The 230,686-nt window shown below is 42.9% G+C and carries 191 protein-coding genes, 2 tRNA genes and 3 riboswitches (2 of these 196 only partly in view); of the genes, 114 read left to right on the forward strand and 79 right to left on the reverse strand.

What is annotated here, in order from left to right:
* The 6 genes from BM156_RS02040 to BM156_RS02065 form a co-directional block, all read left to right on the forward strand.
* Positions 1-159, forward strand: partial view of a RagB/SusD family nutrient uptake outer membrane protein gene (locus tag BM156_RS02040; protein WP_093918153.1) — the 3' portion only. 1,371 nt of this gene lie to the left of the window's left edge; 159 of the gene's 1,530 nt are visible here — the last part of the coding sequence; its start codon lies off the left edge, out of view; it ends in the stop codon at positions 157-159.
* Positions 160-196: 37 nt separating this feature from the next.
* Entirely contained in the window at positions 197-1,975 is a 1,779-nt protein-coding gene (locus BM156_RS02045) for a PKD domain-containing protein (RefSeq protein ID WP_093918154.1), read from the forward strand.
* A 209-nt stretch (positions 1,976-2,184) separates the two neighbouring features.
* Entirely contained in the window at positions 2,185-4,437 is a 2,253-nt protein-coding gene (gene bglX / locus BM156_RS02050; RefSeq protein WP_093918155.1) for a beta-glucosidase BglX, read from the forward strand.
* 17 nt (positions 4,438-4,454) lie between these two features.
* Positions 4,455-5,294 (forward strand): glycoside hydrolase family 16 protein, encoded by an 840-nt coding sequence (locus BM156_RS02055; protein ID WP_093918156.1) that lies wholly within the window; start codon positions 4,455-4,457, stop codon positions 5,292-5,294.
* A 12-nt stretch (positions 5,295-5,306) separates the two neighbouring features.
* Complete coding sequence (locus tag BM156_RS20640; RefSeq protein WP_170846824.1) at positions 5,307-7,085, forward strand: family 16 glycosylhydrolase; 1,779 nt, start codon at positions 5,307-5,309, stop codon at positions 7,083-7,085.
* A 55-nt stretch (positions 7,086-7,140) separates the two neighbouring features.
* On the forward strand, positions 7,141-7,764 hold the full coding sequence (locus tag BM156_RS02065; protein WP_170846825.1) for an HAD family hydrolase: 624 nt from the start codon (positions 7,141-7,143) through the stop codon (positions 7,762-7,764).
* A gap of 1 nt (position 7,765) precedes the next feature.
* Here the strand turns inward: BM156_RS02065 and ispG are convergent, their stop codons facing one another.
* Positions 7,766-9,628 (reverse strand): (E)-4-hydroxy-3-methylbut-2-enyl-diphosphate synthase, encoded by a 1,863-nt coding sequence (gene ispG / locus BM156_RS02070; protein WP_093918158.1) that lies wholly within the window; start codon positions 9,626-9,628, stop codon positions 7,766-7,768.
* A 288-nt stretch (positions 9,629-9,916) separates the two neighbouring features.
* Between ispG and gldA the strand changes: the two genes are divergently transcribed.
* Both gldA and BM156_RS02080 read left to right on the forward strand, forming a co-directional pair.
* A complete protein-coding gene (gene gldA, locus BM156_RS02075) occupies positions 9,917-10,831 on the forward strand; it encodes a gliding motility-associated ABC transporter ATP-binding subunit GldA (RefSeq protein WP_093918159.1) in 915 nt (304 codons plus the stop codon).
* A 25-nt stretch (positions 10,832-10,856) separates the two neighbouring features.
* Complete coding sequence (locus BM156_RS02080; protein ID WP_093918160.1) at positions 10,857-11,858, forward strand: glycosyltransferase family 2 protein; 1,002 nt, start codon at positions 10,857-10,859, stop codon at positions 11,856-11,858.
* 16 nt (positions 11,859-11,874) lie between these two features.
* On the opposite strand, the gene BM156_RS02085 is transcribed toward BM156_RS02080, so the two are convergent.
* Entirely contained in the window at positions 11,875-12,243 is a 369-nt protein-coding gene (locus tag BM156_RS02085) for a lipocalin-like domain-containing protein (RefSeq protein ID WP_170846826.1), read from the reverse strand.
* A gap of 65 nt (positions 12,244-12,308) precedes the next feature.
* Positions 12,309-14,228, reverse strand: coding sequence for a tetratricopeptide repeat-containing sensor histidine kinase (locus tag BM156_RS02090; protein ID WP_170846827.1), 1,920 nt, complete (start codon positions 14,226-14,228; stop codon positions 12,309-12,311).
* Between the two features lie 474 nt (positions 14,229-14,702).
* Here BM156_RS02090 and BM156_RS02095 point away from each other — a divergent pair, with 474 nt between their 5' ends.
* Complete coding sequence (locus BM156_RS02095) at positions 14,703-15,356, forward strand: DUF4377 domain-containing protein (protein WP_093918162.1); 654 nt, start codon at positions 14,703-14,705, stop codon at positions 15,354-15,356.
* Between the two features lie 23 nt (positions 15,357-15,379).
* On the opposite strand, the gene BM156_RS02100 is transcribed toward BM156_RS02095, so the two are convergent.
* Positions 15,380-16,156: a LytR/AlgR family response regulator transcription factor gene (locus BM156_RS02100; RefSeq protein ID WP_093918163.1), complete on the reverse strand. Its 777-nt coding sequence runs from the start codon at positions 16,154-16,156 to the stop codon at positions 15,380-15,382.
* 153 nt (positions 16,157-16,309) lie between these two features.
* Here BM156_RS02100 and BM156_RS02105 point away from each other — a divergent pair, with 153 nt between their 5' ends.
* Positions 16,310-16,720 (forward strand): hypothetical protein, encoded by a 411-nt coding sequence (locus BM156_RS02105; protein ID WP_093918164.1) that lies wholly within the window; start codon positions 16,310-16,312, stop codon positions 16,718-16,720.
* A gap of 438 nt (positions 16,721-17,158) precedes the next feature.
* Here the strand turns inward: BM156_RS02105 and BM156_RS02110 are convergent, their stop codons facing one another.
* The 3 genes from BM156_RS02110 to BM156_RS20570 all read right to left on the reverse strand — a co-directional run bounded on the left by BM156_RS02110 (position 17,159) and on the right by BM156_RS20570 (position 18,225).
* Positions 17,159-17,482 carry a methyltransferase domain-containing protein gene (locus tag BM156_RS02110; protein ID WP_093918165.1) on the reverse strand — a complete coding sequence of 108 codons (324 nt, stop codon included), beginning with the start codon at positions 17,480-17,482 and terminating at the stop codon, positions 17,159-17,161.
* A 3-nt stretch (positions 17,483-17,485) separates the two neighbouring features.
* Positions 17,486-17,857, reverse strand: coding sequence for a hypothetical protein (locus BM156_RS02115; protein ID WP_093918166.1), 372 nt, complete (start codon positions 17,855-17,857; stop codon positions 17,486-17,488).
* A 167-nt stretch (positions 17,858-18,024) separates the two neighbouring features.
* Positions 18,025-18,225, reverse strand: coding sequence for a hypothetical protein (locus BM156_RS20570; protein ID WP_139218183.1), 201 nt, complete (start codon positions 18,223-18,225; stop codon positions 18,025-18,027).
* Between the two features lie 147 nt (positions 18,226-18,372).
* Positions 18,373-18,562: riboswitch (cobalamin riboswitch) on the forward strand.
* An 83-nt stretch (positions 18,563-18,645) separates the two neighbouring features.
* Between BM156_RS20570 and BM156_RS02125 the strand changes: the two genes are divergently transcribed.
* The 5 genes from BM156_RS02125 to BM156_RS02145 all read left to right on the forward strand — a co-directional run bounded on the left by BM156_RS02125 (position 18,646) and on the right by BM156_RS02145 (position 22,554).
* The gene (locus BM156_RS02125; protein WP_093918168.1) at positions 18,646-19,293 is read left to right on the forward strand and encodes a Dph6-related ATP pyrophosphatase; all 648 of its coding nucleotides are present in this window, start codon (positions 18,646-18,648) and stop codon (positions 19,291-19,293) included.
* 9 nt (positions 19,294-19,302) lie between these two features.
* Complete coding sequence (locus BM156_RS02130) at positions 19,303-20,118, forward strand: ABC transporter substrate-binding protein (protein ID WP_093918169.1); 816 nt, start codon at positions 19,303-19,305, stop codon at positions 20,116-20,118.
* Positions 20,118-20,645, forward strand: a complete 528-nt coding sequence (locus tag BM156_RS02135) for a cob(I)yrinic acid a,c-diamide adenosyltransferase (protein ID WP_093918170.1) — start codon at positions 20,118-20,120, stop codon at positions 20,643-20,645. Before BM156_RS02130 ends, BM156_RS02135 begins: the two co-directional genes overlap by 1 nt.
* Positions 20,646-20,717: 72 nt before the next feature.
* On the forward strand, positions 20,718-21,737 hold the full coding sequence (locus BM156_RS02140) for a FecCD family ABC transporter permease (RefSeq protein ID WP_212733385.1): 1,020 nt from the start codon (positions 20,718-20,720) through the stop codon (positions 21,735-21,737).
* Position 21,738: 1 nt separating this feature from the next.
* On the forward strand, positions 21,739-22,554 hold the full coding sequence (locus tag BM156_RS02145; protein ID WP_093918172.1) for an ABC transporter ATP-binding protein: 816 nt from the start codon (positions 21,739-21,741) through the stop codon (positions 22,552-22,554).
* Between the two features lie 176 nt (positions 22,555-22,730).
* On the opposite strand, the gene BM156_RS02150 is transcribed toward BM156_RS02145, so the two are convergent.
* Positions 22,731-23,459 (reverse strand): FecR family protein, encoded by a 729-nt coding sequence (locus tag BM156_RS02150; RefSeq protein ID WP_093918173.1) that lies wholly within the window; start codon positions 23,457-23,459, stop codon positions 22,731-22,733.
* Between the two features lie 218 nt (positions 23,460-23,677).
* Between BM156_RS02150 and BM156_RS02155 the strand changes: the two genes are divergently transcribed.
* The 10 genes from BM156_RS02155 to cbiB all read left to right on the forward strand — a co-directional run bounded on the left by BM156_RS02155 (position 23,678) and on the right by cbiB (position 35,196).
* Positions 23,678-24,862 (forward strand): hypothetical protein, encoded by a 1,185-nt coding sequence (locus tag BM156_RS02155; RefSeq protein ID WP_093918174.1) that lies wholly within the window; start codon positions 23,678-23,680, stop codon positions 24,860-24,862.
* Positions 24,863-24,959: 97 nt separating this feature from the next.
* A riboswitch (cobalamin riboswitch) is annotated at positions 24,960-25,163 on the forward strand.
* Between the two features lie 142 nt (positions 25,164-25,305).
* Positions 25,306-27,462: a TonB-dependent receptor plug domain-containing protein gene (locus BM156_RS02160; RefSeq protein ID WP_093918175.1), complete on the forward strand. Its 2,157-nt coding sequence runs from the start codon at positions 25,306-25,308 to the stop codon at positions 27,460-27,462.
* Positions 27,463-27,473: 11 nt separating this feature from the next.
* Complete coding sequence (locus BM156_RS02165) at positions 27,474-27,872, forward strand: DUF4430 domain-containing protein (protein ID WP_093918176.1); 399 nt, start codon at positions 27,474-27,476, stop codon at positions 27,870-27,872.
* Positions 27,873-27,963: 91 nt separating this feature from the next.
* Positions 27,964-28,476 carry a bifunctional adenosylcobinamide kinase/adenosylcobinamide-phosphate guanylyltransferase gene (gene cobU, locus BM156_RS02170; RefSeq protein ID WP_093918177.1) on the forward strand — a complete coding sequence of 171 codons (513 nt, stop codon included), beginning with the start codon at positions 27,964-27,966 and terminating at the stop codon, positions 28,474-28,476.
* 171 nt (positions 28,477-28,647) lie between these two features.
* Complete coding sequence (gene cobT / locus BM156_RS02175; protein WP_212733386.1) at positions 28,648-29,658, forward strand: nicotinate-nucleotide--dimethylbenzimidazole phosphoribosyltransferase; 1,011 nt, start codon at positions 28,648-28,650, stop codon at positions 29,656-29,658.
* A 193-nt stretch (positions 29,659-29,851) separates the two neighbouring features.
* Entirely contained in the window at positions 29,852-30,604 is a 753-nt protein-coding gene (locus BM156_RS02180) for an adenosylcobinamide-GDP ribazoletransferase (protein WP_093918178.1), read from the forward strand.
* Between the two features lie 77 nt (positions 30,605-30,681).
* Positions 30,682-31,269, forward strand: a complete 588-nt coding sequence (cobC, locus tag BM156_RS02185; protein ID WP_093918179.1) for an alpha-ribazole phosphatase — start codon at positions 30,682-30,684, stop codon at positions 31,267-31,269.
* A 103-nt stretch (positions 31,270-31,372) separates the two neighbouring features.
* The gene (cobT, locus tag BM156_RS02190) at positions 31,373-32,455 is read left to right on the forward strand and encodes a nicotinate-nucleotide--dimethylbenzimidazole phosphoribosyltransferase (RefSeq protein ID WP_093918180.1); all 1,083 of its coding nucleotides are present in this window, start codon (positions 31,373-31,375) and stop codon (positions 32,453-32,455) included.
* 87 nt (positions 32,456-32,542) lie between these two features.
* Positions 32,543-34,024 carry a cobyric acid synthase gene (locus BM156_RS02195; protein WP_093918181.1) on the forward strand — a complete coding sequence of 494 codons (1,482 nt, stop codon included), beginning with the start codon at positions 32,543-32,545 and terminating at the stop codon, positions 34,022-34,024.
* A gap of 251 nt (positions 34,025-34,275) precedes the next feature.
* Positions 34,276-35,196, forward strand: coding sequence for an adenosylcobinamide-phosphate synthase CbiB (cbiB, locus tag BM156_RS02200; RefSeq protein ID WP_093918182.1), 921 nt, complete (start codon positions 34,276-34,278; stop codon positions 35,194-35,196).
* Positions 35,197-35,388: 192 nt separating this feature from the next.
* On the opposite strand, the gene BM156_RS02205 is transcribed toward cbiB, so the two are convergent.
* The 3 genes from BM156_RS02205 to BM156_RS02215 all read right to left on the reverse strand — a co-directional run bounded on the left by BM156_RS02205 (position 35,389) and on the right by BM156_RS02215 (position 37,561).
* Complete coding sequence (locus tag BM156_RS02205) at positions 35,389-35,622, reverse strand: hypothetical protein (RefSeq protein WP_093918183.1); 234 nt, start codon at positions 35,620-35,622, stop codon at positions 35,389-35,391.
* Positions 35,623-35,712: 90 nt separating this feature from the next.
* Positions 35,713-36,309 (reverse strand): response regulator transcription factor, encoded by a 597-nt coding sequence (locus tag BM156_RS02210; RefSeq protein ID WP_093918184.1) that lies wholly within the window; start codon positions 36,307-36,309, stop codon positions 35,713-35,715.
* Positions 36,296-37,561, reverse strand: a complete 1,266-nt coding sequence (locus BM156_RS02215) for a sensor histidine kinase (protein WP_093918185.1) — start codon at positions 37,559-37,561, stop codon at positions 36,296-36,298. Before BM156_RS02215 ends, BM156_RS02210 begins: the two co-directional genes overlap by 14 nt.
* 225 nt (positions 37,562-37,786) lie before the next feature.
* Here BM156_RS02215 and BM156_RS02220 point away from each other — a divergent pair, with 225 nt between their 5' ends.
* On the forward strand, positions 37,787-38,410 hold the full coding sequence (locus tag BM156_RS02220; protein ID WP_093918186.1) for a class I SAM-dependent methyltransferase: 624 nt from the start codon (positions 37,787-37,789) through the stop codon (positions 38,408-38,410).
* A 134-nt stretch (positions 38,411-38,544) separates the two neighbouring features.
* The gene (locus BM156_RS02225; RefSeq protein ID WP_093918187.1) at positions 38,545-39,546 is read left to right on the forward strand and encodes a diacylglycerol/lipid kinase family protein; all 1,002 of its coding nucleotides are present in this window, start codon (positions 38,545-38,547) and stop codon (positions 39,544-39,546) included.
* Positions 39,547-39,587: 41 nt separating this feature from the next.
* Here BM156_RS02225 and BM156_RS02230 read toward each other — a convergent pair whose 3' ends face one another.
* Entirely contained in the window at positions 39,588-40,475 is an 888-nt protein-coding gene (locus tag BM156_RS02230) for an inositol monophosphatase family protein (protein ID WP_093918188.1), read from the reverse strand.
* A gap of 11 nt (positions 40,476-40,486) precedes the next feature.
* Positions 40,487-41,467, reverse strand: coding sequence for an oxidoreductase family protein (locus tag BM156_RS02235; protein ID WP_212733387.1), 981 nt, complete (start codon positions 41,465-41,467; stop codon positions 40,487-40,489).
* 187 nt (positions 41,468-41,654) lie between these two features.
* Between BM156_RS02235 and BM156_RS02240 the strand changes: the two genes are divergently transcribed.
* Together BM156_RS02240 and BM156_RS02245 are read left to right on the forward strand one after the other, a co-directional pair.
* A complete protein-coding gene (locus BM156_RS02240) occupies positions 41,655-42,302 on the forward strand; it encodes an HAD hydrolase-like protein (protein ID WP_170846828.1) in 648 nt (215 codons plus the stop codon).
* A gap of 91 nt (positions 42,303-42,393) precedes the next feature.
* Complete coding sequence (locus BM156_RS02245; RefSeq protein WP_093918190.1) at positions 42,394-42,996, forward strand: DJ-1/PfpI family protein; 603 nt, start codon at positions 42,394-42,396, stop codon at positions 42,994-42,996.
* A gap of 97 nt (positions 42,997-43,093) precedes the next feature.
* Here BM156_RS02245 and pheS read toward each other — a convergent pair whose 3' ends face one another.
* The 4 genes from pheS to BM156_RS02265 form a co-directional block, all read right to left on the reverse strand.
* Positions 43,094-44,113, reverse strand: coding sequence for a phenylalanine--tRNA ligase subunit alpha (gene pheS / locus BM156_RS02250; protein ID WP_093918191.1), 1,020 nt, complete (start codon positions 44,111-44,113; stop codon positions 43,094-43,096).
* A gap of 288 nt (positions 44,114-44,401) precedes the next feature.
* On the reverse strand, positions 44,402-45,754 hold the full coding sequence (locus tag BM156_RS02255) for a peptidylprolyl isomerase (RefSeq protein ID WP_093918192.1): 1,353 nt from the start codon (positions 45,752-45,754) through the stop codon (positions 44,402-44,404).
* Positions 45,755-45,762: 8 nt separating this feature from the next.
* Positions 45,763-46,572: a peptidylprolyl isomerase gene (locus BM156_RS02260; protein ID WP_093918193.1), complete on the reverse strand. Its 810-nt coding sequence runs from the start codon at positions 46,570-46,572 to the stop codon at positions 45,763-45,765.
* Positions 46,572-47,396, reverse strand: coding sequence for a peptidylprolyl isomerase (locus BM156_RS02265; RefSeq protein WP_093918194.1), 825 nt, complete (start codon positions 47,394-47,396; stop codon positions 46,572-46,574). Before BM156_RS02265 ends, BM156_RS02260 begins: the two co-directional genes overlap by 1 nt.
* Before the next feature lie 191 nt (positions 47,397-47,587).
* Here BM156_RS02265 and BM156_RS02270 point away from each other — a divergent pair, with 191 nt between their 5' ends.
* From BM156_RS02270 to BM156_RS02320, 11 genes are all read left to right on the forward strand, one after another.
* Positions 47,588-48,133 (forward strand): GNAT family N-acetyltransferase, encoded by a 546-nt coding sequence (locus BM156_RS02270; protein WP_093918195.1) that lies wholly within the window; start codon positions 47,588-47,590, stop codon positions 48,131-48,133.
* A gap of 185 nt (positions 48,134-48,318) precedes the next feature.
* Positions 48,319-48,555: an acyl carrier protein gene (locus BM156_RS20575; RefSeq protein WP_133465098.1), complete on the forward strand. Its 237-nt coding sequence runs from the start codon at positions 48,319-48,321 to the stop codon at positions 48,553-48,555.
* Between the two features lie 132 nt (positions 48,556-48,687).
* A complete protein-coding gene (locus tag BM156_RS02280; protein ID WP_170846829.1) occupies positions 48,688-49,245 on the forward strand; it encodes an RNA polymerase sigma-70 factor in 558 nt (185 codons plus the stop codon).
* A gap of 77 nt (positions 49,246-49,322) precedes the next feature.
* Positions 49,323-50,021: an RNA polymerase sigma-70 factor gene (locus tag BM156_RS02285; RefSeq protein ID WP_093918198.1), complete on the forward strand. Its 699-nt coding sequence runs from the start codon at positions 49,323-49,325 to the stop codon at positions 50,019-50,021.
* Positions 50,022-50,033: 12 nt separating this feature from the next.
* Complete coding sequence (locus BM156_RS02290) at positions 50,034-51,131, forward strand: FecR domain-containing protein (protein ID WP_093918199.1); 1,098 nt, start codon at positions 50,034-50,036, stop codon at positions 51,129-51,131.
* 97 nt (positions 51,132-51,228) lie between these two features.
* Positions 51,229-54,615, forward strand: a complete 3,387-nt coding sequence (locus tag BM156_RS02295) for a SusC/RagA family TonB-linked outer membrane protein (RefSeq protein ID WP_093918200.1) — start codon at positions 51,229-51,231, stop codon at positions 54,613-54,615.
* A gap of 17 nt (positions 54,616-54,632) precedes the next feature.
* Positions 54,633-56,120 (forward strand): SusD/RagB family nutrient-binding outer membrane lipoprotein, encoded by a 1,488-nt coding sequence (locus tag BM156_RS02300; protein WP_093918201.1) that lies wholly within the window; start codon positions 54,633-54,635, stop codon positions 56,118-56,120.
* A gap of 34 nt (positions 56,121-56,154) precedes the next feature.
* On the forward strand, positions 56,155-57,090 hold the full coding sequence (locus tag BM156_RS02305) for a PKD domain-containing protein (protein WP_093918202.1): 936 nt from the start codon (positions 56,155-56,157) through the stop codon (positions 57,088-57,090).
* A 64-nt stretch (positions 57,091-57,154) separates the two neighbouring features.
* Positions 57,155-58,774: a cellulase family glycosylhydrolase gene (locus tag BM156_RS02310; protein ID WP_093918203.1), complete on the forward strand. Its 1,620-nt coding sequence runs from the start codon at positions 57,155-57,157 to the stop codon at positions 58,772-58,774.
* 148 nt (positions 58,775-58,922) lie between these two features.
* Positions 58,923-59,735, forward strand: a complete 813-nt coding sequence (locus tag BM156_RS02315; protein ID WP_093918204.1) for a mechanosensitive ion channel family protein — start codon at positions 58,923-58,925, stop codon at positions 59,733-59,735.
* A 159-nt stretch (positions 59,736-59,894) separates the two neighbouring features.
* Positions 59,895-60,779: a DUF3078 domain-containing protein gene (locus BM156_RS02320; protein WP_093918205.1), complete on the forward strand. Its 885-nt coding sequence runs from the start codon at positions 59,895-59,897 to the stop codon at positions 60,777-60,779.
* Between the two features lie 268 nt (positions 60,780-61,047).
* Here BM156_RS02320 and BM156_RS02325 read toward each other — a convergent pair whose 3' ends face one another.
* The 3 genes from BM156_RS02325 to BM156_RS02335 are packed head-to-tail and all read right to left on the reverse strand — an operon-like array spanning position 61,048 to position 62,025.
* Positions 61,048-61,260, reverse strand: coding sequence for an RNA-binding S4 domain-containing protein (locus tag BM156_RS02325; RefSeq protein WP_212733388.1), 213 nt, complete (start codon positions 61,258-61,260; stop codon positions 61,048-61,050).
* A gap of 3 nt (positions 61,261-61,263) precedes the next feature.
* Positions 61,264-61,617 (reverse strand): MmcQ/YjbR family DNA-binding protein, encoded by a 354-nt coding sequence (locus BM156_RS02330; RefSeq protein WP_093918206.1) that lies wholly within the window; start codon positions 61,615-61,617, stop codon positions 61,264-61,266.
* Between the two features lie 45 nt (positions 61,618-61,662).
* Positions 61,663-62,025, reverse strand: a complete 363-nt coding sequence (locus tag BM156_RS02335) for a YraN family protein (protein WP_093918207.1) — start codon at positions 62,023-62,025, stop codon at positions 61,663-61,665.
* A 132-nt stretch (positions 62,026-62,157) separates the two neighbouring features.
* On the opposite strand from BM156_RS02335, the gene BM156_RS02340 reads away from it, so the two are divergent.
* Genes BM156_RS02340 through BM156_RS02350 form a run of 3 tightly spaced genes read left to right on the forward strand, consistent with a single transcriptional unit; the run spans position 62,158 to position 67,719 of the window.
* Positions 62,158-63,393 carry a TolC family protein gene (locus BM156_RS02340; RefSeq protein WP_093918208.1) on the forward strand — a complete coding sequence of 412 codons (1,236 nt, stop codon included), beginning with the start codon at positions 62,158-62,160 and terminating at the stop codon, positions 63,391-63,393.
* Between the two features lie 12 nt (positions 63,394-63,405).
* Positions 63,406-64,608: an efflux RND transporter periplasmic adaptor subunit gene (locus BM156_RS02345; protein WP_093918209.1), complete on the forward strand. Its 1,203-nt coding sequence runs from the start codon at positions 63,406-63,408 to the stop codon at positions 64,606-64,608.
* Between the two features lie 18 nt (positions 64,609-64,626).
* A complete protein-coding gene (locus BM156_RS02350; RefSeq protein WP_093918210.1) occupies positions 64,627-67,719 on the forward strand; it encodes an efflux RND transporter permease subunit in 3,093 nt (1,030 codons plus the stop codon).
* 54 nt (positions 67,720-67,773) lie between these two features.
* Here the strand turns inward: BM156_RS02350 and BM156_RS02355 are convergent, their stop codons facing one another.
* Positions 67,774-68,673: a S66 peptidase family protein gene (locus BM156_RS02355; protein WP_093918211.1), complete on the reverse strand. Its 900-nt coding sequence runs from the start codon at positions 68,671-68,673 to the stop codon at positions 67,774-67,776.
* A 116-nt stretch (positions 68,674-68,789) separates the two neighbouring features.
* On the opposite strand from BM156_RS02355, the gene BM156_RS02360 reads away from it, so the two are divergent.
* Complete coding sequence (locus tag BM156_RS02360; protein WP_093918212.1) at positions 68,790-69,446, forward strand: NADPH-dependent F420 reductase; 657 nt, start codon at positions 68,790-68,792, stop codon at positions 69,444-69,446.
* A 186-nt stretch (positions 69,447-69,632) separates the two neighbouring features.
* Here BM156_RS02360 and BM156_RS02365 read toward each other — a convergent pair whose 3' ends face one another.
* The 5 genes from BM156_RS02365 to BM156_RS02385 form a co-directional block, all read right to left on the reverse strand.
* Positions 69,633-71,009 (reverse strand): tryptophanase TnaA, encoded by a 1,377-nt coding sequence (locus BM156_RS02365; RefSeq protein ID WP_093918213.1) that lies wholly within the window; start codon positions 71,007-71,009, stop codon positions 69,633-69,635.
* Between the two features lie 180 nt (positions 71,010-71,189).
* Complete coding sequence (locus BM156_RS02370) at positions 71,190-72,437, reverse strand: alpha/beta hydrolase family protein (protein ID WP_093918214.1); 1,248 nt, start codon at positions 72,435-72,437, stop codon at positions 71,190-71,192.
* Between the two features lie 17 nt (positions 72,438-72,454).
* On the reverse strand, positions 72,455-72,847 hold the full coding sequence (gene folK / locus BM156_RS02375; RefSeq protein ID WP_093918215.1) for a 2-amino-4-hydroxy-6-hydroxymethyldihydropteridine diphosphokinase: 393 nt from the start codon (positions 72,845-72,847) through the stop codon (positions 72,455-72,457).
* The gene (locus BM156_RS02380) at positions 72,844-73,197 is read right to left on the reverse strand and encodes a dihydroneopterin aldolase (protein WP_093918216.1); all 354 of its coding nucleotides are present in this window, start codon (positions 73,195-73,197) and stop codon (positions 72,844-72,846) included. The genes folK and BM156_RS02380 overlap by 4 nt, the downstream gene beginning before the upstream one ends.
* A gap of 11 nt (positions 73,198-73,208) precedes the next feature.
* Positions 73,209-73,934: an SDR family NAD(P)-dependent oxidoreductase gene (locus BM156_RS02385; RefSeq protein ID WP_093918217.1), complete on the reverse strand. Its 726-nt coding sequence runs from the start codon at positions 73,932-73,934 to the stop codon at positions 73,209-73,211.
* Between the two features lie 204 nt (positions 73,935-74,138).
* Here BM156_RS02385 and BM156_RS02390 point away from each other — a divergent pair, with 204 nt between their 5' ends.
* Positions 74,139-75,239: a universal stress protein gene (locus BM156_RS02390; RefSeq protein ID WP_093918218.1), complete on the forward strand. Its 1,101-nt coding sequence runs from the start codon at positions 74,139-74,141 to the stop codon at positions 75,237-75,239.
* A 101-nt stretch (positions 75,240-75,340) separates the two neighbouring features.
* On the opposite strand, the gene BM156_RS02395 is transcribed toward BM156_RS02390, so the two are convergent.
* The 4 genes from BM156_RS02395 to BM156_RS02410 form a co-directional block, all read right to left on the reverse strand.
* Positions 75,341-75,949, reverse strand: coding sequence for a riboflavin synthase (locus BM156_RS02395; RefSeq protein WP_093918219.1), 609 nt, complete (start codon positions 75,947-75,949; stop codon positions 75,341-75,343).
* 307 nt (positions 75,950-76,256) lie between these two features.
* A complete protein-coding gene (locus tag BM156_RS02400) occupies positions 76,257-78,191 on the reverse strand; it encodes a M1 family metallopeptidase (RefSeq protein WP_093918220.1) in 1,935 nt (644 codons plus the stop codon).
* A gap of 106 nt (positions 78,192-78,297) precedes the next feature.
* Positions 78,298-79,359, reverse strand: coding sequence for a dTDP-glucose 4,6-dehydratase (gene rfbB, locus BM156_RS02405; protein ID WP_093918221.1), 1,062 nt, complete (start codon positions 79,357-79,359; stop codon positions 78,298-78,300).
* 72 nt (positions 79,360-79,431) lie between these two features.
* On the reverse strand, positions 79,432-81,006 hold the full coding sequence (locus BM156_RS02410) for a sulfatase family protein (protein WP_170846831.1): 1,575 nt from the start codon (positions 81,004-81,006) through the stop codon (positions 79,432-79,434).
* Positions 81,007-81,551: 545 nt separating this feature from the next.
* Here BM156_RS02410 and BM156_RS02415 point away from each other — a divergent pair.
* The 7 genes from BM156_RS02415 (at position 81,552) to BM156_RS02435 (ending at position 87,427) form a co-directional block, all read left to right on the forward strand.
* A complete protein-coding gene (locus tag BM156_RS02415; RefSeq protein WP_170846832.1) occupies positions 81,552-82,436 on the forward strand; it encodes an HlyD family secretion protein in 885 nt (294 codons plus the stop codon).
* A 287-nt stretch (positions 82,437-82,723) separates the two neighbouring features.
* The gene (locus tag BM156_RS02420; protein ID WP_093918224.1) at positions 82,724-84,889 is read left to right on the forward strand and encodes a peptidase domain-containing ABC transporter; all 2,166 of its coding nucleotides are present in this window, start codon (positions 82,724-82,726) and stop codon (positions 84,887-84,889) included.
* A gap of 26 nt (positions 84,890-84,915) precedes the next feature.
* Complete coding sequence (locus tag BM156_RS02425; protein ID WP_093918225.1) at positions 84,916-85,269, forward strand: HTH domain-containing protein; 354 nt, start codon at positions 84,916-84,918, stop codon at positions 85,267-85,269.
* A gap of 57 nt (positions 85,270-85,326) precedes the next feature.
* Entirely contained in the window at positions 85,327-85,494 is a 168-nt protein-coding gene (locus BM156_RS20645) for a hypothetical protein (RefSeq protein ID WP_170846833.1), read from the forward strand.
* Between the two features lie 11 nt (positions 85,495-85,505).
* Entirely contained in the window at positions 85,506-85,652 is a 147-nt protein-coding gene (locus BM156_RS20650) for a hypothetical protein (RefSeq protein WP_170846834.1), read from the forward strand.
* 219 nt (positions 85,653-85,871) lie between these two features.
* Positions 85,872-86,549, forward strand: a complete 678-nt coding sequence (locus tag BM156_RS02430) for a hypothetical protein (protein ID WP_093918226.1) — start codon at positions 85,872-85,874, stop codon at positions 86,547-86,549.
* Between the two features lie 44 nt (positions 86,550-86,593).
* Entirely contained in the window at positions 86,594-87,427 is an 834-nt protein-coding gene (locus BM156_RS02435) for a CPBP family intramembrane glutamic endopeptidase (protein WP_093918227.1), read from the forward strand.
* Positions 87,428-87,483: 56 nt separating this feature from the next.
* On the opposite strand, the gene galE is transcribed toward BM156_RS02435, so the two are convergent.
* Positions 87,484-88,512: a UDP-glucose 4-epimerase GalE gene (gene galE / locus BM156_RS02440; RefSeq protein WP_093918228.1), complete on the reverse strand. Its 1,029-nt coding sequence runs from the start codon at positions 88,510-88,512 to the stop codon at positions 87,484-87,486.
* Between the two features lie 166 nt (positions 88,513-88,678).
* Between galE and BM156_RS02445 the strand changes: the two genes are divergently transcribed.
* Positions 88,679-89,596 carry an HU domain-containing protein gene (locus tag BM156_RS02445; RefSeq protein ID WP_093918229.1) on the forward strand — a complete coding sequence of 306 codons (918 nt, stop codon included), beginning with the start codon at positions 88,679-88,681 and terminating at the stop codon, positions 89,594-89,596.
* A 57-nt stretch (positions 89,597-89,653) separates the two neighbouring features.
* Here BM156_RS02445 and trpS read toward each other — a convergent pair whose 3' ends face one another.
* A complete protein-coding gene (gene trpS / locus BM156_RS02450) occupies positions 89,654-90,655 on the reverse strand; it encodes a tryptophan--tRNA ligase (protein WP_093918230.1) in 1,002 nt (333 codons plus the stop codon).
* Between the two features lie 628 nt (positions 90,656-91,283).
* On the opposite strand from trpS, the gene BM156_RS02455 reads away from it, so the two are divergent.
* Both BM156_RS02455 and BM156_RS02460 read left to right on the forward strand, forming a co-directional pair.
* Positions 91,284-92,660 carry a TrpB-like pyridoxal phosphate-dependent enzyme gene (locus BM156_RS02455; protein ID WP_093918231.1) on the forward strand — a complete coding sequence of 459 codons (1,377 nt, stop codon included), beginning with the start codon at positions 91,284-91,286 and terminating at the stop codon, positions 92,658-92,660.
* Between the two features lie 169 nt (positions 92,661-92,829).
* Positions 92,830-93,540 (forward strand): SIMPL domain-containing protein, encoded by a 711-nt coding sequence (locus tag BM156_RS02460; RefSeq protein WP_093918232.1) that lies wholly within the window; start codon positions 92,830-92,832, stop codon positions 93,538-93,540.
* Positions 93,541-93,615: 75 nt separating this feature from the next.
* Here the strand turns inward: BM156_RS02460 and BM156_RS02465 are convergent, their stop codons facing one another.
* From BM156_RS02465 to BM156_RS02490, 6 genes are all read right to left on the reverse strand, one after another.
* The gene (locus BM156_RS02465; protein WP_093918233.1) at positions 93,616-94,788 is read right to left on the reverse strand and encodes an outer membrane beta-barrel protein; all 1,173 of its coding nucleotides are present in this window, start codon (positions 94,786-94,788) and stop codon (positions 93,616-93,618) included.
* On the reverse strand, positions 94,785-95,411 hold the full coding sequence (locus BM156_RS02470; protein ID WP_093918234.1) for an RNA polymerase sigma factor: 627 nt from the start codon (positions 95,409-95,411) through the stop codon (positions 94,785-94,787). The genes BM156_RS02465 and BM156_RS02470 overlap by 4 nt, the downstream gene beginning before the upstream one ends.
* A gap of 100 nt (positions 95,412-95,511) precedes the next feature.
* Positions 95,512-96,465 carry a DUF5777 family beta-barrel protein gene (locus BM156_RS02475; protein ID WP_093918668.1) on the reverse strand — a complete coding sequence of 318 codons (954 nt, stop codon included), beginning with the start codon at positions 96,463-96,465 and terminating at the stop codon, positions 95,512-95,514.
* A gap of 209 nt (positions 96,466-96,674) precedes the next feature.
* Positions 96,675-97,220: a YceI family protein gene (locus BM156_RS02480; protein WP_093918235.1), complete on the reverse strand. Its 546-nt coding sequence runs from the start codon at positions 97,218-97,220 to the stop codon at positions 96,675-96,677.
* A gap of 21 nt (positions 97,221-97,241) precedes the next feature.
* A complete protein-coding gene (locus tag BM156_RS02485) occupies positions 97,242-97,610 on the reverse strand; it encodes a hypothetical protein (RefSeq protein ID WP_139218185.1) in 369 nt (122 codons plus the stop codon).
* Positions 97,611-97,662: 52 nt separating this feature from the next.
* Positions 97,663-98,172 (reverse strand): CHRD domain-containing protein, encoded by a 510-nt coding sequence (locus BM156_RS02490; RefSeq protein ID WP_093918237.1) that lies wholly within the window; start codon positions 98,170-98,172, stop codon positions 97,663-97,665.
* Positions 98,173-98,641: 469 nt separating this feature from the next.
* On the opposite strand from BM156_RS02490, the gene BM156_RS02500 reads away from it, so the two are divergent.
* From BM156_RS02500 to BM156_RS02555, 12 genes are all read left to right on the forward strand, one after another.
* On the forward strand, positions 98,642-99,622 hold the full coding sequence (locus tag BM156_RS02500) for a porin (RefSeq protein ID WP_139218186.1): 981 nt from the start codon (positions 98,642-98,644) through the stop codon (positions 99,620-99,622).
* Between the two features lie 64 nt (positions 99,623-99,686).
* On the forward strand, positions 99,687-100,751 hold the full coding sequence (gene pstS, locus BM156_RS02505) for a phosphate ABC transporter substrate-binding protein PstS (RefSeq protein ID WP_093918240.1): 1,065 nt from the start codon (positions 99,687-99,689) through the stop codon (positions 100,749-100,751).
* A 25-nt stretch (positions 100,752-100,776) separates the two neighbouring features.
* Positions 100,777-101,628 carry a phosphate ABC transporter permease subunit PstC gene (pstC, locus tag BM156_RS02510; RefSeq protein ID WP_093918241.1) on the forward strand — a complete coding sequence of 284 codons (852 nt, stop codon included), beginning with the start codon at positions 100,777-100,779 and terminating at the stop codon, positions 101,626-101,628.
* A gap of 7 nt (positions 101,629-101,635) precedes the next feature.
* Positions 101,636-102,523, forward strand: a complete 888-nt coding sequence (gene pstA, locus BM156_RS02515) for a phosphate ABC transporter permease PstA (RefSeq protein WP_093918242.1) — start codon at positions 101,636-101,638, stop codon at positions 102,521-102,523.
* A gap of 3 nt (positions 102,524-102,526) precedes the next feature.
* Positions 102,527-103,306 (forward strand): phosphate ABC transporter ATP-binding protein PstB, encoded by a 780-nt coding sequence (gene pstB / locus BM156_RS02520; RefSeq protein WP_170846836.1) that lies wholly within the window; start codon positions 102,527-102,529, stop codon positions 103,304-103,306.
* Positions 103,307-103,401: 95 nt separating this feature from the next.
* A complete protein-coding gene (locus tag BM156_RS02525; RefSeq protein WP_093918243.1) occupies positions 103,402-104,088 on the forward strand; it encodes a phosphate signaling complex PhoU family protein in 687 nt (228 codons plus the stop codon).
* Positions 104,089-104,092: 4 nt separating this feature from the next.
* Complete coding sequence (locus BM156_RS02530) at positions 104,093-104,782, forward strand: response regulator transcription factor (RefSeq protein ID WP_093918244.1); 690 nt, start codon at positions 104,093-104,095, stop codon at positions 104,780-104,782.
* A gap of 49 nt (positions 104,783-104,831) precedes the next feature.
* Positions 104,832-106,604: a sensor histidine kinase gene (locus BM156_RS02535; RefSeq protein ID WP_093918245.1), complete on the forward strand. Its 1,773-nt coding sequence runs from the start codon at positions 104,832-104,834 to the stop codon at positions 106,602-106,604.
* Positions 106,605-106,930: 326 nt separating this feature from the next.
* The gene (locus tag BM156_RS02540) at positions 106,931-107,350 is read left to right on the forward strand and encodes a VOC family protein (RefSeq protein WP_093918246.1); all 420 of its coding nucleotides are present in this window, start codon (positions 106,931-106,933) and stop codon (positions 107,348-107,350) included.
* Between the two features lie 187 nt (positions 107,351-107,537).
* Positions 107,538-107,747, reverse strand: a riboswitch (cobalamin riboswitch).
* A 303-nt stretch (positions 107,748-108,050) separates the two neighbouring features.
* Entirely contained in the window at positions 108,051-108,476 is a 426-nt protein-coding gene (locus BM156_RS02545; protein ID WP_093918247.1) for a DUF4296 domain-containing protein, read from the forward strand.
* Positions 108,473-108,967 (forward strand): hypothetical protein, encoded by a 495-nt coding sequence (locus BM156_RS02550; RefSeq protein WP_093918248.1) that lies wholly within the window; start codon positions 108,473-108,475, stop codon positions 108,965-108,967. Before BM156_RS02545 ends, BM156_RS02550 begins: the two co-directional genes overlap by 4 nt.
* Positions 108,968-109,033: 66 nt before the next feature.
* Positions 109,034-109,813, forward strand: coding sequence for a radical SAM protein (locus BM156_RS02555; RefSeq protein WP_093918249.1), 780 nt, complete (start codon positions 109,034-109,036; stop codon positions 109,811-109,813).
* A gap of 37 nt (positions 109,814-109,850) precedes the next feature.
* Here BM156_RS02555 and BM156_RS02560 read toward each other — a convergent pair whose 3' ends face one another.
* A complete protein-coding gene (locus BM156_RS02560; RefSeq protein ID WP_093918250.1) occupies positions 109,851-110,300 on the reverse strand; it encodes a DUF2147 domain-containing protein in 450 nt (149 codons plus the stop codon).
* A 397-nt stretch (positions 110,301-110,697) separates the two neighbouring features.
* Here BM156_RS02560 and pepF point away from each other — a divergent pair, with 397 nt between their 5' ends.
* The 3 genes from pepF to BM156_RS02575 all read left to right on the forward strand — a co-directional run bounded on the left by pepF (position 110,698) and on the right by BM156_RS02575 (position 114,899).
* Complete coding sequence (gene pepF / locus BM156_RS02565; RefSeq protein WP_093918251.1) at positions 110,698-112,590, forward strand: oligoendopeptidase F; 1,893 nt, start codon at positions 110,698-110,700, stop codon at positions 112,588-112,590.
* Between the two features lie 246 nt (positions 112,591-112,836).
* Complete coding sequence (locus BM156_RS02570) at positions 112,837-113,640, forward strand: class I SAM-dependent methyltransferase (protein ID WP_093918252.1); 804 nt, start codon at positions 112,837-112,839, stop codon at positions 113,638-113,640.
* 71 nt (positions 113,641-113,711) lie between these two features.
* Positions 113,712-114,899, forward strand: a complete 1,188-nt coding sequence (locus tag BM156_RS02575) for a glycoside hydrolase family 18 protein (protein WP_212733389.1) — start codon at positions 113,712-113,714, stop codon at positions 114,897-114,899.
* Between the two features lie 79 nt (positions 114,900-114,978).
* Here the strand turns inward: BM156_RS02575 and BM156_RS02580 are convergent, their stop codons facing one another.
* The 6 genes from BM156_RS02580 to BM156_RS02605 all read right to left on the reverse strand — a co-directional run bounded on the left by BM156_RS02580 (position 114,979) and on the right by BM156_RS02605 (position 119,719).
* The gene (locus BM156_RS02580) at positions 114,979-116,247 is read right to left on the reverse strand and encodes a hypothetical protein (protein ID WP_093918253.1); all 1,269 of its coding nucleotides are present in this window, start codon (positions 116,245-116,247) and stop codon (positions 114,979-114,981) included.
* A 101-nt stretch (positions 116,248-116,348) separates the two neighbouring features.
* Positions 116,349-116,783, reverse strand: coding sequence for an anti-sigma factor family protein (locus tag BM156_RS02585; protein ID WP_093918254.1), 435 nt, complete (start codon positions 116,781-116,783; stop codon positions 116,349-116,351).
* Positions 116,770-117,255 carry an RNA polymerase sigma factor gene (locus BM156_RS02590; protein ID WP_139218187.1) on the reverse strand — a complete coding sequence of 162 codons (486 nt, stop codon included), beginning with the start codon at positions 117,253-117,255 and terminating at the stop codon, positions 116,770-116,772. Before BM156_RS02590 ends, BM156_RS02585 begins: the two co-directional genes overlap by 14 nt.
* Before the next feature lie 161 nt (positions 117,256-117,416).
* A complete protein-coding gene (locus BM156_RS02595; RefSeq protein WP_093918256.1) occupies positions 117,417-117,839 on the reverse strand; it encodes a VOC family protein in 423 nt (140 codons plus the stop codon).
* A 29-nt stretch (positions 117,840-117,868) separates the two neighbouring features.
* Positions 117,869-118,273: a hypothetical protein gene (locus BM156_RS02600; protein WP_139218188.1), complete on the reverse strand. Its 405-nt coding sequence runs from the start codon at positions 118,271-118,273 to the stop codon at positions 117,869-117,871.
* 126 nt (positions 118,274-118,399) lie between these two features.
* Complete coding sequence (locus BM156_RS02605) at positions 118,400-119,719, reverse strand: sulfatase family protein (RefSeq protein WP_093918258.1); 1,320 nt, start codon at positions 119,717-119,719, stop codon at positions 118,400-118,402.
* Positions 119,720-120,324: 605 nt separating this feature from the next.
* Here BM156_RS02605 and BM156_RS02610 point away from each other — a divergent pair.
* From BM156_RS02610 to BM156_RS02625, 4 genes are all read left to right on the forward strand, one after another.
* Positions 120,325-120,915 (forward strand): flavin reductase family protein, encoded by a 591-nt coding sequence (locus BM156_RS02610; protein ID WP_093918259.1) that lies wholly within the window; start codon positions 120,325-120,327, stop codon positions 120,913-120,915.
* 91 nt (positions 120,916-121,006) lie between these two features.
* Positions 121,007-123,112 (forward strand): M3 family metallopeptidase, encoded by a 2,106-nt coding sequence (locus BM156_RS02615; protein ID WP_093918260.1) that lies wholly within the window; start codon positions 121,007-121,009, stop codon positions 123,110-123,112.
* Positions 123,113-123,278: 166 nt separating this feature from the next.
* Positions 123,279-123,671: a heme-binding domain-containing protein gene (locus BM156_RS02620; protein WP_139218189.1), complete on the forward strand. Its 393-nt coding sequence runs from the start codon at positions 123,279-123,281 to the stop codon at positions 123,669-123,671.
* Positions 123,672-123,695: 24 nt separating this feature from the next.
* Positions 123,696-124,160 (forward strand): heme-binding domain-containing protein, encoded by a 465-nt coding sequence (locus BM156_RS02625; RefSeq protein ID WP_093918262.1) that lies wholly within the window; start codon positions 123,696-123,698, stop codon positions 124,158-124,160.
* 150 nt (positions 124,161-124,310) lie between these two features.
* On the opposite strand, the gene BM156_RS02630 is transcribed toward BM156_RS02625, so the two are convergent.
* The 3 genes from BM156_RS02630 to BM156_RS02640 form a co-directional block, all read right to left on the reverse strand.
* Positions 124,311-124,661 (reverse strand): carboxypeptidase-like regulatory domain-containing protein, encoded by a 351-nt coding sequence (locus BM156_RS02630; protein WP_093918263.1) that lies wholly within the window; start codon positions 124,659-124,661, stop codon positions 124,311-124,313.
* 279 nt (positions 124,662-124,940) lie between these two features.
* Positions 124,941-126,074 carry a hypothetical protein gene (locus BM156_RS02635; RefSeq protein ID WP_139218190.1) on the reverse strand — a complete coding sequence of 378 codons (1,134 nt, stop codon included), beginning with the start codon at positions 126,072-126,074 and terminating at the stop codon, positions 124,941-124,943.
* A gap of 42 nt (positions 126,075-126,116) precedes the next feature.
* The gene (locus BM156_RS02640; protein WP_093918265.1) at positions 126,117-128,912 is read right to left on the reverse strand and encodes a TonB-dependent receptor; all 2,796 of its coding nucleotides are present in this window, start codon (positions 128,910-128,912) and stop codon (positions 126,117-126,119) included.
* A gap of 41 nt (positions 128,913-128,953) precedes the next feature.
* Between BM156_RS02640 and BM156_RS20655 the strand changes: the two genes are divergently transcribed.
* Entirely contained in the window at positions 128,954-129,100 is a 147-nt protein-coding gene (locus tag BM156_RS20655) for a hypothetical protein (RefSeq protein WP_170846837.1), read from the forward strand.
* A gap of 153 nt (positions 129,101-129,253) precedes the next feature.
* On the opposite strand, the gene purT is transcribed toward BM156_RS20655, so the two are convergent.
* On the reverse strand, positions 129,254-130,450 hold the full coding sequence (purT, locus tag BM156_RS02645) for a formate-dependent phosphoribosylglycinamide formyltransferase (RefSeq protein ID WP_093918266.1): 1,197 nt from the start codon (positions 130,448-130,450) through the stop codon (positions 129,254-129,256).
* 234 nt (positions 130,451-130,684) lie between these two features.
* Between purT and BM156_RS02650 the strand changes: the two genes are divergently transcribed.
* On the forward strand, positions 130,685-131,251 hold the full coding sequence (locus BM156_RS02650) for a Crp/Fnr family transcriptional regulator (RefSeq protein WP_093918267.1): 567 nt from the start codon (positions 130,685-130,687) through the stop codon (positions 131,249-131,251).
* 70 nt (positions 131,252-131,321) lie between these two features.
* The gene (locus tag BM156_RS02655) at positions 131,322-132,065 is read left to right on the forward strand and encodes an SDR family NAD(P)-dependent oxidoreductase (protein WP_093918268.1); all 744 of its coding nucleotides are present in this window, start codon (positions 131,322-131,324) and stop codon (positions 132,063-132,065) included.
* A gap of 61 nt (positions 132,066-132,126) precedes the next feature.
* On the opposite strand, the gene BM156_RS02660 is transcribed toward BM156_RS02655, so the two are convergent.
* Positions 132,127-132,555: a C-GCAxxG-C-C family protein gene (locus tag BM156_RS02660; RefSeq protein WP_093918269.1), complete on the reverse strand. Its 429-nt coding sequence runs from the start codon at positions 132,553-132,555 to the stop codon at positions 132,127-132,129.
* A gap of 157 nt (positions 132,556-132,712) precedes the next feature.
* Here BM156_RS02660 and BM156_RS02665 point away from each other — a divergent pair, with 157 nt between their 5' ends.
* Positions 132,713-133,372 (forward strand): hypothetical protein, encoded by a 660-nt coding sequence (locus tag BM156_RS02665; RefSeq protein ID WP_093918270.1) that lies wholly within the window; start codon positions 132,713-132,715, stop codon positions 133,370-133,372.
* Between the two features lie 107 nt (positions 133,373-133,479).
* Here BM156_RS02665 and BM156_RS02670 read toward each other — a convergent pair whose 3' ends face one another.
* Together BM156_RS02670 and BM156_RS02675 are read right to left on the reverse strand one after the other, a co-directional pair.
* Positions 133,480-133,941, reverse strand: coding sequence for a globin domain-containing protein (locus BM156_RS02670; RefSeq protein ID WP_093918271.1), 462 nt, complete (start codon positions 133,939-133,941; stop codon positions 133,480-133,482).
* Positions 133,942-134,093: 152 nt separating this feature from the next.
* Positions 134,094-135,290, reverse strand: coding sequence for a phosphoglycerate kinase (locus BM156_RS02675; protein WP_093918272.1), 1,197 nt, complete (start codon positions 135,288-135,290; stop codon positions 134,094-134,096).
* Between the two features lie 210 nt (positions 135,291-135,500).
* Between BM156_RS02675 and BM156_RS02680 the strand changes: the two genes are divergently transcribed.
* Positions 135,501-136,625, forward strand: a complete 1,125-nt coding sequence (locus tag BM156_RS02680; protein ID WP_093918273.1) for a DNA polymerase III subunit — start codon at positions 135,501-135,503, stop codon at positions 136,623-136,625.
* A gap of 26 nt (positions 136,626-136,651) precedes the next feature.
* Here BM156_RS02680 and BM156_RS02685 read toward each other — a convergent pair whose 3' ends face one another.
* On the reverse strand, positions 136,652-139,045 hold the full coding sequence (locus tag BM156_RS02685) for a sensor histidine kinase (RefSeq protein ID WP_093918274.1): 2,394 nt from the start codon (positions 139,043-139,045) through the stop codon (positions 136,652-136,654).
* 221 nt (positions 139,046-139,266) lie between these two features.
* Here BM156_RS02685 and BM156_RS02690 point away from each other — a divergent pair, with 221 nt between their 5' ends.
* The 7 genes from BM156_RS02690 (at position 139,267) to porX (ending at position 148,730) form a co-directional block, all read left to right on the forward strand.
* Positions 139,267-140,412 carry a PSP1 domain-containing protein gene (locus BM156_RS02690; RefSeq protein WP_093918275.1) on the forward strand — a complete coding sequence of 382 codons (1,146 nt, stop codon included), beginning with the start codon at positions 139,267-139,269 and terminating at the stop codon, positions 140,410-140,412.
* On the forward strand, positions 140,409-140,873 hold the full coding sequence (locus tag BM156_RS02695; protein WP_093918276.1) for a gliding motility lipoprotein GldH: 465 nt from the start codon (positions 140,409-140,411) through the stop codon (positions 140,871-140,873). Before BM156_RS02690 ends, BM156_RS02695 begins: the two co-directional genes overlap by 4 nt.
* A 5-nt stretch (positions 140,874-140,878) precedes the next feature.
* Complete coding sequence (gene trmB / locus BM156_RS02700) at positions 140,879-141,619, forward strand: tRNA (guanosine(46)-N7)-methyltransferase TrmB (protein WP_093918277.1); 741 nt, start codon at positions 140,879-140,881, stop codon at positions 141,617-141,619.
* 8 nt (positions 141,620-141,627) lie between these two features.
* Positions 141,628-141,960: an MGMT family protein gene (locus BM156_RS02705; protein WP_093918278.1), complete on the forward strand. Its 333-nt coding sequence runs from the start codon at positions 141,628-141,630 to the stop codon at positions 141,958-141,960.
* Between the two features lie 13 nt (positions 141,961-141,973).
* A complete protein-coding gene (locus tag BM156_RS02710) occupies positions 141,974-143,089 on the forward strand; it encodes an Mrp/NBP35 family ATP-binding protein (RefSeq protein WP_093918279.1) in 1,116 nt (371 codons plus the stop codon).
* Between the two features lie 297 nt (positions 143,090-143,386).
* Positions 143,387-147,088, forward strand: a complete 3,702-nt coding sequence (gene porW / locus BM156_RS02715; protein ID WP_449651174.1) for a type IX secretion system periplasmic lipoprotein PorW/SprE — start codon at positions 143,387-143,389, stop codon at positions 147,086-147,088.
* An 85-nt stretch (positions 147,089-147,173) separates the two neighbouring features.
* Positions 147,174-148,730, forward strand: coding sequence for a T9SS response regulator signal transducer PorX (porX, locus tag BM156_RS02720; protein WP_093918281.1), 1,557 nt, complete (start codon positions 147,174-147,176; stop codon positions 148,728-148,730).
* Here the strand turns inward: porX and BM156_RS02725 are convergent.
* Positions 148,727-149,494 (reverse strand): ABC transporter ATP-binding protein, encoded by a 768-nt coding sequence (locus BM156_RS02725; protein ID WP_093918282.1) that lies wholly within the window; start codon positions 149,492-149,494, stop codon positions 148,727-148,729. The two genes, porX and BM156_RS02725, sit on opposite strands and share 4 nt — an antisense overlap.
* Complete coding sequence (locus BM156_RS02730) at positions 149,495-150,232, reverse strand: MlaE family ABC transporter permease (protein WP_093918283.1); 738 nt, start codon at positions 150,230-150,232, stop codon at positions 149,495-149,497.
* 168 nt (positions 150,233-150,400) lie between these two features.
* Between BM156_RS02730 and BM156_RS02735 the strand changes: the two genes are divergently transcribed.
* The gene (locus BM156_RS02735) at positions 150,401-151,489 is read left to right on the forward strand and encodes a mannose-1-phosphate guanylyltransferase (RefSeq protein ID WP_093918284.1); all 1,089 of its coding nucleotides are present in this window, start codon (positions 150,401-150,403) and stop codon (positions 151,487-151,489) included.
* Positions 151,490-151,541: 52 nt separating this feature from the next.
* Here BM156_RS02735 and porK (BM156_RS02740) read toward each other — a convergent pair whose 3' ends face one another.
* The 8 genes from porK (BM156_RS02740) to topA form a co-directional block, all read right to left on the reverse strand.
* Positions 151,542-152,891: a T9SS ring complex lipoprotein PorK/GldK gene (porK, locus tag BM156_RS02740; RefSeq protein WP_093918285.1), complete on the reverse strand. Its 1,350-nt coding sequence runs from the start codon at positions 152,889-152,891 to the stop codon at positions 151,542-151,544.
* A 123-nt stretch (positions 152,892-153,014) separates the two neighbouring features.
* Positions 153,015-153,869 (reverse strand): type IX secretion system ring subunit PorN/GldN, encoded by an 855-nt coding sequence (gene porN, locus BM156_RS02745; RefSeq protein ID WP_093918286.1) that lies wholly within the window; start codon positions 153,867-153,869, stop codon positions 153,015-153,017.
* 3 nt (positions 153,870-153,872) lie between these two features.
* Positions 153,873-155,492, reverse strand: coding sequence for a type IX secretion system motor protein PorM/GldM (gene porM, locus BM156_RS02750; protein ID WP_093918287.1), 1,620 nt, complete (start codon positions 155,490-155,492; stop codon positions 153,873-153,875).
* A gap of 22 nt (positions 155,493-155,514) precedes the next feature.
* A complete protein-coding gene (gene porL, locus BM156_RS02755) occupies positions 155,515-156,483 on the reverse strand; it encodes a type IX secretion system motor protein PorL/GldL (RefSeq protein WP_093918288.1) in 969 nt (322 codons plus the stop codon).
* A gap of 21 nt (positions 156,484-156,504) precedes the next feature.
* Positions 156,505-157,842, reverse strand: a complete 1,338-nt coding sequence (gene porK / locus BM156_RS02760; RefSeq protein WP_093918671.1) for a T9SS ring complex lipoprotein PorK/GldK — start codon at positions 157,840-157,842, stop codon at positions 156,505-156,507.
* 30 nt (positions 157,843-157,872) lie between these two features.
* A complete protein-coding gene (locus BM156_RS02765) occupies positions 157,873-158,832 on the reverse strand; it encodes a PorP/SprF family type IX secretion system membrane protein (protein WP_139218191.1) in 960 nt (319 codons plus the stop codon).
* A gap of 113 nt (positions 158,833-158,945) precedes the next feature.
* Entirely contained in the window at positions 158,946-160,100 is a 1,155-nt protein-coding gene (locus BM156_RS02770; RefSeq protein ID WP_093918290.1) for an arginase family protein, read from the reverse strand.
* Positions 160,101-160,310: 210 nt separating this feature from the next.
* Positions 160,311-162,635, reverse strand: coding sequence for a type I DNA topoisomerase (topA, locus tag BM156_RS02775; protein WP_093918291.1), 2,325 nt, complete (start codon positions 162,633-162,635; stop codon positions 160,311-160,313).
* 298 nt (positions 162,636-162,933) lie between these two features.
* Between topA and BM156_RS02780 the strand changes: the two genes are divergently transcribed.
* Positions 162,934-165,276 carry a transglycosylase domain-containing protein gene (locus tag BM156_RS02780; RefSeq protein ID WP_093918292.1) on the forward strand — a complete coding sequence of 781 codons (2,343 nt, stop codon included), beginning with the start codon at positions 162,934-162,936 and terminating at the stop codon, positions 165,274-165,276.
* Between the two features lie 79 nt (positions 165,277-165,355).
* On the opposite strand, the gene BM156_RS02785 is transcribed toward BM156_RS02780, so the two are convergent.
* From BM156_RS02785 to BM156_RS02815, 7 genes are all read right to left on the reverse strand, one after another.
* Complete coding sequence (locus BM156_RS02785; RefSeq protein WP_093918293.1) at positions 165,356-166,249, reverse strand: carbon-nitrogen hydrolase; 894 nt, start codon at positions 166,247-166,249, stop codon at positions 165,356-165,358.
* Positions 166,250-166,266: 17 nt separating this feature from the next.
* Positions 166,267-167,295, reverse strand: coding sequence for an agmatine deiminase family protein (locus tag BM156_RS02790; protein ID WP_093918294.1), 1,029 nt, complete (start codon positions 167,293-167,295; stop codon positions 166,267-166,269).
* A gap of 167 nt (positions 167,296-167,462) precedes the next feature.
* On the reverse strand, positions 167,463-168,497 hold the full coding sequence (locus BM156_RS02795; RefSeq protein ID WP_093918295.1) for a DUF4837 family protein: 1,035 nt from the start codon (positions 168,495-168,497) through the stop codon (positions 167,463-167,465).
* A gap of 98 nt (positions 168,498-168,595) precedes the next feature.
* Positions 168,596-168,802, reverse strand: coding sequence for a twin-arginine translocase TatA/TatE family subunit (locus tag BM156_RS02800; protein ID WP_093918296.1), 207 nt, complete (start codon positions 168,800-168,802; stop codon positions 168,596-168,598).
* Positions 168,803-168,863: 61 nt separating this feature from the next.
* On the reverse strand, positions 168,864-170,207 hold the full coding sequence (rseP, locus tag BM156_RS02805; RefSeq protein ID WP_093918297.1) for an RIP metalloprotease RseP: 1,344 nt from the start codon (positions 170,205-170,207) through the stop codon (positions 168,864-168,866).
* 13 nt (positions 170,208-170,220) lie between these two features.
* Positions 170,221-171,387, reverse strand: a complete 1,167-nt coding sequence (locus BM156_RS02810) for a 1-deoxy-D-xylulose-5-phosphate reductoisomerase (RefSeq protein WP_093918298.1) — start codon at positions 171,385-171,387, stop codon at positions 170,221-170,223.
* An 8-nt stretch (positions 171,388-171,395) separates the two neighbouring features.
* The gene (locus BM156_RS02815; protein ID WP_093918299.1) at positions 171,396-172,259 is read right to left on the reverse strand and encodes a M23 family metallopeptidase; all 864 of its coding nucleotides are present in this window, start codon (positions 172,257-172,259) and stop codon (positions 171,396-171,398) included.
* 210 nt (positions 172,260-172,469) lie between these two features.
* Here BM156_RS02815 and BM156_RS02820 point away from each other — a divergent pair.
* The 3 genes from BM156_RS02820 (at position 172,470) to BM156_RS02830 (ending at position 173,911) form a co-directional block, all read left to right on the forward strand.
* Positions 172,470-172,542, forward strand: a tRNA-Met gene (locus BM156_RS02820).
* 52 nt (positions 172,543-172,594) lie between these two features.
* On the forward strand, positions 172,595-172,846 hold the full coding sequence (locus BM156_RS02825; protein WP_093918300.1) for a GIY-YIG nuclease family protein: 252 nt from the start codon (positions 172,595-172,597) through the stop codon (positions 172,844-172,846).
* Between the two features lie 372 nt (positions 172,847-173,218).
* Positions 173,219-173,911, forward strand: a complete 693-nt coding sequence (locus BM156_RS02830) for an energy transducer TonB (RefSeq protein WP_093918301.1) — start codon at positions 173,219-173,221, stop codon at positions 173,909-173,911.
* Between the two features lie 204 nt (positions 173,912-174,115).
* Here BM156_RS02830 and BM156_RS02835 read toward each other — a convergent pair whose 3' ends face one another.
* The 7 genes from BM156_RS02835 to BM156_RS02865 are packed head-to-tail and all read right to left on the reverse strand — an operon-like array spanning position 174,116 to position 181,234.
* On the reverse strand, positions 174,116-174,574 hold the full coding sequence (locus tag BM156_RS02835; protein ID WP_093918302.1) for a hypothetical protein: 459 nt from the start codon (positions 174,572-174,574) through the stop codon (positions 174,116-174,118).
* A 14-nt stretch (positions 174,575-174,588) separates the two neighbouring features.
* On the reverse strand, positions 174,589-176,409 hold the full coding sequence (locus tag BM156_RS02840; protein ID WP_093918303.1) for a V-type ATP synthase subunit I: 1,821 nt from the start codon (positions 176,407-176,409) through the stop codon (positions 174,589-174,591).
* Positions 176,406-177,014, reverse strand: a complete 609-nt coding sequence (locus tag BM156_RS02845; RefSeq protein WP_093918304.1) for a V-type ATP synthase subunit D — start codon at positions 177,012-177,014, stop codon at positions 176,406-176,408. The genes BM156_RS02840 and BM156_RS02845 overlap by 4 nt, the downstream gene beginning before the upstream one ends.
* Positions 177,014-177,517, reverse strand: coding sequence for a DUF2764 family protein (locus BM156_RS02850; protein WP_093918305.1), 504 nt, complete (start codon positions 177,515-177,517; stop codon positions 177,014-177,016). The genes BM156_RS02845 and BM156_RS02850 overlap by 1 nt, the downstream gene beginning before the upstream one ends.
* 2 nt (positions 177,518-177,519) lie before the next feature.
* Positions 177,520-178,125 carry a hypothetical protein gene (locus tag BM156_RS02855; RefSeq protein WP_093918306.1) on the reverse strand — a complete coding sequence of 202 codons (606 nt, stop codon included), beginning with the start codon at positions 178,123-178,125 and terminating at the stop codon, positions 177,520-177,522.
* A gap of 26 nt (positions 178,126-178,151) precedes the next feature.
* Positions 178,152-179,462, reverse strand: coding sequence for a V-type ATP synthase subunit B (locus BM156_RS02860; RefSeq protein ID WP_093918307.1), 1,311 nt, complete (start codon positions 179,460-179,462; stop codon positions 178,152-178,154).
* Positions 179,459-181,234 (reverse strand): V-type ATP synthase subunit A, encoded by a 1,776-nt coding sequence (locus BM156_RS02865; RefSeq protein ID WP_093918308.1) that lies wholly within the window; start codon positions 181,232-181,234, stop codon positions 179,459-179,461. Before BM156_RS02865 ends, BM156_RS02860 begins: the two co-directional genes overlap by 4 nt.
* Positions 181,235-181,860: 626 nt before the next feature.
* Here BM156_RS02865 and BM156_RS02875 point away from each other — a divergent pair.
* From BM156_RS02875 to trxA, 3 genes are all read left to right on the forward strand, one after another.
* A complete protein-coding gene (locus BM156_RS02875) occupies positions 181,861-182,328 on the forward strand; it encodes a regulatory protein RecX (RefSeq protein WP_093918310.1) in 468 nt (155 codons plus the stop codon).
* 156 nt (positions 182,329-182,484) lie between these two features.
* On the forward strand, positions 182,485-186,129 hold the full coding sequence (gene dnaE / locus BM156_RS02880) for a DNA polymerase III subunit alpha (RefSeq protein ID WP_093918311.1): 3,645 nt from the start codon (positions 182,485-182,487) through the stop codon (positions 186,127-186,129).
* A gap of 45 nt (positions 186,130-186,174) precedes the next feature.
* A complete protein-coding gene (gene trxA / locus BM156_RS02885; RefSeq protein WP_093918312.1) occupies positions 186,175-186,492 on the forward strand; it encodes a thioredoxin in 318 nt (105 codons plus the stop codon).
* 101 nt (positions 186,493-186,593) lie between these two features.
* Here the strand turns inward: trxA and BM156_RS02890 are convergent, their stop codons facing one another.
* Positions 186,594-187,199 (reverse strand): 30S ribosomal protein S16, encoded by a 606-nt coding sequence (locus BM156_RS02890; protein WP_093918313.1) that lies wholly within the window; start codon positions 187,197-187,199, stop codon positions 186,594-186,596.
* A 194-nt stretch (positions 187,200-187,393) separates the two neighbouring features.
* Between BM156_RS02890 and BM156_RS02895 the strand changes: the two genes are divergently transcribed.
* The 4 genes from BM156_RS02895 (at position 187,394) to ppk1 (ending at position 192,371) form a co-directional block, all read left to right on the forward strand.
* Positions 187,394-188,116 carry a hypothetical protein gene (locus BM156_RS02895; RefSeq protein WP_093918314.1) on the forward strand — a complete coding sequence of 241 codons (723 nt, stop codon included), beginning with the start codon at positions 187,394-187,396 and terminating at the stop codon, positions 188,114-188,116.
* Between the two features lie 112 nt (positions 188,117-188,228).
* Positions 188,229-189,318, forward strand: a protein-coding gene (prfB, locus tag BM156_RS02900) for a peptide chain release factor 2 (RefSeq protein ID WP_139218193.1) whose coding sequence is annotated in 2 segments (ribosomal slippage) — positions 188,229-188,291 and positions 188,293-189,318 — 1,089 coding nt in all. Because the reading frame shifts where the segments join, the coding sequence is not laid out codon by codon here.
* The gene (locus BM156_RS02905) at positions 189,308-189,913 is read left to right on the forward strand and encodes a GNAT family N-acetyltransferase (RefSeq protein ID WP_212733390.1); all 606 of its coding nucleotides are present in this window, start codon (positions 189,308-189,310) and stop codon (positions 189,911-189,913) included. Before prfB ends, BM156_RS02905 begins: the two co-directional genes overlap by 11 nt.
* 61 nt (positions 189,914-189,974) lie before the next feature.
* Positions 189,975-192,371 (forward strand): polyphosphate kinase 1, encoded by a 2,397-nt coding sequence (gene ppk1 / locus BM156_RS02910; RefSeq protein ID WP_093918316.1) that lies wholly within the window; start codon positions 189,975-189,977, stop codon positions 192,369-192,371.
* Between the two features lie 6 nt (positions 192,372-192,377).
* Here ppk1 and BM156_RS02915 read toward each other — a convergent pair whose 3' ends face one another.
* On the reverse strand, positions 192,378-193,166 hold the full coding sequence (locus tag BM156_RS02915; protein WP_093918317.1) for an outer membrane protein assembly factor BamD: 789 nt from the start codon (positions 193,164-193,166) through the stop codon (positions 192,378-192,380).
* A 468-nt stretch (positions 193,167-193,634) separates the two neighbouring features.
* On the opposite strand from BM156_RS02915, the gene BM156_RS02920 reads away from it, so the two are divergent.
* The 16 genes from BM156_RS02920 to BM156_RS02995 form a co-directional block, all read left to right on the forward strand.
* Positions 193,635-194,837 carry a T9SS type B sorting domain-containing protein gene (locus BM156_RS02920; RefSeq protein ID WP_093918318.1) on the forward strand — a complete coding sequence of 401 codons (1,203 nt, stop codon included), beginning with the start codon at positions 193,635-193,637 and terminating at the stop codon, positions 194,835-194,837.
* Complete coding sequence (locus tag BM156_RS02925) at positions 194,834-195,832, forward strand: PorP/SprF family type IX secretion system membrane protein (RefSeq protein ID WP_093918319.1); 999 nt, start codon at positions 194,834-194,836, stop codon at positions 195,830-195,832. Before BM156_RS02920 ends, BM156_RS02925 begins: the two co-directional genes overlap by 4 nt.
* Positions 195,833-195,912: 80 nt before the next feature.
* Positions 195,913-202,026, forward strand: a complete 6,114-nt coding sequence (locus BM156_RS02930; protein ID WP_093918320.1) for a head fiber protein — start codon at positions 195,913-195,915, stop codon at positions 202,024-202,026.
* Between the two features lie 81 nt (positions 202,027-202,107).
* On the forward strand, positions 202,108-205,176 hold the full coding sequence (locus tag BM156_RS02935) for a hypothetical protein (protein WP_093918321.1): 3,069 nt from the start codon (positions 202,108-202,110) through the stop codon (positions 205,174-205,176).
* Entirely contained in the window at positions 205,169-207,073 is a 1,905-nt protein-coding gene (locus tag BM156_RS02940; protein ID WP_093918322.1) for a hypothetical protein, read from the forward strand. Before BM156_RS02935 ends, BM156_RS02940 begins: the two co-directional genes overlap by 8 nt.
* 13 nt (positions 207,074-207,086) lie before the next feature.
* Complete coding sequence (locus tag BM156_RS02945; RefSeq protein ID WP_170846838.1) at positions 207,087-208,148, forward strand: tail fiber domain-containing protein; 1,062 nt, start codon at positions 207,087-207,089, stop codon at positions 208,146-208,148.
* Positions 208,149-208,256: 108 nt separating this feature from the next.
* A complete protein-coding gene (locus tag BM156_RS02950) occupies positions 208,257-208,613 on the forward strand; it encodes a hypothetical protein (protein ID WP_139218195.1) in 357 nt (118 codons plus the stop codon).
* A gap of 122 nt (positions 208,614-208,735) precedes the next feature.
* Positions 208,736-224,260 (forward strand): fibrobacter succinogenes major paralogous domain-containing protein, encoded by a 15,525-nt coding sequence (locus BM156_RS02955; RefSeq protein ID WP_093918325.1) that lies wholly within the window; start codon positions 208,736-208,738, stop codon positions 224,258-224,260.
* 111 nt (positions 224,261-224,371) lie between these two features.
* Positions 224,372-225,805, forward strand: coding sequence for a redoxin domain-containing protein (locus BM156_RS02960; protein ID WP_093918326.1), 1,434 nt, complete (start codon positions 224,372-224,374; stop codon positions 225,803-225,805).
* Positions 225,806-226,393: 588 nt separating this feature from the next.
* The gene (locus tag BM156_RS02965; RefSeq protein ID WP_170846839.1) at positions 226,394-226,849 is read left to right on the forward strand and encodes a LytTR family DNA-binding domain-containing protein; all 456 of its coding nucleotides are present in this window, start codon (positions 226,394-226,396) and stop codon (positions 226,847-226,849) included.
* Positions 226,850-226,907: 58 nt separating this feature from the next.
* Positions 226,908-227,420 (forward strand): TrmH family RNA methyltransferase, encoded by a 513-nt coding sequence (locus BM156_RS02970; RefSeq protein ID WP_093918328.1) that lies wholly within the window; start codon positions 226,908-226,910, stop codon positions 227,418-227,420.
* A gap of 53 nt (positions 227,421-227,473) precedes the next feature.
* A complete protein-coding gene (locus BM156_RS02975) occupies positions 227,474-228,415 on the forward strand; it encodes a hydrogen peroxide-inducible genes activator (RefSeq protein ID WP_170846840.1) in 942 nt (313 codons plus the stop codon).
* Positions 228,416-228,601: 186 nt separating this feature from the next.
* A tRNA-Glu gene (locus BM156_RS02980) sits at positions 228,602-228,673 on the forward strand.
* A gap of 28 nt (positions 228,674-228,701) precedes the next feature.
* Positions 228,702-228,953, forward strand: coding sequence for a 30S ribosomal protein S20 (gene rpsT, locus BM156_RS02985; protein WP_093918329.1), 252 nt, complete (start codon positions 228,702-228,704; stop codon positions 228,951-228,953).
* A gap of 112 nt (positions 228,954-229,065) precedes the next feature.
* Positions 229,066-229,755, forward strand: a complete 690-nt coding sequence (gene radC, locus BM156_RS02990) for a RadC family protein (RefSeq protein WP_093918330.1) — start codon at positions 229,066-229,068, stop codon at positions 229,753-229,755.
* Positions 229,756-229,764: 9 nt separating this feature from the next.
* Positions 229,765-230,686: the 5' portion of a polysaccharide deacetylase family protein gene (locus BM156_RS02995; protein WP_093918331.1), read on the forward strand. The gene runs 422 nt beyond the window's last position; the window shows 922 of its 1,344 coding nt (coding positions 1-922); it begins with the start codon at positions 229,765-229,767; its stop codon lies beyond the right edge, outside the window.

Genomic DNA, 230,686 nt, shown 5'->3' on the forward strand with positions numbered 1-230,686 from the left:
TTAGTGCGGTGGAATGAAGCTGGAACGCTGACTGAGAATATTCCGGAGTTTTCTTCGAATCGTACTTGGGAACCTTATAAGAAGTACTTACCCATTCCTCAATCAGAAATTGATAAGACAGAAGGTGAGTTTAAGCTGATTCAAAATCAAGGATATTAATCGCTAAATCGATTGTAAAAAACTAAACAATAGTGAGATGAAAAATATGTTTAAAATAGGTTTGCTGGTAGCATTGTTGGCGACACTATTCTCGGGGTGCGAGCCTCAGGAGTTTGACTCGGGAGACATCCGAGAAAGTTATCCTCCCTCTGAAGAGGAGATGACGGCAACGGTCACCCAAGGAGAAGATGCTTACCATTTCAACATGGTTAGTAATGCCGAAGTTTCTGGCATTCATTTGATCAAATGGGATTTAGGAAATGGGAGTGTGGTGAAAGGAAAAGAAGTAGTAGCCTATTATCCATTGCCGGGAACTTACGACGTGACCTTGACCATTACCACAAATAATGGAGCTTATACCGAAAAGGTCGTTACGCAAATTGTTCAGGAGGAAACGGACTATTCAATTTTTACCAGTGAGAAGTTTATTTTCCTTAGTGGCGGAGTCGATGACTTGGATGGAAAAACGTGGGTGTTGGACAGTTTAGCTCAAGGCCATCTAGGTGTTGGTCCGGCTGGGTCTAATGGGTTGGCCTGGTGGTCTGCAGGTCCTTTGGCTAAGCAAGGTGTTGGCGAGTTATATGATGATAAAATCAACTTTCAAATTACAGGTTTTAAAGCCACGCTAACAAACAATGGGAAAAGCTATGTAAAAGACTTCATTGCAAGTAGCCCGGAATATAGTAATGGTTATGTTGATGATACGGATTGGGTTGTAGATTTTACTCCAGCTCCTGGAAGTTGGTTTATTGAAGAGCGAGATGGAAAATCATTCTTGACGCTTTCTGGAACAACCCGACTGTTCCCAATTTTTGATGTAGATGCGGTAAATGGATCATACGAAATTTTGAAATTGGATGAAAATGTGATGGAACTTGTTGCCCTTGGAGGAGATGGTAATGCCTGGCATTATCAGTTGATTCCTGAAGGGTATGTAAAACCTTCCGTTTCCGCAGAATTGTTGGTCACTGATTTGTCTGCTTCTGAAGCGAATACCTATGAAGTATCCTTGGATCAAGTGAATATCCCAGCGGGGCAGGCAATTAATGGTGTTACGTTTAACTTTGGTGATGGAGATCCAGTTGTTGCTGACAATTACACCGATGTGGTTTCGCATACGTACATGCGCGCCGGTACCTATCAGATTACAGTTGTTGTAAATAGCTCGGTGGGAGAGTTTATGCTTTCCGAAACAGTAACAGTAACGACAAATCATCCCGACTATGTGCCATTCTTATTGGATGAAATGGTCATGTACAACGACTTTAGTGAAGTGAGTTTGACAAGCGTAAATGGCGAAGATTGTGGTGTTAGTGTTGTTGCTAATCCCGAGCGGATTTATCCAAACAGAAGTGCCAATGTGGCCATGTATACTAAAACTAACAGTCAGTGGGGAAATGCCAACATGAAGTTGCCTGCAGGCTATCGATTTGATCTGAGGTCGATTGCAACCTTCAAAATGATGGTTTATGGTAATGCCGGAGATGTGGTGCTGCTAAAACTGGAAAATACGGATATGGGCGGAAATGCTTGGCAAACAGGTGTCGAGCTCACGTATACCATCCAGAATGATAATACTTGGGAAGTGGCTGAATATGACTTTACAGGCGCTCCAACAGCTGATTTATCATGGGATCCAGGTTTGGCTGTATTGATGGCAAGTGATGTTACGACAGACGATCGTTATAGTCATGATTATTATGATGTTGTCCGGATTATGCTGAATCCTGGCAATGGAGATGGAACGCATGAGTTCTACTTCGATGAGTTGTCAGGGCCTCACGTAGAGGGGATTAAGTCGGCTCAGATTAGATAGTTTAAAAACAGAAAACCTGCCCACTACCATCATGGCTTGGGCAGGTTTCATTCACCTGAACGAAGCAATAAGCTTAATTGGAAAATGTGCAGTTGGGTGGCGGTTGCTGTTGGGTTTCAAACAAGTCTTCATTTTTGAAAGACTATTGAAATTGCAAACATTGATTCGTGATTTACGGTTAAGCCGCTGCTGATTAAACTTTAAGAGAAATGAAAACAACACTTCTAATTTTAGTTGGCTTGCTGTTGTGCATGGGGGCAAATGCAACGGTTTCTCCGAAAAAGGATGAACAAGTAGAGCGAAAGATAAAGGAATTGATTGCCCAAATGACTTTGGAAGAAAAGCTAGGACAGATGTCTCAGTTTGATCCAGGACAGCTGGGAGGGGCAGAAAGTGCCAAACAAGCCATTAGAGATGGGAAAGTGGGTTCTATCTTGAATTTGGTAGGGGCCAGTAGAGTCAATGAGTTACAGAAGGTCGCTGTTGAGGAAAGTCGCTTAGGCATTCCGTTGATTATTGGGCGGGATGTTATTCATGGATACCGGACCATCATGCCGATTCCTTTGGGAATGGCAGCAAGCTGGAATGCGGAATTGGCAGAGCAGGCGATGGGAGTCGCTGCGGCAGAGGCAGCCTCTGAAGGAATTCACTGGACTTTTGCGCCGATGATTGATGTGTCACGAGATCCTCGTTGGGGCCGTATTGCAGAAAGTTGTGGAGAGGACACTTACCTGACTTCAGTAATGGCAAAAGCAATGGTCAAAGGTTTTCAAGGCGAGGACCTGACTGATTCGAGAACCATTGCAGCCTGTGCCAAGCACTTTGTGGGCTACGGGGCCGCTGAAGGTGGCCGGGACTACAATACGACCTTGATTCCGGAAGTGCAACTTCGGAATGACTATTTACCTCCTTTTAAAGCTGCTGTTGACGCAGGAGTGGCAACATTCATGTCCGCATTTAATGATTTGAATGGTGTGCCTGCCAGTGGAAATGAATTTACGCTGAAGCAGATTTTACGCCAGGAGTGGGGCTACGAAGGAATGGTGGTGAGTGACTGGGCGTCCATTGCAGAGATGATTCCTCATGGCTATGCTGCCAATCAAAAGGAAGCAGCTGAAAAGGCCTTGAATGCTGGTGTTGACATGGAGATGGCCAGCAACTGCTATGTTGAGAATGTACAAGCTTTGCTGGACGAAGGAAAAATAGAAATGGCGACAATTGACTCGTATGTGGCTAACATCCTTCGCTTGAAATTCAGCCTGGGATTGTTTGATCAGCCATATACCGACGAGTCGTTGGCAGCGAAGACCATTCTGTCCGAAAGGCACTTGGAAATAGCCAAAGAGGCGGCAAGCGAGAGTTTCGTTTTACTTCAAAACAAGAATGAGTTGCTGCCTTTATCGAAGTCAATTAGCTCCATTGCTGTGATCGGTCCTTTGGCAGATTCGCCACATGATCAGATGGGGACTTGGGTATTTGATGGAAACAAAGAAAACTCGGTGACACCACTCACGGCTTTGAAAGAGAAACTGGGTGCAGCAAAAATCAATTTTGCAAAAGGGCTGGAGATTAGTCGTACTAAATCAACTGAAGGCTTTGCTGAGGCTGTTGAGGCCGCCAAGAAGTCAGATGTTGTCGTGCTGTTTTTGGGTGAAGAGTCGATTCTATCTGGGGAAGCCCACAGCTTAGCGAACCTAAACCTACAAGGAAGTCAAACGCAGCTATTGGAAGCTGTTCAAGCGACGGGAAAGCCTGTGGTGATGGTTGTTATGGCTGGTCGGCAACTGACGATTGAGCGAGAACTGAAATTGGCTGATGCTGTTTTATATGCTTGGCATCCGGGAACAATGGGTGGTCCGGCCCTTGCTGATATGCTATTTGGCGAAGCAGTTCCATCTGGAAAATTGCCAGTCACCTTCCCTAAAACAGTGGGGCAAATTCCGATCTACTACAATCACAAAAACACCGGGCGCCCTGCTGATTACCAACAGTGGACCGATATTAATAAGATTCCGGCTGAAGCTACTCAGCACTCCTTGGGCAATACTTCGCACTACCTGGATGCAGGTTTTGAACCCCTTTTCCCTTTTGGTTATGGATTGAGCTATTCTTCATTTGACTATTCCAATTTAGAGCTTTCTTCCAACACCATGGGTGTGGATGGAGCAATCGATGTGTCGGTTACATTGAAAAATACGGGCAAATACGAAGCTGCAGAGGTTGTACAATTATACATTCGCGATCGCTTTGGAAGTGTAACCCGGCCGGTGAGACAGCTGAAAGGCTATAAAAAAGTGACCTTGAAACCAGGGGAATCACAACAAGTGAGCATCAATTTGAAGGCAAACGAACTGGCGTTTTTTAATGGTAAAGATTATGTGATTGAAGCTGGTGATTTTGATGTCTGGATGGGCACGAATGCCCAGGAAGGATTGCATGCTGAGTTTTCAATCGACAAATAGAATAAAAAGGTTTGGTTATGGCTGGAACATATTTTTCGGTTTTTTTGCTTTTCGGTTTTTTGCTTGCTGGAATCTCATGTGGTCAGGTTGATCAGAAGAAAGCAGATCAGTATGAGTTGGTGTGGGCAGATGAGTTTGACTATGTTGGCTTGCCTGATTCCTTGAAGTGGAGTTATGATACCGAAGGGAATGACTGGGGATGGGGAAACCAGGAAGAACAGTTTTATACCAAGCGTCGATTGGCTAATGCAGAGGTGAAAAATGGCCGTTTGTATATCACAGCCATCAAAGAGAATTACAAGGATCGGAAGTTTACCTCAGCGCGATTAGTCACGAAAGGAAAAGGCGATTGGCTGTATGGTAAGGTGGAAGTGAGCGCTAAACTGCCTCAGGGAAGAGGCCTTTGGCCTGCCATTTGGATGCTTCCTACCGATTGGAAATATGGCGGATGGCCTGCCAGTGGTGAAATCGATATTATGGAGAATGTAGGCTTTATGGCGGATACAATTTTGGCCTCGGTGCATACGCAAAGCTATCATCACAGTATCGGTACACAGCAATCCGATACTCTGATTATCCCTTCTTGTTATGACGAGTTTCACACCTATCAGCTGGAGTGGGAGCCCGATGAGTTAAGGGCTTACATTGATGGACAGCACTTTTTTACTTTTCAGAATGAAGAAACGGGCACCGATGCCTGGCCATTTGATCAACGATTTCATCTTTTGTTGAACGTTGCTGTTGGAGGCACTTGGGGAGGTGCTAAGGGAATCGATTCAGCAATTTTTCCGCGCTCAATGGAAGTTGATTATGTCCGGGTTTATCAAAAGCAAGCAAGTTTCAAATCGTCCAACTAAAGCAACAAGAATATGGTAATCCGGTTATCTTTCGTCATCCTTATAGCAATAGTTTTAGGCTATGGCTATTCTGTAAAAGCACAGGAAAGTCCATGTCAGGATCTGATTTGGGCAGATGAATTTGAAGCGGATGGAGCACCGGATGCACAAAAATGGGACTATGATCTTGGCGGCGGTGGCTGGGGAAATAATGAGCTGCAAACCTATACCAACAAACGGACAAACTCGTGGGTAAAAGATGGGCGCTTATATCTTAAGGCATTGAAGACCGACGGAAATTGGACTTCGGCGCGTTTGGTAACCCGAGGAAAAGGAGACTGGCTGTATGGGCGCATTGAGGTGCGAGCCAAATTGCCGATGGGGAAGGGAACCTGGCCAGCGATTTGGATGCTTCCTACTGATTGGAGCTACGGCGGGTGGCCTGCCAGTGGCGAGATCGACATCATGGAGCATGTGGGCTATGATCCGGGTGTGGTGCATGGTACAATTCATACGGAGGCATACAATCACAGTATTGGCACCCAAAAAGGAGCGAGCATTGATGTGAAGGATGCCATGGCTAACTTTCATGTCTATGCCATTGAATGGGATGAGGACTTGATTCGCTGGTATGTGGATGATGTCCTGTATTTTTCGTTCAATAATGAACATCGAACTTATAAAGAATGGCCGTTTGATCAGCGTTTTCACCTGCTTTTAAATATTGCTGTTGGAGGTAATTGGGGAGGCGCTGAAGGAATTGATCCTGGCCTGACAGAGGCGCTCATGGAGGTGGATTATGTGCGTGTTTATGGGAAGCAACTGCCAACGCCAGTTATCCAGGGAAAGGCTGTTTTACGTCCGGGAGATGAGGCTACTTTTAGCGTTGGAGAGCTTTCCGGGGCGGTTTATGACTGGAGTTGGCCCGATGGAGTTGAGCCGATACAGGGAGAAGGAACTCATGAAGTGAAAGTGCGTTGGGGAGATCACTCAGGCGAAGTTGGAGTTGAACTAAGGACATCGTGTAATGCCGTGAAAGCTAGTCCTGTTTGGGTGAGTGTCATTCATCAGCCAGAAGGGAATCAACTGGAGATTACTCCGGTGGATGAAGCAAACCAATTGTTGTGGGAAGCCCTGGCGGGTACTGGTAATACCTTGAATTTGACGGCTGAAGACGATGTACTGAGAGGCGTGTTTGAGGTGAATGCCCCTTCTGAGAATCCTCATGTTGATTATTTGTTTGAGGGCTTGATGGACTTGACTGCCCACGCTGAGCTGGCTTTTGACTTGCAGGTAGATGCTGATAATCCACCTTCGAACATGCGTTTTGACCTTGTCGATGTGAATGGACAGGTAAATGCTGCTGGCCTGTTTAAACTGGATGTTTTTGAAAGCGATGGCGAATTCCACAGCTATTTACATGTGTTTGAGCCGGGAGTTGATCATTCCTTCTTGCTGGATCAGATTGCACAAATTCGTGTTTACTTCAATTACGGAATTTTTGGGAAGAAAGGGAGCGGGCAATTTCAATTGAAGAACCTACGCCTACAAGCCGCTAATAGCACTGCAGCTCCCGAATGGAAGGAGCAACAAGCGTGGAAAATTTATCCCAATCCGGCAAACGATTGGGTGATTGTAGATTCAGAAGAGGACATCCAAAAAATTGAGGTGTTCAGTTCAGCAGGGGTACGTGTGAAAACGTTTCAGCCAGCATCTGCACGAAGTTTTCAATTTCAGGTAAATGACTTTACTGCTGGAGTCTATTTGATCAGCTTGAATCAGCGCTTTACCAAGGTCTTGAGTGTGCAATGATATGACTCTGTTTGTTGGTTTTCACTTCATGCAAACATTGTTTAGCTTTGCAATCATGAGTCAGATACCAACAACAATCAAGAATATTATTTTCGACCTGGGAGGCGTGATTTTGGATATTGATCCGGAGCGCTCAGTACGTGCTTTCGAATCGCTTGGCCTAAAAGGAGCAATACTAACCGGAGGCTGGGGATATAAACACGAAGTTTTTTTAAACATGGAAAAAGGCCTGATTTCTGATGAGGAATTCAGAGATGGAGTTCGTAGTTTGCTGAATAAGCCGGTTGCTGATGAGGTGATTGATCAGGCTTGGTGTGCCATGTTGGTCGATTTTCCGGCAGACCGGGTAGAACTGCTGAAAAGATTAAAATCAGATTTTCGCCTTTACCTGTTTTCCAATACCAATCATATTCATTGGAAAGCTTTTCACTCGCTGTTCCAAAAGCAGCATGAATTCTCGCTTTCAAGCTTATTTGAAAGGGATTACTATTCACACGAACTAAAAAACAGGAAGCCGGCTTTGGAATCGTTTCAAGCAGTGATTGATCAGGCTGGACTGAATCCATCAGAAACACTTTTTATTGATGATTCTAAGGAAAATGTTGAGGGAGCCCAGCAGGTTGGCTTACACGCCATCCACCTGAGTCCCGAAAAAGATCTACAAGGCCTTTTTAGCTGAATTATTGCTCTTCTGGCTCGTTCCAGTCTCCATTCTCCCGAATGAGGTTTTCAAGCTCGTAAACGGCATTCTCGAACGGAATATGGCGTTTCTTGAGGGTTTGTCCTTTATACAGGTTTACTTTTCCTGGTCCTGCGCCCACAAAACCGTAGTCAACATCGCCCATTTCACCGGGGCCATTCACTACACAGCCCATGACACCAATTTTCAGGTGGCTTAGGTGTTTAAAGTGAGCTTTGATATTTTTGGTCGTTTCATGCAGGTCAAACAAGGTTCTTCCACAGCCAGGACATGAAATAAATTCCGTTTTTGTGACACGCATTCGGCTGCCTTGCAAGACCGAAAAGCTAAGGTCTTTCAAGTCGGTGAAAGTGATGTTATCGCTGGTATTAGTGATACACAGACCGTCACCATAGCCATCAAGCAGCAAGCCTCCTAAGTCAACCGAGGCTTTTAGTTGAAGGTCTTCGAGACTTGACTCGTTATATTTCCGGTAAATAATGACTGGAACTTTCCAAATATGAGTTTCCAGATTCATGAAGAAAGCCCGTAGCTCAGCCAAAGGGTTTTTGTTGAAACTTTCCAGAATAAGAACTGTTTTCCGGGTTTGTTTCAGTTTGGTGATAATCTCTGGGTTTTCGGTCATGAAACGATCAAACTCGGGCTTATTAGTCCGGATAAATTTCATTTGTCCCCAGTGGGAACCACCAAACAAATATTCTTCAATAGAAAGCACGGGGTAAGCATTGCCTTCCAGGTCAAGCACTTCATCGTTTTTGAGGAAATATTCTGGAATCTGTTTGCCCCGTAAAGGTAAAATCTCAGACATGCTACGTTCGCGTAAATCCGCTAAAACAATTGGCACTTGCTTGCCTCCCATGTTCATCACAGGGCGAACCGATCTTCTTTCGTATTCGAAAGGGTTGGTTTGTGCAAACAAGGGAGCTTTGATGGGCTCATGTTCTTGGTAGCTTTTCACGTGATTGATGATCTTTTGAGCTACCGGAATTTCTTTTTCGGGAGATTCGGTTAATGACACTCGAATGGTGTCACCGATACCATCCACTAATAAAGCACCGATTCCTACAGCCGACTTAATTCGTCCATCTTCTCCTTCGCCTGCTTCGGTAACGCCTAAGTGCAGCGGAAACTCCATGTCTTCCAAGCGCATCTTTTTGTTGAGCAGTCGAACGGTATAAACCATCATGCGGGTATTGCTCGATTTGATCGAAATAACCACGTTGGTGTAGTCTACTTTCTTACAAATTCGCAAAAATTCCATAACTGACTCCGAAATACCAGCCGGAGTATCTCCAAAACGACTCATAATGCGGTCGGACAAAGAACCTTGATTAGCCCCGATGCGAAGAGCAGTATTGGTTTTCTTTAGGACTTCAAGGAAGGGGATAAATTGCTCCTCAATTTTTTGAAGTTCCTCTTTATATTCTGCATCTGTGTATAAATGATGCTGAAAACGAGCACGCTTGTCGTAAAAATTACCCGGATTAATCCGTATTTTGGAGATATACTTGGCAGCAACTTCTGCAAGTCTTGGATTAAAATGGATATCGGCAATCAGTGGTGTTTCGTAACCACGGTTCACCAGCTCCCGTTTGATGTTTTTCAGATTCTCCGCATCGTTGATTCCCTTTACGGTGACACGTACGTAGTCAGCTCCAGCCTTGATGATCTGGACGATCTGATCAACCGTAGCATCCGTATTCCGGGAGTCGGTATCGGTCATCGACTGAATCCGAATGGGGTGGTCACTACCCATTGGTACCTTGCCAATCATCACTTCGGAAGTGGATTGGCGTTGGTATTTCGTTAAATCCTTGATGTAATTAAAATTGAGGTCTTTCATCTCCACCTTGCTTTTTGGCGCCACAAAGTTAATTTAAAGTTAAGAAATAAAAAATCTTCGGGCTTAATTTCCAGGCCTCAAGCCGTTAATTTTCGGTATTTTATTGCTGCCTGATTGAAGCTCAGCATGTCCAGAAAATTGTTTGGCTTGCCTATGTTAAAATTGCTAACCGAAAAGAACGCAATTTATTATCAATTGAGGTTTACGGAAAGCTTACTGAATGATTATTTTCCGACTTTCGGGTTTGCCTGAAATCCGTTATTTTTGAGCAAACATACACTAAAAAATATGCCGGTACAAGTCAAAAATATCACTAAAAGTTATGGTTCTCAGAAAGCCCTTGATGGTGTTAGCTTTAGTTTTGACGACGGAGAGTTGGTTGGTTTCCTTGGTCCCAATGGGGCAGGCAAATCAACTTTGATGAGAATTATCACGGGTTATTTGGCTCCGGATGAAGGACAAGTGATCTTAAATGGTGAACGGGTAACCCCAGATCATTATCGTTTGCGCAGTCAAATTGGGTATTTGCCGGAACATAATCCGCTTTACACGGATTTGTATGTGAAGGAGTTTCTTGAATTTACTGCAGGCTTTTACCAGCTGCGAAATAAAAAGAAGCGGGTTGCTGAAGCGGTGGAAATGACGGGCTTAGGGCTTGAGCAGCACAAAAAGATAGGTGCACTGTCCAAAGGATATCGGCAGCGGGTTGGCTTGGCTCAGGCCTTGATTCATGATCCGGCAGTGTTGATTTTGGATGAGCCAACGACAGGGCTCGACCCGAATCAATTGGATGAAATCCGGCAACTGATCCGTCAAGTAAGCCGGGAAAAGACGGTTCTTTTTTCGTCACACATTATGCAGGAGGTGGAAGCGATTTGCAACCGGGTGATCATCATCAACCAAGGAAAGTTGATTACCGATGGACCGGTAGCCGATGTGAAATCGGGAGGCCTGATTGCGCGTCAGCAGGTGTTGGTTGAACTGACGACTGCTGTTGATGTTGCAGCGTGGAAAAAGCTTCCCGGAGTAGGAGAGGTCGACCTCGTAGATGAACGAAAAGTATTGCTCACGGCTTCGGATGAAACGGATCTACGCCCAGCTATTTTTCAGTTTGCCGTAGCCAACAAATGGGTGGTTTTGACCTTGCAGGAACAGCAAGTTGGCTTGGAGCATGTTTTTCGTGAACTAACGCAAGCCAAATAGTGCTTGAAATCTAACGAATTGTAGCATGAGCGACTTGCCAATAACCGTAATTCTTCCTTATTATCAAGCTGAAAATACCTTAAAACGGGCGGTAGGGTCCATCTTAAAACAGACATTTACCAAGTTTGAACTTTTATTGATTGATAATCGATCGACCGATATGGGGCCCAAAATAGCCCGACAGATGGCTCAGGCGGATTCCCGAATTCGCTTGCTTTTTGAAGAAGAACAAGGCGTTGTTTTTGCGATGAACAAAGGCCTTTTGGAAGCTCGTGGAAAGTTCATTGCCCGGATGGATGCTGATGATGTTGCCTTGCCGGAGCGCTTGGAAAAACAACATGCTTTCTTGTTGAAGAATCCGGAAATTGGCTTGGTTGGAAGCAATGCCAGGCATGTGTCGGATTTACCTTCAAAAGGGCTGCAACGTTTTGTCAATTGGGTGAATGCTTTTCATTCGGCTGAAGCGATTTGGACCAATCGTTTTGTGGAGATCCCTTTAATTCAGCCATCCGTGCTCTTTCGGGCCGATTTGCATCGGAAGTACGGACTTTATCGCAATGGTGATTTTCCGGAGGATTATGAGTTGTTTTTGCGTTGGTTGGATGCTGGTGTTCTGTTCTTTCAGTTGCCTGAAGTGTTGCATGAATGGCACGACTCAACCAGTCGGCTAACCCGAACCGATAGTCGCTACAGTCAGGACGCTTTTTATCGGACAAAAGCGCAATACTTTGCCAAGTGGTTTAAACGAGTCGAGCCGGAAAAAGCACTGTGGATCTGGGGTGCAGGCCGTCGATCGCGCCAACGGGCACGGCTGTTGGAGCAGCAAGGACTTAAAATCTCCGGCTACTACGATTTAAAAAATGCTCAATCCAAACAGGTGACCTGTTTGTCGTATCAGGAGATTCCGAACCCTGGATCACAGTTTATTCTTTCGATGGTTGGGAATTATGGTGCCCGCGAAAAAATCACCAACTTCCTGGAGGAGCGAAACTACCAAGCAGGCAGCGACTTTTTGTTGATGGCTTAATGACGATGGATTCAGCTTATTTCTGCCGTACGTAGCTCCATTGGCCTTGTCCCCGGTTTAAAATTAGCGAGTCGGCTGTAATTTTTTGAATCAACAGGGTGTCGGTGAATTCAAATGTTACTCCGTTGCCAATGCTTTTTCCGGTAAGTAGCAGTTGTTTTCCGTTGTTGGACCAGCTTTCATATTTGAGCGTGCTCATGTTGATTGAGGAAGCATTGCCATCTGCCTCCAGTTTGAATCCTTGAATGTTATCTTCTTGTCCGGGAATTGGTTCTACCCACGATCCAATGAGCTGGTTGTTCGATGAGTTACAAGCGACCATTGTGCTTAAGATGAAGGCAGCAAAAAGGAAAGTGATTCCCCTAAAGCGGTGTTTGTTGTTCATGACTTATTCAATTTAGGAAAGCAAAAGTAAGAAGTTTGTTTTTAGCCTTTTTCAGAATGGCTTGATTATTTCTGATTTTGCTCGTTAAATACAGGTAGCGTAAAGGTAAATCGACTGCCTTTTCCCGGTTCACTTTTAACATGGATTTGTCCTTTGTTTTTTTGGATGAATTCTTTTGTAAGAATGAGTCCCAGTCCTGTTCCCTGTTCATTTTGAGTTCCTTGTTGCGAAATCATTTGGGTGATGTCAAACAAGCGTGAGCTGGTTTTTTTATCCATTCCAATGCCATTGTCAGTGACCGAAATTTCGATTTCATCCTGCTTATTGATGGCTTCAATGCTTACGTGCCCTTGAGGGTTGGTGTACTTAATGGCATTCGAGATAAGGTTGCGAAACACACTGGAAACCGTTTTCTCATCGGCAAAAGCGAAGGTGTTGGGCTGAATTTTCAGTCTTAGTTCAATGTCTTTGTGTTGGGCGTTGGTGGTCAGTAGTTTGCATACATTTGTGCCAATCTGTAGTAGGTCGATCTTTTCAAACTGGTAGCTCATGGTGCCGGTTTGAACCTGTGACCATTGCAATAAGCTTTCTAAAAGTGCATAAACATTCGTTGACGAATCCTTCATGGCAAACAGCAATTCTTTGATGCTTTCTGGCGGAAGGTCATCAAAGTTTGAAGCCAGGAGATCCGTTGTTCCCAATAAACCACTAAACGGACTTTTCAGGTCGTGAGCCAAAATGGTAAAGAACTTGTCCTTATCTGCGTTGGCTTTTCGCAGCTCGGTTTCCGATTTTTCGAGTCGGACACTTAATCGTTTCAATAAAATACGGCTTCGGGCAACAACAAAGAGAACGATGAGGATGATGAGTCCGGTAATGATTAAAATGCGGGCCGTTCGTTGCTGTTGGGTGATGGTAATCTTCTGGATTTCATTATTGGCCCGTAAAATTTTGTTTTCAGTTTCTTGTTGCTCTGTAAAATACTTAATCTGGAGATCGTTAAACTTGTTGATTTTCTCCGAGTTGAACAGGCTGTCTTTTAGTGCCGAAGCTCGTTTGTAGTAATTCAGAGCCGAGGTGGTTCGTCCTTCTTGTTCAGCGATTTCTGATAACACAAAGAGGTTGTCACGAATCAAGCCAGTATAGTTCTTTTCCTTGGCCAAATCCATGCTTTTGTAGGTATAATACCTGGCCGAATCAATGTGATTGAGCTTGATGTGGACGTTGCCTAAATGATGATTGGCAATGGCAATGCGGTAGCGGTTATCCATTCGCTGGCCGTATTCTACCGCTTTGTGGTAATGATAGAGTGCCGAGTCCAGCTTCCCCATTTGGCTGTAAACACTGGCAATATTGACCGATATAAATGAATTATGGCGACTGATACTATCTTCTTGAGAAAAGATATTGATAGCCTGTCGGTAACTATCCAGCGCCTTGCGGTATTCATCTTTGTATTCATAGCAGTTGCCAAGGTTCGAATACGAATAGGTGATGGAGGCTAAATCTTGAATTTCCGAAGCAATTTTGAGTGCCTCGGAGTGCAGTTCAAAAGCTTTGTCATACAAGCCCCATTCCTGATAAATCAGCCCAATGTTATTCATAACCTTGGTGATGCCGGCTTGGTCGTTCATCGCTTTTCGAAAGAGCAATGCTTTTTGATAATGACTTAGAGCTTCAATGGTATTTCCCATGCCCCAACTAACAACAGCAATATTGTTATGCACTTTCCCCAACCATAAGCTGTCTTTGAGTTGAGTAAACAAGTGTAATGATTGGTTGAAGTAGTTAATCGCTTCCTGGAAGTTGCCCAACTGCCAGTTAAAGAGTCCAATCGTGTCGAGTATTTCTGCTTTGCGATGCGCATCTTTTTCGTATTCTAATGCCGCATTGAAATAGGCCAGGGACTCTTTTTTATCCTTCGCAGATCGTGCTTGATTTAGCAATAAGGTTCTTTGGATTGAGTCGTTTTTGGCGTTTCCCAACGTTTGTTTTGATGCTTTTGTTTGAGCAAAACATAGGTCGGTAACGATCAGTAGGATCCCTAAAGTGCACGCGAGTATTTTCTTTGTAATTGGCATGAAGTAGAAGCGAAATCTAAATCGAACTTTCGTTTGTTTTTCAATAAGCTAAGATAAAAATTAATTATCACCAAATACCTGACTGAGCGGTATTGTGGCTGCTTTTGTGCAAAAGAAATAACAAACTTGGCGTTGAGCTTGTTTGTGGGAGGGGGCTTAAAAATTAGCAGAAGAGCTTTCCAGGAAAGTCAATTTTTATGACAATTAATCAATTGATGAAGGGGTAATTATTTTAAGATTTGAGACTTGCTTGGCGGTATGGAACAAAAATTAAAAAATGTCGCATGCGGCAATTGTTGGTGAAAAAATGAATGCCTACGCAACGTTTTACCGGCTTGAAACATCTTCTAACACATAAACCTGATTAAGTTTTGACGAATGAAGAAATTAAATTTCTTTTTTGGATTCCTGGTATTAAGTGTATTGCTATCGGCCTGCCTGAAAGATGATGAGGGTGACAAAGAAAAGCTGGTGGAGTTAACAATTTATGCTGAAACCGGCTATGGAGGGAGTGTTTTAAGTGATATATGGACCGAGCCACTGGTCTTTTCTGATAGCGATGATGCCAACAAACGCTTGCTGGTGGATATCATCACAGAGGGAATTGACTTTGACTATGAGCGGGGCTATGAGTATGTCTTTAAGGCGAAAAAGGTTTGGATGAAAGAACCTCCGCAAGATGTTTCCTCGGTTAAATATGTTCTGGAAGAGCTCATTTCACGGGAAAAAGTGATTACCGTAGATCGGGAAGAAGAAATGGAGCTTTTGATTTCAGCCGAAACCGTTCAGTTTATTCCCCGGTATCCTTTGGAATATGTGGAAATCGATGGAGGGCAGGTTCCTAAAATTTACGATGCTTTGAGGGCTCGAAAAGTAGATTCTAGTAGTTGGATGGCGATACCAGAAATTGAAGGGTTTGAGTTTGAACCGGGCTATGAGTATGTTGTAAAAGTCAGGAAACATACGCAGGCTGAGCCATACGCCATGCACTACCAATTCTTGGAACTGGTGTCCAAAACGGAGAAAAGCTAAAATGCTTGGAAGGATGGTGCGCTTTAATAGGCGATACTGCTGTTCAACAATTCTTTAACCTCTTTTCGATAGCTTCGCCCAATATTAAGTCTAACATCATCAACTAAAACTTCATTGAAAGAACGTTCTTTGATACGTTCGGTATTGATAATAAACGAACGGTGAATTCTTAAAAAAGTGTCTGGCAACCGGGAATTCAAATGACTGATCTTCTCTTTACTTACGATTTCATCATTAACTGTGATGATTCGAATATAATCGGATAAACTTTCAATGTAAACGATGTCGTCATACGGGATTTTGGCAATTTTTCGGTTGGACATAATCTCGAGAAAGGATTTCTTCATTTTCTCTTTCTCCTCTAAGAGTTGTTGAATGACTTGCCTATTCTCCATGATTTGACTCATCATTAATAAAAAGGAGCCTACAAATACCAAGAGGTACAATATGGCAGCCAATAGAATAATTTGGGCTGCATTGGGGCTTAAGTGTTGATACCGAAGGCTTACCAGGTATACATAACAAAAGACCAGGACCAGCATTTCAAGGTATAAGGAAATAATGGCTGTATAAACGGTATATATTGTAAATCGAAGATATCTTTTTGTGAGAAAAAATTTAGGGACAAGGACATAGTTGAAAAAATAGGAGGTTCCTAAAACAACCGGAAGAAGCATGGAGACAAAGAAAAATGCCGCTCTGTTGTTGCCCCATGAAAAACCAAAAACGACGGTTAAAACGAGTGTCACAAAAGTCCAATACCCGATATGATAGTTGATGTTTTCTGATCTTTTGTTCATTTCTTATTTATCATTTTTAGCTAAATTTAGCAAAGAAATAAGAACCACAAGTTTAGGGTCGACAGATAACCCTTTAAGAGCCGGATTCGACCTTGATGAAAATCGCAATCTCACGTAATTTGGCAGAAGTATTCATCAGAAAAAACGATTATTATGAAAAACTTATTTTACATGGGTGGTCCTGAGTTTATGGCTGCGGTCACAATCTTATTCATTATTACCACCGCTTGGATTATCTATCATTTTGTTGTTGGTTATACGTTGAAAGAACCTGATCTGGAAAAATCGTTACGTAAGATTGGTTATGGAAAAACACTGGGCTTATTTACTCTGGTAATCGGAATTCTTGGTCAGATGCTTGGGCTATTTGCGATGTTTTCGGCCATTGAAGAAGCTACAGGACTAGGGAAGGAGATTGATCCTACTTTAGTATTTGGAGGCCTAAAAGTTACCATGATTGTTCCGATATATGGGGTACTGGTTTATCTATTTGCCCTGTTGTTATGTTTTGCCGGCAAGTTAATTCTAGAGAAAAGGATTGCTAGTCAGGCTGAAACAAACTAAATAAGTTGAGTCTGCACTAGCCAGCAATTAAACTAATCTTTGTTGCCCCAGTTATTTTTGCGAGAGTCATTTAACCCTGGGGTGGACAAAATTGCTGATGGTCATTACTTGCTTCTCCGTCTATTCAAAGGAGCTTACTGATCGGATGACTTCAAGTCATCTGATCAGTTGGATTTATTTGTGTTTCGTTATTTTGTATATCTTGATTACAGGATCGAACGTATCAAAACGACTATACTTTATGCCTTGGATGGAGTTTAACAAACCTTCTGTAAATCCTTCTTTTTTATAGTTTCGAAAATTGGAGTAATGGTTTGTAAACCTTTGATCCAGCCATAATAGCATGTTCTGTTTGAGGTTTCTGGGGTTACTGAATCCACAAACAATGGTTATTTCTGAGGTGGCTATGATTTTCTTTAATAAATCAATTGATTCTCTCTAGGTCAGAATATGGAAAAGTAGACTCGCAATCGAATAATCCTTTTTAAGGTCTGTAAAAGGTTCTGTCACCAAATTTATGATTCTAAAATCAAGCTTGCTTACTTGTTCTTCTTCTTTACGTTTCCTGGCATAGGAAATCAATTGCGTTGATTTATCTAGTCCAATTCCTGACCTAATTTTAGTTGAAAGTTTAAACAGTAAATCTCCATTTCCGCATCCAAATTCCACGACAGATGTATTGGGCTCTATAAGTTCGATAATTTGGTGGCGTATTGGGCTTAAATATTTATCTACGGTATTTACTTTAACTATTCCTTTCATACTTTATTCAGTAATAATGCAAATTCGGGTTGTGTCATTAACTCCCAAACTTGTCCCATCAGATCCTCGATTCAGGATAAGCCCAACGGTGTCTTTGCCTGTAAAGTTACTTAAAGGAGTGTATTCATAGAATATTGAGCTACCAGAAAGTTCTCGATAAAGTTTATTCACCCTGGCATTTTGGGGGGGGGCAAAGATCCATGCACCTTCCTCATCTCCAAAGGTGCCCAAGTCGATTTTTAGAGTTGTTCCATTTTCTATTTTGATCTCTTCCTGAATAGGGGAGTTGACGATTTTTTCGTGGGGTAAATCATCTTGTGTTGAACAAGAAATAAGGATCAACAAACTGATAAGAATAGCTAGTTTCGTCTTCATTGTACTGGTTCTTAGTTTATGCCATTAAGATGATGGGAATGCCGAATTGGTTGCGTTTTATGTTATCCAATTATGACAGGCCAGTTTTTGCTTCCCCTTCCAAGCAGCCGATCAGTTGTATGCTACCGTTTCTTGTTTTATACTTTCGCTTGTTTAAAGTCAAGTCGTTATTGTTTGAGTTGAACCTGCCATTGCAGTACTTCAAGCAGTCGTTGTTTAAGTTGAACTTGCCGTTGTTGCACTTCAAGCAGTCGTTGTTTGAGTTGAACTTGTCGTTGCAGTACTTCAAGTAGTTGTTGTTTGAGTTGAACTTGTTGTTGCAGCACTTCAAGCGGTTGTTGTTTGAGTTGAACTTGCCGTTGTTGCACTTCAAGTAGTCGTTACTTAAGTTGAATTCTTACAGCAAGCCCAAGCGCAATTCAACCAGAAACTTGGCCAGACAAATCATCCGGTGCAATCTTTCCCGCTATTCCCAAAATTATTTTCTACTTTTGCGATGTTCTGGTGGTTGACTTTCTATTGAAGCACTTTTTTGTGCGCCAGACTGAAAGCACCTTAATAAGGGAATCCGGTGTAAATCCGGAGCAGTCCCCGCTGCTGTAAGCCTGTTTTTATTTCTTCGGAACTTACGCCACTGCCCCATTTGTGGGTGGGAAGGCCTGAAGATGGGCGAGCCAGAAGACCTGCCAGTAACTTTGATTGTTTAACCGGATCTTCGGGAAAAAAGGTCGTCGGGAACAGCGTTTCCTGCCAATTAATTTTCTCTGAGGCTAAATGAATTAGCTATTATGATTGTATTTTCTTCGTGGAGCGGAGGTAAAGATTGCATGTTGGCCCTGCATCGGGTGCTTCAGCAAAACGACTACCAGCTACATGCCTTATTGAACATGTGCGATCGCGAAAGTCAAAACTCCCGTTCTCATGGGCTGAAAAAAGAATTGGTGCAGCGACAAGCCGCAGCAATGAATGTGCGTTTGGTACAGCAGGATACCAGCCGTGGCGAATATGAAAAAGATTTCAAACAGGCAGTCAGGCAGATGCAAGAAGTGGGTGTTGAGGCCGGCGTGTTTGGCGATATTTACCTGGAAGAGCATCGAACCTGGATTGAGCGGGTTTGCAGTGACCTGGGAATTCAGGCTATTTTCCCTTTGTGGGGCGAGTCTACCGAAGCATTGGCTGTCGAGTTGGTAACCGAAGGGTTCAAGCCGCTATTGGTATCGGTGCATACCGATCATCTGTCGCGCCAGTTTCTGGGTCGAATTTACGATCAGGAGTTCATTAATGAACTGCGGACGATGGAAGGAATGGATGTCTGTGCCGAGAATGGCGAGTTCCATACCTTTGTGATTGATGGGCCACTGTTTAAACAGCCGGTGGCTTATGAGCGAGGCATGGATTACCTGAAAGATAATCACTGGTTTTTGGATCTAAATTAGAATAGCACGATGATGAAAAAAATAATAGGCTCATTGCTGTTTGTGCTGGTGTTGCTCAGCGCTTCAGCTCAAACACCAAAACGGATTATTTCGCTGGCACCATCGCTGACGAAGAACTTGTACCTGCTGGATGCAGAAGATTTGTTGGTGGGTTGCACCAGCTATTGTGCCCTGCAGGCCGAAACCGATGCTGAAATTGTCGCTTCAGCAATTCAGGTGAACTACGAAAAGGCGGTTATGCTTAAGCCCGACCTGTTGATTACCACTTCGCTAACCAAGCCCAAGACCATCGAGACCTTTAAAAAGTTAGGAGTTGAAGTGCTGGAGTTCCCATCGCCTAAATCGTTCTATCAGATTTGTGAGCAGTTTATTCTGTTGGGCGAAAAAGTGGGCAAGAAAGAGCTGGCCGAACAGCTAATTTCGGAGGCTAAAAGCCGGATGGAGATCATTAAACAGAAAGTACCCCAAGAAGGCCCTCGCCAGAAGATCTTTATGCAGATTGGGGCAAACCCCTTGTTTGCCGTGGTTCCCAACACTTTTATGAACGACTTTATCCGCTTTTCAGGAACGGAGAACATTGCTGATGACCTGAAAGTGGGAAGCATCAACCGGGAGACCGTGCTCATTCGCAACCCCGATATCATCATTGTGGTGTTGATGGGTTCGCTGGGAGCTGAAGAAAAAGACCATTGGGAAAAGTTTGAGGCACTCAGTGCGGTGAAAAAGGATCAGGTGTTTATTGTGAATGCCGATAAAACCTGTAGTCCGACACCCATTTCGTTTGTTGAAGCACTGGATGAGTTAATCGCCAAAATTTACAAGTAATGAAACGAGGATTAGTACATATTTATACCGGAACTGGAAAAGGAAAAACAACAGCTGCCGTTGGATTGGGAGCCCGCGCTTTGGGGCAGGGGTTTAAAGTGGTGTATGCTCACTTTATGAAACGTCCGGAGTTGTATGGTTATCATGAAATTGACAGCTTGAAAGCCTTGGGTGCAACCATCATGGGATTTACCGACGGACATCCGCATTTCAATAAGGAGGTGACTCCGGAAATGCTGAAAAAGCAAGTGGCTGATGCCTTGATGTATCTGTCGGGTTACCTGCAAAGTTCCTCTCCCGACCTGTTGATCATGGACGAAATCGTCATTTGTGTGCGCGACGGTTTTCTGGATGAAGCGGAACTCATTAACTTTATTGACGCCAAACCAGAGGGAATGGAATTGGTGTTAACGGGCCGTGGAGTCACTCCTGGCTTGATTGAGAAAGCCAATTACGTGTCGGAAATCAACAAGGTGAAACATCCTTTCGATGAGGGAATACCAAGTCGGAAGGGAATTGAGTTTTAAGACAAAAATGTAAATCCAGCCCGGAAGGGCCGAACCCTTAGAAACGAAAAAAAAGAACCAAAAGAATAACAAGTGCCTACGCATAAGAAATACATTAAGTGGTTGATGGCTATCCTGGTGTTGGCAGCTGCATTGCTGGCATCCGCTATTGTTGGCCTATCGGTTGGAGAGTTGAAGCTAAGCCTGGCTGATGTTTGGCGCATGCTGGTTCATGGCGGCGAAGCAGATAGCATGGAATACCTGTTAATTTCGCAGGTGCGTTTGCCCCGGGTTATTCTAGGAATTGCTGTTGGCGGGGCGCTGAGCCTGGCCGGAGTTGTTTTGCAAGGGATTTACCGAAATCCATTGGTCGAGCCGTTTACCTTGGGGATCTCAGGTGGCGCCTCGCTTGGGGTTGCTTTTACCATTGTTACTGGCTTGCATTTGGCATTTGGCTCGTTTATGTTGCCGCTTTTCGGCTTTATTGGCGCCTTTGTAATTATTTTCCTGGTATATACGCTTAGTACGCGGCGAGGCTCAATCAACATTCAAAACATGCTGTTGACCGGGGTGATGATTAGTTTCATCGCATCATCCGCCATGATGTTTCTGATGGCAACCACCAGTTCCGATAATCTGCATGGCATCGTGTTTTGGATCATGGGATCGCTGGATGAGCCGGATACCGGCTTAATTTATTTTACCCTGATCGCTGGCCTGGTGGTGCTGGGTATTTCCTATCTTTTTGTGCAGCCGCTGAACGCCTTGCGTTTGGGTGAGGAGAAAGCCATGCATTTGGGTTTCAATACCAATGTGGTTATTCGGGTGATGTTTTTGCTGGCCTCCTTGTTGGCCGGAATTTGCGTTTCGGTTGCCGGGGTGATTGGCTTTGTGGGCTTAATTATTCCGCATGTATTGCGCTTGATGTTTGGTCACGACTACCGGATTTTGTTGATTGGTTCTTTCCTGCTCGGAGGGATTTTTCTGGTGCTATCGGATGTGGTAGCCCGGACCATTATTTCTCCAAACGAGCTTCCTATCGGGGTGATCACTGGGATTGTTGGTGGCTTGGTGTTTTTAGTGTTGATGAGTCAAAAACGAAAGGGGAACTAGAATGAGTGAGGCATTTTTTCGTATCGATAACTTTTCGTGTGGCTATCCAGGCTTTAAGCTAAGTGGCATCAACCTGAGTTTGGAAAAAGGATCATTCAACGGAATTATTGGTCCCAACGGGTCGGGAAAAACAACCTTATTCCGCGGGATTACCAGTGCGATTGCCACCTTGGAAGGAACCATTTCGCTGAAAGGGCAACAATTGGATCGCTTGTCTTTGAAAGAACGGGCACAACAGATGGCGATTGTCAGCCAGTTTGTTGATGTGGACCAGGTTTCGGTGGAAGATTATGTGTTGATGGGACGTATGCCTTACCATGGTCGTTTCCAGTTTTTTGAGTCGAAGGATGATTATGAAATTGCCCACAATTACATGCAGCTGACCGATGTGTTGAAGCACAAAGACAAGCTGATGACCGAGTTGAGTGGGGGAGAACAGCAGCGGGCGGCCATTGCCCGGGCTCTGACGCAAGAGCCGGAATTGCTACTGCTCGATGAACCGACTTCTCACCTAGATATTACGCATCAGGTGCGCATTCTGGATTTGCTACATCGCCTGAACCAGGAAATGGGTTTGACGGTGCTGATGGTTGTTCATGATCTGAATTTGGCGTCGGAGTATTGCGATCGTCTGGTTTTGTTTAATGACGGAAAGCTGTTTACCCAAGGGACTCCCGATGAAGTGCTGACTTTTGATACCATTGAAAAGGTGTACCGAACACCTGTTATTACGCGTACCAACCCCTATTCCAATAAGCCGGTAATCTTTTTGGTTAGCGAAAAGATGATGAAGGAAACGAAAGCGTCAGAGAGCTAGTGTCAAGTCAAGCATGACCTGTCGCGCCAAGCCTTGTCTTTTTTCGGTTTTGTTTCATTATAAAAAGACTCACGTAGCTACGGCTATGCTTACTTTTTCTAATTTTACAAAACACGAAAAATTACAGCGGCTTACACAACATTTCACACTTGACTTGGCACTAGTGCTTGGTTTCCTTATTCAATTCGGAATGTTTCAACGGCCTCTTCTTCGCCTGAAGTTGTAATTGTTATGTGCCGATTTTTGATGGTGTATTCTATCGGAACGCTTTGCTTGAGAATGTCCAGAACTACTTTAATATCATCTTGGGAACTGAATTGACCTGTTACCCGGAAATCGTTGATGGGATGAACTAATGTAATTTTATACCGATAGCGTTTTTCCAATTGTTGACATAGCTGCTCTAGCGTTGCATTCCGGAGAACAAGTGGGGGGATAGAATCGGAGAACTGCTGTTGGCTGATAAAGCTGGAACGATCTTGATAGTGGACTTGCTCTCCAGCTCGAAGCTTAAGCGTATCAGTCGAAGTCATAAATTGGACTTGCCCTTCATACAATTTTACCGTTAGCCCGTTTTGTGTGTTTACATCGAAGGAAGTCCCCAAAACCTGAATTTTAGTTTGTGCAACTTCCAGGCTAAAAGCTTGTTTTGGATCTGAATGGATATCAAAGAAGGCGTTACCTTCCAAGCTTGCTGCTCGTTTAAATTTCCGGTGGACCGTCAGTTTAGCTCCTGGCTCCAGATACACCAGTGAAGAATCGGGTAGTTGGATCGTTGGAAGATCATGCGTGTAAGCATAAGTGATTGTCGTGGTTTTGGAATAGTGGTTTAGCAAGTAGCCAGTAGCAACTAAAAGAAGTATCGATGCGTTAATTTTCAGCCCGTTGGAGCGCCGTTTTTTCATTTGTTTAAAATTTTCCTTTTGTTTATCGAGTCAAATGCTTGAATGCATTGATGTAATTGGTTGGATGGGAGCTTGCCCCAAATCCTTAATTTGTTGTATCTTAATAAAGCTTGAAAATAATTATTTTAAATATTTGAACATAAAGAATTGTTGGAAAGCAGGAAATGAGTTGATCTAAACGAGCTGCTGTCTTGTTATTTAAACAAAAAGAACTGCGTATGAGGCTAATCTTTACCTGGTTAATTCTCTTTTCAATTCCCGTGTTTGTTCAGGCAAGAACTGAGTCTGATTATCTTTTGAGTGATCGGGATACCACACTTGTTGATCAGTTTTTTGGTTTGTTCGAAACGCAGGAAGGAGCTGATATCCCTGAGGCACAACGTTCAAAGCGAAAGCAAGTTGATGAATTGCTGAACGCACTTACGCAGCGGGATGGACAACTTCAGTTTAATGGGGTGGCTACCGCTAGTTTGCAAACCGAACTGGTGCATAAACCAAACTACCAGGGAGTAGGCTCGTTTGATATTTTTGCATTTACTTCGTTTGGAAAGCATACCATCCTATTTTTTGATCTGGAAGCGGTGGGCGGTGATGGCCCCGATCAAATTATTCCGAATCTGAGTGGTTTGAATGCTGATGCCGGATCCACCCAAAGTGATGAAGGAATTGACCATTTGGTAGTGCTGGAAGCCTGGGCTGAATTTCGGGCTTTAAAAGACCTGCTTACTGTGAATGTTGGTAAGATTGATGTGACCAACTATTTTGATAATAACCTGCATGCCAACGATGAAACCAGCCAGTTTTTAAGTGGTGCTTTTGTCAATAGTGCGGCACTTCCGGCTCCTATAAATGCTCCGGGAATTCGACTCAGAACCTCTTTTGTCAATCGGTTCTACTTGCAGTTTGCACTCAGTAGTTTGGATAACTCAGGAGACGATTTGATGCGGAATCATTTCAAGATTGCCGAAACAGGCTTTATGCTTTTCCCAAATACCGATTGGGAAGCCAACTTTCGGATTTATGGATTTGAACATCCTGCGGCCGGACATAGTCGTGGCTTTGGCCTTTCGGTGGATGAGCTGGTTGCCGGCCGATTTACTGTTTTTGGGCGCTATGCTAAAAATGAAAAGAAACTGGCTGAATGGTTTGGGGTTGAGCAGGCCTGGAGCTTTGGCCTTGGCTTCAAACAGTTGTTCCTAAATCGCGAGTTTAACGTTGGTTTGGCCTATGGGCAGACTGATCCACAGGCTCTGGATGCTCCGGAAAAACTGGCTGAACTCTACATCAGCAACCAGTTTAATCAGTGGGTTTACCTTTCTCCTCATCTGCAATGGCTTGATCCGGCAACAGCCAATCAAAAAGAGCATGTGCTGGTCGGCCTTCGAATAAATTTTAGTTATTAGTGAATCGTTATAAACTTATGATTCGTAAGACCTTTTGAAAAGAATCTGAATTGGTTGAATCCGAAAAAAAAAGTCTTTCCAGCAAGAAAATAATTTCTACATTTGTCGCGGATTTGGTTCCAACAACCGCCAGCGTGGTTGGGATGAATAGGGAATCCGGTGTGAATCCGGAGCTGTACCCGCAGCTGTAAGCCTTAATGCAGCTTTCTGAAACTTCTGCCACTGCCCGATGAACTGTCAGGGTGGGAAGGCCTCAGAAAGTAAGGTGAGCCAGAAGACCTGCCAAAGTCCTTTTTGTAATCATAGCTTTCGGGATAAAAGCGTGAGATGATAAATTTTATCATTCATCTATCCAGTTGTTCGGGTTCCTTATCAAGGTGGATTTTGAGCAAAATTGAAAGTTATGGTAGGCATGTTAAGTGTTTAACCATATTTTTTAATTCATGAAAACCAAAAATTTTAAATTGAATCACCGGTTGATTTTTTCATTGTTGACTCTTGCTTTCTTTCAGTTTGCGCAAGCCGAAGAAGCTGTAGTTGACTCGATTAACGTTGAAGAGGTTGTGGTGAAAGTTTCGAGACTGAACTCTAAATTGAAAAACATTCCTCAGAAAATTGAGGTGATCACCAGCGATGAAATCCAGTCAGTGCCTAATGCAACATTGGCTGAGGTAATTAAGCGGACTACCAATTTGGACATTGTGCAATATCCAGGGCTTTCGGCAACTGTCGGAATGCGTGGTTTCTCCCCAAGTGCACACTCCAGAAGCTATACGCTAATTTTGATCAACGGAAAACCGTCGGGGACCCGTAACCTGGCTTCTATCTCTGCGAATAACATCGAGCGGGTAGAAATTGTAAAAGGACCTTATTCAACCTTGTATGGGTCTGATGCGATGGGTGGCGTAATCAATATTATCACCAAAACAGCTACTGAGGATTTCTCAGGAAATATTTCGCAGGAAGTGGGAAGTTTTAGGTATACTGGAATTGAGGCTTCTTTGGCTGGAAAGGTTGTTGATGGCTTAAACTTTGATCTCGGTTATTCGATGAAAAATCAACGAGATGATTATAAAATTGGTGATCATAACTTCCTGTCTGCTTCTGAAGAGCAAAAGATTATTCTGGATGAAAAATCCTATGGCAGTCGGATGGAGAATTCACAGTATGAGTTTAATGCGGTGAATGCTGGATTAAATGCAACGTTTAATGAGGTTTGGAGTGCCGATGCCAGAGCTAGTTATACATTTGCTGACGATATTGAAACGCCTGGAAACTTTTGGGGAACTTATGGACAAAGTATGAAAGATTTGAATCGTTTAAATCTTTATACTGTTGTTGAGCGAAGCAAGGCAGATAATACGTTGAACTTTAGTCCTTATTACACGAGCGAGAAAAACTCCAATTATTCGGACAATACCAAGGAAGGATTTATCAGTTTCAAGGATAATGTGAAGGAATATGGTTTTCAGTTGCAAGACTTGCAGGCTTTTGGAAATATGAAAGTAATCCTTGGGCTTGATTATGGTACCTATGCCTATGAGTCAGAGCGTTTTTCAGATGCAACTACCCCTGCAACTCCGTATAAACCAAACAATAAGAATGTAAACACTGCAGTGTTCACGCAATTGGCCTACAACATTTCAAGATTGGATATTAATGGGGGACTTCGTTACGATCATTATTCTTATCACATTGATGCAAATGATGATTTGAGTGCTAAAGCTGCTGATGAAGATTACAACACCTTGAATACAAGTTTGGGGTTACAGTATCGCATCTTGGATAACTTGAAGTTCCACACTTCTTTTGGAACTGCATTCTCTGTTCCTGATGCCTATAAAGTAGCTGGGAAATATGAAGTCTCTGAGTACTTCCCAGATTGGGATTACTGGTATGTGAAGTCCTTTGTCGGTAACCCAGACCTTAAGCCCGAGAAATCTTCAACCGTTGATCTTGGATTGAAATATGCTGCTTTGGATCAAGCCTTAAATGTTGATGTCACCTATTTCAACACAACACATAAAGATAAAATAGCAGAAGAGGAATTGGAATCGGGTGAAACGACTTATACTAATGCTGATAAATCAAAAATGGAAGGCTTGGAACTGGCCAGCTCTTTTGATTTTGGGGTATTTGCAGAACGTCGGTTTAAGTTGGAGCTTTATTCAAACTGGACTTTCATGTTTAAATCTGAATTAGAATTGAAAAATGAGGATGGAACAAGTGAGTTTAAGGATATGCGTTATGTGCGTAAGTCAACTGGAAGCTTTGGAATTCAGTTTGATAACCTGAAAGGGCTTTCTTCTCGATTGAATGCCCGTTACTCTGGAGCTAGATTGGAAAGAGATAGTTTTTCAGGAGTTCGTCCTGATTGGTCTGCAGATGATTACTACACAGAGAAGGGATATACACCGGAAGATAAAATGGTTGAGCATGCAGGATCGCTTATTTTTGATTATTCGCTGGCTTATCGTTTTAAAAATGGGATTTCGATTGGTGGATCTGTCAATAACTTGATGGATGAAAACTACACCGAAAAAGACGGATATAATATGCCTGGTAGAAGCTTTTTGGCAAAAATCTCTTATAACTTCTAAAATATAATCGTATGAAACTATTTTTGAAGGTTCTTGTACTAGTTGCTCTGTTTCTCGTAGTTGTAAGTCCGAATTCTGTTGTGGCTAAAAGCGCGAACAAGGCAGTAACGGTAGAAATAAACTTTGGGGATGATGCTCCTTTAAAATCAGCTAATGTAAGCTGGGAGAGTGACCTGACGGCGTTGGAAGCACTTATGCATGTGGTGGAAGTTTCAACGCATGCAGTTGGAGAATACGTGTTCGTTTCGAAGATTGATCAGGTGAAAGGAGTTCCAACAAAGTATGTTTGGTACTATAAAATAAATGGACAATCGCCGAAGAAATTGGCGATCAACCAAAAGCTTAAAAAAGGAGATGTTGTTACCTGGATCTATAAGCAAGATGTTTGCTCAGATAAAAAGTGCAAGTAATTTCCGGTTAGGAAAATCAGATATTTAAATTTGTACAAGAGGTAGCTGACTGGTTCGGCTTACCTCTTGTTGCGTTTTTAATCAACAAATTATGGCAGCAATCACATTCATAACAGGAGGGGCCCGGTCGGGGAAAAGCAGTTTTGCTCAGCAGTTGGCCGAAAGCCTGTCGGAACGGCCGGTTTATCTGGCGACAGCCCGTATTTGGGACGAAGATTTTGCCCAACGTGTTCGACGTCACCAAAGCGATCGTGATGAGCGTTGGCAAACGCTGGAGGAAGAAAAAGAGCTTTCGAAGCATGCACTTGGCAACCGGGTGGTGCTGATGGACTGTGTGACTTTGTGGCTAACAAATTTCTTCCATGATTGTGATTATGACTTGGAAAAAGCCTTAGAGCAAGCCAAAACTGAGTGGCAAAAGTTTATTGATCAAGAGGTGACACTGATCGTTGTAAGCAATGAGTTGGGAATGGGGGTGCACCCGGAAAATGAGATTGCCCGGAAATTTGCCGACCTGCAAGGATGGATGAACCAGTTTATTGCCCGGCAGGCTAATACGGTTTACTTGATGGTTTCCGGCATTCCGCTTAAAATAAAGGAATGAAATCAAAAACTTGAGAACCAAGAACCAGGAGCCAGGAACCAAGACATTAGACAGCAGATTTTAGATAATCGATTTTTCAGATATTCGGATGAGCTCAAACTTTTTCAAACTGAGGTTGAAATCAGGGACTCTGAACTTCGAAATAACGATAACCAATAAATAAAACAATAGATGACAATAAATTTGAAAGACCAACTACAACACAAGATTGACCTGAAAACAAAGCCGCTGGGAGCTTTAGGACAATTGGAAGCAATTGCTTTACAACTTGGAATGATACAGAACACGCTGAGTCCGGAATTAAAGAATCCGAGCTTGCTGGTTTTTGCTGCAGACCATGGTATTGCCGATGAAGGCGTGAGCCCATACCCCAAAGATGTGACCTGGCAGATGGTTATGAACTTCTGCTCGGGTGGTGCAGCCATCAACGTTTTTTGTAAGCAAAATGGTATTGGCATTAAAGTGATTGATGCCGGTGTGGACTATGATTTCCCTGCTGATTTGCCCATTGTTAATGCGAAGATTGCCCGTGGTAGTCGAAACATGCTGAAAGAGCCGGCAATGACTGTAGAGGAATGCCGCCTGGCGATGAAGCGAGGAGCTGAGTTTGTGCAGAAAGAAGCTGAAGCAGGAAGTAACACCATCGCTTTTGGAGAGATGGGAATTGGAAATACTTCACCTTCATCCTTGTTGATGCACCGTTTTTTGAATTTGCCAATTGAAGAGTGTACCGGGAAAGGTGCCGGGATGAAAGGCGAAAAACTGGATTATAAAACCACCGTTTTACGTACGATATCCGAAAAGTATGATCCAGAAACAACGATCGAAACTTTGGCGACTTTCGGCGGACTTGAAATTGCCATGATGGTTGGTGCGATCTTGGAAGCTCACAAGCAGGGCATGGTCATTTTGATTGATGGTTTTATTGCTACTGCTGCTACCGTGACGGCTATTCAGTTCAACGAATCGGTAAGGGATAATTGCCTATTTTGTCATGCCTCCGAAGAACGAGGACATCAGCTGATGTTGGAGTACCTGCATGCTAAGCCTGTTTTAAGCCTGGGAATGCGTTTGGGTGAGGGCTCAGGCGCAGCAGTGGCTTATCCGGTGATTAAAGCAGCGGCAACATTCTTAAATGAAATGGCTAGCTTTGAAGATGCTGGTGTTTCCAATAAAGAGTAATTGAAGGACAGAGAGCAGAGGGCAAAGCGCAGAGAGTGAAGGGGAGATCGGAGGCCGGATGTTCAGGACTGCTTGAAGTAGTTTGAGGTTTCAATGGTTTCTTTGGTTTGAAAAGTTTGGACTCATTCGAATAGCTGAGCATCCGAAAATCTATTGTCTAAAATCTGATGTCTAAAGTCTAACATCTTAAAAAATGAAAGAGCAAATCAACCTGTTTTTGACGGCTGTCATGTTTTACAGTCGTATTCCTGTACCTCGTTCACTGCCTTTTTCCAATGAACGCTTAAATCGGGCAACGCGCTACCTTCCGCTTATTGGATGGTTAATCGGGGGCATTGGAGCTGCTGTGTTTTACGGGTTGAACCTGTTGTTGCCTCTGGAGCTTGCTGTTTTCTTGAGCATGATGGCTACGGTGTTTGCAACAGGCGCTTTTCATGAAGATGGTTTTGCTGATTTCTGTGATGGTTTTGGCGGGGGCTATACCCGCGAGAAGATATTCACAATCATGAAAGACAGTCGCATTGGAACCTACGGTACTGTGGGGATTTTGGGCATGCTAGGAACCAAGTTCTTGGCGTTACAATCCTTTCCGGCTGCCCTTATTCCCTTGACCTTAATTGCGGGACATGCTTTTAGTCGCCTAATGCCTGTTGTGATCATTTTTACAAGCTGGTACTCACGCGAAGATGAGCTAAGTAAAACAAAGCCAATTGGTAAAAAAGGGAAGAATAGCGACCTGATTTTGGCAATCATTTTTGCGATGGTGCCTATGGCGCTTTTGCCTTGGCAGTTTATGGCTGTTGTTTTACCTGCTGCCTTGTTGGTTACTTATGTCTTCAAAAAGTATATTGAAAGGAAAATTGGTGGCTACACGGGCGATTGCCTGGGAGCGCTGCAGCAAATAATTGAGCTGTTGTTTTACCTGTGTTTATTAGCAGTACTATAGAAATTGAAAGTTCAAGCATCTGAGAATCTAATGTCCAATATCTGTGATCTAGAAGTCTATCATCTAAAATCTAACGAATGAAGTTAACGGCAATTCGACATACTCGGGTAGCAGTTCCAGCGGGAGTTTGCTATGGGCAAACCGATGTTTCACTGGCCGAAAGCTACAAGGAAGAGTTGGAACAAGTGAAGAGTGTTGTTGCCAATTATTCTTTTGATGCGGTGTTTTGCAGCCCACTAAAACGGTGCCAGCTGCTGGCTCAGGATCTTTTTGTACCTGAAAATATTCAGTTGGATCAACGATTGATGGAACTCAACTTTGGAGCTTGGGAAATGCAGGACTGGGAGACGATTAGCCGAACAGCAGAAACACAAAAGTGGTTCGATGATTTTGTCGAAGTACGATGTGCAGATGGTGAATCGTTTCGGGATCAAATTAACCGTACTGCACTTTTTCTGGATGAACTCAGAAAACAGCCGCATCAACAAGTGGCTGTAGTAACGCATGGCGGCATTTTAAGGGCTTTGAACTGCTTGTTGGAAGGTGTTGCACCACATGAGGCTTTTCAAACGAAAATTGATTACGGACAAGTGATTGATTTTACTTTCGATAGTTCGAAGTTATTCCAGGTTTCAAGTTGTTTGAATGAGTTTGAAAGGGACTAGAGCTGAGAGCTGGGGGTCGAATTTCCAATTTCAGAGTTATCTGAGCATCCCAAAATCTATTGTCTAACATCTAATGTCTTGATTCTTCTAAATTAAAAAAACAATGCATCAAACTGATTTTGAAATCCCTGGCTTTAGCGATGATTTGCGTGAAGCCATTCAGCATAAATTGGATAATAAAGCCAAGCCAGTTGGCTCACTTGGACGCTTGGAGTTTTTGGCCAAGCAGGTAGCCTTAATTCAAAATAGCTTAACACCGCAGTTGAATAATCCGGTGATGCTGACAGTCGCTGCCGATCATGGAATTACGGCTGAAGGGGTCAGCCCATGCCCAGTAGAGATTACTTGGCAGCAGGTTCATAATTTTTTGTCAGGTGGCGGTGGAATTGGCCTACTGTCGCGAGTATACGGCATGGATCTTCATGTTGTTGATGCGGGCGTAAATTATGATTTCCAAGCCCATCCGAAGTTGATCGATGCGAAGGTTGCCAAAGGGTCTCGCAATTTCTTGCAAGAGCCTGCAATGAGCGATGAAGAATGTATGCAGGCGTTTAACAACGGACGGTCAATTGTTGCTTCATTTCACGAGAAAGGATCCAACATCATCGGTTTTGGGGAGATGGGAATCGGAAATACCACTCCTGCTTCAGCTTTGATGTCCATTATTTGTAAGCTGCCAGTAAGTGATTGTGTTGGACCGGGAGCTGGACTCGATAATGAGGGTGTTTTGAATAAATGTCGGGTGATTGAGCAGGCTATCGAGAAACATGGTATTTCCAGTTCTGTTCTTCAAAACCTGGCTCGTTTTGGTGGATTCGAAATTGCGACAATTGCCGGAGGAATGTTTGAAGCAGCCACGCGACGGATGGTTATTTTGGTTGATGGTTTTATAACTACTGCAGGCTTGCTGGTGGCACAGGAGCTCAACCGAAAGGTACTTGACTACTGTGTTTTTGCCCATGTTTCGGATGAGCAGGGACATCAAAAAATGCTGGCTTACATGCAGGCTAATCCGTTGTTGAGTTTTGGCTTGCGCTTGGGAGAAGGAACTGGGGCTGCACTGGCTTATCCCATGATTAAAGGCGCAGTTGCTGTTCTTTCAGAGATGACCTCGTTTGAAGAAGCCCAAGTGATTAATACGAGTCATATTCGGTTTGAGGAAAAAGGCGAGTTGCAAAGTTCCTGAGCAACAGCGTTCATTTCTTGTACGAATGTCTGCTAATCAAAATATCCGAGTATCTAAAAATTTGTTATTTGACAAAAATAGTACCGCATGAAAAATAAAGAGAAGCTAAAACCCTTGATGTTTGTTGGGACAGGCTCCGATGTTGGCAAGTCCGTGATCAATGCGGCCTTTTGCCGAATCTTTTTGCAGGATGGATATCATCCGGCTCCTTTCAAGGCACAAAACATGTCCTTGAATTCGTATGCCAGTGCCGAGGGATTGGAGTTGGGACGGGCGCAGGCGGTGCAGGCAGAGGCCTGTGGAATCCCCTGTTTAAGTGCGATGAATCCTATTCTGCTGAAACCAACCAGTCAGCGAAAAGCCCAGGTGGTGTTGAATGGTAAGCCTGTTGGAGATCAAACAGCCAGGGAGTACTTTCTAAAGACTGATCGGGAGTTTTTGTTTGCTGAAGCGATGAAAGCCTGGAAAACCCTGGATGACCGTTACAATCCGATTGTGATGGAAGGAGCCGGAAGTATTTCGGAGGTGAACCTTTGGGACAAAGATATTACCAACATGCGGGTGTCGCTTGAAACCGGGGCGCCGACTATCCTGATTGCCGACATTGACCGCGGTGGCGTGTTTGGGAGCGTCTACGGAACCATTCAGCTGTTGCCTGAGGCTGAACGTCGTTTGATTAAGGGCATTTTGATTAACAAGTTCCGCGGCGATATAAGTTTGTTCGAGGAAGGACGAAAGACCTTGGAAGAGCTAACAGGTGTTCCGGTGATTGGCGTGGTGCCTTACTTTAGCGATATTCATATTGAGCAGGAAGATAGTGTGGTGATTGACTACAAACGCGGACATGTGAAGGATGGACAGGTGAATGTAGCAGTTGTGTTGTTACGGCATATGAGCAACTTTACGGATTTTAACACCTTGGAACGCATGCCGGATGTCAACTTGTATTATTCGGCTAATCCGGAAGAAATTGCCAAAGCTGACATCGTATTGGTTCCAGGATCAAAAAATACGATTTCGGATTTAATGTATCTGCGGAAGCAGGGATTGGCTAAAGCGATTATTCAAGCTGCTGAAGCCGGCAAAGGGGTGTATGGAATTTGTGGTGGCTACCAAATTATGGGGCAAGAAATTCATGATCCAAATCAGGTGGAAGGGGAAGTCGAGTCGATTCCCGGATTAGGGCTTTTGCCTGTTATTACAACCTTGACTAAAGAAAAGCGGACCGTTCAAACTGCTTTCCAATTTGCAGATCGCGATGAAGCGTGCTCGGGCTATGAAATTCATATGGGAACCACGGAGTTACAGGATGGGCAGCCCTTGTGCCGATTGAGGGATGGTTCTTCCGATGGTTGTATGGTTTCACCAAAATTATGGGGCACATACCTGCATGGTGTTCTTGATAACAAGGTGGTTGTTGAGGAGATCATGAAAGCTTGTCAATTGGAAGCCAAAGCTGTGGCATTTGATTATAATGAATTCAAAGAAACCCAGTACGATAAACTGGCAGACCACATTCGTGGGCATGTGGATATGGATTACGTGTATTCAGTGATGAAAGAGGATTAAATAGTGTCTGCAAGAAAACTTAGTGAACTGCGTTACGCCCTTTCTGAAAATAGTCATTTGCGGTCAGTAAACTCCTTGTTTTTCAGAAATCGCAAGCCTTGTTTTCCGAGTTTTCTTATCAAACACTTCAATAATCAACCGTTTTTTGAAGATACTAAATAGAATAGTTTGTGGTTGTTGAAAGCTGCAACAACTTCAAGATGAACTGGCAGTTCTCGGTTGCGAGCTGAGGTAATTATACGAAACTCATTATGGACTTAATTATACTTCCCCTTCTTATTGGTTTTTTGCTTGATTGTTTGTTGGGCGATCCGCGTTATTTGCCGCATCCAATCAGACTGTTTGGTCGCGTTATAAAGGAAATGGATCAGGCTTTTAACCGAGGAACCAAGCGTCGGATAAGAGGAACGCTGACCGTTTTATTCTTGATTGGGTTTACCTGGGTGATTTTATTTCTACTCTTTAGGCAACTGGAGAGTTATCCTGTTCTTTTTGTGATGTTGGCATCGTGTGGTGTATTCTTCGGATTGGCTAACCACAGTCTGATTTATGAAGGTTGGTTGGTTATTCGTGCCTTGGAAGGGGAGGGACTTGAAGCCGGACGGCGGCAGTTGAGCTATATTGTTGGTCGGGATACGGCTAACTTGAATGAGCAGCAGGTTCGGACAGCTGTTTTGGAAACGATGGCAGAGAATTTAAGCGATGGTGTCGTTGGCCCGTTGTTTTATTATGCCTTGGGAGGAGTGCCTTTGCTAATGGCATATAAAATGGCCAGCACACTCGATTCTATGATCGCCTATAAAAGTGATCGGTATAAACAGTTTGGTTGGTTTGCAGCGCGTTTAGACGACTTTTTAAACTTGATCCCGGCACGCTTAACAGCCCTGTTGATGGTGCTTGTTCGGTTTAGTTGGAGCGGGATGGTGCATATTTTTCGGTATGGTCATAAACATGCCAGTCCCAATGCAGGTTATCCGGAAGCCGCTTTGGCTGGAATTTTAAAATGTCGTTTCGGTGGCCCGAATCGTTATCATGGTCAGCTGGTGGACAAACCTTACATCGGACACCATCAAAAAACAATCACGATTCATGATTTCTGGTCAACAACCTATGTAAATACAGCTACTACAGTTGTGATGATTGGGGGTATTATCTTATTCTATTGGGCTTGAGAGAACTCAGAAGCTGTCGTGTCTTATTTATTAGTTCATTATTTGAAGGATTGATCTTTTTAATTTTAAAGTGTTATTCACTTTCGTCAAAATACCTAACGGGTCTTGTATAATTTGGGATGGTACGCTCTGATTGATAAGGACCTTCATTGAGGTCTAGGGGAGTTATTACGATGGTAAGCAATGAGCCTCCTAGAATTGAAGATGTCCAATAGAAGGACCGTATTGTTTCAGTTTCAATCCTTCGGTTAAGATTAGCTGGCTTCTGTTGTGTGAATAGATCAGAGGTTTGCCGATAGTTAATGAGATGGAGCCACTGCCGTTAGTATGATAGGCTCCTGCAGGGGCTACCACTTCCAGCTTTTGCGACCAAGCTAGATTGATTGTGATTGCCAGAATGAACAAGCATAGTCCTTCTGTCTTCATCTTGCCAATTGATTTGGTTCTTTATTGCAAAATAGAGATTAAAGGAAGGTGTAGTAATCACTGAATTCAGTGATTTTTTTGATTCACTGCTCAATTGGGTTCCTTTAGCCAATTTTTTGAGGCAGCCAGAAAAATGAGTTCTGCACTTGTGTTTGCATGATACTTTTTAAGCAGGTTTTTGCGATGTGACTCGACCGTGTTAAAGCTAACGAATAGCTTTTGTGAAATTTGCTTACTCGTCAGTCCTTTGGCAAGTAGTTTTAGTATTTCCAACTCTCTTTTTGATGGTAATTCTGGCTCTAGTTTAACGGCTGCTAGTTTCAGCGCTAAGTTGACAGCTGTGAGTATTTGACTTTCCGTAAAGGGTTTGGTAATAAAATAGATAGGATTTACTGTAATGGCATCTTTTAGAATATTTTCTTCCGAATAGGCAGAAATAATGATCAGTGGAATACGAATATTTAATTCGGTGTTTAATTGAAGGAGCGCTTCGATGCCAGTTTTACTATCTCTTAAGTAAATATCCGATAATACCAGGTCTGGCTTTTCCCTTTTATAGAGATCAATGGCTTCTTCAAAACAATCAGCAATGCCACAAACGGAATAGCCATTGGCAGTTAAAAGCTGTTTTAGGTTGGCTGAAATAATGAATTCATCTTCAATGATAAGTATTCTATGTGATTGCATTTTCTTCCTGTGTTTTAAGTATTAAGTCAATCGTTACTTCAGCTCCATTTTTATTTTGAATGGACATGTGCCCCCGGTAGGATTGGACCAACTGATAAATAAATGTTAATCCGAATGAATTGCTTTTTTCAAGATCATAATTTGGAGGAAATCCTGATCCGTTGTCTTTGACCTTCAGAATGATAATATCGTCCTTTCTTGCCAAGTCTACTTTTAATGAAACCGCGTGATTATTGTTGTTGGCATGTTTTATGGAATTTGTTATCAGTTCGTTGACAATTAATCCCATATGAACAGCATCTTCCATGTGGATTTTAATTGGTTCAAGACGCACTCGCTTGCTTATTGAAAACTCTTTATTAATGTTATCTAGAATGTTGTCGATGAGATTGTTGAGGTAGTTGTCGAGCGATACGAGGTAGCCCTTTTCTGTTTTAATCAGCTTTTGATGTATGAGCGACATGCTTAGAATCTTATTTCTAATGTTGATTAAAGCTTGATGGCTTTCCGGAGTCGTATACTGACTAAGTTGAATATTGATAATGCTGGTAATGATTTGTAAGTTGTTTTTAACCCGGTGGTTGAGCTCATTGGACAGAAATTCTATTTGCTTCAGACGATGCTTTTCTTCGAGGTATTTTTGTTCCAGTTGCTTGGAAACATTGGTAATTTTCTGATGTTTGTGTATAATTTCTTTTTTGAACAACAAGATGAAACTTGCAGACAGAAGAAAGCTAAAAATGATATTGGGGATATAGCATTTTTCGGCCAGGTTTTGCAAATGAGGCTCAACCGGATGAGATGCTATGACAAACTTACTTCCAAAGAAAAAGAGGATGCAGAAAACAAGGTATAAGTAGTGATGAGATCTTTTATCTTCTAAAAAGACAAACATAATGAGGAGAGCAAAAGTGTAGTACTCAGCACCAATATTTCCATAGCGGAAAGTAAAAGGAAGAAAGCCTAAAATTGGAAGAAGATAAAAGATAAAGAATCGCGCAAATTTCACTTTTTGATAGTAGGATAGCACGAAGTATCCACCAAAAAGAACAATGCAGACACCGAAATTTAGAAGAGCATCAAATGGGTAACTTAAGACAATAAAAGTAAAGCCGTAGAATAAATAAACACTTGATCCAATTAGTGTTAAGTAGTTCGTTAACTTTTCTCTTTTTACCAAGTACGCAGGCTCCTTGGAATCGGTATTAAATTCGATAATATTCCTAAAAAAAGTATTAAAAGGATGAATCATAGGTTTTAGGATAAGATTACTTGTAATAAGGTCAGTTGTTTATCTTATGTAGATTGAACATCACGAATTTGCCGATGTTGTATATAAATTGCTTAGTGATTGTGCTTGACGTTTGTTTTTGAAGATAAGTATTTTTAAAAGAAATAAAAAGCGTTTTTAACGGGCTTGAGATATGACAGGTATTGGCTTTTCATTTCAAGCTATTATCTTCGTCAAGATTGAGTTATGAAATCAAGAAAGAAACATTGGGAAGACGTTTATCATTCGACCCCAACCGATCAGTTGGGATGGTTTGAGAGCCATCCGGAGCCTACCATCGAGCTCTTGAAACAGTGTTCTTTAACTTCGGAATCCCGAATTTTAACGGTTGGTTCGGGGACGAGTACCTTTGTGGATTATTTATTGGATGAGGGCTTTCGGAACCTCATTGCAACAGACATCAGCGCTCCGGCTTTGGAGCAGCTCAAAGCTCGGGTGGGAGAGCTACAGCAGTATGTCGATTGGTTGGTGGATGATCTCACAAATCCGACTTTTCTTAACCAGCTTGAACCGATTGATCTATGGCATGACCGGGCTGTTTTGCATTTCTTTACCGAAGAACAAGATCAACAAAGCTATTTTAACCTACTGAAGCAATTGGTTAAACCCAATGGATTTGTGCATATAGCTGTTTTCTCGCTTGAAGGAGCTCAGCAGTGCAGCGGCTTGCCCGTAAAAAATTATAGTGCTGAGATGTTGCAGGAGAAATTGGGAGGTGAGTTTCGTTTGATTCAGCGGTTTCAGCATTTGTATACAACTCCGGGAGGGAATCCTCGGGATTATATTTACACCCTTTTTCAAAGGACTTGATCTTTCATCATGCTCCGGATTAGTTGACTTATCTCGAGTGTGTTGTGCCGATCGGAACACATTAATCCGCTTTATATCCTGTTTTACTTAATGAATTTGGCTATCTTGCAGCATTGCGAATCGTTGAACAAGTTATGGGAAGAGTCAATCTTGAGAATTGGATGCTTCTGCTTAATCCGCATGCCGGAGGAGGTAGGGGCAAAAAAGACTTGGAGCAAATTATGGATCTGCTTCAAAAAGCAGGTTTTGAGTTTGAGCTATTCATTTCAACTTACGCACAACATGCCATTCAATTGACGAAAAATGGCATTGAAAAAGGTTACCGACGAATTATTGTAGCGGGTGGCGATGGTACCCTTAACGAGGTGGCCAACGGTGTTTTGCGACAAACGGTTTGCGATCCTTCAGAAATTCTGATTGGCATGATTCCCGTGGGAACGGGAAACGATTGGATCAGAACTTTCGACATTCCCAATGATTATAAAAAAGCCATTAAGCGAATCCGCAAGGGACGTGTGTTTTGGCAGGATGTTGGGCAGATTCGTGCCCGCCAAAATGGTCATCAGGAGCTTCGTTTTTTTACCAATATGGCTGGTTTTGGCTTTGATGCTTTGGTTGCCGAGAAGGCCAATCGCTTGAAGGAACGGGGACGTGCAGATTGGTTTGTGTACCTGCAAAGTTTGGTAAGCAGCTACCTGTCTTATAAAACCCGACAGGTGAGTGTGGTGGTGGATGGCAAGGAACTTCGTGATTTGATTTTTTCAGTGAGTGTTGGGATTGGAAAGTACAACGGAGGAGGTTTGCTGCAAGCGCCCAATGCTGTTCCCGACAATGGCCTTTTTCAAGTCACCATCATTCATAAAATCGGGTTGGTTGGTATTTTGAAGAATTTGCCAGGCCTGTTTAATGGCCGCTTTATTAAGGATCGTCGGGTGTCTGTCCTTCAAGGGAAGGAAGTGTTGGTTGAATCCGCTTTTGAATTGGCTGGTGAAGCCGACGGAGAAAACCTAGGAAATCACCGTTTCGAGCTAACTGTTCTCCCGAAGAAGTTGCAGGTGATTGTTGGTAAAAAAGCATTTCCAAAATCACAGGAGCAAGCAAAATCGGAAGAACTGGAAGGTGTTCTTTTGGATTAGGTGATAAGTGTTGATCTTCAAAGTGGTACTCTTTTGTTCTTCTAGCTGTGATTGACCTTTTTGCTTAGTGCGATAAGTTCTTGAGCCAGTTTTTCGTCAGTAGCATAAAGAATTCCCCGATGGTTCATAAAGGTCGAATCCGAACGATTTAAATCCAATGGCTGGCCATGCATGTCGCTAACCCAAGCTTGAGCTTCTTGATAAATGCAGGCACTTGCAGCATAGTCCCACAGGCTTCCACCTCCTGGTTCCTCTTTGGCATATTTGAAATAACATGCTGGTGCTTGCTCCAATACCCAACAGGCATTCAAGGCCGCGCCCCCCTGGAAACGTGTTTGAAACCCGTGATACCCTAGCTTTTTGCTGATGGCTTCCAAGGCTTCCAAGGAAGTTTCAAACAGAGCGTGATCTTGAAAACTGGTATCGCTAATTAAATGCAAGGGAGTATCGGCGGGAATTGCCACGGTCCATTTTTGTCCATTACGGAAAGCTCCTTGCCCTTTTACAGCTTGATACATGGTTTGGGTCATTGGGTCATAAATAACCCCGATAACCGGCTCTCCGGCTTTTGAAACCAAACCAATGGAAACGGCATAACCATGCTGTTGTTTAATGAAGGCCAAAGTCCCATCCATCGGGTCGATGCACCAGAAATAGTCTTTCTCAAACCGTTCGTGATTATCGGGGCTTTCTTCCCCCAAGGTTCCCAAGTCATAGTTTTGGGTAACTTCAGCCAACGATTCCAAGATCATTTCCTGGGCCATCAAATCCACTTCTGTAACCACCTGTGAGGCCAGGCTGTCACCTCCCGTTTTATTTTTAACGGTCAGCTCTTTTGTTGTGTAGTTTGAAATTAACTGTCCAGCTTTTTGGGCTGCATTGCTTGCGGCTTGGCTCAGTACTTGAAGGTCTTGGCTATATCGTTTCATCTGAATTGGGCTTATTGATTTAATTGTTTAACAACTTGGCGGGCGAGTCGTTCGCTGTAACTGTTAATTTTCCAGTGCCCGGGGCTCCATCCTTTCAAAAACCGGTGAAAATCGGTCCATGCAACGGGAAAAAGCGCACGCCAGTTGGCTTCAACTTCATCGGCATTTTGTGGTTTATTGTAGCGCGCGATGGCCTGTCGGAGTTCATCAAAGTATGTATCCAGCAATTGGGTTTCCAGTTGTTCACAATCTTCTTCGTAAAGGCAGCTGCCTATAAAATAAGCTAGGTCTTTCATACCACATCCTCCTCCTACATACTGGAAATCAACAGCAGCAACCTGCTTCCCGTTGGGCGAGAAACAGAAGTTGGCCAACTTTGCATCGCCATGCACCAAGGTTTGGAAGGGGCTGTTTTGAAGGAGTTGATCAATTGCCCGGGCTGAATTTTTCAAGGATTTGTCGGTTAGTACCTTGAGTTCATCCGGGCGGGTGTCTAAATGCCAGTAAGTGCCTACTGTCCAAAGTCCGGTGGGCTTTTCTCCTAAAAAGTTGGCATGAAAATTAGCCAGCCACTTGATGCAGGCCGTCAATTCGTCCCAAGTAACTGCTGATTTTCGTTCCGGAAAGCCTGATTCGTCCATATCTTCGAGCACCATCAGGACTTCGTCGCCTTGCTTTTCCAGTGCTAAGCATTGTGGAATTCGGCAAGCAGCATCGCAGCGATGGCTCCACTGTTGATACCAATGAGTCTCAACTTGGTACGAATGCAGTTTTCGCTGGTGCGAAAGATCGGTATTCCAGCCCCTGGGATGATGATCATTCTCCGGTAAACGTACGTGTTTGACCACAACCGTTGAATAATCAGAATCTTTCAAGCCAATACGGACGATTCGCCCATAACCACTCCAAAGGTTCTGGATGGTTTCTAGTTCCTCAAGGGCACTCGCTCCTGTTGCCTGGAGGATAATATGTTGAAAATGGTTATTTATCATTGCTTCTGAAATGCTGTTTTTTGAAGGCGCAAAGATAGTGATTCGGATAATTTGGGAAGAATTAAGGCTGGCTGACAGCGATTCTTAACGAATAGGTTAACAATTTGAGATGGGAATCATGCATTTTAAACATTCACTTCATCAGCTTCAGAATTGTGGCTACTTTCGAGGAAAAATAAAACGCATTATGACCCAGTTTTCTCATCTGATTTTTGATTTAGACGGAACGTTGATCAACTCAAAGCTTGGAATAAACAACTCATTGGACTACATGCTTAGCCGTATGAATGTGGACGTAGAAGGAGCAGCAGTTGTGGATAGTTTGATTGGGCCTCCCATTCAGGATGGGCTTAAAAACGTGTTGGGCTTTGATGCCAAACAGGTTGAGCTGGGAGTTCGTTTATTTCGAGAATATTACAGCCAGCAAGGAATGTACGAAGGGGAGTTGTATCCGGGAATTCTGGAAATGTTGGAAGAACTGTATCAGCAAGGGAAGAAGTTGTATGTGGCAACTTCAAAAAAGGACCAGTTTGTGGGGACGGTGCTGCGTCATTTTGAATTGGATCGTTATCTGGTTGATACGCAGGGGTCAGGAGGAGGTGGTCTGCACACCAAGGCTGGCTTGATTACAGCACTTATGGATCGGAATCAGCTAATTCCTTCAGCGGACTTCGTAATGATTGGCGATACGCGTTACGATATTGTGGGCGGAAAGGCCAATGAAATAAGTACAATTGCTGTAGGCTATGGTTTTGGTGACAATGAAGAGCTTAAAAGCTTAGGCCCGGACTATTTTGTAGAAGAAGCAGAAGACCTGTACGAGCTGTTGGTTTGATGGGATCTGAAGCCCTGTCTGTTTGCCAGTCAATAAACCTCCAATACGCTGAACAATACTGACAATCTGAAGATAGCTAAACACAAAACTGATGACTAAAAAGGTACTTTTATTTTTATCACAAGGATTTGAAGCTTATGAGGCAAGTGTTTTTACTGATGTAATTGGGTGGAGCCGAGAGGCCGGAATCGAGCCTGTAGAGCTGATTACAACAGGCTTACGATCAGAATTGACTTGTTACTGGAATTTGAAGGTAAAACCAGAGTTGGCATTTCACCAGATCAATGTAGATGATTACGATGCTTTGGCTATTCCGGGAGGAGCAGAAAGTGCTGGTTTTTTTGAAGATGCATATGATGTAAAGTTTCTTGATTTGATTAAAGAGTTTGATCAAGAAAATAAGATAATTGCATCAATTTGTGTGGCTGCTTTGCCAATTGGAAAATCTGGAGTTTTAGAGAACAGGGAGGCAACAACCTGGGATTTAAATGATGGTAAAAGAAGAAGAGAATTAGCTGATTTTGGCGCAATTGTGCGAGATGAACGAATTGTAATTGACAAGAATATTATCACATCAACAGGACCTGCAACCGGATTGGATGTTGCTTTTCATTTGTTAGAAATGTTAACCGATTCGGAGAATGTTGAGGAAGTTAAAAGAAACATGCGTTTTACCCTTGATGAATTGAAGTGATTGGGTAATTGTAGAGTACAATGAACTCAAATTCAGTCTTTAAAATAAGCAATCCCGAACATTGGTCCGGGATTCTCTGTGTGAAATTATTTTTATTCTAATACGCTGATTCAAATTGACGAAGGAAGCGAACATCATTTTCAAAGAAATGTCGGATATCTTTGATTCCATATTTCAACATGGTGATTCGTTCAATTCCCATTCCGAAAGCAAATCCGGTATATTTTTTCGAGTCAATGCCACACAGATCCAATACGTTAGGATCAACCATGCCACAGCCCAGAATTTCTAGCCAACCGGTGTACTTACAAACGTTACAGCCTTTTCCACCACAAATGGAGCAGCTTACATCCATTTCAGCCGATGGCTCGGTAAATGGGAAGTACGATGGACGCAAACGGATTTGTGTTTTTTCACCAAACAGCTCACGAGAGAAGTAAAGCAGCGTTTGCTTTAAATCGGCAAAGGATACATTCTCGTCAACATACAAACCTTCAATTTGGTGGAAAATACAGTGTGCCCGTGCCGAGATCGCTTCATTCCGGAAAACACGTCCCGGGAAAATAGCACGAATGGGTGGTTGTGTTTTTTCCATCACGCGAGCCTGTACACTTGATGTGTGGGTACGCAAAAGGACATCCGGATCTTTCTGAATGAAGAAGGTATCTTGCATATCACGAGCCGGGTGTTCTGGTGGAAAGTTCAATGCTGAAAACACATGCCAGTCATCTTCAATCTCAGGACCTTCAGCAACGGTAAATCCCAGTCTTCCAAAAATTTCGATAATCTCGTTGCGAACAATTGCCAGTGGGTGGCGGGTTCCCAATCGCATGGGTTCTCCCGGCATGCTTAAATCGGTTGCAGCATCGCCTTGATCGGCATTGTCGAAACTGTCTTTCAGTTCGTTGATTTTATCGAGGGCTTTGTTTTTTAGGACATTGATTGCTTGTCCAACAGCTTTCTTTTGCTCGGCAGGTACAGTTTTAAAGTCGGCAAACAATTGGCCTACCAAACCTTTTTTACTGATGTACTTGATGCGGAGTTCTTCCACTTCCTCTTTGGTTGAAGCTTTTAGTGCTTCAATTTCGTCTTGTAACTGCTTAATTTTATCTAACATCGTATCTGCTGTTGAAATAGATCGACAAAGATAATCATTCAAGGCGAAATCCTAAGCCCAAATCCTGGATTTTAAAAGTTCTTGATTTTCAGCTTGAAAATTGGGAAATAGAATCAAGACGATAGATATTGGATTTTTGGATTCTCAGATGTTCGGACAATCTTGAAATTCAAACAACTTCAAGATTCAAGTAGGTTTGCCCAACCTGAAAGAACACGAACTAGAAACTTCTCACCTTCACTTTAGGCACTTTTGCGCTTTTACCCGGTTCCTTTTGGCTTTCCGAACTTACTGAATAATGCTGATTTTCTTGACACGGATATCCTGTTCGGGACGGAAATCATCGTCCGTTTTTTGCTGGACAATACGATCGGCAATATCAAGGCCGCTAATAACTTCGCCAAAAATGGTGTAGGTGCCATCCAAATGAGGGGCACCACCTTCTGTTTTGTAAATCCGTCGCTGTTCTACAGTAAAGGTATGCCCGTTTTCTTGTTCGATCTCATTCAACTCCGAATCCGAATAGACACGACCGGTAACAATGTAGTACTGCGAACCATCCGAACGACGCTTGCTGTTTCCCCGATCTGGTTTCCGCGGTGATCCAATCATGCCGCGCTTGTGGAAAAGCGTGGGAACAATGTGTGCGGGTAGCGAATAGCCGGGGCCTTTCCAACCCACCACATCATCCGGTCCGGCATAACGGGTGTCTGCTGCTCCACTCTGAATCCCAAAACCTTTGATTACCCGGTGGACCAAAAGGCTGTCGTAATAGTTTTCGCGGACCAGTCGGATAAAGTTATCGCGGTACTCAGGTGTTTCATTAAACAGCCGAATGCGAATCGTTCCGTAGTCCGTTTCAATCAGTAAGCCTTTTATTTTGCTGTTGGCCTCGCTTAAGGCTTTGCTGGTTTTTGTCTGCAGATTTTCCAGTTTTTGGGGTTGTTCAGTTCTTTTTTTAAGCAAATCGGCAATGTAGGTTGAAGGGATGACCAGGTTTTGATTCTCGTAGCTGATCACTTCGGCAAAGCCAAGTCCGATGCACTGGAAATTAGAGACGAAGACAGGGGTTCCGTAGTTTTTGGATCGAAACTGGTTGTCAACGCGATAGAGCTTCGCCCCGGAAAGGGTGGCAAACTCCAGTACTTTGCCACGGTGCAGTGGAAGGGTGTTGTTTTGTGGTTTGGTGAGGTAAATACTTTTAGCCGACTCAGGAGCAATGCCAGCATACAAGGGGATGGGCTGCCGTTCGATGCCTTCAACTTTCAGAAGAACCAGGTTATTGATACGGTCAACAGCTTGGTAGCCTGAGACAGTATAAGTTTGTTCTTCATCAAAAGGAGTGATGCGGGCGGTAGTTGCATTTTCCAGTGTGGATAGGCGACATACAACCGTTTGCTGATCAACAAAGAAAGCCGTTTCACTTTCTAAAAAACGACCTTTGTCAAAGCTTTCAATTTTAACCAGTGCAGGAATAAAATGGGCGTAAGATTGTCCTTCAGAAGAAGGTGTCTTTTTCGGAGCTTCCTGTTTTGTAGGCTGTTTTTCCTTTGTTGCGTTGGAGGAACAACTGCCCAATCCAAGCGTTAGCCCGAGAATAGCGAGGAAGAACAGGCTATTTTTTGCACGGTTAAAAATCATGGTTGTTTTTATTGAATTACATTCACTTCAATAACGACATCTTTTAGTGGACGATTGTTGCCGTCCACCTCGAGTGCAGCAATCTTATCGATTACTTCAAAGCCAGAGATACATTGCCCGAAAATGGTGTATTTGCCATCTAAATCAGGATAACCGCCGACGGTGGTGTATGCTTGGCGTTGAGCTTCCGAAAATTCAAGGGTGTTCCGGTTAAGCTCATAGCGCGAAGCGATGTCTTTTTTCACTTGGCCGGCAATTTTCCGGAATTCGTCAACTTTATTCTCTGCTTTTAGCTGTTTTAGCTGTTCGCGAACTTCCGGGGTGTAGATCTGACGGGTGATTTTTTTTCGGATTGGACGATTCACAGCCATCTCAAGCGTATCAAGTTGGCCGGAAGTAAATACCTGTCCTTTGACAATGTAAAACTGGGAAATGTCCGATTGTTTAAATGGGTTTACTTCATCTGGTTGCCGGGGAGCGCAAAGGGCTCCTTTCTGATGAAAATAGTGCCCAATAATTTCGTCATCAACCGTATGCTCCGGATCGCCATAGCCAATACGCTTTCCCGGGGGAGCATTTCGCGACGATTTGGAACCTCCCTGGATAAGGAAATTCTGAATAACCCGGTAAAACAAGGTCTTATCGTAGTACCCTTCGTTAGCCAATTTAATAAAGGCATCACGATGTTTGGGGGTATCATCATACAGTTTGAATTTCATGGTGCCCAAGTTGGTCTTTACTTCAACCACATGTGTTTGAGCTTGGGCGGCCCAATTCAACCCCAATAGAATAATAATCAAAAATGTAATTTGCTTCATCAATCCAATACTTTCACTTTCATTTGAACATCTTCCAATGGACGGTCATATTGGTCTGTTGCTACAGCCGCAATTTTGTCCAATACATCCAATCCCTCAATTACCTCGCCAAAGATGGTGTATTCGTTGTCAAGCGAAGGATAACCACCAACGGTGGTGTAGGCTTTCCGACGTTCTGCGTCAATTTTTATTGGAGCCAACTGACTGGCTTCTTGGTTTGCGGCTTCCCTTAGTTCGGCAACTCGGATGTTGAATTCGTCCAGCTTATTTTCCATTTTCAGCTGGTTTAGTTCATCTTGGGCTTGGCTAAAATGCTTTTGCATCAGTTGCTTTTCGCGCTGTTTGTTCATCTTCATCTCCATGGTATCCAAGGCACCATGGCTAAAAACTGTTCCTTGGAGAATGTAAAACTGAGATCCTGAAGATCGTTTTTCGGGGTTGCTCGGGCCTCCTCGACGAGCTGCAGCCAACACGCCTCTTTTGTGGAAGAGGGAAGAATCGATTTCAGCAGGTAAAGTATAGCCCGGAGTTCCACCGCCAAGACGTTTGCCAGCTTCTGCATTCTTTGAGTTAGGATCTCCTCCTTGAATCATAAAGTTTTCGATCACCCGATGGAAAAGCAAACCATCAAAGAATCCTTCCTCTGTCAGTTTGATAAAGTTGTCGCGATGGGCAGGTGTCTGATTAAACAGGCGAATGGTCATGTCTCCATAACTTGTTTCAATTTTTACATGATGTTCAGCGGTTTGTGACTTTTGAGGCGTTCCGCACGAAACCTGAAACAGTAGCGTTAAAATAAGGAGGCTGTAGCCAAATTGCTTCATGATATTAAGGTATGAGATTGTTTGAATATTTGAGTTGTCGCACAAATATAAGAATAATGGGAGGGACTTGAAAAGGGGGCAAAGGGTGATAAGTCAGGGATGGCTCCCAAAGTGTTTTTAACTGCGAACGACTAATCGATAAGTTGAACACCGGGGGCTGAAAACTCAAAAAAATAGTATCTTGCCCAATTATGGAACGACTACAGGTAAACTCAAAAATAGAACTGGAACGCTTGAAGTATTCACATGCTTTTCAGGTTTTTCAAGCCATTGATACGAATCGTGATTTTCTGGAAACCTGGTTGCCTTTTGTGCAGGATACCGAGACTCAGGAAGATACTGAAGCATTTGTGTGCTCGGTAACATCGCGCCCAACGAGTGAGCGGGATGAAGTTTTCGTGATTTGGTACGAGGGACACTTTGCTGGTTTAATCGGTTATAAGGATACCGACCGCGTGAATTTGAAAACGGAAATTGGTTATTGGCTGATTAAACGGATGACGGGTAAGGGAATCATTACCCAGGCAACTAAAGCTCTGGTTGACTTTGCATTTAGCAGCCTGGGAATGAATCGCATAATTATTCGATGTGGAGTGGGCAATGACAAGAGTGCTGCTATACCTCGTCGACTTGGGTTTTCGTATGAAGGAGCGGAGCGGGAAGGAGAGAAGCATCACAATAAATACATCGATTTAGAAATTTACAGTTACTTAAAACGAGAATGGAAGTCCTCTTAGTGATTGATTATTAAAAATTAAAGGGTGTTTTGGTCTATTGTCAATTTTCTTTTTCAGACCTAAAACCTTTTTAATCTTTGAATCGTTTAATGTTTTGTTCGATTTTTTTACATTTGCAATGAATTTTATGTCCAAAAGCCAGAAAACAGTTGGACGAAAACAAGAAAACAAAAACATTAAACACAATGGAAAACAAAACAATCAGAAGAACTCTGTATAGAGTTTTAAGGAAAACGGGGGTCCCCAGGAAGGAGATAGAGTTGGATGCGACCTTCAATGATGATCTGAATTTTGATCAGGTGGATTGGGCTCTGTTCTTGTTCTACCTTGAAGAATCATTCAAGATCGATGTAAAAGATGAGGAGATTTCACGGATGCATCAAGTTCGTGATACCTTGAGTCTCATGGAAATGATGGCATAAATTAGGTATAAATAATTTGAGTTAATGAAGGAGACGGCCTTAGAAGACCGTCTTTTTTTGTGCCTGAAAACATGGTCGCAAGCCCCAGAATTCTATGTAACTTTACAATAGGTGATTGTAAGGAGTGAGGCTTTGAGAAAGGATAAACACATATCTCTCTCGGAAAAAGAACTACTTGTTAAGTTGAATCGTGGAGACGTGGAAGCTTTCAACAGGCTCTTTCGATCGTTCTATAAACCGCTCTACTTCTATGTTTTTCGGATAACGGGTGAGTCGGAAGCAAGTAAAGATATTCTTCAGGACGTATTCTCTCAACTTTGGAAAGAGCGTAATAACCTGCCTATTCGGTATTCCTTGAATGGCTATCTGTACCGAATGGCTCGGAATAAAAGCTTGAACTACATTCAGCAGAAGAAAAGAGAAGATTTGAGAAACAAAGATTACCGAAACGCCTTACTTCATTCGATTGATTCGGAAAACCAGGCTGATCGTAAAGAGCTACTTCGATTAGTTGATCAACAAGTGTCAGAATTTCCTTCCCGTCAAAAGCAAGTTTTTTTGCTTAGCCGTCAACAAGGTTTAACCCATAGAGAAATTGCGGAGCATTTAAATCTTTCTCTAAAAACGGTAGAATCCTTGATATACCGAAGTTTACGGCGCCTTAAAAACAATCTGAAAAATTTTTTTTGAAAAAAAGTGGGACGACTTGTAAGTGATCTTTGATTTTGAGTTGCCTTAGAAACAGAAAATCAAAGCAGATTTTTACAATGAAAGCTGAAAACCGCTCTGTTTCATTTTTGACGGCATCTGTTTCAAGCTGGGCAATTCCCTCGGTTTCGAGAACAGACCAAAACGACACCTCTAAGGTGTTGTCGGTGCTGCATCCGCGGGAAGAATCGTCCGAGGAGTCAGATGCAGAATGCTTGGACCGGATTGTGTGTGAAGACCGGGGAGCCTTTCGGAAGTTATTCGAAAAGTATTACAAGGAGTTGTATGGTTTTGCTCGGAAATATGTGGATTCCGGAGATGCTTGTAAAGACATTCTCCAAGATGTTTTCTCTTACCTCTGGGAAAAACGCGACCGGCTGGAAATCAATCAATCTGTGAAAGCCTACTTGTATCGAGCCGTTTACCACGGATGTCTGAATCATCTGAAAAAGACAAACAGCGACCTGCAGCATTTAAGCAATTTCCATTTGCAACAGCAGCAAAGTCGCTCATATGCCAATGATGCAGTGGAGCAGCTTCAGGAGAAAGAGCTACAAAAGACGATTCGGCGTGCGGTGAATGAATTGCCGGAACAGTGCCGAAAGATTTTTTCACTAAGCCGTGAAAAAGGCTTGAAACACAAAGAAATTGCTCGTGAACTCAATATTTCAACAAAGACGGTGGAGGTTCAGATTTACCGTGCTCTGAAATATTTGAAGCACCAATTGAAGTTACAGGAAAAGCAAAACAACAATTAAGAACGACACCGAATGAAAACGCAACATCATATCGATCAATTAATCCTCAATTACTTGGAAGGTGGCTTAAGCCGGGAGGAAAGGCATGAGCTGGAAGTATGGCTTCGTGAAGACGCTGCCAACCAAAGTTACCTGGAGGAAATGCAAGCTGTGTGGATTGCAGCTGAAACCGAACTGCAAATTACGGACGACGTCATTGGTCAGGAGTGGGAAAAGCTGGAGAAGCGTCATTTTTCAAAGCCCGGGAATACGTTCAACTGGCAGCGTTGGGCAAAGATTGCTGCGATCTTTCTACTTGGAGCACTGTTCTCTTGGGGAATTAGCAGTTACCAAATGAACAGCTACTTTGCAGAGCTGGAAGAGAGTGTGATTGAAGCGCCGATGGGGGCGAAGTCAACCATCACTTTACCCGATGGATCAACCGTGATTTTGAATGCCGGAAGTGTGTTGAAATACGCGGGCGATTTTGGGAAGAACATTCGGGAGGTTTCCCTGGAAGGAGAAGCTTTCTTTGAGGTTGCTCAGGATAAGTCGAAGCGTTTTCAGGTTCGGACTTCCGACATTACGGTGAAAGCCTATGGAACCAAGTTCAATGTAAAGAGTTATGGCGATGAGCGCACCATTGAAACCACTTTGGTCGAAGGTTCTGTGAGCATTGTTAAGAATAACAGGCAAAAATCAAAAAAGGAAGAGTTGTTCCTGAAACCGCACGAACAGCTGGTTTTTTATAAAGCAAGCGAGGAGATCGAACCTGTCGAGGCAGTGACGCCGGAAGCGGCTCAGCCCGAACAAACTGTTGAACGAAAGCCTGAAAAGATCTTGATCTCCAAAGGAATTGATCCGCAGCTTTTTACCTCATGGACCGAGGATCGCTTAATCATGAAGAGCGAACCGATGCAAAAGATGGTGATCAAAATTGAACGAAAATACAATGTGAAAATTCATTTTGAAGATGCTGATTTGAAAGATTTTCGATTTTCAGGAATTATTGAAAATGAAACGCTTGAGAATGTACTGGCTGCCATTAGCATTGCATCTCCAATCGACTATACACTAAAAGACCGCGATGTTTGGCTACGTAAGAAAAAGGAAGAAAAGAATAAGAACTAACTAACTCAAACTCGAATGAAACGAGCACGCTAAAGACGATCAAATTGCGATGAATGCGAGCGTGCGAGTTCGAGAAAAACATCAAAAATAGAAACGAATGAAAATCAAACCTGACTTTAGGATGAGGCCTCCGGTGCTGTTCATCCTGCTATTCCTCACCTTATTGTGGACGCAACCCGCACTGGCACAATCTGAAGGATTATCGGTAAATCTAAGCAATCAACCAATTAAGGTTGTGTTTAATTCCATTCAGGAACAAAGCGATTATCGATTCTTTTACAGCGATGATGTGATTGACCTGAACGAACGGTATTCGATCTCATTTAGCAACAAATCGATTCAGGAAGCTTTGGAAATCCTGACCTCGAAAACGCAACTTTCATTTAAAATTGTTGAGGAAAAACTGATTGTTGTTTCCAACCAAGCGATTCAGAGTTCAGCTTTTTTGGTGAAAGGGCGGATCGTATCGGCCACAGATAATGAGCCGCTTCCCGGCGTAAATGTTGTGCTTCAGGGGACAACGACAGGGAAGGTTTGTGACTTTGATGGGAATTATGAGATTGAAGTTCCCAATGAATCTGCTGTGCTGGTATTTTCATTTATTGGGTTTAAAAAGCAGGTAGTGCCAGTCAATGCCAGACCAGTTGTTAATGTGGCTTTGGAAGAGGATGTAAGTTCCATCGAAGAGGTGGTGGTAACCGCACTAAGTATTGAACGCGATAAAAACTCGCTGGGCTATTCCATTACGCAGGTTAGTGGCGACGATATAAACGGAGCCAAAGAAAGTAATCCAATTAATTCGTTGGCTGGGAAAGTATCTGGTTTGCAGATCACCAAGTCGCCAACTGGGGTCGATGGTTCTTCGCGGGTGGTCTTGCGGGGAGTGGCTTCCATGCTTGGGAATAACCGGCCGCTGTTTGTAATTGATGGAATTCCGATGAATGCCGGTTATGGCGGAGCCGGCCGCTGGGGAGGTAAAGACAGTGGCGATGCCTTGTCTGATCTCAACCCGGAAGATATTGAATCGATGAGTGTATTGAAAGGGGCAGGAGCCGCGGCAGCTTATGGATCGCGAGGAGCCAATGGCGTAATTTTGATCACCACTAAAAAAGGAAAGAATAAAAAAGGCATTGGCGTTTCTTTCTCATCGGGTTATACCGCTGAAACGCCGATGGTAACTCCTGATTTTCAATATGAATATACCCAGGGAGCTTTTGGACAATACCCAACTTTAGCGGGAAATCCGGCAAAGCCTCTTGCTGATTATCCTTGGATATGGAGCTATGGGACTAAAATTGAGGGTCAAACGGAAACCAACTGGCTGGGGCAAGAGGAACAAATGACTCGTCAGCCCAATCCTTACGACGCGTTTTTCCGTACCGGAAGCTCATTTGTTAATACCATTTCCTTTGATGGGGGTAATGAGAATACCACTTTCCGGGCTTCAATTACCAATCAGGATTCAAAAGGAATTATGCCTAACAATGACTTGTCGAGGCAAACCATTAACCTGAGAGGATTCTCAAAATTGGGGGAGAAGTTGGAGTTTGATTCCAAACTAACCTACATCCGGTCGAAAGTTGAAAATCGCCCCTACCTCGCTGAAGATGGATCGAATATCGTTCAGTCGATTAGTATTTTACCTCGAAATATTTCGCTTGAATCAATGAAAAACAATACGGTTGATGCGGATGGCAATATGCTGGATTGGAACATTGACCCAACGTTTGCAAATCCTTACTGGGTATTGGAGAATATTTACAATGCTGATGAGAAGAACCGGCTTCAGGGAATGTTCTCCGTAAAATGGGATATAACAGATAATTTTAATGCATTGGTTCGGTCGGGAGTTGACTATTCAAATGCCAATAGCAAAGAACATGAAAACCCGGGAAGGCCATCCGATGGAAATCCTGGCAAAGGGAGTGTTGCTCAAACTATGGGAAACACCATGGAGTGGAACACAGACTTTTTAGCAACTTACAGCAAGGAGTATAACGACTTTTCATTTAGCTTGAGTGCCGGAGGAAATTACCGCTACAACAAGTACAATTCGATTTCACAAGGGGGACGCGTGATGAAAGTTCCAGGCTTGTATCATATTTCAAACTACGAAAGCTTTGGCACCAGCGAGTGGTTTTCCGAGAAATCCGTTTATTCACTATACAGTCTTGGGCAGTTCTCTTACAAAAACTACCTGTACTTGGATGTGACCGCTCGAAATGATTGGTCGTCAACCTTACCGCTTAGTAACAACTCCTACTTCTATCACTCCGAGAATGTTAGTTTGTTATTTTCTGAAGCATTCAATCTAAACTGGGATTGGCTGGATACTGGTAAAATTCGGGCTTCTTTTGCCAAAGTGGGGAATGATACGGGAGCGTATGAAATTGCACAGTATTACAGTATTCAGCAAACTCAAACCGATTTTCCGCTTGCAGGCATTGGGGGGCAATTGCCTCATTTTGATTTGCAACCGGAAGAAACCGAATCGTGGGAAGTTGGAACAAACCTGAGTTTCCTAAAAAACCGTCTGGTGTTCGACTTCACGTATTACTACAGTGTTTCCGACAACCAAATTATGAATGTCGACCTGACTCCTTCAACGGGCTACGGAACGAAGAAAATGAATGCCGGGAAGCTGCAAAATACCGGTTATGAGGTGCAGCTTAATGCCAAACCACTTGAATCGAAAAATGGCTTAAACTGGGATGTCATCCTTACTTGGTCTAAAAATAAGTCGGAGGTTGAGGAGCTTTATGGCGATATGGAGTTTTTGCCTCTGGCTGAAGAGTTTCACATGATGATTCAGGCTCGTCCGGGGGAGGCTTATGGAATGATTTATACCACAGACTACAAGCGCGATGCTTTTGGTAACAAATTGATTGACAAGGATGGTTTTGCCCAGGCAGGAGAATGGAAAGCCATGGGCAATATCAATCCCGATTGGATTGGAGGGATAAATAACCGAATCAGTTACAAAGACCTTAGCTTAAACTTCCTCATTGACGTTCAGATGGGCGGTGATGTTTATTCGTGGGGAAAAGCTTACATGGGACTTTTCGGAACCAGTGTTGAAACCCTGGAAGGCCGGGAAGAATGGAATGCTGGCACAGGAGGATTTGTGGAAGATGGTGTGAGCGAATCAAATGGACAGCCCAATACGGTTGCGATTGATCCAACGATGCGCTGGTACAACATTTACAACAGGCAAATAGGAACCGAGTGGATTCAGGATGCGACGAACGTCAGGTTAAGAGAGCTTGTGTTGGCGTATAAGCTACCTTCCAAATGGATTGCAAAACTGCCTGTCGAGAATGTTAACTTTTCATTGGTTGGGCGTAATCTTTTCTTCCTGTACCGAGCGATGGATCACTTTGATCCGGAAACCGGATTTAGCAGTGGCAATACCGGGAATGGTATTGAGCACTTGTCGCTGCCATCAACAACAAGTTATGGCGTAAATCTGAAAATTAACTTCTAGACATTCAAAAGATTAAGATGATGAAAAACACGATAAAATGGTATATCCTGATCCTGCTATTTACTTTTTCAGTTGGATGTGATGACGAGTTTAAGGAGATCAATTCGAACCCGAATGCGGTGACCGACATTGATGATGAATATCTGTTTGCCAATGCTGTTTTGCAGAGCTTGCGGGGAAATGGCAATACCTATGCTCAGTTTCCTTTTGCATCGCAGTATGCCCATGTGTACACGGGGCTAAGCAACAAGATGTTTATCGATCGGTATTACGATAATTTCACGAGTGCTGAATATCGTGATTTGTACGAAGGGATTTTTTATGGTCCAATCCGTCATATTCAGGATGTTATTCGAATGACAAAACCTGGCGGGGATCGGGAAAATGAGGTACGCCATGCCATGGCTCAGGTGGTTGCAGCAATGAACTTCTCCCGATTGGCTGATGCCTTTGGCAGTGTGCCTTATCAGCAAGGAGGACTGGGGCAGGAAGGAAACTTGTATCCCGAGTTTGACTCTGTCGAGTTTATTTATAAAGACATGATGAACAAGCTGAAAGAGGTTATTTCGGTTTTGCAGTCGGCTGATGCCAAGAAGGGCTATCCCGGGGCAGATCCGTTCTTTAACAACGATTTGGACAAATGGAGTCGCTTTGCAAACTCACTGCGTTTGCGTTTGGCCATGCGTATTCGGCTTGTCGCTCCCGATGATGCGAATCCGGTTATTGTAGAATGCTTGTCGCTTCCTTTGATCGAAGAAAATGAGCAGAATGTTCGCAATGAAAATCAAGACTCAGATATTAGTGAGTTCCAAAATCCTGCCTACAATCAATATGGATATTGGAAGTGGAAAATGAGTGACTTCTTCGTGGAAACCTTGAAAAACATGGAGGACCCGCGGTTGGAGGTTTTTGCAGCCGCCAATGCAAATGGTGAATACCTTGGACTGCCCAATGGATTGAGCGATACGGAATTGTCTAAGCAGAACCTGGAACTGATTGCTGTTCCAAGTGATCAATTGGTTGGGAAAGCATCAACTATTTACTACCTAACGGCTGCCGAAGTGTGGCTGTTGCGTGCCGAAGCTGCTTTGTTTGGCCTTGTGCCTGGTGATGCAAATGAGCTGTATCAAACAGCAATTCGGAAGTCCTTGCAACAGTGGCAGGTTTCAGAAGAAGCAATATCGGCTTACCTCAGCGATAACCAATACACAACACTGGTCGGAAGCACTGAAAGACAATTTGAACAGATTGCTACGCAGTTGTGGATTGCCGTACTGCCAAATGCAATGGAAGGATGGAGTACGATTCGTCGTACCGGTTATCCGGTACTTCCCAACCGTTATGCTCCGAAATACGATTTAGGAGTGACCGATGGAGAATTACCAACACGCTGCAAGTATCCTTCTTCAGAGGTGAATATCAATCAGGAGAATTACCTGAAGGCCATTGCAGAGCAAGGGCCGGACGAAATAACGACGCCGCTTTGGTGGGATGTCAAGAATTAAAAACAATCAAAAAACCATATTAAAATCGAACGTTATGAAAAAAATTGGCTATTTGTTTTTTACCATGTTTGCCATGACCTTGTTGCTGGCTTCCTGTAGTGAAGATGATCCGCAAGCTCCCGTTGTTGAGCTATTTGCAGAAGTGGACGAAAACGATTCGTACACCGTTAATTTTACGACTCAGTCGGAGCATGCAAGTTCCTTCTCTTGGAACTTTGGTGATGGCGAAAGTGGAAGCGGAGCAACCATAAGCCACACTTATACACAATCGGGAGAGTATACGGTAACCCTTACTGCCTCTGGCGAAGGTGGCGATGTTTCAAAAACCAAAGCGGTGACGATTGTGGCTTCAATGGAAGAATTGTTAACCGGAGGAGCTGCTGCAAGTAACGGAAAAACATGGGTAATGAGTAAAACAGCGTCCAACAGCGATGGTGCATTCTCGTTCACCAATACCCCTTATCTGCCTGCTCCTGATGATGTGTTGACACAATTTGGCATTGGCACGGAGTATGATAACGAGTTTACTTTCTATCACGATGGCTCATACAAGATCGATGCTAAAAATAGCAATGTCTTGGCTAGTGCAATCCATGCCTATGTAAACGGCACGCTCGTTGGCGATCCTATTTGGGACTTGGGCTTAGCTGTAGAAAGTTACACCGTACCTCAGAATGCAACATTTACAATGAATGAAGGCGATTTGACAGTCACTGCTCGTCAGGAGAATCCAAGTTCTGGAACGGTTTCTGATATTGAAGATATTACTTTCGAAGGGGTTACCTGGATTGAGTTTTCTCAGGAAGCCTATTTCGGAATTCTTACTTACGATACAAAAATTATTATTCGGGATATTACAGCAGACCGGATGACCGTTTCGTTATTGGTTTCAACATTGAGTCCAGAGGCTTACCCGGAAGATTTCATGAAACCATCCATCATGTACACCCTTAGTTTCGATAAAAAATAGACCTGATTATTGCTTTAGACGACGAGTCGTTTGAAGGAGATATTAATTTTAAAAAAGAGAATAGATGTTATTACGATGTTTCATTGCTTGCTTGATTGTGTTTTCCATTGTGGCTTGTGAGTCGGGTGAGAAGCCAGTGAAGAAAGAAGGTTTCCTGAAAGTTGAAGGACAGCATTTTGTTGACTCAGAAGGGAGGCAGGTTATTCTTAGTGGGATCAATTTCATTAGTAAAGATCCGAAAGAAAAGTACATGCCTTTGCAAGGGAAAGAGACGTTTGAGCAATTTGAGCGCTGGGGATTTAACTGTATTCGTTTGGGTATTATTTGGGATGGTTTAGAGCCTGAACCCGGACAATACAATGAAGCTTATTTGAAAGAAATTGACAAACGCATTGAATGGGCGAAGGAGCATGGCCTCTACGTTTTCCTGGACATGCACCAGGACCTGTATGGGGCAGAGTTTTCAGATGGTGCGCCAGATTGGGCTACTTTGGATGAGGGAAAGCCTCATTATACCGGAGCTGTTTGGAGTGATTCTTACCTGATTAGCCCGGCGGTTCAAACTGCTTTCGATAATTTTTGGAATAATAAGCCGGCTTCAGATGGTATGGGTATTCAGGATCACTATGCTAACCTATGGAAATACATTGCCAAGCGCTATGCAAATAATACCACGGTTATTGGCTATGATTTGATGAATGAGCCCTTTATGGGAACATCTGCTCAACAGGTTATGCCCTTGATGCTGGGCGCTTATGCACAGGTTTTGGTCGAAGAAACGGGGCAGATGCCGCCATCGGCTGAAGAGCTGGAAGCAATGTGGGCAGATGAAGCATCGCGTTTAAAAGCGTTGGAGCTAATCGCAACCAAAGAAAAATATGCCAAGGTGGTGGATGCTGTGTATGAATTGAGTGCTGATTTTGAGCGGAACCAACTGCAGCCAATGTATCAGAAGGTGGCTAATGCCATTCGCGAAGTGGATGCTGAGCACATTTTGTTTTTCAACCACAATTATTTTGTCAACACGGGAGTTGCTACGGCTTTGGAAGCGACAAAACTTCCTGACGGAAGTCGTGATCCTCAAGTGGCTTATGCTGCCCATGGTTATGATTTGGTTGTAGACACGAAAGAGGTTGAGAATCCAAGTTATGAGCGTGTGGAGTTTATTTTCGAGCGTATTGCCGAAAGTGGGAAACGCATGAATATGCCGGTATTGCTTGGAGAGTGGGGGGCTTTACATGGTAAATCGGCAAAAATGGTTGAAACGGCTCAGCATTTGGTAGGCTTAATCGAAGAACATCAGTTTAGTAATACTTACTGGGCGTATTATGGCGACATAGCTGAATATCCCTACTTTCAGGAAGCAATCATCCGGCCCTTTCCCCAAGAGGTGTCGGGGACACTGAAATCGTATGACTATAATCCTGCTACCGGCGAATTTACCATGACTTGGGAGGAGGAAGCTGCCATTAAAGCGCCGACGATGATTTATCTGCCTTGGCTTTCATGTGTCAATGAAGATATTCGAATTGTACCTGAATTTGAGAAGTTGGAAACTGAGCAAATCAACGGATCGGATGCTGGTTGGTTGATGGTGCCTCCAACAGGAAAAGGAGGAACCAGGGAAATGACGATTCAGTTTAGTCGTCAGGATAAGAAGGATTATTTAATCTTGGAGCAGTAGTTGGATTGAAGGTAGAAACCAAGATGAATAAGCAAGGGAAGGCATATCTTTTAATAGGATATGTCTTTTTTTAGTTGTAAAACTGAGCTTTTCGAACAAGATTTGTAAATTGATGTTGATTAGAACAAATCTTAAATTTTTACGACCTATGGAATATTTAGAAAAAGGATCGGATTGGATTTCCCAAATGGCAATCCAGTACGGGATGAAGCTGGTTGCAGCTATTATTACGTTGGTTATTGGTCTTTGGGTGATTAACATGCTGACCAATGCCATTAATAAATTCATGGACCGCAGAAATATTGATGTTTCACTTCGTGGTTTCTTGAAAGGAATGTTTAACATTCTGCTGAAAGTGATGCTGGTGATTTCGGTAATTGGCATGCTGGGTATTGAAATGACTTCGTTCATTGCTATTCTTGGTGCTGCTGGTTTGGCCGTTGGTATGGCTTTGTCAGGCACCTTGCAAAATTTTGCTGGCGGTGTTATTATTCTGATCATCAAGCCTTTCAAGGTTGGCGATTACATTGAGGCGCAAGGATATGCCGGAACTGTTAGTGAAATTCAGATTTTCAATACCGTATTGAAAACGCCGGATAATGTAACTATCGTAATTCCAAACGGAGGCTTGTCAACGGGCTCTGTCAAAAATTATTCAACGGAAGCTCGTCGTCGGGTTGACTTTGTTTTTGGTATTGCCTATGGAGATAATTACGATCAGGCCAAAGACTTAATCGTTCGCCTGGCTAATGAAGATTCACGTATTTTGAAAGATCCTGCTCCATTCATTGTGCTTAGCGAATTGGCCGATAGCTCGGTAAACATTACTGTACGGGTGTGGTGTAATGCGGCTGACTACTGGGCAATAAAATTCGATTTAACAGAGCGTGTTTATAAAGAATTCCCAAAAGATGGATTGAATATTCCGTTTCCTCAAATGGATGTTCATGTACATCAATAAGCCAGAAAATGAAATTAACTTGGTCCTGAGTAATCAGGATCATCTTATTTCTCCACTTTTTGGTGGAGAGAAACACAATAGCTGCCTTTGACAAGGTAGCTGGTTTTTGTCTGCTGTTGGCAGATATGAGTTAGCAAGAAAATAAATAATGACAGACGAATGAAAAAATTACTCATTCTACTTATGGTATTACCGCTTGTGGGATTTTCTCAAGCGGAATCAGATTCGACTAAAGTTTGGAAATTTGGTGGAAACGCATCGATTAATTTCTCTCAGGTATCGCTCTCCAATTGGGCTGCCGGGGGTAAAAGTTCTGCATCAGGAACGTTTCTTTTCAATTCATTTGCCAATTACCAGAAAGGCAAGATTAGCTGGGAGAACTCGCTGGACTTAGGCTATGGCTTGATGAAAGAGGAGGACAGCCAATCGGTAAAAACCGATGATAAAATTGACTTTAGCTCAAAAATTGGCTTGAAAGGAAAAGGCAAGATATTTTACTCTGCCTTGTTTAATTTCCGAACCCAAATGGCTGACGGATTTAAATACCCGGATCGTGATAATCGGATCTCAACATTTATGGCTCCAGGATATTTTACTTTGGCACTGGGGGCTGATTATAAGCCCAACGATAAGTTCTCCTTGTTTGTGTCTCCAATAACCGGGAAAATGACGGTTGTAACTGACGATGTATTGTCGGATGAAGGGGCTTTTGGGGTTGACCCTGGCAAAAAGAGCCGAGGAGAAATGGGAGCATTCCTGAAGACGCAGTTTAAAACAACAGTTGTTGAGAATGTTAGCCTGGAAACCAAATTAGATTTGTTCTCCAATTATTTGGATACACCGCAAAATATCGATATCCATTGGGATATTTTGCTGAACATGAAAATTAATGATTACCTATCAGCAAATCTGATTACCAATCTGATTTATGATGACGATGTAAGCATCGCTATCGATAAGGATGGCGATGGTGTGATTGATGAGAAAGGACCAAGAGTTCAGTTTAAAGAGCTTTTTGGTGTTGGTTTAAGCTTCAAATTCTAGAAAAACACCTCAAAAACGGCTAAAATATTATTGTTAATTTAACGATATATTTTCGTTCGTTGTAAAAAGTGGGGGGTTCCTTTAGAAAAACGTTCAGTTCATACAATTGATGCCTAAAAATTTGAAAATGTGGTGTGGGTTGATGTAAATTTGAAGTACTTCATAAGGAAGTTTAAGCATAATTAAAACCAGTTTAATTTTTCTCTTTCATTCACTCTTAAGCGCACAAGCAATCCAGGCCGGCGAGTTCTTCGCCGGCTTTCTTTTTTTAAACGATTGCGATGCGCTGTCCTTCAAACTCAACGATGTCACCTTTCCTGACCTTAGCTCGCTTCCGAAACTCAGTTTCACCATTAAGTAAAACCAAGCCTTCGTCAACCACCAATTTAGCCATGCCTCCAGACTCAACGAGGCGAAGCAGTTTGAGCAGCTTGATTAATTCGATGTATTCTGTACTTAAATTAAATTCTTTCATCTCCATGGTCTACAATTCGTTTAATTGTGCTTGTTGTTTTTTAGGTAGTTTGTTAACCACTAGTTGGTACGAGTGGTCAATCCATTCTTTTAACTGTTGATCTGAAACCGAACCATCAATGGTAATGGTGTTCCAGTGTTTTTTATGCATGTGATAGCCAGGTAAAACACACGCGTGTTTTTCGCGTAGCTCAAGGGCTAATTCTGGGTCACATTTTAAATTCATGCTAAGTGGCCCTTCCAGGTCTGTCAAGGCAAACATTTTGTCCATGACCTTAAAAACCAATGTGGTTTCGTCAAAAGGAAAATCTTCAGTTACTCCCGGTTTTGCAATGCAATATGCTCTTAGTTCTTCAATATTCATAAGGGATCTTGTCTGATGCAAAAATAATTAAAAACTGTTGGAGATTCAGGCTGTCGGATAAAATGCATCTTTAATATGCTCCAATTCAAAGTCAGGGCCTTGAAAGATGATGGAGATGACATCAAACCGGGTGTCAAGCTGGCTGTTACTTTCTTGAATGTAGGCTTCGGCAGCATTGATCAAAAAACGAATTTTCCGATTACTGACTGCCTCGGACGGATGTTCATAATTGGTGCTTGTTCGTGCTTTGACCTCGACGATAACCAATTCATCTTGGTCAATGGCAATGATGTCAATTTCGTAATGATTCCACCGCCAATTGGTCTTTACAATTTGATAACCAAGCGTTCGGAGGTGTGCTTGAGCAAGCTCTTCGCCTTTATTTCCAACTTTTTTTTGCTGGTTCATAATAAATTTACTTTCCAAAGCAAGATAAGTCAATGATAATTAAGCTCAAAATTTGGAGGAGGGTTCGTAAACATTTTTGATGATGAATTGTAATGATGTAAACATTTGTTCCTAAAAGTAACTCATGACACCATGCTCAGATATTTTACACTCTTTTTTATTTTGTTGACTATGTCGACTGCTGGGCAGAACCGGCTTTTGTTGTTGCAGCAGGCCGTCGATTCTGCGTTTCTGAATAATCCTGATTTAAACCAAGCCAGAGCCGTTTTAACCCAAAAGGAAAATGAATGGCGAACCCTTACCGGAATTGAGGCTCCCGAGTTTAGCTATTTTGAAGAGGGAATCAATAAGGATGTGACCAAGCCTTTTGAGGAAAGGCGGTGGACCGTCTCGCAAAAGGTTGATTTCCCATTGACAACGGTCTATCGCTTAAAAGCAGTAAGGCAAGAGGCTAAAGCTCTGAGCTATCGGATTCAGGCGATGGAAAATGAAATCCGATCACGGGTAAAGTCCAAGTATATCGAAGTGTTGTATGCCCTGCATCTTCAGGAGTTGGGGCGTCAACAAAAGGCTTTAGCCGATGATTTATACAAAGCAGCCTACACCCGTTTCGAAACCGGAATGGGAAATGGAATGGACTTGATGAATGCCGAACTGCAGGTGGCTGAAGCGGAAAACGTGCTGAGCGAAGCCGAACGCTTATTGCATATGGCTCGTTATAGTTTGTTTTACTTGATGGGGCTTGAAGTTTCAGAAATCAGCTATGCCATTCAGTTTTCGGATACTTTGAGTAGCAATTCTGTGGAGATCAATCAAATTCAAGCTTTGGAAGTGCTGCATGAGCAGCCTGCTTATATTGCTGCTTTGTACGATTATCAAGCGGCTGAAAACAAATTGAAAGAAGCTAAAAGCAATATTCTGCCAGATATTAGCTTTAACCTGTACCAACAAAACTATGGCGATGGCTATAATTTTCATGGGTTTGAAGTTGGGCTAAGTATCCCAATTTGGTTGCCATTCGAGCAGAAGGGGAGAATTAAGATGGCCGAAGCCAGGCAAACAGAAATTGAGTGGCAGCAAAAGTCGATTGAACTGGATATGAAACAGCAAATTGAGCATGCTTGGCATAATTATCAAAGCAGTAAGCAAGTTATTGATCGTTACAACGAAACGATGAGTGAGAAGTCAGAGAAGTTGCAAGCGTTGAGCCTAAAGGCTTATCAGCTAGGAGAAATTGACTTATTGAACTTGTTGAATGCTCAGCAAACATACCTAACCAACCAAAAACGGTACTTGACAGCACTACGAGATTACTATTTGGAGCTGGCTTTGCTCGAAAAATACCTCAATTTAAAACTTGTCTATTAAAAAAATCACATCATGATACGATTTAAAAACCTATTTATTGGCCTGATTTTGGGAAGTATTGCTATGCTGGCCGGTTCCTGTTCAGGCGATCAGTCTGATGAAAAAGCAAAGGTCGAAATACAGGAAACTCCTCCTTCTGTTTCTGGCGAAGGCGGTGGGAAACTGTTGATTAGCTTGTCTGAAAAAGAAAAGAATGAATTGAAGATTCAAACGGCTGAAGTTACGAGTAATATCCAAAACTACAGTTTGTTGGCACCGGGGGTTGTGTTTCCGGCTCCTGGCCACGTGAGCCTGATCAGTACACCCATTGATGGTCGTATTAGTGCCATCATGGTTCGTGAAGGAGAGATGGTGAGGAAAGGGCAGGAGCTGTTCAAAATTGAAAGTTTGGTATTTGGCAACTTGGTGGCTGAATATCTGCAAGCTATTGCTGAGGAAAAGTTTCAGACCACGCGTTTGGAGCGCTTGAAACAACTGGTGGAACAGACCATCAGCTCAAAGTCAGAGTTAGATCGGGCGATGTCGGATTATCAGCGAGCTACGGCAGCTTCGATTGCTTCTTTTGCCAAGCTAAAAGCAATTGGCGTTCCGGATCATGAAATTGAAACCTTTAAGAATGCTGATAAAATTGATCCAAGTTTGAAAATTCATGCGCCCATTTCCGGAAGTTTTGATCAACGAATGGTTGAGTTGGGGCAGGCGGTTAATGCTTTGGAACAAGTAGGACGCATTATCGACCAGCGACAAGTCTTGGTTCGTGGTTACTTAAGCCCGGAAGACGTTCGCTTTGTGCAGGTGGGAGATACGGTGACTGTTGCGCGGCGTGAAAATGGTGGCAGAGGACTTCAATCGGTTGTGAGCTCGGTAAATCCAGGTTTGGATGAAGAGAATCGCTCGGTGGTGGTCAATGTTGAGGTGAAACCGGAAAACGGATGGCCCCGACCTGGAGAAAATGTCCGGTTGGAGATTGCTACCAGCTCGTTGGGCGAGGTGTTTGCTGTTCCGCTGAAAGCAGTCACATACGATGGAAATCAAGCCGTTGTTTTTGTGAAAAAGGATGCGTTGACCTACGAAAAACGATTTATCACGATTGCAGAGGTGCGGGATCAGTTTGCTATTGTAAAAGGAGGCATGCAACCGGGCGAAGCCTTGGCCGTTTCGCAGGTTTTTAGTTTGAAAGCCCTATCGCGTTACGAATTAATTTCTGAAGAATAATCCCAAAGATCAACTATCATGCTCAATCGAATTATTGAATTTTCTGTGCGACAAAAGTTTGTGGCACTTTCCTTGGTTGTTTTGATGGCTGTTGCCGGGGTGTATTCTTTGCTTCGCATTCCGATTAACTCCTTGCCGGATGTTACCCCCGTGCAGGTGCTGGTCATTACAAAGGCTGGCCGCTATTCGCCTTACGATGTCGAAAAGCTGGTGAGCTATCCCATTGAAACAGCCATGAACGGTTTGCCTGATGTAAAAGAAGTACGTTCCATTTCTCAGTTTGGATTGTCGGCTGTTACAGTGGAATTTGAAGAGAATACCGATATTTATTTTGCTCGTCAAATGGTGAGTCAACGTTTGCAATCCATCACGGATGAGTTACCGCCAGATGTGTCGGCTCCGCAGTTGGGGCCTATTTCAACGGCTCTTGGTGAAATTTACCAGTACGAGGTCAAAGGAGAAAACTATTCTTTAACTGAGTTGCGCGAAATACAGGACTGGCTAATTGCTCCGCAGCTGAAAATCGTAAAAGGGGTGACTGAAATCAACTCTTTTGGAGGTTTTGTCAAGCAGTATGATGTGATCATTCAACCCGGAAAAATGCGCAACTATGGAATCGGTATCCAGGATATCATCCAGGCCATTGAGCAGAACAACAGTGTGAGTGGCGGAAACTACCTTGAACACAATCGGGAGCAATATATTGTGCGCGGTTTTGGGCAAATAAATAGTAAAGAGGATATTCTGAATATTGTTGTAACCAAGCTCGATAATAAACCTGTTTTTATCAAAGACCTGGCCGAGGTGGAACTGGGAACTCAAATTCGTCAGGGTGGGGTCACCCGCGATGGACGAGGAGAAGTGGTCACTGGCATTGTGATGATGCTTCGTGGAGGCAATGGACGTGAAGTCATTGGCGACATTGAAGCGAAGATTGAATCCATTAATCAAAACCTGCCAGAGGGCGTGGAGATTGAAAAGTTTTACGACCAGTCGGACTTGATTGAACGTACTACAGGAACCATTACGACCAACTTAGTTGAAGGTGGTTTTCTGGTCATTGTTGTGTTATTGCTTCTGCTGGGTGAATTTTCGGGGGCAATTATTGTTGCCATGGTTATTCCGCTGTCGATGCTGTTTGCCTTTATTGGGATGCGAGAGTTTGGTTTGGCAGCAAACCTGATGAGTCTTGGAGCAATTGACTTTGGTATGGTCGTGGACGGTTCTGTGGTGATGGTTGAAAATATTATTCATCGTTTACGCGATAAGGAAAAAGGGAAAACTTCTGATGAAACGATTATTCAGGCAGCCAAACAGGTAGCGCGTCCCATCTTTTTTGGGGTGCTGATTATTCTAATGGTTTATGTCCCAATTATGACTTTTAGCGGCATGGAAGGGATCCTGTATCGACCGATGGCCATTACGGTGGCAGCAGCTGTTTTAGGCTCTTTGCTGTTGGCTTTGGTGTTTATTCCTTCCATATCAGCCTTGGTGTTTAAACGAGGAATAAAGCCCCGGAAGAATTGGTTGATTAGCTGGCTGCAGCCTATTTATCAGCGTTTTCTGGAACGAAATATTCAACGTCGGGTGGTAGTGCTCAGCGTCGCTTTGGTTGTCTTTGCCTTTTCTTTAGTGGTCATGTTTCGTTTGGGAAGTGAATTCTTGCCTGAACTGGAGGAAGGATCGATCCTGGTTGAACAGGTACGGATGCCTTCGGTAACCCTCGAGGAATCGATTGAAAATGCGAATTGGCTGGCCGGTCAGCTGATGAAAAATATTCCGGAAATTAAAACGGTGGTACCAAAAACCGGGCGTTCCGATTTGGCTAACGACTGGATGGGGGTGCATCAAACGGACGTGTGGGTTGTGCTCAAAAATCCGGATGAATGGCGTGACGGAATTAGCAAACCAGATATTATTGCCGAAATTGAGCCTTACCTGAAAACCGAACCGGGCTTGGCTTACAACTTTACGCAGCCAATTGCGATGCGGGTAGACGAGCTTACAAGCGGTGTAAAATCAGACTTGGCGGTGAAAATCTATGGCGAAGACCTGGAAGAACTCAACCGAATTGGAGAATCTATTTCCCAAGTGGTTGCCGGACTCGACGGTACCGATAACTTCTTTGTGGAGCAGCCGATTGGACAGCCCTATCTGACCATTGAAATTGACCGGGAGGCTGTTGCTTCATTTGGATTGAATGTGGATGAAGTACAGCAAGTTATTGAAGCTGGAATTGGAGGTCAGATCGCAGGACAGGTGTATGAAGGTCAGCGGCGATTCGATATTCAGGTGCGTTATCCTGAGGGCATTCGGGAGCAGCTGCAGCAAATTCAGCAAGTTCCGGTACAGCTTGGAAATGGACAGTTTATTCCGCTGAAGCGGGTCAGCCGGATTATGGCTCAGGAGGGGCCACGAGAAATTCAGCGGGAAAATGGCTGGCGTCGCCTGATTGTTGGCGTCAACATTAAAAACATGGATATTGGAACGTATGTGGCCCAATTGCAGCAAGCGATTGATGAGCGGGCCAATGTGCCGGCAGGTTATTTCTTGGAGTATGGCGGAACCTTTGAGAATCAGCGACGGGCAATGAACCATTTACTATTGGTTGTTCCTCTTTCATTATTTATCATCATTGGATTGCTTTACCTGAGTTTTGGACACATGCGTTATGCCATGATTATTTTGATGAACCTGCCATTTGCTTTATCAGGAGGTGTCTTTTTGTTGTGGATTCGAGGAATGTACCTATCTGTTTCTGCAAGTATCGGTTTTGTGGCTTTGTTTGGAGTTGCTGTGCTGAACGGTATTGTGTTGATCGACCATGTCAATGAATTGCGCAAAACACAAAAAGGCCCACTGAAAGATTTGGTTATTCACGGCGCTGCAGATCGCTTGCGACCGGTTTTAATGACGGCTTTGGTCGCGAGTTTAGGCTTTATTCCGATGGCTTTTAACTCAGGGCCAGGATCCGAAGTGCAACGGCCATTAGCCACAGTGGTTATTGGTGGTCTGATTACGTCCACTTTACTAACCTTGATGGTGTTGCCAACCATTTATTTGTGGGTCGAAAAACGGCGCAAAAAAGAAAAGCCCGTTCTTGAGGACTAAAGAAAGAATTGATTTTCAACTTAAAGCAAGTGAGTTTTTCAGAGTTCACTTGCTTTAACGATAAAGCTTTGCTTCATTTTCGCCAACGGCTAAAGTATAGTTGGCTCCAAGTATCAAGGGTAAGTTGCGTTCAATATGTCCGGCCGGAAAATCAAAACAAACAGGATAGTCGTAGTCTTGAACCGAAGCTTGAATGATTTCATAAGCCGTTTGTCCAAATGGAGAGTCGTTGTCCTTCATTTCTGTAAACCCTCCGACAACTAAACCATGGAGGTATTCCAGTTTGCCGGCCAATTTTAGGCTGTGCATAATCCGGTCGAGGTGATAGAGGTATTCCGAAAGATCCTCAATGAATAAGATATCTCCTTTGGTATTGGCTTGTAAAGGGGTGCCTAATAAACTGTAAAGAATAGATAGGTTGCCACCAACCAATAAGCCTTGCCCTTTGCCTTCGCGATTGAAATTGTGGGCAGGAACAGAAATCGCTTCGGCTTGTCCTCGCAGAACTTTTACCAACTCGGCAAAGCTTTCTGTAGGCTGTTCTTCCCGAAGATAAAAGCCGGGCATTGCCCCATGAATACTACAAAATCCTTCTTGCTGAATCTTGGCGTGCAAAATGGTAATGTCGCTAAAACCGACCAACCATTTGGGGTGCTTTCTGAAGTTTGAAAAGTCAAGCTGATCAACAAGCCGGATGGCTCCGTAGCCTCCTCTGGAGCAAATAATTGCCTTGCAGTCAGGATCGTCCAATGCTTCCTGCAGGTCTTTTAAGCGTTGCTCATCGGTCGAGGCAAACTGAAAATGACTATCGAAGACATGCTCTCCCCAACGAATGTCGAAGCCTTCTTTTTGCAGAAGTTCAACGCCAGCTTCAATCTTCTGACGAGGAACTTTTCCTGCTGGAGACACAATTCGAATTCGGTCGCCAGTTTTTAAAAAATTTGCTTGCTGCATAGCTTATTATTTTTCGTGATGAAGGTACAAATCTTCTTTTGCCCTCAAAAACCAAAGGTTGAAGAAAATCGTACTTAAAAGTGAGTTTTGTAATATTCACTTTTAGACAAATTGCGATGAGAAAACGTGTTGGGATTTTAGGAACAGGAAGTGTTGGCCGTGTTCTGGCCAGCGGCTTTCTAAAATATGGTTACGAGGTCAGAATTGGAACTCGCGACCGGCATCGACTAGATGACTGGCTTGAAAAAGCTGGGGATGGAGTTGCGGTCTGTAGCTTTGAGGAGGCTGCGCACTTCGGCGACTTGGTTGTGTTAGCGGTGAAAGGCAGCGCTGTGGAATTTGTGTTAGACTTGGCAGGAGGTGCTAATTTGCATGAAAAAACAGTGATTGACACTTGTAACCCGATTAGTGATGAAGATCCGGAAAATGGGGTTTTACGCTTTTTCACCAAACCAAATTACTCGTTGATGGAGCACTTGCAGGAGAAGTATTCCCGCATTCATTTTGTAAAAGCATTTAGTAGCATTGGCAATGCACTGATGGTTAATCCTTATTTTGAGGAAGGGAAACCAACCATGTTTATTTGCGGGAACAATGAGCAAGCGAAGCAGCAGGTGACAGAAGTCCTTCATTTATTTGGTTGGGATGTGGAAGACATGGGAAAAGTTGAAGCCGCTCGGGCTATTGAACCTTTGTGCATGTTATGGTGTATTCCAGGCTTCCTGAAAAATGAATGGAATCATGCTTTTAAAATGTTAAAAAGCGAAGCCTGATTTTCAATGATCAGAAAATCAGGCTTTTCGCATTAAAGGGATAAGTATTCTTATCGAATTGATTGATGGTAGCAAATGTAAAGAATATTCAACTTTTTTTGCAGTCCTATTTTCAAAAAATAGGTGCCATTTTGCATTTTTTAACCATCAGCTATAATTTATCCTTTTGTTGTTGCCACTTCGATTTTATTGTGGTTTTAGCTTAACGGTAAAATGCCGCATAATGGGTGCCTCTTGTGTAATTTGGAAGCCGGAAGTGATGCTTTCACGTCGGTCAAAAATATTTTTTAAGCCAGCAGCCACAACATCCATATGGTTGTTGGTGTAAGTGCGTCGTGGAATAGCAAGCCTTAAAAATTCCAGTTTTGGATACCGATTTTCTTTGGTTACCGGATCACGGTCAGCAAGTAGGGTTCCCACTTCAACCCCACGTACACCAGCTTCCAGGTAAAGCTCAATAGCTAGTGTTTGTGCAATAAATTGCTCTTTGGGAACGTGGGTTAAAAAACGCTTGGCATCAACAAACACAGCATGACCACCTAAAGGATTCTGAACCGGAATTCCCATGTTGATGAGCTGGTTGCCCAGGTAGTGAACCTGACGAATCCTGTTTTCGAGATAGTCGGCACTGGTAACTTCATCCAAGCCAACGGCAAGGGCATTCATGTCGCGTCCGGCCATTCCTCCGTAGGTATTAAAGCCTTCGTACATGATGTTGTAGACCGAAGCTTGCTGGAACCAATCTTCGTGGCGCATGGCTAAAATACCACCGATATTGACAATGCCATCCTTTTTACTGCTCATGGTCATTCCATCAGCCAGTTCATACATTTCGCGTACAATTTCACGGATAGTTTTGTTTTGATAGCCGGGCTCCCGGTTTTGGATAAACCAAGCATTTTCAGCAAAGCGGGCTGAGTCAAAAATAACCGGGATTTCATAGCGATCGGCCAACTGGCGCACTTCCCGAAGGTTAGCCAGCGAAACAGGTTGGCCTCCGGAACTGTTACAGGTTAAGGTAACAATAATCATTGGAACCTGCTCGTGAGGATAGCTTTCCAGCACTTGGCTTAGCTTTTCCAGGTCAATATTTCCTTTGAAGGGATGATTACCGTTGGTGTCAAAAGCTTCATCAACAGAACAGTCGATGGCCTTTGCTTTACGAAACTCAATATGTCCTTTGGTGGTGTCAAAATGGGAGTTTCCCGGTACTACATCACCTTTTTTTACCAAAACGGAGAATAGCACATTTTCAGCCGCTCTTCCTTGGTGGACTGGAAGAAAATGATCGAAACCAAAAATTTCCTTGACCTGTTTTTTTAGGTTGAAATAGGACGATGATCCCGCATAGCTTTCGTCTCCGGTCATTAGAGCTCCCCACTGACGATCGCTCATTGCTCCGGTCCCACTGTCGGTTAGCAAATCAATAAAAACATGTTCACTCGGTAAGTTGAATAGGTTGTAATCAGCTTGTTTAATCCATTCTTCCCGCTCTTTACGGGTACTACGGTAGATTGGCTCTACCATTTTTATTCTGTAATTTTCTGCAAAAGGTAAATCCATTTCACAATCAATTTAAAGGTTCAAAAAATAATTCTTCTAAACGTCGTTAACTGACCGGAAATGGAATGCATCGCGGTTTTTAATGTTTTTAAATCGATATTTTGCCTGATAAGCTGACATTAGTTCTTCACTCTCTCAAGCAAAAATAAGCAGATTAAAAGGAAAAAAGGATAAAAAATGTCAGTTTTGAGAGCTTTCCCGTATACTTAGAAACCAATTTAAAGAGGCAAATCCAAAGGGTAAAATACCAGATTGATGATCAGCATCCGGCATGAGAATTAGCCGAACGTCGTCATCGGTTAAACCAAGTTCTTCAAAATCAGTCTTTAGCTTTTCTGAGGCTACAGGTGGAACAAATAAGTCGCTTGTTCCGTGGTATAGTCGGGTGGGGATAGACGTTTCCCAGGCAGTGATACTATTGCGACTAAAAGCCTGTCGGATGGACGCAAAATCATCATTACTCTCGTAACCTGATCGATAAGTGGGTTGGAGTAAGTCGGCAACCGTTGTTGTTAGCTCGTCATTAATAGATGCTCCACTGGTTACTCCATCAAATAAATCAGGAATTTTTGCGGCATACTCATCAGCAAAAATTTCATTTAAAGCATTGGAAAATTGCTCGTGCTGCTGGTAGGCATGCATCAGGTAAGCCAAAAAGTAGGGCATGGGGTAGGTGTCCAACGCAACTATATTTGAGTTGATAAGGCTTAAGTTATAAGGGCCCGCTCCACTCGAGGAAGCTTTCAGTTGGTAGGATTCCAGACCGTCTTCTTCAATGGCTTTTTGAAGTTGAAGTGTGGACCAGCCTCCTTGAGAGTAGCCCATGAGGAAAAGTTCGTCATTCAACGAAGCTTTAATATGGCTTTGGCCAACAAACTCCCGGGTTGCCTTTAGCATATCGAGTAAGGAAGGCAGCGTGTTACCTCGCTCCAGATAAGGGTGAAGAACCTGTTCAGATTCGCCAAAGCCTGGATAATCCGGGATAACAACGATAAAGCCCATGGTGGCCACGCTTTCCAGAATGCGAAAAAGGTTGCTATTGGGATCGGCCGATGGCGCCCGGCTGTGTTCTACATTGGTGCCATTTTGGAAACTGATCACAGGGAAGTTACCCGATTGATCGGGAAGGGCCACTAACCCAGAAACACCAATTTCTTCTCCTTGGAAGGTACTTGTGTAGACAAGTTTAAAAACGGAAGCATCATTTGAAACCTCGTTGGCGAGCCCGGCAGCCTCATCAAATTGTGATGCCAGAACAGTAAAGCTGACTTGGGCCATTCCCTGAGAAATGGTACTGACAAACTTCTCCGATTCCAAGTAGTTAAACTGTTGAGGTTCATCGGTAATTGGATCATCGTTGTTTGAACAGGAAACAATAAAAAGGCTGAGCAATAAGCTGAGTATGAGAAAGGTATTTTGAAGCTTCATCGTTTTTGTTTTAGTGGTTAATGCTCCTGATTTTTGGCATGAAAGCCCAATTCGGCTGCCGACTGGCGCAGGAAATCACGCGTGTAATAGTCCTGGTCAACAATTTCATCGTTCCAAACCATAATATCCAGATCGATTGTCCGGGGGCCAAATTTAATTTGTGAGCGATCTCTCCCAAGTTGGTCTTCTACCTTTTTCAGGTACTTGTTTAACTCCTTCAAGCTCCACTTTGTTTCAATTTTTACAGCTCCGTTGGTAAAGTCATGCTGGTCGGTAAAGCCAATGGGCTTTGTACTTAGCATGGAGGAGGTCTGTAAAACGTGCACATCGTGGGTTAATATGCGAATGGCTTGCGGGATATTTTTCTCAGCGTCAATATTCGATCCGATGCCAATAATACAGGTGTTCATCGTTGGGCTTCCATTTCAAATGAGACTGACTCGGCAAAGCGTAGGGCATGGGGTTTGTCCACCTCCACTTTGGCCCAGCGTACCCGGTCGTCTTTCATGATCATTTCGAGTAAGTTTTTGGTCAATACTTCGAGGAGCTTAAAGCGTCCTTCCTGAACGTAAGCAATAACTTGCTTGGTAATTACCTTATAGTCGTAAATGCCATCCGGTTCATCAGCCTCAATGGCTTCGTTCGGAACACTAACTTCAATTTCAAGGTTGATAATAACGTCTTGCTTATTGACAAGTTCTTCGGGATTGAACCCGATAAACGTTCGTAATAATAAGTTTTTTACGCGTATTCGTGCCATAGGTTGGGTGCTTAGTTTTTTCCCAAACTTTCACCGCCATCAGCAAAAAGCAGTTGGCCGGTTAAATGGGAGTTTGCTAAAATATAATCAAGGCTTTGGAGAATTGGTTCCAACCCTCCTGGTTTTTTCATTGGTATGTTTGCCGCCAAGTTCCAAAGATAGCTATCATCTTTGTCCTCAGGAGGTAGCGTTACGCCGGGGGCAATGGCATTGACCCGAATTCCCGGAGCCAGCTCCAGAGCTGCCATCTTCGTGAGCTCCCAAAGTGCTTTTTTGGAAATCGAGTAGGCTGCATAGTTTGATTGATTGTTGGTTATGCGAGTATCAACAAAGTTGATGATGATCCCATTTGCTGTTTGGTTCGCCATGGCTTTGCTCAGTAAAAAGGGGGCTTCAAAATTCACCGCTAACTGTTGGCGAAGTAAGTCGAATGAGCTGTCTTTCAAATATCCGGGCTCAAAAACTGAAGCATTGTTGAGCAGCAAACCGATGCTTGAAAATTGCTTGCTAACTTCCGGAATCAGTTGCTCAACCTCCTCAGCTTGCATTAAATTGGCTTTAAAAATCTCAAACTGACTTTCAGGATGTCGTTGGCTTAACTCTTGCTGCAAGGCCTTGGCCTGGGTTGCAGAGCTGTTGTAATGCAAGGCAAGGTTCCATCCCTTGTTGGCCAGATGCATAGCAAGTGCTTTCCCGATACGTTTTGATGCGCCAGTGATTAGTGCCGTTTTGTTCATCCTGTAATTTACTGTTTTATGTCAATAGAGTCAACAGCAAATAACTGAATTTGTTTTGAGCGGGGTTGTGTCGTTTTTGAATAGAATTGGATAATATGTTAAAAAATAGGTTTTAAGATATTCCTTTCAATTTTTGAAACTAAACACGCTGGAATCCCATAAAATAGGATAGAAACAAAGTTTAACCAGCAAAAATCACACGCCATGGAAGAAAAGATTATTACCATTGCCCTGTTGCCTTATTCAAAAGCGGAAGTCTTACGTTCGATGTTGGAAGCTAAGGGAATTGAGTGCTCGCTGGAGAATGTCAACTTGATTCAGGGAGCAGTTGCTACAGGAGTAAAAGTTCAAATTAAGGCTAAAGATGCGAAGAAGGCTTATCCTATTTTGAATAAGTTGCTTGGGAGTATCGAAAAGCCGATGCAGAAAAGTGAAAACTTTATTCTGATTCCGGTTGATTTCTCAAATTATTCGCTTCGAGCAGCTTCTATGGCTTTTGAAATCGCAACGGAACTGGATTCATCGGTTGTCTTTTACCATGTCATCCCTCAGCCTGATTATTTTACCATTCCTTATTCGGATGTGATGGCTTTGGATGCCGGTCTTTATGAGCACCTAAAAGAGCGGGAGGATTACATAAACGAGGAGTTCGATAAGTTTTTGAGGAAGTTGTCGGAATTGGTTGGAAAGAAAGTTTGGCAATCGGTGCATATGGAGCAGATTGTGAAGATGGGCTATCCGGAAGAAGATATTCTGTCGTATACTGAAATCCATCCTCCACGGTTGATTGTAATGGGTATTAAAGGCCCAGACGAAGGGCATGGCGGAGTGATGGGAAGCACAACGGCGGGGGTTATTTACAAAGCCAATGTGCCCGTTTTAGTGATTCCTGAAAAAGCTCCTTTGTTAAATCTGGCAGCCGTTAAGAAAGTGGTTTACGCAACCAATTTTGATGAAAAGGACTTTATAGCAATTGATAAGTTGCTGGGTTTGTTGCAGCCTTTCAATACCGAGCTAACTTGCTTGCATATTGGCGATCAGGATGAATCAGAATGGGACCGGGCAAAGTTGGGCAATATGGGTAAGGTGCTGAAGAAGAACCATAAAGATGCCGCACTGAAATGCGTCATTGTTCCGGGAAATGATATTCTGCAAGATTTGGAGAAATACATTGAGAAGAATGACATTGATGTTTTATCGCTGACGACTCACAAGCGGAACATGATTACAAGGATCTTCAATCCAAGTATTGCCAGGAAGATGGTTTTCCACCTCAAGACACCACTTTTGGTGTTCCATGCCTGAACGAAATAGATCGTAATCGAGCATAAAAAGCAAAGAGCTCTCGGAAACTAGTCCCGGGGGCTCTTTGTGCGATTGTGATTGTTATTAAAATTAGCAAGTGGCTACTTGAAAGTTGCCAGTTTGCTTAGGTATTTTCCAATAATGTCGAATTCCAAGTTCACCACAGATCCAGCTTCAAACGTGTGGAAGTTGGTTTCCTGGTATGTGTAAGGAATAATTGCTACCTGGAAAGAGTTGTCTTTTGAATTAACAACAGTCAGGCTCACGCCATTAACGGTAACCGATCCTTTTTCAACGGTCATGTATCCTTGCAGCGCTTTCGACTTGTCAAAAGGATATTCAAAGGTAAAGTACCAGCTACCTTCAGCTTCTTCAACCTTGGTGCAAGTTGCTGTTTGGTCAACATGTCCTTGAACGATGTGTCCATCCAAACGGCCATTCATCATCATGCTACGCTCAAGGTTTACTTTTGAGCCTACTTCCCAATGTCCGAGATTGGTTTTTAGCAAAGTTTCCTTAACGGCAGTCACCGTATAGGTTTTGGCTTGCTGGTCAAGTTTAACTACAGTTAAGCACACGCCGTTGTGCGCCAAACTTTGATCAATTTTTAATTCGTCAACAAAGGAGCAGGTCAAAGTAAAGTGGTAATTTTCCTGATCTTTTTCGATGGCTTTGACGATACCATATTCTTCTACGATTCCTGAAAACATGTGCTTTGTTTTTTTTGATGAAGGCAAATTTATCGAATTCGAAGGACTTGGAGAAATGAGCAGGTGAATTCTTCCGAAAAGAGCGCAAGCTATTTGTCAATTGCTTAGCAGATGCGCAAAAAACGAAACTACATGTTGTCTGGAAACTTGTGATTAGAAACAAGGCAACAGATTTTCGGATCTTTGGAACTAGGACGCAATAGATCCTGAAATAAATTCAGGATGACGCTTAAATGGAGAATATAGGAATTCAGTAACTTCGGACTTTTCAAGCAACTTGAAACTTTGAATTGAGTAGGCACTGATTTTATAGGCTGGCTTTTACAAATTGTTGCTGGTAGATGTTTTGGTTGGTTTTTATTTGAATGAAATAATGTCCCGGTGTCAGTTGGCTCAGGTCGAGCTGATTATGATATAGTTCTGGAACTGCGATGAGCCTGCCGAGACTATTGCTTATTCGGACGCTTACGATTCGTTCGTTGGGTTTTGGCTCAATGACCAATTGATCTACCACCGGGTTGGGGTATAGCTTGAGCATTTGGGCTGTCAACTGGTTGGTTGACATGGTAACGGAGCCTTTGGTTATCAGCCATAAATCCGGATCAAAGTCAATCGAGTCGGGGCGCTCATCTAAAATAAAGGATTGTGGGTTAACGGTATGGTGTAGTCGAAGTAGTTTGCTTTGGCCGTCTTTCCAAACTTGAACCGGTAGGTGCATTTCGAAAAAGTCGACTGAGCTATCGGAGGTTGTTTGGTTGACCGTCAGTAGTTGTTTGCCGTTATCACTGTAGTCGGTGTAGTGGTGTAACACGTAACTCGGATAGCCTGCACCGTAATACCAATCATTGAAAAATTCGGTTAACGAAGTGTCGGCAGCAGCTTCGAGGTGAGTCACAAAATCTTGATTTCTAGCAAATCCATACTTGAGTGCAGGATCGTTGAAATAGTTCTTCAAGGCTTTGAAAAACGCTTCATCCCCGAGTTCCCAACGAAGCATGTGGAGCAAATAGGCCCCTTTGGAGTAGGAGAGGCGTGAGCTAAAAAGCGTACTGATTTGGGTGGTGTCCTTGACAAAAACTGACCCCATGGGAGATGTCGTGATTCTGCTGATTTGGTTCTTCTTCCAGAGCTCCCAGTAGGCACCATTGAGCAAATTTTCGTAGCACAAGCCAGTAAGGTAGGTTGCAAAACCCTCATTAAGCCAAATGTCTTGCCAACTGCCCAGAGTAATGCAGTCGCCAAACCACTGATGGGCCATTTCGTGGGCTACGAGCTCAAAATCGAGGTGGTACATAAAACTCATGGTTTGGTGTTCCATCCCTCCAGCCCAGCCAAATTGCGCATGTCCATATTTTTCGTCAGCAAAAGGATATTGGCCGATCAACTCATTAAGCAACTCCATGATATTCAGCATATCTGCGGTTTTTGTTTTGGCTTTTTCGAGGTACGATGGATAAACGTAGTTTAGGATTTGAATGGAATCATTTTCTTGCTTTAAGTAGACTTCATCCGTTGCATAGTCGGTTACAGCAATGGCTACCAGGTAGGTGGCTATTGGGTAGTTGTGCTTCCACTTTGTTTGCACCTTTCCGTTTTCAGTCACTCTGGAAATTAGTTTTCCATTACTTGCTACACGGTAACCTTCGGGACAGATAACATTGATCTCTATTGAATCGACTTTATCAACCAGACTTTGCTTGCAAGGCCACCACTCTTTGGCTCCATAGGGTTCTGATAAAGTCCATAAGATGGGCGTTCCATCAGGAGTTTGTGTGGTTTTGAATGATCCGAAACCAGTACTTGAAGGAACTCCGTGGTAGGCAATTTTGATTATTGCAGATTCGTTGACTGCGATGGGATTTTCGAAGTTGATTTTGATTTTATTGTCTTCATGTGTCCAAGTGAAGGACGAAGCTTGCATTCGAATGGAATCAATGACCAAGTTATTTTGGAGATCCAATTCCATCGACGAAAGGGGGGTGGACAAAGCTTTGATATGAAACTGAATGTCTCCGGAAATAGCTCGAATTGCAGGGTCAACCGTCCAGTTTGTCCGAACGAAGTGGAGGTCATAATCTTGGTAGCCCACATTTTCCTGGAACTGCGCTTTTTTAAGCCAGGCTTGTCCTTCTTGTTGAGCCATCTTTTCAATAAAGGCAGAATCCGGAGCTTGGCTGTCCTGTGCCTGAGCTACCCTTAGAATGAATAAACAGGCTAGGATTAAATATATCGTTCGTTTCATCTTTTTGAGGTCAAGAAATTTCGCTTGCTCTTAAATATAAAACAAAAGAAGCATAAACCGTACTTGATTTATGCTTCCCTTGAAAATTCCTATCGTAAATTTCGTGCTATCGTTTTTGATATTGCTCCTCGTAATAGTTTTGGTAATCGCCACTGGTTACGTTTTTCAGCCATGCTTCATTCTCAAGGTACCAATCAATGGTTTTTTCCAAGCCCTCTTCAAATTGCAGACTAGGAACCCAGCCCAACTCTTTTTGTAGCTTAGTAGAGTCGATGGCATAGCGTAAGTCATGTCCGGCACGGTCTTTCACGTAAGTAATTAACTGCTCAGAGGTGCCGTTTCCACGTCCTAGCTTCCGGTCCATAATGGTACACATCAGCTTAATTAAGTCAATGTTAGTCCACTCGTTATGCCCGCCAATGTTGTAGGTTTCGCCGACTTTACCTTGATGAAAAATAACATCAATTGCGCGGGCGTGGTCTTCCACCCACAGCCAATCCCGGATGTTTTCGCCCTTGCCGTAAACCGGAAGCGGGCGGTTGTTCCGAATGTTGTTAATAAACAGCGGAATTAGCTTTTCGGGAAATTGGAATGATCCATAATTGTTGGAACAGTTGGAAACCAGTGTTGGCAAGCCAAACGTATCATGATAGGCCCTGACAAAATGGTCGGAGCTTGCTTTGGATGCCGAGTAAGGACTGTGTGGATCGTAAGCTGTTTGCTCGGTAAACAGGCCTTCATTTCCTAGTGAACCATACACTTCATCGGTCGAAATATGGTAAAACAGCTTATCTGCAGCTTGGTTTTTCCAGGTTGCCCGTGCCGCATTCAGCAGGTTGACTGTTCCAATAAGGTTGGTGAAAACAAATTCGGTAGGGTTCGAAATCGACCGGTCAACATGTGATTCGGCTGCCAAGTGAATAACCCCATCAAATTGTTTCTCCAAAAACAGCTTTTGGATCGCTTCTCCATCGACAATATCTGCTTTGACAAATTCGTAATTGGGCTTTCCCTCCACATCTTTCAGATTGGCCAAGTTCCCGGCATAGGTCAATTTGTCGAGGTTGACAATTTGGTAGTTGGGGTACTTGCTTACAAAAAGCCGAACAACATGGGAGCCAATAAAACCGGCTCCTCCGGTAATGAGTATTGTCTTAGTTGCTTGCATAGCGCTGTTTTTGATGTAATGATTAACTGGTTGTAGCATAAACGGAGCGGATAGCCACTTCGTATGCACGTTCTAGTTGTTTGCCGAAATAAAATCAATTTGATGCCATTCTCCTTTGATTGGATCATTGGCCAGCGGTTTGCCCGAAGTACTTCGTCCCTCCTGGATGTAACGCACCAAAATTTCTTTTAGCTGACTCACTTTTTCTGGATTGTCGGCTTGCAGGTTGTTTTTTTCCGAAGGATCATCTTTTAAATTGTATAATTGAACCTTAGGAAGTCCTTTAAGGGCTTCTTTATCATCTGGGCGAGGGAAGCTCCATCCGCCTGAACCTGGGCACATGATTAGTTTCCAGTCTCCTTGCCGAATGGCAAAACTTCCGTTGATGGAATGGTGGACGGTTGCTTCGCGTAAAGGTTGGCTGAGCTGTCCTTGTCTGAAAATGGGCAGTAAGCTGTAGCTGTCTTCTCCTTCGTTGTCGGCCAACTGATAACCGGTAATGTCTGCACAGGTTGCCATCAGGTCGGTGGTACAAATTGTTTCGTCTGAAACCAAGCCCGGTTCGATCACGGCCGGCCATTTAGCCAGGAATGGAACCCGGTGTCCGCCTTCAAAAATGTCGGCTTTATGGCCACGATAAACGCCATTGGGGTGATGGCCAGCAGCCACCAGTTCTTCAATTTTAGAGGCTGGAGAACAGCCATTATCCGTGGTGAAAATGATCAATGTATTTTCTTCTATTCCGGCTTCTTTTACACTTGCCAACAGCTTACCCATCCAGTCATCAATCATCAAAACAAAATCACCGTATGGATTCAGACCACTCTTTCCCTGCCACTCTTCGGTAGGAAGAATTGGGGTGTGTGGCGATGGCAATGGTAAATACAAAAAGAATGGATCTTCAGTTTCGGCTTGCTCTTTGACGTAAGCCATGGCTTTTCGAAACAGGTTGGGAGTTACATCTTCGTGATCAAAATCAGCTGCAGTTGGGCCTTTCCGCCACCAGGAATATTCTCCGGTATTTTCGGAAACTGAGTCGGGGACCATGGTTGGCATGCCATTTTCAACATAGACGTAGGGCGCCATATCGAGTGATCCACAGAAGCCATAAGCATAGTCAAACCCAAGATCGTTTGGAGAGTGGCTAATGGGCTTGGAAAAATCGAGGTTGTCAAAGTCTTTTAAGTCCCAACCTTCTCCGCCAAACTCTGTTGTGTCCTTCATGGCCCAGTTCCATCCCAAGTGCCACTTGCCAATGAAAGCGGTGTGGTAACCTTGCTTTTGGAGCATGGAGGCAACAGTGGTCCGGCTGGTTGGGATCAAGGCTTTGGATTTCCCTGTTAGTACACCACTTTTCAAGGTGCTGCGCCAGTTGTATCGGCCAGTGATGATTCCGTATCGTGTAGGCGTGCATACCGATGAAGAGGTATGGGCATCCGTAAAACGGACTCCTTCAGCTGCCAGCTGATCCAAGTGCGTTGTTTTTATTTTCCCATTGGCTTGGTTGGCAGATACATCACCATAGCCCATGTCATCTGCTAAAACATAGATAATGTTGGGTTTTTGTTGCTGTTGTGTTGTTTCAACAGAGCAGCTGCCTAATGCACAAGCAGAGCCCAGACCGGCTAATAACAAGGAATTCTTCATGCTCTTAAAAATGTTTGTTTTCGTTATACTTCGGCAACTTTTTTAGTTACGCGAGGTACGGTTTCGTAATTGAGTTTTTCTTTTAGATCGCTTTAACCGCTTGCTTAGTTGCTTGCGGTTGCAGGTAGTCTATCAGACAAAAGTAAGCTTTTCAAATGAAGAATTAAAGGCGTAAAGAGAGCCGTTGAGGGCGAAGGAGAGAGTGGAGTCAAAAGCGAAATAGTATCTGTGTTTTATAATGATCTAATCTTCTAGGAAGAAAATGGGAGTATTGGGGTCACCTTTTTTAATTTAACCGAATTAATTATTATAATCTGTACTTAATCTGTACTTAATCTGTACTTAATCTGTACTTGATCTGTACTTGATCTGTTCTTGATCTGTTCTTGATCTGTTCTTGATCTGTTCTGGATCGTGATCGTTTGCTTGCCTGCTTAATAGCGTTATAAAAGAGAAATTATATGTTTTTGACAATGTTCCTGTTTGCCAATGAGCAGTGGTGGTATTGTCTAATCGTTATTAACTCGATTAAAAAGCGGAAAAATATGGGATCACCAATATTTCCTAAAGAGATTATAAATGTTTCTGTTGAGCATCATTTTGCACGATTTAGTCGGAAATCAAGTCTAATCTATATCGTAGTACTATTGTTTCTTGTGGTTACAACAACATCGTTATTTTTAATAAAAACAGAAATTACGGTACAAAGTAGAGGCATTTTCCGTTCATCATCTGAGCCTGCAGAACTAGTTTCACCGGTAGTCGCCCAAGTAGTCAAATCTAATCTAGAAGAAAATCAATCTGTTTTATTTGGAGATACTTTGGTTTGGCTTGATTGTAAGAAGCAATCGGAGCGGATTACTCATATTGAAAGAAGGATCTTTGAAAATGAAGCCTATTTGAATGATGTTTCCTCCTTGCTGAGCTTTAGGTATTCGGATTTAGAAACCAGTCTTTATAAAACAACTCACGCAGAATACCGCCAAAAGCTTTCGGAGTTTGATATGCAGATCGAATTATTTCAGAAATCATTTATGCGGGCCAAAATGCTATTTGATAAACAAGTGATTCCTGTAGCTGAGCTTGAGGATAAACAATTTCAATTGGATAAAGTACTGGAAGAGAAGCAGATTTATATTCAAATGAGCCGGAATGAGTGGCAACAACAAGCTGTTAGTTATCAGCAAGATAATAAGGCTTACTTAAGCGAAATAGAGAGCCTGAAAAGCGAAATAAAGAATTATGCCATAACAGCTCCGACCACAGGGCACATAACTAATTACAATGGTATAAAGCCAGGAGGTTTTGTTACTATCGGACAAACAATAGCCATCGTACACCCTAATGATCATGTTATCGCAGAGAACCTTGTTGCGCCGGAAGATATAGGCTATTTGCAAAAAGAGATGCAAGTTATTTTTCAGGTATGATGCATACAATTACAACCAATGGGGGGTGGCAACAGGTACTATTATCGATATCTCAAATGGGATTTACTTTGTCAACAATCAGCCGTTTTTTAAAGTACGGAGTAGTATTGACCAGCAGTACCTATCGTTAAGAAATGGTTTTACTGGTGAATTAAAAAAGGGGCTTACAAATACAGCGAGGTATAGAATTACGAAACGTACACTTGCCCAATTATTATTTGATAAAACAGATAGTTGGCTTAATCCTAATATAATTTCAGAGTAGCTTCTTTTTAATTCTAGTGTTTATGAACATAAAAATAAAACAACGTGATATTACAGATTGTGGAGCTGCCTGTTTGGCTTCTGTGGCTGCTTATTACAGCCTTAAATTATCTGTTTCAAAAATCCGACAGTGGGCAGGAACAGATAAAAAGGGGACTAATGCCTGGGGATTGATAAAAGCAGCTGAAAAAATGCGGATGACCGCTAAAGGAGTGAAAGCAACTTCTGCAGCCTTAACAGAGGTTCCATTGCCTGCAATTGCACATGTCATTGTAAAAGAAAAACTGCAACATTATGTTGTTATTTATAAAGTAACTTCCTCCTATGTTGAAAAAATGGATCCTGGAACTGGTAAATTGGAAAAACAACCCATTGAGGATTTTGAAAGAGAATGGACAGGCATTTTAATTTTACTATCTCCTTCCGGTGATTTTGTTGCAGGAAATGAGAAGGTCTCAAATTTTAAACGCTTTCGATTTCTACTTCATCCGCACCGGAGAACACTTTTACAAACTTTGTTTGGTGCAGCAGTTTTTACCATACTTGGATTAGCAACCTCTATCTACATTCAAAAAATTACCGATCATGTTCTCATAAATGGAAATCGTAACCTTTTAAACCTGCTGAGTATTGTGATGATTATTATCTTATTGCTTCAGGTTTTTATTGGTTCCGTTCAAACCATATTGGTGTTAAAAACAGGGCAATTAATTGATGCCCGTTTGATTTTAGGATATTATAAGCATTTATTAAAGTTGCCTCAACGTTTTTTCGATACCATGCGTACCGGCGAAATTGTCTCGCGGATTAATGATGCTGTAAAAATAAGGGCATTCATTAATGATTCCATGATTAACTTCATCGTTAACCTGTTTATTGTAATTTTTGCCTTTGCGCTCATGTTTGTTTACAACTGGAAGCTAGCGCTAATTATGTTGTTAGTAATTCCCCTGTTTGTATTGCTTTACCTAACGGTTAACTATCTGAATAAAAAACGCGAACGAAAAATGATGGAGCAGGCGGCAGAGTTGGAATCTCAGTTGGTGGAATCCATTAATTCAGAGCGGACGATAAAACAATTGGGCATTGAAGGGTTTGCTAACATTAAAACAGAAGTACGCTTTATTTCTCTGCTTCATTCGTCCTATAAATCGGGACTTAATTCTGTTTTCTCCGAAAACTCATCTCTGTTTATCAGTCGAATTTTTACCATAATTCTATTATGGGTAGGGAGCCTGTTTGTGTTGAAGCAGGAAATTACACCGGGTGAATTGATGTCGTTCTATGCACTTATTGGTTATTTTACCGGTCCTGTGTCCAGCTTGGTTGGTATGAATAAAACATACCAAAATGCCAGTATTGCTGCCGATCGTTTATTTGAAATAATGGATTTGGAGCAAGAACCCGATGAAGATTTGGTGGATGCGACTACCGTTGACTTGGGTGATATCGTTTTTGAAAAGGTTTCGTTTAGCTATGGAACGCGTGTTGATGTTTTTGAGGATTTCAATGTAACGTTTAAGCAGGGGAAAGTTACCGCTATTATTGGCGAAAGTGGCTCGGGAAAAACAACCATTGCTGCTTTGATCCAAAAATTATATCCGGTAAACGAAGGTGCTATTTATGTAGGAAGTACTAACATTAGATATTTTAGCAATCAAAGCCTGCGACAGGTCGTGGGAATTGTTCCTCAGAACCTCGATCTTTTCAATGGAAAGGTTATCGATAACATTGCAGTGGGGGAATTTAACCCTGATATGCAACAGGTTCTTGCCATTTGTACGCAGTTAGGAATAATTGAATTTATTGAAAAACTACCCAACGGATTTAATACCTTGGTGGGTGAACACGGGGCAACACTTTCGGGAGGGCAAAAACAACGGTTGGCTATTGCGCGTGCATTGTACCGAAATCCACAAATACTAATTATGGACGAAGCCACTTCTTCATTGGATGCTGATGCTGAAAACAAGGTTCAGGAAACCATGCGTAAGTTACAGGCTGAGGGGAAAACAGTAGTAATAATAGCACATCGTTTAAGTACGGTTTTAATGGCCGATAATATTGTGGTGCTGGAAGATGGAACGTTAATTGAACAGGGGATTCATGACGATCTTTATGCCCAGCAGGGGAAATACTACTCACTTTGGCAAAAACAAATGCCGGCTTTAACAAAACAAAATCTTTAAGTTGAATAACATTAAAAACGATAGAAATGGCAAAACTATTTAATCAAATTGAACTGATAGAGCGAATTGACCAATTAATTCGCTTCAGGGCAACAGGGAATCCCAAAGCTTTGGCCGAAAAGTTTAGTGTATCTGAATCAACGATCTATAGAATTATTGAGACTATAAAAGAATTAGGTGCCCCTGTAGAATACAGCTTGGTATGCCAAAGCTACATTTATACCGAAGAAGTCAATTTTTTATGCGGCTTTTTCACACGCAACCTTTCACAATCAGAATACAAAAAGGTAAATGGAGGCTTTCAAAACTTAAAACTAGTTTCTGAAAAAATGACTTCACTGTCAAAATTTGAGAGTGGTACTTTTTACATTAGTGGGTGAGTATCGCGCGCAACTCATAAAGAAAAAGCTATTATTAACTCACAAAAATTAAAGATTATGGAAAAAGAATTAGTTTTAAATCAAGCCAGAGTGCAAGAACTGGGCATGGAAGAACTTAAAGCCGTTGAAGGAGGAATGTTTGATCCGATTTCCTTATGGGTTCAACGCCAAGTTGCAGAGTTTCTAACCGGATTTGAAGCAGGGTGGAATGACAACAAGTATTAAATGAAATTATTATGAAAAAATTAACTTTCGAGCTAACAACTTTTGACCTGAAAGAGATTTCTGGCGGTGGTCTATATGAAGTCGGCTATTCATTTGGACGTTATTGTGCTAATGCCTTTGATTTTTACAAGGGAATTTATGATGGAATATTTCAATAATTTTAAAGTTATGGAAAACATAAAAGTAGCGACATTAGATTCAAAAAGCCTCAAATTAATAAACGGGGGTGATACTAGATCTTATTATATTGGCAAAAACATAGGAGATGGTTTACGTAAAGCATTTATAGCTTGTGGTATTATATCTTTGTTTTTGTAAAAGCTCTAGCAAAGGCCGGTTTTCAAACCGGCTTTTGTATATCGATAAAACCCTGTTGAATGCTTAAACAATTCTTTAGTTTTCTTTTGCATCCAAATTTAAGAAATGAACCAAGATCGTTAAATGTTCATGGTTTATTTGTACTGTTAGGGCGATTTTTGCTGGCTTACTTTGGGGTGGCTATTTTAAGTTCACTCGCATTTTTCCCAATATTGAGAATGATGGATTTATTACCTGAAAGCAAAATAGCCACTTCTGAGATTCCCCTATCTTTTAAACTAATAGTTTTTGTTCCTATTTATGAAGAGGCAATATTCCGGCTTCCATTAAGATTTACGAAACGGAATCTTGCGATCTCGCTGGCTGCATTGTTTTTTTTAGTGTTTTATCATGTATTTGAACTTTACATGTTGATTGCAATTGCGGTTTTTATTGCTTTAATTCCCTCTTTTGTCACGATTCCTGCGTTTGTTATTTTAAGGGCTGGTACTGTTTGGAAGAAGTATTTTCCTCTGTTATATTATGGGTTCGCACTAAGTTTTGGAATATTGCACTTATTTAATTTTGAGAATCTGAGATTGGCCCACTTTTTTGTTTTTCCGTTTATTGTATTTAATCAGATTGTAATGGGCTTAATGTTAGGATATATTCGGGTAGAGTATAAATATGGATTTATTTATAGTATCATTTTACATTTTCTGATCAATCTCCCATTAATCCTACTTTCTCATCTTTGATGTTTGAGATAAGGTTGAAATAGAAGCTCACAAACAAAAGCTTTATGAAACTAACCGGTTGGCAAAGAGTACTTTTAATCTTGATTCCATTTTTGTTGATTTCAGGAATATTTCAGTTTGCAGGAGCATTGTTGTTTAATATTCCACTCTATGCAAATGGAGAAATGACTTCTTTACAAAAGATGGTACTTGCACTTTTTAATCTAATGGGAACCATTACTATTGTTTGGTTTTTTGTGTGTCGGATTGATCAAGAACCTTTTAAACGCACTGGACTAATGCAGCCAACACCTATTGCTGGTTTAGGAATAGCTGCCGTGCTAACTTGTGCAATGTTTGTCGTTGGCTTCTTTTTTTTGGAGTGGTGGGGTGAGCTTAATTTCGTAGCAATTCAGTTCGATTTTGCTGCTGGTTTTTACTTACTAGTCGCTTATTTGGCTATTGCAATTTTGGAAGAACTTCTCTTTCGAGGATATGTTCTGAGGAATTTGTTACGCTCATTTCGAGAAGCAACAGCGTTGATTTTATCTTCGTGCTTGTTTAGTATTTTTCATCTTTTGAATCTGACGATTAGCTGGTTAGGAGCAATTAATATCTTCCTGGTAGGTCTTTTATTTGGAATTGCTTATTTGTGTTACCGCAGTTTGTGGTTGCCCGTTTGCATCCATTTCTTTTGGAACTTTAGTCAATCTCTTTTAGGATTTCGGGTTAGTGGTCAAGATGCTTACTCGATGATTGTTATTGATTTGCCGGAAAAGAATAGTTGGAATGGTGGTGACTTTGGTTTCGAAGGTTCCATACTCGCAGTCGTTTGCCAGTTGGTCGGGATTGCTCTGTTTTGGCGGTTTTATCAAAAAAAGAAAGGCCTTGCCGGTTAAGACAAAGCCTTTGTAATTGTTTGCAATACTTCTTGAAGGAAGTATTGCTAAAACCTTTATTGGATATTGCGTAAGCGTTTTTCCCAGTTCCAGGCAGAGAGCAGGGTCTCTTCCAGTTCTTTTTCGGCTTTCCAGCCCAGCTCTTCGTTAGCATAGGTGGTATCCGCCCAAATTTTCTCAATATCGCCTTCACGACGAGGAACAATCTGGTAGTTAAGTTTAACACCGGTTGCTTTCTCAAAACCTTTCACAATTTGAAGCACCGAGTAGCCATTTCCTGTTCCCAGGTTAAACACTTCGTAGCCCGCCTTATTTTTGCTTTCCAACAGGCGTTTAATGGCAATAACGTGGGCTTTAGCCAAGTCCACGACATTGATGTAATCACGAATTGCTGAGCCGTCAGCAGTGTCATAGTCATCGCCAAATACACTTAGCTTTTCGCGAATTCCTGCTGCCGTTTGCGTGATAAAGGGCACCAGGTTTTGAGGAACTCCCAAGGGCAGTTCACCAATCAATGCGGTTGGGTGAGCACCAATAGGGTTAAAATAGCGTAAGGCAATCGCTTGTAATTCAGGGTAAGCTTTTACGCTATCGTGTAAAATATCTTCGTTAACACGTTTGGTGTTGCCATAAGGCGATTCGGCATCCTGGCGTGGTGTGTCTTCGGTAACCGGAAGTTTATCTGGCTGTCCATAAACCGTACACGATGAAGAGAACACAATGTTGGCAATCTTGTATTTGCGCTGGCATTCCAGAATGTTGATCAGCGAAACCAAGTTGTTGCGGTAGTAATGCAATGGTTTTTCCACTGATTCGCCAACTGCTTTTGAAGCCGCAAAATGAATGATGGCATCCACATCCTGATTTCGATTAAAAAAGTCATCGGTTTTAGCGGTATCAGCCAGGTTGAATTGTTCAAATTCCGGCCGTTTTCCGGAGATCTCTTCAATGCTATCCAGCACATCGGCGCTTGAATTGGAGAGGTCGTCAACAATAATTACATCATAGCCTGCATTGTGCAGTTCCACTACTGTGTGAGAGCCGATATAACCGGTTCCTCCGGTAACAAGTATCTTTTTAGTCATAGTAAGTGAGTATTTTTTCCAAAACTACAAATTTTCGGGCAGAGCTTAATTGTTAAGTCTTGTGTATGTTACGTCAACTATGCTTAAAACTCCTTTAAAATGTTGAAAACTTAGGCTTGTGAGCGTATTAATTTTTCTTTATTTTTGAGCTTAAACAGATAATTGCGTGAAATTATTAACCTACATCAAAGAACTTTTATTGTTGAATGACTGTGTGATCATTCCGGGCTTTGGAGGGTTTGTGAGTAATTACAAATCAGCTACCGTTCAGAATGCGCGCTTCAGTCCACCATCGAAGGCCGTTAGCTTTAACGAAAAGTTGACTTTCAATGATGGTTTGCTGATCAACCATATTGTTGAAAAAGAAGGTGAAAATTACCTGGCAGTAAGTCGTAAGGTCGATTTGCTGGTGCAGGAGATGAATTATCGGCTTACTGATGGCGAAACCATCGAGATTGATGGCGTTGGTTCATTGGCTTACGATGAGAACGAAAACCTGGCTTTTCAACCTGTTGTAACAGCAAACTTGAATTTGGATGCTTACGGTTTGGGAACTTTTGAGTACGAAACCTTGTATGCCAAGAAACTCGTGCGCACCCAGATTTCGCAGGAAGAGCGCGATGCCGTTCAGGTATTCTTCCAAAAGCGGACCCTGAAAAAAGTGTTGGTGGCTGTTCCCTTGTTGTTTGCTTTGGCCGTAGCGCCCGTTCGCAACAATACCAGTCATTTGCAACAATCCAACTTGACTAGTTTAACTGAAATGATGACAATGCGTGAAGTGGTTCAGCGTTTGGAACCACGTCCGGCAGTTGTTGAAACTGCTGTTGCAGAGCAACCAACCATTGCTGTTGAAGATCATCATTACTTCATCATAGGCGGTAGTTTCCGTAGTGAGGCGAATGCCAACAAGTTCATGCAACAAAAGCAAACAGAAGGATTTAAAGCAAAAAATATTGGCTTTATAAAAGGTTTGCACTACATCGCTTTGGATAGCTTTGCCAGTTTTAAGCAGGCCAAGGCAGCTCAATCGAAGATTAAGACGGAATCCCCCGGATCGGGCGTTTGGATTTACGTTAAACGATAAAAAAGAAAACCCCTCATTGAGGGGTTTTTTTATGCTTTGTTGTTGCAGGTAGCTCTCTTAGTAGAGCTTTCTAAAACCAACAAGTTCCTTAACTTCTTTTAGGGTTTTTAAAGCTGATTCCCGTGCTTTTTCAGCACCCATACGGGCAACCTTAGCCAAATATTCATTGTCGTCAAGAATATCGACAATACGCTCGCGAATGGGCAGGGTTACTTTAATAATATCTTCAGCCAATTGCTTTTTCATATCGCCATAGCGAATTTCGCATTGGTTGTAGGCTGTTTCAAATTGTTCAATAACGGTAGGTTCCGAAACAATCTTCATCAAAGTAAACAGGTTTTGGATTGCTTCTGGCTTTTCTGAATTAGCTTCTGTTGGACCTGAGTCAGTTACTGCCCGCATCACTTTTTTTCGAATATCTTTCTCGGTATCAAACAGGTTGATGGCATTGCCTTCTGACTTACCCATTTTCCCACTTCCATCAAGCCCAGGTACTTTGATTAAGTCGGCACCGTCAAAAGTAAATGGTTTTGGAATTGGGAACACCTCAGACTTATACATGCGGTTGAAACGTTTTCCAAACTTCCGGGCCATTTCCAGGTTTTGTTCCTGGTCTTTTCCTACTGGTACAAAATGAGCTTTGTGAATCAAAATGTCCGAAGCCATCAAAACCGGGTAGGTTAAAAGGCCGGCGTTTACGTTTTCGGGTTGTTTCCGGGCCTTGTCCTTGAATGAAGTGGTTCGCTCCAATTCACCCAAATAGGCATTCATATTCAAAATGGTGTACAGTTCGGTAATTTCTGGAACATCGCTTTGAATAAAGATGGTTGATTTCTCCGGATCGATGCCACAGGCCAAGTATTCAGCCAATACCTGCTTCACTCCAGCCTGCAGGTTGTCAGGCGTTGGATGTGTTGTCAGTGAGTGAATATCGGCAATAAAGAAATAGCAGTTAAAGTCTTCCTGCATGCGCAGAAAGTTTTGTACGGCTCCAAAGTAGTTTCCTAAATGGAGGTATCCAGTTGGCCTAATGCCACTAACAACGGTTGCTTTATTCATTTTCTATTTTTTTTACTGGTCGTTAAGTCTTTCTTTTTCGACTTAACTTGTCGTTTGTGCTGTTTTTAAGGAAAAACACAACGGGTGAATCCTACTGCTGTTACAGCCCGCTTCCAATTTGTTGTTTCCCTGAAAAAATGAAATGCAAAAATACGCTGAATCCTTGAAACACAAAAATTTATTTTAAAAGACTGGCATCGGTGGGCTGTTCTTTGGGGGTCTTAAATTAATGCAGACAAACCTAGGGAATGACGAAGATGAAAAGTCCTTTAAAGGGTCTTGAAAACCGCAAATACTGTCTTTTATGATTTGCTGAGAGGTAAAAGGTCAATGCACTGGGTTCAATTGTCAATGAGAAAAAATTAATCTAAAACGTGTTTAATGAGTCAACTCGGTTTATAAATCGAAGTGAAAACTGAAAAATAATAATTAGTTTTACGGAAAATTAAAGAACAGATGTACAAAATGCCTTTATACGGAACGGAATGGCACTGGCGTAATGTGAAAATGGAAACGCTGGAGCAAATTGTTGTTTTACGATCATAGAGGCCGTGAAATGGGGTTTGTTGTATATGCAGCAAACCCCATTTTTAGTTTGAAATATTCATTTAAAAAGAAACAATAAATCATGGCTAAACACAAAAAAATCTATCTGGATGACTCTGAAATGCCGAAACAATGGTACAACTTGGCACCAGATCTACCTTCTCCTTTAAATCCACCTTTAGGACCTGATGGAAATCCAGTTTCACCGGAACAGCTGGCTGCTGTTTTTCCAATGAACCTCATTGAGCAAGAGATGAGTCAGGACCGTTGGATTGATATTCCTGAAGAAATTCGCGAGCATTTGGTACGCTGGCGTCCTAGTCCGCTGATTCGGGCTTATGAGTTGGAGGAGGCGCTGGGAACACCAGCTAAAATCTACTATAAAAATGAAGGGGTTTCTCCTGCGGGAAGCCATAAACCCAATACGGCCATTCCTCAGGCTTGGTACAACAAGCAATTTGGGATTAAAAAGTTAACAACTGAAACAGGTGCTGGACAATGGGGATCTGCTTTGTCTTTTGCTTGTTCCGTAATCGGAGGTATCGAGTGCAAGGTGTTTATGGTGCGTGTTAGCTTTGAGCAAAAGCCTTTCCGCCAAATGTTGATGAATACCTGGGGTGGAACGTGTATCCCTAGCCCGAGTACGGAAACCCAAGCCGGACGCGATATTTTAGCGAAATATCCCGACACGCCAGGCTCGTTAGGTATTGCCATTTCTGAAGCAATTGAAGCTGCAGTTACTGATGAAACGGGCCAAACTCGTTATACGTTGGGATCGGTGCTTAACCACGTGATGTTGCACCAGACCGTTATTGGCTTGGAGGCTAAAAAGCAGTTGGCAAAAGTGGGAATTGAAAAACCAGATGTGGTTATTGGCTGCTGTGGTGGTGGAAGTAACTTTGCAGGTTTGGCTTTCCCATTCATCTATGACAAAATTAATGGAGCCGACATTCAGGTAATTGGAGCTGAGCCATTCTCGTGCCCAACGTTAACCAAGGCACCGTTTATTTACGATAATGGTGATGTTGCCCAAATGACTCCGATGATGGCGATGCATAGCTTGGGACACAACTTTGTTCCAGCGCCAATTCATGCTGGAGGTTTGCGTTACCACGGAATGGCTCCGTTGGTAAGTGCTGCTTTACGCGATAACTTGATGGAAGCTCAGGCTATTCACCAAAGTGAGTGTTTCGAAGCTGGACTTCTATTTGCAAAAACGGAAGGAATTATTCCTGCGCCAGAAACAACACATGCCATTGCTTCGGCCATTCGCGAAGCTAAAAAAGCCAAAGAAGAGGGCAAGGAGAAAACAATCCTGTTTAACTTCAGTGGCCATGGCTTAATGGACTTGGTTGGTTACGACAAATACTTGAACGGACAATTGCACGATTATGAGTATCCGGATGCAGAGATTGCATTGAACCTGGAGAAATTGCAAGGTTATCCGTTACCCAAATAAGAATTGTAAAAGATCGAGATAGAAAGACCCAGCCATTCCGGTTGGGTCTTTTTGTTGGTAAGTATTTGATCCTTTGCCTGCTTTGGGGTTGGCTGAAAGCGGAATGGAATTTGCATGAGGTACTCCCGTTATCGAGATATAAATATGTTGGTTTAAAAAATAAAGATTTATGGATAAGAGAAACTGGATACAAGCTGCAATTGTTGCGGTAGCCTTGGTGATTGCCGGCTATTTTATAGGAAATATGCACCGCAATTCGGTCAGTTACAATCGCTTTGTGCAGGTAAAAGGTCTTTCTGAAAAAGAGGTCATGGCAGACTTGGCTGTTTGGCCCATTCAAATTACTTTAACTGGGAATGACCTGAAAGCACTGAAATCGGATATTGAGAAGCAAAAAGCAGAGGTGCAGCAGTTTTTTACGGACCAGGGGTTTGATGAGCATGAGTTGACAATTGGTTCAACCAATATTGAAGATGCTCGGGCACAGCTCTATGGCGGAAATTCAGATGGACGGGCCTACCGCTATGTGGTGAAAACAGAATTTACGGTACGTACAGGTGACATTGAAAAGCTTCAAACAGCATTGACCGAGTCGCTGAGTCTAATCTCGAAAGGAGTGTTGATTGGCTCAAAAAATACTTGGCGCCCTATTGAATATATTTTCACGCGATTGAATGAGATTAAGCCGGCAATGATTGAAGAAGCTACAAAAAATGCACGTGAAGTGGCTGAAAAATTCGCCTTGGATTCCAATTCAAAGGTGGGTAAGATCAAGACTGCCCGCCAAGGCTTATTTACAATCAATGATCGTGATCAGAACAGTCCGCATATCAAAATCGTGCGTGTGGTTTCTACCATCGATTATTTTTTGGAGGACTAAGAAACAGTTTCTAAATAGAAAAGAGACAATTTACAATAGTAAGCCTGGTCAGCATAGCCTGATCGGGCTTGTTTTTTATAGTGTCCAGCTGGCACTCAGCGCCATGCCATAAGATTGCAGCCGGACTTTTGCATAGCCAATATCTTGAGTCGGAAGCTTTACGAATGGTTGTAAGTTGATGCTCACTCGTGAGCTGATTTGCTGTTGCACACTCATTTGGAAATTTAGTACACTTAGCCAGTGCTGGTTTTCGTTAGTAAGGTGTACTTCCTGTGAATTTTGGGCATAGCTGCTGGTGTCTTCAAAGTAATAATCCTCCTTAAGCATCAGGTAGGAAGAAATCCCAGTTCCGATATGAATAGTTGTTTTGCCGCTTTTTAAAAGCGCATATTGGATGTTTAATGGGATATCAAGTACCCGGCAATCAGCATCAACCGTTTGGGCAGCATAATCAACCTCATTATTGTAATTGTTGAGGTTGGTTTCATATAGTTTTTTCGCATAAACAGCTCCGGTGCTGACTTGCCATTTGGGGGTTAAATTCCAGCTTACGAGTACCCCAATATCACCTCCAAAGCTTCCATCATTCAGGTTGTCAACCCCATTGTAAGCTGGAGCGACTAATAGGCTTAAGGCGAGTTGCCTGCCTTTTTGGTCAGCATCAAGCTGGAGTGGATGAGCTGCTACTTGGTTGGTTTCCTGCGGCTTTTTGTACTCTTTCGATTGACGAAGTTCATTTGTGTCGGGCAGTTCATCGTCCGAAAATTTTGCGGGTAGCTTTTCTCGAAGCCTTAGTGATGAGTCAGGCGTACGCTCTTTATCAGTAGGCTCTTGTGCTTTGTTTAGAGCTATTTGCGAATGGGGTTTTTTCTTGCTTTCTCCAGAAGGTAATGGTTGTAGTATTTGTTGAGGCTGGATGGCAGAATCGAGTACCTGTTCTTTTAATTCGGAAGGGGGATCGGGAATGCTTTTTTCCTCTTCTGTGACTGCTTCTTTCTGGACAAACTGTTCGGTTGTCGACTCTTCGGGGGTAGGCCATAGCATCCAAAGCGAAAAAGCTAAAATAATCAGAGCAGCTATGCCTCCAATCGGACTGAGCCAAAGGGCAATGCTTTTGCTGTTAGAGTATTGCTCCAAGCGCATTTCAAGCTTCCGCCAATCCTCGTCATTGTATGAAACCGGGTCATATTCCGGATTCAGTCCTTCCCGGAATAGCTGATCGATATTTTGGGGCTCTTTGGATTTCATGATGGATCCGACTTAGGCTGAAATGCTTGGTTTATAAATGATCGACAGGCTGATTCAATTTTGTACCGCCAGATGAGAAGGACAACGATGGATTGTGGGTGAGCAAGCATGTGTTGTAGTTTCTGTCTGGCTTTGTAAAGGTTTGATCTTGAGGTACTGGCACTGATGCCAATCAAGTCTGCAATCTCTTCGTGTGAGTAACCATCAATGGCGTAGAGGTTAAACACCATCCGATAGGTTGGTGGAAGTCGTTGTACGATGGCTAATAAATCTTCGTACCCGAGTCGGTGTTCAGCAATTGCTTCGTTTGGCAGTTCATCGGATTGTTCCAGTTTTTCGATGCGTGTCCATTTTAGGTTGGTCCGGTAATAATCGATCGAGGCATGGTAGATAATTTTGCTGAGCCAGGTTTTGAAAGGCCAGTTATCATTGTATTTTTCAATATTGGTTAAGGCCTTGAAAAAGCCATCGTTCAGTACCTCTGTGGCTTCTTGGTGGTTGTTGGCATAGCGCAAGCAGATCTTCATGCCAAATCCGTAGAGCTTTTGGTACAGTAACCTTTGGCTCTGTCGGTCTTGTTTTCGACAACCCTCAATCAACTGCTGTAACTCTTTTTCTATCATCGGAAGAATGACTGCTAATTATTGGCAACTCTTCTTTTTCTGTCATAGGCGTATTTGATGTAATTTAAGATTTTATTTTCAGTATTTATTCATTTGTCGCTTAGAAACCGTCCCTAGCCAAGGAAAAGGTTCGGGTTATGGTGAAGCCCCAACGAAATTCACCCTTATTCCACGAACTGCTTGTGGATGGAATGAATTGGTTTTCCAGAATGGCTGTTGAATTGGTGAAACTGGCATTGAATACATGTCCTCCTGTTTCTATCTCAAGGCCAATTCCCAAGGGATGATAAAAATGAAATCCCTTCTGTTCCAGAAAGTAGTCTGTGCTTTCAGAGCTTCTGAAAGGGATAAAATAGTCGGCAATCAAAGCCATACTTGGGCTAAGTTTTACCCGAGCTCCAAATCCAAGCGCCAAAAGATTGTTGACGTCCATGTGGGAGACATAATTGCGTCGGACATAGCTTGGTAGTATGGCAAGTGATAGGCCATTACTGAATTTTCGGGTAACAATGACTTGGGCCAGGTAACTCATTCGATCACCAAACGATTGAAAAGAAGCATCAGAATTTGCAGCTTCGGATTTTTGCATGACCGACACGACTGTGTTTCCATAAAGGCTGAGGGAAATCGGAGTCCTATTATCGGTGCTTTGACGAATGAGGCGGAGTTTGGAGTTGAGATACACGAATTCTTTTTGATTGGTATTGACTCCATTGGGAGCCCCCTTTGTCCGTCCGATTCCAATACTCCACAGGTCGGATATGCCGTAGTCAAAGCCAATAAGAATATCAGAGGAATTATCCAGTCCGTAAAAGGTTTGAAAACCTCCAAGCTCACCTCCAATATCTCCAAAGCGGTGCATTACCACAAAGAGCAAATCATTTTTGTGAATGGTCTCATTGGATTGCCCGTTAATAATCTGAGGTGACTTGAAGGTCCCCATAACGGGCTGCAGTTGTTTTGGTGTCGAGTCGTTAAATAGTTGGGCTAAATCCTGTCCGAAAACTGGACTGGCTAGTAAGTAGGTCAATAGAAGTATGATGATTTGTTTCATCGTTTTGGATTTACTTGGTGCATAAATGTTCTCTTTTGCAGCTCGAGGGCTGTTTATGAGAAGCCAATGCCCCCTTTCACGAGCAAGAGAATAGCGGAGCATTGGGCTTCTTGAATCAACGAATCGCTTCGTTTTTTTTTGAGTTCAATATTCGGTTCGTGTTGTCATGGCTATTTTGCGTGTTTTATTCGTTAACTTGAATCTTAATTTTAGTTTGTTGGTACGTTGTAATGAGCGATAACCGTTACTTCTACCACTTCAGCAATATTCTTGAAGACTAATCGTGGGATTTTGATGTCATGATCTTTCAGGATGACCGGAAAAGTCGCTTCGGCTGCCAATCCTTTGTCATTGATTTGTAGCTTAGCCTGAACTGTATAACTTTTGGTTACATTGTGAATACTTAGTTCTCCATTTGCAGTGACGGTGGTAATCCCTTGCTGATTGAAGTCAACTGGGTCCTGAATGTTGCCTTTGAATTCGGCATAGGGATATCGATCACTTTCCAGGTACTTCTCGTTGAAATGTTCCTGCATCAACGGTTTCTTAAATTCAAATGTCTGGATTGCTACCTTAAAATAGATTGACTGAGTTTCTGCATCAATCGCTGAAACTCCTTGTTTGCTGATTGCACTGATATTTTCAAGAGGAGCTTCCGAAAAGAAACTTAAGCTCACCTGATCTGCAATCAGCGTTTGAGCGTTGGTTACCTGCGCAGTCAGAAGTAGAAGAATGGTAAGAGCTATTGTTTTCATTACAATTATTTTGACCTTCGTTTATGGTGAACAGTTCGCAATCCAGACCATTAATGAATCCCTGACTGCCTGAGGTAGAGGCGCATTTCCCTGAGGCATATCCGCATTGTTTGAAAGGACACGTGTGTTGAAAGAGCCAAGGTATTGGCTTACGCCATTGTAAGTACTAAAATCTCCGGGACCTTGAGAATTCCCTTCGTGGTGACATTCGATACAGTACTGGGTTAAAACTCCCTTCACATAATTGGAGTAGGTGATATCCATCTCCGGGTATTGAGGAACGCAGTCCGTGGGATCTGGGTCTTCATTTGCCATTTCTGAAGCTGTGTTTGAGCAGCTTCCCAAAAAAAAGACGATCCCAATGAGCATTAGTAGTCTTTGTTTCTTCATGCTACTTGATTTATCAGATTAAACTTATCCTTTCCATTCATGATGCTAGGGGTTAGTATCCACTGCCGCCTCCATTTCCCGGATTGCTGGGCGTTGAGCTGTCTTTGGTTAAAGTTGCCAATACCTCTCCTGAAGGGTAGTCTGGCGTGTGTATTTGAGCATAGATTTTACCTGAAGCTAAATCAGTGGCCTGTTGTGAGCTGAGCGTTGCAGAACCGGAAACAGTGCCTGATGTTGTATTGGAAAAGCCGGTAATTTCAATGATAACAGGAGCTTCATTATGGAAGTGCATAGCTGCTACATTAGAGCCTAAGCCAGACCAGGTAATCGTATAGCTAAGTTTCAGCGTTGCTGGGTCAAAAGTCGCTTTTACGGTTCCGGTTGCTGATGTAGTGACGCTTTCAGAAGATTTGACGAAGGTTCCGGAATAGGCTATCTTTTGACTTGATTCCATGTCAGAACTATCATCGTTGTTGCAGGATATCAGCCCGCTAAAGAGAAAAAGGAAGATGACAACCACAATTTGTGATTTGACTTTTAATGGGGAACTTTTTGCTTTCATGATTTGACGTTTAATGATTAACTAATGGGTTCGTAATTCGTTAAAAAGGAAGAAATGAGCTCATCTTTATCCTCTTCTATTAATGGGTACGGAGCTAAAAAAGGATTCGCTGCCTGATAAAATACTTTTTTGTCTTTTTTTGTATTTCGAAGAAAGGCATTGCCTTTTGAGGCTTTTATTATTTTTGAATAAAATAGCTTAGAAGAAAGCAAGCGTGAAGTTATAGTAGAGATGATATTCTGCTTTTTGCAAGCATTTGTTACAAAAAGATGAGGCTGTAATAAAATTGCAACAATTGTTAATTTATTGTTTATTAGTGCTTTGTTGAGATTCTGTCTTTGTCTTTTTCAATGTAAAATCATGAAATTAATCGTTTTGTAATAGTTTGTTAATCTACTTGTAATGTTTTAGATCTTCATTTGCCAGTGAATTCTGTCAAAGGAGTTTAAGTTTTATCAATCTTAAGTATATGAAGAAAGGAAGTCTTTTGTTATTGGCAATGCTTTGTCTTGTCGTAACAGGTATGTCGCAGAGTAATGAGTTTAAACCAGGTGGGAAGCCGTTTATGAAAATCTTTAGTAATTATCATGCCACATTTTCGGATGGAGAATCGGTTTCAGCTTTTGAACTCAACCGGCTTTACCTTGGGTATGAGTACAATTTCAGTGAAAAATTTTCAGCTAAAGCAAATTTGGATATTGGCGACCCGGGAGCAGGTAGTCTTGAAATGACTGCTTATGTGAAAAACGCTTATATGAAATACCAGGAGGACAAGTTTTCTGTCCACTTTGGTTTAATTCCAACAACACAGTTTAAGGTTCAGGAGAAGGCTTGGGGATACCGATACATTGAGAAGTCCTTCCAGGATGCTTATAAGTTCAACTCCAGTGCTGACTTGGGAGTGAGCGTGGCTTATCGTTTTTCGGATCTGCTTAGCGCCGACCTTAGTTTTGTAAATGGAGAGGGCTACAAGCGTTTGCAGGCTGACAGTACCTTCCGCACTGGTTTTGGAGTTACTTTAACACCTGATGATAAAGTGACGGGGCGGGTGTATTATGACTTTATTTCAAAGGAAGAAACCCAATCTTCACTAGCCGCTTTAATCAGCTATGTTGAAGATGAGTTCTCACTTGCTGCTGAATACAACTCGCAGTTTAATGTTGGTTTTAACGAAGACCGTACATTGAGTGGAACATCAATTTATGGGACATTGAAAGCTGCTTCAAAAGTGAAAGTGTATGCTCGATTCGATTACCTGACATCAAATACTTTAGATGGCGCCTCAAATGATTGGAATGTGAGTCGCGATGGTCAACTCTACATCGCCGGGCTGGAATATGCTCCGGTGAAAGGTGTAAAGCTGGCTCCTAATTTCCGAGGATGGAACCCGGCTGACGATAATCAGAAGTTTAGCACTTCGCTTTTTTTGAATTGCGAAATCAAATTTTAACCTACGATAAAACAAACTCCTAAGACACGAATCGATTAAATCCAAATCTAGAAAACATAAAAACATGAAAGTAGTATTATCTTTTGTTCTGGCGGTTGTCTTGTTAAGTGCATGCCAGAATTCATCGAAAAAATCAAATGACGCTGGCGCTGACAATGTAAGTCTGACAGCTGCAGGAGCAACCTTCCCAATGCCCTATTACAACTTGGTATTTAAAGATTATACCAAAGAAACAGATGTGCTGGTGACTTACGGAGGAATTGGTTCTGGTGGCGGTATCCGGAGTTTGAAAGATAAAGTGGTAGACTTTGGAGCTACTGATGCTTTTTTAAGCGATGCAAAATTGGCTGAAATGCCGGGAGATGTTGTTCACATTCCAACCTGTATTGGTGCTGTGGTTATTGCTTATAACCTTCCGGGAGTTGATGAATTGAAGCTTTCAGACAAACTGTTGGAGAAAATTTTCATGGGAGAGATTACCAATTGGAATGACCCTGCGTTGAAAAGCAATAACGAAGGCGTTAATTTACCTGACTTGGAAATCACTTTTGTTCACCGTTCTGACGGTAGTGGAACAACCCACATTTTCAGCGATTATATGAGCAAAGTAAGTAACAAATGGGCTGAAGAAGTTGGCGCAGGAAAATCGCTAAAATGGCCTGTTGGAATGGGTGCTAAAGGAAATCCCGGCGTAGCTGGAACCATCAGCCAAACTGAAGGTGCGATTGGCTACATTGGATCGGAATTTGCCTTTGCTCAAAAAATCCAAACTGCTAAAGTGCAGAACAGCAGTGGCGAATACATTGAGCCAAGCATTGCCAGCATCAGTGCTGCTGCACAAGGCGAGATTCCTGCTGACACGCGGGTGATGCTAACTAACTCTTCAGATCCTGCTTCATACCCAATTAGCGGTTTTACCTGGATCATCCTGTATAAAGATCAGGCCTACGATGGTCGTTCACAAGCGCAGGCAAAAGGAACACTGGAGTTTTTGGATTGGCTGATCAGCGAAAAAGCACAGGGACAGGCTGAAAAAGTAAATTATGCGCCACTTCCTGAAGCAGCTGTAGCGAAAGCAAAAGCCATTTTGCGTAGCGTATCTTACGGAGGAGAGAAAATTTTAAATTAATCCACTGACCCCCACAACTGAAAAAATGAATAGTGACAGAATCACCAAGCTCGTTTTATTTTCAGTTTCAATATTAATTCTGATGTTGGCTGCAGGGATGGTTTACTCCTTAGTCGGAGGATCCGTGCCTGCATTCAAAACATTTGGATTGAAGTTTATCGTTTCGGGAGAGTGGGATCCAACGGAAGGCCGCGAAAACTACGGTGCATTACCTTTTATTGTGGGCACGCTGATGACCTCATTTGCAGCATTGATTCTTTGTTTGCCTTTGTCGTTTGCCACCTCACTGTTTTTAGGTGAATATTTTCGCGGAACGCGTGTTGCCCGTATTCTTGGGCTTTTGGTTGACTTGTTGGCAGGAATTCCATCCATTGTATATGGCTTGTGGGGCTTCTATGTCCTTCGTCCGGCAATGATCGAATTGGGCTTTGGCGGACGTGGTTTCGGGATTTTTACCGCCAGTTTAATTCTGGCTGTGATGATCATTCCTTATGCTACTTCGCTGAGTAACGAAATCATCAGCATGGTGCCAAACGACCTGAAGGAAGCTGCTTACTCGTTGGGAGCGACTCGCTTGGAAGTGATTTCGAGTGTTACCATTCCCAATGCCCGTTCGGGAATTGTTGCCGGGTATATCCTGGCATTTGGTCGGGCACTGGGCGAAACGATGGCTGTAACGATGCTTATTGGTAACACCAACTTGGTCCCCAGCAGTTTTTTCGATACGGGGAATACCATGGCGAGTGTCATTGCCAACCAGTTTGGCGAGGCCGATGGACTGAAACTAAGTTCCTTGATTGCCATTGGCTTGTTGTTGTTCCTAATTACTGGTATCATCAACGCTGTTGGAAAATTGATTATAAAAAAGATGAATTAAGGCTGCTATGGAGGCAATTCAAGCACTTAAAAATCAGGATCACTCGGGTAGAAGGCAATTGAAAGACAAACTGTTTTTTTACGGTATAATTGTTCTTTCACTCGTTACCATATCTCCAATTATCCTGATCATATCGAAACTGGTGGTGGAAGGCTATCGGCAAATTAGCCTGGATTTTTTGATCCAAACCACTCCGGATACCTTTGAGGCCATGACGGCCGTGTCGAACGGAGAGAAGATTCCGGGCGGTATTGCGAATGGAATTGTAGGAACGTTATTAATGGTTGTGCTGGCTTCAGCAATGGCTATTCCAATTGGTATTCTGACAGGAATTTTTCTGTATGAGAATCAAGGTAAGTTTATGGCCAACCTGACCCGGAATATTTCGGATATTTTGCAGGGAATACCTTCGATTGTGTTGGGTTTGATTTCGTACCTCTGGGTAGTGAAGCATGTAACCAGCGGATTTTCGGCTTTGGCCGGTAGCGTTTCGTTGGCGATTATGATGTTGCCTATGATTGTGCGATCCACCGAGGAAACATTGAAAATGATTCCACAAACACTGAAAGAGGCGGCATTGGCTTTAGGAGTTCCGTATCATAAAGTGATTTTACGGGTATTGGTTCCAACAGGCTTTAGTGGTTTACTCACGGGTATTTTGCTGGGTATTTCGCGTATTTTGGGCGAAACAGCACCTTTGCTGTTAACAGCTTTAGGAAGCTCAGTGATTAGTTTGGATATCACCAAGCCAACCAGTGCAATTCCGCTTTTGATCTGGGAGTTCTACAACGATCCCAACATGGTGGATCTAATTTGGAGCTCCTCTTTATTGCTGATGGCCATTGTGTTAATTTTGAATATTGTATCGAAGCAGATTGCAGCCAAAAGAAAATAGAAAATGACAAACTCGATTGCTGAAGTAAAAAAACCCATTCTTTCGATCAAGGATTTATCGATCGCATATGATAAGCACTATGCGGTGAAAAACGTATCGGTTGAGATTAAAAAGAATACGGTTACAGCTATAATGGGGCCTTCTGGATGTGGAAAAAGTACCTTGCTCCGGGCATTGAACCGGATGCACGAACTGTACGAGAACATCACCACAGAAGGGGAGGCTTTACTGAATGGGCAGAATATCTACGATATATCTCCCATCAAACTGAGGAGGCACATGGGAATGGTTTTTCAACGTCCCAATCCCTTTCCAACCATGAGTATTTACGACAACGTGATTGCCGGTTATAAACTGAATGGTATTCGGACTAAGAAGAAGGAGCGAGATGAAATTGTAGAGCGGTCTTTGCGCGATGTAGCCCTTTGGGATGAGGTGAAAGACTCGTTGTACAAAAAAGGAACATTCTTATCAGGTGGACAGCAGCAGCGTTTGTGTATTGCCCGGGCGCTTGCCTTCAGCCCCGAAGTGATTTTGATGGATGAGCCAACCTCGGCACTCGACCCCATTGCCACTTCAAAGGTGGAAGACCTGCTGGTCAAACTGAAGGAGAATTATACCATTGTATTGGTTACGCACAACATGTCGCAAGCAGCACGGATCTCTGATTACTCTTTATTTATGTATCTTGGAGAGTTAGTTGAGTATGGAAAAACGAAAAACATGTTTACCAACCCAATTGACCCAAGAACAGAGGAATACCTGACTGGGAAATTTGGTTAATGAAAAGCAAGATGATAGACCAAGAAGTAGGAAGATATAGTCTGAAAACTTGGAACTTCGAGCTTTGAATTTTGAATTTGAAAAACAGAACGATCATGACAATAAAAAAAGACGATGCAATCAATCATATTCACGCTGATTTTGAGGAGCTGGCCAACCTGGTGTTGGAGCAGTTAGACCTAATGGAGCAGGTGATTATTTCCGGTGAAATAGAAGTTCCGGATGAGGATTTGAGGCGGATTCAGACCAACGAAAAAGACATTGACAAGAGAGAAGTGAAGCTGAGCGATAAGATTGTAAATGCGATCGTGCTATATAAACCAGTGGCTTCCGACTTGCGCTGGATCATGGCTTGCTACCGAATTATTTTAAGCCTGGAGCGCATTGGAGATATCGTTATTAATATAACCGATTTCATCAAGAAGATTAAAACTCCTGAAGTTTATGAGAAACTGCGCGAGGTTTTGTCAAACATGACCATTCAAAGCATTAAAATGGTTCGTAAGTCGTTACTTGCTTACCTGAATGATGATCGGGAGTTTGCGGTATGGACCATTAAAAATGATGTGGTTTTTGATGAGATCAACCATAAGTTGTTGAAAAAGATCATTGCAAAAACCGATACGGCCGAAAGTAATAAGCATTTGCTGATGAGTATTGTAACCATCAAAGAAATGATGTCCAATATTGAACGGATAGCTGATCACGCAACAAACATTGCAGAAGCCGCAATTTATTCCATTGAAGGGAAAGATGTCAGACACCATAAATTAGATCAATAAAACGATGGATTATACACCCAGAATACTGATCGTTGACGATGAAAAGGATCTTCGGGAGATTCTTCAGTTTAACCTGGCAAGCGAAGGGTTTGAGATTGATGTAGCTGCTTCAGCAGAAGAGGCTTTGGATATGGCGCTTGAAAATTATCACTTGATTTTGTTGGATGTTATGATGGGTGGAATATCGGGCTACAAAATGGCCGATATCCTTCGCAAAGAAAGAGATCTTGACGTGCCAATTGTTTTCCTGACTGCCAAAGGATCGGAGAACGATTTGCTGACCGGCTTTAATGTTGGCGGCGATGATTACATCATTAAACCCTTTTCCATTAAGGAAGTAGTGGTTCGCATACGGGCAATCCTGAAACGAGGACGCGGCAATGAGCAAAAGCCTTCAACCGTGCTTGAATGCGATGGTTTAAAACTTGATATCAACCGGAAGTCGGCTTCCATTGATGAGGAGCCCATTAAGCTAACCCGGAAAGAATTTGAAATCCTGGCTTTATTGCTAAAAAATGGAGGAAAGTTTATTTCCAGACACGAAATTTTAAACCGGGTGTGGAGTGATGATGTGATTGTTACTGAGAGGAATGTAGATGTAAATATTGCCCGCTTACGAAAGAAAATCAAAGAATACGGCCCGGCAATTAAAGGAAGAACGGGCTATGGCTATTGTTTCGACTATCAGGGCTAATGCTACCATATAACTTTATTTAATCGTTTCAATCTAAAACTTTAAAAACGTGGTACTTCGACGAAGAACATACAAGCAGCGAATCTTCATTTACTTTTTGGCTGCCTTTTCCTTTTTTATGGTTGCCATTTTGGCTTTTCAATTTAACCGGGAAAAGCGTTACCGGACTGACCAATTGGAAAATACGCTGAATAATATTGCGGGTTTTACCCATCAGTATATCGAGCATTACGATATTTTGGACACCCGGAATTTTGCCCGGATGGATACGATTAAGTACCTGATTCCGGATAAAAACACACGGGTGACAGTTATCAACAGTAAGGGCGGAGTGCTGTACGATAGTTTTGTATCCGATTATGGGGAAATGGAGAATCACCTGATGCGCCCAGAGGTTCAAAAGGCACTCTATTCTGAAACGGGAGGGAACATCCGTCATTCAGAAACAACCGGGCAGGATTTCTATTATTTTGCTCGTTACTACGATGGCTATTTCATTCGTTGTGCTGTGGTTTACGATATTGAAATTGAGAATTTTCTGAAGACCGAACGAGTCTTCATCTTCTTCATGTTGGCCTTGTTTGTCATTATGTGGGGATTGCTTTCTGTGGTAACTAATCGCTTAGGGAAATTCGTTAACAAGTTGCGTGATTTTGCCGTACGGGCCGCCCGAAATGAAATGATTGATCCGAACCTGGAATTTGTTGATTCTGAGTTTGGAGATATTCAACGCCAAATTATTGAGATTTATAGTGGCTTGCAAAAGACCAAAGAAGACTTGACGGCAGAAAAGGACCGCCTGTTTAATCACCTGAACGCCCTGCAAGAAGGAATCGCCTTTTTCCAACCTAACAAGGAAAAAATACTGGCCAATAGTCACTTTATTCAGTACATCAACCTAATTTCTGAGCGCTCATCAATTTCAGCCGAGATGCTTTTCGAAATTGAGGATTTTAAGTCCTTGGTTTATGAAATTGAAAAATACCTGAAGTCGGATTATGTGATCAACCCTAAAGATTTACCGCAGTTTGCCGTCACCTTATCTAAGAATGAGCGATACTTCCAGGTTCAGAGTATTGTGTTCCCTGATAAGAGCTTTGAGGTGCTGATTAGCGACATCACGAAGCCCGAAAAACGACGTTTGTTGAAACAGCAGTTGACCTCGAATATTGCGCATGAGTTGAAAACGCCGTTAGCCTCTATCAAAGGTTACCTTGAAACAATTCTGAATAACAAGAACTTACCCAAGGAAAAGCTGGACTATTTTATTGAGCGGGCTTTTATTCAGAGTGAACGATTGAACGATTTGCTCAATGATATTTCCTTGCTCAACAACATTGAAGATGCCGGCGATTTATTTGAGCTGAAAGATGTTCACATACGTCCATTGGTGATGGATGTGATTGAAAACCTGGAATCGCGCTTGAATGAGAAGAATATCCTGGTGCAGGTGTCCATCAATGAACAGTCGATGGTGTATGGAAACGATAGCTTGCTGTCATCTATTTTTCAGAACTTCATCGAAAACACGATTAACTACGCTGGCGAAAATGTGAATGTGCAAATCAAGCAATACCTGGAAGACGAAAAATTCTATTACCTGAGCTATTCCGATAGTGGTAAAGGAATTCCGGAGAAGCATTTGGCACGTATTTTCGAACGGTTTTACCGTGCCGATGAAGGTCGTACCCGCGAAAAGGGAGGAACCGGATTGGGCCTGTCAATCGTGAAAAATGCGGTACAGCTGCATAAAGGCGAAATCTCCGTTCGCAATAAGCCCGAAGGCGGCTTGGAGTTCTTATTCTCGCTGGCTAAAGGTTAAAGATAGAGCGCAGAAGCGTGCTTAATTGAAACGCATTGAAATCCCTGGTTGTATTGAAACGGCTGGGGATTTTTTGTTGGTAGAAGTTATTCAGTCGGAAATACGAAGCTGATTTTCTTGTTATAAGACAACTTAATTTTGAGATATGTCGAATAAGTTTACTGGACGAACCTCTTCAATCTAAAACCATGAAACGAACATGAAATTTTTCATTTAAAAAATACAAAAAGAAGAATGAATAAATTTTTATGAGAGAGCGATGGATGGAGCGGTTTTATTTGTCAAATTTGAATTCTTACGTATCAGGAAATTAGTAATTTATACGGATGAATACGAAGAGAATTTGGGCCAATTTAGCCGTGAAAGATGTCCGAAGAACCTGGGAATTCTACCTGAAACTGGGCTTCACTCCCAATTGTCCGACGACGACCACAGAACTAGCGAGTTTCGTGGTTGGAGATGATGACTTTGTTATTCACTTTTTCGAGCAAGAACGACTAAAAACAAGTCTTGAAGGCGAAATCTCGGATTTAAGCCAGGCCAATGAAATCATGTTTACACTTTCGGCAGAAAGCAAAGAGGAGGTTGATCAATGGGTGACGGAGGTCAGCAAAGCTGGTGGAACGATTCATTTCGACTCAAAAAAAGATCGAAAGAAATTTTATGACGACAATGCTTACTACGTTTGCGTCTTTTCCGATCCTGATGGGCATAAGTTTAATGTCTTCTACAATGGAAGTAAGTAAGGGGTAGCTCATTCATGCTGTTGTGATAGCTGTTCCCGAAAAGGTGCCTTTGAGCGAGCGTTTCAGTAAAAAAAAAGCTGTGGCCCCTGACCAACAGCTTTTATAACAGTTACATTGCCCCATAATTGGCAGAAAACAGAGCAAATGAAGTCAGGGCTATTCAATTTTCAGAACGCGCTTTTACCCCGAAAACTTCAAATTAATGGCAGGTCTTCTGGCTTACCCAATTTCAAATGCCTTCCCATCCGGAAAATTCGGAATTAACCGAAAACGGACAGTGGCTTTCATATTCGAATTTTTTTTTGTGGGTTTACAGCTGCGGGGACAGCTCCTGTATTTCACAGGATTCCCTTTTCATCTCAATGAGGTTATGAGAACCATTAACCAAGGCTGCAAAGTAACCACATTTTTTATCCTTTTGAAACCTTTTTGCGGCCTAATTTTAAACTTTTTAAGTATGAACTTATTTAATCATTTATATGTAAATACAGGTGATTAAGTGGGTTTTCAGGGAGAGGATGGGGGGAGATTCACCTTCAAATTTCAAGGTTATTTTAGGGGCTTGAAAATTTTAAAGAGCTGAACGATTCAACTTTCAAGATGTAATCCTAACTTTGTCAACCAGGTGCTGTTTTGCAAAATGAAGTTTTTTGAGCTGTTCGAGCTCATGAATAACGAACTTTGAAAGCAAATAGCACCAATGATGAAATTATCAATGATCATTGTAAAGCGTATGCAGACAAGAAAAACAACCAGTTATATCTTAGTGCTTCTTTTCATTCTTTTGGGCTTTTCATGCAAGGAAAAGAAAGGTTTCCCGAAGCCCAAGAACCTGATTAACGAGAAACAAATGGTTAACATGCTCTACGATATTCATTTGGGTGAAGCCTATGCCAACCAGTATCGTTTTCAGGATGAGATGGATAAAATCAAGTCGAAAGACATGTATTATTCCGTTCTGGATAAATATGAAGTTGCTGATTCAATTTTTGCTCAGTCCATTGTGTACTATTCCAGTATGCCTAAAGTTTATGAGCGAATTTACCAGCAGGTTGTAGATCGCCTTAACATGCTTCAGGAAGAAAACAATCAAAAAGAAGAGGTGAAAATTAAACCTGAAGAATGAAAAAATATGCCGCCCACTACCTTTTTCCCGGAAATAGGGCACCAATTTCGAAGGGAATCATCACCTTGGACTCAAGTGGCTTAGTGATTGACATTGTGGATCCTGCCGGGAGGTTAACAGAAGAGGCTGGCCTCGAATTTCATAATGGTATTCTGTGCCCTGCTTTCGTCAATGTGTTTCACGAGTTTGAGGGGGATCGTTTTTACCGCAAATTTCCACTCTTGGCGCCTTTTAAAGCGTTGCAGCCTCAACGCCTCAGCACGGAAAAGGACTTGTTGAGCTGGTTGATTGCCATTCAGCAGGCTGATGAACAAATTAGCCTGCAGCAATTGATTGCCACTTTTACCATTGAAGCGGCTAAAGCAATTGATCTGGACAAAGAGATGGGGAGTCTTTTGCCAGGAAAACGTCCGGGACTGATGCTGATTTCAGGCATGGACTACCAACAACTTCGACTGACCAGCAAGAGCCACTTGAAGGTTTTGGCCTAACCGTATTCATTTGCTGATTGGGGCATGCAAAACCAAAGAAATCCTTACTTTTGCTGAAAAAATACCATGGCTACCTTTTTGTTTGATGAGATTATTTTTGGCCCGGTTAAAAGTCGCAGACTGGGCGTTTCTTTAGGGGTTAACCTTCTTCCTACCGATAGCAAAGTTTGTTCGTTTGACTGCATTTACTGCGAATGTGGCTGGAACCCAAAGGCACGGGAGAAGAAAGCTGAACTACCCAGTCGCGAATTGGTTGCCAAAGAGTTGGATCAGAAACTTAAAGCCATGCAGAGAAAGGGAGAACTACCCGATGTTATTACCTTTGCAGGCAACGGTGAGCCGACCTTACATCCACAATTTGAGGGCGTTATTGACGACACTATTGCTTTGCGAAACCAGTTTGCTCCAAACTGCCGCATTGCTGTTCTTACCAATGCAACCATGATTCATCGTGAACCGGTGTTTCGAGCCTTACAGAAAATTGAAGACAACATCTTGAAGTTGGATTCGGCCATTGAAAGTACTGTTCAGGCATTGGACTGTCCGGTGGGGCACTACAATTTGGAGAAAACCATTGAGTTGTTGCAGCAATTCGGTAAGCAAGCCATCATTCAAACGCTATTTTTACAGGGAAGCTATAACGGCCAAACCATTGATAACACCACAGAAGAGGAACTGACCGCTTGGCTGCAAGCCTTAAAAACGATCAATCCGGGGCAGGTGATGATTTATACCATTGCCCGTGATACGCCAGCGCAAGGCCTGCAAAAGGTTTCTATGGAAAAGCTCAATGCCATAGCCAAACGAGCTGAAGAAGCCGGTTTTGAAGTGCAGGTGTCGGGCTAATTTTGGGTTGAAAGAGCCCGGACTGTTGAGAAACGAATCAGTTTAAGCTTGTGCGGGTCCATTCGGTTGATTTACCCAACCAGCGGATGCCCACCACATAGCCTTTCAGGGAAAGCGTGTTGGTGTCTTTCTCAAACCAGGCAAAGCAATCGTAGGTTTTTCCTGATTTGGGATCGTAGATTCGGCCACCCTGCCATTCTTGCTTCCCGCTATCGTATGTCAGCTGACTTAAGATTTGCAAGCCAACTATGGAGCGGTTACGCAAGGTTTCATCCGGATTTTCCTTGTCCTTTGGAGCTTCTCCATTTTCATATTTTTCGGGAATCATGTACACAATGGTCCCTACATAATGCCCATTTTGCTCTACGACTTCAATTTTTGATGTTTTTTCGTCATTCCACCAAATCCCGGTGATGTCGGTTGGTTTTTGGCCGAAAGCAGTTGTCAGCCACAAAGTCAATATCCCTAAAACAAGCAGTTGCTTCATCGATTTGTTTTTTTTCAATAAACACTGATTTACATGACAATAAATATAAGAAAAGCAAATGAAGGGTAAGCCAGAAGTGAGATAAAATCAGAAACGCAGTGCAATGATTTCTTGCTTCCTTTTCTTCTTTCTATCAGTTGTTTGTTGAGTTTCGATACAAATGCCTGATCGTTTGAAATTTGAAAATCTAAGGAGCTATTAAAAAAAGACCGGCAGGAAATATTGGCTAACAGATACGTTGAATTGTTCCTTGTTTAGTACTTTCGCTGTCTCTTTGTGAGCGAGTCGAGCTCAATAAGCAACATAAAAACATGACCTTCGTCTTTTTTTAAATCCATTCTTTGTAACAAATTGATCTATTTAATACTCATATAACCACAACACAACTTTAATTTATATGAAGCGAATTAATCTGAAATTAAACGTGATCCTGTTAACTATTTTGGCGATGTTTGCTGCCATGAATAGTTACAGTCAACAAACCCGGGAAGAAATTCCTGCAAAGTACAAATGGAACCTAACTGACCTTTATGCTTCTGATGAGGCTTGGCGTGATGCTGTTGAGTCGCTCACGCTTAAGCTGGATGAAGTTGAACAGTTTAAAGGAACACTGACCAAATCAGCTTCTAATCTATTGAAAGCATTAGAATTCAATACGGAATTATCCAAGGAAGCATCTAAGATTTACTTGTATGCCGGCATGAATTCTGATTTGGACACTCGGGATATGAAATACAACGGGATGAAACAAGAGCTTCAGTCTTTGTTCTCCAACTTTGGAGCCAAAGCTGCTTTTATTCAACCTGAAATACTAGCGGCCGACTGGGAAACCATTGAAGGTTTTCTGAAAGAAGAGCCTAAACTGGAGATTTACCGCATGGGATTGGAAAACATGTTCCGCACCAAAGCACACACGCTTAGCGAAGCTGAAGAGCGTATTATGGCTCTTTCAGGCATGGTGGGATCCGTTCCTCAAGCAGTTTATGGTACTTTTTCCAATGCCGAAATGCCTAAACCAGAAGTTACCCTTTCGGATGGTAGCACAATTGCCATTGGAAGCGCAGAATATGGTCGCTACCGGGCATCATCGAATCGGGCTGATCGCGAGACCGTTTTTAATGCTTACTGGAACAATTTTGCCAAGTTCAAAGCCAGCTATGGCGAAATGCTTTATGGCAATGTCAAAAGTGATATTTTCAATGCCAGAGCCCGTCATTACGACTCTTCGCTTGAAGCTTCACTGTACCCAAATAACATCCCGGCTGAGGTGTACCATTCGCTGGTTGACAATGTCAATGAAAACTTACCAGCTTTCCATCGTTACCTGAAGATTAAACAGCGCATGATGGGAGTCGACACGCTGAAATACTTGGATTTATATGCTCCGGTTGTTAAAGATGTTGATCTGAAATATTCCTATGACGAAGCAACAACTTTGATTCTGGAAGCCTTGAAACCATTGGGAAAAGAGTATGTTTCTACCGTTGAAAAAGCAGTTGATGAGCGCTGGATTGATGTTTATCCAACACCGGGGAAACGTTCAGGAGCTTACTCAAACGGAGCTTTCTATGATGGGCATCCGTTCATCTTGTTGAACTACAATGACCTTTATGATGATGTCAGCACTTTGGCGCATGAGTTAGGTCACACCATGCAGAGTTATTTCTCGAACAAAACACAGCCCTATCCAACGGCTGATTATGAAACCTTTGTTGCTGAAGTAGCTTCAACTTTCAATGAAGTTCTGCTTTTCAACTACATGATTGATCGCGTGGAAGATGACGATGTGAAACTGTCTATTTTGATGGAGTGGTTGGATCGCTTTAAAGGCACCTTATTCCGTCAAACCCAGTTTGCTGAGTTTGAATTGAAAATTCATGAGGAAGCTGAAAAAGGCAAACCATTAACCGGCGATGAATTTTCAGAAATTTATGCTGACATCGTAAACCGTTATTACGGACACAAAGAAGGTGTATGTCATGTAGATGATTACATGCATATGGAATGGGCTTATATTCCTCATTTTTACTACAATTTCTATGTGTATCAGTATAGTACGTCATTTACAGCTTCCATTTCGTTAGCTGAAAAAGTGATGAGCGGTGATAAGCAAGCACTGGACAACTACATTGAATTTTTGTCGGCAGGTGGATCGGACTATCCGATTGAGTTGCTGAAAAAGGCCGGAGTGGATATGACCAGCACTGAGCCATTTGAAAAGACCATTGCTTCCATGAATAAAGTCATGGACGAAATAGAAAAAATACTGGACAAGAAGGAGAAAGAATAGTCTAGTTACTGCGTTTTTACGCACAAGCCAGCTTTCTCGGGTAGGAAGCTGGCTTTTTTGTATCTGGAAACGGACGATTACAAGGGGATACTAAATCGCTGAAAATCGTAAATAGACTGTTGGAATCAGTTATTTTTTGGTTGATTTGAAGTCACCAGTTTTAACTTTCAATTCCACTTCTGACGGATTGATTCCCCCATTTCCCCAGTTTTCATATCTTCGCAGCAAAATAAGACGCATTGTAAAATGAAGCCAGCAGAAAATTACATTGACATCAATAAGCAATCGTGGAATAATCGGACGGAAGCCCACGTTCAATCAGACTTTTATGATTTGAAAAGTTTTCTGACAGGCCAGTCATCACTCAACTCCATTGAGCTGGAAAGGCTGGGCGATCTTTCTGGGAAGCGGGTGCTTCATTTGCAGTGTCACTTCGGAATGGATACCCTTTCGCTGGCTCGGCTGGGAGCGCAGGTTACCGGGGTTGACTTTTCGGATAAAGCCATTGATCAGGCCAATAAACTGGCGGCAGCAACCCAGCTTGATGCCCGTTTTATTTGTTGCAACATCTACGATTTACCTCAGTACCTTAACGAAGAGTTCGACTTGGTATTTACCAGCTATGGAACCATTGGCTGGCTGCCGGATTTGGATCGGTGGGCTCAAATTGTTCGGCAATTTTTGAAGCCCGATGGGCAGTTTCTGTTTGTCGAGTTTCATCCTGTGGTTTGGATGTTTGACGATCAGTTTAAGTCCATTGCTTACAGTTATTTCAATACTGAGACCATCGTTGAAACTGAAACGGGTACTTATGCCGATCGGGATGCCGACATTCAACAGGACACGGTAAGTTGGAACCATCCGATCAGCGAAGTGGTGAATGCCTTGCTTCGCAGCCAGCTGGAGATAACTGCGCTGGATGAGTTCGATTATTCGCCTTACAACTGCTTTAACAACACAGCGGAAGCAGAACCGGGCAAGTTCCGGATTGCTCACCTGGACCGAAAATTGCCGATGGTATATGCACTAAAAGCACGTATAAAAAAATAGGGACAGCCGCTGGATGAGGCCGTTGTCTTTCAAAATCACTAATTTTAGATTACAAACTCAAATACTTCAACATGAACAAATTAATCGCTATTTTTTGTTTTGCAATTCTCGCAACAGCGATGGCCTGTACGCCAAGCACAGAGCAAGCAGCAAAGCCTGCTCGCGTGATTATGGGTTATTATTTTGCAGGAGAAGATGCACAGATTGAAAAACTTCCACTAGACAAGTTAACGCACATCATTTTTTCGTTTACCGAAGTGTTGGACGGCGAGATGAAATTTCCAACTGCATTTAGCGCTGATCAACTTCACCGCTTGGTTGCTCAAAAGGAAAACCATCCGGAGCTGAAAGTGATGGTTGCCTGCGGAGGCTGGGTTGGCAGTAAAGGATTTTCGGAAATGGCTGCAACTCCTGAATCGCGCAAAAAATTTGTGGATAGCACCGTTGACTTCATTAACACGTACAAAATTGATGGAATTGACCTTGACTGGGAATATCCTGCTTTGCCCGGAGATAACAACCCTTATGGCCCGGAAGATACGCCCAACTTTACTTCGCTGGTTAAAGAGCTTCGCGAAGCAATGGATAACATTGATGAAGATTTAATTCTTTCGTTTGCGTCAGCCGGATGGGCCAAGTATTACGACCATATTGAGACTCTTGAGGTGATGAAGTATGTCGATTACATGAACATCATGACTTACGACTTAACAACAGGAGCCAATCCGTTTACTGGTCACCATACCAACTTGGGGCTGGTTACAAAAGAAGACCTGGAAGGAACTCCGATGATGGAAGCCTACAAGGCTGATCCGGATTTTGATATGGAAAACTGGACGCCACGTTCCACCGAGTTTATTGTTGACTATTGCATTGAGCTTGGTATTGAGCCTTCTAAAATTGTGCTGGGAGCTGCTTTCTACGGACGTGGATGGAAAGGTGTGCCACCTGAGAACAATGGTCTTTACCAGCCCAACCAAGGAATTTTCATCAACTGGGCTTCTTACTCGCTTATGCGCGACAAGTATGAAAACAAAAATGGCTACGTTCGCCATTGGGACCCGGTAGCTGAAGCGCCTTACCTGTACAGTGCGAAAGACAGTATCTTCTTCTCGTATGACGATAGCACCTCGCTAAAAATGAAGAGCCGCTATGCGATCGACAAAAATCTGGGAGGAATTATGTTCTGGCACTTGGGTGACGACACAACTGAAGAAAACAGCTTGTTAGATGCCATTTATGATGAAATGACACGCTAAGACAAGCAACTGATAACATAGAAAAAGGCATCTCGAAGGATGCCTTTTTTGATCGTTAGGTTTGGTAAGTTAATTGAAATTAAGCTCCTTCTACCTTAAAGCGAACTAAGCGAAGGGGATTCCCTTTGGCTTCTTTTAGACGCTGCAGGCTGTAGATATATCCATTGTGGAAAACCATTTTAGAGGCGCTTATATTGAGTTCATATTCGTCACAAACAAACTGGCATTTGGCGACAAATTTTCCTCCTTGATTATAGACCCACACGTGAAAGACATTGGCATCTTTTTCTGCGGGAATTTCAAAAAACAAGATGTTTCCGTCGGAATCCTTGATGATATTGGAAAAGGATGGTTTCTCTATAGGGGTATTTATTTTTTGCAAATCGTCTTGCATCTCTACAATGATTTGTTTGAAAGCGTCCCTATTTTTTTGCACCATTTCCTCGCCACTTTCAAGATAGGCTTGATAACGTTGGATTGCTTTTTGTTGGATTGCTTTTTGTTCTTCAACAGAGATGGTATTGTTGCCCCAATTAACCTTGGTTTTTGATTTTAAGTTTCCATTTAGATCATAGACAAATAGTTCTCCCGTATTGGGAATGGCAACCAACAACTCGTTGTTAACTGTCGCTATTTGTGGCGGAAGTCCTTTGCCTGTACTTTTTGAATAGGGCATGGTGGTGTAAGAAACTATACCTCCTCCTTTCAATGTTGCTTGATAATTAAAGGGCTGGCGTTTGTTTAAATGCTTTCCGCTACTTGAGATATTGCGGTCAATAAAGTCCTCCCAAATTACTTTTTCTTCGTTGGTATCGTAATCTACAATTGCTACAAAAGAACGGATTTTCTCTGCCCATAGCACCCATCCAACAACAGCAAAGCTTCCATTGTTCAAGGCAATAATGTCTTTCGTCATATAATCCAGAGTCAATGTTTTTTTGTACTTGCCATCGAAATCGGTGCAAGTCATCTTGCCCATGTTGTTTAAACCTGTAAATAGGGTATTTCCGTTAATTACGCCCATAACTGCCTTGTGTCCGGCTTTCTCAAGTTCAAACTCTTTCTCATAGGCTCCCGAAGGCGAAAACTTTGTGCGATAATTACGATAGGCGTGGTTAACAATCACGGAGCCATCGGGTAATACAACCAGCGATTTTCGCATGCCCATAGGGCGATTGTACAAGGTGTCATAATAAGAGCGGAAAACCGTATTCCAATCGTTGCCTTGTGCAAATTCAGTATCTTGCACCAGTTTTATCGTTCCTGTCTTGTATTTGCTTATCAAATCCTGGGCTAATGAACTTAACTGGAATAGGGCCAGGGCAAGAATAATTACATATTTTTTCATGATGTATTTTTTTAATCGTTATCAGATCATGAGCTGAACGAAGAGCACGTTCGTTTCATCTTTTTTATTTGGGACTAACCAATCGTCATTGGTTTTCTTATTTAATATTGGATAAGCTTACCTTCCGAATCTGTAATTTTAAACTCCATATCTTGCTCTGAAATCGGCAAATTTGCGTTGAACTCACTTTCCAGATCATAGGAATACACCAGTTCTACTTTTTCTTCTTTTTTAGGCGAAATCAACAGGAATAACACAAGAATACAGGCTGCAGACAGGCCATAAATAAGCTGTCTGGTGCTGGGGTGCAAAAACCGATGTTGACTTGCTGGCCTTACAAAGCTTGGAATCTCAATGTTTTCTTCATCGATTAATCCAACCAACTGTTTAAACTGGTTGGCCTTTTTGCGCATCTCTTCGATTTGCTCAACACATTGTGGGCAACCAGTAAGATGATTGGTGACGTATTTCTGCTCTATCGCAGTGGCTTCATTATCGATGTATTTCTGAATTAACTCTTCGCTAATACATTTCATAATTCATTTTTTCTAAAATTTTGTCTAGCTTTTTTATCGTTCGCGCTAGCATCTTTCCTACAGAGGATAGTTTAATCCCTGAAATTTCAGCGATTTCTTTATAAGACATCCCTTCGCTGTACAAGAGGGCCAATGTCTTTTCTTGGGGTTTTAGTTTCGATAAAGCCAAGGTGATGATTGCTTGATCCTGCTTTCGATCAATTGGGTCTTGTCCTTCCGAAATTGGATCAATACCTTCAATTTTGGTATACTTTTTCCGGGACTTTGAATAGTCAATGCACTTATTGATGGTTGCCCGGATAAGCCAGCTTCCAGGCTGGTTAATCGTGCTTCCATTCTGAGATTTCTGAAAATAGTACACAAAGACATCTTGAAGAATGTCACAAACGACATCTTTGTCGTTAACCATTTTAAGGGCGACACCAAACATCCTTTTATAGTTTTCTTTATATATCGTATCGAAATTGTTCAAAGATTGGCCTTTTATAACATATGTCTGTTTCAGATGCCTCTTTGTGACAAAAAAAGGAAGATATTTTCACTCTTCTGAATAATAGAGAGAATAAAAAAGCGGTTGAAGTTTCCCCTCAATCGCTTTTTCATTTACTCCTTCCGCGCCAACGGTTAAATAGCTTAAGCCATTCGCCTGGCAATCGGGTGATCCTCGTTCAGCTGCAGGAGGTCCCACAAGTTTCCATATAAATCTTTGAAAACAGCCACCATCCCATAATCGGCTTGCTTGGGTGCTCTTACAAACTCAATCCCTGTTGAAATCATGTCGTTGTAGTCTCTCCAAAAATCATCCGAATTCAGGAAGAGAAACACCCTTCCTCCTGTTTGATTGCCAATAAAATCTTCTTGTATCGGTTTCGAGGCTTTAGCCAGTAAGATTGTCGTTCCGACCGATCCTGGAGGTGCAATAACTACCCAGCGTTTGTCTTGCTCTGGTTGATAGGTATCTTCAATTAATTCGAAGTTTAGTTTTTGGGTGTAAAATTCGATGGCATCGTCGTAATCCTTTATGACCAATGCAATATGGACGATTGCTTGTTTCATCTATAGGGTGAATCTATTTTTGTTAATTCTTAATATACGTTGACATCAAATCTAATGATTGTATGGTCTTTTTTGATAAAATCCAATGAAAAATGACCTCTGTTTTTGGGGACAAACTCGTAGGGCAATACTTGTGGAAAGGCAAACATGAGGCAAGGTGAGTTTTTTCTACTATTTCCAAAGGCTTTAATTAGAATCCTGTTTCCATGTTCGTTGGGTAATAACTGAGAAATATAATCGCAGCTAGTTGTTCGAGGACAGTAAACATCGAGAAATAGGGTGTCATTCAGGCTAACTGAATGCTCGCCTTCGACCTTTAAAATATCCCAATGAACCAGGCCTTCCGGAGTTGGCAAGGAATAATCAATGTCCATATCCGTTTTTTGACAACCAAGGGTGAAAAGAATTAAACTAAGGGTAACTAATTTTTTCATGATACCTTTTGTTAACAAGATGGTTGTCGATGGCAAATGGTTGCTTTTCAGTTACTAGCAAAAAGCCTTAGTAGTAAAAGTAGTCATTGAATGAGAAAAAAGGAGATGTACCTGATACAAGTGCTCTTAGTTACTGCTCAATCTCGGATGCTTTTTGAGTTCTTGTTCCAGCTTGGTTCTAATCTGGCGTTCATTTTGGCTCAATGAATCGGTATTCAACGGATGCTTTTCGAGATGATCTTGAGTTAGGTTGTAAAATTTGCCATCTTGATACAGCTTATAATCAAGCGTCCGGACAAACTGATTGCGATAGCGATTGACATTCTTGCCCCACTGAGGATCATAGTGAACAAAAGCGGTTTCTCTTGCTTCATTGTTTTTCCCGGTTAACAGGGGATAAAAGCTCTTGCCATCCGTTTCAACTGCTTTCCCGGCAACGTCAGCCAACGTAGGGAAGAAGTCGCTGAATTCAATGAGGTTTTCATAGGTGAATCCCTTTTTAATTGCTTGGGGCCAGGAAATAACCAGCGGAACATGAGTCCCCGCATCAATCGTATTCCCTTTTCCGCCTTGTATGGTTTCTGTCGCCAGTTTGGAGTAGATGGTGGGATGCGTTCCATTGTCTCCGGTAAAAATTACCAAGGTGTTCTCATACAGATTGAGCTCTTTCAGCTTATCGGTTAGTTTCCCGACAATCTTGTCGGTATAAGCAACCATATCCCTAAAGTAGGCGGTGTCATTTTTATTGCGTAGCGTTTCATTTGACCAATCTTCCGAATCGGGTGTGGGAACAAAAGGATCGTGGACCAACACCATGGGATAGTAAACAAAAAATGGTTTCTCCTGATTTCGTACCATAAAATCCAGGATATAGTTTGCAAAGATGTCTGGTCCATAATCCTCAGCTGATGTTTCTAGCACCTGTCCATTTTGCTCAATCAAGGGGTGAGCATATCGGCCTCCTTCGCTTCCCGCCTTTGTCAATTGCCACAAACAGTATTCATCAAATCCGAATTGATTGGGCTTGGTATTGTCATTCCAATCTGGGATTTCATCTTTGTGGTAGGCTCCGTTAAGCTGCCATTTGCCAGCAATGCAAGTGGCATAGCCTGCATCCTGCATCAAGTTACCAAAGGTGTATTGATTGGTGTTTAAATGCCCAAAATAATCGTAGTTGCGATGGTTGTATAAGCCAGTCATAATCTTAACTCTCGAAGGTGTACAAAGCGGTTGCGAAACACAGTTGCTAAAACGCACACCAACAGAAGCCAGTTGGTCGATATTCGGGGTTGCATAGGAAGTGGAACCATAAGCGCTTAGACACTCATAGCCCATATCATCAGCCATAATGAGTAAAACGTTGGGCTTATTTTCTGTTATCGTTGGTGTGCAGGAAGCTGCTGATAACAATAAAAGTGAATTAATGACGAGTGCTGGCTTTTTCATGAGGATTCGTTTAAAAGTTCGGTCGCAAATTTTCGGCTTAAAATACGCGAAATCATTTGGCCTTACAAGCTGCTTCTCATATTCTTCGATACTTTTTGATGGCCATAGAGAAATGGCAATGGGGGCAAAAACTTGGCCAGTTGAATAGGAGAAATTGCCAAGGGGACGGTCATTATTGCCGATTATTCTGGAGAATTAACCGATGGGAAGCTTCGTGTTGCCAATTATTTCAAAGAAATGACAAAAGGAGATAGTAATTGAGGCTAGGGAATCAGAAAAATGACGATATGAGGGGGTAATTCTGCCAATTGAAATCAAAAATTGGCGAAGGGGAGGAGATAAAGTCCTGCTTGGAATAGATAAACTGGCCAGTTGAGGGGGCAATTGTTGTTGTGGAGATACCGATTGGCCGAGGGAATAGAAGGCCCCGATTGTTCCATTAATTCCAAACCGAAAGATTCCGAAACAAGTTCGAAAAGACAAGTGGCTTTAGTTTTATCGTTTTGAAATAAGTGCAGGATAGGACTTGAAGCAGACAGGCAACTCCTGCGATGACCTCAATAGGGGTTCCCCGACTTTTTTTACCTTTGCACGAAAACACAAGCATGTCAAAAGTCAATTGGAAACCGGGAACCATGGTGTACCCACTACCCGTAGTGTTGGTTAGCTGTGGCGTTACGCCCGACGAATACAACCTGATTACGATTGCCTGGACAGGTACCATCTGCAGCGACCCGCCGATGTGCTATATTTCGGTCAGGCCCAATCGACATTCCTATGAAATTATCAAACGTACCGGAGAGTATGTGATCAACCTGACCACTGAGAAACTGGCCCGGGCTACGGATTGGTGTGGAGTTCGCTCAGGCCGCAAGTTCGACAAATGGAAGGAAATGGGATTGACACCAGCTCCGGCAAGTGTCATCCAAACGCCCATTATCGAAGAGGCGCCCATCAGCATTGAATGCCGCGTAAAGGAAATTGTACCGTTGGGCACTCACGACATGTTTATTTCCGAAGTGGTGAATGTGATGGCTGATGAGCAATACCTGGACCCTGAAACGGGCGCTTTCAGCCTCAAACAAGCCGATCCGATATGCTATTCACACGGGCATTACTTCAAGCTCGGGAAACCCATTGGCAAGTTTGGCTGGTCGGTTGAGAAGAAGAAGCGCAAGAAGAAAAGAAAACGGTGATGAACTATTTTTAAAGTTTTCTGTAATATTCTGTTACAACTTACAACACATCCTATAAAATTAAATTACTGGAAACTTAAAACGAACGAGAATGAAAAACAATTACAGGGTGTTGAGCACCCTCTTAGTCTTATTGATTATGATGACAACGCAAGCAGAAAACAGCAAGAACCCGCTATTAAAGCCGTTTACCAATATTCATCAGACAGCACCGTTTGATGAAATAAAGAGCGAACATTTTGTACCTGCTTTTGAGGCAGCCATTGAGGAGGCCCGGGCCGAAGTGCAAGCGATTATTGATAATTCGGAGGCACCAAGCTTCGAGAACACCGTGGTTGCCATGAGTAAAACTGGTGACCGTTTGTCAACAATCCGGAAGATTTTCTTCAACTTGAACTCGGCCGAAACCAATGAGGATATTCAAAAAATTGCTCAGGAAGTAGCGCCTATGCTTTCGGAGTTTGGAAACGACATTTCGTTGAACCCCGACTTGTTTGCCCGTGTAAAAGCCGTTTACGAGCAAAAGAGTTCACTTAATTTGAATCCGGAGCAAACTACTTTGCTTGAAAATTCTTACTTGGGATTTGTTCGAAGTGGTGCTAACCTGAACGATGCTGATAAAGCTCGTTACCGTGAAATTACAGGGGAATTGTCTAAGTTAAGCCTGAAGTTTTCAGAGAATGTGCTGGCCGAAACCAATGCGTTTGAAATGCACATTACCAATGAGGATGACTTGGCAGGACTTCCTGACTTTGCCAAAGAGGCAGCTGCGCTTACTGCACAGTCAAAAGGGAAAGAAGGATGGCTTTTCACACTACAGTATCCAAGCTACATTCCTTTCATGAAGTATGCTGATAATCGTGAGTTGAGGGAAAAGATGTATCGTGCTGCTTCAACCAAAGGCAACAAAGGCAATGAATACGATAACAATGAAATTATTCACCAGATTGTTAATCTGAAGTTGGAAAAAGCGAAACTGCTGGGTTACGAATCACATGCCGATTACACTTTGCAACGCCGCATGGCCGAAACACCAGAGCGTGTCGAAGAATTCCTGAGTGATTTGCACGAAGCTTCTCGTCCGGCTGCAGAGAAAGACTTTGCCGAGGTGGTTGATTTTGCCCGTTCAGAAGGATTTGAAGGCGAATTGCAACGTTGGGACTGGAGCTATTATTCTGAAAAATTGAAAAAAGCTCGGTATGGTTTCAACGAGGAAGAGGTAAAACCTTTCTTCAAGCTTGAAAATGTGATTGGAGGAGTGTTCGACTTGGCCAAAACACTGTATGGCATTGAGTTGAAAGAAAACAAATCGATTCCGGTTTATCATGCCGATGTTAAGGCTTACGAAGTATTTGATGCTGATGGAAAATTCCTTTCCGTGCTTTACCTTGATTTCTTCCCACGTGACGGCAAGCGCTCAGGTGCCTGGATGACTGATTTCCGCGGGCAATGGCAAGAGGCTGGAAAAGACATTCGCCCACATGTGAGCATTGTAACCAACTTTACAAAGCCGACAGATACCAAACCCTCCTTGCTTACTTTTGATGAGGTAACGACCTTCTTACATGAGTTTGGACACGGATTGCACGGTATGTTGAGCCAGTGTCAGTACGAAAGCACTTCGGGAACCAATGTATTTTGGGACTTTGTAGAGTTGCCATCGCAAATGCATGAAAACTGGGCTTACGAAAAAGAATGGTTGGATCGTTTTGCTGTTCATTATGAAACGGGTGAAAAACTGCCAGCCGAGTTGATTGAAAAGATTGTGGCTGCTAAAAACTTCCAATCAGGATACATGTCTGAGCGTCAGCTAAGCTTTGGTATGCTGGATATGGCTTTCCACTCCATTGCTTTGCCACTAACAGAAGATGTTGCTCAGGTAGAAACGAAAGCGATGGCGCCAACCGAGCTTTTCCCAGCTGTTGAAGGAAGCATGATGAGTACTGCCTTTAGCCATATTTTTGCCGGAGGTTACTCTTCAGGTTACTATAGCTACAAATGGGCTGAAGTATTGGATGCTGATGCTTTTGCAGCTTTCAAAGAACATGGCATTTTTGACCAGAAAACGGCTAAAGCTTTCCGCACCAACATCCTTGAAAAAGGTGGTAGCGAAAACCCAATGGAATTGTACATCCGATTCCGTGGACAAGAGCCAACAGTCGATGCCCTGCTTGAACGCAGTGGACTAAAAAATTAGTAAATAGACTTTTTTCAATGATAATCCCGGATCCAATTGGACCCGGGCTTTTTTGTTTTGTTTAACAAATATTCAGTCAAGCTACTCAACATTTAAAACATCCTACACGTTGTTTAGAAATGAGCTCATTGAATCAACCATTACTAATCCAAATAAAACAAACAACATGAAGAAAATTCAACTGATTCCAGCCTTATTGATGGCATTTCTGATGATTGGGCAGTTAGCCGTGGCCAGTGAAACCCCATCGAATAAAAAGAAAGTGATTACCATGCCTGAGAATGTCAAGAAGGTGATTGACAATTCTTGTTTTGGGTGCCACAACACCGATTCGCGTAATGACGATGCCAAAGAGGAACTGGACTTTAAAACGCTTGATCAGTTGACGGCTACCCAAAAGTTAGGCGCTTTAAAACACATTCGCGAAACGATTGAAGAGAATGAGATGCCTCCGAAGAAGTTTTTGGAGCACAAACCTGAAAAAGCACTGACTCAGGCCCAAAAGGAACTGCTTATTAACTGGGTGAAGCAGGAAAGTACTGCACTATTGAAAAAGTAGGTTTTAACTTAAAGAATTACGTTTATGCGAACTGCTTTTCGTTTGCTAATCCTGCTATTCATTGTGGGCTTAGTTATCATTCAGTTTTTCCAACCGGAGAAGAATATAGCGACTGAGAGCCCCAATCATCTGTTCAACCAGGAGCAAGTCCCTGAGGATGTTTCTGCCATGCTCAAGTCGGCTTGCCTCGATTGTCATTCCAACCAAACCAACTACCAGTGGTATCACCAGGTAGCGCCGGTGTCTTGGTTTATCAACAACCATATTGTTGAGGGGAAAGAAGAACTGAATCTTTCCAATTGGGGCCAAATGGAGATTTTGGATAAAATTGCTGCCTTGGAAGATATGGGGAAGGAAATCAGAAATGGCAAGATGCCCATTACGTCTTATAAGTTGATGCATCCCAAGGCAATTTTCTCGGAACAGGAGAGCCAACGTTTGATTGAATGGACGTCAAGCTTTAGTGAGCAATTGCTGACAGGAGAATGAAGTTATTGACCATTTAGCCAATTACAATTTACGATTGAAGTTGGAGCGATGAGCGGCACAGGAAAAGGATCCCAATCGGCTAGAAATGAAAAAACCGCTTCTGCTCTCAGAAGCGGTGTCAATCTTAAGTATAGAAGCGGTCAGAAAATGTTAGTTCGCTGTTCTTAAACTAAAATTCACCGGACCGTTATTGAGACTTGGTTTAACATGCTCAACCGTTGCTTTTTCGTACGAAATGTATGAAGCAGTCAACTGGTATTCGCCGGCTTTCATGTTATCAAACTGGTAGTTTCCGTCAAAGTCGGTATAAGCAACTTTTTTAGTGCCCTCCAATACCACTTTAACACCTACCAAAGCTTCTTTGGTTTGCTGGTCTACAACTTGCCCTTTCAGGCTTAATACTTGGCTTTCAGCTTGATTTTTTTCGTTGTTTCCCCGCTCGGCAGCAAAGGAATAACTCAATCCAAAAAACATTAATACGATCAGCAACGATGCTTTCATTTGATTCAAGTGTTAGTTGTTTAAAAAATCATTTGCTATAATCTGGAATCAGAAAAGCAGATTCCATCTAGACTTATCAGCTATTTTTTTAACTACTTCAAATCTAATGGTCTATCATTACGAGCAGATTAAAGATCGATTAAAGTTTAATTAATCAGTTGGGTGCTCTTCATAGAAAAGGCCCCAACTCAAAGAATCGGGGCCTCACAAATTTACGGGAATTGAAGTCTGCTTAACTTCAATATTGTAGTATTGGTTTATTGCGTTTTCCTCGAACGACTAATTAATAACATTTAGTGTTTCATTGACTTTGTTCAATGCATCCGGCATCCAGTCGGGCTTTTCAATTCCGTTTCCAGCTCCGGTAGCTTCTGAATTTTCGTTAAAAGTAAGTCCTTCTACAGCTTTGGTTTGACCAGCTGCCATATCAACAAAACGAACATTGTTAACGACAACATCACCTGCAGCAATGCGAGCAGCAGCATACGTATCGTCGCTATCTGCGTAGAATATCGCTTGTTCTTTGCTATCAACCAAACCACCAATTACCAGGTTGTCAATTGTTACTTGTCCGGCACCTTCTTTCAGGTAGAAAGGTTTTTCACCCATACCGTATACAGTCAGGTTTCTTAAAGTAGCGTTAGTCATTGGAGTTGCAGCACCATTGTCGCCATTGTTTGATCCTTCAATTCCAGATTTAGTTGAGTTCAAAGCAACCCAGTATTCTCCAGTTCCTGACCAGCCATCAGCAAAGTCGATCCCATCGTCGTCGCTACCTACTGATACCAAGTGAGAAGCATTTACGGTACCTCCAAAGAACTCAATTCCGTCGTCTTTACCCATGTAAGAAACAACGTAGTCCACTTCGGTACCAGAACCAACACCAAAGAAGGAAACACCGTTAAATTGCTTCTCTTCGGTATAGTTAAAACCAGTATATTCAACACGTAAATACTTGATAACACCTGAATTGTCATCGGCTACGGTTCCTCCGTAAGAAAGACCTGAAACTTCAGCTCCAGCTGACGCATCTGATTTGTTGGTTGGTGCTTTTCCGCAAATAACCAAACCACCCCAAGATCCAGGCGTTTTGTCGTCAGAAGTCATTACGACTGGCTGCGTGGCTGTACCGTTAATAAAGATTTTTGCATCCTGCGCAACGGCAATGTAGGAAACTTGTCCGCCAACAGCCTCAATTACAGTCCCCGCAGGAATTGTCAAGGAAGCACCTGCTCTTACAATAAGCTCGCCATTCAAGGTGTACTTATTGGATGCATCCAAAGTCATATCAGTTGTCACCTCACCTTCAAGTTCATAATTCTCTTGTGGATTCTCTGGCCTTGGGTCATCTTCATTACACCCTGTTACTGCCACTAGCAAAATTGCGAATACGACTAAAAGTAAATTTTTCATTTTTCTAAAATTTAATGATTGTAATCGGTTCATTTTTTTCATTTAAAATTGATAGGAAATACCTATGCTAAGCTTTACGCCTTGTTTATAGGATCTGATTAAGTGATCGCCTGAAGCATTCTCTTGCATGCGATCAATATCACTGTTTAGAATATTTTTTGCCGAAAGGCTTATGCCTAGTTTGTTGAAAGATGATTTAAGGACATAGTCCAAGGTGTGGACTTCTTTGTCGACCTGGTTTCCGAAAGAGGAGAAGCCAATCAGGTATAAACGATCGGATACGTAGCCATAAACCAAGGATGAGCTGATTGATTTAGCGCCTTCTGCCCAGCTTACTTTATACCCCAGGCTGGCATTGGCCAGCAGGGGTGCGGCTCCTTGCAAAACATCTTCGTCTTTGTTGAAATTGGTGTTGATTAATGAGTTTCCGTTGGCATCTTTAGTTTCTTCGCGTACCTTTTCGCCATTCAGGTCTTGTTTGGTTTCCATTAGGGTCAGGTTGGCTGTTGCAAACAGTTTTTGGTAACCGCTTCCGGTGGTTATGCTCCACAGGTCTTTCTTTAACTCAAATTCAGCTCCGTACAAGTAAGCCCAATCTCCTGTGTTGGCATAGGTGAAATCGTTTGACGCGGAGGCCATCACCACGCGGTTCATCGGATCGGAAATGTATTTTCCGAAGGCGGTAACCGAGAGGAGTTCTCCGGAACGTGGGAAAAGCTCCCATTTCAAATCGCCATTGTACACCTTGCTTGGATACAAGTAAGGGTTTCCCACTGTTGTTTCAGTAATTCCTTCGAATAGAAACAGTGCCATTTCTGTAAACTGAGGAAGCACATATGTTTTGCTGGTCGCAAAGCGCAAATTGCTTTTGTCATTCAAGGTATAGCGCATCGACAGGCTGGGAAGTATCTGAAGGTCGTCAAACTCACCCGAGCCACCCTTTGTGTCCAAAGCAGTTACGAAATCAACGGTTTGATTGACTTGCTCAAGGCGCAAGCCCAAAACTGCTTGTAATTGCGGTGAAAGCTGGTAGTTTAAATCGGCAAAGCCGGCATGGATAAACTGCTTGCCATCGTAAGTTGAAGGGCGAATGCTGTTTCCAAAGAAGGTTTTTAGGTAAAAGCCATAGCCATCGGCCCGTTGCAGGTTGGCATCATTCAGGAAAGCATCCACGTCCATTACATCCACATACACCAGGTAACCGCCCGGAGGAGGATTGAAAATGTTCCGGTTTCGGTAGATATCATGGTTAAATTGGGTGGCTTCAAAATTACGTTCTTTGTATTTTCCTGAGTAGCCTAAGGTCAGGGTTCCCCGATGATCCGCTTTCCCCAAGCCTTCACCAAAACGGTAAGCCGTGCTCAAATTCAGCGCATACTCGTTCTCAGTGAATTCATGGAAATAGCGGAAATTGTCTGACTCATTATCATCGGTAAAGTACGCTCGTCCGTTTTCCAAACCATTCAACGACAAGTGTCGGCGGTCGGGAATTAAGTTTTTTACATGGTTAAACGACATGCCCCAGTTCATGCTCCATTGCTCATTCAGTTCATGCTTTCCAAGCAACTGGTTCACCAGGATAGTGGTTCGTTCAAACTCAGAACGCTGAATTAAGGCGCTGTCTTCTGCTAAATCTTTAATATAACCTCTCAGGTTTTTTAGCTCCTGGTTGGATGAATTCAACATCATGGTATTGAAGTAGAAATCTGATTTTTTGCGTTCCCAATTCAGATTTAGCATGGCTGTTGTCTGCGTGGCATATTCAAATTGCTCCCCTTGCAGGTTTTTGCGAATATCATCACTTCCGTTAATGCGTCGTTGCATCAGGTTGGAATAGCTGTAATCATTATCGAATGAGGCCGTGAAAAAGGCATTTAGTTTGGAGTTGTATAGCTCGAATGATTTCCCTCCCGAAAGTGAAAAACCAAGGTTGGGAAGGGCCGTTTTCTCCACTGGGTTCCATGAAGTTTCGAACCCATAAGTGTCCAGTGAGGGCGTTTGTTGGAAATTATCAAATCCCAGGTAACCGGGCCCATCCTGCAGGTAAAATTGATCGGCATCCAATACGCTGGTGTTTAAGCCTGACTTGATACCCAGTTCCAGAAAAGCATCGCCGGTGAACTTTTTCGAGACAATATCGACATTGGCTCCGGCAAAATCTCCATACAACGGGCTGGTAGCAACCTTCTCAACACCAATCGAGCCAATCACGTCCGAGGCAAAAAGCCCCAAGTCGATATTTTTAGTTTCGGCATTGTTTGATGGCAAAGGTAATCCGTTCAGGGTTGTCGAGTTGTAACGATCGCCAAGCCCACGAATATTCAAGGTTTTGGCGCCTTCTTGCTTGCTTACTCCCGTGATTTTAGTCGCTGCCGAAGCGGCATCAGAAACGCCTTGAGCCGATAGCTGCTGAGCCCCGATGGACTCTTTCATAACCGCAGCCTCCTTTTGATCCATCAATAACATGGTTTCGGACTCGCGATTGGCCTTGGCCACGACTTTAACATCTTCAATTTCAACGGTTGACTCTCCCAGCGCAAAATCCTGCGTTAGTTCTTGTCCTGCAGTCAAAACCAGTTGTTCAACGCTTTTGGGTGCATAAGAGATAAAAGAACAGCGCAAGGTGTAGCTTCCTGGCTGAACATTGTCGAGCCGGTAGTTGCCATCAAAATCAGTGATGGTTCCTTGGCTTGTTCCGTCCAGGTAAATGGTTGCGCCAATTAAGGTTTCGTTTGTTTTCGCGTCGGTCACCTTTCCGGTTATTGTTGCCGTTTGTGCCGAGGCCACTAATGAAAAGACTACCCCTAATACGGGCAGCAGAAGTTTTTTAAATCCCATAAACTTGTTTTCAAATTTCAACCTGTTGGGTCGAGTTTTAAATGACCGCTGCCTGGTTTGGTGTCTCAGATTTTGCTGATCGCAATCCGGGAGTAGCAGATCACCCGGACGGGTTTTACCCCAATCTGAAACGCCTTGCCGAAGCAACAAGTCGTGTTCGTTTTTCGGGAGCTAATTACGAGGAATAGGATTACAAGACGATTAAAGATTTTATACGCTTGGATTACATTTGGATAACAGGATGAAAAACTTAGTGGCAATACTTTTGATCTTCGCTGGCTCTTCATAAAAAAAGCAGACCCAAACTGGATCTGCTTATTATGGTGGTCTAAAAAGACGATTTACAATTTCACAACGACAGAAGAACTGGCGCGATTGGCTTTATCGCGGGCTTCGTCAACAGAGTTGGCACGGGCCAGGCAAACTCCCATACGGCGCTCGCCATTCACTCCGGGCTTTCCGAAGAGACGTACCTGCGTGTTAGTTTCTTTGAGGACTTCCCCCAGGTTGCCAAAAGCCACTTGAGTTGATTCTCCTTTCACCATGATGACACTGCTAGCAGCTGGGCCATGAAAATGGATGTTTGGAATAGGAAGGCCAAGCACGGCTCTTACATGCAGGGCAAATTCACTTAAGTCCTGCGAAATCATGGTCACCATGCCGGTGTCGTGTGGGCGAGGCGACAATTCGCTGAAATAGACTTGGTCATTCTTAATAAAGAATTCAACGCCAAACAAGCCATAGCCACCCAAGGCTTCCACGACAGCTTTGGCGATGCGCTGTGCTTCAGCTAAGGCTTTTTCAGACATGGCTTGTGGTTGCCATGATTCTTGGTAGTCGCCTCCTTCCTGGCGGTGTCCAATGGGTTCGCAAAACGATACGCCATCAACATGGCTAATGGTTAACAGGGTAATTTCATAATCGAAATCAACAAAACCTTCGACAATCACCCGGTCGCTTTTTCCACGGCCTCCTTCCAGGGCGTAGCGCCAGGCATGGTCAATATCATCGGCGCTTTTAACCACGCTTTGTCCTTTGCCCGATGAGCTCATGATGGGCTTCACCACGCAAGGAAAACCAATGGCTTCAATGGCGGCATCAAACTCTTCTTTGCTTCCGGCAAAACGGTAAGGCGAAGTTGAAAGTCCCAGCTTTTCTGCTGCCAGCGTCCGGATTCCCTCCCGGTTCATGGTCAGCTTGGTTGCATTGGCTGTAGGAATAACGTTGAAACCTTCTTTTTCCAGTTCGATCAAGGTGTCAGTGGCAATGGCTTCAACTTCAGGAATGATGAAATCGGGTTTTTCGCTGCGAATAATTTCAGCCAGCTTTTCTCCATCCAGCATGGAGGCCACATACGAGCGGTCGGCTACCTGCATGGCCGGCGCATTTTCGTAGCTGTCTACGGCAATTACTTCCAGACCGTAGCGCTGAAATTCAATAACGACTTCTTTACCCAACTCGCCCGAACCAAGCATCAACGCTTTGGTTGCTGTTGCTGAAAACGGAGTTCCTATAATCCGATCGGTTTTGTTTCCCATTGTTTTGATTTTTTTTTGAAAGCACAAAAGTAATGTTATTTGGCAAGAAGCGTTTTTCGAATGATCAACCAACTGTTTTTGCTAACAATTTTTTGAAACTGAGAAAGAAGGAGCAAGGACGGGAAGTTAGAACTAAATTTTTATCACTATTTTAACTGGCTGTTTGGTTGTTGTTTGATCCTTCCCTTGAATGGAATCTGAGTTTTCCGGGAGGCACATCTAATCGTTATAACTATGGACAAGCTGATTGATCTTTTTGAAGCAATACTTCCTATTTCTGAGGACGAAAAAAATCGGATTAAAGAACTTGTTAAAAAAGAGAATATTAAAAAGAAGACGAAGTATGTTGAAGAAGGGTATGTGTGCCGGAAAATGGGGTTTGTAGTAGATGGCATCTTTAAGGTGGTACGAACCAGCTCAGCCGGTGATGAATTTATCCCTTATTTTATCAGCGAAGGGCATTTTGCCGTAGCTTTAGAAAGCTTTACAAACCAAGTTCCTTCAGAAGAATACATTGAGGCCATTACGCCATGTGTTGTCATCACAATCAGTCGGGAAGCTTTTAACCAGCTTGAAACAGAGGTGCAAAACTTCTCGAAGATTATCAGTTTACTGAAGGAAAAAGCGTTGATTGAAAAGCATAAACTGAAAACAGAGATGCTGAATGATGATGCGGAAACCAGGTATCGTAAGCTGGCTCAAAAACAGCCTACGGTGATTCAATACGTGCCTCAAAATAACATTGCACAATACTTAGGCATTACCCAATACACCTTAAGCCGAATTCGGGCGAAAAGTTGATTTTTTGCTATTTGGCAAAATTTCAACGAAAACGACTGTCTAGTTTTGGAGTGAACTTAAAATTAGACAAATGAAGAAGTTAAACGGGAAAGTGGCTCTTGTAACAGGAGCCTCAAAAGGTATTGGTGCCGAAATTGCCAGGTCATTGGCAAATGCAGGGGCAAATGTTATTGTCAACTATTTTACTGACCAAGAAGGAGGTCATGCTGTCGTTGCTGATATCGTTAAGAATGGCGGGACTGCAATCGCTGTTCAGGCTGATGTTACCAAGTCCTTGGAGGTTAAGAAACTCTTTGAGAAAACAATTGAAGAATTCGGGAAGCTCGATATTCTAATAAATAATGCCGGGGTTTATACATTTGAACCGATTGAACAGGTTACGGAAGAAATTTTCCAGCGCCAGTTTGATCACAATGTTTTAAGTGTTGTATTAACGATTCAGGAAGCCATGAAGCATTTCTCTCCCGAGCTAGGGGGAAATATCGTTAATATTAGCTCGGTCGCAAGCGTTATGCCAACGCCAAGAACAGTGGTTTATTCGGCAACCAAGAGTGCAGTCGATTCAATTACGCGGACCTTGGCCAAAGAACTTGGTGCCCTGAAGATTCGGATCAACTCAATTTTGCCAGGGCCAACACAGACCTCGGGAAACCAAATCCGAGGAACTGAGATGGAGAACTTCGTTGTAGCGAACACGCCCTTGGGGCGCATTGGCGAACCCCGCGATATTGCTTCGCTTGCCGTTTTCCTGGCTTCTGAAGAAGCATCATGGCTTACGGGGCAGAAGATTGCTGTTTCAGGTGGTTTTGAATAAGCATTTGATTACTGATGGGATCAGTCAGCAAACAACGTGTAATGCCAAATTTGTTGGGCTACTATTTTTTGTCTTTTTCAAGAATGGTGCAAGCGGTTTGAATGAGCTTGGGGCAGATGTGATCAAAAACCTGGTTCTCGCGGGCTTGCTCCTGTTCTTCCGGAATAGATAGATCATAGCCCAATAGCTTTTTGCAAATCAATGCGCCATGCTCTTTTTCGAAGTCTGCATTGAACTGTCGGATCAACTGCTTGGTTGCGCTTTTGGCATTAACATCTCCGGTTGTGTGTCCATGACGCATGCCAATAACAAGGTAAGAGGCAGTAACTGCGCCACAGGTTTCGCCACAGGCCATGCCGCCACCAAATCCGCTAGCCAGTTTTAGAGCAGTTGCTTGGTCAATACCAAGTTCGTCGGCAAAACTTGAGAAAACCGCTTGAGAGCAGTTAAATGTACCAAACAGTTGTAACGCGTGTTCTGATTTTTTCATCCTATTGAGGTTTTGTATTTGCAAAGATAGGGATTTGGGTGCATGTTTATGGGTTATTAAATAACTGGGTACAATTATTTTATGATAAGGGTATTGTTTGTAGTTTTATCTTAGTTGTTTAGGATGAGGTGATGGAATAACCTTTAAAGTTAAAAACATGCAAGCAAGTGACTTAATTGGCAATGGGGTCTTCTTTGTTTTAGATCTTCTTTTAATTGTTATCCTGATTCCGGTGGTTTTAAAGCTTCGTAATCGAGGGAAAATTAATCATCTAACACGGTTGACATTGACAGCGGTAAATGAGTTAATGGAGATTGGAGGAAGTACTCTGGTGAAGTTTAATCAGGTGGCTTTCGGAAGCTATCAGCAGCTGGAGCGTATTTGGCAAATGAAGGAGTCAGAACGGGAAGCTGTTGGTTTATCAGAACAACGGATTAAAGAGGTGGTCCAGGAAAATATTAGCTGGCTGGAACAATATACTTTGGTTTTCGAAAAGGAAGTTAATGCCTTTCGCTCTACCATTGAACTGTTTAGCCCGCATTTTGAAGATGCTGATATTTTGGTGTTTATTTCAAAATTAAACCAGAATTCGCGTTACGCTTTGGGATCGATGGAAGCTATTGTGGTGTCATTCAAACTGGGAGGAAAAATTCCAAATGATGTATTTGGCTCCATCAACCAATCGTATAAAAAAATGTATGATGATGTGTTGGCATATAGAGATAAGAAGAAACAAACGGAGCTGGAAAACCCAAAGAGTTTGGAAAAGCTATACCGTTTGATTGAAGAGGGGGAGGCTAAGATGCAAGCGGAATAAAAAATTAGCACAAGACAATCAAAAAGCCGCTGATAGTAAGGTTATTCAGCGGCTTTTAATTATTTCTTTGTTCTGAATTAACGTTTAAGCAAAAGCACGTTTGGTGCCTATTTCCTGACTCCAATAACCGGATAGGGATTGTCGGAAGTGTTGACCATCCAATTGGAAAAATCGTGTAAAAAACGCCAGAAAGCCATAATTAAATGCTCCGGAGCGTCTAGTTTCAGCAGAACGTCACGGTAGCATTCCAGCCAGACAATTCGTGCGTCCTCATCAATCTTAAATGGGAGGTGCCGTCTGACTAACATGGGATGCCCACGGTGCTGTTTGTAGTAGTCGGGGCCACCTAGTCGCTGCACAAAAAAATCTGCTGAACGTTCTTTGGCTGCATCCAACCCAACGGGGTTCGATGGGAAAAGATGTTTGATGGAGCTTTGCGCCAGTAAATCGTAATGATCGCTAACCATCTTGCGTACACCTTCTTCTTGCAGGTACTTATAAAGCTCCAGGTCTGGCATGTATTTATCGGGTCGTGCCCCAAAAGGCAGTCGTTCAATCTTCAGTTCCATGAATTTTTCTTTTTGTTTTGATACATTCCAATAACCGCCAACAAGCCTTAATGTTCAGTTTGAGAAGGGGATGCCGGGAAATAAAAAAGCCCGGAGAAATGTCTCCGGGCTTTTTTATCGAGCGATGTCGTTTGTTTCTACAGACCTTGGTTTTATTCGCCGCGCACAGCTGCAACACCTGGCAATGTTTTTCCTTCAAGGTACTCAAGTAATGCACCACCAGCAGTTGATATGTAAGAAACTTCGTCAGCCAAGCCAAATTTGTTGATACAAGCTACTGAGTCTCCTCCTCCGATCAATGAGAAAGCACCTTTTTTCGTAGCAGCAGCAATGGCATCAGCAACAGCGCGAGAACCAACGGCAAATTGGTCGAATTCGAAAACGCCAACAGGACCGTTCCAAAGGATGGTGCCTGAGTTTTCAATTACCTCTTTAAATACAGCGATACTTTCAGGACCAGCATCCAATCCTTCCCATCCTTCAGGAATGTCGTTAGCAGGAGCCAGTTTGGTGTTAGCATCAGCTTTGAAACCATCAGCAGCAATAACGTCAGTCGCGATATAAAGTTTCACGCCTTTTTCGGCTGCTTTTTTCTGAATAGTCATCGCTGTTTCGATGAAGTCATCTTCGCAGATTGAGCTTCCAACTTTACCACCGTTTGCTTTAACAAAGGTGTAAGTCATACCGCCACCTAAAATCAGGTTGTCCACTTTGTCCAACAGGTTTTCAATAATGGTGATTTTTGAAGATACTTTTGCTCCACCCATAATCGCAGTCATCGGACGTGTTGGGCTAGCCAAAACTTTATCAAGGCTTTCCAATTCGCCACCAATAACGTATCCAAACATTTTGTCGTTCGGGAAGAATTTAGCGATAACAGCGGTTGAAGCGTGTGCGCGGTGAGCTGTTCCAAAAGCATCATTGATCCAGCAGTCGCCGTTTTGTGCAAGCTTGCCAGCAAACTCTTCGTCACCACCTGTTTCTTCTTTGTAGAAACGTAGGTTTTCCAGAATCAAAACTTCGCCTGGTTGAAGCGCATCAGCCATTGCTTTTGCTTCGTCACCAATGCAGTCTGGTGCAATCTTAACAGTTGCTCCGTCCAACAAGTCAGACAAGTGCTTAACAAGGTGCTTCAGTGAGAATTTATCTTCTGGTCCGTTTTTCGGACGGCCAAGGTGAGACATGATGATTGGAGAACCGCCTTTTTCAATCACTTTCTTAATGGTTGGTAAGGCAGCACGCATACGAGTATCGTCGGTGATTTCAAAATTTTCGTTTAAAGGGACATTGAAATCAACACGGATCAATGCTTTCTTCCCTTTGAAATCGTAGGTTTCAATAGTCTGCATAATATGTATCTTTTTAGTTTCTTAAAAATGGAACTCAAAGATAGCAAAAAGATCATTTTTCACTCAGTTTGACTATTTTAATCAACAATTATTAATGCAGAGGTAAACTAGCTAGTAACAAGCCTAAAACAGCGGATGTTTATAAAGTTCCAGCAAAAGAGGGCGTAAACGAATTTGGTTTTATTATTTTTGTTTTCACAAATTTAGCCTATGTTTTTTCAGGATGTAATTGGGCAGGAAGCCACTAAAAAAAGATTGATTCAATCGGTTAAAGAAGAACGCATCAGTCATGCGCAATTGTTTGCTGGTCCCGAGGGATCTGGAAAGTTGGCTTTGGCCTTGGCTTATGCGCAATATGTGTCGTGTAAAGATAAACAGGATGGCGATTCTTGTGGCCAATGTTCGTCTTGTAAAAAGTATGCCAAGCTCATTCATCCCGATCTTCATTTTGTGTTTCCGGTGGTAAAAACGCCGAAGTTTAAAGAACCGGTTAGTGATAATTTTTTGGCAGAATGGCGTAAGCTGATTGGCGAAAATGCCTATTTCAACCTGGATGACTGGTTCAGTTTTATTGGAGTTGAGAATGCTCAAGGCTTGATTTATTCGCATGAAAGTGAGGAGATTATTCGTAAGCTAAACTTGAAGTCATTTGAAGGCGAGTACAAGGTAATGATCATCTGGATGCCTGAAAAGATGCACGTTTCCTGTTCCAATAAACTGCTGAAAATGATTGAGGAACCGCCCATGAAAACCTTGTTTTTGTTGGTGACCGAAAGTGAAGAAGAAATTATCACAACGATCCGTTCGCGTTGTCAGCTGGTAAAGATTCCGGGAATTCAGTCGGAACCGATGAAAACAGCCATCCAGAAGTTGGAAGGTGTAGCAGGGAGGGATATTGATAACCTGGTACATTTGAGTCGTGGGAATTACCGACAGGCTATGAATTTGTTAAACTTGAATGAAAGTACGCGGTATAATCTGGAGCGCTTTAAAGAACTCATGCGTTTTGCGTATGGACGAAAATTTATGGATTTGTTTCAATGGATTGATGATGTGTCGAGTATTGGTCGCGAACGTCAAAAGATTCTGCTTCAATATGCAATGGGACTGATCCGGGAGAATTTTATTTTCAACATGAAGAATCCGGAGCTGGTGTACATGCATGAGGAAGAACAAGCCTTTTCTTCTCGCTTCTCTCCCTTTATCAACGAACGGAATATTATTTCAATGAGTAAGGAATTGGAGTTGGCTCACCGGCATATTGCTATGAATGGAAATCCAAGGATCATTTTCACCGATATGGCACTGAAAATTGTCAAGCTTATTCGCAAGTAAAGGCTACTTGTTCGGAAAAGGTTGTGTTAATGCTCTTTGGGGAGAATGGGAAATTGAACGTAGAAGGTTGTCCCAATATTTTCCTTCGAATCAAACCAGATTTTACCGTCCAGCAAATTGGTAATTCCTTGTATAATGCTTAAGCCAAGTCCGGTACCGTGTTTCACGGTTTGGGATTCAATTTGGGTAAAGCGCTTGAAGATCGATTGCTTATACTTCTCAGGAATGCCCACCCCGGTGTCTGAAACAAAGAAGGTGATCTCATGCTCATCCAGTTGATGAACTCCAAATTCGATTTGTCCGTCATCCGTATTTTTTATGGAGTTGGTTAATAAGTTGTCAAACACCTGTTTAAGTCGAATCGGATCCGTGAAAATAATGATCGGTTTGGTGACTAGCTCGTGATGTAAAAGAAGCTTTAAATGAGGTTTGAAACTCAATAAAGCGCTTTGCAGGTGGTAGTCGAGTGTATTTTGAAGAAAAGGGACGACTGAAAAATAGCTTTTCTCAATTTTCAATTGGTTCGATTCAATTTTGGCAATGTCGATGATGTCATCAATGATTCGAAGGAGGTGCGTCCCCGATTTTTGAATGAACTCTGTGTATTGCATCCGTTTTTCTTCTGAAATTGCCGGTTGAGCCAGTAAACTCGAAAACCCAATAATACTGTTCATAGGCGTTCGGATTTCGTGAGACATATTGGCCAGGAATGCCGATTTCAGTTGGTCACTTTCGCGTGCTTTTTGGGTGGCAATTTGAAGTTCCTGGTTGGCTTTTTGCAGTTCATTCATGGCATTTTGAAGCTCATCATTTTTCTGCATGATTTTGTCTTCCAGTTCTTTGTGTTCGGTTAGGTTATGGAAGATCAATACGAGCTTTTCTCCAATTTCGCTCCACACAATTTGAACAAAAAGAGGTGTGCCATCCTTGCAGGTTATTCGGGCTTCAAAAGGGGTGCGTTTATGACCGTCTTGTTGGCTTCTTTCAACCTCTTGGAACCAGCGTTTTTTAATCTGCTGACGATAAGTGGAACTTGGGTAAGCTATTCTAAACCAGTCTTCTATGTGAGGTATTTCATCATTGGTGTAGCCAAAGGTATTTACAAACTCTTGGTTGAGGTATTCAATATCGCCCTCTAAACTGTTAATTGCAATTGGAATGGGAGATTCATCAATGAGATTTCGGAGTCCTCGTTGATTCTCTGTTAGTTGTTGGGCTATTTCTTTTTGCTCGGTAATGTCAATCAAGGCACCAACAATGGAGGTGGTGGTTCCATTGGTTACCACAGGAGCTTCGCGTACTTCAACCCATACGTGCTTCCCATTCTTATGCACTAGCTCAAGTTCATAAGGCTGCTGCACCTGGCCAGTTTCAATGGCTTTGATGGTTGATTCAATTCCTTTTTTGTTGATTGGATTGTCTGAGGTGAGAACGGTCCAGCTTATTTTTGCTTCTTCCGACGTGTATCCCAGCAGGTTTTCCATTTGAGGACTAACATAGGTTAGCAGGTTGTCTGGAGTATGCGAATAAAAAACATTGGAGCTGTGCTCTATGATGTTGCGAAGTTTTTCTTCGTTTTCCCGAATTCGTTGGCGGCTTTGTTTTTCTTCCGTGATATTTCGGGTGGTGCAAATCATGCCGTCAAAGCGGTGATTTTTAATGAGTGGAACCAGCCACCCTGCCAGGAAAGCATCCTCGCCACTTAAGGTTTGAAGGTGGGTTTCGTACTGTCGGGGTTCGAGCGTACGTTTTGCTGCGAGGTAGTCTTTCAGAAAATCGCCTAAGTTTTTTTTCTGAAAATCATGAATGTTTTTACCCAGTAAGCTGTCTTTTTGACTACCTGTGTTTAGTGTGATTCCACTATTGGTGAAAAAAATCACATCATCCTCGTTGGTTACCCAAATTCCTTCGTGTAGGTGGTCCATTAACCGTTCGTAAAAGCGTACAGGCCCCATGATTTGGCGGGTTTTTTTTTGCTCGCTCACTAAGGATAGGATGAATATTTTTTGTTGAGGGGAATGAATTTCGATATCAAAAAACTTCTTACCGTCCAATGAAAATTTTGTGTAGTGTTTTCGCTTGCCTGATTGGATGACCAAGGCAAATTTGTCAAGCCACTTTTCATCGATCTGGGGTAATACCTGGCTGGCTTTTTGCCCCTCGAGCTTCTCTTTTTTAACCTTGGCAGCATGCTCAAAAGCTTGGTTGAAGTCCAGTATTTTAAAATCAACGGGATGACCCTGTTCATCGTAAATGATTTCATTGATCGCACACCCAAATGGAGCTTCGTCAAAAATAGTTTGATAAAAATGGAGAGGTGAGGATAAATTGTCTTTTTGAAGCGCCAACTGGTTGGATAAATCCTTTATCTGGGCTTCTAATTGTCTGATTTGTTCTTGATATTCTTTTTCACTTCTCATACAACATTATAAACAAAGCATATCTAAGTTAGATTATTTCGTTGAGAATTGCCGTATTTTTTCTATTAATCTTACTGCTAATTTTTTGCGGGTTCATGTTTTATAAATTTTTTCTCATATGATGGTACTTCTTTGTTTGTCAGCATTATTAATTATTTTTGTAACTAAAAGCCAGAAAGGCGAAGACCGGATCTTACTCATCCGGAACTAATTCTGAAATTATGGATGATCAACTATCAATCGAGCGAGGCTGTTGTAGAAAGGCGGCGGGGACTTGTTCTAAACTAGAGGTTTATGACTGGCTGGATGATGTGGTGAATAAGTCTTCTGAAGATGACATCATTGAAGTTCGATTTAAAAATACCCGAAAAGATTATTATAGAAATGTCAATAACTTAAAGCTTAAGGCTGGTGATATTGTTGCCGTTGAAGCGAGTCCGGGACACGATATTGGAATTGTGACCCTGACCGGTGCTTTGGTAAAACACCAAATGAAAAAGCATAAGGTGACCTTGGTGAACGGTGAGCTTCGGAAAGTGTACCGTAAAGCAAAGTCGGTTGATATTGACAAGTGGCGTGAGGCCATGAGTTTGGAACACAATACGATGATCGAGTCGCGGAAAATTGCGGCAGACCTGAAACTCAATATGAAGATTGGAGATGTTGAGTACCAAGGTGATCGGACTAAGGCTATTTTCTACTACATTGCTGATGAGCGGGTCGACTTTCGGCAGCTCATTAAAGTGTTGGCAGAGACTTTCCGAATTCGCATTGAAATGAAGCAAATTGGAGCACGGCAAGAGGCTGGCCGCATCGGTGGAATTGGCCCTTGTGGACGCGAGTTGTGCTGTGCTACCTGGATTAGCAATTTTGTGTCGGTAACGACCAATGCAGCACGCTACCAGGAGATTTCATTAAATCCACAAAAATTGGCGGGACAATGCGGAAAATTGAAGTGTTGCCTTAATTTTGAAGTGGACGCCTATATTGATGCCCAGAAAGATTTTCCTCCAGCAAATGTGCCTTTGGATACTGCAGAAGGACGATTCTTCTTTCAGAAAGCAGATATTTTTAACCGTACCTTATATTATGCTTCCAACGGCGATTCACCTTCAGCACCCGTGGCGATATCAGTTGAGCGGGCAAAGGAAATTATTCGTTTGAACAAGCGAGGGAAAAAGGTTGAGAAGATTGCGGATCGGACGGCTCAAGCGACCAATTCCGGAAAGCAAGTGAAAGGGTTCAAAGATGTGATTGCTCAGGAAAGTTTAACACGTTTTGACGAACCTAAGACACGGCAGCGTAAGAAGAAGCGTTTTTCGAAGAAAAAATCTTCGAACCGTCCACGGAATAATGATAAAAAATGAGAATTCTATTGGTTGGCATTGTAGGCATGTTGCTGTTGGTAGCATGCGATACAAACAGAGTTTATGAAGATTATCAGGCGATTGATCCTGAAGGTTGGCATAAAGATTCCTTGGCACGGTTTCAGGTTGAAATGGAGCCTGGAAGTGATGCATATAACCTGTATATCAACATTCGAAATCAGGGAGATTACCCGAATAGTAACATCTGGTTGTTTTTAGAAGTTGAGCAGCCTGATGGAAAATTGTTAACCGACACCGTGGAATACATATTGGCCGAGAAATCAGGCAAATGGCGGGGAAGCGGTATTGGTGACCTGTTTGATAGTCAATTTATCTATCGAAAGAATGTTCAGTTTGAGCAGGCTGGAGCTTACGAATTTCGTATTCGTCAGGGGATGCGTGCCCAAAAGCTGAAAGGAATTCATGATGTTGGATTACGGATTGAAAAATATAACGAATAGTAAAAGTGGGAAAAAATAAACTGGCCAAGTTTGCTGAAATGGCCACCTTTGATCATGTTATTCAAGCTCCTTACAATAAGCATGATCATCATGATCATGAGTTGAAAGGGAAATGGTCTTCAAATTTTTTTAAGAATGATGACCCCATCATTCTGGAGTTGGGCTGTGGTAAAGGAGAATACTCGGTTGCTTTGGCTGAGTTTTTTCCGGATCGGAATTTTGTAGGGGTTGATATTAAGGGAGCTCGGATGTGGCGTGGAGCGAAGCAAGCCTATGAGAAAGGCGTTCGTAACGTTGGATTTATCCGGACAAATATCGAGATTGTAGATACGTTTTTTGCAGCGGGAGAAGTCGATGAAATCTGGTTGACGTTTCCTGACCCGCAAATGAAAAAACATACCAAACGATTGACTTCAACCAACTTTATGGAACGTTATAAGCGTTTCTTAAAGCCGAATGGAATCATTCATCTGAAAACGGATAGTAACTTTCAATATCAATATACCTTGGCGATGGTGCAAGAAAATGGGCTCAACATTTTGGCCCAAACCGATGACTTGTATGCTTCGTCACTATTGGACGACGTCCTTTCGATTCAAACATTTTACGAAAAGCAATGGCGCGAGCGAGGCTTGTTGATCAAATACCTTGCTTTTCAGTTAGATCCGAATAAACCATTGCGCGAGCCTGATGTTGAGATAGAAAAAGATCCGTATCGCAGTTTTGGGCGATCGGCCAGAGAATAAGCAATGCAATGGATAACTTCTTTGAAAAGGCTTGGGAAGTTGCCTGTCTGATTCCGGTTGGACGGGTGACTAGCTATGGTGCTATCGCACGGTATTTAGGAGCAGTTCGGTCGGCCCGAATGGTTGGTTGGGCGATGAATAATTGCAGTGCTGCAAAAGTGCAGGTGCCAGCTCATCGCGTCGTAAATGCCCGTGGGGTACTGACAGGTAAACATCATTTTCCTGGAAATTATGTGATGGAGGAGTTGCTTGCCAGCGAAGGAGTTCTGGTTAAAGATAACCAGATTGTTGATTTTGAGAAGGTCTTTTGGGATCCGGTGGAAGAATTAGGAATTCACTAAAAACACAAATAAAATGGCTGATATACCACGTAAATTAATTGTTCCAAAAAATGTTACCGATGCCTTACGTTCGGTACAATTTCCGGGAGGAAAAGAGAATATCGTTGATCTTGACATGGTTCAGGAAATCCGGATTGCAGGGAAAAAAGTAAGTTTCTCGCTGGTTTTTCAGCGCTCAGACGATCCGAATATGGGAGCGGTAATTCAGGCTTGTGAAGAAGCCATAGTTCGTGATCTTGGTCCTGATGTTGTTATTCAGGGAAACATCACTCCTAAAGCCATTCATCAGATGGAACGACCGATTTTACCGGGCGTTAAAAATATTATTGCAGTTTCTTCGGGAAAAGGAGGAGTTGGAAAATCGACTGTTGCTGTAAACTTGGCGGTTAGCTTGGCCAAAACCGGAGCTTCAGTGGGGCTGATTGACGCCGACATTTTTGGTCCTTCGATCCCCAAAATGTTTGGAGCTGAGCAAATTCAGCCTCATGGAGTTCAAATCGATGGACGCGAAATGATTGAGCCCGTCTTACAACATGGGGTGAAAATATTGTCGATTGGTTTCTTTGTTTCAGGAGATGATGCTTTAGTTTGGCGTGGCCCTATGGCCAGTAATGCGTTAAAACAGCTTATTACCGAAGGAAATTGGGGCGAACTCGATTACTTGTTGATCGACCTGCCTCCAGGCACCAGTGATATTCACTTGACTTTGGTGCAAACGGTTCCGGTTACTGGAGCCATTATTGTTTCGACACCGCAGGATGTGGCTTTAGCCGATGTGGTGAAAGGAGTCAATATGTTCCGGGGAAAGAATGTGGATGTTCCCGTCTTAGGTTTGGTGGAAAACATGGCTTGGTTTACCCCAGAAGAACTGCCGGATAACAAGTACTATATCTTTGGTAAAGATGGAGCGAAAAACCTGGCGGAGAAAATGGAAATCCCATTGCTCGGTCAAGTTCCGTTAGTGCAGGGTATCCGCGAAAGTGGTGACTCGGGAACTCCTGCTGCTGTTGATGAGCAAGCTCCGATGGGAAAGGCCTTTTTAGAATTGGCAGCTAACACCATCAAGCAGGTTGAATTGCGAAACAAAGAGATGGAACCAACCAAAAAAGTGAAGGTTAGCAGAAAATAGACAAAGTTATTGATAAATAGATAATCTCTGATTCGTTGACGGGTCAGAGATTTTTTTTGCTTCTTTTTGAAAGAAAAGCTTAAAGAATGCTGATTGATCGGCAGAATCATTTTATCTTCAAGTCCCAATAAATTAGTAGCTTTTTTGTAATATTGTAAACTTTTTGGAGGAAGCGTTGAAAAGAAAAATAGCTTGACATTAGGCTTCCGGTAAAAAGGCCTGAAATCGTGCTATTTTTTTGCGGTTTTTCCATGTGCTGACAAACAATATTATTCGAATAAATAAGTTTATCCTACAGTGTTAAAAGATACTCGTTTGAGCAAAAGTTTTTTACATACCCTCGGTCTTGTTTTTCTTCTGGTTGCTATCGGTGGATGTTCTACCGAAAAAAACACCCGTATGTCGCGTACATACCACAATGTAACTGCTCAATACAATGTCTATTTTAACGGGAAAGAGAGCTTAAATGCGGGTGTTGAGCGCATTAATCGGTCGGTGGAGGATGATTTTACCAAAATGCTTCCAGTGTTTAAGTCCAGCGATCCGAGCACTGCTCGTGTTGCTCAGTCGGAGATGGAATATGCGATCATGAAAGCTTCTAAGCTGATCAAAGTCCACTCGATTACGAAGAAACCACGTCGGCGTAAAAACAGAAGCAAAGCTTATTTGAAATTAGCCAGTAAAGAGGAATACAACAAATGGATTGACGACAGCTACATTTTGATGGGGAAAGCCTATTTCTACATGAAAAACTATCCGGCAGCCATCGAAAATTTGTCTTATGTCGTGCGTAAATTCAGCGAAGAAGATACGAAATATGAAGCCTATATCTGGTTAATTCGGGCTTATACCGACCAGGAACGTTATAATGAAGCATCGGAATTGATCCAGAGTGTTGATGCCAGCACTGATTTCCCCAGAAGATACGATGAAGAGTTTGCTTTGGCTGTTGCCGATTTTCACATTCGGCAGAATGCTTTTCAGGATGCTATTCCGCATATGAAAGTGGCTATTCATAAAACCTTCTGGAAAAAAAATAAGGTGCGGCTGAAATATATTTTAGCACAGTTGTACCAGGAAACCCGGCAAAATGGGTTAGCAACAGAAACTTTCCGGGAAGTGGCTAAAATGAATCCGCCCTATGAAATGGCTTTCAATGCACGAATCAATGCTGCAGGAGCTTTTGCGGGTGAAGGAGATGTTGAGAAATTGAAAAAAGAGCTGCGAAAGATGCTTCGTGACTCAAAGAACTACGAATATCGCGATCAGGTTTATTTTGCTCTGGGAAATATTTCTATGACTGAGGGGAATCGGGAAGGAGCCATTGATAACTACATTCAGTCGGCTGCGGCAAGCAGTGTGAACGTTTTTCAGCGTGCGTTGTCCTGCCTGACCTTAGGAGATATCTATTTTCAGGATAAAGCATATAAGAATGCGCAAAGTTACTACGATAGCGCGATGGTGGTTATTGACGAAACGTACCCGGACTACAGCTCGATTGTGGAACGATACAATAGCTTAACCAGATTGACGGATAATCTTTACACCATTGAGCGCGAAGATAGCTTGCAACACTTGGCAAGTTTGAGTGAGGATGAACGAACGGCTTTGGTTTCCCAATGGATAAAGGATGCTCGTGAGGAAGAAGAGCGTCAGCGTCAGTTGGAGAGTGCTCAAATGATGGATCGTAGCTTCTACCGGATGAATCAGTCGCGAATGGGCTTGAACCGGCGCCAACAAGGTAGTGGTTGGTATTTTTATAACCCCACGACGGTCGCTTACGGGAAAGTTGAATTTCAGCAAATATGGGGAAACCGGAAGTTGGAAGATAACTGGCGAAGAGGCAACAAGAAATTAGCCTCTCAGTTTGAGATGGAAGAGTTGGCTGAGGCCGAAGAAGCCGAAGCGGAAACTGAAAATAGAATTGAAGATCCGATGTCTCGTGACTATTATCTGCAAGATGTGCCGGTGACTGAGGAAGATCTGGCGCTATCGCATCAGCGTATTCGGGATGCTTTGTTTAATGCGGGGCGGATCTTTAAGATTGACTTTGAGAATTATGAGCGTTCCATCAAAGAGTACGAGGAACTGATTGAACGTTATGACAATAGTGCTTATGAGCTTTCTGCCTATTTTGAACTCTGGGATCTTTATAAGAGTCTTGGAAACTTGGAACGCTCCGAGTATTATAAAAACTTGATTGTTTCGAAATACCCGGATAGCAAATATGCAAGCTACCTGTTGAATCCGAATTTCTTTATTGAGCTTGAGGCTCGCAAGGATAGTGTTAACAACTTGTATCAGCAGGCTTTTTATAACTACCAGCAAGGAAATTATGATGCCGCAGGAGCATTGACGCAGCAGATTCGGAAGATGGAACCTGACACCTTGTTATTGCCCAAGATTGATTTCATTGAAACCATTGCCGATGGTGTTAAAACCGATTGGACACAGTTTGGCACAATGCTGAATCAGCATATCAAAACGTATCCGAAAAGTGGAACCATTCCATTGGCTAAAGAAATTCTCGTATTGATTGAAGACAGTACATTGGCTGATTATCAGAAACTGGTTGAAATTGGTTATTTGAATGACCAAATCCAGAATGAAGAGTTGCTACCTGAGAACTTAGCTGAAAATGATGAATTTGGAGGTAAATTCTCCTACGACGAGGACCTGTTGCATTACTTTGTAATTGCTTTCCCGCGAAGTGCAGAGGTAGATTTGAATCGCCTGAAATTTGATATTGCAAACTACAACATTGACCATTACACCCGGATGGATTTCGATATGGAAACCGAAAACCTGAATGAGGATGTTATCCTGGTTGTGGTTCGAGCTTTACCAGACAAGGAGCAGAGTTTGATTTATTTCCGTTCAATTATTCGTCAGCGAGAAGTATTTCAGACGTTAGAAGATATTCAGTATGTGAATTTTGTTGCTTCTTCCTATAATTACCGTGAGATTGTAGCCGACAATAGTTATTTGGAATACCTGAAGTATTTCGTGAAAAATTACAGCCGCTTTATTAGCAATGATTTCCCTGAAGATGTATTGCCTGAGCCGGAAGAATTGTTGGCTAAAGCGCGTGAGGAAGAAGAACAATTGGAAGAACGGGGATCATTTGTGGTTGTGAAAGCCGACGAGACACAAGGGCCTTTCACCCAGGAGAGTGAGGTTGCTCAGAACTTTGTGATTGCGGTAAATGATCCGAATTTTGATTTGAGAACACTCTCACCAGGATTTGATCGTTACAATCGTTCGCAGTTCAGCCGCTTAAATCTAAAAATTGAAGAGCGGAGGTTTGGTGATTACCGGATGATGGTGATCAAGTCGATGCCGAACATTCGGGAAGCCATGGACTATTTCAGTCAAGTAGTGGCTAACCGTAGCTTGTACGAAAGCCTTCAAACCCGAAGCTACCGGAACTTTTTGATTTCCGATAAGAACCTGGAAAAACTCATTAGCGACAGTAATATTGGGGAGTATGTTGAGTTTTTCAGAAATTACTACATCAGTGGGGCGTTTGCTAACGACAAGGCAGAACAGCCCCAACCAACGGTGACACCAACTGAAGAAAAGGCAACAGGTGCTGGCGTAGATTCAGCAGAGCCTGTTTATCAAGGGCCTTTTAATACCAATGTGGAAGGAAAGCAATTTTTTGTGTTGATGGTTCCTCGTTCAGGAATTGATCAAAACCAAATAAAAACAGCCATTGAAGAACACAATACCAGTAGTTTTGCAAGTATGAACTTGACCATTGAGTCGAGTGAATTTGATGCTGACTATGGTATTTTGAAGGTTGCTGGAATTAGCGACAAGGAATCGGGAATCGGTTACTTGAGAAGCTTAGTTCGTAACCAGGAAGTGTATGGCCCGTTGATGGAAGTTAACTACCGAAATTTTGTGATCTCACCAGACAATTATAACTTACTCCTTGAAAACAAGGATTTTGGCGCCTATCTTGATTTCTATAAGACTTTCTACCTGAATCGCTAGTCAAGTTAAATAGTGTTAAGGATATACGTTTTAGGGAATTTTTTTGTTAGTATGGGTGTTATCTTAGAAAACAAAGACAGAAAACATGAAGACAATACGTATACTTTGGACTGATGATGAGATCGATTTGTTGCGTGCCCACATCATTTTCTTACAAGAAAAGGGCTACGATGTAACAACGGCCAATAATGGAGCTGATGCGATTGACTTAGTTCGCGATAATCATTTCGATATTATTTTTCTGGATGAAAATATGCCGGGTCTGACAGGCCTGCAGACGCTGGATGAGATCAAGACACTGGATCCCAATGTTCCGGTTGTGATGATCACCAAGAGTGAAGAAGAGGATATTATGGATGAGGCCATTGGTTCAAAGATGGCTGACTACCTCATAAAACCAGTGAATCCCAAGCAAATTCTGTTATCGATCAAGAAGAATGTTGATCAGAAAGAACTGGTAACCCGGAAAACCACTTCGGCTTACCAGAGTGAATTTTCTAAAATTGGCATGCGTCTGAACGAACGTTTGGATTGGCGTGAATGGGCTGATATATACCGGAAACTGGTTTTTTGGGAGTTGGAGCTTAGTGCTTCACAGGATTCGACCATGGATGAAGTGCTGAAGATGCAAAAGGCTGAAGCCAACAAAGCTTTTGGACGTTATATCAAGGGTAACTACCTCACTTGGTTTGAGAAAGGAACTGAAGATCGTCCCATGCTATCACCTGAAGTGTTTAGTCGGAAGGTGTTTCCTCACTTGGATAAAGGACACAAGGTGCTGGTTTTGGTTATCGATAATTTGAGATACGATCAGTTTCGAGTGCTTAGTTCTGCTGTTAATCAGTATTTTGTAACGGATTCAGAAGATCTTTACTACAGTATTCTTCCAACGGCAACCATGTATGCGCGAAATGCCATTTTTGCTGGACTGATGCCTTCAGAGATCGCTCGTTTGTTCCCTGAATATTGGGAAGATGATGATAATGAGGGAAATAAAAATGTACACGAACGTGAGTTGATGCAAACTCAGATGAAGCGAAGGGGAAGGACGGACAAGCTTTATTTTGAGAAGATTACCAATCTAAAAGCAGGCAAGAAGCTGAACGATCATCTGGGGAATATTTTGCAGAATGACTTGTCAGTGATGGTGTTCAACTTTGTGGATATGTTGTCGCATGCACGTACCGAAATGGATATGATGAAGGAACTGGCTAGTGATGAGAAAGCTTATCGTTCGTTAACGCTGAGTTGGTTTATGCATTCAACCTTGTTTGAGCTGTTAAAGTCATTGGCGGATAATAAAGTAAAAGTGGTGCTAACGACAGATCACGGAACCATTCGTGTTGATAATGCCTTGAAGGTGATCGGTGATCGGGAGACCAATACCAACCTACGGTATAAGCTGGGGCGGAACCTGAATTACAAAGCTAAACAGGTGTTTGAGATTACCAATCCGGAGAAAGCGTTTTTGCCGGGCCGTAATGTAAGTTCCAGCTTTATTTTTGCGCTGAATAACGACTTTCTGGCTTATCCCAACAATTACAACCATTACGCGCAGTACTACCGTGATACATATCAGCATGGAGGGGTTTCACTCGAAGAAATGATTATTCCAGTAGTTACCTTGTCGCCAAAATCTTAGTTGTTTTTTTCAATCTTCTCGTCGCGTCGCTGGCGATAGGTTTTATTGGCAAAAACGAACTCTTGCAATTTCTTGTTGTCAGCATGTAGAATGTCGTGTTTAGTTCCTTCCCACGATTTTTCTCCTTCGCTGATAAACAGGATATTGTCGCCAATTTCCATGACCGAGTTCATGTCGTGCGTGTTGATAATGGTAGTCATTTTAAAATCAACAGTTAATTCATGAATCAGCTCATCGATAACTAACGATGTTTCAGGGTCCAGCCCTGAGTTTGGTTCGTCACAAAACAGATAACTGGGGTTCATAACGATGGCACGGGCAATAGCCACCCGCTTTTGCATACCTCCGGAAATCTCCGCAGGGAATAAGTGATGTGCGTTTTTTATATTCACACGATCAAGACAAAAATCAACTCGCTCTTGTTTTTCTTTGGCTGTTTTATTGGTAAACATGTCCAAAGGAAAACGCACGTTTTCTTCAACTGAAAAAGAATCAAAAAGCGCTCCTCCCTGAAAAACCATTCCCATTTCTTGCCTAAGCTTTTTCCGCAACTTATGGTTCATTTTAGTGAAGTCACGATCGTCGTAGAAAATCGCACCCTCATCGATCTCATGGAGCCCCACAATGGACTTTAGAAGCACTGTTTTACCACTTCCACTACGTCCAATAATCAGGTTGGTCTTTCCAGGTGTAAACATCGTTGAAATGTCTTTGAGAACTTGTTTGCCGTCAAATGACTTATTGATATGTTGGATGGTAATCATTTAAAATAGAAGTTGTGTTAGAATAAGGTCAAAAACCAGGATGAGAATGTTGGTGTTTACCACAGCTTTGGTACTGGCTGTTCCTACTTCAAAGGCTCCACCTTCGACAAAATAGCCAAAATAGGCTGGGATCGTCGCTACCAGGAAGCCAAAAAAGAGGGTTTTAATCATCGAGAAGGTCACGTAATAAGGGTTGAAAAGGTATTGGATCCCATTGATGTAATCCGGCGCTGTAACGGCTCCTACCGCTGGTCCTACAATCAAACCTCCAATCAAACCAAAAAAGACGCTTAACACAAATAAAAATGGAAAAATAAAGACAACCGCCAGGGTTTTGGGTAAAATCAGGTAGCTGGCCGAGTTGATACCCATAATTTCCAAGGAGTCAATTTGCTCGGTAACCCGCATACTGCCTATTTCAGAGGTTATATTAGATCCAATCTTTCCAGCCATAATCAAGCCCATGATGGTTGAGGAAAATTCCAGAATTAGGGTGTCTCGGTTTCCAAGTCCAATCAGGTAGCTAGGAAACAGTGGACTAGACATATTGTAGGCTACTTGCAGGGTAATAATTCCGCCCATAAAAACAGAAATAATGGCAACAATGCCAACCGAATCCAATCCCAGTTGTTCAACTTCTACAAATAGCTTACGGAAATAAATACGATGCTTTTCAGGTCTTGAGAAAGCCCGGGCAAGCAGAGTAAAATAACGTCCTACATGAAAAAAGAATTTCATAACAATACTTTAGCCTAAAGTTACAAATAATCGCATATGAAAAAACCCATTTATCCGTTTGTTGGGTAGTTCCGGGTTATTGCTGTTGTTTAATTCATCGAATAACTTGAACTGTTCAAAGTAAAATAGGTATATTTGATTTAATCTGACCTCAAATTTATAATAATAATGGAGAACAATTTTTGCATCATTATGGCCGGAGGAATTGGCAGTCGCTTTTGGCCTATGAGTAAGAGCACTATGCCAAAGCAGTTTCTGGATATTTTGGGAACTGGACGTACTTTCATCCAAATGACTTTCGATCGCTTTAAGCATATTTGTCCTGTAGAGAATATTTATGTCGTAACCAGTGTTGCCTATAAAGAGCTGGTTATGGAGCAACTTCCTGAGCTTGATGAGCATCAGGTGCTGCTAGAGCCATTGCGTCGAAATACAGCTCCGTGTGTAGCGTATGCGAGCTATAAAATTAAGACGATCAATCCGAAAGCGAACATCATTGTGGCGCCATCGGATCATTTAATTGTTAAGGGAGACGATTTTGTAAAGGAAATCAATAAAGGGATTGACTATGCGAAAAATAACCAGGTGCTTGTAACCTTGGGGATTACTCCAAGTCGACCGGAAACCGGCTATGGCTACATTCAAATTGATGGGCAGGCCGATTATAAAGATTACGAAAACCTTTATAAAGTAAAAACCTTTACCGAGAAGCCCAACAAAGACATGGCTGAAGTGTTTGTCTCCAGTGGTGAGTTTTTCTGGAATTCGGGTATCTTTATTTGGTCGCTTGATACCATTCTGAATGCTTTTGAAACTCACCTGGAAGATGTTTCGTCCTTGTTTAAGAAGGGCGAAAAACTCTATGGGACGGATGATGAGGTGCACTTTATCAGTAAAACTTATTCTGAATGTCAGAATATTTCGCTTGACTATGGAATTATGGAGAAGGCAGATAATGTGTATGTTTTGTGTGCCGATTTTGGCTGGAGTGATTTGGGAACCTGGGGCTCATTGTATGAAAATAGCGATAAAGACGAACATAAGAACTCAATTAGTGGGGGAGAGGTGTTTACTTACCAAACCCAGAATTGTATCGTCAACTTGCCGAAAGATAAACTCGTCGTTTTACAGGGGCTTGATGGCTATATCGTTGTTGAATCGGACAATACCTTGTTGATTTGCAAGAAAGAGGACGAACAACAAATCAGACAGTTTGTAAGCGATGTGAAGATGGTGAAAGGTGACCAATTTGTATAAGTAGAAGAAAAACAAATAAAATCAGGCTCTCTCAAATTTTGGGAGAGCTTTTTTATTCTCTGAATTCATCTTTGAAAGAAGTTCGAACGCAGCGGAAGCCAATGTAAGATTTGGTTGTGTCTTCATATTCGAAGCTACGGGTGGAGTTGCGAATATAGTAGGCAACATCTTTCCAGGAACCTCCTCGGATAACTTTTCGTTTCAGCACAGGCGCATCACCTGGTTTGGAGTTGTACTCGTAAGACGGGTTGAAGTCGCTGATGTTCTCATAGGCGGCCTCATTGAAGGCCGAACTGGTCCACTCCGCTACGTTTCCTGCCATATCATACAGCTTGTAGTCATTGGGATCAAAACTACCGACTTTCATGGTGGTCGTGCTCGATTCACTATCGGCAACGTAATTTCCTCTTCGTGGTTTGAAGTTGGCCTTAAAACAACCCGGTAAATTTCGGGTATAATAGCTACCCCAGCTGTAAAGTGTACGCTCATGGCCTCCACGAGCTGCATATTCCCATTCGGCTTCGGTTGGTAATCGGTAAGCATGCACTGGGGCCACCTCCATCATCTGTTGGTAGTTGTTCATCATTTCTGTTCGCCAGTGGCAGAATGCCTTTGCTTGGTGCCAGCTTACCCCTACAACTGGGTAATCGTCAAATCCAACGTGGGAGAAGTAGCGCTTGGTGAGTGGCTCGTTATAAGCATAGGTGTAATCGCGAATCCAGCAAAGGGTATCAGGGTAGACTGGTGTGCTTTCCCGAAAAATAAACGAAGACCGATTTTCAATAGGTACCTCATTGCCTTCTGCATCAATGACTGTTCCGTCGTAACTTTGAGTCTCCAGATTGTACATATTTCGGCGTTTAGCCGCCTGTTTGTAGTCAATCCATTGATATTCATAGATCAGTTTGCGAGTGTCAATCGTTTTAGAGAAATAGACCCGCTCTTCCTCTGGAATATACAGTTCTTCCATCGCCTGTTGAAACTCGGGATTTTTCCACTCAATTGGAATCTGCCAATTTAAGAATGGAGGATCGAAGAAATTGCCCCGCCCATCTTCGGTGACTTGGTACTCAGGAAAGCTTTCAGCCAGTATGGTTCGAGCGATGGAGTCGCGCACCCAATACACAAATTGGCGGTATTCGTTGTTGGTAATTTCGGTGTCATCCATCCAGAATGCTTCAACAGAAACCCGCTTGGTTGTTGTGTTAAACCCTTGTATTTCGTCGTCTTCAGCTCCCATGACATAACTTCCACGCTCAATGTAGCTCATCCCAAAAGGAGATGGCTCAAAGAAGGGCCTTGATTCCTCTGGATACAAGTAATTGAGTGTTTCATCCTTTTTGCAAGAACTTGCAAGAAGAACGGTTACAAAAAGTGTTGCTATGGCAATAGATTTCTTCATTCACAAAGTCACTCTTACACACATTGACCTAACGTAATGGGGTTTTCAATATTGTTTGTTTTTAACTCAAAAAAGCCTTATGAGTTTAACCCATAAGGCATTTGTATGTTTTTCACAGGTCGTTTAATACTCCCAAAGGTCTTGCTCAAAATTGAAGATCTCCTGCTCAATTCGTTTTGATTCGAGCATGGCATCACGCCCGCTTAAGTATTGGCTGATTGCCCGGTTGTTATAAACGTTGGACTCTTTAACGATGTAGCTGTTGAACTTCCGTTTGATAAATAGATCATCAAATGACATGCTGAACACGGTGTTGTGTGGATTTACAACAGGTCGAGAAGCAAGTAGTTCGCGGGCTTCCGGGTAGTAAATCCAGAAAACCTTCCGACGTTGTACGTTTTCTCGGTTGATGTCCTGGTCACGATAATACTCCTGAATTGGACAAATACCAATAATGCGCACGTTTAGCGTTGATGTTTGCTTATCAAAGAACCACTCTTCTTTAATCATGAACTGTTTTACTTCTTCTGGGCGGATTTCTCCCACAATGGTTCGATCTACCAACTGGCCAGTGTCTACGTCTCTTACCTGTCGAGTGCGTGTTGTTGCTCCAAAGGCTTCTTTGACTTGCTCGTAAGTCATCGGTACTTTGAATTCATCATCGGTACGTGCGTCATAAGCTGTTAACAGCCCATTGTTGATCCCTTCCAGCAAAAGGTTGATGAGGTTCGAACGTCCATCCATATTGGCGGTAGGAAAGTACATCACCTGGTTCATTTTTTCACGCAGATCAATAATTCGCCATATTTTTTTAGACCACATGACATCTGCTTCACGAATTGGAGCAAAGGCCATCGGTTTTTTATTTTCAATATTGGTGCGCTGGAATGCACCGTCTATAATCTGTGCCTGTGTGTCTTTTGCTGAGAAACCAACTGCACAACAAACAATGCCTATCGCTACAAAAAACTTTTTCATGGGTTATCTTATTTTAAAGCTAATGGGTGACAATTCACGATCTGTTCCGTCGTCACCATGTGCAAAAATATTATCAATGTATATAATGCTTCCGGGCGCTAGTTGCCTGAACTGATCCCGTTGGTCATTGGTAAAGCGGTTTGATGTTGAAGACCAAGTATTGTTATAACCACCGGCTCCGGTAAATGTAATATCGAATTGGGTGACGACAAACTTGAGGTCAAAATCAAAGTCTTTAAGAGCTGCAAAAATACCATCTTCGGCCAATAAGTCTTCTTTGCGAATAACGCCACTGGATTTTTCAGCTATGGTTGCTTCTGGGTCGGGAACTTGTTTTACCCTGAAATCCATGCTTCCCATAAAACGTTTCTGTCCATCAAAATTCGCATTGACTGAAACTTTGGTATTTCTTCCATTAATGTCTTCTGCCTTGGGGCGAACGATGTAATCTTTACCATTCTTTTCGATGCGTCCATTGGAGATCGATACTTCCAGATTTTCAGAGGGAACACCCGGAACTGAAATACTTACCGGGTTAGGAACTCCCATGTAGAACACGTTCATCTTGGTGGGAGAAATGGTTACCGATGGTTTACTAACCTGATATTCTTCCGTAAAATCATAGGTGTTATAGCCTCCTTCAGGTGTACGGTATTTGATAATTCCTCCCCACTCGAAATTGCCGGATGAGGTTGCTGGAACTTCGTAAATGCCTTTCCCGTCTACAATCTTTAATGGCTTGTTATTAACAAGGATTATCGGTTGTTGGGTGGTATCTTCAGCTGCTAAAAATACTTCAGCACGATAAACATCGCCTTCCAAAACGTAGGATGATTTTGCAATAACTCGAGCGCCCAATTTGTTGAATTTGAATGAACTGGCGTCGATTTGGCTATACAAATAGGAGAGAATGTTGGATTCAGCATTTTGAATATCGATCTGCATTTTAGATAACAAGGTAATAACGGCAATGAGTGGTTTGTTATCGAAATGTTCAATCTCCCAAGTTCGTTTATCAGCAACTCCTTCTTTTAAGGTAGATTTTGGATCAGAGGTATCCAATTCTTGCTCAATGGTTGCCCGTATAGGAGAATCTTCATCAAGCAGTGCTAGAAAAGCTTCTTTTAAAGCAATAATATCAGTTTTTAGATCTTCCGCTCTCCCAAGTCTGATCATGATCTCAGATGGAATATTAAGCTCATCGTCTTTCTTGATTAGTAAGGTATCTCCTTTGGCATTCAGAATGAAGGATTGTTCTCCATGACTGTCAAATACTTCCCCTTCTTCTGTCAGGTTGGTCCCTTTGGATTTCATCACCAACTCTTCCTTTAATCTCGTAATTTTAAGGTTGAGGCTATCGGTCAGTGCTTTTACTTGATCAGACTTCTCTTTCCACTCCTTTACTTTTTGGGGATTTTCTTCATAAGCCTGCGCAAATGAGGCGTAAATCTGTTCGTTTTTCGAGTCAACACTCTTAAACGTTTGCATAAGACTTGAATCTACTACGCGGAAGGCGTCAAGTACTTCAGATGCTACGTTGAGGGCCATCATGGCCAGCAGCACCAAGTACATCATGTTGATCATCTTCTGCCTAGGAGTTTCCGGGCAATTTTTAGTTCCCATATGCGAATGAGCTTATCGGTTTTTATTTTTTCTTATAACTCATGGCTCCAAGCATGTTGCCATAAACTGAGTTAAGCGCTTCCAGGTGTTTGTTTAGTTCTTCAGCGTTGGCCTTGTATTTTTTGATTTCCTCTGTTGATAAGGCAATCATTTCATTCATTTGAGCCATTTCGTTGAAGAATTTATGTGAGGCTTTAAGCTGCTCTGAGGTGTCTTTCAATTGATTCTCGTAAGAAGAATTTAAAGATTCCAGGTTTTTGTTGAGCTTGCTTAAATTCTCTCCGTATTGATTCGAGTTTTTGCTCAATTCTTCAATGCCAGTATCAATGGTTCCAGCAACTTTCTGGTAGCTTGAAGCTAACTTATTGCTTGTTTGTGTTAGTTGATTGGTAAATTCTTCGCCCGAAACCGAAATTTTAGTTAACAATTCACTTCCGCTTTCCGAAAGATTGCGTGCTGTTGTGGCATAAGATTCAACCAAGGTATCGAGTGACCCACTGATTTTGCCATTCGCTTGGTTGTTGACTTCTGACAGCGTGTTCATTGATTCTGATGCCGAAGTTAGGTTCTTGACATATAAATCAGTTGCCAGTGTAGCCGTGCTAATATCGCTAATGCTTGACGCGGTGTTGCTTAAATCGGTTAACCCTTTGGATACTTTGCTCAGTAACTCGGGTGAAATATCAGATTTATCAAATAAATCGGCAAAGCTGTTTTTGGATTCTTCTCCAAGCTCCTCATCCAAGTCATACTCATCTTTGAGTTGAGGATATACTTTAGACCATTCAGGCATTTCCAGCGGTGGTTCAAAAGCAGAGATAAAGAAGATAAAAGCTTCGGTACATAACCCAACGATCAGCAATAGGCCTGAGTAAGACCAGTGCTGAAGCTTAAAAAGAGCACCTAGCAAAACAATTGAGGCACCCAAGTTGTAAACGTAGCCAGTAAATACTTTCCAACGTTTGCTTTGTATGATTTCTCCGATGTTCATTTTTTCTGAGTTAGGGTTAGTCTAAAATTCGTTTCCAAAGGAAGATCTTACACAACGGAATCCGATGTAGGACTTTGCTGTGTCTTGATATTCAAAGCTTCTTGTTGATACTTGAAGATAAGGCGCAATGTCTTTCCATGATCCACCGCGAATTACTTTCCGTTTCATAACAGGAGGATCATTTGGACGTGCGTTGTATTCAAAGTTTGGGTTAAAATCATTCACATACATGTAGGCGGACTCATCGTAAGCAGAGATGGTCCATTCGGCTACGTTACCTGCCATGTCATACAAGCCAAACATATTTGGATCGTAGTTTCCAACTTTTAAAGTTGCTAAGCCTTCATCTTCAACATAGTTTCCTCGCAAAGGCTTGAAGTTAGCCAGGAAGCGTCCGTCTTCATCACGGGTGTAGTAGCCTCCCCAAGGATACATAGAGATATCTTTATCGCCTCTTGCCGCATATTCCCATTCAACCTCAGTTGGTAAGCGGTAGTCCTGAATGGTTGGTTCTCCAGCGTTGGCCAAAAAGTCATTATGTAGCTTGGTTCTCCAGTTACAAAATGCTTTGGCTTGTTGCCAGGTTACCCCTACCACAGGATAGTCGTCAAAACCTGGGTGCCAGAAATACTTGGTGGTCCAGGGTTCGTTATAGGTATACGTATAGTCTCTGATCCAACACAGTGTGTCGGGATAGACATTGGTTGTTTCGCCGAAAATGAAAGAAGAACGATTCTCAATGGCACTAGCTTCTCCATTTTGATCAATTACGGTTCCCTCGTAGCTTTGAGTTTCGTAATTGTAGCTATTTGATCTTTTTGCAGCTTGTTGATAATCGATCCAGTAAAACGTGTAGAAAAGCTTCCGGGCATCAACTTCTTTTTTCCCAAAGAAACGCTCGTTTTCAGGAATGTACATTTCTTCAAGAGCTTCCATGTAGTCGGGGTTATCCCACTCCAAGCGTTCATCCCAGTTGAGACGTGGAGGGTCTATCATGTTGCCATCCCGATCTTCACTAATCATGAATTCAGGATATTGTTCTCCCAGCAAGCTTCTGGCAATCGAGTCGCGCACCCAATTTACAAATTGACGGTACTCGTTGTTGGTAATTTCGGTGTCATCCATCCAAAAAGCATCAATCGAAACTGTTTTTGTGGGCGATGAAGACCAGGTAGGATCTTGATCGTTGGGACCGATATTGACACTCCCTCGACGAACGAAAGTCATTCCATAGGGGGCTGGTTCAAACCATTTGCCCCTTCCCGGAACGCCGGTCAGTTCCCCATTTCCTGATTTTCCGCAACTCGACAAAGTCAGTATCGTTGCAATGATTAATCCTGAAGAAAATATTTTTTTCATAGCTACACGTGTTGCTTTCATTAGTTCAGCTTATAAAAATCGGATACTTTTATATTTTTTCATTCTTCCTTTTCCAAGACCAAGTGTATAGCGCAGGTAAATCTCTTGCGATCCATACCCATTTCTTCCCATGGCGGAAGTTGTAATGTCATAGGCTAAGCCCACATTCAGTCCGTTAAGCAATTCAACACCAACAAGCAAAGCTACAGCATCCTGTATCCTGTAGCTAAGGCCTCCGGTGAAACGCTCGTTGTAAACCACATTCAGTGTCAGATCGACTTGTGCACTGGACAAATCTGTTTTTGCAAAAATGGCCGGTTGCAACTCAAATAACGGGTTAGCAAGGCTAATATTGTATCCCCCAGCCAGATAATAGTTTCTGAGAAGTGGATAAGAAGCTTCCTTTTCAGTTTCGTTGTAAGTAATTTCACCTTGGTTGAGATGAGTGACTGAAAGACTAGCAAAGTAATTGGTGGATTTGAGGTAAACACCAAGGCCGACATCAGGTGTTGCCTGGCTAACTTCTCCTTTAGGAATTAAGAAATCTCCTTCGCCAGAGCCTGGTTCAAAGCTTCCGTCAACATGAGTTTCCCATTCTCCATTCATGCTTACATAATAAAGTCCTAAGGAAGTTCCAATACCGAGTTCTCCGATACTGGTTGGTATATGGTAAGAATAATTCAAATTGACTAAGACGTTTTTCGCAAACCCCAGTTGATCGCTGATAATGTTTAAGCCTACCCCACTTGATCTTCCAAATATATTAGCAGTCGTTTCCACGCTGAAAAGTAATGTTTGTGGAGTACCCTCATGGCCACTCCATTGATACCTGTTTAAAATTAATCCAGTTAACGCATCATTACTGCCAGCAAATCCCGGATTCACCAACAACTGAGTTTCTTTGTTGAAGCTAAATTGAGGGTCCTGCTGAGCTTTTGCGGCTAAGTTAAGGAATATAAATAAAAATAAAAAGTAAAATAATTTTTTCATAAACTGGCCGTTACTGCCGATTTCCAGCGCCAAAGTAAGTGAAAATAATAATTCTTTCCAGCTGTTTTTTTAGTTAATGCTTAGTAAAGTTTTTCAACGCATTAGCCTTGTTTTTATTTTGTAAGCCGGTTCAATTTACGAATATTTTTCCACCAGCGGTCAGGAATTTCGTGCTGAGCGGCCATCTTGTAATCTTCTTCGGTACAGGCAATCATTCGTTCGTATTGATTTTCTTCGTCTGCAATCTTCATCCACCACCGTCCTGTCTGGTGGCTTTGGTAGAATGCCAGGGGAAGGTCAATGTCATCAATCTCGAGTAGAAATTCATTGAAATCTTCGCTTTCGGGAGTTGGCTGTTCTACCTTTTTGAAGTAAAAGCCTTCGAGAAAGTGCCAGACGACCTGAGCCATAAGTTTGCTGCTTAGCTCATTGGTGTCCAGGTGGGGAATTAAGTTGAAAAAGCCAGCTATTTTGAGTTGGTCGGCCATGCCTGCATAGTGCCCAATTTGGCATGCTTCTTCTGCATAAAGTCCATTTGGAGAGCCAAAGTATTGGGCGGGAGCTTCAAGTTGGCGGATGGCATTGATATCGAAACTTAAAATGTCAGTATCTCTTAAGTAAGGTTCAATATGAGCCATTTCATAACGAATTTCCCCTAGGCGTTTCACGTCAATATCTTGTTCATAGCAATAATCGAGTTCGAGACTGTCAATAAAATAGTTTTGATACCCCAGTATTGTCTGCGCATAGAGGCAGGGTTGCTTTTCGTGAATAAAATTCAGGTAGGTTTCTGAATTAATGCTTTTAACTCCCTTTTTGTAGTCAAGTTTTGGGTCGATATTGACTAAGTTGAAAGGAGTTGCTTCAAAGGCTTTGGTAATCCCAAACGTTAAATCCTGGCTTCCTCCAAGAATGACAACTGTTTTGCCAATTTCCAATAAGTAGCTACACACATCGCGTAAAGCAAAATAGGTGTCGTTGGGAGTTTTGCCGGTCTTGATGTTTCCGAGATCCAAAATCTTAAAGCGGGGCGAAATCCGGTTTAGGTTGAAAAGGTGTTGGCGGATGATGTTGGGAGCTTTAGCGCTTCCTGTGACCACAGCGTTGCGATCTTCTTCAACACCCAGTAGGACAATTTGAGCTTTATCCAGAGAGAGTTTGGCCTGATTTTTTTCAAGGATGCTTCCCAGACTGAATTTCGATTGAATCCAGGGAGTTGGTTTAAACTTAGAGAAATTAGTCGGTTTCAGATAAAGCGTAAGATCCATATTGTCATGTTTTTCAGCAATGAAACAGTCGTTGGCGATTGCTTGTTAAGTACACGTTCTTCAGAGTAGATTGCCTCGACTTTTTGTCTGGTAATCATCTCCTTGCCCGAATGGAATTATTGCAGGCAGGTCGTTGTACTTAAGGCTGTGTTTTCACCTGATGAAAATAATGAAAAAAGGCAAACATATTGAACGTTTGCCTTTGGGATCTTATTTTTTCTTTTTGCGTTTGGGCTTCGGGCCTTCCTCAATAATTTTCATGCAATCTTCGAGGGTTAATTTCTCGGCTTCGGTGCCTTTGGCAATTTTGAAATTCTTTTTCTTGTACTTGATGTAGGGTCCCCAACGACCATTCAAAATTTGGAGCTCAGGCTCTTCATCAAAGGTTTTGATCAATGCTTTCCGGTCTTTTTCGCGTTTTGCTTCAATCAATTCGATAGCTCGGTCAAGCTCGACGGTGTATGGATCATCAACATTCTTTTCCAGAGAGACAAACTTATTGTCGTGTCGCACATAAGGGCCAAAACGACCGATGGCAACAGAAACCTTTTTGTCTTCGTATTCACCTAGGTCGCGTGGAAGTTTAAACAGATCCAAGGCTTCCTCAAGGGTGATGGTTTCAAGATGTTGTCCAGAGCGGAGGCTTGCAAACTGTGGTTTTTCTCCTTCTTCAGTTGTTTCACCAAGCTGAGCCAGTGGCCCATAACGGCCAATTTTTACTGAAACGGGTTTGCCGGTTTTTGGATCGTCGCCAAGTATGCGTTCTCCATTGGTTCGCTCAGAAACCTCCAAGGCATTCTCCACATTTTTATGGAATGGCTTGTAGAACTCATCGATTACTTCGTTCCAGATTCGTTTTCCACCAGCGACCTCATCAAATTCAACTTCTACCTTAGCTGTGAATCGGTAGTCCATAATTTTATCAAAGTATTTGATTAGGAAGTCATTGACAACCATGCCAATGTCAGTGGGGAAGAGTTTCGAGCGTTCGGCTCCGGTAATTTCGGTTTTTAGCGCTTCCTTCAACTCGCTGCCGGTTAGGGTTAACTGGGTGTACTCCCGCTCAACTCCAGGCCGATCTTCTTTAACAACATAGCCCCGGTTTTGTACGGTGGTAATTGTTGGTGCGTAGGTTGATGGACGCCCAATGCCTTGTTCTTCCAGTTTTTTGACAAGACTGGCTTCTGTATATCTTGGTGGTTTAAGGGTAAACCGTTCAGTTGCTTGAATTTGTTCTGCTCTTAGCTCTTGGTTTTCCTTAACTGGAGGTAACAAGGTTGATTGATCGTCGTTTTCCTCTTCATTGTCGGTTGATTCCAGGTAAACCCGAAGGAATCCATCGAATTTGATAACTTCTCCAGTTGCTTGAAATAGCTCGGGGCAGTTTGAAATTGAAATATTGATGGTGGTACGCTCCAGTTCCGCATCTGCCATTTGAGAGGCGATGGTTCGTTTCCAGATGAGTTCGTATAAGCGTTTTTCCTGGGCTGAGCCACTGACTTCTTCTTGGTCGATGTAAGTAGGACGAATGGCTTCGTGTGCTTCTTGAGCTCCTTTCGCCTTGGTTTTGTATTGACGAAGTTTGTGGTATTTTTCACCCATCGAGTCAACAATCTTACTTTGAGCGGTGTTAATTGCCAGCGAAGATAAATTGACCGAATCGGTACGCATGTAAGTTATCTTACCAGCCTCGTACAAGCGCTGAGCAACAGACATCGTTTGAGATACCGAAAAACCAAGTTTTCGGCTGGCCTCTTGCTGCAAAGTTGAGGTGGTAAAAGGAGCAGCAGGCGTCCTTTTTGACGGTTTGGTGACAATATCTGCAATGTTGAACTGGGCTTGCTTACATTTCTCCAAAAAGGCTTTTGCTTCATCCTTTGTTTCGAATCGTTTTTTTAATTCAGCCTTTAGCTCAACGGTCTGACCATTTTTATCAGGTACTAAGAATACTGCAGTAACCCGAAAGCTGGACTTACTCTTGAAGTTGATGATTTCGCGTTCACGTTCAACAAGCAGACGAACGGCCACGGATTGAACCCGTCCGGCAGAAAGAGAAGGTTTTACCTTCTTCCAAAGAACGGGTGATACCTCAAAACCTACGATGCGATCGAGCACTCGGCGTGCTTGTTGCGCATTTACCAGGTTTTCATCAATAGGGCGTGGGTTTTGTACCGCTTTTAAAATTGCATCCTTAGTAATTTCGTGAAAAACAATACGTCTTGTTTTTTCTGGCTTTAGCTTGAGCACTTCCTTAAGGTGCCAGGCAATCGCTTCTCCCTCGCGGTCCTCATCGGATGCGATCCAGACCGTTTGGGCGTCTTTGGCTAATTTTTTTAACTCGGAAACAACTTTCTTTTTGTCGGGCGAAACAACATACTTTGGGGTGTAGTTGTTTTCCATGTCAATCCCAAAGTCCTTTTTTTCGAGGTCTCTGATATGCCCCATGCTGGATGTAACGAAATAATCTTTGCCTAGAAATTTTTCAATTGTTTTCGCTTTGGCAGGGGACTCAACAATAACCAGATTCTCGTGCATAAAACCTCCTGTTTTCTAAAAATTTCTGCAAATAAAAGAAAATGCTTGACCATCTTCAAATTTTAATTGAAGATTTTTACTTTCATATTTATTTGATAATGATTATTTTATTGCGCCTGAGCGCTTCTTTGAGTGCTGCTGAATCACCTTGCTCAGTCCTACTTAATTACTTCTTTTAGACAGGTGTTAGCTTGAAGTTTGGGTGCAATAATTGTTAATTGACTTGTTTTCAAATTGGAGAAAATAATATTCTTAATCCTTTCGTTATCTTTGTCCGCGAATCTTCTTATCATACCGGATGGAAAAAGAGAAAAATAAATTCAGAAAGTACAGTTACGCATTTTGGTCACTATACTTGGTTGGCCTGCTGATGGTTGTCGCCTTGTTCTTTTCGATAGCTAAAGGCAAGTTGGGCGAGATGCCTTCTTTTCGAGAGTTGGAGAACCCCCAGAGTTTATTAGCATCTGATGTTATTTCGCGAGATCATGTAACGCTGGGACGCTATTTTAGAGAGAACCGGAGTTACGTAGCTTACGAGAATTTACCACCACAGTTGATTGATGCGTTGCTTGCAACTGAGGATGTTCGTTTTTATGAACATTCAGGGATTGACCTTCGAGGTTTGATGCGGGTTTTGAAAGGAGTGCTTTCCGGCGATACGAGCTCGGGAGGTGGAAGTACGATTAGTCAGCAGCTGGCGAAGATGCTTTTCCCGAGGAACGAATTTGAAAATAAGCTGGAGCTGGTGATGCGCAAGTTCAAAGAATGGGTGATTGCGGTTAAACTGGAGAAAAGTTATACCAAGGAAGAAATTCTGACCATGTACTTAAATAAGTACGACTTTTTGAATTTGGCTGTTGGAATCAAGTCGGCTTCACGAATTTATTTTAATATTGAACCGGACTCGCTGCAACTGCACCAAGCAGCAATGTTTGTGGGAATGGCGAAGAACTCGTCGTTGTATAATCCGTTGCGTCGTCCAGAGTTGACCAAAGACCGTAGAAATGTGGTTCTGGCGCAGATGGTAAAATATGGTTATATCAACAAACAAACCTATGATTCGGTGAAGGTGATGCCTTTGGGACTGGATTATCAAAAAGAAGATTTTAAGAGTGGTTTGGCACCTTATTTTCGTGAGTATTTACGAATTACAATGGGAGCTTCGAAACCAGATCGAAGCAGATATGCCTCTTGGCAACAGATTAAATATGAAGAGGATTCAGTGGAGTGGGAGACCAATCCGCTTTTTGGCTGGTGTAAGAAGAATTTTAAGCCCGATGGAACAAACTACGATTTGTATGAGGATGGCTTAAAAATTCATACAACCATTGATTCTCGGATGCAACGATATGCAGAAGAAGCCTTGGAGGAACACTTAAGGTTGGACCTACAGCCCAAATTTAAAAAGCACCTGAAAAGGTTGAAGAACCCTCCGTTTTCTGATGATATGAGTACTTCAGATGTTGATGATCTGTTGAATCGGGCCATTCGGCAAAGTGAAAGGTATCGGGTGCTTCGTCTGCAAGGAAAGAATTTCAAGCAAATACGGAAAGTATTCGAACAGCCAACAGAAATGGAAGTCTTTACTTGGCAAGGGGATAAAGATACCATCATGACTCCTCTGGATTCAATAAAACACTATTTGGGTTACTTCCGCTCATCCATTATGGCCATGGACTTGTCAACGGGGCAGGTTCGGGCATACGTTGGTGGTCCCAATTACAAGCATTTTATGTACGATATGGTAAAAGGAGGGAAGCGACAGGTAGGATCTACGGTCAAGCCTTTCTTGTACACGCTGGCCATGCAAAATGGCTTGTCGCCATGTACTAAAGTGCCCAATGTAAGGCAGCAGTTTGTGATGCCTGATGGGACCATTTGGGAGGCTAAAAACTCGGGGAGTGCTCGTGAGGGTGAAATGGTAACTCTGAAGTGGGGCTTGGCTAACTCGGTGAACCAGATTTCAGCTTGGGTGATGAAGCAATTTAATCCCCAATCGGTGGTTGATGTTATGGCTAAGATGGGGATTTATAGTTGGATTGATCCAGTACCATCGATGTTCTTGGGAACCTCCGATATTACGCTGTATGAAATGGTTGGTGCTTACGGAACATATGCGAATAAGGGCGTTTATACCCAACCGATATTTGTAACACATATTGAAGATAAACATGGCAATGTGATTGCTCGTTTCCGTCCCGAACGGCATGATGCAATTGATGAAAAAACGGCCTATCTGATGTTGAGTTTATTGCGCGGAGTGATTGATGGCGGTTCCGGAGGACGAGTGCGTTGGCATCCGGTTTATGGACAGATTAAGGGGCCTGTTGCCGGAAAAACAGGAACGACACAGAACCACTCTGATGGTTGGTTTATGGGAGTAACGCCTCAGTTGGTTGCGGGCGTTTGGACTGGAGCTGATTTACGGAGTATTCACTTTGATGATATTTCGACCGGGCAGGGGGCTAATATGGCTTTGCCAATATGGGGGCGATTTATAAAGAAGGTTTACGCTGATAAGGCGTTGGATTATGGTCCTGATCATGAGTTTGATAAACCCCGGAATTTCATCATGAATCTGGATTGTGATGATGTGGACGATGTAAAAGAGAAGCCGACTGAATTTGAAGACTTCTTTTAGTAAAAAAGAGGAAATAATGTCTAGATATATAAGAAAGGGAGAGCATATGCTCTCCCTTTTTCCTGTTATTTAACTGGTGTTAATTATCTAGAAAACGTTTGGTAATCTCTTGGTAGCTGTCGATACGTCGGTCACGGAAAAAAGGCCAAATACGGCGAACATCTTCTGAGCGGTTCAGATCGATGCTGACAACAAGGTTTTGTTCCTCAGATGTCGAGGCTTGTGCAAGAAATTCACCTTGAGGACCACAGGCAAAACTATTTCCCCAGAATTTAATGCCTTCGGATAGGCGAGATGGATCAGCCTCATGTCCAATCCGGTTGACACTAATGACGGGAACGCCATTGGCTACTGCGTGTGATCGTTGGATGGTAATCCAGGCATTACGTTGGCGCTCTTTTTCGGCTTCATCATCGCGCGGATCCCACCCAATAGCTGTCGGGTAAATCAATAAATCAGCACCAGTCATGGCCATTAGGCGAGCAGCTTCGGGGTACCATTGATCCCAGCATACCAATACGCCAAGTTTGCCAATTGATGTTTGAATTGGTTGAAAACCCAAATCTCCTGGGGTGAAATAGAACTTTTCGTAAAAACCGGGGTCGTCAGGGATGTGCATTTTTCGGTATTTTCCTGCCATGCTTCCATCTTTATCAAACACAACCGCTGTGTTGTGGTAAATTCCACTAGCCCGCTTTTCGAATAAAGAGGTGACCAATACAATGCCGTGTTTTTCGGCAATCTCACTATACCTTTCGGTTGAAGGGCCGGGAATTGGTTCTGCTAAGTCAAACAGGTCAACATCTTCGGTTTGACAAAAGTACAGGCTGTTGTGAAGCTCCTGAAGTACGATTAGCTCAGCCCCTTGTTTGGCGCAGTTAGCTATGTTTGCCTCCAGCTTGCTAATATTCTTGGAGATGTCTTCGGTATTGCTTTGTTGGATTAACCCAACTTTTAAGGTTGTTGTGGTCATTGTTGTAATTCTTTAGGTTATAAAACTCCCGATGGAAATTGCATACTGATACAATGAATAGACCCGTGTTGTTTGATTAACGGGCGGCTGTCAATTGGTATAATTTCTTTGTTCGGGAATAAGCTTTTTAAGGTTGCAATAGCTTTTGCATCTTGCTTCACTTGATAAACAGGAAGAAGGATTGCTTGGTTCAAAAATAGAAAATTGGCGTAGGTGGCCGGCAGGCGTTCTCCGTTTTCATCATGAATTGGGTCTGGAAAAGGAAGAGGAATCAGCCGGAATGGTTGCCCGTCTTGGTCTGTAAGTTGTTGCAACTCATGCTCCATTTTTTGCAAGGCATCATAGTGACTGTCCTCCGGATTGGTGCATTTGATGTAGGCAATTGTATGGGAGTCGCAAAAGCGGGCCAGCGTGTCAATATGACTATCCGTGTCGTCTCCTTCTAAAAAGCCGTGATTAAGCCATAGAACCTTTTCGACATGCAGTATTTTTTGAAGGAAAAACTCAATTTCTTGCTGGCTGAGGTGTTCATTCCTGTTTTTGGATAGAAGGCATTCAGAGGTCGTCAGCAAACAGCCATTTCCATTGCTTTCAAGCGCTCCTCCTTCGAGTGTGAAGTAGGAATGGTCGCGAAGGTTTATTCCGGCTGCAAAAGCCTCCTGTTGAGCAAGGGTGGGGGTAATCTGGTTGTCATGGTTTGCTCCAAACTTCATGCCCCATCCATTGAAACGGAAATTTAGCAAAACCGGTTGGTTATTCTCTCGAATAGTGATTGCTCCATGGTCCCTTGCCCAGGTATCATTAATCGGCATTTCCCGAACAAGCAGGTGTTCGTTGTCCTTTTGCAAAAAGGCTGGAAGTTGGCTCTTTTGGCGGCATACAACCAGTAGCTTTTCCCGTTTCAAAATGGCTTGTGCAATTTGCTCATACACGGGCAGTACTTCCTCTAATGAGGAATGCCAGTCTGTTTGCTTATCCGGCCAGGTGAGTTGTATTCCACTCTGTTGTTCCCATTCGGCAGGGAAACAGTTGATTGTCTTGTTCATTTCTTTAAATACTGCGTCTTGATTGTTGCTGTTTCTAGCTGGTTTAACTGCTAATAAATAACATGCATTTATGCTTCCAAAAATAAGTAAAAAGCTGATGTGGAGAGTGGCTTAAAATAAAAAAGCCCGAATCCTAAGATCCGGGCTCCAATGAATATCGTTGGTAATTAATTTCCCATGTTTACCTGGCTGTTAATCTTATCGTTCTTCTGTTGATCCGGAAGTTCGAGTGAGTACATCATTGCTTCAACCTGGCGCAGCAAATTGCGCTTGTCGAAACGAGGGGCATAAACATAGCCGTCCAGCATAACAATGCGGTTATTGGCTGCATCAAGAACTGTCAGGTTAATGTATGGACCTCCCATAAAGTCACCTTCTACACGCCATAGACCTCTCATTTCTGAGGCATAATTCTTTTTAAACTGAAACACATTGAAAACCGGAGGTAGTTGACGTTCAGTGGTCATGTAGCTCCCTTCAGCTGGTCCGGCAACGTTGGCTTTCAATATAGAATCTCGTTTGTTGAGCAAGAACTGCTGGGTAAAGGTGCTGTCCGACTGGTAAGGGAAGGAGTGAATCATGATTCCCTGGCTGATATCCGGCGTTTCGTAACGCACCCACACAAAATCTTTTTCTTGCTTGGTTACTTTAAAACCTGGAGGAACATTCAGTTGGATATTAAATTTGTCTTTGATGATGTTTTTGGCCGCTTTATCGTGGTAGTTGCGGTAGTTCATTTGTAGCCGATCACGTTCTGCTTTAAGCATGAATGCTACAATTCGATCAGAGTTCTTTTTTAGGAGTTGATTAAACTCTTCGGTTGATGATGCATTGATATCGACAACTGCCTGAGGCCATGCCCAGATATCTTTACGGAACTTGACTTCTGAGGTGTCAACGGTTGTTGAGATTTTAATACGTACAATGTTTCGGCTTGTTCGAAAGATTTCTTTAAACGCACTTGGAGGAACGTTAATGAGATCAAAGATGGGCTCGTCTTGCGGAAGTCCCAGTTGCGGTTGAGCCATTATTTCCCGGAAGCTTTTCCCAGTTGCTCCCTCCCAGGTTGGATCAGGTACAACAACAACAAGTTCACCTGCTTTACCTGTAATTTTTTTTCGCATGTTGGTTTGGTCGTTACACGCACCAAGGCCAACAGCGAGGATAACCATCCAAAGTCCAATGTAGATTATTCGTTTCATAGTTAATAAGTTCTGATTTCGAAGAGTCTAGACTACAAAAATCTTACCACAAAAAATCCCGCCTTGTGGACGGGATCTTTATGTCAAGCTATAACTGATTATTTATTAATCTTTTCAGTCTCTTTTTTGTCACTTGGTTGGTCATCATCATCTTCGTTGGTTGCTTTCTTAAATTCCTTCATCCCTTTTCCTAATCCTTTCATCAGCTCAGGAATTTTACGTCCGCCGAACAATAATAGCACAATGACTAATATGATGATAATTTCTTGAGGGCCAAACATGCCGCAAATAATCGATAAGTACATAGTCCAAAGTTTAATGGTTTCTACAAAAGTAGGAAAAATTTATTGCTTCTTAATTTGTGGATTAAAAATATTGATTGATTAGTTTGACAACGTCATTCCCATTGGCATACAATACTAAAGTCAAGAGGATAATCATTCCTGTGATTTGAGCATATTCCATGAATTTATCACCTGGTTTACGGCCCGATACAATCTCGTATAGCAGGAAGGTAACGTGTCCGCCATCAAGTGCAGGAATAGGCAACAGGTTCATGACAGCCAGGATGATTGACAAGAAGGCGGTCATGTTCCAGAAGGAATGCCAGTCCCAGACTCCAGGGAAAATATTTCCAATGGCGATAAAACCACCCAACGACTCGTATGCTTTGGTCTTTGGCGAGAAGATTAGTTTGAATTGTTTCAGGTAATCTTTAACGGTATTTACGCCTCGTTTTATTCCCGCTGGAATAGACTCAAAAAAGCCATACTCGATGGTCTCAAATTCTAAGAAACTACTTGCTTCTTCTAGAAAAGCAACGCTAAAACCAAGTGTTCCTTCTTCCGAAACTGTAGCCTGAATATCTTTGGATACACCATCACGCAAGACATTCAAGTTTATCGATTGACCGGCATGTGCTTGCAGGTATTGGGCAAACTGGTCGTAATAAGTAAACGTTTGTCCGTTCACACTTTTAAATTCATCTCCTTTTTGAAGACCAGCCAGCTCTGCTTGAGAGCCCTTTTGAATTTTGCCTGCTTCAAAAGCAAAAAACAACCTTGGAGAAATTATTTGTCTGCTTTTGATGAGTAAAGCCAAATCATCGTCTGAAATTTCAACATCTACTTTTTGTCCATCACGCAACACCTGAATGGTTTTAGCTCCTTCCAGAATAACTGTTGGCATGATTTTTTGGAAATCTTCGATGTATTGATTATCAACCGATAAAATCTGGTCTCCGTTTTGAAGGCCAATGGCTTCTCCGGTTTCATGCACCGAGATTCCGTACTTTACGTTTTCGGTTGGAAGGTATTGTGTTCCCCAAGCATAGAGCACACCAATATAAATAATGAAGGCGAAGATGAAGTTCATCATCACACCTCCAAGCATAATCAATAAACGTTGATAGGGTTTTTTTGATCGAAATTCCCAAGGTTGAGGCTCTTGTGACATGGCCTCTTTATCCATGGATTCGTCAATCATTCCCGAAATTTTGACATAACCCCCGAGCGGAAGCCATCCTATTCCGTATTCTGTTTCTCCCCGTTTGGTTTTGAAAAGAGAAAACCAAGGATCAAAAAACAGGTAGAATTTCTCGACACGGGTTTTAAACAGCCGGGCAAATGCAAAGTGACCAAATTCGTGTAGCACCACCAAGATGGATAAACTGAGGAGCAATTGGGCTGCTTTTATAAGTACTTGTTCCATGTTTTTTTAGCGTCTAATTTTTACTTCGTTGTTTAATCAACGAAGATGTTAACAATCGAGTTTCTTTATCGGTTTGAATATAATCATCCAAAACCGGATCTTTTATGAAAGTAACTTGTTGCATGCTGGCCTCAACCAGGTCGGGCATATCCACGAAACGAATTTTCTCTTTCAAAAATGCCTGAACGACGACTTCATTGGCGGCATTTAGAATGCACGGAAGGTTTCCTCCCTGTTCTAAAGCCTCATAGGCGAGTGCAAGGTTACGAAATTTTTTTGTATTTGGCTGTTCAAAAGTGAGTTTTGGGTAGTTTAAAAAGTTGAACCGCTCGAATGAAGAAGGGAGTCTCTTCGGAAAATTTAGCGCATATTGGATGGGCAGTTTCATATCCGGAAGCCCCATTTGAGCTTTCATTGAGCCATCGCGAAATTGAACCATCGAATGCACAATACTTTGAGGGTGAACGATAACATCAATTTGTTCGGGTTTCAGATCGAAAAGCCATTTTGCTTCAATAACCTCAAACCCTTTATTCATCATGCTTGCCGAGTCAATGGTGATTTTTGCTCCCATCTCCCAGTTCGGGTGTTTTAGTGCATCGGCTTTGGTTACTTTCTGCAGTTGTTCTTCGGTTAAACTTCGGAAAGGGCCACCTGAAGCTGTCAGGTAAATCTTTTCAATTTCATTCATATGTTCCCCGGCTAAACATTGAAAAATAGCAGAATGTTCAGAATCAACCGGGTAAATGTTGACTTTATTTTTGACCGCTTCCCGGGTGATGATTTCTCCCGCAACAACGAGGGTTTCCTTGTTGGCCAGAGCAATGTGTTTGCCGGCTTCAATCGCTTTTAAGGTTGGCAATAAGCCCGAATAACCAACCATGGCGGTAACAACCACGTCCACGGTTTCAAGTTGAACAACTTGCTCGAGAGCTTCTTTGCCAGCGAAAATTTTGACAGGCTCGTCTTTTAATGCTTCGCAAAGCGCCTTATAGCGGCAATGGTTGGCAACCACAACCATGTTGGGTTGAAACTTTTTGGTCTGTTCTACCAATAAGTCGATATTGTTGTTTGCGGTTAAAATTTCCACCTCAAAATGCTCGGGATTCTCTTCAATAACTTCCAGAGTCTGAGTCCCGATTGATCCGGTTGATCCAAGAATGGCAATGCGCTTTTTCATACGATGAGTTAAAAATCGATGTATTGTTCTGGATCGAGAGCAATGCCTCGGTGCCAAAGTTCAAAATGTAAATGGGGGCCGGTGGTAAGCTCTCCTGTGTTTCCCATAATTGCAATTGCTTCTCCTGCTTTTACGTGGTCTCCCACTTCTTTAAGGAGTTCGGCATTGTGCTTATATGCTGAAATCAGGTCGCTGGTATGTTGCAGGTAGATAATGTAGCCCGTATCAACGGTCCAGCCTGCAAAAATAACCGTACCATCCAGAACAGCTGAAATTCGTGAATTTGGAAGACCAACGACATCAACGGCAACATGATCTGTTTGCTTGTCAAACTTGTTGGTGATCATCCCTTTTAGGGGAACAAAAAAGTGAAGGTTAGAAATGTTGTTATTACCCGGCCGCTCTTTTTGAATGGACAAGTCCAGCTGTTCTTCTAAAATCTTTTGCTTGAAAATCGAATCGTGATTGTAGTGATTGATCTGCAGTGAATTTGAAGGAATGCTGGTGTCTGCAATAAAATCGGGCTCCTGGGGCACTTCTCCTTGGATTAGCGCTTTGATCTTTTCAAAGTAGTTATCTCTAACCTGAAGTTGTTTTTCCAAGGAATCGACAAGGATGGCATTCTGAACAATCATCTCCCGGACTTCTGCCGAGGGGTAACCAGGAATAAATTCCCGAATAGGGGTGTAGGCAATAATCAAAACGGTGGACAGGATCAATAGAAAGCCGCCCAGGCCTCCGATTGTGAGCACCTTAATGCGGGTGAGCTTCATGCTCCAAACCGTTTGATAGGTCGAATCATTGTAAATGATTAGCCGATAACGGTTTTTGAGTTTTTCAATGAGTTTCTTTTTTTGTTCCTTTTTTGCCATTTCCTGATTTTGCAGCAACAAAATTATAAACAATTCGATGAATGCCTATTGCCAAGCCTCGAAATTAAGACTTTTTAACGAGAGAGAAATAAATAAAAAAAGTGATAAAGATTTTGGATATCAAAAAATAGCTCTTATATTTGCAACCGCATTTGAGGCAGGAAGCCGAGAATGAACGTTCAAAAGATACTAAGATTAGTTAAGATATATTGCGGGATGGAGCAGTTGGTAGCTCGTTGGGCTCATAACCCAAAGGTCGTCAGTTCGAGTCTGGCTCCCGCTACAGAGAAGAAGGAGAATCAAGTTTTTGGTTCTCCTTTTTTATTTTTCAGCCTATGGTTTTTTATGTGTATGTTTTATATTCTGCTTCTTATGACAAGATTTATGTAGGAATGACTACCGATCTTGAAAAGCGAGTTTATGCGCACAATCATTTGCCCAAAGGTTGGACCAGACATTATCGACCATGGCGCTTGGTTCACCGTGAAGAGTTTCCAGATAAAAGCAGTGCATTGAAAAGAGAGAAAGAGTTAAAGTTGCATCAAGGGCGTGACTATATCCGCACAATAATATTAAGCTCCGAGTAGCTCGTTGGGCTCTTATCCGGCAGCTGCCGGACGTCAGTTCGAGTCTGGCTCCCGCTACAAGAAGAAGGAGAATCAAGTTATTGGTTCTCCTTCTTTATTTTCTGAATGTTGATCAGATCATATCAAGTATCGATTCGAAGGAATGTGAGCCCGCTGGATTAGGTTTGTTTTTCGAGCTAAAAGGAAACAAGGGATTCGTCTTATTCGTATATCCTATTGAAAATTAAGTTATTTTTCTGGAATTGTTTTCCACTCATGAACTGTGTTCATTTCTTCCCAAAAAGGAAAGACTTACTCCTGATATACTTGTCTAAGTTACGCTTTACGAAACGCTAAAATTGCTCGATTATCATTTTTAAAAAGCCAGAAATTATGGAAACCAAGAAGTATCCATATTGCGACTTAAATCGTTACCGAAATTTGTTTGTCGAGCTTGGGTTGGTGCTGGCTCTTGGGATTTGTTTTTTTGCATTTGAAGTAAAAACAAATGTTAAAAAAGTAGAAGGCATAGGAACAGTTGTTGTTCAGGATGTTGAGAACGAGATTATTCCCATTACCAGACAGGAGCAGGTAAAACCACCTGAACCACCCCCGCCTCCTAGGGTCGTTGAGGTGCTCAATATTGTTGAGGATGATGTTGAGATTGAAGACGAACTGGAAATTGAAGATACAGAAGCCGATGAGGAGACCGAGATTGATGTAGCTCCTGTTGTTGCGACTTATGAAACTGAAGAAAAGGAAGAAGAGACTCAGATCTTTTATATTGTGGAGGAAATGCCTGAGTTTCCTGGCGGGGAATTGGCTTTGCGTACGTTTATTGCCAAGGCAATAAAGTATCCTGTCGTTGCACAGGAAAATGGGATTCAGGGAAAGGTTTATGTCTCTTTTGTTGTTGGAAAAGATGGTCGTGTTTCAAATGCCAGGGTGATAAGAAGCATTGATCCAGCTTTAGATGAAGAAGCTTTGCGTGTGGTTAACAGCCTGCCGATTTGGAAACCGGGCCGGCAGCAGGGGAAGCCTGTTCGGGTAGCATTCAGTGTCCCGATAAGTTTTGTACTGCAGTAAGAGCCAACAAAAGCAGTGTATTAAAAGAGGGCAAGAATCGAAGTCGTGTCAAGGGCGTGATTGTGTCCGCACGATAATGATCATCTGCAGCATAGCTTGTTGGACTTTTATTCCGCAACTACAGTCTGGCTCCAGTAAAAGAGAAGAGGCTGTCCAAAAAAATGGGCAGCCTCTTCTTTATCGTCATATCCTGCAATTTCACCTCTATGCACTTGGAATAGCGCCCATTCCAAATACCATGGCTAACAGTGCCACTGTTTCAATAACACCCATAGCAGCAATGTACATACCGGCTCCTTGCTTGTCATCAACGGCTAAGTTAGAGCAAGCGGCAGCACCTGCACGTCCCTGCATAATGGCCGATGCAGCAATTGCAATACCAACGAATAGCGCAAAAACCATCTGGTTCATATAGCTATCGGGATTCAGGTTGGCACCAATAAGGCTGTTCATGAAAATCATACCATAAATTACCTGACTTAAAGGCATGCCCACCATTGCTAATGCCAAAGCGGGTAACTTCTTCTTATCTTTAATTGATTGTTTCCAAAGCCCCATGGCACCCATGGCTGCAATTCCGGTTCCGATTGCTGAACCTACTCCGGCGATTCCTAAAGCGATGGCATGGCCACCAAATCCGTTTACTACTGTCAATAATGTCATTGTATATAATTTTATTAGATTTTATTTATTTTAAAAGGGTTGTATTCACTACCCGAAAACTCAACATTGGCATGGCCTGAATATTCCAACATGTTTAATCGCACACCATGAACCAGTACTGCCATTGCGGCGAGTGCCATGTTTAGCGCATGGCCAAGAATAAGCACCACTACGGCAAGGGCTCCTGAGGCAATGGTGGTAATGCCATCTCCAATAGCCATATCATTAAAACTACTGGCCATCAGGACTGTTGACAAACCAACAGCGTATAAGCGAATGTATGAAATAACATCAGAAAAGCCATTAATCACATTCAAAGGCAAATTTCCTAAAGAAGATAATATTCCTTTCAGAAGAGGTTGACCGGGGCTTGAAAATAAGGCTACTAAGATGGCTCCTCCGATAAATAACCAAGGCATAAATTCGGGGGCAGGAATGGCCAATACCATTTTGTTCACCATAAAATAGAGTCCCCAAACAATGGCTACCCAGCCAACTTGGGCAATAACCAATACGGTATTGATGTATTTCAATCCTTTTTGAATATGACCGATGGATAAATGGACTGCACCGATCAAAAACATAAACTGTTGTATCCTCAGGTTATCGCCACCAAAACTAGCCAACTGACTAACTTGTAGTTGTTTTAAAAACGGAATATTGGCAAGGGTTTCTGCACCAAAATAGGTGCCAGTTAGAACTCCCCATAGCATGATGGATACCGAAAGTGTATAAAACAAGCCAAACTCAATCTTCTTGACAAAGCCGGACTTCCAGTGGGCTAGAAGAGTTAGAGCAAAAAAGATGAGTCCATAACCTGCGTCACCCACTAATATGCCGGTAAAGAAGGTAAAGAAGACCAAAAATATTTTTGATACATCAATCTCGTCATAGCCCGGCACCAGTCCCATGAAGTTCATAACAGGCTTAATTTTGTCTGTCCATTTGGGATTATGCAGCAAGGTGGGTACGGAATCATAATCATCAGGTTGAGGGTCGCTGACTACGTATCCCCATCCGTTTTTATCGGCCGCCTCGGTAACATCGCTTACTTTACTTTCGGGCACATAGCCTTCCCAGCAACGCACTTTTTCATGAAAAGCAATACCACCGTATTGCACTGTACGCACCTTTAAACGGCGTTTTCTTTCGTCTAGAGCGTTCTCTAGTAGTTCCCTTTGAGCACTCAGCTGAAGTAACAGTTGCTTGCCTGAGCTCAACTTAGCAGTCTTATCATTTAAAGCCTGCTCCACTTCTTTCTGCGAATTACCCGGAAGCTCTATGGGGTGATAGTTCAAAGCAGCTTCTTTATCTTCAGATAGCAGCACAACTTGGGCTACACGATTGGATTGACCTACGATCTGCACATTTTCTTGTGTGCGGATGTCTTTCAAATCCTTCTCAGGTATTTCGTAAAGCTTTAGGAAAATACCGTTGCTATTGATGATTTTAATGTCATCCAATGAGATATTCCCCCAGCTGTCGTACCACTGCTTATCTTTTGATAGTTCAGCGATTTGTTTCTGCAGCTCTTTATTGGTTCTATTGGTTTCAAGCACTCTTTCCAGCAAGGCAATTTCACCTCTCTCCTGATGGGTATAATCGTCAACTTTCACGGATGAAGTTGCATCTGTGTCATCACAATTATCCAATATAGAGATGGCTTTCTCCAGTTGTTCGATACGACTTTGAACGCGTTCAATCGATTCATCCTTAGCTGGCTGAAATGGAGATATATGCATTAAGCCCAATCGTCCAAGAGCCGTCAAGTCATCCTGCATGTCATTGGTCGGATGCGCCATAAAGAGCAGTGTCTTTTTCATTTTTGTAATCATACCATTGCTCCTTCCTTTTGACTGGTTTTAACCACTTTGGCCGTGGCAATCGTCAAGCGCTCGTCATCCTGCAGTTTCTGACCAATCTTACGAATGGCTGTTTTTGCATTTGGAATACGACGATTTTCAAACAGTTTAATTCGGGCACGAACATCCAGAAGCTCTTCTTCGAGCAAACGAATCTGCTCTTCCAAGCAATCAATTTCAGCCATCAATTGTAGCTGTTCTTTCATTAGCTCAATGGCATCGTCTACCCATAAGGGCGTATCGGCCTGGATAGGTTCCACCTTAAAATCCACTCCTTCGTACTGGTTGACGCGTACACCTGCCACATCAATATGCTTGGTGATAATCTTGTTAACCGAAATAAACGACGTAATATCTACGTGCGAGTCACTCATTACTGCTACCCAAGGCTCAGCTTTTTTGTTATTCTTTTCAATTACCTGTCGAATTTCCTCGATTCGCTCAGCAATTGTGTTAATTGTTGACATCAAGGACTTCTCCATAGCTTCGAACAAAGGCAGCATCCGCAGCGACACCTTCAGAATTTTCTTCTGTCGGGCACGTTCTGTTTTTGTATATTTTATTTTTACTCCTGCCATTATTCCTCCTCCTTTTTAGGTGGGTTAACCACCGACGCCAATACCTGTGAGCCACGCTCCTTATCAAAGGAATTCAACCGATCTAAAATCTGCAAACGCAATTTATAAACCATGACCTCTGTTAAGGTAAATGTTTTGCCGGCCACGATGGTGTCGAGTTCTTCCCATTGCCATCGCATGATTAGCTTTTCGCGCTCTAATGGATTGGCATTAACAACCGAAAGTGGAAGTCGCATTAAGCTGGGGGGTCGTCGTTGAGCTTTGGCCGATCGGAGTTCCGAGATATCATCCTTCATCTCCTCCAGCATCACGGCAATGTTTTTTAAACTCACCTTTCCTTCCGAATCGGTAGATTTATAAATATCCACCGGCTCGAGTTTTTTAAAGTGCTTTGCCGACAGTTGACTTTGGGCATCCTCGGTAAACTCATCCATGGTGATGGGCGGTACCTGTCCAAACTTCAGCGATGGCAAACTACACATTAAATAAACCAAGTTCGACATGATTAGCCCTCCTGGCTTTTGGTTATGCGTTCAACCAAGTCTTTATTTAGCAAAGTAAACATGGCTTGTTGTATGTCGCTATCGCTCAATACAAATTGCACTCCTTTATTCTCTTGTGATTGTACTACGATTTTGGCTTCGCTATTGGCCAATGGACGCAGCTCAACTTCGTCTTTTAATCCTGCTTTAGTGATAAAAGCTTCCATAGCCTTTAACGTTTCAGCAGGTATCGATACCGTTTTGTTGCCTTCGATTGATGCTACAACCGCTTGGGTCAGCTCTTGCAGGTATTGCTCTTGGGTGAATAAGCTTTCGCTCAAACCACCAAAAATTGATTCCATATATTTAAGAACTGCCACCTTGGTGGCTTCAAGCATATCGCGCGAAGCTTGCTTTAAGGCCATTTGTCCATTTCTTTCGGCTTGGCTGGCTTTGCTGTTTGCCTCTTCAATGATTGAACGCTTTTTAGCTTCAGCCGCCGAAATAATTTCTTCAGCCTGCTTTTTAGCCTCTTCAACAATGCGTTGTTTTTCAGCTTCTCCGGCATTAATGCCTTGTTCTTTCAGCTTCAGAACTATCCCTTCCAGGTTTTCGTTATTATTGTGCATTTTTTAACTTTTTAAAAGGTGACCGCTTAATTCTTATCCCAATACTCTTCAATCAGTTTTTTGCTGAGCCCCGTTTCGGTCGGATCGAAATGGCGCTTAAGAATGGCCCAACATTTATCCAGGGCTGCTTCCAGCTCAATCGGTTCACCAAATGGTTCTTCAATATTGTCGATAAAGTCGGTACGGTAACGCAATAGTTTTTGTGAGTAAGGATCGTTTGCTGCACCTACTTCTGACGCTTCATGCGCTTTTTCGGCATCGGCCAGCAGAGAGGCCATGGCAGTCATAATTGCGCGGTGATCGCTACGTGTTTTGCCATTCACTCCTTGTTTTAAACGCGAGAGTGAACGTGCTAACTTGAGTTTACCATTTTCAAGGAAAAACTGACCTTCGGTAATGTAGCCTGTGTTATCAGGTACCGGATCTTCCAGTGATTCCAGAGTTGTTGCACCAATAATGGTAATAGAGCCTGCTCCTTCAATATCGGCGGCTACCTCGTATCGTTTTGCCAGTTCAGAATACAATGAACCAGGATACCCTTGAAGAGAAGGAATCATATCTTGGTAATTGGCAACGTTACGTAAGATGTTTGACCAGTTGGTCATGTCGGTTAGCAGCACCAGTACATCTTTACCTTGGTCTCCAAATTCACGCGCTACGCTCAAGGCCACATCCGGTAACATCAAACCTTTAATCTGCGAGTCACCAGCCAAGTGGGTAAACATGATGGTTTTATCGATGTTACCCGATTGAGAGAGCTGATCTTTGAAATACTGGTACTCGTCAAACTTCAAACCAATACCGGCAAAAATGATGACATCAGCCTGAGCACCCTGCGCGATTTGTGAGAGCAAACGGTTGTAAGGCTCTGTAGGCCCGGCAAAAATTGGAATCTTTTGCGACTTTACCAATGTGTTGAATACATCAATCATTGGAATACCTGTCCATAAAGCTTGCTTAGGCACATTACGCACCGTTGGGTTTAGCGTATCTAAACGAGTGGATACCTCTTTCTCAAAAATTATCTCCGGGCCACCATCGGCTACTGCTCCGGAGCCATCGAAGCTACGCCCCAGCATTTTAGTAGAAAAACCTGCTGTTAACGGCACTTCGTGCATACGAATCTTGGTACGGGTGCTTAGGCCTGTAGTGCCATTGAATACCTGAAAACGTGTAGAATCTTCAGTAATGTTGATGGCTTTGGCGAATGACAAACTTTGACCCGATTCGGCTTCTAAAAGTTCCACTACGTGATTGAGTGCTACTCCGGGATTACCTTCAACCGAAATAAGAGCCTTGCCGACTTCGCTTATTTTATTTATTTCCTTCCTGATCATACGGCGTATTCCTCCTGTAAAATAAATTTATCAATTGCGTTTGGTAACTGAGCCAATTGTTCTTCGGTTGTCGCTGAGTAATTCCAGTCTTTCCACCATTGGCGCAGCTCATCAAACTTATGCTTGATCATCTCTTTCAACTGCTCATCATCCATGCCGTCAGCCTCAAAAGAAATATCGCTATCAATTAAATTTTGAACCGCTCGGTTGATAACCTCTAACCGCTCGGGACGAGTACAGGCATCTACCTTGTCAAAAGCATCCTGTTGCATCACGCAGAAGTCAATTGTTAATCCTTTCTGAAATTGGACATAATTGCTTACCGGCACTTTCTTCAAACCAATGGTACTGATCGTTTGATCGATATCATTCGCTTCATTAAGCGTACTTAGCATTTTTTGCCGATCTTTCCACGTTACAAAGCCGTCATAAACAGAAGTGGTATACACCAAAGGATCGATGGCCGGGTATTTCTTCGCATCGGCACGGTCTTGCGACAGTCCCCAGAAACCACCGGTCGAGTCCATTGTTGCTTGCGTTACGGGTTCCTGGAAGTTGCCACCGGCAGGCGATACAGTGCCAATAAAGGTCAATGAACCTTTAGTGCCTAAATCTTCACCGGCACGTTGGTACATCCCTTTAATCTGATCGGGAATGTCCATTGGAAAGGCTTCGGGACCAGGAATATCTCCCTGACGACCACTGCGTTCGCGTAAGGCTTGCGCCCAACGAGATGTTGAGTCGGCTAATAGCACAACCTTTTTGCCTTGGTAGCGGTAGTATTCTCCTACTGTTAGCGCAATAAATACGGAAGCCTCACGAGCCGCTACGGGCATCGAGCTGGTGTTACCGAAAATACACATACGCTTCATTAAAGACTCACCTGTCGTTGGGTCTTCCAACTCAGCAAATTCTTTAAATACCTCTACGGCCTCTCCGGCGCGCTCACCGCAGGCTGCCATGATAATGATATCTGCAACAGCATATTTACAAAGAGAGTGTTGTAGTACGGTTTTTCCTGCGCCGAAAGGGCCGGGGTTTCCTACTGTTCCGCCATAGCCTACTGGGGCTAATAAATCGATAACACGTGTGCCGGTTGAAATAGGATGCTTTGGTATCGATCGTTCCCTAAATGGAATAGGCGATTTTACAGGCTGACGAAAAGCCAGCTTCAGCTCGCGTTTATTACCTAATTCATCAACTACTACAGCCACTTGCTGAGTAATATTAACGGAACTCTTTTCGATGATGCTTTCCACTTTGCAAGGTCCAAAGCTAAATGGGACCAATATTTTATGATCCACCTTGCCTTCAGGGACCGAGCCAATGACATCACCGCCAGTAACTGTATCACCAACTTTGGCACTTGGCGTGAAATCCCATAATGCTTCCTCGTCTAAAGCTGGAGCATTCATGCCGGGCTTTAGATAAGCATCTTCTTCACTTAACTTGTACAAAGGGTTCTGAAGTCCATCCCAGACACTGGTTAAAAGCCCAGGTCCCAACAATACGGATAAAGGCGTACCTTTAAACACGACTTCATCCCCAATTTTGGCACCGGTTAAGTCTTCGAAAACCTGCATTTCTACAATACCTGCATCGGCATTTTTGGGATCAGGCAATATCTGCAAAACCTCCGCCTGGAGGAACTTTCCATCAACGGCAATTTCAGCAGTTTCACCCATTATCACATCATCGAAGAATCGGGCTTTCACCAACGAATCTTGGATGGAAATAAGGTTTCCTGTCCTCTTTTTATTGATATCGTTCATAGTTAATATATTAAAAGCAGCTGGGTATTCCCAGCTGACTCCCCGTTACAAATTTTAAAACAATGTAAACAACAGACAACTCCATTTTCATTAATTCCCAAAAAAGAAGGAATTGCCTTGAAAGTTTCTTTCAAAAAATCGAATGATGCTACTTTAAGCTCTATTCACTCTTTTCTCGTATGCTTTGCTGGTAAAACCTATGTGTTTAGTTTGCATCGTGTGAGTATTTTGGGCTGTCGTAGCTTTCTTTTTTTGGAAACCAAATATAAGTTTTTTGCATTTATTTCAGTTGAATGTTATATGAAATTAACTTTCTTTCATACAAAAGTTAAGATTGTAAATTAATTGTAGCTCTTTTAGTTCGCCCGGTTTGTATAGTCAATTAGGGCTATGGTTGGCAAGTCGGTTGCAATGGCTGCTTGATATTTATCAATGACAGGCTTGTTTGTGTCTTTGAGTGGAAGCAAAATGCAGGAGTGGTGGCTTGAAGGTTACTCGGTGGAGCATGGCGGAGTTAAAAGTAGCATGACGATGTGATTAGGAGTAGTGCTCAATCATAAAAGCAGGATCTTTTGCCTTTCGTGAATCGAGTTGTATCTTGTCGGCAAAATGGATGAAGATTAACCATGCAGAATCAGCAGCAAGAAGCTTTTCAGCGTGCGGCCAATTTGTGTAGTCGCTACGAAAAATGTTCAGGAGATATTTTTCAGAAACTTATTCAATGGGGATTGACAGAGGATGAGGCGTTTCCGGTTTTGGATGCACTGAAGGAAGAGAAATATATCGATGACGAACGGTTTGCCCGTAGCTTTGTGCGAGATAAATTTCGATTTAACAAATGGGGAAAGTTAAAAATAAGCAATCACTTGCGAGCGAAAAGAGTGGAGTCGCGATTGATTGATGAAGCCTTGACCGAAATTGATGAGTCGGATTATCAAGACTTGCTGGAACGCTTGCTAAAAGAAAAGAACAGAGGTTTAAAGGCTGGGAGTGAGCAAGAACGGAAAGCGAAGCTGTTTCGGTTTGCCCAGGGGAGAGGCTTTGAGGGGAATCTGATTTTTGAAGTCCTTAGCCAGTTGTTAGCTCGCGAGTAGGCGTTATGTCGCTCGTATTCTTTTCGATGGAGAACCCTTTTTCACTTATCATGTTTTTATTAACAGGGGTTTTTGTTGCCGGCTGAAAAACGTAATTTTATGCTGCTAAATTTTTCGGGGAAAGATGAAGTTGAAGATTGATAAAACGCATTGATAATGATACCTTTTACACATTTACACGTACACTCACAATATTCAATTCTGGACGGGGCTGCAAGCGTTAAAGGGCTTGTTGCTAAAGCGAAGGGAGATGGGATGAAGGCTTTGGCCTTAACCGACCACGGAATGATGTTCGGGATAAAAGAATTTTATGATGTTTGTAAGCGCGAGGGGGTAAAACCGATTTTGGGATGTGAGACTTATGTCGCCTCCCGGAATATCGAAGACAAAAAAGATAAAGTTGACCGTTCGGGGGAGCACCTCATTCTATTGGCTAAGAACCTGAAAGGTTATCGGAACCTGATAAAGCTGATTTCGATTGCCAGCAACGAAGGGTTTTATTATAAACCTCGTATCGATAAGAAGATTCTTGAAAAGTATAGTGAAGGCCTGGTGGTTTCTTCTGCTTGCCTTGGGGGAGAAGTTGCCCAAAAGATTATGAATAATGCCATCGAGGAGGCCGAGGAGACTATAGAGTGGTTTAAGTCGGTGTTTGGCGAAGATTATTACTTAGAGTTACAGCGACATAAGTCAGACGATCCGCAGCGAAATGAGGATGTTTATAAGAATCAGGTATTGGTTAACAAAGTAATTCTAGAGCTGGCTGAAAAACACCAGGTTAAAGTAATTGCGACCAACGATGTTCACTTTATCAATGAAGAAGATGCTGATGCGCATGACCTCCTGATTTGTTTGAATACAGGGAAAGATATTGATGATCCTAACCGGATGCGCTACACCAAACAGGAGTGGTTTAAAACAACTGCCGAAATGAATCAGTTGTTTGCCGATGTGCCGGAATCATTGGTTAACACGCAAGAGATTGCAGATAAGATTGAGGAGTATGAATTGAACTCTGCTCCCATTATGCCTTTCTTTCCAATTCCTGAAGAGTTTGGAACGGAAGAAGAATATAAGGGACGTTACATTGAAGAGGATTTAAAAGAAGAATTTAAGGATGGAGCTTTTGAGCGCTTAGGTGGCTATGATAAGGTGATCCGTATTAAGCTTGAAGCTGACTACCTGAGTCACCTGACTTTTGAAGGCGCGAAAGAAGATTATCGATATGGCGATCCCCTTCCGCAAGACATTGTTGAGCGTTTGGAGTTTGAGTTGAATACCATTAAAACGATGGGTTTTCCGGGCTACTTCCTGATTACGCAAGACTTTATCAACGCCGCTCGCGAAATGGGAGTGCTCGTAGGTCCCGGCCGTGGATCTGCTGCGGGAGCAGCAGTTTCTTACTGTGTTGGGATTACCAATATTGACCCGATTAAGCACGACTTACTATTTGAGCGTTTCTTAAACCCGGATCGTATTTCCATGCCCGATGTGGATATCGACTTCGATGATGACGGAAGGCAGTTGGTGTTGGATTGGGTGACCGAAAAGTACGGGCGGGATCGGGTTGCGCATATTTGTACGTTTGGAACTATGGCTACCAAGTTGGCCATTCGAGATGTGGCTCGTGTATTGAAGTTGCCGCTACCAGAGGCAGACCGCTTAGCTAAGCTAGTGCCTGAAGCTCCTAAAATGAGCTTTGTCAAGGCTTACAAGGAAAGCCCAGAACTTAAGCGAGAAAAGAACTCAGATATTCCGCTGGTGGCCGATACGCTCAAATTCGCTGAGACGCTTGAAGGGTCGGTTCGGCAAACAGGGGTGCATGCCTGCGGGGTATTGATTGGCCGTGATCCTTTGGATGAGCATGTTCCATTGATGCCAACCAAAGAAGAAGAACTTTATACGACGCAATATGATGGTCGTTTTGTAGAGGATATTGGCTTGCTGAAGATGGACTTCCTGGGGCTTAAAACCTTGTCAATCATCAAGGAAGCTCTTGAGAATATTCGCTTGTCCAGAGGTTTGGAAGTTGATATTGACGCTATTCCGGGCGATGATGACAAAACATTTGAGCTTTTTAGCCGAGGAGATACCACTGCCATCTTCCAGTTTGAATCTCCGGGGATGAAGAAGCACCTCCGGAATCTGAAACCCAACCGTTTTGAGGACTTGGTGGCGATGAACGCTTTATATCGCCCTGGGCCAATGGAATATATTCCGGATTATATTGATCGTAAACATGGGCGCAAGAAAGTAGAGTATGATCATCCGATGATGGAGAAGTACCTGAAGGACACTTATGGAATTACGGTTTTCCAGGAGCAGGTGATGTTACTCTCGCGGCACTTGGCTAATTTTACCCGAGGTGACTCGGACTCGCTGCGTAAGGCCATGGGGAAAAAGATTATAGCGATGATGGATAAGCTTAAAGTGAAGTTTATCGATGGCTGTAAGGCTAACCCCAAATTTATTGAAGGCTGCGAGCAGGTCAGGAAAGAGCCGGATGTGCTGATTGAGAAAATCTGGAAAGACTGGGAGGCTTTTGCTTCTTATGCATTTAACAAGTCGCACTCGGTTTGCTATGCACACATTGCTTATCAAACAGGTTACCTGAAAGCACACTTTCCTGCCGAGTTTATGGCGGCTAACATGAGCCGAAATTTGAGTAATATTGTTGATATTACCAAGTTGATGGAGGAGTCCAAGCGAATGGGAATCAATGTTCTTGGACCTGATGTGAATGAGAGTTTCTTGAAGTTCATGGTAAACAAGGAAGGTGATGTTCGTTTTGGAATGGCTGCCATCAAAGGGGTTGGAGCAGGAGCTGTTACCGATATTGTTAAGGCACGTGAATCCGGTTTGTTTACTTCTGTTTTTGATTTTGTAGAGCGGGTTAACCTGCATTCGGTTAATAAAAAGAATATTGAAGCTTTGGCGATGGCTGGAGCGTTTGACAGTTTTGGTACGATAAAACGAGCGCAATTTTTTGCCTCTGTTGTAGAGAATGAACCCACCTTTATTGAGCGGCTCATTCGGTATGGGCACCAGATGCAGCTGGAAAGTAATAATGCGCAGCAATCTTTGTTTGGCGAGGTAATGTCGGCCCAAGCTGTAAAAACACCTGATATCCCTGGATCTCCAGAGTGGCCTAAAATTGTTTTGCTAGAAAAGGAAAAGGCCTTGATTGGAATTTACTTGTCTTCGCATCCGCTGGACGAATACAAATTGGAGGTGGAGAACTTCACAAGTCGGGAATTTTCCTTAAAAGATCTGAATAATAATATTGAAGCTTTGCGTGGGCGTGAGCTTACGTTTGCGGGCATGGTGACGGAAAGTCGGGAGGCGATTGGTAAAACCGGGAAGCACTTTAGTACCATGACCTTGTCGGACTACATGGACTCGCATACATTTTTCTTTTTTGGGAAGAACTATGTCGAGTTTTCCAAATACTGTAAAAATGGACTTTTCTTAATGATTAAAGGGCAGGTTCAGCCTCGGTTTAATTCCGATCAATTGGAGTTTAAAATTAGAAGTATTGAACTATTGTCCGAAGTTCGGAAGAATAATGTTAAGTCGGTAACGCTTCAAATGTCGATCAATGCGGTAACCCCCGAATTGATTCAGGAGATTGAAAGTATGAGCCTTAAGAATAAGGGAAAGGCCTTGCTTCGATTTAATGTTTGGGATAAGGAAACAAAAAGTATGGTTAGCCTGTTTTCAAGAAATACTCGCGTCGAAATGACACATGAGTTAGAGAACTTTTTAAGAGATCACGACTTGCTGACTTTTAAAATTAATTAGTTTTGCAAGCAAGCAATTGAATAATACTTAAAACAATATTGAATTATGGCACAAGAAGTAAATGATGCAAACTTTGAGGAAGTGGTTTTGCAATCAGACAAACCCGTTTTAGTTGACTTTTGGGCAGAATGGTGTGGTCCTTGCCGGATGGTAGCTCCTGTTGTTGAGGAATTATCTCAGGACTACGAAGGTAAGTTGTTGGTTACAAAAGTAGATGTTGACAGCAACCCGGAAACAGCGATGAAATTCGGTATTCGGAATATTCCAACAATTTTGTTTATCAAAGGCGGAGAAGTAGTTGATAAGCACGTTGGAGCAGCTCCAAAAGCCGCATTAGCTGAGAAAATTGATGCTTTGCTCTAAGCAAGAACATAAGAAATTAAGACAGAAAAAGGGCTGAACAATTATTGTTCAGCCCTTTCTATTTCTTTGCTGTTCTATTTCAACAATAGAACGGAGAATGCTTATTCAGCTTTTTTCTCTTCTTCGTCAGCTTTTGGTTCTTCGGCTGCAGGTGCTTCAGCTGCTGGAGTTTCCTCAGTAGCTTCTGCTTCTTCAGCTGGAGCTTCTTCCTCTTCAGGAGCGTTGGCTGCTTCAGCTTCAGCTGCTAATTCAGCATTGCGCTTTGCAATAGCTTCTGCACGGTCGGCATTCACTTTTGCTTCTGCTTCAAGCATTTGTGCTTTTACAGTTTCTTCATCTTTTGACAAACGATCTTTCTTCGCTTGAATCTTCGCTTCTTTATCAGCTAACCAAGCTTCGAAACGACGTTCAGCTTCTGCTTCGTCAAAAGCACCTTTTGCAACACCTCCAAGTAGGTGTTTCTTGTACAATACTCCTTTGTAAGATAAAATAGCTCTTACAGTGTCTGTTGGTTGTGCACCTTTTGTAAGCCAGTCTAAAGCTTTATCAAAATCAAGATCGATCGTAGCAGGATTTGTGTTTGGGTTATAAGATCCAATCCTTTCAATAAAACGACCATCTCGTGGTGCCCTGCTATCAGCTACCACAATGTGGTAGAAAGCGTAACGTTTGCGACCATGTCGCTGCAATCTGATTTTTGCTGGCATTTGATTTTAATTTAAATTGATAAAACAATTCTAAAATTGTGGCGCAAAGATATATTTTTATTTTTGAAATGGAGCTATGCCTCAGCGAGTTTTAGATGAAAATGAAAAAAAATAGAAAATGTCCGCAACCTTTTTGAACTTTGTTCATCTTCATTCAGTAGTTAAGAACAAAAATAAATAGAAATTTGAAGACTATGAGAAAAATTGTCACACTTGCACTAGCTGCAGGTTTTTTGGGACTAGTGTCCTGCGAATCAGAAGATATTGCATTTGATCCTTATGCAGATGCATTCATCGTTACAAAAACAGTAGAAAACGAAGGTCAGGTAGATACATTGTACGGTTTAGCATTGCATGCATTTGGTAATAAAGCGATGACGAGTGTTGATGTAAAATTGACCAATGATGCAGAGGCTTCTTTCGCTTTGGAGCCTTATTTTAACAACTCATACGATTTCTACTATGAAACACCAGAAGCTGAGTTTACATCAGAAAAACCAGTATTGGGTGATTACAATTTCACCGTACTTGCTGAGTCAGGCGAAGAGGCAGAACTAAGCGATAAGTTGTTTGAAGATGCTATTTATCCAACAGATTTGATTGAAGCTTCGTACGATGAAGAAAAAGAAGAAACAACACTTACTTGGAATGAAATTGAAGATGCCGATTATTTCGTTATTAAAGTGTATGACGAAGAGGACAAGCTAGTTTTCAGCCCAAGCAGAGCTATTGGTGAAGGTGATATGACAGAATATTCTTTCAAAGCTAGCACAGCTGGTTGGCTAAATGGAACGATTCCTGCTGTTGGAAAAAATTTCCGTGTAGAGTTGGATGCTTACATGTATGAGAGCGGTCAACAAGGAATTAATTTGCAGACAAAAGCAATCAATGAAATTTCAATTATTTGGGGAGAATAATCACCGAATATGTGAATTTAAGAACGGGTATCTATCTTGAGGTGGGTGCCCGTTTTTTTATTGATTAATTCCGGTGTTTTGCTACTTTTGTGAACAACTAAAATGAAGAATTATGATTCAGAATGAGCAGCTAAAAGAGCTTGCAGAGCGCCGGGATGCGCTGAGGAGGCATCTTTGACTACGATTCAAAGAAACTACAATTACAAGAAGAAGAATTAAAAACACAAGATCCGGAATTTTGGAATAACCCGAAGGAAGCTGAGAAGCAAATGCGGGTGATTCGTTCAATAAAAGTGTGGATTGAAGGTTTTGATAAAGTTAATCAGGCCGTTGATGATCTACAGGTGCTGTATGAATTTTTCGAGGCTGAAGAGGCAACCGAAGAAGAAATTGATGTGCAGTACGAAAAAACCTTGGGCTATATCGAAGACTTGGAAACCCGAAATATGCTTCGGAAAGAAGAAGACAAACTGGGAGCTATTTTGCGGATAAATGCAGGAGCCGGGGGAACCGAGAGTAATGATTGGGCAGACATGCTCATGCGTATGTATATACGCTGGGGCGAAAAGTCAGGCTATAAAGTTAAAGTTGCCGAGTTTCATGCTGGCGATGAGGCTGGTGTGAAAAGCTGCACCATTGAGTTCGAAGGCGACTATGCCTATGGTTACCTCAAAAGCGAAAATGGTGTTCATCGTTTGGTTCGTTTGTCGCCTTTCAATGCGCAAAACAAACGAATGACTTCCTTCACCTCTGTTTTTATTGCTCCTTTGGTTGATGATTCAATTGAAATTGAAATTAGTCCTTCAGACATTACCTGGGATACTTTCCGTTCGGGAGGAGCAGGAGGACAAAATGTGAACAAGGTAGAAACAGGGGTGAGGTTGAGGCATGCTCCTACAGGTATTACCATTGAAAATACCGAAAGCCGTTCGCAGTTAGCCAATAAAGAAAATGCCATGCGTTTGCTGAAATCTCAGTTGTATGAGCTGGAGCTTCGTAAACGCCGCGAAACGGAAATGCAAGTGGAGTCGCAGAAGAAGAAAATTGAGTGGGGATCGCAAATTCGTTCGTATGTGCTGCAGCCATATAAAATGGTGAAGGATGTACGCACCAGCTACGAAACAGGGAATGTTCAAGCTGTTTTAGATGGTGAAATTGATGGATTTATGAAAGCCTACTTGATGGAATTCAGTGGAAAATAAATGTTGCATACGCATAGCCAAGCTGGAAGATGCTCCAGAAATTCTGGAGATCTATAAGCCCTTTATTACCGATACCGCTGTTACTTTTGAAGAAGAAGTGCCAACGGTCGAGGAGTTAAAAAATCGGATCGAAGCCATTTTGCTTCAGGATCCGTTTTTGGTTTGCGAGTATAAGGGGCAGGTGGTTGGTTATGCGTATGCTTCCAGTTATCGTAGTCGTGCCGCTTACCGCTGGAATAGGGAAACTTCGGTATACATTCATCCCCAGTTCCGAAGAAAAAATATTGCCCGACACCTTTACAACACATTAATTGGTATTGCAAAAATGCAGGGATATGTCCAACTTTATGGTGTGATAACCCTGCCTAACCCCGGAAGTGTAGCTCTTCACGAGGCTTTTGGATTTAAGCAGCTAACGGTTTATCACAAGGTTGGCTTTAAGCTTGAGCGATGGCATGATGTTGGCTGGTGGATGCTGACATTGGAAGACAACCTCCTGAAAAAACCGGCTGACCCCATTCCTTTCTCAAGTATCAGAAAGAAGGATCAAATTGCTCTCTTATTGGAAGAAAGCTGGTTTGAGTTAGAAATTTGAGAATAGGGCATTAAACATTTCGATGTTTAGCAGCCTTATTACTTAATAGAAACCAATGATCATGAAAAAAATCAACCCTTTTATTAATCGCGAAATGAGTTGGCTTTCTTTCAATGCCCGAGTATTGCAAGAAGCCGAGGATCCATCAGTGCCTCTGTTTGAGCGGATCCGTTTTGTAGGTATTTTTTCGAATAACCTCGATGAGTTTTTTAGGGTGCGGGTTGCATCGGTGCGCAGGATGGTTGATTTTGAGGATGATGAAACCTTAATCGGTGGAATAAAAGCCGATGCTTTGCATGAGCAGATCATGGAAACAGTGGTTGATCATCAGCGAAGATCACAAGAGATCTTTCGTAAAATCATGAAGGAAATGGAGCGCGAGAACATTTTTATGGTCGATGAAAAAGACCTGGCTCCCGAGCAAATTGTTTTTGTGAAAAATTACTTCAAGGAGAAGGTGCTTCCTAATCTGATTCCCATTATGTTAAGCAAGGAGCATAAATTTCCTTACCTCCGAGATCGTTCCGTTTATCTGGCTATTAAGCTCTCGATGAAAGATCGTCCTGAGAAATTTGCTTACGCCTTAATTCGGGTGCCAAACATTTCGGTGCCACGCTTTTTGGTGCTTCCCGAGAAAGACGGTAAAAAGTATGTCATGATGCTTGATGATGTGATTCGTTACAGTTTACCGGATATTTTTCCACTTTTTAATTACGACCATTTCGAAGCTTACACCGTTAAGGTGACGCGCGATGCCGAGCTTGATATTGATGACGACATTTCGAAAAGCTTTGTTGAAAAAATGGAAGCTAGCTTGAAAAGACGCAAGGTGGGAACGCCGGTGCGCTTGTTGTACGATAAAGAAATTCCGGAAGACTTGCTTGGGTTTATCATTAAAAAAATGAAACTCGATCCGGATAATCAGGTACCGGGAGGAAAATATCATAATCACAAGGATTTTATGGATTTTCCAGAGATTGGGCAACCGCATCACTATTACAAGCGCCTGACGCCAATCCGACACAAGGAATTGAAGCAGCATGAGAGTATCCTGAAAAAACTGAGGCGAAAGGACATCATGTTGCACTATCCGTACCAGAGTTTTAGTCATTTCCTGGATTTGCTTCGCGAGGCAGCAATTGATCCGAAGGTGAAAGAGATTGGAATAACGATTTATCGTGTTGCCAATGCCTCACGGGTGGTGAATGCCTTGCTAAATGCCATACGGAATGGCAAGAAAGTGACGGTCGTAATTGAACTGCAGGCGCGTTTTGATGAGGAGGCAAACATTTATTGGTCCAATAAGTTGCAGGATGAAGGAGCTCACGTGATCAATGGAATTCCTGGATTGAAGGTTCACAGTAAGCTGGCATGGATTAAGCGGAAAGAAAAAAATTCGCTGCGTAATTATGCTTACGTTGGAACCGGAAACTTTCATGAGGGGACAGCCCGTGTTTATGGCGATGATGGTTTGTTGACAGCAGATCCGCGCATTGCTGACGAGGTTGCTAAGCTCTTTAGCTTTTTCAAGCAAACGTATCGGGTTGCCACATACAAGCATCTGATTGTAAGTCCATTTTCGATGCGCAGTTTCTTTGAAGAGATGATTAATCGGGAAATTGCTATCGCAAAATCGGGAAGACGTGGCTATATGTTGCTTAAAATGAACAGTCTGATTGATCCCGATATGATGAATAAGATTTACGAAGCAGCTCGGGCAGGTGTGAAAATACGATTGATTGTCCGGGGGATCTTTGGACTGAAAACAGAAATGGAAGGTGTGCGTGAAAACATTGAAGCGATTAGTATCGTTGATAAATACCTGGAGCACTCTCGGATTTTTCTGTTTGGAAATGGGGGCGACGATCGGATTTTTATTTCTTCAGCCGACTGGATGCCACGTAACCTGAATCGTCGGATTGAAGTGGCTTGTCCTATTTATAATGAAGACCTTAAAGCAGAGTTACGCGAGATGCTCAAAATTCAACTTCAAGACAATACCAAGTCTCGGATTTTGGATAATGAGCTTTCCAATACGTATAATCGTCAACATTTAGATAAGCGCTTCAGGTCGCAAGAAGATTATTATCAATACATAAAAGAAAAACATCAGCTCACAATGAAAATTTATCATAATCCAAGATGTTCAAAAAGCCGTGCCGGCTTGAAATACCTGGAAGAAAACGGGTATAAAATCGATGTCAAAAATTACCTGAAAGATGGAATCACACCTGATGAAATCAAAGAGATCATGAAGAAGACAGGCATGCCAGCCATTGATCTGGTTCGCACCCACGAAGATTTGTACAAGAAAGAATACAAAGGCAAGGAGTTAAGTGATGACGAGTGGGTTGAAATTTTGGCAGCCCAACCGAAATTGCTACAACGCCCGATTGTAATCAATGGCAAAAAGGGAATTCTAGCTCAGCCCCCTGAGCAGATTGAAAAAATTCGATAATTAAGATTAACCAACTTTAGACTGGAGCGACTGTATTTCACGCTCCAGTTTTGTTTTGCGCTTCAGGGCCTTGGAGAGTTCCAGTGCATCTTTCATTGCCTGCTTGTCGTATTCTTCGAGAATGATATAGTAATAACGTGAACCCAGAAATACGGCTTTCAGGTTTCGGTCAGCATGGTCGGCAATAAACTGAATGACTCCATTGTCAGCTCCTTCCCGGTAGGTTACTTTTTCCCAACGAGTGTCCATAAAATCGCTTCGGTGATTCAGAACATTATCCAATGGCACCTTCTTGGTTTTAGCTTGAATGTCGTTATCGTAAACCCGAAGTCCGGTGTGCTCCAACCATTTGTCACCATAGTAGTTACTTGAAATGTATAATTCGCCTCGTTCATCTAAATGAATTTGAATGAATGACTTGTTCCAGCGACGCTTGAATTGTTGACGTTTATGAACGTATTGCGTATAACGATCAAACTCTGTTTTCTCTCTAACAAATTTGCTTTCAAGTTCTTCTAAGGTTACTTTTAAACTGTCCATTTCGTCTTGCTTCTTGTAAAGCAAATCGGCATAAATTTTCTTTTTAAATTGATTGGCATCAACCATTACCTGGATTGCTCCTTTGTATTTTTTCTGAATGGTGTCAACCTGCTGTAAGGCTTGGGTGGTGTCTCCCATTTCATACAAATTTTTAGCAAGTGCCAGCTTTTCGGCAGCCAACTCTTTTTCAGACTTGCCACAAGCAAAAACGGTAGCCGCAAGCACAACAATCAAGAAAATTCTGGTTACAGTCATGGACAGATGCATTTTTATAGGTTCCTTCTCAAATCAATTGCCAAAGAAAATTAATAAATATCAGGATGGAAACAAATTCAGTTGCTTTTTTTCGGAATCTAGCCTAATCTTTTTAATGCAAAATGCCCGGAAAAGGTAACCCTTCAGGAAAGTATTGTGACTTCCTTAACGGTATTTAATGCTTTAATTGACTGTTATTTGAAATAAGCGATTTAAAGAGGTGCGTTTAAGTTCCAATTGGAATAATTCAGCCTTGTTTTGTTTTTTTATGTGTTCGATTGTGTTTTTTCGGCTTCAAGGTATTCGTGCCGAATCTGTCGGTGGTCCCGTAATATACAAATCTATCTTTACTTTTCAATTATTTGAAGGGGAATAGCTGTTTAAAATATTGTGATTTTCAATCTTAATTCGCTATAGAGTAGTGATTTATGGTTGTTTTTGATCCGAGTAAAATGAAAGGAAAAAGAGATGCGATGGCTTTGTATTATCCTATTTTCTGCATTTGGTGTATTGGGGATTAAAACTTCCGTCTTTGCAAAAGATGGTGGTTTTGAGGATGAAAAGGGAGCAGTTTTGATACAAGGAGTATCATGTTTTATCGAAGGGGATGCATCGGTCTGTTTTAACGGAGATCTTAACATTCCCGAGGGAGCAAAACTTACCAATCAAGGAACCATTTGGTTTTCGAATTCAAATCAAGCAAATGTTGTGTTCGCAGTGGATAACCTAGGGAGCGGAAAGCTTGTTTTTAGCGGAATAGCTGATCTTGAGCTCCAAACCACAGGAACTCAGATCGGAAGTTTAGCGATGAAGCAGAAGGCTGGAGGCGTTTATCTGAATGGGCAGTTGGAGCTTAGTGAGTCACTCGCTTTGCAGGATGGGGTGCTGCATGTTGATGAAGGAGGCATCGTAAAAGTGAACAATGACTCTCCGGATGCGATAAGTTTTAGCAATGCCATAGGAGCTTGTAGCTTTGTTAATGGAACACTGGCTCGAAAGATATTACCTGAAGAAACTTACTGGTTTCCGGTTGGGAGCGATGACTGTTTTCACCCATTTTTTATTAGTCAGGCAGATCGTGAGTTGTTCGTTGATGTGGCGTTTGATGCAGATCTACTGGCTGGTGGCGGGCGTTTCCCGGAGAATCAGGATATCCGCTCTGTGGAGCCTGGAGGATGGCGGGTAAAAAATGAGGAACCTCTTGATGTCCGCTATTTTGCGGGCGCTTCCTTGTTGGATGAGCAGCAGCGGCCTCTAAGTTTCGATAATTATGCACTTTTGTATGCTCCTCCCGAAGATTTTCTTTTTTCAAACTACACCATGGATGTGGATGCTTGGCGGACAAGTGATTTTTATTTGCAAAGTCGCAAACCGATGAAAGAAGGCTTTTTCGGCATTGCCCGGGAGTCTGATTTAAAGCTTGTCAACTTCATTTTGGTGAATGGTACCTCAAAAACCATATTCGAAGTTCCGAATATTGCCGAATATGATCGGATCAAACTGCAGGTTTTCAACCGCTGGGGAGCCATGGTTTTCGAAAGTCATAATTATCAGAATGATATGGATGTGAGAGAGTATCCGCAAGGTTCCTATTACTACGAAATGACACTTTGGACAGGGAGCAGTTCCTCGGTAATCAGAAACGTAATTGAAATCAAGGTTGGTCAATGATTAAAAAACTAAAATATCTTTTTTGCTTATTGCTTTTCATCGGGAATGTGCTTTTACTGAACGCTCAGGAAATGATGCACCTTCAGTCTGTTGTTAAGCAGGAGTTTATTAATCCGGCTTATAACTCGTTCAAGGATTATTCTTCGATTAACCTGATTAGCCGTTTGCAGTGGGTTAACCTGCCTCATAACCCAGAGGTATACGGAGTGAATGTGTTTGTCCCGTTTCGAGTGAATCGTTTGGGAATGAATGTCACGCTGATGAGGGAAAATATTGGTTTGCGGAAAGTTAGCTCTGCAGATGTGAGCCTGTCGACAAATATTCGGCTCAATAAACAAAGCTTCCTGGCTTTTGGCTATGGTATTGGACTGAAAAGCAATATTTATCGGACTGATGAGATCATTTCTTACGACGATGGAAGCTATTTGTTTGGAAACGAGAATTGGAACACACATAAGTTCACAACAAAATTTGGGGCATTTTACATGGATGAGTATATGTTTGCGGGTTTTAGCGGGAACATGCTTGTCGACCGCAAATGGAATGATCACTTGGTGCTTTGCCCCAGTTGGGATTTCATTATTGGAGCCATGTATAAAATTAACCGGAACCTCCTGTTTCGGCCTGATTTTGTTGTAAAGTATTACCGTACAGAGGTTATCGAAATGGCAGGAGGTGTAGAAGATGCTTCTTATGTCCCGCCTGTATTTGATCCGGCAATTAACTTCTTTATTCATAATCGAATTTGGGCTGGAATTAGCTATCGGATCAATATGGCTGCAACGATCTCTCTATCAGTTAAGGCAAACGATAATCTGAGGTTTGGTTATACCTACGAATATGGTATTGGCGAAGGAGTCAACCAGTTTAGTTCACACGGATTTACGATGACTTTTGATTTCAATCAGAAAGTCTCCCTATACAATCATCAACGAAATGCGAGAATGCGACACAACATTGGCGATGTGGTTAACCGAAACTACTTGTATCGCTAGTTCAAGCTCGCTATTTCGCAATAAGAACGAGAATAAGAAGAACATCGAGTTATAAAGGAGAAAGAAATAAACATGTAGTTATGAGGAATATTTACATTTTGCTGATTTGTATAATACAACTTACATGGTTTGGAGCGTTGGCACAGGACGATGGCGGAGTGAGCATCGGAAAAGGGAATGTCCCGGCCAATTCAAAAGCTATTCTAGAGCTCTATTCTGATAGTAAAGGGCTTTTGATTCCCCGCTTAACAACGGGTCAGCGGGAAATGATGTTTGCAAGAAGCGATCAATCAGCTCAAGGCCTTTTGGTTTTTGATAAAGATGAGAACCTGTTTTATTTCTGGAATGGAAATGATTGGGAATCTGTTGGAAGCAGCTTAACGGACGGAGATGTAAAACTCAAACTAGAGGCTGGTAAGATCTATGTTGGGGTTGATGGCGAAGCAACACAAGTGGCAAAGTCCGAGATTCCAATCAGTGATTTTGGAGCGGCTAACACGAGTATATCGATGGAGGGAAACCGGATTACGGAAGTGGCTTACCCTTTGACTAGCACTGATGCGGTTAACAAAGAGTACGTGGATGAAGTTACCGGAGGAAAGCAGGGTATTCAGTATTTAAGCCTTGATGCCGACCAAAACCTGAGCATTACCGGAGGAAATAACGTCAGTCTGGCCGATTTGTATCAGTCGTTAAGTTTGAACGGAACCATCCTGAGTATTTCCGGACCACGAACAAGTCATGTCGACCTGAAAGGAATTTGGGTTGATGGAGGTTCAGATGGTGATTCAGGTCCCTTCTTTATAACTCACAACGGAACCTTAACAGGTGACGGTTCAAGCTTAAATCCGCTAGGAATTGCCGTTAACTCCATAAGTCCTTCCTTATTGAGAGGCCATGCAGGTGGTTTATCCACAGGGACTGCAGGAAACGTCCTTCAATCCAATGGGGATGGAACTTTTTCCTGGCGTAATCTTTCGGATGGCTTACCTGCCGATCCTTCAGCCTTAGCACTTCCTTCAGGACAATTTTTTGTGGGAGATAACTCCGATAAAGCTGTTGGTACTCGCAAGAATAATATCCCACTGAGTGGGTTCGGTTTTCCGGAAACCAATGTGTCCATGGGAGGTCACCGGATGACGGATTTGGCTAATCCTTCAGATAGCCGAGATGCAGCAACAAAAGAATATGTTGATGGCCTTATCGGGCAGGGAGGTGGAGCTCCTACCTTAAGTCTCGATGCCGACCAAAACCTATCGATTCTGGGTGGAAATACGGTTAGCTTAGCTGATTTGTATCAGTCGTTAAGTCTGGATGGTAATATCCTGAGTATTTCTGGTCCTCGTGAAAGTCATATTGATTTGGGAGCGATTTTCAACGATGGCGGTTCTGGTAGCGCAAGTGTGGTGCACGATGGAACATTGCAAGGAGATGGCACTTCTGCCAATCCGCTGGGGATTGCTCCAAATGCAGTAGGTACTTCCGGGTTGAAAGGAAGTTTTGGTGCCTTGGATAACGGGGCGACTGGTTATGTGCTACAATCAAATGGTAATGGAACCTTTTCGTGGAAAGATTTATCATCAGGCGTGCCGGCTGATCCTTCTAGCCTTGTTTTGGGTGAAGGCCAATTTTTTGTTGGCAATACTTCTGGAAAAGCAGAAGCTACAGATAAGAATACAATTCCTTTAAGCGGATTTGGCGATGCAGCAGCTTCCATCTCAATGGGCGGGTTTACCATTGCTGACTTGGGATTTCCAGTCAATGAAGGCGATGCGGCATCAAAAAAATATGTTGATGACCAACTGCTGGCGATTCCTGAGGCTTCAGCTTCAAGTGCTGGTTTGATGAGTAGTGGCGATAAAGTGAAGTTAGATGACATCACAGGTACGAATACCGGCGATCAGACTTTAAGTTTGACGGGTTCCGAATTAAGCATTTCGAATGGAAATAGTGTTGATTTGTCTGTCCTCGGTGGAGGCGGAAGCAGCATCACTTCAGTTACAGCTGGTTCTGGGCTTGAAGGAGGTGGTATCACAGGAGACTTAACCTTAGGTTTTGCAGCAGTTAATGATCAAACCATTTTAGGAAATAACTCCGGAGTATCGGCAGCCCCCTATGCATTAACTGGCACTGACCTAAAATCGATCCTGGCGTTAACAAAGGCCGATGTTGGTTTGGATCAGGTTGATAATACCAACGATGCAGACAAACCTGTGAGTTCAGCAACTCAAACGGAGTTGGATAAGAAACTGGATAAGAACCCAGCGATTACCGGAGCAACAAAAACCAAAATAACCTATGATAGCAACGGCTTGGTTACTGCCGGCGAGGACGCAACAACTGCAGATATTGCCCCCAGTACTGATCGCAATTATGTGACCGATGATCAGTTAACAACTATTGGGCAAACTTCAGGAATTAACACCGGCGATCAGGATTTAACACCTTATGCTTTAAAAACAGATGTTTTGCTTGAGGTGCAGCACGATGCGACGCTGTCAGGAGCAGGAACAACAGCAAGCCCACTGGGAGTTGCCTCAAATGTGATCGATCCGTCTAAAATGAAAGGATCAGGAGGTGCTTTGGCTAACGGAGCTTCCGGCCATATTTTGCAGTCGAATGGTGACGGCACGTTCTCATGGATGGATATCTCGGATGGAGTTGCGGCTGACCCTTCCAGTTTGGCCTTGGGTGAAGGTCAGTTTTATGTAGGAAATTCACTCGGCAAAGCAGCAGCCACATCAAAAAATGCCATTCCTTTAAGTGGATTTGGAGCAGCGAAGGATCATGTTTCAATGGGAGGATTTAACCTAACTGGTCTGGCTACTCCAATCAATGAAGGCGATGCGGCATCAAAAAAATATGTTGATGACCAACTGCTGGCGATTCCTGAGGCTTCAGCTTCAAATGCTGGTTTGATGAGTAGTGGCGATAAAGTGAAGCTAGATGACATCACAGGTACGAATACCGGCGATCAGACTTTAAGCTTGACCGGTTCTGAATTAAGCATTTCGAATGGCAACAGTGTTAGTTTGTCCGATCTCGGTGGAAGCAGCATCACTTCAGTTACAGCCGGTGCTGGGCTTGAAGGAGGTGGCACCACCGGAGACATAAGTTTAAGTTTTGCAGCGGTTAATGATCAAACTATTTTAGGAAATAATTCCGGAGTATCGGCAGCACCATATGCCTTGACAGGCACTGACCTAAAATCCATTTTGGCTTTAACAAAGGCCGATGTTGGGTTGGAGCAGGTTGATAACACCAGCGATGCAGAGAAACCTGTGAGTTCAGCAACTCAAACGGAGTTGGATAAGAAGCTGGATAAGAACCCAGCGATTACCGGAGCAACAAAAACCAAAATAACCTATGATAGCAACGGCTTGGTTACGGCCGGCGAAGATGCAACAACTGCAGATATTGCCCCCAGCACTGATCGCAATTATGTGACCGATGATCAGTTAACAACTATTGGGCAGATCTCAGGAGTTAACACCGGTGATCAGGATTTAACGCCTTATGCGTTAAAAACAGATGTTTTGCTTGAGGTGCAGCACGATGCGACGCTGTCAGGAGCGGGAACAACAGCAAGCCCATTGGGAGTTGCGTCAAATGTGATCGATCCTTCTAAAATGAAAGGGTCAGGAGGTGCTTTGGCTAACGGAGCTTCCGGCCATATTTTGCAGTCGAACGGTGACGGCACGTTCTCGTGGATGGATATCTCGGATGGAGTTGCGGCTGACCCTTCCAGCTTGGCCTTAGGCGAAGGACAGTTCTATGTTGGAAATGCGCTTGGGAAAGCTGCAGCCACTTCAAAAAATGCCATTCCTTTAAGTGGGTTTGGAGCAGCGAAGGATCATGTTTCAATGGGAGGATTTAACCTTACTGGCCTGGCCACTCCAGTCAATGACTTAGATGCGGCCACCAAAAAATATGTGGATGATCATTCTGCTTCGTTGGTGCATACGCATAGTATGACTGACTTGTCGGATACGGAACTAGCGACGAAACAGAATAAGGACCTGTTGCAATGGGACGGAGGAACATCCAAGTGGGTTAATCGTTCGGTAAATGATGCGATTCCCGAAGTAAGTGCAGGCAACGCTGGATTGATGACAGCTGCCGATAAAGCAAAGTTGGATGGAATTGCAACGGGAGCCAACAACTATACACTTCCCCGCGCTACAAGCACGGCGTTGGGGGGCGTGAAAGTTGGCGCCAACCTGACGATTGATGCTGATGGAATTCTTTCAGCCGTTGGAGGTGGATCGGGTACGGTTACCAACGTATCGGTAACTCCGGTAAATGGAGTAAGTGGTTCTGTGTCTAATGCCACAACAACTCCAGCCATTTCATTAACCTTGGGTGATATTACACCAACCTCAATCACTACTGGAGATATTTCTGCAACAACAATCACTGCAACTGGGGACATTGTGACCAGTGGAAATATCAATGGAAATGTTGGGATGGACAACTTGACCGGAGTTCTTCCTGTAGCAAAGGGAGGAACAGGTGTTACGGATTTAAATACGCTTAAAGTCAACTTGGGCTTGAATCAAGTGGATAATACAAGTGATTTAAACAAGCCTGTGAGTTTGGCAACTCAAACCGCTTTGGATAAGAAAATCAATTTAACTGAGAAAGGAGCGGCCTCAGGGGTTGTTCCATTGAACACCAGTGGAAAAATTGACGAAAAATATTTGCCAGCATCATTGGTTGGTGATGTTAGTTTCATGGGGGCTTATAATGCTGCGACTAACACTCCAGCTTTGCCTGATCCAAGCTCAAGCAAGGGATCTTATTATATCACTTCGGAAGCAGGTACAAACAGCAGCTATTCATTGACTTTAAATACGGGCGATTGGGTGTTGTCAGATGGGGCAACTTGGTCCAAAATTTCACGCGGAAGCGAAGTCGCTTCATTTAATGGACGGACCGGAGCGATTGTGCCGGAAGCTGGAGATTACAACACAGATCAAGTAACAGAGGGAAGTACGAATTTATATTATACCGATGACCGGGTGAGCAATAATACCACGGTGAAGGGCAAAGAAGATGTTGCCAATAAAAGTACGGATGGTTCTTTATCTTCTAATTCGGATATCCAGTATCCAACGGTACAGGCTACCAAAACCTATATTGATTCAAAAATTCCAGCTTATTCCACAACTGATGCCAATAAAGTATTGCAGGTAAACGGAACGGGTACGGCTACTGAGTGGGTGGAAAATTCTGGTTCGGCTTCTTCAATTACACTTTCAGGAGATGTAATGGGAGCTGGAAGCGGAACAATCTCAACAAGTATTTCCAATGATGCAATTACTTCAGATAAGATCTTTGATGGAACAATTTTAACAGAGGATTTGGCGAACCAATCAGTTACGGCGGCTAAGCTGGCTGGGCTTGCAGGAAATGGAACCAGCGGGCAAGTGCTTACCTCTACCGGAACTGGCGGTTTTACCTGGCAAGGAAGCAGTGTCACCAACCTGTCTTATACAACAAGTGCAACGGATGGTACAGTGGTGAACAGTGCTGGTGATGATGCCCTAATTCCTGCTGCAACAAATGCAGCGGCAGGGCTTATGGAGGCAACAGACAAGGCAAAGCTGGATAAAATTGCAGACCTGGCAGGAGCAGCAGACGCCAATAAAGTACTAACAGCAAATGCTGATGGAACAGCTGCCGTGTGGAAAACACCTGCTGCAGGAGGTGCTCCGGTTATTTATGAAGGAACAGTTGAACCTGGATTTTCATTTATGGCCCGTGGCTTTGGCGATTTAAGTGCTATTACCCTTGAAGTTGATATTGCAGTAGAGCCAGGAGGCGCAGGTTTTGTGATAACAATTCCTGAAGGAACCTACTTGGAGTTTATGCAAATCAACCTAACCTCCCCATCGGTGATGAGCAAACTTGAGAATAACGGATTTGCTTTAAAGATTATTGATGTCGATAAAAAAATGAATAACTCAAGTTCTTCATTTGTCTTACCACAGTTGGCGTTGATGGTATTGAGTAATACCCAGCCTGATGGTTCTGGAATGTCATTTTATTACAAAGTTACAATTAGCAATACTCAAGTGTGGAATATTGGAAACGGAATACTAACTCAGTGGTTGGATGCGAGTGCTTTTAGAGATGGAGTCGGCATAACTCCAGGAACAGGGCCAGGAGTATCAATATCAATTACTTTCTAATCATGCAAAAACTTGGCTAAAATGATTCACTACAAACCTTAAAACAGGCTTCATGGCAATTAATCTAAAATAGGAAATGGAATGAGAGTTTATTATCAATACATAGTTTGTTGTTTGTTACTCGCCCTTTCGTTTCAGGCTGAAGCACAAACATTGAAGCAATTTAACGGGACGTTTACAACAACTGGAGTAAAAGCCATGGGAGAGCAGTTTCAGGTGACTGGGCTTTTTGCTGATATTAGTGCAGTATATAGCCCTTCCAATGTTGTTGTTGGAGATCAAATTATTGATGCCAACGGAAATGCTTTTCAAATAGCGGAGATTTCGTCAATTAGTGGAAGTCAGTTGATTGTTGTTGTTGAGGTATTGAACTCGAATGCTCCTGCTTTAGGGGAGGGGATTATATATAGGCCTACCAAGACCGGTTATCCATTGATGAGCCAGAATACTGCAGATGCTGTATTAACAGCAACGTTGAATACAACAACTCTATCAGTTAGTACCGATTTGCCTGATTACAAGTCAGGAACTTCTCTGCCGGAATTATCCTATGGAGATGGTGAAGTTGTGCAGTACTCAGATGGAAGTTTTTATCGATTGAATGGATCGTCTTGGGAGATTCTAAACTCAACTATAACTTCTCGTTTTGGCTCTGATATTTCATCAGTTCCTGTGATGGAAGAAGGATCTATTGTTTATTTGCGAGGAACAAAATTGCATTACTATTCCAACGGAACATCATGGGTATCGATTCCTTCGGTGACGGAGTTGCCGAGTATGCCTCGCTTGGGAGACTTATTTTATCATACGGCGCAAAAGTCGTTGTATATGATGACTGCTCAGTCAGATGATGGAAGTGCTGCCGAGTGGGTGGAAATCAACAGTGGCAGTGGTGTCGACGGAGGAATTGACTTTCCGGACGATCCAAAGGCTGGAGATCTGTTTTTCAATATCGACAACAATACCCTGTATGTGTATGACTCCAACAATGAGTGGGTGGAAGTATCGACCAATGGCTCCATGCCGACAGACATCTCTAATCCGCCGGTACCTTCAACCACAGTAAAAGTTGGCCAGCTTTTTTACAATACCTCAGAACACCAACTCTATGTATATAATGGCATGGATTGGGTGCCGGTTGGCAATAGCCTGCGGGAATCGTACATCTATGTGGGAAACTCCAAATCTGAAGCAGAGGGTGTTCCCTTGTCTGGCGATGCGGAAATTGACAATACCGGAAAACTAACGATTGTTGATGCTGCTATAACCAACGAAAAACTGGATAAAGCGAATATCCCGATTAGCGGATTTGGCGATGCAACAACGGATATTAGCATGGGAAACGGGATTATGAATTACAAGATCATTAATTTGAAAACCCCAACCAATGCTAACGATGCTGCAACAAAAGCCTATGTCGATAATCGCTTGGACAATCCGGATGATTACTTGTCGCTTTCATCGGGGAACCTTTATGTAGGAAATGCAAACAATAAAGCTGGAGAAGTAGCTAAAGGCAGCATTCCTCTGAATGAATTTGGGGCACCAACAGCTGACCTCTCGATGAACAATTTGAAACTGACAAACCTGGCTGCTCCAGTGAATTTGAATGATGCAGTGAATAAGGCCTATGTGGATGGACGCGGGGTTAACCCAATTGATATTTCACTCAATTTTGGAATGATGTTGGTTGGTAATGTTACTGACCGTGCGGGGGCTGTAGAGAAGAAAGACATTCCTTTCAGTGAGTTTGGAGCTGCAACAGGCAATGTTTCGCTAAGTGGTTATAAAATAACAGATTTAGCCAATCCCGTAGAATTGGGAGATGCAACGAGCAAAGGTTATGTCGATCATTTATTTGCGAATCCGTCAGTTGGTTTGGCTTTGCCTGCCGATCACCTGTTTGTGGGTAATGCTGATGGCAAGGCGGGAAGTATGGCAAAAGTAGATATTCCGGTGAGTAGCTTTGGCGCTGCTTCTGCCGATTTGGCTTTAGGAGAAACCGGAGCCATGCACCGCATTACCTACTTGCAGGATCCTGTGGAGAAGCAGGATGCCGCGACAAAGAACTATGTTGATACAAAGATCATTGCACCGGAAAATGTATCCTTGATTTCAAAACATTTCTTAGTTGGAGATGCTTACCACCGCGCGGTCGCAACTCAGAAAACGGCAATTCCATTGAGTGGTTTTGGGGCAGCATTGAGCGATATCTCTATGGGTGATGGAACGATTAATTGGCGGATTACCAATTTGGCCGATCCGCAAACAAAATGGGATGCCGCAACAAAAAACTATGTCGATGAGCAATTGAGTTTTTCTTTTGCCTTGGAGCAGGGGAAAATCTTTGTTGGTAATACCGCTGGAGAAGCTGCTCCGGTCGTGGTTTCCGGAGATGCTGTTTTGGATAACAACGGTGTGTTAACACTGAATGAAGATGTTGTCACGGCCACAAAAATCAATGCTGATGTGGCTGGAACAGGGTTAAAGCAAGGCCTAAGTGGAGCCTTGGAGGTTGATGTAACGACCATTCCCGGAGGTTCCATCATGTCAACAGATTTAAATGTTTCCGGGGGGAGTAATGCCGTTCTGAATGATGTTTCCTTGGAGATTGCGCCGCAAGCCGTGACTGATGAAAAGCTGGATAAAGCTAACATTCCAATTAGTGGATTTGCTCAACCCCAAGCTGATGTTGAGCTTGGCGATGGCACAACAAACTACAAAATCATCAACTTGGAAACGCCCGAGGATACCGACCCCGAATCTACTGCAGCAACCAAGGGCTATGTGGATCAGGCGGTGTTGGATTTCGCTGAATCCGGCGATCTGTTTCAGGGAACGGTTGCTGATTTAAGCGGATTCAAGGCTTTAAAATGGTCGGCAATCTCGGCAGGAAGCAAACCGACCGATTCGGTTTTGGGAACTATTTGTACGCTGAGTCAGGCCGATGATTATACCTGGATCGCCTTCCCTGTTCGTTGGGGAACACCGGATTTCTTTTATCAATATGAAGGAAAAATGTATGCGGTAATTGATGGGTATGAGAAGAGAATCATTCCAGCCTCAGAAACCGGAGCGGATGATTACCAGCTTTGGGTGTTTCTTACCAAGCCCGATCGGGAGGTTGTTTTAACCGCTGCTAATGAGTAAAACAGTTCGCATGATGAAAAAAAGGATCAATCGATATTTGCTACTACTGGTGCTGGTTTTGCTAGCTTGTACAAGTCAAGTTGAAGGACAGGAAACCCGTTTAAGTACCACCCTCAAAGTGCATCCTTGGGTGAAGCTGCCTGTGGTGGTTTCAACCGATGTTCAGGGAGGACTGCAATCAGTGGGAGCGCTTGCCTTATCTGACAATCCTGCTGATGAGCTAGCGGTCAATGTTCCCGAATATAAGCGAACAGAAGGAATGGTGGTGTCGGTGATCGATCTGAATGCCAATAATCGGACACGCTATTTTACCTATACCTCAGGAAAGACCTGGCAGGAAGTGGTTGTTCTACAACAATGGACAGCAGGAAACCAATACCTGGCTGGAGATGCAGTCATTCATGAAGGAAATTACTATACCGCTAATGCTGATTTTACAAGCGATACAAGTTTTAAAACGGACTCGGCCCGGTGGAACAGCTGGGGCGGAAAAGATGCTGAATACGATGTAAAGACCTTGTTCTTGGGAAAAGATACGTTGACCTCGGCGGCAATTAAGGAAGATGTTGTGGCCGATGAAGATAAAAAGCATACGCTGGCCACAGTGAGTTATGTGGACGAGGTGGGGGCATCGACAGATTTTGATGGTAGCAAAGCCATTACCAGACCCGGTTGGGAGGGAGTGACCGGCATGGTTCCCGGAACCGACAATGTTGCCGACTTTCTAAAAAAGGTTTTTTACCCGGTTTCTACGCCTTTGATCACCACATTCAACTACAATGGAGTGACCGCGGGAGGTCAGTATTCGTATCAATCGGCTGATGAGCTGAATGTGGTCACTGACCATACCGGAACGATCACCATCCCTTACGGAGAGTGGAACAAAGCTTCTGGCTTGACCTTCAATTTTGAGATCACCAACAGGAGTTTGGCCGATGGTAGTGAAGATACGCCTGTTGAACAGGTTCGTCTATTGGTTGATGGGGTTGAAATTGATGCTTCCGTGCTCAACTCGATGAGTCCTCAGATTTCAGGAAATTTTATGCCTGAGAAGTTGTCGTTTGCAACTGACATCGATTTCAATCAGAGTAGTGTTTTGTCTTTACAGGTTGAGGATGGAGCGGCAAACCGTGTTGCTCTCAACTTGAATATCACCTTTGTAAAAGCCCAAGGAGTTGAGGTGACCAATGCTTGGCTGGCTTCAACAAGTGGTGGCTCAAAGCTTTTGGGTGAAGGTACCGGCACCCAGGCCGATCCTTATTTAATTGAACGCATCGGAGCCGACAAAACTTATTATGTGGAGTGGGGCTTAAAATTTAATGACGATACCCAGGCAGATGTGTTGTTTGAAGGCACTTTAAAGCCTGAAGACTTGACAGCCGTTAGCATGGAGGAAGGAAGCTCTTCATTTGAGGTCCCCAATTCATCCACAGCTCAGGCTTTTCGGGTTGGAGTAAGTGCCAAGGGTGATGTTGCCCAGGATTTGTCAGCTTCGGTTTATAGTGCTTACTATTTGCTGCAGGATCAAACCTACTGTGGTTTTCTGAACTCGGATGTTGAACCGTCCGAAAGCCAGTTGAAAGGGCTTCCCAAGCATTCGTTGAAAACGGCTGAATATTATCAGGCTGATGGGCTTTCATTGAAAAACAGTACTGGAAGCTCGGGGTTTTTTACCTGGGCCATTCCAACTTATACATCGGCTTCTGATCCTGCGCCTGCTTTCTCAAAAAGGGTGTTTTACGAAGCTGCAGGAACATGGTATGAGAATTCCAACATCAATACCTATTACGTAAAAATGACTCCTCCCGGAGGAGGAGAACAATCCTGGTATTGGGTCTGCATCTACAAAGCTTCGACAGGAAATGGCGGGTCGATTAAAGTCAAACTTTCAAACTAATTGAATGAATGTGATGATGAAGAAATCAATCAAATATCAAATAATTGCTAATCTCCGGGCTAAAAGTAGCAGCCGGAGATTGGTGTATTTTATACTCCCGAAACTGTTTTTTCTATTGCTTCTTTTGGGAAGTAATCAGGGGGTAGCCCAGGTTAAAATGCCGGATATGGTTCAACCGGGTGATACGTGGGGGATTATTGATGCCAATGAATTGTATGGTGGTTGCATGCAGGTAAAATCCTACGCTGATTTGCTGGCTGTGGATGTGCAGTACTTGAAGCGGGGAATGATCTTTATCGTGTATGATTACGATGGTACGGCAGGAAATGGAATTGACACCAAAGCATACATGTTTTTGCCAGCATCTGGTGTGTGGGATTACGAAACACCATTTCAGATTCCTGCGGCAGATCAAAGTAAAACGATCGCTACAGCAAGCCTCGAATCCGCATTGACTCCCATCAGTTTTGGCCTTTCTTCTTCTGGAACTGAGGGCGAAATATCGTACAACTTTGACACCAATCAGGTATTTGTTTACAACGGAGATGAGTGGGTGGAGCTGACTTTGGGTGATGATCTTGGTAACCACACGGCAACCAGCAATCTCAAGTTGGGAGCTTTTGCCATCAGCAATGATGGTGACGCAGGGGATGGACTGACCTTTGATATGGATGGAAACGCCACTTTCGGTCAGGAAGTTACCATTCAGGGCAATCTCTACACTCCTTCGGATAAGCGTCTGAAAACCAATGTCGAGACCTTGTCGAATGTTTTGGAAAAGATCAATGGAATGCGCGGTGTTCGCTTTGAGTACCGCGATCAAACGAAATATGCCTCCGGAGTCAAAATTGGGGTGATTGCTCAGGAATTGCAACAGGAATTTCCTATGCTGGTGAGTCGCGGAGAGGATGGGTTTCTGAAAGTGGATTATACCCAGTTGACAGCCATCTTATTACAAGCGATTAAGGAGCAGAATCAAGTGATGGATCGGCAACAAAAAGAAATTGAGCTGATGAAAAGCCGAATGGATCGGTTGGAGCAAATGGTGGAAAAGCGATTAAAAGAAAAGCATTAAAATATTTTTAATAATCTGTAAATCAATTGGGAAGAATTGGGTGGAAGGACTTATGAGGAGTAGTTGATTGATGAAAGTTAAGTAAAACAAAGACAGGAGATCAGAACAATGAGAGATTGTCCCTTTTCTAGAATAGATACTCAAGCTGATGAAAAGCCAGGACGAGTATTGGTCTACAAGCGTGGAGCAAATTATTGTTCATTTAATAAAAGTGCCTTGTGGCTAATACGACAAGTAAAAGACTTTCCTTTTTTAATTGAATACCGGAACGAAGGGAGCCGAAAACTTATCCGGGTAACCTATTCGAAACAAGTGTTTGAAGCGATAAGCAAAAATTGTCGGGTGGCATTTGCATCAAACGAGCGGCCTTTCTGGAAATTAAATACCACACATCCTCCCATCAATGACTATGAATTAAAGATCTGGCGCAGTGTGATGCTATTGGAATTGGAATGCCAGCTGTAGGCCTTTGGAAAGAGCTCTTTCTGAAGGAATTGAAAATGAATGCTAGTCAATAAGTTGGATTAAAGCCTGCTGAACGTGTTTGAAAGGCGGGCGATGAACGGGGTTGGAAGAATTGAAACGACATGAAAAAGATAAATACTGAACTGAAACAACATATAATTACCCAAGATCATTTTGACAGGAAGAACGAGTGTCCTTCATGGTTTGTCAATATGCTATGGCTGTTTTTGTTGAGTGTGCTTCCGTTGGCAGCATTCAGTCAGACAGATTATTTCCAGGTGAATGAAGGAATTCCGCATTTGCCGGTTTTTGAAACGACAGCAACAGTTCCCACTCCGCAGCAAGGAATGTTGGTTTACAGTGTTGCCGACCATAAACCGATGATGTACGATGGCGGTGGCTGGGTTGATCTGTGCTCAGTTCATAGCGATGTGCCAACTCCCGAAGATTTTTTTGTCGTTAAAGATGGAATTCCATACATCCCTGCCAAAGAGAATTTCCCGGTAGGGCATGTGCCCGGAGCGATTTTCTATTCCCTGCAGAATCAGTCAGTCGTTCTTTCAGATGGAAAGGAGTGGCATAATCTCCAAGAGCTGTATCAGGCAGAGTTATCGGACTATCCCGGTTTTTCAACCAGTTCCTCGGTCAAGGTGTGTCAGCTGCCGGTTCTTGGTACTGATCCAACCGAGGCTTTAACGGGTGATATTTACTTGAGCTCGACGGAACGGTCCTTGCGTTTTTTTGATGGAACGGCTTGGCAGAATGTCGAATGCCGGGCATTGGTTATCACTAGCCCGGTAAAGGACTATGACGGTTGGGTGGCTAAAGGAGGTGGTGAGGTTTTGAACACGGAGGGCAAGCTGATCTCAAAAGCAGGTATTTGCTGGGGATTTATTGCTAATCCAGATACATCATTGGCATCAAAAACAGTTCAACTGCCAGAGGCTGATGGCACTTTTATCAGCGAATTGACCGACTTGCTTCCTAAAACAACCTATTATGTTCGGGCTTATGCCGTTGTTGATGGCGAGCTGATTTATGGTGAGAATGTTACTTTTTCTACTTCGGTTCGAATACCAACCATCATCACTTTGGAAATTAGTGAACTGACAAGTATGTCGGCCAAGAGTGGGGGAGACATCACTTCGGATGGAGGAGCACTTGCAGTAACGAAGCGAGGCATTATCTGGAGTGATCAAGGAGATCCGCTGGATGATCCGGATGTTATCAAAACGGATGATGGTTCGGGGGTGGGGCAGTATCCAAGTACGCTGACTGAGCTTTTGGGAAATACCACCTACTATGTTCGGGCTTATGCGATCAACAGTGCTGGTACGGCCTATGGCAACCTGATTGAATTTACAACGCCTGACCCAATTGCTCCGGAGTTAAACATGACTATTGAGGTGAACAACGTTACGGCGACAACAGCTGTTGGAAAAGGTGCAATTGTAAATAATGGTGGTGCTTTGATTTCAGAACGTGGAGTTTGTGTAAGCACAGACCGGGAAAACTATATTTACTTCCCGTCTGCCGATCTGGAAGATTTGGATCATGGTTCATTTTTGGCTGATCTGACCGGACTGATTCCGGGAACAACCTATTATGCAAAAGCCTATGCGAAAAACAGGGCAGGCATTGGCTACAGCAGTGAGATTAGTTTTGTAACGGCCTTACCAGTGGAGTTAACAACCATAGAGCCTTATGATATTACAGGATCATCGGCCATGAGTGGAGGAGAGGTGACCGATGTTGGTGGCTATGAGATTGTTCGAAAAGGGATTTGTTGGAGTACCGAAAAGGATCCTACAGTTGACCTAGCCACCAGAACAAGCGAACCGTTAACCGGAGATGGACTGGGCCGTTTTGATAGCAAATTGACGAACCTTGAACTGGGAACAAAATACTATGTACGGGCTTATGCAGAAAATGCGGCCGGCCTGTTTTACGGAAATCTGGATAGTCTGGTGACCTTGGATGTCCCATCCGTGGTAACCTTGGAGCCGGGAGCGCTTTTTGAGAACTCGGGTGTTGGGGGTGGAAATGTGCTGAGTGACGGAGGAAGCGAAGTGACAACGCGTGGGGTTTGCTGGAGCACTCATGAAAATCCAACCATCTATTCGTCACACACGACGGATGGCAGTGGGCTTGGTCTTTTTACCAGTATATTGACAGGCTTGGAAGATCGGGTGACTTACTATGTGAGAGCTTATGCCCGCAACAGTGTCGGGATTGGTTATGGCGAGAATAAGGAGTTTACAATCATTCCGGAAGCTCCGAAAATTGTTACCCTTGAGGCAACTGAAATCACCAGTATTTCGGCTCAAAGTGGCGGAGATATTACCAGCAATGGTGGTAGTCCAATCACGGCTCGTGGAATTATCTGGAGTGTTGTCAGCGATCCGTTGACTGATCCGGAAGCGATTAAAACTGATGATGGGTCGGGAGTTGGTATTTTCCCAAGTACTTTAACACCACTACTCGGAAGTACGGTATACTATGTCCGGGCCTATGCAGTGAATAGCTATGGAAAATCATATGGAAACCTGGTGGTATTCAAGTCGCTTCCACCAGTGCCCCCTGCATTGAGCTCTGCTTCAATTTTTATAACCGATATAACTGATGTGGCAGCCGTTGGAACGATGGAAATCCTGAACAATGGTGGAGCTCCGGTGACTGCACGAGGGGTTTGTATCAGTACGGATCGGGTCAACTATCAATACTTTCCTTCAGGAACAACGAATATTACCGACATTGGAGTATTTGCCAGTGAGTTAACTGGGTTGACTCCCGGAACAACTTATTATGCCAAAGGTTATGCAACCAATAGTGCCGGGACTGGCTACAGCAGCGAAACCAGTTTTGTGACAGCAACCCATGCTTCAATTTTAACAACAGAGCCTTACGATGTAACCCAAACAATGGCTCAAAGTGGTGGTACCATTTACGATATTGGGAATTCCGTGATTAAAGAATGGGGGGTTTGTTGGGATGTTGCACCGGAGCCTACAATTGATGGTTCTTCCCGAACTTCAGATCCGGTTAATGAAACAGGATTGGGGCCTTTTTCAAGCAGCCTTTCCGGGCTGACTCCGGAGAAAACTTATTACGTAAGAGCTTATGCCATTAATGCTGCGGGAGTTTCCTATGCTGATCAATATAGTTTTACAACCTTGGCAACCACCCTGCCGGAAGTGAGTACAATTGATGTGATCAACATTGGTGGAATTCAGGCAGAAGGACGGGGAAAAGTTAGCAATGATGGCGGGCTTGAGGTTACGGAAAGAGGGATTTGTTGGAGTACTCATGAAAACCCAACGATTGTCGATCAGCATGCTGAAAGTGGAACAGGAGTTGGCAATTTCTCTGTTGCGTTGATCAATCTTGAGCCGGGAACTCATTATTATGCACGAGCCTATGCGATTAACAACATGGGAATTGCTTATGGAGATGCTTATCATTTTCAAACGCCGCTACCAGCTGTTGTTCGCACACTTAAACCAGAAGCTGTGGAAAGTAGTATTGCCAATGGAGGTGGAGAAGTTATTAGCGATGGTGGAGATTCCGTGACTACGCGTGGAGTTTGCTGGAGTATTTTTAGGCATCCAACCCTGGAAGATGACTTTACGGTTGATGGCTCCGACTTGGGCTTCTTTTCCAGCAAGCTCACCGGTATGTTGGGGGGAACCAAATATTTTGTTCGGGCCTATGCCGAAAACAGTGCGGGAGTAGCCTATGGTAACATGGACAGCCTGCAAACCAAAACACCAGTTGTACCCACTGTTGAAACGGTAAGTGTTGCCAATGCTTCAGGAGATCGGGCTGTTGCCTGGGGAAAACTGCTTGATCATGGTGGTTCTGAAGTTATTGATCGCGGAATTTGCTGGAGTAAAGCACCCATCCCAACTTTGGATGACGATTACATTGCCTGCGGAGATGGAATGGGCGAGTTTTCTGGAATACTGACAGGTCTGACGAAAGGTGAAACCTATTATGTTCGGGCTTACGCCAAAAACCATGTTGGGATATCCTATGGCGAACAACTGGAGTTTTTTACAGCGTCATTGGCAACAATTATCACTTCTCCGATTTCTTCGGTAACTGGTATTTCCGCCGTCGGAGGAGGAACAATCACCAGCGATGGCGGTGCAGAGGTCACGTCAAGCGGGATCTGCTGGAATACAACAGGCAACCCTACGGTTTGGAATGAACACACGACCTGTGGCATAGGTATTGGTGAGTTTATCCATACGATGACTGGATTGATGGCGAACACAACCTATTATGTTCGGGCTTATGCAACCAATGCTGCCGGAACGGTCTATGGCAATGAAGTTCGGTTTATTTCGGGACCACCTGAATTTGCTGTGGTGAAAACCATTACCTCTAAAAGTGGTGCGGATGGCCGGACGGGCTATAGTGGTGGAAATGTGATCAGCAATGGCGGAACGAAACTGTTATCGGGAGGTGTTTGCTGGAGTAAGGTGTCAGGCTTTATTCCAGATACTGTCGTGGTTAATCGAACTTCTAAAAGTGCGTCAGGAAGTTTCACCTCAACTTTGGAAAACCTTCAGCCAAATACCACCTATTTTGTGCGTGCCTTTGTCGTGAATGAAGTGGGTATTTCTTATGCCGAGAATGAACTTAGCTTTACAACCAACAGTATTCCTGAAGTGATAACTACCAAGCCGGTGCTGGCTTCCATTACAAGTACTTCGGTTGATGTTGGTGGAGAGGTTGTTGCTGACGGAGGAAGTCCGGTAACGGCAAGTGGGGTGTGTTGGAGTACGGATATTGATCCAAAGCTGGGTGAAACAAATTACGTTTCGAATGGGCCGGGCTTGGGAAGCTTCACCAGTAAAATCAATGATTTGATGGGGAGCACCACTTATTATGTTCGCGCCTATGCGATCAATAAGGTTGGTATTGCTTATGGAAATGTCGAGAGCTTCCAAACGAAACCTCCGGTGTTAGCCACCATCATTACGGATCCTGTTCGGTTGAACTCTTCCACTTCAGTAACAGGGGGAGGAACAATCACCAGCCACGGAGGCGCTTTGGTGACAACACGCGGCTTGGTGTGGTGCACCGAGCCAAACTTCAGAACAGATACCATTCAATTTAACCGGACTGCAACCACCGGGTATTTTATTGGGAGCTTTACCGATGTTATTTCAAAACTGATTCCGAACACGGTTTACTACGTGAAAGCCTATGTTGAGAACAGTGTTGGCTTTGCTTATGGCGATGAAGTGAGCTTTAAGACGCCAGTCGTCCCTCGTTTAACAACAGCCTTTACAAAAGCAACCGGAAGTACCACAGCAACAAGTGGAGGAACAATTTCGGATGATGGAGGTGCCCGAGTGGTTGAGCGCGGGGTGGTATGGAGCAAAGAGGCAACTTTCGATCCGGATACCGTTGTGGTCAACAAAACGACCAACGGAAGTGGAGTCGGCGCTTTTGTTAGTTATCTGAAAGGACTTAAGGGAAGCACCACCTACTTCATTCAGGCTTATGCCAGAAACATTGCCGGAACAGCTTATGGCAATATGTTGAGTTTTATTACCGACCCGCCAACACTTCCGGTTTTAAAAACGCGGAGAGCATGGAATGTTTATGGTACAACGGCCTATAGTGGTGGTTACATTTCGGAGAATGGAGGCGAACCAATTACAACCCGAGGAATTGTTTGGAGCACCGAGGCTGGCTTTGACCCGGACACCGTGGTGGTGAATAAAGTGGCTCAGCCCGGAACGGGCATTGGGTATTTTACAACCAGCCTGACGGAATTAGAACGAGGAACAACTTATTATATCCGGGCTTTTGCCGTGAATAGTGTCGGCATTGCTTATGGCGATGAACTTAGCTTTACCACTCTGGACTTTGCAGAAGTGGTAACCTCTGAAATCATTCCATCAGAATCGGGAGGTACGGCATCGGGTGGTGGCGAAATTTTGAGTGATGGAGGAACCCGGGTTTGGAACCAAGGGGTTTGCTGGAGCATCGCTTCGAATCCGACAATCAGCTTACACACCAAAACAACTTACGACCGTGTGACCAATGGTGTTTTTAACAGCCGCTTAACCGGGCTGGATCCGGTGACAACTTACTTTGTTCGAGCCTACGCAACCAATAATCAGGGAACAGCTTATGGCGAAGAGTTGAGTTTCACCACTCCTCCGGTATTGCCAACCATCACAACAAACTATGTAATTATAACCTCAACCTCAAGCGTGCTTACCGGCGGCGACATTTCTTTTGATGGCGGTGCTGATGTGATTGAGCGCGGAGTGGTTTGGAGTTCGAATGCCAATTTTGATCCGGATACAGTTGTCGTTAATAAAACGCTGGACGGAGAAGGAATGGGTACCTTTACGAGTGTGGTTAATGGAATGAATATGAGCATGACCTATTACATTCGTGCTTATGCCACCAATAGTGTGGGAACAGCTTTTGGAAACCAGGTTGAGGTCACCATCTTCCCTACGGCCCCGCGGCTGAACACCATTGATATCACTTCAATTGGTGGTTACACGGCAATCAGTGGAGGGGAGATTACCAGTGATGGGGGAGCTGATGTTACCTTGAAAGGAATTTGTTGGAGTACAGAGCACAACCCAACAACAGCCAACAGTAGAACTTACAACGGCTCGGGAACGGATACCTATGAGGGTAAATTGACCGGGCTAAAACCCAACACTCTTTATTATGTGCGGGCTTATGCCATCAACAAAATTGGAACGGCCTATGGGGTTGAAAAATCTTTCCTGACTGATGCTTTCCCGACCCTGATTGCCACTCACCCGGTGACGGATATTATTGCGACAACAGCGACTAGTGGTGGTGAAATCACCGATGACGGGCGGACACCGATTTTGGCTCGGGGCGTTTGCTGGAGTATTTATACACAGCCAACAATTTCGTTGACCACTAAAACGGAGGATAAGAGCGATCCGAATATCGGCAGCTTTGTTGCCCACATGACTGGAATGAAACCGGAGACTCAATATTATGTCCGGTCTTATGCCACCAATGCGGTAGGAACAAGCTATGGAAGTCAGGTATCATTCAAAACCCTACCTGTTATGCTACCAATGGTAAATACCATGCCTGCAAGTGCGGTCGATAGCACTCATGCAGTTTGCGGTGGAGAGGTGTTGAATGATGGCGGAATGCCGGTTAGTGTGCGTGGTGTTTGCTGGGGATTGACCAAAGATTTAACGGTGGAAACAGCAGCGCGGGTGAATGATGCTGAAGGAGGACTGGGCGTATTTGCCAATCCAATTTCAGGAATGTTGCCTGGAACAAAATACTACTTCAGAGCTTTTGCGACCAACACATTGGGGCCAGCGTATGGCACAATTGACAGTTTGGTGACGGAGGCCATAAGACCAACGGTTACAGTGGTGGCTATTTCAAACCTGACGATGACTACTGCTGACGCTTTTGCTGCAGTAATTACTGATGGAGGAGAGCCGGTGACCGACCGGGGAATTTACTGGAATACGACTGGAGAAAATCCAAGCTTGCCAATGCCGGCTGACAGTATGATTTCATTGGGAGTTGGAGAACCGGAAATTGAAGGAACGATTGATAACCTTCAGCCCAACACAACTTATTACGTATGGGCCTATGCGACCAACAAAGTCGGAACTCGTTTTAGTCCTCGGCCAGTTTCGGTAACCACACCAACACTGCCAACAGTAACTACGACGGAGCCCAAATCAATTGCTCGTTATTCTTCAGTATGTGGCGGAGCAGTGGTTAATGAAGGTGGCGTTCCGGTAACCATCCGGGGAGTTTGCTATAGCAAGTTTGGAACTCCAACAGAAGATAGCTTGCACGTAGAAACTGCTACTGGAGGACTTGGCGCATTTTCGTTGGATGTTGCCGATTTGGATGAGGGAACAAAATACTATGTCCGCGCTTATGCGGTCAACAGCATGGGGACAGGTTATGGTGAGCTGGATAGCTTGCTGACCTTAACGATCCCAACGGTTGAGACACTTCCTGCCGATTCAATCTGGAGCTCGGGGGCAACCAATGGTGGTAATGTGCTTGCCGATGGCGGGGCAATGGTGATTCTTCGAGGCGTTTGCTGGAGCAGTGACACTATCCCGACGATCGATCTACTTACAAGAACAAAAAATGGAAGTGGTTTGGGTGAGTTCGAGTCATTAATTGGTGGACTGACTCATGCTACAGCTTATTATATCCGGGCTTATGCGACCAATAGCTTAGGAACAGCCTATGGCGAAGTAGATACCATTGTGACTGCCCCGGTTATTCCAACCTTGGGAGCTGTTTCTCTGGAAGCGGTGGATGATACCACTCAGGTTGGAACGGCAGAAGTTCTTGATGATGGTGGCGCCGAAGTTACCGAACGAGGCTTGGTGTGGAATACAGATGGAACACCTACTTTGGAAGATCATGTAATCACAAATGAAGAGGCGAATATTGGTGCATTTAGTGATACGATTCGAGGATGGGTTGAAGGACCAACATACTATGTTCGGGCTTACGCGACCAACAGTGCCGGAACAGCTTACGGTCCTGATATTAGTAGCAAGAGTTGTCCAACGGCTTTTACGGTTATGCATGTCGAAGGATTTAACGGTGCTCCTGAAACGAAAACGGTGGTTTACCATTCTGTTAGTTCATCGTTGTCTGGTGATTTGAGGTGTTGGTTGACTCAGAACCTGGGGGCCGATCAGCAGCCCACTTCAATGAATGATGCATCAGAAAAATCTGCCGGTTGGTATTGGCAGTTTAACCGGGCTCAGGGCTATAAATACGATGGAAGTCGCGAGCCTTCAAATGCATGGACCCCCTGGATCAGTAGTATTTCTCAAAGCTCTAGCTGGACGGCTGGCAATGACCCTTGTAACTTGTTGCTGGGCTTGGGCTGGCGAATCCCGACTTCGACTGAATGGGCCAATGCAGATGGTGCTCCACAAAACTGGGCCAATGGAGCTGACGCTTTTGACTCAGAATTAGAATTACACTCGGCAGGAATGCTGAACTATAGCAATGGAGTATTAACTGGTCGGGGAAGTTATGGCCGGTACTGGGGAAGTACTCAAAATAGTTCGAGTAGGGGGTATGCTCTTGATTTAAACGGTGGTAGTAAATTGACTTATTTCTCAAAAGCTTATGCGTTTCCGTTGCGGTGTATTCGTGATGGAATTACAGTGTCGCCGGCTTCGGTTAGTAATGTTGTCGTTCCGGATTCAACCATCACAGAAACCTCAGCAACAGCTATTGCCACGGTAATTTCCGATGGAGGGGCAGTGGTAACCGAACGAGGATTATGCTGGAGTACAACTGGCACCCCTACCGTGGATGATAACCTTATTCCAAGCGGATCGGGTAAAGGGACCTTTAAAGAATTACTCTCCAATCTGGAAGAAGGGACAACCTATTATGTGCGGGCTTATGCGGTGAATTCAGAAGGGACTGCCTACAGCCCGAAAGTAACAAGCTTCCAGCTTTGTCCGGTAAACTTTGAAGTCATTCATACCGAAGGGCTGAATGGAGCTCCCGTGTCGAAGACCGTGGTGTACAGTTCGGTGAATACCAAATTATCTGGGAAGTCTGCTTGCTGGTTGACACAAAACCTGGGTGCCAGCAAACAGCCGGATTCAGCAACCGACGGAAGTGAGGCCGCAGCCGGTTGGTATTGGCAGTTTAACCGTTCGCAAGGCTATAAGTACGATAAAACCAGGGTTCCGGCTAATAGTTGGACCCCATGGATAACAAGTATTTCGGAAAACGTAAACTGGTCTCCGGCTAATGATCCCTGTAACTTATTGCTGGGCTTGGGATGGCGGATTCCAACCAAAACAGAGTGGACAAATGCAGACAATGTGCCTCAATATTGGACAACGGCTGCAGACGCTTATAATTCAGAGCTCAAATTGCATTTGGCAGGCTACCTGAGTTACAACGCAGGTGCTATTACTAATCGAGGAAGTTATGGATACTATTGGGCCAGCGACCGCTATAATTCTTCAAATGGAAACGGACTGTATTTGTATAGCTCAAACAGTAGTGTAACTTATTTCAACAAGGCCAATGCTTTTCCATTAAGGTGTATTCGCGATGCCTTGGTTAAGTCGATTCCTGTTGTCAGTGAGGTGACCATCCCAACAGAAACCATGACTGAAAACTCAGCCGATGGAACAGCAACCGTTGCTTCCAACGGAGGGGTGCCGGTTTCAGAAAGAGGCTTGTGTTGGAGTACAACAAACAAAATTCCAACAATCGAAGATGAGGTGATTAAGGCCGGTGGAGGTACCGGAACCTTTACCAAAACGATAACTGGTCTTCAAGAAGGACCGACTTATTATGTACGGGCTTATGCCACCAATGAGGTGGGTACAGCCTACAGTCCTAAGGTTACCAGCTTTAAAATTTGTCCTGTTGAATTTGACGTCATTCACACTGCGGGCTTAAACGGGGCCGCCGAAAGCAAGGTGGTTACCTATCATTCGGTAAGTACCAATATTTCTGGAGAGGCAGCATGCTGGTTGACCCAGAACCTGGGTGCTGATCAGCAGGCTAAAGCATACAACGATAATTCGGAAGCCTCGGCCGGTTGGTATTGGCAGTTTAACCGTGCGCAAGGCTATAAGCCAGTTGGGTCATCCTACAGTCCTAAAGATGCTTGGGCTTCATGGACTTCCAGTATATCGGAAAGTATAAACTGGTCATCTGCTAACGATCCTTGTAATCGACTACTTGGGTTGGGATGGCGTATTCCAACCAAAGCCGAATGGGAAACAGCGGATGCGGCACCTCAGTTTTGGGCCAATGCCCAAGAAGCTTATGCTTCAGTTCTGAAACTACATTTGGGCGGTGATTTAAATTATAGTTCAGGTGGAATTCAGAATCGTGGAGCTTATGGCTATTACTGGGCAAGCACCCAAAATTCATCATCATCCGGATTTAATTTATACCTGAATAGCAGTACTAGTTTGGTGAATTATAACAACAAAGCTTATGCATTTCCTTTGCGTTGTATTCGTAAAGACATGGTCTTGTCGGTGCCCCAACTCAGCAAAGTTGAAGTGCCGGTTGAAGAAATGACTTCATCGTCAGCTAAAGGAACAGCAGTGGTTACAACAGACGGAGGAGCTAAAGTAACATCTCGGGGACTTTGCTGGAATACCACTGGCGAACTGCCAACAACCGATGACAGCTCAGTTGAAGTAGGAGACGGTCTTGGCTCTTTTACTGGGTTGATTCAGCCACTTCGGGAGGGAATCACTTACTACGTGCGTGCCTTTGCCATCAATAGCCAGGGAACCGGCTACAGCCAGGAAGTAACAAGCTTTATGATTTGCCCGACAAACTTTGAGGTGATCCATACAGCAGGATTGAATGGAGCTGCCGAAACCAAAACAGTAACTTACAATTCGGTGAGTACCAATATTTCTGGACAGGCAGCTTGCTGGCTGACTCAAAACCTGGGTGCTGACGAATCACCAGAAGCTTACAATGATGGTTCCGAAGCGTCGGCTGGATGGTACTGGCAGTTCAATCGTCTGCAAGGCTATAAGCCGGTTGGTAGTTCTTACATTCCAAATAATGATTGGACGAGTTGGGTGTCTGGTATTTCTGAAAGCAGCTCTTGGAGAGCAGATCGTGATCCTTGTAATGCCTTGTTAGGATTGGGATGGCGTATTCCAACGGCAACCGAATGGACAAAAGCAGATGCCGCACCTCAATACTGGTTGAATGCATCGCAGGCTTATAATTCTGTTTTGAAACTTCACTTGGCTGGAGATTTAAACTACTCCTCAGGTGCCTTGCAAAATAGAGGAGCCTATGGTTATTATTGGAGTAGTACTCAAAATTCATCATCAACTGGATTTAATTTATATCTGAATAGAAGTACCAGTCTTGTTAATTATAATAATAAGGCTTATGGATTTTCATTACGCTGTATTCGAGATAAGGTTGTTATTACCACTCCTAAAGTGAGTAATGTGACCATTGTGGCGGAAGCCATGACTGAAAGCACGGCAACGGGAACTGCAACAGTGACAAATGATGGCGGTGCTGAAGTCACTGACCGTGGATTGTGTTGGAACACGACAGGTAGCCCAACAATTGAGGATAGTAAAATTTCATCGGGTGATGGTGTTGGTTTGTTTACTCGTACCATTGGAGGTTTGAAAGAAGGGCCGACCTATTATGTTCGGGCCTATGCCACCAATAGCGAAGGAACGGCATACAGTCCGTTGGATGCTTCATTTAAAATTTGTCCGGCCGTGTTCGATATTATCCATACCGCTGGGGTCAATGGTGCTCCGGTAAATAAAACCGTTCGGTACCATTCGGTTAGTTCCAATATTTCAGGTAAATCAGCTTGTTGGTTGACTCAGAACCTGGGTGCTGATCATCAGGCTGAATCGGTTTCAGATAATTCGGAGGCAGCAGCTGGCTGGTATTGGCAATTTAATCAACGGCAAGGCTATAAGAATGATGGCAGTGGTTACGTGCCTCATGACGAATGGACAAGCTGGACTTCCAGTATCTCTCAAAGTGCAAACTGGTCGTTGACTAACGATCCTTGTAACTTACTATTGGGATTGGGTTGGCGTATTCCAACTCGGGCAGAATGGACGAATGCCGATGCGGCTCCACAATATTGGGTTAATGCTTCTGATGCTTATAAATCGGTGTTGAAGCTACACTTAGCAGGTGATTTAAATTATGGATCAGGAGGAGTTGAAAATAGAGGAGCTTATGGTTATTATTGGGGTAGTACTCAAAATTCATCATCGACTGGATTTAATTTATATCTGAATGGTAGTACCAGCCTTGTCAACTATAATAATAAGGCCTACGCATTTCCTTTGCGTTGTATTCGTGAGGCGATTGTAAGAACACCTCCAACAGTTAGTAATGTTGAGGTACCTACTTCCGGAATGACACCAACAACGGCAGAGGGGACAGCAGTGGTTACCACGGATGGAGGAGCACGGGTTTTGTCAAGAGGTTTGTGTTGGAATATTACAGGGGAAAAACCAACACTGGACCACAATGTGGTGGAAGTTGGGAGTGGCTTGGGAAGTTATACAGGACTAATCAATAACCTTAATGAAGCAGATACTTATTATGTTCGGGCTTATGCCACCAATAGCGAAGGAACCGACTATAGTCCGGAGGTGACAACATTCAAAATATGTCCTTTTGAGTTTAAAGTAATCCATACCGAAGGACTGAATGGAGCACCGGAAACAAAAACAGTTACTTACCACTCCATCAGCTCAAATATATCTGGAAAATCGGCTTGTTGGTTGACTCAAAACTTGGGATCAGATCAACAGCCTAAGGCGGTTAATGATGCTTCGGAAGCTTCGGCGGGCTGGTATTGGCAGTTTAATCGCTTGCAAGGATATAAGTATGATGGAGGAAGGATTCCATCAGATGCCTGGGTGAGTTGGACTTCAAGTATATCCGAAAGTTGGAACTGGGCTGCTGGAAACGATCCATGTAATAAGTTAATTGGTTTGGGTTGGCGTATTCCAACTCGGGCAGAATGGACCAATGCCGATGCTGCTCCTCAGTATTGGACCAGTGCTGCCGATGCTTATAATTCGGTGTTGAAGCTACACTTAGCAGGTGATTTAAATTATGGATCAGGAGGAGTTGAAAATAGAGGAGCTTATGGTTATTATTGGAGTAGTACTCAAAATTCATCATCGACTGGGTATAATTTATATCTGAATGGTAGTAGCAGCTTTGTTAATTATAATAATAAAGCCTATGCATATCCCATCCGTTGTATCCGAGATGAAGTTTCGATTACCATTTCGGAAGTGAGCGATGTGGAGATACCAACGAAAGATATGACGGCTAATTCAGCCGAAGGAACAGCTACGGTTGCTTCAACTGGTGGCGCAGCGGTAACCGAACGGGGATTCTGTTGGAATACAACTGGCAAACCAACAACTGCAGATCATAAGGTTGTTGTTGGCAATGGCACAGGACTGTTTACCGGAACACTGGAGGGTTTGAGTGAAGGGCCAACCTATTTTGTTCGGGCCTATGCCATCAATAGTAAGGGAACGGCCTACAGTAAGACAGTGACCAGTTTTAAGATTTGTCCTGTAGAGTTTGATGTAATTCATACCGAAGGATTGGATGGCGCTCCTGTGAGTAAAATTGTTACCTACGGCTCCATTAGCTCAAACATTTCAGGAAAGGCAGCTTGCTGGTTGACTCAAAACCTGGGAGCTGATCGACAAGCAACATCGGTAAGTGATAATTCAGAAGCTGCAGCTGGTTGGTATTGGCAATTTAACCGTTTGCAAGGCTATAAGCAAAACGGATCTTATTATTATCCGGCTCCGGCATGGAGGTCCTGGACTTCCAGCATCTCGGAAAGTGCGAACTGGAGTTTGTACAATGATCCTTGCAGTCGTTTGTTAGGCTTGGGATGGCGAATCCCAACCAGGGCAGAATGGATCAATGCTGATGCTCCACCTCAATATTGGCAGAATGCCAACGATACGTATAATTCTGTTTTGAAACTGCATTTAGCGGGGTACTTGTATTATTCCAATGGTGTGCTTAGAGATCGAGGTTCCTCTGCTCATTATTGGAGTAGTAATCAAAACTCAAGCTCAACAGGATTTAGGTTGTATCTTAACAGTAATTCGAGTGTTATTAATTATGAGAATAAAGCCTCTGCCTTCCCATTAAGATGTATCCGGGATGAAGTAAAAGTTACGATTCCTTCAGTAAGTAATATTGCGGTTCCAACTTCAACAATAACAATGACAACAGCTGCTGGAACAGCAACTGTGACGATAACTGGAGGAGCCGAAGTGACCGAAAGAGGTTTGTGCTGGAATACAACCGGAAGTCCGACCATTGCTGATAACAAAGTACTGGCAGGCAATGGTATTGGAAGTTTTACCGGAACAATGGCTGGCTTGCAGGAAGGACCTACTTATTATGTCCGGGCTTATGCAACCAATAAGGCAGGAACGGCATACAGTCCGGAGGTGACCAGTTTCAAGGTGTGTAAAAAAGCATTTTCAGTGACCCATACCAAAGGAGTCAATGGAGCAGCAGAAAGTAAAACGGTCACTTACCATTCCATCAGCAGTACAATATCAGGACAGGCTGCTTGCTGGTTAACGCAAAACCTGGGAGCAGATCGGCAGGCATCAGCAGTCAACGATAACTCATCGGCAGCGGCCGGTTGGTATTGGCAGTTTAACCGCTCGCAAGCTTATAAGTATGAAGGAACAAGGCAACCTGCTACGGGCTGGGTTTCGAGTATTTCTGAAAGTACTCATTGGAGTATTAACAACGATCCATGCCGATTGTTGTTGGGAGGGGCGTGGCGCATTCCAACCTCAACGGAATGGGTGAATGCTGATGCGCCTCCGCAATACTGGTTGAGTTCAAACGATGCTTTCAAATCGGTATTGAAGCTTCACCAGGCTGGTTATCTTTATTATTCGAATGGGGTTCTTCGCGATCGTGGTTCCTTTGCTCATTATTGGAGCAGTAACCAAAACTCAAGTTCAACAGGATTTAGGTTGTATCTTAACAGTGGTGCGAGTGTGATCAATTATGAGAATAAAGCTTATGCTTTCCCATTGCGATGCATAAAAGATAAATAGTCATTTTTAAGGAGTGCGAACTTCATATATTTGCACTCTAATTTGTCAAATCAATAGAAGAGGAAGTAAACTAGAATGGTTTACTAGAATCGATAACGAAAGGGTAATGAAATGAGAAATAGGAATTGTAGAAAGAACTTTGGGTGGTTGATCGGTTTGTTACTGATGCTTTGTTCTTCGAACTTGTATGCGGTTCAAGATTCAGTGAAGTTAACTGTTCGATTGCGGGGTGTTTACGATTCCAAAATAACCATTACACCCTATCGAAATGGCTTGTATAAGGAGCCGTTGAAAGAACTTGCAGGCGTGCAAACAGAAGTGACAATGGCCATTCCAAAAGCTTATCTTCCCGGACAATTTTTACTTCGAATGGATTATCGTAAGCAGGCTGCGGATCAACCGTACCCTTCTGAATTTATTTTCTTTTTGAATAAAGACGATTTAACCATTGGAATCAATCCATTGCACACGCAGCCGGATAGTGTTCGATTGAAGAACGATCAGGAAAATACCGCTTATTTCAGCTTCATGCAGGAGAATGTTGGGCGAAGACAACAGCTAATTATATTAGAACAAGTGCTTGCTGAATACCAGCCCAAAGGCAACCGGTTTTACCGCGATGTAGAAAAAGAGTTTGAGCAGAAACGAACGAAGTACAATGAGTGGATTGATCAGGAAATTGTGCAGAATCAAGATTTGTTTGTAAGCCGGATTTTTACTTTTCAGAAAGCGCCTGGGGTGGATTGGTATGCATCGCCAGAGGACCATTTGAAGCAGCAGGGCGAGCATTATTTTGATGAGATCGATTTTCAAGATACACTTTTGTTACGGACCCAGGCATTTAACCAATATGTAACTACTTATATGCGCATGTTTGGCATGCAGGCTACTTCCAAACCATTGCAGGATTCCTTGTTTACTTTGGCCGGCCGAATTGCCTGTGAAAAGGCTTCAGCAGGACATCCTAAAGTTTACGGCTGGATGGTTGATTACTTTTATCAGGGATTTGAAGCCTTGGCTATCGATCCGGGCATCAAAATGTTGGCCAAGCACATCCAGGATCCCCGTTGTTTAACCTCCAAAAAACAAGAAATCTTGCGCCGACTGGATGGGATGAAAAAGTTGGTTGTTGGTGCTAAGGCTCCAGCGTTTGAAGCTGAGATGGCCAATGAGATGCAAGTTCGTTTCAAGGGAATTTCGAAAGACAAGGATTATGGTTTGTTGGTCTTTTACGATTCAGCCTGTTTGCATTGTAAGGAATTACTCCGCAATCTCCATAAGTGGTATGCAGAACCAGAACATGCTGCTTGGCTTGATGTCATCACGTTGTCGGTTGATGATGTGCGATCCGATTGGGAGAGTTTTCATCGGGGTGAAGACTATGCGTGGACTGATTTATGGGCTTCAGGTGGCATTAATAGTCAATTGGCGAATGATTACTATATCTTATCAACGCCAGTTATGTTTATCATTGATGCCGAGAATAATATCTTACATTTGCCGCAATCCATTGATGAAGTTAACCAGTTTATCTTTGGAAATTAGTTGAACGTTTGTTTGATAAGTGAAATTATTAATTTGATTGCTCGAAAAGGTAGTTTGATCAATTAATTTTTGTTTTCTTTACAAGAGTTTTTGCATTTATCTTCTGTTGTGTAATTGTTGAAATGACCGTCTAACGCAGCAAATGAAGATATATAATTGCAAAAAACGAATTGTTTTTCTTGTGAAGGAGAAGTGCATTTTTGCACCGAAAGAAGTGTAACTAAAAGAATATTGATTTAAATAAAAGAGATTGATCGGCAGTTGGTTAATTGGTTTTTTCAGGCTGCCATTCATGAGATTTTTACAAGCGTGGACAATGATAACAGCAATGGCTAGTTTGCCAGGCTGACCTGCTATGCTTGTGTCTCGAGTTTAGCCTAACCAAAATTCACGGCCAACTGCAGTGGAAAGCAGAAGGTGTTTCGCTTGCTCATTTTGCTATAAGCTTATCTTTTTATTTGTGCGGGTATTCTTCTGTGTGAGTTTTTTTGAAACTTTCTGATTTCTTGTCGAGAACCTTGGACCAAGGAAAGCTTTTGGTAAAACGATTCATTCATTTATTGCTTTATGGTTAAAGATGGAAACTATATGCGCGAAACGCATGATTTGAAAGAGGAGCCGTTGGTGCTTAAAAATATCATTGTGTCGAAAGGGTTGAAGCAGCTAATCATTCCAATTCGAGAGATTTTCTATTTTTTTCATGAGAATAAGAATGTGTTTGCTGTAACTTCCGATAATGAAGTCTACTTTTGTGAATTAGGCTTGTCTGTTATTGAAAAGGAAATGTGTTCAGGCTTTTTTCGAATAAACAGGCAGATCATTATCAATCATAGAGCAATTAAATCATTTTCGTACATCGAGAACAACAAAATTGCGCTGAATGTGTGGTATGGTGAAGGCCGAAATATGATTGTTGGTAAAAACAAAGTTGCTAGTTTTAAAAAATGGATTATGTTTGACTGCTCTTGTGCTTCTGCAGAACCCATCGAAATGCCACAAAAACAGGTTCGAAATACCTTACTTCGAAAAGTACATTCAACCTAATTGGGGGAGTTTGAAGGCCTGGCGGAGCATTTAAAATTAACTATTTATACCGATCAGGATGGAAACAAATTCAGTCGCTTTTTTTCGCGATCAGAACTATCCGGAGTTGCCTTGTAAACCCATTGTGGCAGCCTGGAAAGTCAAAAATCCACAGAACGTTGGTAGCTTAATGCGCTTGACTGACAATGTGGGAGGAAACCGCTTAATCTTGTTGGATGACGAAAACCCCAAACGCGAAAGCTCCATTAAAAAAACAGCAGGACTGAGTTTTAACCATGTCGAGTTGGAGAAGATGGAGGCTTTGTCTTTTTTTGAGCAGATTCCCGAAGGATACCAGTGTGTTGCCCTGGAAACCAATGAACAATCAACGAATATTTTTACAACACCACTTCCTGGGCGTATTGTTTTTCTGCTCGGTAGTGAGATGCATGGTTTGCCGGAGGATTTAATTCGGCGGTGTTATCAAAGTGTTCATATTCCGATGACCGGGCTTTGTAAATCAATGAATATTTCACAAGCATTAGCTGTTGGCTTATTTGAGTGGCAACGTCAACAACTTTTTAATAGCTAGGTTTTCTTTTCATTGATTTTTTCTATTTTTATCAAGATTAAATCTTAAAAACCATGATCACACTAACACAATTGGAATATATTGTCGCTGTTGATACATTCCGGCATTTTGGTAAAGCGGCCGAGCATTGTTTTATCACACAGCCAACTTTGAGCATGCAAATTAAAAAGCTCGAAGAGGATTTGGAAGTCATTATTTTTGATCGCAGCAAGCAACCACTTATTCCAACTGATGTTGGTAAGCGGATTATTGAACAATCCCGGGTTATTTTGAAAGAAACAGAACGAGTTAACGATATTGTAAAAGATCATAAAAACCTGATTTCGGGTGAACTCAAAATTGGAATAATTCCAACACTGGCGCCTTACTTATTGCCGCTCTTCATTGGAAACTATAAACGGAAATACCCTAATATTTTAATCACCGTTGAGGAGTTGACCACCGAAAATATTGTGGATCACCTGAATCGGGATTTGCTGGACGTTGGGATTTTGGTGACTCCATTGAAAGAGGAGCGTATTAATGAACGCCCCATCTTCTATGAAGAAATGATGCTTTACTCACACAAGGATCACTCTTTGCACAATAAAGAGAAGATCAATGTGAAGGATATTGCCACTCCGGAGATTTGGCTACTAAGTGATGGCCATTGCTTCAGACACCAGGTGATCAATCTTTGTTCGTATAAAGGTGCTTCGAACGAAGAATTGCCCTTCCACTTTGAAGCCGGTTCCTTAGAAACCTTGATGAATATTATCGATAAAGAAGGAGGAATTACTTTAATTCCAGAATTAGCAACGGTGGGGATGCCCGAAGCTCGGAATGAACATGTTCGACATTTTACTGATGTTACGCCATTACGAGAAGTTAGTTTGGTTTATTCTCGCCACTTCGCCAAAAACAAACTAGTCGACTTGCTTTGGAAAGAAATAAATGCTGCAATGCCTAAAGAGCTCTTAGACAGGGAGCGAGGAACAATTGTTGAATGGAAGTAGAAAATTTTTTCATTTTTTGTTTGGAGATAAAAAAAAACTTCCATTTCTTTGCATCGCTGAAATCGAAAACGGCAACTCTAAAAGTAGAAGCGCCCGATTTTAGAAGAAAAAAATCCTGAGAAAAAATTTGGAGACTACGAAAAATGATTTATTTTTGCAGTCCCAATTTCAGGGAAACAAAATGATGGCCCGTTCGTCTAGGGGTTAGGACGCCAGGTTTTCATCCTGGTAGCAGGGGTTCGAATCCCCTACGGGCTACTTAAATAATTTATCAGAAGAAACAAAAATGGCACATCATCAGTCTGCTAAAAAAAGAATTCGTCAAGACGAAAAAAAACGGGTACACAATAAGTACTTTGCGAAAACAATGCGGAATGCAGTTCGCGATTTGCGTGCGATTAGTGAGAAAGAAGCTGCTACTGCAGAATACCCAAAAGTTGTTTCTATGATTGATAGATTGGCTAAGAAGAACTTGATTCACAAGAACAAAGCTGCCAATTTGAAATCAAAGTTAGCTGCTCACATTAGCAAGTTATAACAGAACAAAGATATTTAAGAAAGCCTCTTCAATACGAAGAGGCTTTTTTTGTATTTAACTTTTTATTATCTCTCTGATTCTTCATAACTTGGGTTATCTAAAATGATGAGCCATGTATAAAAAGCCTAGTATCAAAGAATGGGCTGTGGAGGATCGTCCCCGCGAGAAGCTGTTGGTTCAGGGAACTCGCTCACTTTCCGAAGCTGAGTTAATCGCCATTCTTATTGGTTCCGGAAATTCCAAAGAGTCGGCTGTCGAACTTGCCCGACGTATTTTGGGTGCAGTAAATAATGATCTTGCTACGCTCAGTAAAAAAGATGCTGCTTTTCTCTTAAAATTTAATGGAATTGGCGAAGCAAAGGCTGTAAACATTATGGCTGCTTTAGAGCTGGGGCGACGTCGGAAAGAGCAGGCAGCCTCGGTTAAAACAACGATTCTTAATAGCCGGGATGCAGCCAATTACTTTCGTCCTTTGCTGGAAGATCTGCCACACGAAGAGTTCTGGGTGCTACTCCTAAACCGATCCAATACGGTAATCGACAAATTTATGGTGAGCCAGGGCGGTGTTACCGGCACTGTGATTGATGTCCGCTTGATTTTAAAAACAGCCCTGGAAAAACTGGCTTGTTCCCTAATTTTATGTCACAATCATCCTTCAGGCAATATTCAGGCCAGTGAAGCCGACAAAAAAGTAACTCAAAAAATAAAAGAAGCAGCCCAATTAATGGAAATTGCGGTGATTGACCATGTAATTATTGCGCATGATCAGTATCTTAGCTTTGCAGATGAAGCATTACTTTAAGATCATAGCATGCTTGTTGTATTAACACAGGAAAAAACAAATCGCTTAACGTACATCTTCCGGTTTATCTTTGAAGAGGTACTTCGTACGCCGCTTGTAATTACTTCCGATGTCCACGAGTTTAAAACCAGTGAGCATCCGAAGATTAATTATTCTCACTTACCGGTTGAGTGTCCTTTGAGGATGTCTCCGCACTCGTTGTTGTTTGAGCATAAGATTGCCTTTCAAACGTTGAAGCCAGTTACTTTTGAGGAGGATGTCTGTTTTTTTGAATCATCGGCCGATTCATTTTTCCCTTTCGACCCCTTTGCGGCCAGTTTTTATTTGCTCAGCCGTTACGAAGAGTACCTGATGCGTGATCTCGATAAGCATCGAAGGTATCCATCGCACCATAGTGTTTTGTACCGAAATCATTTGCTCACTACCCCGGTAGTTAATAAGTGGGCACACAAAATTGCTCAAACGATTCAGAGTCAGTACCCGGAGTTCACGTACCAGTCTCCGGTTTTCGATTTCCGTTCTACGGTTGATGTTGACAATGCCTGGGCATATAAGAACAAATCGCGGATGAGAACCTGGGGAGCATTGGCTAAGGGAATTCTTAGGGGAGATTTGAGCCGCAATGCGGAACGCATGGAAGTGCTTCATGGAAAAAAACAGGATCCTTATGATACCTACGGATATATTTGTGAGCGGTTTAACGGTCATCGCGAATTGCTCCATTTCTTTATTCTGCTAGGTAAGAACAGTCGTTATGATCGAAATATTTCGCCTAAAAACGAAGAACTTCGTTTGTTGATCAAAGATTTGAGTTCGTTTTGCGAAGTGGGACTTCATCCATCCTATCGTTCAACTAAGTTTAAACGAGAGTTGGAGCAGGAATTAAAGACCTTGGAAGGAATCACGGGGCAGGACGTCAGTAGTTCCCGTC

The organism is Sunxiuqinia elliptica, assembly GCF_900113005.1.
Classification (GTDB): Bacteria; Bacteroidota; Bacteroidia; order Bacteroidales; family Prolixibacteraceae; genus Sunxiuqinia; species Sunxiuqinia elliptica.

Bases quoted from the DNA above. Each gene is read 5' to 3' on its own strand.
- BM156_RS02045 (WP_093918154.1), top strand. From the start codon at position 197: ATGAAAAATATGTTTAAAATAGGTTTGCTGGTAGCATTGTTGGCGACA.
- bglX (WP_093918155.1), top strand. From the start codon at position 2,185: ATGAAAACAACACTTCTAATTTTAGTTGGCTTGCTGTTGTGCATGGGG.
- BM156_RS02055 (WP_093918156.1), top strand. From the start codon at position 4,455: ATGGCTGGAACATATTTTTCGGTTTTTTTGCTTTTCGGTTTTTTGCTT.
- BM156_RS20640 (WP_170846824.1), top strand. From the start codon at position 5,307: ATGGTAATCCGGTTATCTTTCGTCATCCTTATAGCAATAGTTTTAGGC.
- BM156_RS02065 (WP_170846825.1), top strand. From the start codon at position 7,141: ATGAGTCAGATACCAACAACAATCAAGAATATTATTTTCGACCTGGGA.
- ispG (WP_093918158.1), bottom strand. From the start codon at position 9,628: ATGAAAGACCTCAATTTTAATTACATCAAGGATTTAACGAAATACCAA.
- gldA (WP_093918159.1), top strand. From the start codon at position 9,917: ATGCCGGTACAAGTCAAAAATATCACTAAAAGTTATGGTTCTCAGAAA.
- BM156_RS02080 (WP_093918160.1), top strand. From the start codon at position 10,857: ATGAGCGACTTGCCAATAACCGTAATTCTTCCTTATTATCAAGCTGAA.
- BM156_RS02085 (WP_170846826.1), bottom strand. From the start codon at position 12,243: ATGAACAACAAACACCGCTTTAGGGGAATCACTTTCCTTTTTGCTGCC.
- BM156_RS02095 (WP_093918162.1), top strand. From the start codon at position 14,703: ATGAAGAAATTAAATTTCTTTTTTGGATTCCTGGTATTAAGTGTATTG.
- BM156_RS02100 (WP_093918163.1), bottom strand. From the start codon at position 16,156: ATGAACAAAAGATCAGAAAACATCAACTATCATATCGGGTATTGGACT.
- BM156_RS02105 (WP_093918164.1), top strand. From the start codon at position 16,310: ATGAAAAACTTATTTTACATGGGTGGTCCTGAGTTTATGGCTGCGGTC.
- BM156_RS02110 (WP_093918165.1), bottom strand. From the start codon at position 17,482: ATGAAAGGAATAGTTAAAGTAAATACCGTAGATAAATATTTAAGCCCA.
- BM156_RS02115 (WP_093918166.1), bottom strand. From the start codon at position 17,857: ATGAAGACGAAACTAGCTATTCTTATCAGTTTGTTGATCCTTATTTCT.
- BM156_RS02125 (WP_093918168.1), top strand. From the start codon at position 18,646: ATGATTGTATTTTCTTCGTGGAGCGGAGGTAAAGATTGCATGTTGGCC.
- BM156_RS02130 (WP_093918169.1), top strand. From the start codon at position 19,303: ATGATGAAAAAAATAATAGGCTCATTGCTGTTTGTGCTGGTGTTGCTC.
- BM156_RS02135 (WP_093918170.1), top strand. From the start codon at position 20,118: ATGAAACGAGGATTAGTACATATTTATACCGGAACTGGAAAAGGAAAA.
- BM156_RS02145 (WP_093918172.1), top strand. From the start codon at position 21,739: ATGAGTGAGGCATTTTTTCGTATCGATAACTTTTCGTGTGGCTATCCA.
- BM156_RS02150 (WP_093918173.1), bottom strand. From the start codon at position 23,459: ATGAAAAAACGGCGCTCCAACGGGCTGAAAATTAACGCATCGATACTT.
- BM156_RS02155 (WP_093918174.1), top strand. From the start codon at position 23,678: ATGAGGCTAATCTTTACCTGGTTAATTCTCTTTTCAATTCCCGTGTTT.
- BM156_RS02160 (WP_093918175.1), top strand. From the start codon at position 25,306: ATGAAAACCAAAAATTTTAAATTGAATCACCGGTTGATTTTTTCATTG.
- BM156_RS02165 (WP_093918176.1), top strand. From the start codon at position 27,474: ATGAAACTATTTTTGAAGGTTCTTGTACTAGTTGCTCTGTTTCTCGTA.
- cobU (WP_093918177.1), top strand. From the start codon at position 27,964: ATGGCAGCAATCACATTCATAACAGGAGGGGCCCGGTCGGGGAAAAGC.
- cobT (WP_212733386.1), top strand. From the start codon at position 28,648: ATGACAATAAATTTGAAAGACCAACTACAACACAAGATTGACCTGAAA.
- BM156_RS02180 (WP_093918178.1), top strand. From the start codon at position 29,852: ATGAAAGAGCAAATCAACCTGTTTTTGACGGCTGTCATGTTTTACAGT.
- cobC (WP_093918179.1), top strand. From the start codon at position 30,682: ATGAAGTTAACGGCAATTCGACATACTCGGGTAGCAGTTCCAGCGGGA.
- cobT (WP_093918180.1), top strand. From the start codon at position 31,373: ATGCATCAAACTGATTTTGAAATCCCTGGCTTTAGCGATGATTTGCGT.
- BM156_RS02195 (WP_093918181.1), top strand. From the start codon at position 32,543: ATGAAAAATAAAGAGAAGCTAAAACCCTTGATGTTTGTTGGGACAGGC.
- cbiB (WP_093918182.1), top strand. From the start codon at position 34,276: ATGGACTTAATTATACTTCCCCTTCTTATTGGTTTTTTGCTTGATTGT.
- BM156_RS02205 (WP_093918183.1), bottom strand. From the start codon at position 35,622: ATGAAGACAGAAGGACTATGCTTGTTCATTCTGGCAATCACAATCAAT.
- BM156_RS02210 (WP_093918184.1), bottom strand. From the start codon at position 36,309: ATGCAATCACATAGAATACTTATCATTGAAGATGAATTCATTATTTCA.
- BM156_RS02215 (WP_093918185.1), bottom strand. From the start codon at position 37,561: ATGATTCATCCTTTTAATACTTTTTTTAGGAATATTATCGAATTTAAT.
- BM156_RS02220 (WP_093918186.1), top strand. From the start codon at position 37,787: ATGAAATCAAGAAAGAAACATTGGGAAGACGTTTATCATTCGACCCCA.
- BM156_RS02225 (WP_093918187.1), top strand. From the start codon at position 38,545: ATGGGAAGAGTCAATCTTGAGAATTGGATGCTTCTGCTTAATCCGCAT.
- BM156_RS02230 (WP_093918188.1), bottom strand. From the start codon at position 40,475: ATGAAACGATATAGCCAAGACCTTCAAGTACTGAGCCAAGCCGCAAGC.
- BM156_RS02235 (WP_212733387.1), bottom strand. From the start codon at position 41,467: ATGATAAATAACCATTTTCAACATATTATCCTCCAGGCAACAGGAGCG.
- BM156_RS02240 (WP_170846828.1), top strand. From the start codon at position 41,655: ATGACCCAGTTTTCTCATCTGATTTTTGATTTAGACGGAACGTTGATC.
- BM156_RS02245 (WP_093918190.1), top strand. From the start codon at position 42,394: ATGACTAAAAAGGTACTTTTATTTTTATCACAAGGATTTGAAGCTTAT.
- pheS (WP_093918191.1), bottom strand. From the start codon at position 44,113: ATGTTAGATAAAATTAAGCAGTTACAAGACGAAATTGAAGCACTAAAA.
- BM156_RS02255 (WP_093918192.1), bottom strand. From the start codon at position 45,754: ATGATTTTTAACCGTGCAAAAAATAGCCTGTTCTTCCTCGCTATTCTC.
- BM156_RS02260 (WP_093918193.1), bottom strand. From the start codon at position 46,572: ATGAAGCAAATTACATTTTTGATTATTATTCTATTGGGGTTGAATTGG.
- BM156_RS02265 (WP_093918194.1), bottom strand. From the start codon at position 47,396: ATGAAGCAATTTGGCTACAGCCTCCTTATTTTAACGCTACTGTTTCAG.
- BM156_RS02270 (WP_093918195.1), top strand. From the start codon at position 47,588: ATGGAACGACTACAGGTAAACTCAAAAATAGAACTGGAACGCTTGAAG.
- BM156_RS20575 (WP_133465098.1), top strand. From the start codon at position 48,319: ATGGAAAACAAAACAATCAGAAGAACTCTGTATAGAGTTTTAAGGAAA.
- BM156_RS02285 (WP_093918198.1), top strand. From the start codon at position 49,323: ATGAAAGCTGAAAACCGCTCTGTTTCATTTTTGACGGCATCTGTTTCA.
- BM156_RS02290 (WP_093918199.1), top strand. From the start codon at position 50,034: ATGAAAACGCAACATCATATCGATCAATTAATCCTCAATTACTTGGAA.
- BM156_RS02295 (WP_093918200.1), top strand. From the start codon at position 51,229: ATGAAAATCAAACCTGACTTTAGGATGAGGCCTCCGGTGCTGTTCATC.
- BM156_RS02300 (WP_093918201.1), top strand. From the start codon at position 54,633: ATGATGAAAAACACGATAAAATGGTATATCCTGATCCTGCTATTTACT.
- BM156_RS02305 (WP_093918202.1), top strand. From the start codon at position 56,155: ATGAAAAAAATTGGCTATTTGTTTTTTACCATGTTTGCCATGACCTTG.
- BM156_RS02310 (WP_093918203.1), top strand. From the start codon at position 57,155: ATGTTATTACGATGTTTCATTGCTTGCTTGATTGTGTTTTCCATTGTG.
- BM156_RS02315 (WP_093918204.1), top strand. From the start codon at position 58,923: ATGGAATATTTAGAAAAAGGATCGGATTGGATTTCCCAAATGGCAATC.
- BM156_RS02320 (WP_093918205.1), top strand. From the start codon at position 59,895: ATGAAAAAATTACTCATTCTACTTATGGTATTACCGCTTGTGGGATTT.
- BM156_RS02325 (WP_212733388.1), bottom strand. From the start codon at position 61,260: ATGGAGATGAAAGAATTTAATTTAAGTACAGAATACATCGAATTAATC.
- BM156_RS02330 (WP_093918206.1), bottom strand. From the start codon at position 61,617: ATGAATATTGAAGAACTAAGAGCATATTGCATTGCAAAACCGGGAGTA.
- BM156_RS02335 (WP_093918207.1), bottom strand. From the start codon at position 62,025: ATGAACCAGCAAAAAAAAGTTGGAAATAAAGGCGAAGAGCTTGCTCAA.
- BM156_RS02340 (WP_093918208.1), top strand. From the start codon at position 62,158: ATGCTCAGATATTTTACACTCTTTTTTATTTTGTTGACTATGTCGACT.
- BM156_RS02345 (WP_093918209.1), top strand. From the start codon at position 63,406: ATGATACGATTTAAAAACCTATTTATTGGCCTGATTTTGGGAAGTATT.
- BM156_RS02350 (WP_093918210.1), top strand. From the start codon at position 64,627: ATGCTCAATCGAATTATTGAATTTTCTGTGCGACAAAAGTTTGTGGCA.
- BM156_RS02355 (WP_093918211.1), bottom strand. From the start codon at position 68,673: ATGCAGCAAGCAAATTTTTTAAAAACTGGCGACCGAATTCGAATTGTG.
- BM156_RS02360 (WP_093918212.1), top strand. From the start codon at position 68,790: ATGAGAAAACGTGTTGGGATTTTAGGAACAGGAAGTGTTGGCCGTGTT.
- BM156_RS02365 (WP_093918213.1), bottom strand. From the start codon at position 71,009: ATGGATTTACCTTTTGCAGAAAATTACAGAATAAAAATGGTAGAGCCA.
- BM156_RS02370 (WP_093918214.1), bottom strand. From the start codon at position 72,437: ATGAAGCTTCAAAATACCTTTCTCATACTCAGCTTATTGCTCAGCCTT.
- folK (WP_093918215.1), bottom strand. From the start codon at position 72,847: ATGAACACCTGTATTATTGGCATCGGATCGAATATTGACGCTGAGAAA.
- BM156_RS02380 (WP_093918216.1), bottom strand. From the start codon at position 73,197: ATGGCACGAATACGCGTAAAAAACTTATTATTACGAACGTTTATCGGG.
- BM156_RS02385 (WP_093918217.1), bottom strand. From the start codon at position 73,934: ATGAACAAAACGGCACTAATCACTGGCGCATCAAAACGTATCGGGAAA.
- BM156_RS02390 (WP_093918218.1), top strand. From the start codon at position 74,139: ATGGAAGAAAAGATTATTACCATTGCCCTGTTGCCTTATTCAAAAGCG.
- BM156_RS02395 (WP_093918219.1), bottom strand. From the start codon at position 75,949: ATGTTTTCAGGAATCGTAGAAGAATATGGTATCGTCAAAGCCATCGAA.
- BM156_RS02400 (WP_093918220.1), bottom strand. From the start codon at position 78,191: ATGAAACGAACGATATATTTAATCCTAGCCTGTTTATTCATTCTAAGG.
- rfbB (WP_093918221.1), bottom strand. From the start codon at position 79,359: ATGCAAGCAACTAAGACAATACTCATTACCGGAGGAGCCGGTTTTATT.
- BM156_RS02410 (WP_170846831.1), bottom strand. From the start codon at position 81,006: ATGAAGAATTCCTTGTTATTAGCCGGTCTGGGCTCTGCTTGTGCATTA.
- BM156_RS02415 (WP_170846832.1), top strand. From the start codon at position 81,552: ATGGGATCACCAATATTTCCTAAAGAGATTATAAATGTTTCTGTTGAG.
- BM156_RS02420 (WP_093918224.1), top strand. From the start codon at position 82,724: ATGAACATAAAAATAAAACAACGTGATATTACAGATTGTGGAGCTGCC.
- BM156_RS02425 (WP_093918225.1), top strand. From the start codon at position 84,916: ATGGCAAAACTATTTAATCAAATTGAACTGATAGAGCGAATTGACCAA.
- BM156_RS20645 (WP_170846833.1), top strand. From the start codon at position 85,327: ATGGAAAAAGAATTAGTTTTAAATCAAGCCAGAGTGCAAGAACTGGGC.
- BM156_RS20650 (WP_170846834.1), top strand. From the start codon at position 85,506: ATGAAAAAATTAACTTTCGAGCTAACAACTTTTGACCTGAAAGAGATT.
- BM156_RS02430 (WP_093918226.1), top strand. From the start codon at position 85,872: ATGCTTAAACAATTCTTTAGTTTTCTTTTGCATCCAAATTTAAGAAAT.
- BM156_RS02435 (WP_093918227.1), top strand. From the start codon at position 86,594: ATGAAACTAACCGGTTGGCAAAGAGTACTTTTAATCTTGATTCCATTT.
- galE (WP_093918228.1), bottom strand. From the start codon at position 88,512: ATGACTAAAAAGATACTTGTTACCGGAGGAACCGGTTATATCGGCTCT.
- trpS (WP_093918230.1), bottom strand. From the start codon at position 90,655: ATGAATAAAGCAACCGTTGTTAGTGGCATTAGGCCAACTGGATACCTC.
- BM156_RS02455 (WP_093918231.1), top strand. From the start codon at position 91,284: ATGGCTAAACACAAAAAAATCTATCTGGATGACTCTGAAATGCCGAAA.
- BM156_RS02460 (WP_093918232.1), top strand. From the start codon at position 92,830: ATGGATAAGAGAAACTGGATACAAGCTGCAATTGTTGCGGTAGCCTTG.
- BM156_RS02465 (WP_093918233.1), bottom strand. From the start codon at position 94,788: ATGAAATCCAAAGAGCCCCAAAATATCGATCAGCTATTCCGGGAAGGA.
- BM156_RS02470 (WP_093918234.1), bottom strand. From the start codon at position 95,411: ATGATAGAAAAAGAGTTACAGCAGTTGATTGAGGGTTGTCGAAAACAA.
- BM156_RS02475 (WP_093918668.1), bottom strand. From the start codon at position 96,465: ATGAAACAAATCATCATACTTCTATTGACCTACTTACTAGCCAGTCCA.
- BM156_RS02480 (WP_093918235.1), bottom strand. From the start codon at position 97,220: ATGAAAACAATAGCTCTTACCATTCTTCTACTTCTGACTGCGCAGGTA.
- BM156_RS02485 (WP_139218185.1), bottom strand. From the start codon at position 97,610: ATGAAGAAACAAAGACTACTAATGCTCATTGGGATCGTCTTTTTTTTG.
- BM156_RS02490 (WP_093918237.1), bottom strand. From the start codon at position 98,172: ATGAAAGCAAAAAGTTCCCCATTAAAAGTCAAATCACAAATTGTGGTT.
- BM156_RS02500 (WP_139218186.1), top strand. From the start codon at position 98,642: ATGAAGAAAGGAAGTCTTTTGTTATTGGCAATGCTTTGTCTTGTCGTA.
- pstS (WP_093918240.1), top strand. From the start codon at position 99,687: ATGAAAGTAGTATTATCTTTTGTTCTGGCGGTTGTCTTGTTAAGTGCA.
- pstC (WP_093918241.1), top strand. From the start codon at position 100,777: ATGAATAGTGACAGAATCACCAAGCTCGTTTTATTTTCAGTTTCAATA.
- pstA (WP_093918242.1), top strand. From the start codon at position 101,636: ATGGAGGCAATTCAAGCACTTAAAAATCAGGATCACTCGGGTAGAAGG.
- pstB (WP_170846836.1), top strand. From the start codon at position 102,527: ATGACAAACTCGATTGCTGAAGTAAAAAAACCCATTCTTTCGATCAAG.
- BM156_RS02525 (WP_093918243.1), top strand. From the start codon at position 103,402: ATGACAATAAAAAAAGACGATGCAATCAATCATATTCACGCTGATTTT.
- BM156_RS02530 (WP_093918244.1), top strand. From the start codon at position 104,093: ATGGATTATACACCCAGAATACTGATCGTTGACGATGAAAAGGATCTT.
- BM156_RS02540 (WP_093918246.1), top strand. From the start codon at position 106,931: ATGAATACGAAGAGAATTTGGGCCAATTTAGCCGTGAAAGATGTCCGA.
- BM156_RS02545 (WP_093918247.1), top strand. From the start codon at position 108,051: ATGATGAAATTATCAATGATCATTGTAAAGCGTATGCAGACAAGAAAA.
- BM156_RS02550 (WP_093918248.1), top strand. From the start codon at position 108,473: ATGAAAAAATATGCCGCCCACTACCTTTTTCCCGGAAATAGGGCACCA.
- BM156_RS02555 (WP_093918249.1), top strand. From the start codon at position 109,034: ATGGCTACCTTTTTGTTTGATGAGATTATTTTTGGCCCGGTTAAAAGT.
- BM156_RS02560 (WP_093918250.1), bottom strand. From the start codon at position 110,300: ATGAAGCAACTGCTTGTTTTAGGGATATTGACTTTGTGGCTGACAACT.
- pepF (WP_093918251.1), top strand. From the start codon at position 110,698: ATGAAGCGAATTAATCTGAAATTAAACGTGATCCTGTTAACTATTTTG.
- BM156_RS02570 (WP_093918252.1), top strand. From the start codon at position 112,837: ATGAAGCCAGCAGAAAATTACATTGACATCAATAAGCAATCGTGGAAT.
- BM156_RS02575 (WP_212733389.1), top strand. From the start codon at position 113,712: ATGAACAAATTAATCGCTATTTTTTGTTTTGCAATTCTCGCAACAGCG.
- BM156_RS02580 (WP_093918253.1), bottom strand. From the start codon at position 116,247: ATGAAAAAATATGTAATTATTCTTGCCCTGGCCCTATTCCAGTTAAGT.
- BM156_RS02585 (WP_093918254.1), bottom strand. From the start codon at position 116,783: ATGAAATGTATTAGCGAAGAGTTAATTCAGAAATACATCGATAATGAA.
- BM156_RS02595 (WP_093918256.1), bottom strand. From the start codon at position 117,839: ATGAAACAAGCAATCGTCCATATTGCATTGGTCATAAAGGATTACGAC.
- BM156_RS02600 (WP_139218188.1), bottom strand. From the start codon at position 118,273: ATGAAAAAATTAGTTACCCTTAGTTTAATTCTTTTCACCCTTGGTTGT.
- BM156_RS02605 (WP_093918258.1), bottom strand. From the start codon at position 119,719: ATGAAAAAGCCAGCACTCGTCATTAATTCACTTTTATTGTTATCAGCA.
- BM156_RS02610 (WP_093918259.1), top strand. From the start codon at position 120,325: ATGTCAAAAGTCAATTGGAAACCGGGAACCATGGTGTACCCACTACCC.
- BM156_RS02615 (WP_093918260.1), top strand. From the start codon at position 121,007: ATGAAAAACAATTACAGGGTGTTGAGCACCCTCTTAGTCTTATTGATT.
- BM156_RS02620 (WP_139218189.1), top strand. From the start codon at position 123,279: ATGAAGAAAATTCAACTGATTCCAGCCTTATTGATGGCATTTCTGATG.
- BM156_RS02625 (WP_093918262.1), top strand. From the start codon at position 123,696: ATGCGAACTGCTTTTCGTTTGCTAATCCTGCTATTCATTGTGGGCTTA.
- BM156_RS02630 (WP_093918263.1), bottom strand. From the start codon at position 124,661: ATGAAAGCATCGTTGCTGATCGTATTAATGTTTTTTGGATTGAGTTAT.
- BM156_RS02635 (WP_139218190.1), bottom strand. From the start codon at position 126,074: ATGAAAAATTTACTTTTAGTCGTATTCGCAATTTTGCTAGTGGCAGTA.
- BM156_RS02640 (WP_093918265.1), bottom strand. From the start codon at position 128,912: ATGGGATTTAAAAAACTTCTGCTGCCCGTATTAGGGGTAGTCTTTTCA.
- BM156_RS20655 (WP_170846837.1), top strand. From the start codon at position 128,954: ATGACCGCTGCCTGGTTTGGTGTCTCAGATTTTGCTGATCGCAATCCG.
- purT (WP_093918266.1), bottom strand. From the start codon at position 130,450: ATGGGAAACAAAACCGATCGGATTATAGGAACTCCGTTTTCAGCAACA.
- BM156_RS02650 (WP_093918267.1), top strand. From the start codon at position 130,685: ATGGACAAGCTGATTGATCTTTTTGAAGCAATACTTCCTATTTCTGAG.
- BM156_RS02655 (WP_093918268.1), top strand. From the start codon at position 131,322: ATGAAGAAGTTAAACGGGAAAGTGGCTCTTGTAACAGGAGCCTCAAAA.
- BM156_RS02660 (WP_093918269.1), bottom strand. From the start codon at position 132,555: ATGAAAAAATCAGAACACGCGTTACAACTGTTTGGTACATTTAACTGC.
- BM156_RS02665 (WP_093918270.1), top strand. From the start codon at position 132,713: ATGCAAGCAAGTGACTTAATTGGCAATGGGGTCTTCTTTGTTTTAGAT.
- BM156_RS02670 (WP_093918271.1), bottom strand. From the start codon at position 133,941: ATGGAACTGAAGATTGAACGACTGCCTTTTGGGGCACGACCCGATAAA.
- BM156_RS02675 (WP_093918272.1), bottom strand. From the start codon at position 135,290: ATGCAGACTATTGAAACCTACGATTTCAAAGGGAAGAAAGCATTGATC.
- BM156_RS02680 (WP_093918273.1), top strand. From the start codon at position 135,501: ATGTTTTTTCAGGATGTAATTGGGCAGGAAGCCACTAAAAAAAGATTG.
- BM156_RS02685 (WP_093918274.1), bottom strand. From the start codon at position 139,045: ATGAGAAGTGAAAAAGAATATCAAGAACAAATCAGACAATTAGAAGCC.
- BM156_RS02690 (WP_093918275.1), top strand. From the start codon at position 139,267: ATGGATGATCAACTATCAATCGAGCGAGGCTGTTGTAGAAAGGCGGCG.
- BM156_RS02695 (WP_093918276.1), top strand. From the start codon at position 140,409: ATGAGAATTCTATTGGTTGGCATTGTAGGCATGTTGCTGTTGGTAGCA.
- BM156_RS02705 (WP_093918278.1), top strand. From the start codon at position 141,628: ATGGATAACTTCTTTGAAAAGGCTTGGGAAGTTGCCTGTCTGATTCCG.
- BM156_RS02710 (WP_093918279.1), top strand. From the start codon at position 141,974: ATGGCTGATATACCACGTAAATTAATTGTTCCAAAAAATGTTACCGAT.
- porX (WP_093918281.1), top strand. From the start codon at position 147,174: ATGAAGACAATACGTATACTTTGGACTGATGATGAGATCGATTTGTTG.
- BM156_RS02725 (WP_093918282.1), bottom strand. From the start codon at position 149,494: ATGATTACCATCCAACATATCAATAAGTCATTTGACGGCAAACAAGTT.
- BM156_RS02730 (WP_093918283.1), bottom strand. From the start codon at position 150,232: ATGAAATTCTTTTTTCATGTAGGACGTTATTTTACTCTGCTTGCCCGG.
- BM156_RS02735 (WP_093918284.1), top strand. From the start codon at position 150,401: ATGGAGAACAATTTTTGCATCATTATGGCCGGAGGAATTGGCAGTCGC.
- porK (WP_093918285.1), bottom strand. From the start codon at position 152,891: ATGAAGAAATCTATTGCCATAGCAACACTTTTTGTAACCGTTCTTCTT.
- porN (WP_093918286.1), bottom strand. From the start codon at position 153,869: ATGAAAAAGTTTTTTGTAGCGATAGGCATTGTTTGTTGTGCAGTTGGT.
- porM (WP_093918287.1), bottom strand. From the start codon at position 155,492: ATGGGAACTAAAAATTGCCCGGAAACTCCTAGGCAGAAGATGATCAAC.
- porL (WP_093918288.1), bottom strand. From the start codon at position 156,483: ATGAACATCGGAGAAATCATACAAAGCAAACGTTGGAAAGTATTTACT.
- porK (WP_093918671.1), bottom strand. From the start codon at position 157,842: ATGAAAAAAATATTTTCTTCAGGATTAATCATTGCAACGATACTGACT.
- BM156_RS02765 (WP_139218191.1), bottom strand. From the start codon at position 158,832: ATGAAAAAATTATTTTACTTTTTATTTTTATTTATATTCCTTAACTTA.
- BM156_RS02770 (WP_093918290.1), bottom strand. From the start codon at position 160,100: ATGGATCTTACGCTTTATCTGAAACCGACTAATTTCTCTAAGTTTAAA.
- topA (WP_093918291.1), bottom strand. From the start codon at position 162,635: ATGCACGAGAATCTGGTTATTGTTGAGTCCCCTGCCAAAGCGAAAACA.
- BM156_RS02780 (WP_093918292.1), top strand. From the start codon at position 162,934: ATGGAAAAAGAGAAAAATAAATTCAGAAAGTACAGTTACGCATTTTGG.
- BM156_RS02785 (WP_093918293.1), bottom strand. From the start codon at position 166,249: ATGACCACAACAACCTTAAAAGTTGGGTTAATCCAACAAAGCAATACC.
- BM156_RS02790 (WP_093918294.1), bottom strand. From the start codon at position 167,295: ATGAACAAGACAATCAACTGTTTCCCTGCCGAATGGGAACAACAGAGT.
- BM156_RS02795 (WP_093918295.1), bottom strand. From the start codon at position 168,497: ATGAAACGAATAATCTACATTGGACTTTGGATGGTTATCCTCGCTGTT.
- BM156_RS02800 (WP_093918296.1), bottom strand. From the start codon at position 168,802: ATGTACTTATCGATTATTTGCGGCATGTTTGGCCCTCAAGAAATTATC.
- rseP (WP_093918297.1), bottom strand. From the start codon at position 170,207: ATGGAACAAGTACTTATAAAAGCAGCCCAATTGCTCCTCAGTTTATCC.
- BM156_RS02810 (WP_093918298.1), bottom strand. From the start codon at position 171,387: ATGAAAAAGCGCATTGCCATTCTTGGATCAACCGGATCAATCGGGACT.
- BM156_RS02815 (WP_093918299.1), bottom strand. From the start codon at position 172,259: ATGGCAAAAAAGGAACAAAAAAAGAAACTCATTGAAAAACTCAAAAAC.
- BM156_RS02825 (WP_093918300.1), top strand. From the start codon at position 172,595: ATGGTTTTTTATGTGTATGTTTTATATTCTGCTTCTTATGACAAGATT.
- BM156_RS02830 (WP_093918301.1), top strand. From the start codon at position 173,219: ATGGAAACCAAGAAGTATCCATATTGCGACTTAAATCGTTACCGAAAT.
- BM156_RS02835 (WP_093918302.1), bottom strand. From the start codon at position 174,574: ATGACATTATTGACAGTAGTAAACGGATTTGGTGGCCATGCCATCGCT.
- BM156_RS02840 (WP_093918303.1), bottom strand. From the start codon at position 176,409: ATGATTACAAAAATGAAAAAGACACTGCTCTTTATGGCGCATCCGACC.
- BM156_RS02845 (WP_093918304.1), bottom strand. From the start codon at position 177,014: ATGGCAGGAGTAAAAATAAAATATACAAAAACAGAACGTGCCCGACAG.
- BM156_RS02850 (WP_093918305.1), bottom strand. From the start codon at position 177,517: ATGTCGAACTTGGTTTATTTAATGTGTAGTTTGCCATCGCTGAAGTTT.
- BM156_RS02855 (WP_093918306.1), bottom strand. From the start codon at position 178,125: ATGCACAATAATAACGAAAACCTGGAAGGGATAGTTCTGAAGCTGAAA.
- BM156_RS02860 (WP_093918307.1), bottom strand. From the start codon at position 179,462: ATGATCAGGAAGGAAATAAATAAAATAAGCGAAGTCGGCAAGGCTCTT.
- BM156_RS02865 (WP_093918308.1), bottom strand. From the start codon at position 181,234: ATGAACGATATCAATAAAAAGAGGACAGGAAACCTTATTTCCATCCAA.
- BM156_RS02875 (WP_093918310.1), top strand. From the start codon at position 181,861: ATGCAGAATCAGCAGCAAGAAGCTTTTCAGCGTGCGGCCAATTTGTGT.
- dnaE (WP_093918311.1), top strand. From the start codon at position 182,485: ATGATACCTTTTACACATTTACACGTACACTCACAATATTCAATTCTG.
- trxA (WP_093918312.1), top strand. From the start codon at position 186,175: ATGGCACAAGAAGTAAATGATGCAAACTTTGAGGAAGTGGTTTTGCAA.
- BM156_RS02890 (WP_093918313.1), bottom strand. From the start codon at position 187,199: ATGCCAGCAAAAATCAGATTGCAGCGACATGGTCGCAAACGTTACGCT.
- BM156_RS02895 (WP_093918314.1), top strand. From the start codon at position 187,394: ATGAGAAAAATTGTCACACTTGCACTAGCTGCAGGTTTTTTGGGACTA.
- ppk1 (WP_093918316.1), top strand. From the start codon at position 189,975: ATGAAAAAAATCAACCCTTTTATTAATCGCGAAATGAGTTGGCTTTCT.
- BM156_RS02915 (WP_093918317.1), bottom strand. From the start codon at position 193,166: ATGACTGTAACCAGAATTTTCTTGATTGTTGTGCTTGCGGCTACCGTT.
- BM156_RS02920 (WP_093918318.1), top strand. From the start codon at position 193,635: ATGCGATGGCTTTGTATTATCCTATTTTCTGCATTTGGTGTATTGGGG.
- BM156_RS02925 (WP_093918319.1), top strand. From the start codon at position 194,834: ATGATTAAAAAACTAAAATATCTTTTTTGCTTATTGCTTTTCATCGGG.
- BM156_RS02930 (WP_093918320.1), top strand. From the start codon at position 195,913: ATGAGGAATATTTACATTTTGCTGATTTGTATAATACAACTTACATGG.
- BM156_RS02935 (WP_093918321.1), top strand. From the start codon at position 202,108: ATGAGAGTTTATTATCAATACATAGTTTGTTGTTTGTTACTCGCCCTT.
- BM156_RS02940 (WP_093918322.1), top strand. From the start codon at position 205,169: ATGAGTAAAACAGTTCGCATGATGAAAAAAAGGATCAATCGATATTTG.
- BM156_RS02945 (WP_170846838.1), top strand. From the start codon at position 207,087: ATGATGAAGAAATCAATCAAATATCAAATAATTGCTAATCTCCGGGCT.
- BM156_RS02950 (WP_139218195.1), top strand. From the start codon at position 208,257: ATGAGAGATTGTCCCTTTTCTAGAATAGATACTCAAGCTGATGAAAAG.
- BM156_RS02955 (WP_093918325.1), top strand. From the start codon at position 208,736: ATGAAAAAGATAAATACTGAACTGAAACAACATATAATTACCCAAGAT.
- BM156_RS02960 (WP_093918326.1), top strand. From the start codon at position 224,372: ATGAGAAATAGGAATTGTAGAAAGAACTTTGGGTGGTTGATCGGTTTG.
- BM156_RS02965 (WP_170846839.1), top strand. From the start codon at position 226,394: ATGCGCGAAACGCATGATTTGAAAGAGGAGCCGTTGGTGCTTAAAAAT.
- BM156_RS02970 (WP_093918328.1), top strand. From the start codon at position 226,908: ATGGAAACAAATTCAGTCGCTTTTTTTCGCGATCAGAACTATCCGGAG.
- BM156_RS02975 (WP_170846840.1), top strand. From the start codon at position 227,474: ATGATCACACTAACACAATTGGAATATATTGTCGCTGTTGATACATTC.
- rpsT (WP_093918329.1), top strand. From the start codon at position 228,702: ATGGCACATCATCAGTCTGCTAAAAAAAGAATTCGTCAAGACGAAAAA.
- radC (WP_093918330.1), top strand. From the start codon at position 229,066: ATGTATAAAAAGCCTAGTATCAAAGAATGGGCTGTGGAGGATCGTCCC.